This is a genomic window from Agromyces sp. CCNWLW213, assembly GCF_037199545.1.
Classification (GTDB): Bacteria; Actinomycetota; Actinomycetes; order Actinomycetales; family Microbacteriaceae; genus Agromyces.
Genome location: NZ_JBBBDX010000001.1, coordinates 1 through 225953, shown reverse-complemented (window position 1 = coordinate 225953; position 225953 = coordinate 1). Strand labels below are relative to the sequence as shown.

The 225953-nt window shown below is 72.2% G+C and carries 212 protein-coding genes, 4 tRNA genes, 1 rRNA gene, 1 other RNA gene and 1 pseudogene (1 of these 219 running past the window's edge); 73 read left to right on the top strand and 146 right to left on the bottom strand.

Annotation, left to right across the window (positions count from 1 at the left end; all coding sequences use genetic code 11):
• Together WBQ80_RS01090 and WBQ80_RS01085 are read left to right on the top strand one after the other, a co-directional pair.
• Positions 1-1379, top strand: the 3' portion of a protein-coding gene (locus WBQ80_RS01090; RefSeq protein ID WP_336570304.1) for a DNA gyrase/topoisomerase IV subunit A. 1090 nt of this gene lie to the left of the window's left edge; 1379 of the gene's 2469 nt are visible here — the last part of the coding sequence; its start codon lies beyond the left edge, outside the window; the stop codon is at positions 1377-1379.
• 130 nt (positions 1380-1509) lie between these two features.
• Complete coding sequence (locus WBQ80_RS01085) at positions 1510-2844, top strand: FAD-binding oxidoreductase (protein WP_336570305.1); 1335 nt, start codon at positions 1510-1512, stop codon at positions 2842-2844.
• A 46-nt stretch (positions 2845-2890) separates the two neighbouring features.
• Here the strand turns inward: WBQ80_RS01085 and WBQ80_RS01080 are convergent, their stop codons facing one another.
• The gene (locus tag WBQ80_RS01080) at positions 2891-4969 is read right to left on the bottom strand and encodes a DNA gyrase/topoisomerase IV subunit B (protein ID WP_336570306.1); all 2079 of its coding nucleotides are present in this window, start codon (positions 4967-4969) and stop codon (positions 2891-2893) included.
• 147 nt (positions 4970-5116) lie between these two features.
• On the opposite strand from WBQ80_RS01080, the gene WBQ80_RS01075 reads away from it, so the two are divergent.
• Positions 5117-5353: a DUF7455 domain-containing protein gene (locus WBQ80_RS01075; protein ID WP_336570376.1), complete on the top strand. Its 237-nt coding sequence runs from the start codon at positions 5117-5119 to the stop codon at positions 5351-5353.
• A 118-nt stretch (positions 5354-5471) separates the two neighbouring features.
• Here the strand turns inward: WBQ80_RS01075 and WBQ80_RS01070 are convergent, their stop codons facing one another.
• The 4 genes from WBQ80_RS01070 to WBQ80_RS01055 all read right to left on the bottom strand — a co-directional run bounded on the left by WBQ80_RS01070 (position 5472) and on the right by WBQ80_RS01055 (position 10099).
• Positions 5472-6203, bottom strand: coding sequence for a type 1 glutamine amidotransferase (locus tag WBQ80_RS01070; protein ID WP_336570307.1), 732 nt, complete (start codon positions 6201-6203; stop codon positions 5472-5474).
• Complete coding sequence (locus WBQ80_RS01065) at positions 6200-7456, bottom strand: MurT ligase domain-containing protein (RefSeq protein ID WP_336570308.1); 1257 nt, start codon at positions 7454-7456, stop codon at positions 6200-6202. Before WBQ80_RS01065 ends, WBQ80_RS01070 begins: the two co-directional genes overlap by 4 nt.
• Positions 7457-7463: 7 nt before the next feature.
• Positions 7464-8930 (bottom strand): RNA polymerase sigma factor, encoded by a 1467-nt coding sequence (locus tag WBQ80_RS01060; RefSeq protein ID WP_336570377.1) that lies wholly within the window; start codon positions 8928-8930, stop codon positions 7464-7466.
• Between the two features lie 251 nt (positions 8931-9181).
• Complete coding sequence (locus tag WBQ80_RS01055; protein ID WP_336570309.1) at positions 9182-10099, bottom strand: proteasome assembly chaperone family protein; 918 nt, start codon at positions 10097-10099, stop codon at positions 9182-9184.
• Positions 10100-10187: 88 nt separating this feature from the next.
• Here WBQ80_RS01055 and WBQ80_RS01050 point away from each other — a divergent pair, with 88 nt between their 5' ends.
• From WBQ80_RS01050 to sucB, 3 genes are all read left to right on the top strand, one after another.
• Complete coding sequence (locus WBQ80_RS01050) at positions 10188-11663, top strand: leucyl aminopeptidase (protein ID WP_337282441.1); 1476 nt, start codon at positions 10188-10190, stop codon at positions 11661-11663.
• A 95-nt stretch (positions 11664-11758) separates the two neighbouring features.
• Positions 11759-13132, top strand: coding sequence for a dihydrolipoyl dehydrogenase (lpdA, locus tag WBQ80_RS01045; RefSeq protein ID WP_336570311.1), 1374 nt, complete (start codon positions 11759-11761; stop codon positions 13130-13132).
• Positions 13133-13199: 67 nt separating this feature from the next.
• A complete protein-coding gene (gene sucB / locus WBQ80_RS01040; RefSeq protein ID WP_336570313.1) occupies positions 13200-14855 on the top strand; it encodes a 2-oxoglutarate dehydrogenase, E2 component, dihydrolipoamide succinyltransferase in 1656 nt (551 codons plus the stop codon).
• On the opposite strand, the gene WBQ80_RS01035 is transcribed toward sucB, so the two are convergent.
• The gene (locus WBQ80_RS01035; RefSeq protein ID WP_336570314.1) at positions 14852-16468 is read right to left on the bottom strand and encodes a hypothetical protein; all 1617 of its coding nucleotides are present in this window, start codon (positions 16466-16468) and stop codon (positions 14852-14854) included. The genes sucB and WBQ80_RS01035 overlap by 4 nt on opposite strands.
• Positions 16469-16581: 113 nt before the next feature.
• On the opposite strand from WBQ80_RS01035, the gene lipB reads away from it, so the two are divergent.
• The 3 genes from lipB (at position 16582) to WBQ80_RS01020 (ending at position 18999) form a co-directional block, all read left to right on the top strand.
• Positions 16582-17229 carry a lipoyl(octanoyl) transferase LipB gene (gene lipB / locus WBQ80_RS01030; RefSeq protein ID WP_336570315.1) on the top strand — a complete coding sequence of 216 codons (648 nt, stop codon included), beginning with the start codon at positions 16582-16584 and terminating at the stop codon, positions 17227-17229.
• A complete protein-coding gene (gene lipA / locus WBQ80_RS01025) occupies positions 17226-18215 on the top strand; it encodes a lipoyl synthase (protein WP_336570316.1) in 990 nt (329 codons plus the stop codon). The genes lipB and lipA overlap by 4 nt, the downstream gene beginning before the upstream one ends.
• 61 nt (positions 18216-18276) lie before the next feature.
• Complete coding sequence (locus WBQ80_RS01020; RefSeq protein WP_336570317.1) at positions 18277-18999, top strand: DUF4191 domain-containing protein; 723 nt, start codon at positions 18277-18279, stop codon at positions 18997-18999.
• Positions 19000-19051: 52 nt separating this feature from the next.
• On the opposite strand, the gene WBQ80_RS01015 is transcribed toward WBQ80_RS01020, so the two are convergent.
• A complete protein-coding gene (locus tag WBQ80_RS01015; RefSeq protein WP_337282440.1) occupies positions 19052-19486 on the bottom strand; it encodes an RDD family protein in 435 nt (144 codons plus the stop codon).
• A 137-nt stretch (positions 19487-19623) separates the two neighbouring features.
• On the opposite strand from WBQ80_RS01015, the gene glnA reads away from it, so the two are divergent.
• Positions 19624-21048 carry a type I glutamate--ammonia ligase gene (glnA, locus tag WBQ80_RS01010; protein ID WP_336570321.1) on the top strand — a complete coding sequence of 475 codons (1425 nt, stop codon included), beginning with the start codon at positions 19624-19626 and terminating at the stop codon, positions 21046-21048.
• A gap of 111 nt (positions 21049-21159) precedes the next feature.
• On the opposite strand, the gene WBQ80_RS01005 is transcribed toward glnA, so the two are convergent.
• Both WBQ80_RS01005 and WBQ80_RS01000 read right to left on the bottom strand, forming a co-directional pair.
• Entirely contained in the window at positions 21160-24174 is a 3015-nt protein-coding gene (locus WBQ80_RS01005; RefSeq protein ID WP_337282439.1) for a bifunctional [glutamine synthetase] adenylyltransferase/[glutamine synthetase]-adenylyl-L-tyrosine phosphorylase, read from the bottom strand.
• 13 nt (positions 24175-24187) lie between these two features.
• Positions 24188-25525, bottom strand: a complete 1338-nt coding sequence (locus WBQ80_RS01000) for a glutamine synthetase family protein (RefSeq protein WP_336570323.1) — start codon at positions 25523-25525, stop codon at positions 24188-24190.
• 85 nt (positions 25526-25610) lie between these two features.
• Between WBQ80_RS01000 and panB the strand changes: the two genes are divergently transcribed.
• Positions 25611-26498: a 3-methyl-2-oxobutanoate hydroxymethyltransferase gene (gene panB, locus WBQ80_RS00995; protein ID WP_336570324.1), complete on the top strand. Its 888-nt coding sequence runs from the start codon at positions 25611-25613 to the stop codon at positions 26496-26498.
• A gap of 34 nt (positions 26499-26532) precedes the next feature.
• Here panB and WBQ80_RS00990 read toward each other — a convergent pair whose 3' ends face one another.
• The gene (locus WBQ80_RS00990) at positions 26533-26718 is read right to left on the bottom strand and encodes an SPOR domain-containing protein (protein ID WP_336570325.1); all 186 of its coding nucleotides are present in this window, start codon (positions 26716-26718) and stop codon (positions 26533-26535) included.
• A gap of 11 nt (positions 26719-26729) precedes the next feature.
• Here WBQ80_RS00990 and map point away from each other — a divergent pair, with 11 nt between their 5' ends.
• Positions 26730-27593, top strand: coding sequence for a type I methionyl aminopeptidase (gene map / locus WBQ80_RS00985; protein ID WP_336570326.1), 864 nt, complete (start codon positions 26730-26732; stop codon positions 27591-27593).
• A gap of 34 nt (positions 27594-27627) precedes the next feature.
• Positions 27628-28383 (top strand): polyphosphate--glucose phosphotransferase, encoded by a 756-nt coding sequence (gene ppgK, locus WBQ80_RS00980; protein ID WP_336570327.1) that lies wholly within the window; start codon positions 27628-27630, stop codon positions 28381-28383.
• 29 nt (positions 28384-28412) lie between these two features.
• Here the strand turns inward: ppgK and rnpB are convergent.
• The 5 genes from rnpB to WBQ80_RS00955 form a co-directional block, all read right to left on the bottom strand.
• Positions 28413-28790: RNase P RNA component class A (gene rnpB / locus WBQ80_RS00975), an RNA gene on the bottom strand.
• A 50-nt stretch (positions 28791-28840) separates the two neighbouring features.
• A complete protein-coding gene (locus WBQ80_RS00970; protein ID WP_336570328.1) occupies positions 28841-29578 on the bottom strand; it encodes a zinc ribbon domain-containing protein in 738 nt (245 codons plus the stop codon).
• A gap of 34 nt (positions 29579-29612) precedes the next feature.
• Positions 29613-30434 (bottom strand): Nif3-like dinuclear metal center hexameric protein, encoded by an 822-nt coding sequence (locus WBQ80_RS00965; RefSeq protein ID WP_336570329.1) that lies wholly within the window; start codon positions 30432-30434, stop codon positions 29613-29615.
• 88 nt (positions 30435-30522) lie between these two features.
• Positions 30523-30595 (bottom strand) — tRNA-Val (locus WBQ80_RS00960).
• A 49-nt stretch (positions 30596-30644) separates the two neighbouring features.
• Positions 30645-31109: a peroxiredoxin gene (locus tag WBQ80_RS00955; RefSeq protein WP_336570378.1), complete on the bottom strand. Its 465-nt coding sequence runs from the start codon at positions 31107-31109 to the stop codon at positions 30645-30647.
• A 160-nt stretch (positions 31110-31269) separates the two neighbouring features.
• Between WBQ80_RS00955 and aceE the strand changes: the two genes are divergently transcribed.
• The 6 genes from aceE to WBQ80_RS00925 all read left to right on the top strand — a co-directional run bounded on the left by aceE (position 31270) and on the right by WBQ80_RS00925 (position 38873).
• Complete coding sequence (gene aceE, locus WBQ80_RS00950; RefSeq protein ID WP_336570330.1) at positions 31270-33996, top strand: pyruvate dehydrogenase (acetyl-transferring), homodimeric type; 2727 nt, start codon at positions 31270-31272, stop codon at positions 33994-33996.
• A gap of 13 nt (positions 33997-34009) precedes the next feature.
• Positions 34010-35224 (top strand): PucR family transcriptional regulator, encoded by a 1215-nt coding sequence (locus WBQ80_RS00945; protein WP_336570331.1) that lies wholly within the window; start codon positions 34010-34012, stop codon positions 35222-35224.
• Between the two features lie 91 nt (positions 35225-35315).
• Positions 35316-36236 carry an ACP S-malonyltransferase gene (locus WBQ80_RS00940; RefSeq protein ID WP_336570332.1) on the top strand — a complete coding sequence of 307 codons (921 nt, stop codon included), beginning with the start codon at positions 35316-35318 and terminating at the stop codon, positions 36234-36236.
• A 25-nt stretch (positions 36237-36261) separates the two neighbouring features.
• The gene (locus WBQ80_RS00935; protein WP_336570333.1) at positions 36262-37266 is read left to right on the top strand and encodes a beta-ketoacyl-ACP synthase III; all 1005 of its coding nucleotides are present in this window, start codon (positions 36262-36264) and stop codon (positions 37264-37266) included.
• Positions 37267-37330: 64 nt separating this feature from the next.
• Entirely contained in the window at positions 37331-37579 is a 249-nt protein-coding gene (locus WBQ80_RS00930; RefSeq protein ID WP_067950223.1) for an acyl carrier protein, read from the top strand.
• 58 nt (positions 37580-37637) lie between these two features.
• The gene (locus WBQ80_RS00925; protein WP_336570335.1) at positions 37638-38873 is read left to right on the top strand and encodes a beta-ketoacyl-[acyl-carrier-protein] synthase family protein; all 1236 of its coding nucleotides are present in this window, start codon (positions 37638-37640) and stop codon (positions 38871-38873) included.
• A gap of 153 nt (positions 38874-39026) precedes the next feature.
• Here the strand turns inward: WBQ80_RS00925 and WBQ80_RS00920 are convergent, their stop codons facing one another.
• The gene (locus WBQ80_RS00920) at positions 39027-39548 is read right to left on the bottom strand and encodes a DUF3145 domain-containing protein (protein WP_336570337.1); all 522 of its coding nucleotides are present in this window, start codon (positions 39546-39548) and stop codon (positions 39027-39029) included.
• 191 nt (positions 39549-39739) lie between these two features.
• Here WBQ80_RS00920 and WBQ80_RS00915 point away from each other — a divergent pair, with 191 nt between their 5' ends.
• On the top strand, positions 39740-40369 hold the full coding sequence (locus WBQ80_RS00915) for a PadR family transcriptional regulator (RefSeq protein ID WP_336570338.1): 630 nt from the start codon (positions 39740-39742) through the stop codon (positions 40367-40369).
• Here WBQ80_RS00915 and WBQ80_RS00910 read toward each other — a convergent pair.
• Positions 40351-42099, bottom strand: coding sequence for a bifunctional 3'-5' exonuclease/DNA polymerase (locus WBQ80_RS00910; RefSeq protein WP_442892655.1), 1749 nt, complete (start codon positions 42097-42099; stop codon positions 40351-40353). The genes WBQ80_RS00915 and WBQ80_RS00910 overlap by 19 nt on opposite strands.
• Before the next feature lie 95 nt (positions 42100-42194).
• On the opposite strand from WBQ80_RS00910, the gene WBQ80_RS00905 reads away from it, so the two are divergent.
• From WBQ80_RS00905 to WBQ80_RS00895, 3 genes are all read left to right on the top strand, one after another.
• Positions 42195-42956, top strand: coding sequence for a hypothetical protein (locus tag WBQ80_RS00905; protein WP_336570339.1), 762 nt, complete (start codon positions 42195-42197; stop codon positions 42954-42956).
• 136 nt (positions 42957-43092) lie between these two features.
• Positions 43093-43569, top strand: coding sequence for an NfeD family protein (locus tag WBQ80_RS00900; protein WP_336570340.1), 477 nt, complete (start codon positions 43093-43095; stop codon positions 43567-43569).
• A gap of 122 nt (positions 43570-43691) precedes the next feature.
• The gene (locus WBQ80_RS00895; protein WP_442892656.1) at positions 43692-45161 is read left to right on the top strand and encodes a flotillin family protein; all 1470 of its coding nucleotides are present in this window, start codon (positions 43692-43694) and stop codon (positions 45159-45161) included.
• 63 nt (positions 45162-45224) lie between these two features.
• Here WBQ80_RS00895 and WBQ80_RS00890 read toward each other — a convergent pair whose 3' ends face one another.
• The 4 genes from WBQ80_RS00890 to WBQ80_RS00875 all read right to left on the bottom strand — a co-directional run bounded on the left by WBQ80_RS00890 (position 45225) and on the right by WBQ80_RS00875 (position 50667).
• Positions 45225-46199, bottom strand: a complete 975-nt coding sequence (locus WBQ80_RS00890) for an NAD-dependent epimerase/dehydratase family protein (protein WP_336570341.1) — start codon at positions 46197-46199, stop codon at positions 45225-45227.
• Positions 46196-48823, bottom strand: a complete 2628-nt coding sequence (locus WBQ80_RS00885; RefSeq protein WP_336570342.1) for an alpha/beta fold hydrolase — start codon at positions 48821-48823, stop codon at positions 46196-46198. Before WBQ80_RS00885 ends, WBQ80_RS00890 begins: the two co-directional genes overlap by 4 nt.
• 3 nt (positions 48824-48826) lie before the next feature.
• Positions 48827-49861, bottom strand: coding sequence for a 3-oxoacyl-ACP synthase III (locus WBQ80_RS00880; RefSeq protein WP_336570343.1), 1035 nt, complete (start codon positions 49859-49861; stop codon positions 48827-48829).
• A 134-nt stretch (positions 49862-49995) separates the two neighbouring features.
• A complete protein-coding gene (locus WBQ80_RS00875; protein WP_336570344.1) occupies positions 49996-50667 on the bottom strand; it encodes a VOC family protein in 672 nt (223 codons plus the stop codon).
• A gap of 174 nt (positions 50668-50841) precedes the next feature.
• On the opposite strand from WBQ80_RS00875, the gene WBQ80_RS00870 reads away from it, so the two are divergent.
• The 5 genes from WBQ80_RS00870 to WBQ80_RS00850 all read left to right on the top strand — a co-directional run bounded on the left by WBQ80_RS00870 (position 50842) and on the right by WBQ80_RS00850 (position 56269).
• A complete protein-coding gene (locus tag WBQ80_RS00870; RefSeq protein WP_336570345.1) occupies positions 50842-51423 on the top strand; it encodes a dihydrofolate reductase family protein in 582 nt (193 codons plus the stop codon).
• Between the two features lie 17 nt (positions 51424-51440).
• Positions 51441-52490: a glycosyltransferase family 4 protein gene (locus WBQ80_RS00865; protein WP_336570346.1), complete on the top strand. Its 1050-nt coding sequence runs from the start codon at positions 51441-51443 to the stop codon at positions 52488-52490.
• 151 nt (positions 52491-52641) lie between these two features.
• A complete protein-coding gene (locus tag WBQ80_RS00860; RefSeq protein WP_336570347.1) occupies positions 52642-53778 on the top strand; it encodes a glycosyltransferase in 1137 nt (378 codons plus the stop codon).
• Positions 53775-54806, top strand: a complete 1032-nt coding sequence (locus WBQ80_RS00855) for a glycosyltransferase (protein ID WP_336570348.1) — start codon at positions 53775-53777, stop codon at positions 54804-54806. Before WBQ80_RS00860 ends, WBQ80_RS00855 begins: the two co-directional genes overlap by 4 nt.
• Positions 54803-56269, top strand: coding sequence for a glycosylase (locus WBQ80_RS00850; RefSeq protein WP_336570349.1), 1467 nt, complete (start codon positions 54803-54805; stop codon positions 56267-56269). Before WBQ80_RS00855 ends, WBQ80_RS00850 begins: the two co-directional genes overlap by 4 nt.
• Before the next feature lie 51 nt (positions 56270-56320).
• Here WBQ80_RS00850 and WBQ80_RS00845 read toward each other — a convergent pair whose 3' ends face one another.
• Together WBQ80_RS00845 and WBQ80_RS00840 are read right to left on the bottom strand one after the other, a co-directional pair.
• Positions 56321-57319: a glutathione synthase gene (locus tag WBQ80_RS00845; RefSeq protein WP_336570350.1), complete on the bottom strand. Its 999-nt coding sequence runs from the start codon at positions 57317-57319 to the stop codon at positions 56321-56323.
• Entirely contained in the window at positions 57316-58497 is a 1182-nt protein-coding gene (locus tag WBQ80_RS00840) for a flavohemoglobin expression-modulating QEGLA motif protein (RefSeq protein WP_336570351.1), read from the bottom strand. The genes WBQ80_RS00845 and WBQ80_RS00840 overlap by 4 nt, the downstream gene beginning before the upstream one ends.
• A gap of 389 nt (positions 58498-58886) precedes the next feature.
• On the opposite strand from WBQ80_RS00840, the gene WBQ80_RS00835 reads away from it, so the two are divergent.
• On the top strand, positions 58887-61679 hold the full coding sequence (locus WBQ80_RS00835; protein ID WP_336570352.1) for an AAA family ATPase: 2793 nt from the start codon (positions 58887-58889) through the stop codon (positions 61677-61679).
• A gap of 5 nt (positions 61680-61684) precedes the next feature.
• On the opposite strand, the gene WBQ80_RS00830 is transcribed toward WBQ80_RS00835, so the two are convergent.
• Together WBQ80_RS00830 and WBQ80_RS00825 are read right to left on the bottom strand one after the other, a co-directional pair.
• A complete protein-coding gene (locus WBQ80_RS00830) occupies positions 61685-62638 on the bottom strand; it encodes an NADP-dependent oxidoreductase (RefSeq protein WP_336570353.1) in 954 nt (317 codons plus the stop codon).
• Positions 62635-63174 carry a VOC family protein gene (locus WBQ80_RS00825; RefSeq protein WP_337282470.1) on the bottom strand — a complete coding sequence of 180 codons (540 nt, stop codon included), beginning with the start codon at positions 63172-63174 and terminating at the stop codon, positions 62635-62637. Before WBQ80_RS00825 ends, WBQ80_RS00830 begins: the two co-directional genes overlap by 4 nt.
• 184 nt (positions 63175-63358) lie before the next feature.
• On the opposite strand from WBQ80_RS00825, the gene WBQ80_RS00820 reads away from it, so the two are divergent.
• The 7 genes from WBQ80_RS00820 to WBQ80_RS00790 all read left to right on the top strand — a co-directional run bounded on the left by WBQ80_RS00820 (position 63359) and on the right by WBQ80_RS00790 (position 69638).
• Positions 63359-64591: an epoxide hydrolase family protein gene (locus WBQ80_RS00820; RefSeq protein ID WP_336570355.1), complete on the top strand. Its 1233-nt coding sequence runs from the start codon at positions 63359-63361 to the stop codon at positions 64589-64591.
• A 51-nt stretch (positions 64592-64642) separates the two neighbouring features.
• Entirely contained in the window at positions 64643-65476 is an 834-nt protein-coding gene (locus tag WBQ80_RS00815; RefSeq protein ID WP_336570356.1) for an alpha/beta fold hydrolase, read from the top strand.
• 28 nt (positions 65477-65504) lie between these two features.
• Positions 65505-66716, top strand: coding sequence for an epoxide hydrolase family protein (locus WBQ80_RS00810; RefSeq protein WP_336570357.1), 1212 nt, complete (start codon positions 65505-65507; stop codon positions 66714-66716).
• Positions 66717-66740: 24 nt separating this feature from the next.
• Positions 66741-67343: an NADPH-dependent FMN reductase gene (locus WBQ80_RS00805; RefSeq protein ID WP_336570358.1), complete on the top strand. Its 603-nt coding sequence runs from the start codon at positions 66741-66743 to the stop codon at positions 67341-67343.
• A 13-nt stretch (positions 67344-67356) separates the two neighbouring features.
• On the top strand, positions 67357-67899 hold the full coding sequence (locus WBQ80_RS00800) for a carboxymuconolactone decarboxylase family protein (protein WP_336570359.1): 543 nt from the start codon (positions 67357-67359) through the stop codon (positions 67897-67899).
• 142 nt (positions 67900-68041) lie between these two features.
• Positions 68042-69013, top strand: a complete 972-nt coding sequence (locus WBQ80_RS00795; protein ID WP_336570360.1) for a redoxin domain-containing protein — start codon at positions 68042-68044, stop codon at positions 69011-69013.
• Between the two features lie 121 nt (positions 69014-69134).
• Positions 69135-69638 (top strand): hypothetical protein, encoded by a 504-nt coding sequence (locus WBQ80_RS00790; RefSeq protein WP_336570361.1) that lies wholly within the window; start codon positions 69135-69137, stop codon positions 69636-69638.
• A gap of 348 nt (positions 69639-69986) precedes the next feature.
• Here WBQ80_RS00790 and WBQ80_RS00785 read toward each other — a convergent pair.
• The 3 genes from WBQ80_RS00785 to WBQ80_RS00775 all read right to left on the bottom strand — a co-directional run bounded on the left by WBQ80_RS00785 (position 69987) and on the right by WBQ80_RS00775 (position 72388).
• Positions 69987-70060: transfer RNA gene (locus WBQ80_RS00785), tRNA-Ile, on the bottom strand.
• Between the two features lie 10 nt (positions 70061-70070).
• Positions 70071-71312, bottom strand: a complete 1242-nt coding sequence (locus WBQ80_RS00780) for a glycosyltransferase (protein WP_336570362.1) — start codon at positions 71310-71312, stop codon at positions 70071-70073.
• A 158-nt stretch (positions 71313-71470) separates the two neighbouring features.
• A complete protein-coding gene (locus WBQ80_RS00775; RefSeq protein WP_336570363.1) occupies positions 71471-72388 on the bottom strand; it encodes a DMT family transporter in 918 nt (305 codons plus the stop codon).
• A gap of 40 nt (positions 72389-72428) precedes the next feature.
• Here WBQ80_RS00775 and def (WBQ80_RS00770) point away from each other — a divergent pair, with 40 nt between their 5' ends.
• A complete protein-coding gene (gene def / locus WBQ80_RS00770; RefSeq protein WP_336570364.1) occupies positions 72429-72995 on the top strand; it encodes a peptide deformylase in 567 nt (188 codons plus the stop codon).
• A gap of 43 nt (positions 72996-73038) precedes the next feature.
• On the opposite strand, the gene WBQ80_RS00765 is transcribed toward def (WBQ80_RS00770), so the two are convergent.
• The 12 genes from WBQ80_RS00765 to dusB all read right to left on the bottom strand — a co-directional run bounded on the left by WBQ80_RS00765 (position 73039) and on the right by dusB (position 86339).
• A complete protein-coding gene (locus WBQ80_RS00765; RefSeq protein ID WP_336570365.1) occupies positions 73039-73344 on the bottom strand; it encodes an AzlD domain-containing protein in 306 nt (101 codons plus the stop codon).
• Positions 73341-74072 carry an AzlC family ABC transporter permease gene (locus WBQ80_RS00760; RefSeq protein WP_442892657.1) on the bottom strand — a complete coding sequence of 244 codons (732 nt, stop codon included), beginning with the start codon at positions 74070-74072 and terminating at the stop codon, positions 73341-73343. The genes WBQ80_RS00765 and WBQ80_RS00760 overlap by 4 nt, the downstream gene beginning before the upstream one ends.
• Positions 74073-74127: 55 nt before the next feature.
• Positions 74128-74200 (bottom strand) — tRNA-Asn (locus tag WBQ80_RS00755).
• 71 nt (positions 74201-74271) lie between these two features.
• The gene (locus WBQ80_RS00750) at positions 74272-75213 is read right to left on the bottom strand and encodes an NAD(P)-dependent oxidoreductase (protein WP_336570366.1); all 942 of its coding nucleotides are present in this window, start codon (positions 75211-75213) and stop codon (positions 74272-74274) included.
• Complete coding sequence (locus WBQ80_RS00745) at positions 75210-76076, bottom strand: ABC transporter ATP-binding protein (protein WP_336570367.1); 867 nt, start codon at positions 76074-76076, stop codon at positions 75210-75212. Before WBQ80_RS00745 ends, WBQ80_RS00750 begins: the two co-directional genes overlap by 4 nt.
• Positions 76073-77764, bottom strand: coding sequence for an ABC transporter ATP-binding protein (locus tag WBQ80_RS00740; RefSeq protein WP_336570368.1), 1692 nt, complete (start codon positions 77762-77764; stop codon positions 76073-76075). Before WBQ80_RS00740 ends, WBQ80_RS00745 begins: the two co-directional genes overlap by 4 nt.
• On the bottom strand, positions 77761-78843 hold the full coding sequence (locus WBQ80_RS00735; RefSeq protein ID WP_337282438.1) for an ABC transporter permease: 1083 nt from the start codon (positions 78841-78843) through the stop codon (positions 77761-77763). The genes WBQ80_RS00740 and WBQ80_RS00735 overlap by 4 nt, the downstream gene beginning before the upstream one ends.
• A 1-nt stretch (position 78844) precedes the next feature.
• On the bottom strand, positions 78845-79942 hold the full coding sequence (locus tag WBQ80_RS00730) for an ABC transporter permease (protein WP_336573062.1): 1098 nt from the start codon (positions 79940-79942) through the stop codon (positions 78845-78847).
• Positions 79943-80028: 86 nt separating this feature from the next.
• Entirely contained in the window at positions 80029-81666 is a 1638-nt protein-coding gene (locus WBQ80_RS00725; protein WP_336573063.1) for an ABC transporter substrate-binding protein, read from the bottom strand.
• Positions 81667-81895: 229 nt separating this feature from the next.
• Positions 81896-83872: a DNA primase gene (gene dnaG / locus WBQ80_RS00720; RefSeq protein WP_336573064.1), complete on the bottom strand. Its 1977-nt coding sequence runs from the start codon at positions 83870-83872 to the stop codon at positions 81896-81898.
• Between the two features lie 48 nt (positions 83873-83920).
• Positions 83921-85180, bottom strand: a complete 1260-nt coding sequence (locus WBQ80_RS00715; RefSeq protein WP_336573065.1) for a deoxyguanosinetriphosphate triphosphohydrolase — start codon at positions 85178-85180, stop codon at positions 83921-83923.
• 4 nt (positions 85181-85184) lie between these two features.
• Positions 85185-86339: a tRNA dihydrouridine synthase DusB gene (gene dusB / locus WBQ80_RS00710; protein WP_336573066.1), complete on the bottom strand. Its 1155-nt coding sequence runs from the start codon at positions 86337-86339 to the stop codon at positions 85185-85187.
• Between the two features lie 93 nt (positions 86340-86432).
• Between dusB and WBQ80_RS00705 the strand changes: the two genes are divergently transcribed.
• On the top strand, positions 86433-86918 hold the full coding sequence (locus tag WBQ80_RS00705) for an aminoacyl-tRNA deacylase (protein ID WP_336573067.1): 486 nt from the start codon (positions 86433-86435) through the stop codon (positions 86916-86918).
• Between the two features lie 161 nt (positions 86919-87079).
• Here WBQ80_RS00705 and WBQ80_RS00700 read toward each other — a convergent pair whose 3' ends face one another.
• The 3 genes from WBQ80_RS00700 to recO form a co-directional block, all read right to left on the bottom strand.
• The gene (locus tag WBQ80_RS00700; RefSeq protein WP_336573068.1) at positions 87080-87745 is read right to left on the bottom strand and encodes a DsbA family oxidoreductase; all 666 of its coding nucleotides are present in this window, start codon (positions 87743-87745) and stop codon (positions 87080-87082) included.
• 88 nt (positions 87746-87833) lie between these two features.
• Complete coding sequence (locus WBQ80_RS00695; protein ID WP_336573069.1) at positions 87834-88649, bottom strand: isoprenyl transferase; 816 nt, start codon at positions 88647-88649, stop codon at positions 87834-87836.
• A complete protein-coding gene (gene recO, locus WBQ80_RS00690) occupies positions 88646-89383 on the bottom strand; it encodes a DNA repair protein RecO (protein WP_336573070.1) in 738 nt (245 codons plus the stop codon). Before recO ends, WBQ80_RS00695 begins: the two co-directional genes overlap by 4 nt.
• A 93-nt stretch (positions 89384-89476) precedes the next feature.
• Between recO and WBQ80_RS00685 the strand changes: the two genes are divergently transcribed.
• Entirely contained in the window at positions 89477-90265 is a 789-nt protein-coding gene (locus WBQ80_RS00685; RefSeq protein WP_336573071.1) for an SDR family oxidoreductase, read from the top strand.
• A complete protein-coding gene (locus tag WBQ80_RS00680; protein ID WP_336573072.1) occupies positions 90262-90921 on the top strand; it encodes a trimeric intracellular cation channel family protein in 660 nt (219 codons plus the stop codon). The genes WBQ80_RS00685 and WBQ80_RS00680 overlap by 4 nt, the downstream gene beginning before the upstream one ends.
• 59 nt (positions 90922-90980) lie before the next feature.
• Here the strand turns inward: WBQ80_RS00680 and leuA are convergent, their stop codons facing one another.
• From leuA to WBQ80_RS00655, 5 genes are all read right to left on the bottom strand, one after another.
• Positions 90981-92756, bottom strand: a complete 1776-nt coding sequence (leuA, locus tag WBQ80_RS00675) for a 2-isopropylmalate synthase (protein ID WP_336573073.1) — start codon at positions 92754-92756, stop codon at positions 90981-90983.
• Positions 92757-92984: 228 nt separating this feature from the next.
• Positions 92985-94385, bottom strand: a complete 1401-nt coding sequence (locus tag WBQ80_RS00670; RefSeq protein WP_336573074.1) for an ABC transporter permease — start codon at positions 94383-94385, stop codon at positions 92985-92987.
• Positions 94382-95143: an ABC transporter ATP-binding protein gene (locus WBQ80_RS00665; RefSeq protein ID WP_336573075.1), complete on the bottom strand. Its 762-nt coding sequence runs from the start codon at positions 95141-95143 to the stop codon at positions 94382-94384. Before WBQ80_RS00665 ends, WBQ80_RS00670 begins: the two co-directional genes overlap by 4 nt.
• A 91-nt stretch (positions 95144-95234) precedes the next feature.
• Positions 95235-95903, bottom strand: a complete 669-nt coding sequence (locus WBQ80_RS00660) for a response regulator transcription factor (protein WP_336573076.1) — start codon at positions 95901-95903, stop codon at positions 95235-95237.
• Positions 95900-97096 (bottom strand): sensor histidine kinase, encoded by a 1197-nt coding sequence (locus WBQ80_RS00655; protein WP_336573077.1) that lies wholly within the window; start codon positions 97094-97096, stop codon positions 95900-95902. Before WBQ80_RS00655 ends, WBQ80_RS00660 begins: the two co-directional genes overlap by 4 nt.
• A 124-nt stretch (positions 97097-97220) precedes the next feature.
• Here WBQ80_RS00655 and WBQ80_RS00650 point away from each other — a divergent pair, with 124 nt between their 5' ends.
• Positions 97221-97838 (top strand): hypothetical protein, encoded by a 618-nt coding sequence (locus WBQ80_RS00650; RefSeq protein WP_336573078.1) that lies wholly within the window; start codon positions 97221-97223, stop codon positions 97836-97838.
• Positions 97839-97911: 73 nt separating this feature from the next.
• Here WBQ80_RS00650 and era read toward each other — a convergent pair whose 3' ends face one another.
• Genes era through hrcA form a run of 8 tightly spaced genes read right to left on the bottom strand, consistent with a single transcriptional unit; the run spans position 97912 to position 105005 of the window.
• Positions 97912-98805 (bottom strand): GTPase Era, encoded by an 894-nt coding sequence (gene era, locus WBQ80_RS00645; RefSeq protein ID WP_336573079.1) that lies wholly within the window; start codon positions 98803-98805, stop codon positions 97912-97914.
• A complete protein-coding gene (locus WBQ80_RS00640) occupies positions 98802-100115 on the bottom strand; it encodes a hemolysin family protein (RefSeq protein ID WP_337282469.1) in 1314 nt (437 codons plus the stop codon). The genes era and WBQ80_RS00640 overlap by 4 nt, the downstream gene beginning before the upstream one ends.
• Before the next feature lie 5 nt (positions 100116-100120).
• Complete coding sequence (gene ybeY, locus WBQ80_RS00635; RefSeq protein ID WP_336573081.1) at positions 100121-100582, bottom strand: rRNA maturation RNase YbeY; 462 nt, start codon at positions 100580-100582, stop codon at positions 100121-100123.
• On the bottom strand, positions 100579-101700 hold the full coding sequence (locus tag WBQ80_RS00630; protein ID WP_442892724.1) for a PhoH family protein: 1122 nt from the start codon (positions 101698-101700) through the stop codon (positions 100579-100581). The genes ybeY and WBQ80_RS00630 overlap by 4 nt, the downstream gene beginning before the upstream one ends.
• Positions 101687-102046: an HIT domain-containing protein gene (locus tag WBQ80_RS00625; protein ID WP_336573082.1), complete on the bottom strand. Its 360-nt coding sequence runs from the start codon at positions 102044-102046 to the stop codon at positions 101687-101689. The genes WBQ80_RS00630 and WBQ80_RS00625 overlap by 14 nt, the downstream gene beginning before the upstream one ends.
• Before the next feature lie 24 nt (positions 102047-102070).
• Positions 102071-102805 carry a 16S rRNA (uracil(1498)-N(3))-methyltransferase gene (locus WBQ80_RS00620; RefSeq protein WP_336573083.1) on the bottom strand — a complete coding sequence of 245 codons (735 nt, stop codon included), beginning with the start codon at positions 102803-102805 and terminating at the stop codon, positions 102071-102073.
• A 19-nt stretch (positions 102806-102824) separates the two neighbouring features.
• Positions 102825-103925 carry a molecular chaperone DnaJ gene (dnaJ, locus tag WBQ80_RS00615; protein WP_336573084.1) on the bottom strand — a complete coding sequence of 367 codons (1101 nt, stop codon included), beginning with the start codon at positions 103923-103925 and terminating at the stop codon, positions 102825-102827.
• Between the two features lie 60 nt (positions 103926-103985).
• Positions 103986-105005 carry a heat-inducible transcriptional repressor HrcA gene (gene hrcA, locus WBQ80_RS00610; RefSeq protein WP_336573085.1) on the bottom strand — a complete coding sequence of 340 codons (1020 nt, stop codon included), beginning with the start codon at positions 105003-105005 and terminating at the stop codon, positions 103986-103988.
• Positions 105006-105206: 201 nt separating this feature from the next.
• On the opposite strand from hrcA, the gene WBQ80_RS00605 reads away from it, so the two are divergent.
• Positions 105207-105620 (top strand): DUF4870 domain-containing protein, encoded by a 414-nt coding sequence (locus WBQ80_RS00605; protein WP_336573086.1) that lies wholly within the window; start codon positions 105207-105209, stop codon positions 105618-105620.
• A 118-nt stretch (positions 105621-105738) separates the two neighbouring features.
• Positions 105739-106233: a DUF4870 domain-containing protein gene (locus WBQ80_RS00600; protein ID WP_336573087.1), complete on the top strand. Its 495-nt coding sequence runs from the start codon at positions 105739-105741 to the stop codon at positions 106231-106233.
• Here WBQ80_RS00600 and hemW read toward each other — a convergent pair.
• The 3 genes from hemW to lepA are packed head-to-tail and all read right to left on the bottom strand — an operon-like array spanning position 106230 to position 110025.
• On the bottom strand, positions 106230-107489 hold the full coding sequence (gene hemW / locus WBQ80_RS00595; protein WP_336573088.1) for a radical SAM family heme chaperone HemW: 1260 nt from the start codon (positions 107487-107489) through the stop codon (positions 106230-106232). The two genes, WBQ80_RS00600 and hemW, sit on opposite strands and share 4 nt — an antisense overlap.
• 1 nt (position 107490) lies before the next feature.
• Positions 107491-108138, bottom strand: a complete 648-nt coding sequence (locus WBQ80_RS00590; protein ID WP_336573089.1) for a DUF1990 family protein — start codon at positions 108136-108138, stop codon at positions 107491-107493.
• Between the two features lie 30 nt (positions 108139-108168).
• On the bottom strand, positions 108169-110025 hold the full coding sequence (gene lepA / locus WBQ80_RS00585; protein WP_336573090.1) for a translation elongation factor 4: 1857 nt from the start codon (positions 110023-110025) through the stop codon (positions 108169-108171).
• A 79-nt stretch (positions 110026-110104) separates the two neighbouring features.
• Between lepA and WBQ80_RS00580 the strand changes: the two genes are divergently transcribed.
• The 4 genes from WBQ80_RS00580 to rpsT all read left to right on the top strand — a co-directional run bounded on the left by WBQ80_RS00580 (position 110105) and on the right by rpsT (position 113120).
• A complete protein-coding gene (locus WBQ80_RS00580; RefSeq protein ID WP_336573091.1) occupies positions 110105-111331 on the top strand; it encodes a sensor histidine kinase in 1227 nt (408 codons plus the stop codon).
• Positions 111328-111954 carry a response regulator transcription factor gene (locus tag WBQ80_RS00575; RefSeq protein WP_336573092.1) on the top strand — a complete coding sequence of 209 codons (627 nt, stop codon included), beginning with the start codon at positions 111328-111330 and terminating at the stop codon, positions 111952-111954. The genes WBQ80_RS00580 and WBQ80_RS00575 overlap by 4 nt, the downstream gene beginning before the upstream one ends.
• Positions 111955-111957: 3 nt before the next feature.
• Positions 111958-112710: an alpha/beta fold hydrolase gene (locus tag WBQ80_RS00570; RefSeq protein ID WP_337282437.1), complete on the top strand. Its 753-nt coding sequence runs from the start codon at positions 111958-111960 to the stop codon at positions 112708-112710.
• Positions 112711-112859: 149 nt separating this feature from the next.
• Positions 112860-113120, top strand: coding sequence for a 30S ribosomal protein S20 (gene rpsT / locus WBQ80_RS00565; protein WP_067945396.1), 261 nt, complete (start codon positions 112860-112862; stop codon positions 113118-113120).
• Between the two features lie 93 nt (positions 113121-113213).
• On the opposite strand, the gene holA is transcribed toward rpsT, so the two are convergent.
• The 10 genes from holA to WBQ80_RS00515 form a co-directional block, all read right to left on the bottom strand.
• Positions 113214-114230, bottom strand: a complete 1017-nt coding sequence (gene holA, locus WBQ80_RS00560) for a DNA polymerase III subunit delta (protein WP_336573280.1) — start codon at positions 114228-114230, stop codon at positions 113214-113216.
• 29 nt (positions 114231-114259) lie between these two features.
• The gene (locus WBQ80_RS00555) at positions 114260-116617 is read right to left on the bottom strand and encodes a ComEC/Rec2 family competence protein (protein WP_336573281.1); all 2358 of its coding nucleotides are present in this window, start codon (positions 116615-116617) and stop codon (positions 114260-114262) included.
• The gene (locus tag WBQ80_RS00550; protein ID WP_336573282.1) at positions 116618-117337 is read right to left on the bottom strand and encodes a ComEA family DNA-binding protein; all 720 of its coding nucleotides are present in this window, start codon (positions 117335-117337) and stop codon (positions 116618-116620) included. It lies immediately after the preceding gene.
• A gap of 98 nt (positions 117338-117435) precedes the next feature.
• Positions 117436-120012, bottom strand: coding sequence for a leucine--tRNA ligase (gene leuS, locus WBQ80_RS00545; RefSeq protein ID WP_336573283.1), 2577 nt, complete (start codon positions 120010-120012; stop codon positions 117436-117438).
• 87 nt (positions 120013-120099) lie between these two features.
• On the bottom strand, positions 120100-120918 hold the full coding sequence (locus WBQ80_RS00540) for an anthranilate synthase component I family protein (protein ID WP_336573284.1): 819 nt from the start codon (positions 120916-120918) through the stop codon (positions 120100-120102).
• Between the two features lie 675 nt (positions 120919-121593).
• A complete protein-coding gene (locus WBQ80_RS00535) occupies positions 121594-123132 on the bottom strand; it encodes a M20/M25/M40 family metallo-hydrolase (protein ID WP_336573285.1) in 1539 nt (512 codons plus the stop codon).
• A gap of 157 nt (positions 123133-123289) precedes the next feature.
• On the bottom strand, positions 123290-125041 hold the full coding sequence (gene cydC / locus WBQ80_RS00530; RefSeq protein ID WP_336573286.1) for a thiol reductant ABC exporter subunit CydC: 1752 nt from the start codon (positions 125039-125041) through the stop codon (positions 123290-123292).
• The gene (gene cydD / locus WBQ80_RS00525; protein ID WP_336573287.1) at positions 125034-126668 is read right to left on the bottom strand and encodes a thiol reductant ABC exporter subunit CydD; all 1635 of its coding nucleotides are present in this window, start codon (positions 126666-126668) and stop codon (positions 125034-125036) included. The genes cydC and cydD overlap by 8 nt, the downstream gene beginning before the upstream one ends.
• 1 nt (position 126669) lies before the next feature.
• Positions 126670-127674, bottom strand: coding sequence for a cytochrome d ubiquinol oxidase subunit II (gene cydB, locus WBQ80_RS00520; protein WP_336573288.1), 1005 nt, complete (start codon positions 127672-127674; stop codon positions 126670-126672).
• Positions 127675-127686: 12 nt separating this feature from the next.
• Positions 127687-129099 (bottom strand): cytochrome ubiquinol oxidase subunit I, encoded by a 1413-nt coding sequence (locus WBQ80_RS00515; RefSeq protein WP_336573289.1) that lies wholly within the window; start codon positions 129097-129099, stop codon positions 127687-127689.
• Positions 129100-129209: 110 nt separating this feature from the next.
• Between WBQ80_RS00515 and WBQ80_RS00510 the strand changes: the two genes are divergently transcribed.
• The 3 genes and pseudogenes from WBQ80_RS00510 to WBQ80_RS00500 form a co-directional block, all read left to right on the top strand.
• Positions 129210-129581 (top strand): BlaI/MecI/CopY family transcriptional regulator, encoded by a 372-nt coding sequence (locus tag WBQ80_RS00510; RefSeq protein ID WP_336573290.1) that lies wholly within the window; start codon positions 129210-129212, stop codon positions 129579-129581.
• A 1-nt stretch (position 129582) separates the two neighbouring features.
• Complete coding sequence (locus WBQ80_RS00505; protein ID WP_336573291.1) at positions 129583-130509, top strand: M56 family metallopeptidase; 927 nt, start codon at positions 129583-129585, stop codon at positions 130507-130509.
• Positions 130510-130553: 44 nt separating this feature from the next.
• Positions 130554-131192, top strand: a pseudogene (locus tag WBQ80_RS00500) (DedA family protein); the annotation flags it as partial.
• A 149-nt stretch (positions 131193-131341) separates the two neighbouring features.
• Here WBQ80_RS00500 and WBQ80_RS00495 read toward each other — a convergent pair.
• From WBQ80_RS00495 to WBQ80_RS00475, 5 genes are all read right to left on the bottom strand, one after another.
• Complete coding sequence (locus tag WBQ80_RS00495; RefSeq protein WP_336573293.1) at positions 131342-132274, bottom strand: ABC transporter substrate-binding protein; 933 nt, start codon at positions 132272-132274, stop codon at positions 131342-131344.
• Entirely contained in the window at positions 132271-133077 is an 807-nt protein-coding gene (locus WBQ80_RS00490; RefSeq protein WP_336573294.1) for an ABC transporter permease, read from the bottom strand. Before WBQ80_RS00490 ends, WBQ80_RS00495 begins: the two co-directional genes overlap by 4 nt.
• The gene (locus WBQ80_RS00485; protein ID WP_336573295.1) at positions 133011-133694 is read right to left on the bottom strand and encodes an ABC transporter permease; all 684 of its coding nucleotides are present in this window, start codon (positions 133692-133694) and stop codon (positions 133011-133013) included. Before WBQ80_RS00485 ends, WBQ80_RS00490 begins: the two co-directional genes overlap by 67 nt.
• The gene (locus WBQ80_RS00480; protein WP_336573296.1) at positions 133691-134503 is read right to left on the bottom strand and encodes an ABC transporter ATP-binding protein; all 813 of its coding nucleotides are present in this window, start codon (positions 134501-134503) and stop codon (positions 133691-133693) included. Before WBQ80_RS00480 ends, WBQ80_RS00485 begins: the two co-directional genes overlap by 4 nt.
• A 110-nt stretch (positions 134504-134613) precedes the next feature.
• On the bottom strand, positions 134614-135273 hold the full coding sequence (locus tag WBQ80_RS00475) for a TetR/AcrR family transcriptional regulator (protein WP_336573297.1): 660 nt from the start codon (positions 135271-135273) through the stop codon (positions 134614-134616).
• A gap of 111 nt (positions 135274-135384) precedes the next feature.
• On the opposite strand from WBQ80_RS00475, the gene WBQ80_RS00470 reads away from it, so the two are divergent.
• Positions 135385-136443, top strand: a complete 1059-nt coding sequence (locus WBQ80_RS00470; RefSeq protein ID WP_442893181.1) for an App1 family protein — start codon at positions 135385-135387, stop codon at positions 136441-136443.
• A gap of 50 nt (positions 136444-136493) precedes the next feature.
• Here WBQ80_RS00470 and WBQ80_RS00465 read toward each other — a convergent pair whose 3' ends face one another.
• The 24 genes from WBQ80_RS00465 to WBQ80_RS00350 form a co-directional block, all read right to left on the bottom strand.
• The gene (locus WBQ80_RS00465) at positions 136494-137549 is read right to left on the bottom strand and encodes a quinone-dependent dihydroorotate dehydrogenase (protein ID WP_336573536.1); all 1056 of its coding nucleotides are present in this window, start codon (positions 137547-137549) and stop codon (positions 136494-136496) included.
• A gap of 13 nt (positions 137550-137562) precedes the next feature.
• A complete protein-coding gene (gene nrdR / locus WBQ80_RS00460) occupies positions 137563-138036 on the bottom strand; it encodes a transcriptional regulator NrdR (RefSeq protein ID WP_310521727.1) in 474 nt (157 codons plus the stop codon).
• 24 nt (positions 138037-138060) lie between these two features.
• On the bottom strand, positions 138061-139374 hold the full coding sequence (hisD, locus tag WBQ80_RS00455) for a histidinol dehydrogenase (protein ID WP_336573537.1): 1314 nt from the start codon (positions 139372-139374) through the stop codon (positions 138061-138063).
• Between the two features lie 47 nt (positions 139375-139421).
• On the bottom strand, positions 139422-142952 hold the full coding sequence (gene dnaE, locus WBQ80_RS00450; RefSeq protein WP_442892734.1) for a DNA polymerase III subunit alpha: 3531 nt from the start codon (positions 142950-142952) through the stop codon (positions 139422-139424).
• A gap of 75 nt (positions 142953-143027) precedes the next feature.
• The gene (locus tag WBQ80_RS00445; protein WP_336573539.1) at positions 143028-143948 is read right to left on the bottom strand and encodes an RluA family pseudouridine synthase; all 921 of its coding nucleotides are present in this window, start codon (positions 143946-143948) and stop codon (positions 143028-143030) included.
• A gap of 1 nt (position 143949) precedes the next feature.
• A complete protein-coding gene (lspA, locus tag WBQ80_RS00440) occupies positions 143950-144564 on the bottom strand; it encodes a signal peptidase II (RefSeq protein ID WP_336573540.1) in 615 nt (204 codons plus the stop codon).
• Complete coding sequence (locus WBQ80_RS00435) at positions 144554-145246, bottom strand: DivIVA domain-containing protein (RefSeq protein WP_337282435.1); 693 nt, start codon at positions 145244-145246, stop codon at positions 144554-144556. The genes lspA and WBQ80_RS00435 overlap by 11 nt, the downstream gene beginning before the upstream one ends.
• 114 nt (positions 145247-145360) lie before the next feature.
• A complete protein-coding gene (locus tag WBQ80_RS00430; RefSeq protein ID WP_336572780.1) occupies positions 145361-145666 on the bottom strand; it encodes a YggT family protein in 306 nt (101 codons plus the stop codon).
• Positions 145667-145675: 9 nt separating this feature from the next.
• On the bottom strand, positions 145676-146149 hold the full coding sequence (locus WBQ80_RS00425) for a cell division protein SepF (protein ID WP_336572779.1): 474 nt from the start codon (positions 146147-146149) through the stop codon (positions 145676-145678).
• 33 nt (positions 146150-146182) lie between these two features.
• Positions 146183-146854 (bottom strand): YggS family pyridoxal phosphate-dependent enzyme, encoded by a 672-nt coding sequence (locus tag WBQ80_RS00420; RefSeq protein WP_336572778.1) that lies wholly within the window; start codon positions 146852-146854, stop codon positions 146183-146185.
• Positions 146855-146894: 40 nt separating this feature from the next.
• The gene (gene ftsZ / locus WBQ80_RS00415) at positions 146895-148097 is read right to left on the bottom strand and encodes a cell division protein FtsZ (RefSeq protein WP_336572777.1); all 1203 of its coding nucleotides are present in this window, start codon (positions 148095-148097) and stop codon (positions 146895-146897) included.
• A gap of 163 nt (positions 148098-148260) precedes the next feature.
• On the bottom strand, positions 148261-149301 hold the full coding sequence (locus tag WBQ80_RS00410; protein WP_336572776.1) for an FtsQ-type POTRA domain-containing protein: 1041 nt from the start codon (positions 149299-149301) through the stop codon (positions 148261-148263).
• 9 nt (positions 149302-149310) lie between these two features.
• On the bottom strand, positions 149311-150717 hold the full coding sequence (gene murC / locus WBQ80_RS00405; RefSeq protein ID WP_336572775.1) for a UDP-N-acetylmuramate--L-alanine ligase: 1407 nt from the start codon (positions 150715-150717) through the stop codon (positions 149311-149313).
• Between the two features lie 46 nt (positions 150718-150763).
• On the bottom strand, positions 150764-151864 hold the full coding sequence (locus WBQ80_RS00400) for a UDP-N-acetylglucosamine--N-acetylmuramyl-(pentapeptide) pyrophosphoryl-undecaprenol N-acetylglucosamine transferase (RefSeq protein WP_336572774.1): 1101 nt from the start codon (positions 151862-151864) through the stop codon (positions 150764-150766).
• Positions 151861-153117, bottom strand: coding sequence for a putative lipid II flippase FtsW (ftsW, locus tag WBQ80_RS00395; protein ID WP_336572773.1), 1257 nt, complete (start codon positions 153115-153117; stop codon positions 151861-151863). The genes WBQ80_RS00400 and ftsW overlap by 4 nt, the downstream gene beginning before the upstream one ends.
• Positions 153074-154627 (bottom strand): UDP-N-acetylmuramoyl-L-alanine--D-glutamate ligase, encoded by a 1554-nt coding sequence (murD, locus tag WBQ80_RS00390; RefSeq protein WP_337282434.1) that lies wholly within the window; start codon positions 154625-154627, stop codon positions 153074-153076. Before murD ends, ftsW begins: the two co-directional genes overlap by 44 nt.
• Positions 154612-155706 (bottom strand): phospho-N-acetylmuramoyl-pentapeptide-transferase, encoded by a 1095-nt coding sequence (gene mraY, locus WBQ80_RS00385; RefSeq protein ID WP_336572771.1) that lies wholly within the window; start codon positions 155704-155706, stop codon positions 154612-154614. Before mraY ends, murD begins: the two co-directional genes overlap by 16 nt.
• Entirely contained in the window at positions 155703-157115 is a 1413-nt protein-coding gene (locus WBQ80_RS00380; RefSeq protein ID WP_336572785.1) for a UDP-N-acetylmuramoyl-tripeptide--D-alanyl-D-alanine ligase, read from the bottom strand. Before WBQ80_RS00380 ends, mraY begins: the two co-directional genes overlap by 4 nt.
• Positions 157112-158656 carry a Mur ligase family protein gene (locus tag WBQ80_RS00375; RefSeq protein WP_336572770.1) on the bottom strand — a complete coding sequence of 515 codons (1545 nt, stop codon included), beginning with the start codon at positions 158654-158656 and terminating at the stop codon, positions 157112-157114. Before WBQ80_RS00375 ends, WBQ80_RS00380 begins: the two co-directional genes overlap by 4 nt.
• Before the next feature lie 13 nt (positions 158657-158669).
• Complete coding sequence (locus WBQ80_RS00370; protein ID WP_336572769.1) at positions 158670-160466, bottom strand: peptidoglycan D,D-transpeptidase FtsI family protein; 1797 nt, start codon at positions 160464-160466, stop codon at positions 158670-158672.
• Between the two features lie 64 nt (positions 160467-160530).
• Entirely contained in the window at positions 160531-161112 is a 582-nt protein-coding gene (locus WBQ80_RS00365) for a hypothetical protein (RefSeq protein ID WP_337282433.1), read from the bottom strand.
• Positions 161109-162062: a 16S rRNA (cytosine(1402)-N(4))-methyltransferase RsmH gene (rsmH, locus tag WBQ80_RS00360; protein WP_336572767.1), complete on the bottom strand. Its 954-nt coding sequence runs from the start codon at positions 162060-162062 to the stop codon at positions 161109-161111. Before rsmH ends, WBQ80_RS00365 begins: the two co-directional genes overlap by 4 nt.
• A 104-nt stretch (positions 162063-162166) precedes the next feature.
• Positions 162167-162598 (bottom strand): division/cell wall cluster transcriptional repressor MraZ, encoded by a 432-nt coding sequence (gene mraZ, locus WBQ80_RS00355; protein ID WP_336572766.1) that lies wholly within the window; start codon positions 162596-162598, stop codon positions 162167-162169.
• Between the two features lie 245 nt (positions 162599-162843).
• The gene (locus tag WBQ80_RS00350) at positions 162844-163236 is read right to left on the bottom strand and encodes a DUF3040 domain-containing protein (protein WP_336572765.1); all 393 of its coding nucleotides are present in this window, start codon (positions 163234-163236) and stop codon (positions 162844-162846) included.
• A 76-nt stretch (positions 163237-163312) separates the two neighbouring features.
• On the opposite strand from WBQ80_RS00350, the gene WBQ80_RS00345 reads away from it, so the two are divergent.
• Positions 163313-164425: a polyprenyl synthetase family protein gene (locus tag WBQ80_RS00345; RefSeq protein ID WP_336572764.1), complete on the top strand. Its 1113-nt coding sequence runs from the start codon at positions 163313-163315 to the stop codon at positions 164423-164425.
• 19 nt (positions 164426-164444) lie between these two features.
• On the opposite strand, the gene WBQ80_RS00340 is transcribed toward WBQ80_RS00345, so the two are convergent.
• A complete protein-coding gene (locus WBQ80_RS00340) occupies positions 164445-164783 on the bottom strand; it encodes an Rv2175c family DNA-binding protein (protein ID WP_336572763.1) in 339 nt (112 codons plus the stop codon).
• Between the two features lie 132 nt (positions 164784-164915).
• Between WBQ80_RS00340 and WBQ80_RS00335 the strand changes: the two genes are divergently transcribed.
• Both WBQ80_RS00335 and pknB read left to right on the top strand, forming a co-directional pair.
• A complete protein-coding gene (locus tag WBQ80_RS00335) occupies positions 164916-166115 on the top strand; it encodes a lytic transglycosylase (RefSeq protein WP_336572762.1) in 1200 nt (399 codons plus the stop codon).
• Between the two features lie 121 nt (positions 166116-166236).
• The gene (gene pknB, locus WBQ80_RS00330; RefSeq protein WP_336572784.1) at positions 166237-168120 is read left to right on the top strand and encodes a Stk1 family PASTA domain-containing Ser/Thr kinase; all 1884 of its coding nucleotides are present in this window, start codon (positions 166237-166239) and stop codon (positions 168118-168120) included.
• Positions 168121-168271: 151 nt separating this feature from the next.
• Here the strand turns inward: pknB and WBQ80_RS00325 are convergent, their stop codons facing one another.
• The 3 genes from WBQ80_RS00325 to WBQ80_RS00315 all read right to left on the bottom strand — a co-directional run bounded on the left by WBQ80_RS00325 (position 168272) and on the right by WBQ80_RS00315 (position 171410).
• Positions 168272-169600, bottom strand: coding sequence for a class II 3-deoxy-7-phosphoheptulonate synthase (locus WBQ80_RS00325; RefSeq protein WP_336572783.1), 1329 nt, complete (start codon positions 169598-169600; stop codon positions 168272-168274).
• 123 nt (positions 169601-169723) lie between these two features.
• Complete coding sequence (locus tag WBQ80_RS00320; RefSeq protein ID WP_336572761.1) at positions 169724-170413, bottom strand: lysophospholipid acyltransferase family protein; 690 nt, start codon at positions 170411-170413, stop codon at positions 169724-169726.
• Positions 170414-170447: 34 nt separating this feature from the next.
• Complete coding sequence (locus tag WBQ80_RS00315) at positions 170448-171410, bottom strand: ROK family glucokinase (RefSeq protein WP_336572760.1); 963 nt, start codon at positions 171408-171410, stop codon at positions 170448-170450.
• A 144-nt stretch (positions 171411-171554) separates the two neighbouring features.
• On the opposite strand from WBQ80_RS00315, the gene WBQ80_RS00310 reads away from it, so the two are divergent.
• The gene (locus WBQ80_RS00310; protein WP_336572759.1) at positions 171555-173390 is read left to right on the top strand and encodes an AMP-dependent synthetase/ligase; all 1836 of its coding nucleotides are present in this window, start codon (positions 171555-171557) and stop codon (positions 173388-173390) included.
• 100 nt (positions 173391-173490) lie between these two features.
• On the opposite strand, the gene def (WBQ80_RS00305) is transcribed toward WBQ80_RS00310, so the two are convergent.
• The 3 genes from def (WBQ80_RS00305) to WBQ80_RS00295 all read right to left on the bottom strand — a co-directional run bounded on the left by def (WBQ80_RS00305) (position 173491) and on the right by WBQ80_RS00295 (position 178785).
• Complete coding sequence (def, locus tag WBQ80_RS00305; protein WP_336572758.1) at positions 173491-173982, bottom strand: peptide deformylase; 492 nt, start codon at positions 173980-173982, stop codon at positions 173491-173493.
• A gap of 13 nt (positions 173983-173995) precedes the next feature.
• Positions 173996-175198 (bottom strand): MinD/ParA family ATP-binding protein, encoded by a 1203-nt coding sequence (locus tag WBQ80_RS00300; RefSeq protein WP_337282432.1) that lies wholly within the window; start codon positions 175196-175198, stop codon positions 173996-173998.
• A 182-nt stretch (positions 175199-175380) separates the two neighbouring features.
• The gene (locus tag WBQ80_RS00295; RefSeq protein ID WP_336572756.1) at positions 175381-178785 is read right to left on the bottom strand and encodes a pyruvate carboxylase; all 3405 of its coding nucleotides are present in this window, start codon (positions 178783-178785) and stop codon (positions 175381-175383) included.
• Positions 178786-178864: 79 nt separating this feature from the next.
• On the opposite strand from WBQ80_RS00295, the gene WBQ80_RS00290 reads away from it, so the two are divergent.
• Positions 178865-179704 (top strand): ParA family protein, encoded by an 840-nt coding sequence (locus WBQ80_RS00290; protein WP_336572755.1) that lies wholly within the window; start codon positions 178865-178867, stop codon positions 179702-179704.
• Positions 179705-179812: 108 nt separating this feature from the next.
• On the opposite strand, the gene WBQ80_RS00285 is transcribed toward WBQ80_RS00290, so the two are convergent.
• The 5 genes from WBQ80_RS00285 to WBQ80_RS00265 all read right to left on the bottom strand — a co-directional run bounded on the left by WBQ80_RS00285 (position 179813) and on the right by WBQ80_RS00265 (position 182773).
• Positions 179813-180367 (bottom strand): MerR family transcriptional regulator, encoded by a 555-nt coding sequence (locus tag WBQ80_RS00285; protein ID WP_336572754.1) that lies wholly within the window; start codon positions 180365-180367, stop codon positions 179813-179815.
• A gap of 107 nt (positions 180368-180474) precedes the next feature.
• Complete coding sequence (gene ftsR, locus WBQ80_RS00280) at positions 180475-181167, bottom strand: transcriptional regulator FtsR (protein ID WP_336572753.1); 693 nt, start codon at positions 181165-181167, stop codon at positions 180475-180477.
• Positions 181164-181664 (bottom strand): FHA domain-containing protein, encoded by a 501-nt coding sequence (locus WBQ80_RS00275; RefSeq protein ID WP_442892720.1) that lies wholly within the window; start codon positions 181662-181664, stop codon positions 181164-181166. Before WBQ80_RS00275 ends, ftsR begins: the two co-directional genes overlap by 4 nt.
• Positions 181665-181681: 17 nt before the next feature.
• On the bottom strand, positions 181682-182296 hold the full coding sequence (locus WBQ80_RS00270; RefSeq protein WP_336572752.1) for a CDP-alcohol phosphatidyltransferase family protein: 615 nt from the start codon (positions 182294-182296) through the stop codon (positions 181682-181684).
• 9 nt (positions 182297-182305) lie between these two features.
• Positions 182306-182773: an NUDIX hydrolase gene (locus WBQ80_RS00265; RefSeq protein ID WP_336572751.1), complete on the bottom strand. Its 468-nt coding sequence runs from the start codon at positions 182771-182773 to the stop codon at positions 182306-182308.
• A 142-nt stretch (positions 182774-182915) separates the two neighbouring features.
• Between WBQ80_RS00265 and idi the strand changes: the two genes are divergently transcribed.
• From idi to WBQ80_RS00220, 9 genes are read left to right on the top strand one after another with little or no spacing between them, the layout of a single operon-like run.
• Complete coding sequence (gene idi / locus WBQ80_RS00260; protein WP_336572750.1) at positions 182916-183458, top strand: isopentenyl-diphosphate Delta-isomerase; 543 nt, start codon at positions 182916-182918, stop codon at positions 183456-183458.
• Positions 183451-184497: a polyprenyl synthetase family protein gene (locus tag WBQ80_RS00255; protein WP_336572749.1), complete on the top strand. Its 1047-nt coding sequence runs from the start codon at positions 183451-183453 to the stop codon at positions 184495-184497. Before idi ends, WBQ80_RS00255 begins: the two co-directional genes overlap by 8 nt.
• Positions 184494-185381 carry a phytoene/squalene synthase family protein gene (locus WBQ80_RS00250; protein ID WP_336572748.1) on the top strand — a complete coding sequence of 296 codons (888 nt, stop codon included), beginning with the start codon at positions 184494-184496 and terminating at the stop codon, positions 185379-185381. The genes WBQ80_RS00255 and WBQ80_RS00250 overlap by 4 nt, the downstream gene beginning before the upstream one ends.
• Positions 185378-186991: a phytoene desaturase family protein gene (gene crtI, locus WBQ80_RS00245; protein WP_337282431.1), complete on the top strand. Its 1614-nt coding sequence runs from the start codon at positions 185378-185380 to the stop codon at positions 186989-186991. The genes WBQ80_RS00250 and crtI overlap by 4 nt, the downstream gene beginning before the upstream one ends.
• Positions 186988-187362 carry a lycopene cyclase domain-containing protein gene (locus WBQ80_RS00240; protein ID WP_336572745.1) on the top strand — a complete coding sequence of 125 codons (375 nt, stop codon included), beginning with the start codon at positions 186988-186990 and terminating at the stop codon, positions 187360-187362. The genes crtI and WBQ80_RS00240 overlap by 4 nt, the downstream gene beginning before the upstream one ends.
• On the top strand, positions 187359-187724 hold the full coding sequence (locus WBQ80_RS00235; protein WP_336572744.1) for a lycopene cyclase domain-containing protein: 366 nt from the start codon (positions 187359-187361) through the stop codon (positions 187722-187724). The genes WBQ80_RS00240 and WBQ80_RS00235 overlap by 4 nt, the downstream gene beginning before the upstream one ends.
• A 5-nt stretch (positions 187725-187729) precedes the next feature.
• Positions 187730-188632: a prenyltransferase gene (locus tag WBQ80_RS00230; RefSeq protein ID WP_337282430.1), complete on the top strand. Its 903-nt coding sequence runs from the start codon at positions 187730-187732 to the stop codon at positions 188630-188632.
• Positions 188633-188653: 21 nt separating this feature from the next.
• Entirely contained in the window at positions 188654-189025 is a 372-nt protein-coding gene (locus WBQ80_RS00225; protein ID WP_336573456.1) for an RNA-binding S4 domain-containing protein, read from the top strand.
• A gap of 31 nt (positions 189026-189056) precedes the next feature.
• A complete protein-coding gene (locus WBQ80_RS00220) occupies positions 189057-189350 on the top strand; it encodes a GNAT family N-acetyltransferase (RefSeq protein ID WP_336573457.1) in 294 nt (97 codons plus the stop codon).
• A 57-nt stretch (positions 189351-189407) separates the two neighbouring features.
• On the opposite strand, the gene WBQ80_RS00215 is transcribed toward WBQ80_RS00220, so the two are convergent.
• Positions 189408-190250: a hypothetical protein gene (locus WBQ80_RS00215; protein ID WP_336573458.1), complete on the bottom strand. Its 843-nt coding sequence runs from the start codon at positions 190248-190250 to the stop codon at positions 189408-189410.
• Between the two features lie 196 nt (positions 190251-190446).
• On the opposite strand from WBQ80_RS00215, the gene WBQ80_RS00210 reads away from it, so the two are divergent.
• Together WBQ80_RS00210 and WBQ80_RS00205 are read left to right on the top strand one after the other, a co-directional pair.
• The gene (locus WBQ80_RS00210) at positions 190447-190854 is read left to right on the top strand and encodes a YchJ family protein (RefSeq protein ID WP_336573459.1); all 408 of its coding nucleotides are present in this window, start codon (positions 190447-190449) and stop codon (positions 190852-190854) included.
• A 111-nt stretch (positions 190855-190965) separates the two neighbouring features.
• On the top strand, positions 190966-191664 hold the full coding sequence (locus WBQ80_RS00205; RefSeq protein WP_442892732.1) for a GTP pyrophosphokinase: 699 nt from the start codon (positions 190966-190968) through the stop codon (positions 191662-191664).
• 55 nt (positions 191665-191719) lie between these two features.
• Here WBQ80_RS00205 and ligD read toward each other — a convergent pair whose 3' ends face one another.
• On the bottom strand, positions 191720-192754 hold the full coding sequence (ligD, locus tag WBQ80_RS00200; RefSeq protein ID WP_336573460.1) for a non-homologous end-joining DNA ligase: 1035 nt from the start codon (positions 192752-192754) through the stop codon (positions 191720-191722).
• Positions 192755-192790: 36 nt separating this feature from the next.
• The gene (locus WBQ80_RS00195) at positions 192791-193069 is read right to left on the bottom strand and encodes a DUF2277 domain-containing protein (RefSeq protein ID WP_336573461.1); all 279 of its coding nucleotides are present in this window, start codon (positions 193067-193069) and stop codon (positions 192791-192793) included.
• Positions 193070-193306: 237 nt separating this feature from the next.
• Here WBQ80_RS00195 and WBQ80_RS00190 point away from each other — a divergent pair, with 237 nt between their 5' ends.
• Complete coding sequence (locus WBQ80_RS00190) at positions 193307-193531, top strand: hypothetical protein (RefSeq protein WP_336573462.1); 225 nt, start codon at positions 193307-193309, stop codon at positions 193529-193531.
• Positions 193532-193541: 10 nt separating this feature from the next.
• Here WBQ80_RS00190 and WBQ80_RS00185 read toward each other — a convergent pair whose 3' ends face one another.
• The 3 genes from WBQ80_RS00185 to WBQ80_RS00175 all read right to left on the bottom strand — a co-directional run bounded on the left by WBQ80_RS00185 (position 193542) and on the right by WBQ80_RS00175 (position 196959).
• On the bottom strand, positions 193542-194612 hold the full coding sequence (locus tag WBQ80_RS00185) for a YihY/virulence factor BrkB family protein (protein ID WP_337282429.1): 1071 nt from the start codon (positions 194610-194612) through the stop codon (positions 193542-193544).
• Between the two features lie 88 nt (positions 194613-194700).
• A complete protein-coding gene (locus WBQ80_RS00180) occupies positions 194701-195903 on the bottom strand; it encodes an AI-2E family transporter (protein WP_336573465.1) in 1203 nt (400 codons plus the stop codon).
• Positions 195904-196011: 108 nt separating this feature from the next.
• Complete coding sequence (locus WBQ80_RS00175; RefSeq protein WP_336573466.1) at positions 196012-196959, bottom strand: DMT family transporter; 948 nt, start codon at positions 196957-196959, stop codon at positions 196012-196014.
• A gap of 39 nt (positions 196960-196998) precedes the next feature.
• Between WBQ80_RS00175 and WBQ80_RS00170 the strand changes: the two genes are divergently transcribed.
• Positions 196999-197523 (top strand): MarR family winged helix-turn-helix transcriptional regulator, encoded by a 525-nt coding sequence (locus WBQ80_RS00170; protein ID WP_336573467.1) that lies wholly within the window; start codon positions 196999-197001, stop codon positions 197521-197523.
• 9 nt (positions 197524-197532) lie between these two features.
• Here the strand turns inward: WBQ80_RS00170 and WBQ80_RS00165 are convergent, their stop codons facing one another.
• From WBQ80_RS00165 to lepB, 8 genes are all read right to left on the bottom strand, one after another.
• Positions 197533-198450, bottom strand: a complete 918-nt coding sequence (locus WBQ80_RS00165; protein WP_336573468.1) for a hypothetical protein — start codon at positions 198448-198450, stop codon at positions 197533-197535.
• A gap of 186 nt (positions 198451-198636) precedes the next feature.
• Positions 198637-198813: a hypothetical protein gene (locus tag WBQ80_RS00160; RefSeq protein ID WP_336573469.1), complete on the bottom strand. Its 177-nt coding sequence runs from the start codon at positions 198811-198813 to the stop codon at positions 198637-198639.
• Positions 198814-198967: 154 nt separating this feature from the next.
• Entirely contained in the window at positions 198968-199741 is a 774-nt protein-coding gene (locus tag WBQ80_RS00155; RefSeq protein ID WP_336573470.1) for a glycosyltransferase family A protein, read from the bottom strand.
• 66 nt (positions 199742-199807) lie between these two features.
• A complete protein-coding gene (locus tag WBQ80_RS00150) occupies positions 199808-201472 on the bottom strand; it encodes a SulP family inorganic anion transporter (RefSeq protein ID WP_442892731.1) in 1665 nt (554 codons plus the stop codon).
• Positions 201469-201909 carry an ArsR/SmtB family transcription factor gene (locus tag WBQ80_RS00145; protein ID WP_336573471.1) on the bottom strand — a complete coding sequence of 147 codons (441 nt, stop codon included), beginning with the start codon at positions 201907-201909 and terminating at the stop codon, positions 201469-201471. Before WBQ80_RS00145 ends, WBQ80_RS00150 begins: the two co-directional genes overlap by 4 nt.
• A complete protein-coding gene (locus tag WBQ80_RS00140) occupies positions 201909-202475 on the bottom strand; it encodes a mismatch-specific DNA-glycosylase (RefSeq protein WP_336573472.1) in 567 nt (188 codons plus the stop codon). The genes WBQ80_RS00145 and WBQ80_RS00140 overlap by 1 nt, the downstream gene beginning before the upstream one ends.
• 11 nt (positions 202476-202486) lie before the next feature.
• Positions 202487-203323, bottom strand: coding sequence for an NUDIX domain-containing protein (locus WBQ80_RS00135; RefSeq protein ID WP_336573473.1), 837 nt, complete (start codon positions 203321-203323; stop codon positions 202487-202489).
• A gap of 31 nt (positions 203324-203354) precedes the next feature.
• Positions 203355-203867 carry a signal peptidase I gene (gene lepB, locus WBQ80_RS00130; RefSeq protein WP_337282428.1) on the bottom strand — a complete coding sequence of 171 codons (513 nt, stop codon included), beginning with the start codon at positions 203865-203867 and terminating at the stop codon, positions 203355-203357.
• Between the two features lie 525 nt (positions 203868-204392).
• Between lepB and WBQ80_RS00125 the strand changes: the two genes are divergently transcribed.
• On the top strand, positions 204393-204647 hold the full coding sequence (locus tag WBQ80_RS00125; protein WP_336573319.1) for a hypothetical protein: 255 nt from the start codon (positions 204393-204395) through the stop codon (positions 204645-204647).
• Here WBQ80_RS00125 and WBQ80_RS00120 read toward each other — a convergent pair.
• From WBQ80_RS00120 to WBQ80_RS00110, 3 genes are all read right to left on the bottom strand, one after another.
• Positions 204629-204702 (bottom strand) — tRNA-Pro (locus WBQ80_RS00120). The two genes, WBQ80_RS00125 and WBQ80_RS00120, sit on opposite strands and share 19 nt — an antisense overlap.
• Before the next feature lie 97 nt (positions 204703-204799).
• Positions 204800-205456 (bottom strand): hypothetical protein, encoded by a 657-nt coding sequence (locus WBQ80_RS00115; RefSeq protein WP_336573320.1) that lies wholly within the window; start codon positions 205454-205456, stop codon positions 204800-204802.
• Positions 205453-205932 (bottom strand): MarR family winged helix-turn-helix transcriptional regulator, encoded by a 480-nt coding sequence (locus WBQ80_RS00110; RefSeq protein ID WP_336573321.1) that lies wholly within the window; start codon positions 205930-205932, stop codon positions 205453-205455. The genes WBQ80_RS00115 and WBQ80_RS00110 overlap by 4 nt, the downstream gene beginning before the upstream one ends.
• A gap of 70 nt (positions 205933-206002) precedes the next feature.
• Between WBQ80_RS00110 and WBQ80_RS00105 the strand changes: the two genes are divergently transcribed.
• Positions 206003-206497, top strand: a complete 495-nt coding sequence (locus WBQ80_RS00105; RefSeq protein ID WP_336573322.1) for a nitroreductase family deazaflavin-dependent oxidoreductase — start codon at positions 206003-206005, stop codon at positions 206495-206497.
• A gap of 9 nt (positions 206498-206506) precedes the next feature.
• Positions 206507-207127 carry a GNAT family N-acetyltransferase gene (locus WBQ80_RS00100; RefSeq protein ID WP_336573323.1) on the top strand — a complete coding sequence of 207 codons (621 nt, stop codon included), beginning with the start codon at positions 206507-206509 and terminating at the stop codon, positions 207125-207127.
• Positions 207128-207136: 9 nt separating this feature from the next.
• Here the strand turns inward: WBQ80_RS00100 and WBQ80_RS00095 are convergent, their stop codons facing one another.
• Positions 207137-208060, bottom strand: coding sequence for a CHAD domain-containing protein (locus tag WBQ80_RS00095; protein WP_336573324.1), 924 nt, complete (start codon positions 208058-208060; stop codon positions 207137-207139).
• 32 nt (positions 208061-208092) lie between these two features.
• Positions 208093-208566 (bottom strand): nitroreductase/quinone reductase family protein, encoded by a 474-nt coding sequence (locus WBQ80_RS00090; protein WP_336573325.1) that lies wholly within the window; start codon positions 208564-208566, stop codon positions 208093-208095.
• Between the two features lie 61 nt (positions 208567-208627).
• Between WBQ80_RS00090 and WBQ80_RS00085 the strand changes: the two genes are divergently transcribed.
• Positions 208628-209425 (top strand): YqjF family protein, encoded by a 798-nt coding sequence (locus tag WBQ80_RS00085; protein ID WP_336573326.1) that lies wholly within the window; start codon positions 208628-208630, stop codon positions 209423-209425.
• A gap of 26 nt (positions 209426-209451) precedes the next feature.
• Here WBQ80_RS00085 and der read toward each other — a convergent pair whose 3' ends face one another.
• The 17 genes from der to rrf form a co-directional block, all read right to left on the bottom strand.
• Positions 209452-210960 (bottom strand): ribosome biogenesis GTPase Der, encoded by a 1509-nt coding sequence (gene der / locus WBQ80_RS00080; RefSeq protein WP_336573327.1) that lies wholly within the window; start codon positions 210958-210960, stop codon positions 209452-209454.
• Between the two features lie 53 nt (positions 210961-211013).
• Positions 211014-211703, bottom strand: a complete 690-nt coding sequence (cmk, locus tag WBQ80_RS00075; RefSeq protein WP_336573328.1) for a (d)CMP kinase — start codon at positions 211701-211703, stop codon at positions 211014-211016.
• 3 nt (positions 211704-211706) lie between these two features.
• Complete coding sequence (locus WBQ80_RS00070) at positions 211707-212789, bottom strand: prephenate dehydrogenase (RefSeq protein WP_336573329.1); 1083 nt, start codon at positions 212787-212789, stop codon at positions 211707-211709.
• A 1-nt stretch (position 212790) separates the two neighbouring features.
• Positions 212791-213600 (bottom strand): pseudouridine synthase, encoded by an 810-nt coding sequence (locus tag WBQ80_RS00065; RefSeq protein ID WP_442892727.1) that lies wholly within the window; start codon positions 213598-213600, stop codon positions 212791-212793.
• Positions 213587-214324 (bottom strand): SMC-Scp complex subunit ScpB, encoded by a 738-nt coding sequence (gene scpB, locus WBQ80_RS00060; RefSeq protein ID WP_336573330.1) that lies wholly within the window; start codon positions 214322-214324, stop codon positions 213587-213589. The genes WBQ80_RS00065 and scpB overlap by 14 nt, the downstream gene beginning before the upstream one ends.
• Positions 214314-215153 (bottom strand): segregation and condensation protein A, encoded by an 840-nt coding sequence (locus WBQ80_RS00055; RefSeq protein ID WP_336573341.1) that lies wholly within the window; start codon positions 215151-215153, stop codon positions 214314-214316. The genes scpB and WBQ80_RS00055 overlap by 11 nt, the downstream gene beginning before the upstream one ends.
• Positions 215154-215196: 43 nt before the next feature.
• Entirely contained in the window at positions 215197-216084 is an 888-nt protein-coding gene (locus tag WBQ80_RS00050; RefSeq protein WP_336573331.1) for a ParA family protein, read from the bottom strand.
• Between the two features lie 45 nt (positions 216085-216129).
• Complete coding sequence (xerD, locus tag WBQ80_RS00045) at positions 216130-217035, bottom strand: site-specific tyrosine recombinase XerD (RefSeq protein ID WP_336573332.1); 906 nt, start codon at positions 217033-217035, stop codon at positions 216130-216132.
• The gene (locus WBQ80_RS00040) at positions 217035-217673 is read right to left on the bottom strand and encodes an NUDIX hydrolase (protein WP_336573333.1); all 639 of its coding nucleotides are present in this window, start codon (positions 217671-217673) and stop codon (positions 217035-217037) included. Before WBQ80_RS00040 ends, xerD begins: the two co-directional genes overlap by 1 nt.
• A complete protein-coding gene (locus tag WBQ80_RS00035; RefSeq protein WP_336573334.1) occupies positions 217666-219360 on the bottom strand; it encodes a CTP synthase in 1695 nt (564 codons plus the stop codon). The genes WBQ80_RS00040 and WBQ80_RS00035 overlap by 8 nt, the downstream gene beginning before the upstream one ends.
• Before the next feature lie 138 nt (positions 219361-219498).
• Complete coding sequence (recN, locus tag WBQ80_RS00030; protein ID WP_336573335.1) at positions 219499-221202, bottom strand: DNA repair protein RecN; 1704 nt, start codon at positions 221200-221202, stop codon at positions 219499-219501.
• Entirely contained in the window at positions 221195-222109 is a 915-nt protein-coding gene (locus WBQ80_RS00025; RefSeq protein WP_336573336.1) for an NAD kinase, read from the bottom strand. Before WBQ80_RS00025 ends, recN begins: the two co-directional genes overlap by 8 nt.
• Positions 222106-222921 (bottom strand): TlyA family RNA methyltransferase, encoded by an 816-nt coding sequence (locus tag WBQ80_RS00020; RefSeq protein ID WP_336573337.1) that lies wholly within the window; start codon positions 222919-222921, stop codon positions 222106-222108. Before WBQ80_RS00020 ends, WBQ80_RS00025 begins: the two co-directional genes overlap by 4 nt.
• Positions 222918-223106, bottom strand: a complete 189-nt coding sequence (locus WBQ80_RS00015; protein ID WP_336573338.1) for a hypothetical protein — start codon at positions 223104-223106, stop codon at positions 222918-222920. Before WBQ80_RS00015 ends, WBQ80_RS00020 begins: the two co-directional genes overlap by 4 nt.
• A 79-nt stretch (positions 223107-223185) precedes the next feature.
• Positions 223186-224217, bottom strand: a complete 1032-nt coding sequence (locus WBQ80_RS00010; RefSeq protein WP_336573339.1) for an HAD-IIA family hydrolase — start codon at positions 224215-224217, stop codon at positions 223186-223188.
• Positions 224214-225086: a hypothetical protein gene (locus WBQ80_RS00005; RefSeq protein ID WP_337282427.1), complete on the bottom strand. Its 873-nt coding sequence runs from the start codon at positions 225084-225086 to the stop codon at positions 224214-224216. The genes WBQ80_RS00010 and WBQ80_RS00005 overlap by 4 nt, the downstream gene beginning before the upstream one ends.
• Before the next feature lie 794 nt (positions 225087-225880).
• Positions 225881-225953 (bottom strand): 5S ribosomal RNA (rrf, locus tag WBQ80_RS17000); the annotation flags it as partial.

Below are 225953 nucleotides of genomic sequence, written 5' to 3'. Positions count from 1 at the left end.
CCCACCGCATCCGGGTCGTCACGCGGCGCTCCGAGTTCCGCCTCGCACGGCGCCGCGAGCGCCTGCACCTCGTCGAGGGCCTGCTCATCGCGATCCTCGACATCGACGAGGTCATCCAGGTGATCCGAACGAGCGACGACGCGGATGCCGCGCGCTCGCGCCTCATCGACGTCTTCGACCTCAGTCGCCTCCAGGCCGAGTACATCCTCGAGCTGCGCCTCCGCCGGCTGACGAGGTTCTCGCGCATCGAGCTCGAAGCCGAGCGCGACCAGCTCCTCGCCGAGATCGCCGACCTCGAGGAGCTGCTCGGCAGCGACGCCCGGATCCGCGCGCAGGTCGGCGACGAGCTGACCCGGGCCGCCGAGCTGTACGGCACGCCCCGCCGGACGATGCTCACCGAGGCGAGGGTGCAGCCGAAGACCCGGAAGGCGGTCGACCCGGCCGACCTGCAGCACGCCGACGTGCCGTGCCGCGTGATCCTGAGCGCGACCGGCCGCATCGCGCGCGTCGACGCGGCCGAGGGCGCCGCCGCGGTCCAGGTGACACCCCCGGCCCGGCGTGCGAAGCACGACGCCGTCCGCTCGGAGCTCGACACGACGAGCCGGAGCGAGATCGGCGCGGTCACCTCGAAGGGCCGCCTGATCCGGTTCTCACCGCTCGAACTCCCCGTGCTGCCCGCGAACTCGGTCCACCTCGCGGCCGGCGTCAAGGCGACCGAGTACCTCGCGCTCACCGACCGCGACGAGCGCGTGCTCGCGGTCGTCTCGCTCGAGTCGGCGAAGCCGATCGTGCTCGGCACCGAGCAGGGCGTCGTGAAGCGCGTCGCTCCGGGGGGCCACCCCGCCCGCCCCGACTTCGAGGTGATCGCGCTGAAGCCCGGCGATCAGGTGGTCGGTGCGGCTCAAGGCGGCGACGACGACGAACTGGTCTTCGTCACGAGCGACGCCCAGCTGCTCCACTTCCCCGCCTCGGCCGTGCGACCCCAGGGGTGTCCGGCGGGCGGCATGGCGGGCATCAAGCTCGCCCCGGGCGCACGCGCGATCGACTTCGAGGCGCTGCCGCGGCCCGACGTCGAGGGCGCGGTCGTCGTGACGGTCGCGGCGGCGAGCGACACCCTGCTGGGCGCCGACCCCGGCGCGGCGAAGGTCTCCGACTTCGCCGAGTACCCCGGCAAGGGACGGGCCACCGGCGGGGTGCGCGCGCATCGCTTCCTCAAGGGGCAGGATGCGCTCGCCGTCGCCTGGGTCGGTCCGGGTCCCGCCCACGCGCTCGCGACGGACGGCGCGGTCCGCCCGCTGCCGGAGGGCGGCGCGAAGCGGGACGGATCGGGTCAGCCGCTCGAGGCGGTCGTGCAGGTCGTGGGCCGCGCCATCCGCTGAGCGCGGCGGGCGGGGGCGACGCCCGCGCCTTGACGGACCCGTCGCGGCATGGCAGGTTCACCGTTGACCGAGCGGCGCGAACCGGGATGCACCCCGGGCGCGGTCGCGCCCGGCCTGCGAGGGGTGCTCGATGACCGCACGAGAGCTGCGCACCGCCGTCGAGGGCACCGTGCTCGAACCCGGCGACGCCGGCTACGACGACGCCAGGGCGGTGTGGAACGCCATGGTCGACCGCCGACCCCGGTTCATCGTGGCCTGCGCGAACCCGGACGACGTGGCCGCGGCGGTGCGGTTCGCCGCCGAGCACGCGCTGGAGGTCGGCGTCCGGTGCGGCGGCCATGCGATCACCGGGCACGCGGTCCCGGATCACGGGCTCATGATCGACCTCCGGCCGATGGGCGCCATCGTCGTCGACCGGCACGCCCGGCGGGCCCGCGTGCAGGGTGGAGCGCTGCTCGGCGCACTCGATCGCGCCTCGCAGCAGCACGGCCTCGCCACGACGGCCGGCAACGTGTCGCACACCGGCGTCGGCGGCCTCACGCTCGGCGGGGGCATGGGCTGGCTCGCGCGGCAACACGGCCTGGCGTGCGACAACGTCGTGTCGTTCCAGCTCGTGACCGCCCGAGGAGAGATCCTGCGCGTGGACGCCGAGACCCATCCCGAGCTGTTCTGGGGCCTGCGGGGCGGCGGCGGGAACTTCGGCATCGTCACGGAGTTCGGGTTCGCACTGCATCCCGAGCCCGGCGAAGCGCTCTCGGTCGCGTTCCTGCTGCCCGTCGAACGCGCCGCCGGGGCGATGCGAGCCTGGCGCGACCTCGGCCAGGGGGTCGATCGCCGCGCGACCTGGAACGCCACGATCGACGCGGACACCGTGTCGCTCGGGTTCGTCTGGGTGGGGGCGCGCACCGAGGGTGCGGCGCTCGCCGACCGGCTGGGCGCCGCGCTCGGGTCGGCGGGTCCGCAACCGAGGCGGGTCGTCGAGCCGCTGACCTACCTGCAGCTCCAGACCCGCGAGGACGACGTCGAGGGCCACGCGTGGCGCCGCTACTGGAAGGGACACTACTTCACGGCGCTCGGCGACGAGGTCATCGACGCCATCCTCGCGAGGAAGGGGGCGGACCTTCCCGCCGTGAGCCTGCAGGCCTACGGCGGCGCCATCGCGGACGTGCCCGCGGATGCGACGGCGTTCGCGCGCCGTGCCACGGCGTTCGAGTTCGTGGCCGCCTCCCGGTGGAGCGATCCCGCGGAGGACGAACGGCGGATGGCGGCCGCACGGCGGTACGCCGGTGCGCTCGAGCCGTATGCGGACGGCGCCTACGTGAACGCGCTCGGCGACGACGGTGCGGCGGGCGTCCGACGCGCGTATCCCGAGGCGCACCTGGCTCGGCTGCGCGCGCTGAAGGACGAGTACGATCCCGGCAACGTGTTCCACCTGAACCACAACATCGCCCCGAGCCGCGCCTGAGCCCGCTCCGCGCGACCCGCGCTCGCGATCATCGGGCGCGCGGTCGCTAGGCGTCGATGCGGTCCCGCGTCAGCGCCGCCGCGCTGTCGACGATGAACTCCTTGCGCGGCGCGACCTCGTTGCCCATGAGCAGCTCGAACACCCGTCCGGCGTTCTCGGCGTCGGCGACCCCGACCCGGCGCAACGTGCGGTGCTGCCGATCCATGGTGGTGGTCGCGAGCTGGTCGGCGTCCATCTCGCCGAGGCCCTTGTACCGCTGGATCGGGTCCTGGTACTTCTTGCCCTGCTTGCGCAGCGTGGCGAGGACGCCCGTGAGCTCCGCCTCGGAGTAGGTGTAGATGACGTCGTTGGGCTTCGAGCCGGGGTTCATCACCACGACGCGATGCAGGGGCGGCACGGCGGCGAACACGCGGCCGTCCTCGATCATGGGACGCATGTAGCGGAAGAAGAGGGTCAGCAGGAGGGTGCGGATGTGGGCGCCGTCGACATCCGCGTCGCTCATGATGATCACGTTGCCGTAGCGCGCCGCCGACAGGTCGAACGTGCGCCCCGAGCCCGCGCCGATCACCTGGATGATCGACGCGCACTCGGCGTTGCCCAGCATGTCGGCGATGCTCGCCTTCTGCACGTTCAGGATCTTCCCGCGGATCGGCAGCAGCGCCTGGTGCTCGCTGTCGCGCGCGAGCTTCGCCGTGCCGAGCGCCGAGTCGCCCTCGACGATGAACAGCTCGCTCTGGGCGACATCGGAGGACCGGCAGTCCACGAGCTTGGCCGGCAGCGAGGAGGTCTCGAGCGCGTTCTTGCGCCTCTGGGTCTCCTTGTGGGTCCGCGCCGAGATACGCGCCTTCATCTCGGAGACGATCTTCTCGAGGACGAGCGACGTCTGGGCCTTGTCGTCGCGCTTGGTGGAGGCGAAGCGCTCCCCCAGCGCCTTCTGCACGACCGAGGCGACGATCGAGCGCACGGCGGGGGTGCCGAGCACCTCCTTCGTCTGCCCCTCGAACTGCGGCTCGGGCAGGCGCACCGTGAGCACCATGGTGAGGCCCGCGAGCACGTCGTCCTTCTCGATCTTGTCGTTGCCGACCTTCAGGCGGCGGGCGTTCTGCTCAACCTGCTGCCTGAGGAACTTCAGCAGTCCCTGCTCGAATCCCGCCTGGTGGGTTCCGCCCTTCGGCGTGGCGATGATGTTCACGAAGCTGCGCGCGACGGTGTCGTACCCGGTGCCCCAGCGCAGCGCGATGTCGACGTGGCAGTGCCGCTCGACATCCGTCGGGATCATGGCGCCGTGGTCGTTCAGCACGGGGACGGTCTCGGTGAATCGCCCGTCGCCCGTGAGGCGCCACACGTCGGTCACCGGGCCGTCGACGGCGAGGTGCTCGACGAACTCGGAGATGCCCCCCTCGAAGCGGAACCGATGCGTCTCCGGTTCGGCGCCGCGCTGGTCGATCACCGAGATCCCGAGGCCGGGGACGAGGAACGCGGTCTGCCGGGCCCGGTTCAGCAGGTCGTCGAGCTGGAAGGTTGCGCCCTTGGTGAAGATCTGCGGATCGGCCCAGTAGCGCACCCGCGTGCCCGTGACGCCCTTCGCGACCCGGCCGACCTTGCGCAGCTCGCTGGACTGCTCGAACGGTGTGAACGGCGACTGCGGCGACGGGGCGCCGCGGTCGGCGAAGACGCCGGGCTCACCGCGATGGAACGACATGGCCCACGTGGCGCCGCCCCGGTCGACCTCGACGTCGAGGCGCTCCGACAGCGCGTTGACGACCGACGCGCCGACGCCGTGCAGGCCACCGGACGCGGCGTAGGAGCCCGAACCGAACTTGCCCCCCGCGTGCAGCTTCGTGAAGACGACCTCGACGCCGGAGAGCCCCGTCTTGGGCTCGGCGTCGACCGGGATGCCGCGCGCGCGGTCGCGGACCTCGACGCTGCCGTCGGCGTGCAGCACCACGTCGATCTCGCTGCCGTGACCGCCGAGCGCCTCGTCCACGGAGTTGTCGATGATCTCCCACAGGCAGTGCATGAGGCCGCGCGAGTCGGTCGAGCCGATGTACATGCCCGGTCGCTTGCGGACGGCCTCGAGGCCCTCGAGCACGGAGAGATGTCGGGCGGAATAGTCGGAGCTCACGTCGGACAAGCCTACTGAGGGCGACCCCCGATGCCGGCCAGGCGCTTCGCGCTGAGCGAAATGCGGGCCCGCACGGAAGGTTCGCAGGCCTGCGCGTGTTTTGATTGAGGAACGAAGGAACGGATCGTGAGCTACGGAGGAGGCGCCATGAACCAGTACACCGACACCGCCGGTGCGGTCGACGAACTCGACACCCCCCACGAGCTCACGGCCCTCGACCGCTGCGATGCGTGCGGCGCGCAAGCCTACATCCGCGTGGTCGTCGCGAGCGGCGAACTCCTGTTCTGCGCCCACCACGGCCGCAAGCACGAGGAGAAGCTCTCGCAGATCGCCCACAGCTGGCACGACGAGTCGAGCCGGCTCCTCACCGACACGCGCGACTGAGCGCGTCCCAGGCAACGCGAACGCCCCGGAGCCATCCGGGGCGTTCCGCCGTTCGGTGGGCCCTCGTGGTTCGGTGGGCCCGCACCGTGCCGGGCCGCAGGAGTGGATGCCGCGAGACCTAGCCGGCGCCGACCCCGGTGGCCCGCAGCTGCGCCTGGCGCGCAGCCTCCGCGTACGCGTCGACCACGGCCGTCCGCTCGCCGGGCACGTACGCGAGGCCGGCCCGTTCGCACATCCGCTCCAGGATCGCGTCGGCCAGGGCCGGGTTCTTGGCGAGGACCGGTCCGTGCAGGTGGGTGCCGATGACGTCGCCCATCCGCACGCCCTCCTGGCCGGAACCCCGCCCGTTCCCGGTGCCGGCCCGAACGCGGCCGAGCGGGGACGCCTCGGCGCCCACGTAGTCGCGTGCGTGGTTCTCGAATCCGACGAGGAGGCCGATGCGCGGCACCTGCACGACGAGGTCGCCGGTGATGCGGGTCGGGCGCGGCACGCCGCGGCCCGCGACGATGCCGAGTCCCTCGACGCTCGATCCGTCGGCGCGCTCGATGCCCCAGCTCAGCAGCTCCCAGCCCGTGCCGACCGCCAGGATCGGCACGCCCTCGGTGCCCCAGCGCCGGAGCTCGTCGATGAGCCCCAGCAGGCGCTCGCGGCCGATCTCGAGCGACGCGTCGCTGCCCGACCCGAGCACGACGGCGTCGGCGCCCGCGGGCAGGTCGGCCGCCGACTCCACCGCGACCACGCGGGCCTCGAGTCCGGCCCAGGCCGCACGCTGCGCGAGCACGGCCGCGTTCTCGGCGTCGCCGTTGGTGTTCTGCAGCGACGGCAGCAGGGAGACGATGGTGAGGGTCATTCCGCTCCGGTGAGTCCGAGGTGGGCGCGCGTGCGGCGCATGGCGTCGGCCGAGAAGACGATGGTCTTGATCCCGGATGCCGGCGCCGGGGCGGCGAGGAAGTCGTCGAGGGCCCGGGACAGGTCCGGTTCGACGCGCTCGATCTCGACGCCGTCGTACGCCAGCATGAGGGCCGCCTCGGCGGACTTCGACCCGCTCACGATCGCGACACGGCGGAGGGACGAGGCGTCCACGGGCCAGAAGTACGAGGGGTCGCGGACGTCCGACCCGATCGCGAACAGGATCTGCTCGGTGCCAGGCGCGATGCTGTCGACGTTGAGCTGGTAGCTCGCCGGGTTCTGGACGAGCACGAAGTCGACCTCCTGGCCGCGCACCGTCACGCGCTCGCCGCGACCGAACACCGCGGGGATGGCGCTCAACGCCGCGACGGCGGTCTCCGCGGAGAACCGCTCACCCAGCACCTGCTTCGCGGTGGCGTACGCCGCGGCGGCATCGACGGCGTAGTGCGTGCCGCGGGCGGGAAGCCGCACGGCGACGGTCCTCTCGCCGTCGGCCAGCACGGTCGACGCCCCGTCGACGGAGGCCACGACCACGCCGTCGCCGGGATCGAGCCGCTCGCGGCTCGTCTCGGTGTGCCCGAGCCCGCGCGGCGCCGCCGCGAGGACCGTGTCGGACACTCCGAAGCGCCGGACCTCGACGCCCGGCCGCATCGCCGCGGCGAGGCGCTCCAGGTAGGCGTCGTCGGCGTTCACCACGACGGCCTCGTGCGCGCGGTCGGCGATGCGCGCGAGCATGCCCGCGACCATCTCGGAGTCGTGGAAGCGGTCGATCTGGTCGACCATCACGTTGGTCAGCGCGACGACGCGCGCGTCGACGCCCTGCATGACGAGCGCGCCGTGCCCCTCGTCCATCTCGAGCACCGCGACGTCGCCCGGGACGCGACCGCGCCAATCGGCCTGCTCGAGGAGGGCCGACGTGAGGCCCTGGCTGATGTTCGCCGTGGAGGGGTTCGTGAACACGCGCTCGCCGTGCGCACGCAGGATCGCGACGAGCATCTTGGTGGTCGTGGACTTGCCGCTGGACCCCGAGACCACCACGAGGCCCTCGGGGAAACCGGAGAGCGTCGTCTTCAGGTAGCCGGGCGCGATGCGGTTGACGACCAGGCCCGGCACCGCGGAGCCGCCGCCCGGCTTGCGCAACCGGGCGGCGAACCTGACGAGCCGGCCGACGAGGATCGCCGGCGCGTACCTCACCGCGGGCCTACTCGAGGTAGTCGCGCAGCGACTGGGAACGCGACGGGTGGCGCAGCTTCGCCATCGTCTTCGACTCGATCTGGCGGATGCGCTCGCGCGTGACGCCGAACGTGTCGCCGATCTGGTCGAGCGTCTTCGGCATGCCGTCGCCGAGCCCGAACCTCATGCGGATGACCCCGGCCTCGCGCTCGCTCAGCGAGTCGAGCAGCGACTCGAGCTGCTTCTGCAGCATCGTGAACCCCACGGCGTCGGCCGGGACGACCGCCTCGGTGTCCTCGATGAGGTCGCCGAACTCGCTGTCGCCGTCCTCACCGAGCGGGGTGTGCAGCGAGATGGGCTCGCGGCCGTACTTCTGGACCTCGATGACCTTCTCGGGGGTCATGTCGAGTTCCTTCGACAGCTCCTCCGGCGTGGGCTCGCGGCCCAGGTCCTGCAGCATCTGCCGCTGCACGCGGGCGAGCTTGTTGATGACCTCGACCATGTGCACCGGGATGCGGATGGTGCGGGCCTGGTCGGCCATCGCGCGCGTGATCGCCTGGCGGATCCACCACGTGGCGTACGTGGAGAACTTGAAGCCCTTGGTGTAGTCGAACTTCTCGACCGCGCGGATGAGACCCAGGTTGCCCTCCTGGATGAGGTCGAGGAACTGCATGCCGCGACCCGTGTAGCGCTTGGCGAGCGACACCACGAGACGCAGGTTCGCGCCGAGCAGGTGGCTCTTGGCTCGCTGGCCGTCGCGCGCGACCCACTGCAGCTCGCGGCCGAGCTGGGACTTCTTCTCGGCGTCCGACATGTGCGAGAGTTTCTCCTCGGCGAAGAGGCCCGCCTCGATGCGCATCGCGAGCTCGACCTCTTCGGCCGCGTTGAGCAGCGCGACCTTTCCGATCTGCTTGAGGTAGTCCTTCACCGGGTCGGCGGTGGCACCGGTGATCGTCGTCGAGTAGACCGGGATCTCGTCCTCGTCGTCGGACGCACGGAGCACGAGGGCGCCGGTGGGGTGCGGCTCGGCCGGGATGGGCTTGGCCTCCTCCTCGTCCTCGACGGGCACGGCGACCTCGTCGGCGGGAGCCTCGTCGGTCACGTCGGCGACCTCGGTCGCGTCGACCTCGGTCGCGTCGACCTCGGTCGCGTCGACCTCGGCGTCGTCGAGCTCCTCGGGCTCGACCTCCGCCTCGTCGACGGCGTCGCCCCCGGCGGCCTTCGCGGACTTCGCCGTCGCGGCCTTCGCCGTCGCGGTCCGCGGGGTCTTCGAGGCGGTGGCGGCGCGCTTGCCCTTCGCCGGCGTCGACTGGGCAGCGGCATCCGTCGCCTCGGCCGACTTCGTCGAGGCGGACTTCGGCGCGGCCTTGGCCGCGGTGGTCTTCTTCGTCGCGCTGGTGCGCTTCGACGTCGAGCCGGCGGCGGTCGTCGCCTCGGCCTCGTCGGTCGCCGCCGTGGTGGCCTTGGTTGCCATGCGTTTGAACCTCTTCCTCACCGTCGCGCGCGGTGCCCGAAGCTCGGACACGCGGAGAACGTCGCGATCCGGCGATTTCGGACACGATGAGGACCCATGTCAAGTCCGCGTCGGATGCAGCGCGAGCCGCACAGCGGACCAGAACGGGTCCTTCCCCCTATTATACAGGGCCCGCACGCGTCTGCCGTCCCGCGACACCGCCGGAATCGGGCGCGTCGTGCCCATCGCCGTGTACAACGTCCGGGCTCCGTCCCGCATTCCCCTCGGGGGCCTCACTCGCGTTCGTCGTCGCGGTTGCGCCGGAAGGCGAGGAACTTCTCGAGTTCCGCCGCGATCTCGTCCGCCGAGGGGGGCTCGCCGTCCTCGGCGGTGAGCGGCGATCGGAGCGTCGTGCCCTCCATGTACGCGTCGTGCCGCTCCTCGAGCGCATGCACCAGCTTGGCGAGCTCACCGTTCTCGGCGACCTGCTCGTCGATGCGCGCGATGAAGTCGCGGCCCTGCTCGCGCAGCGCGTCGGTCGGGAAGATGCGGCCCGTCGAGGCGGTGACGGCCTCGAGCGCCGCGACCGCCGCCGTCGGGTACTCCGTGTCGGAGAGGTAGTGCGGCACGAGCAGCACGAACCCGGTCGTCGGATGACCGCGCTCCTGCAGGCGGAACTCGACGAGGTGCAGCGCGTTCGCCGGCACCTGGGTCGTGGGACGCCACACCGACATCGCCTCGACGAGCTCGGACCGGTTGCCGCTCACGGTCACGCCGATCGGCCGCGTGTGCGGCACGGGCATGGGGATCGCGTTGATCCAGGTGGTCGAGCCGACCTGGAAGCGGTCGATGAGCTCGAGCACCGCGGCGCCGAAGCGCTCCCACTGGAAGTCGGGCTCGAAGCCGGTGAGCAGCAGGAAGGGCTGGCCGAGCTCGTCGCGGGCCAGGTCGAGCGAGAGCCGCGGCGGTCGGTAGTCGGTGAGGTGGTCCTCCTGGAAGAGGATGATCGGCCGACGCGCACGGTAGTCGAGCAGCTCGTCGGCGTCGAACGCGGCGACGACGGTGGTCTCGAGCGTGGAGCGCAGGTACTCGGTCGTCTGCGCGACCGCCCCGCCGGCGTCGGCGAAGCCGGTGAGCCCGGCGACGAGCGGGAGGCCGGAGGGCACCTCGACCGCGTCGTCGATCTCGTAGAGGGAGCGGGGATCGCGCATGCCTCAAGGCTACTGACGACGCGGGCGCCTCCGGCCGGATGCAGGACGACGGACGTGGTGCCCACAGCGAACACCTACGATCGGATCCATGCCCGTTCCCAGCCTCGAACTCAGCACCGCACCCCCTTCCGACTCCGAGGCCGATGCGGTCCTCGTCTTCGCGCGCCGCACGGCCGAAGGCGCCGAGTCGCTCGCGCCGGCCGGATTCGAGTGGGTCGCGGGCGCGCTGTCGACGCTCGGGGCCAAGGGCGGCACCGACGAGGCCGTGCGACTCGTCTCCCCCGGCGACTCCGCGCGCCTCGTCGTGGCCTGCGGCCTGGGCGAGACGACGGATGCCGCGGCGTTCCGCCTCGCCGCGGGCGCCGGATCCCGCGCCGTCGCGACGGCGACCGCGATCGCCGTCGCGGTCCCCGCGGACGCACCCGCGGATGCGGCGGAGGCCGCGCTCGAGGGCGCCGGTCTCGGTGCCTACGCCTTCACGCGCTACCGCGACGCCCCCGACGGCCCGGAGCGCGTCGTCCTCCACGCCGAGCACGACGCGAAGGCCGTGCGGCTGGAGCGCGTGCGAGCGACCGTGGCTGCCGTCGCGCGCACCAAGGACCTCGTGAACGCCGCGCCGAACGACCTGTCGCCGTCCGTGCTCGCCGAGCTCGCCGCGGACGCGGCGTCCGCCGTCGGCATCGGCGTGCGGGTCCTCGACGAGGCGGCCCTCGCGGCGGAGGGCTTCGCGGGGATCGCGGCCGTGGGCAGCGGCTCCGCACGCCCGCCGCGTCTCGTGCGCCTCGAGTACGCCCCGGCCGCGGCATCCGTGCACCTCGCCCTGGTCGGCAAGGGCATCACCTTCGACTCGGGCGGCCTCTCGCTGAAGCCCGGAGCGTCGATGGTCGGCATGAAGTCCGACATGGCGGGCGCCGCCGCCGTGCTCTCGGCGATGGTGGCCCTCGCCGAGCTCGAGGTCCCCGTGCGCGTCACCGGCTGGCTGTGCCTCGCCGAGAACATGCCGTCGGGTCACGCGACCCGGCCCAACGACGTGATCCGCATGAAGGGCGGCACCACCGTCGAGGTGCTCAACACCGATGCCGAGGGCCGCCTCGTCATGGCCGACGCGCTCGCCGCGGCGAGCGAGGAGCAGCCCGACGCGATCGTCGACGTCGCCACGCTCACGGGTGCGCAGGTCGTGGCGCTGGGCAACCGCATCTGCGGGCTCATGGGCGACGACGATCTCGTCGCCGAGGTGCGACGGGCCGCGGATGCCGCGGGCGAGGCCGTGTGGCCGATGCCCCTCCCGTCCGACCTCACGTCGCTGCTCAAGTCCGACGTGGCCGACCTGGCGAACACGAAGCTCGGCACCGTGGTGCCGGGGATGCTGCTCGCCGGCGTGTTCCTCCAGGAGTTCGTGGGCCGTCGGGATGGCGACGACGCGCCCCGCATCCCGTGGGCGCACCTGGACATCGCAGGCCCGTCGTTCAACACCGGATCCCCCTGGGGCCACACCGGTCCGGGCGCGACCGGGGCGGCCGTCCGCACCCTCGTCGCGCTGGGCGAGCAGCTCTCGGCCAGGTAGTAAGGTCATAGGGGCGATCACCGCCCGTGCAGCCTGCCCGGCCACCAGCCGGGGCAGTTCTCGCCGCAGATCCGACGCGCAAGGGAGATTCCGGTTTGTCCGAGCAGAACTTTGACCTCGTCATCCTCGGAGGCGGCAGCGGGGGCTATGCGGCCGCGCTGCGTGCCGTGCAGCTGGGCCTCAGCGTGGCCCTCGTCGAGAAGGACAAGCTCGGCGGCACGTGCCTCCACCGCGGGTGCATCCCGACGAAGGCGCTGCTCCACGCGGCCGAGGTCGCGGACAACTCGCGCGAGTCGGCGAAGTTCGGCGTGCGCTCGACCTTCGAGGGCATCGACGTGCCGGCGGTCACCAAGTACCGCGAGAGCATCGTGGCGAGCAAGTACAAGGGCTTGCAGGGCCTCGTGAAGGCCCGCGGCATCACCGTCGTCGAAGGCGAGGGCCGCCTCGTCGCCGCCAACGCGGTCCAGGTCGGCGACCAGCGCCTCGTGGGCAAGAGCGTCGTCTTGGCGACCGGTTCGTACTCCCGGTCGCTCCCCGGCCTCGAGATCGGCGGCCGGGTCATCACGAGCGAGCAGGCGCTCGAACTCGACTTCGTGCCGAAGAAGGTCGCCGTCCTCGGCGGCGGCGTGATCGGCGTCGAGTTCGCGAGCGTGTGGAAGTCCTTCGGCGCCGACGTGACGATCATCGAGGCGCTCCCCCACCTCGTGCCGAACGAGGAGGAGTCGATCTCCAAGCAGCTCGAGCGCGCCTTCCGCAAGCGCGGCATCGACTACAAGCTCGGCGTGCGCTTCCAGGGCGTGAGCCAGCACGAGGACGGCGTCGTCGTCACCCTCGAGAACGGCGACACGGTCGAGGCCGAGCTGCTGCTCGTGGCCGTCGGCCGCGGCCCGGTCACGGCGAACCTCGGATACGAGGAGGCCGGCGTCACGATCGACCGCGGCTTCGTCATCACCGACGAGCGCCTCCGCACGAGCGTCCCGGGCGTCTACGCCGTCGGCGACATCGTCCCGGGCCTCCAGCTCGCGCACCGCGGCTTCCAGCAGGGCATCTTCGTCGCCGAGGAGATCGCGGGACTCAACCCGATCGTGGTGGAGGACGTGAACATCCCCAAGGTCACGTACTGCGAGCCCGAGGTCGCCTCCATCGGCTACACCGAGGCGAAGGCCGCCGAGAAGTTCGGTGCCGACCAGGTGTCGTCGTACGAGTACAACCTCGCCGGCAACGGCAAGAGCCACATCCTCGAGACGAGCGGGTCGATCAAGGTCGTCCGCGTGAACGACGGTCCCGTCGTCGGCGTCCACATGATCGGCGCCCGGGTCGGCGAGCTCATCGGCGAGGCCCAGCTCGCGGTGAACTGGGAGGCGTACCCCGAGGACATCGCGCCGCTCCTGCACGCGCACCCGACTCAGAACGAGGCGCTCGGCGAGGCCTTCCTGAAGCTCGCCGGCAAGCCGCTCCACGCGCTCTGACCCCCGGCTGCCGAAACACGACTGCAATAAGCTAGAACGCGTCACACGCTGTGAAGGAGACAAGCGCATGAGCGAATCCGTCAGCCTGCCGGCACTCGGTGAGAGTGTCACGGAAGGCACGGTCACCCGCTGGCTGAAGAACGTGGGCGACCGTGTCGAGGTCGACGAGCCGCTGCTCGAGGTCTCGACCGACAAGGTCGACACCGAGATCCCGTCGCCCGTGGCGGGCGTCATCGAGGCGATCCTCGTCCAGGAGGACGAGACCGTCGAGGTGGGCACCGCGCTGGTCACCATCGGTGACGGCTCCGGAGCCGGGGCCGCGCCCGCCGAGGCGCAGCCCGCCGCCGAGGCGCAGCCCGCCGCCGAGGCGCAGCCCGCCGCCGAGGCGCAGCCCGCGGCTCAGGCGCAGCCGGCCGAGGCCCCGACCGCCTCGCCGGTCGAGCAGCCGTCCGCTCCTGCGACCCCGCCCGCCGACCAGGCTCCCGCGGCTCCCCCGGCGGCTCCGGCCACCGCCCCGCAGCCGTCCGCGGCCCCGGCCGAGCTCGGCGGCTACGAGTCGCCGTCCCCCGCCGCCGAGAGCGCTGCCCCTGCCGAGCCGGCTCCGGCGCAGCAGGCTCCTGCCCAGCCCGCTTCCGCACCGCAGGCCCAGCCCGCACCGCAGGCCCAGCCGGCAGCTGAGGCGCAGCCGGCTCCGCAGGCCGCGCCCACCCCGGCGCAGCCCGAGGCGGCGCCTGCGGCACCGGCCCCGGCGCCCCAGGCACCGGCCCAGCAGGCCCCCGCCGAGCAGCCCGCTGCGGCGCCGTCGGGTGGCGCACACGCCGGCCCGTCGGGCTACGTCACGCCGATCGTCCGCAAGCTCGCGAACGAGCAGGGCGTCGACCTCGCGTCGGTGCAGGGCACCGGAGTGGGAGGTCGGATCCGCAAGCAGGACGTGCTCTCGGCCGGCTCGGCCCCCGCGGCGACCGCCGCCGAGGCGGCCCCCGCGCGCCAGCCCCTGGAGACGTCGCCGCTGCGCGGCACCACCCAGCCGATGACCCGCCTGCGCAAGGTCGTCGCCGAGCGTGCCGTCGTCTCGATGCAGTCGACCGCGCAGCTCACCTCGGTGGTCGAGGTCGACGTCACGCGGGTCGCACGTCTCCGCGACCGCGTGAAGGGCGAGTTCCTCGAGAAGACCGGGACGAAGCTCTCGTTCCTCCCCTTCTTCGCCCTCGCCGCCGTCGAGGCGCTCCGCGCGTACCCGATCATCAACTCGACCGTCGACGGCGAGTCGATCGTCTACCCCGAGCGCGAGAACCTCAGCATCGCGGTCGATACCGAGCGCGGCCTGCTCACGCCGGTCGTGCGCGACGCGGGTGAACTCGACCTCGCCGGTCTCTCGAAGCAGATCGCCGATCTCGCCGAGCGCACGCGGAACAACCAGCTCAAGCCCGACGAGCTGGCCGGCGGCACGTTCACGCTCACCAACACCGGGTCGCGCGGCGCGCTGTTCGACACGCCCGTCGTCTTCCTGCCGCAGACCGCGATCCTCGGCACCGGCATCGTGGTGAAGCGACCCGTCGTGATCTCGGAGGACGGCTCGGACGCGATCGCGATCCGTTCGATGGTGTACCTCGCTCTGTCGTACGACCACCGGATCATCGACGGCGCCGACGCGGCGCGGTTCCTCACGGCCGTCAAGGCCCGACTCGAGGAGGGCGACTTCGAGGGCGACCTCGGCATCTAGTCGAACCATTCCCGTAGACGCCAACCGGCCTCGCTCCGCATCATCAGGAGCGAGGCCGGTTCGCGTCCCGCCTCCGCCCACGGCACGGTCAGCACCACCGCATCGCCCAGGTCGGCCGCGACGGTGATCGCCGCGAGGTCCGCCTCGCCGGGAGTCGGCTCCTCACCCGCCTGGATCGTCGCGCCGTCCCGCGCGGCGATCGGCGAGCCGGGCTGAGCGACGGCCAGGACGCACTCCGCGTCGCGGGACGCCAGGCAGGTCTGCCGGATCTCGAGCAGGGCGGCCGCCGCCGCGACCGGGTCGTCCGGCAGTGCTCCGAGGTCGGGGACCCGCTCCGGAGCTCGGGCATCGTCCGACCGGGGCGTCGAGTCGGCTGCGCTCCCCGGTCCGCCGGCCTCCTCGACCGACGATCGGGTCACCGAATCCGCCGCCGTCGCGTCCTCGGCCGAGGAGGGCGGGACCGCCGAGAGCAGCGCGACCAGCGCCGCAGCCCCGACCAGTCCCCCCGTGAGGAGTGCCGGCCGGCGTCGGGCCGCCCAGGCCGCCAGCCGGCGCATGACGCGCACGCGCGGATCCGTGTCGAGTGCGGTGGCCAGCTCGTCGATCGCGGCCGTCGGCAGTTGCGCCAGGGCGCCCCACCGTCCGAGCCGCGCGTCGCGCATCGTGTCGGCCTCGGGTTCGACGCACTGCGCATCGAGGCCGTGGGGCTCGGCGCCGATCCGGTCCACGGACATGCGGATCGGGGTCGCCGACGCGCGCACGTGATCGGCCGGCATCACGATGGGAAGGGCCGGCGCCACCGCGAACAGCGCGCGCTCGATGTCGGCTTCCGCGCGTCGGAACGGTCGCGCCCCGACGGCGGCGCGCACGATCCGGAGCAGGCCGTCGAAGGCGGCCCGATCGGTGCATGCCGCGACCACGTCCTCGGTGAGCCGCAGCATCGCCGCGTGGCCCTCGCGGGTCGCGGCGACCCGGTCTCGTGCCGTGGCCATCGCATCGAGGCGGCACAGGGCACCCAGGCCCAGCAGGCGAGGCCGGCCCGAGTCCTCGATGCGGATGTCCGACGCGGCGAGGCGGCGGTGCACGAACCCGCGGTCCCCGAGTCCCTGCACGGCGACGACGATGGGCGCGAGGGCGGTGACGACCTGGCCCGGGACGAGGCCGCCGGCAGCGAGGATCTCGGACAGCGGCCTGCCCGTCACGCGCTCGACCACGAGGCATGCCCGGCCGTCGCCGACGTTCGCGACGTCGAGCAGTTCCGGCAGGGTCCCCGTGACATCCGCCTCCATCGCCTCGATCTCGGTCGTGATGGCGTCGTCGTCGGCCTCGGGACCGTAGACGCGCATGACGACGAGCGGTGACGCCGGTGCGACCTCCTCGCCCTCGGCCATCGGACGCCGGGCGCCGTCCACGACGGCGAGGTACACGTCGGCACGCTCACCCGCGGAGAGGCGCCGCACGAGCCGATAGCCGGCGATCGCGCCCTCACCCGGACCCCGCTCCGCCGAGTCCGCGGTCGCGGTGACCTCGCGGGAGCTCCGGCGGCCTCGAGGGTCGCGCGCGGCGACCGCAGGCGCGGTGCGATCCGGGTGTCGTCGCGGGAAGACGGGCATGCGACCGATCCTGCGCGACTCGGCCCGCGACGGGACCCCGAACCTCCTCGGGACTGACGGGAGGGGCGAGCACCGTGCTGGGGAGGACCGGTCGCCCGCCTAGACTTGGCGGCATGCTCGACTACGTCGTCACGGGGCTAAGCGCCAACTCCGTGCCGTACAGCGAGGGCCTCTCCCTCCAGCGCGCCGTCCATCAGGCGGTGGTCTCCGGTGATCGACCGGACACCGTCATCCTCCTCGAACACGAGCCGGTGTACACCGCCGGCAAGCGGACCGCTCCCGACGAACGTCCGACCGACGGCACCCCCGTCGTCGACGTCGATCGGGGCGGCAAGATCACCTGGCACGGGCCGGGGCAGCTCGTCGGCTACCCGATCCTGCGCCTGGCGGAACCCATCGACGTGGTCGGCTACGTCCGACGGCTCGAAGCCGTCCTCATCGACGTCCTCGCGGGGTTCGGCATCGAGGGCCGCCGCATCGAGGGCCGCTCGGGTGTCTGGATCATCCGCGGCGGCCTCGAGGAGAAGATCGCCGCGATCGGCATCCGCGTCGCCGACGGCGTCACGATGCACGGCTTCGCGCTGAACTGCTCGAACTCGCTCGAGCCCTACGGCCGGATCGTCGCCTGCGGCATCCGCGACGCGGGCGTCACGACCATGTCGCAGGTGCTCGGTCGCACCGTGTCCCCGGCCGACGTCGTCGAGGCCGTGCGGTCGCGCCTGGACGCGGAGTTCGCGCCGGCCGAAGGAGTCGCGGCATGAGCGCCGATCCCGCGGGGCGGCGGATGCTGCGCCTCGAGGTCCGCAATGCGCAGACGCCGATCGAACGCAAGCCCGAGTGGATCAAGACGCGGGCGAAGATGGGCCCCGAGTACCGGCAGCTCCAGCAGCTGGTCAAGGGCGAGGATCTGCACACGGTCTGCCAGGAGGCCGGATGCCCCAACATCTACGAGTGCTGGGAGGACCGCGAGGCGACCTTCCTGATCGGCGGCTCGCAGTGCACGCGGCGCTGCGACTTCTGCCAGATCGACACCGGCAAGCCGGCCGACTACGACGTCGACGAGCCGCGGCGGGTCGCCGAGTCGGTGGTGCGGATGCAGCTGCGCTACTCGACCGTGACCGGCGTCGCTCGCGACGACCTGCCCGACGAGGGAGCATGGCTCTACGCCGAGACCATCCGGCAGATCCACGCCCAGTCGCCGGGCACCGGGGTCGAGATCCTCGTGCCCGACTTCTCGGGCCGGCCGGAACTGCTGGGCGAGGTCTTCTCGGCGCGTCCCGAGGTGTTCGCGCACAACGTCGAGACGGTCCCGCGCATCTTCAAGCGCATCCGCCCGGCGTTCCGCTACGAGCGCTCGCTCGACGTCGTCACGCAGGGTCGTGACGCGGGGCTCATCACCAAGTCGAACCTCATCCTCGGGATGGGCGAGGAGCGGGCCGAGGTCTCGCAGGCGCTCCGCGACCTGCACGACGCCGGTACCGACATCATCACGGTCACCCAGTACCTCCGTCCGAGCCCGCGTCACCTCCCGGTCGCCCGCTGGGTCCGGCCGGAGGAGTTCGTCGAACTCAAGGCCGAGGCCGAGGAGATCGGGTTCCTCGGCGTCCTCGCCGGTCCGCTCGTCCGCTCGTCGTACCGGGCGGGACGCCTGTGGGCGCAGTCGATGCGCGCCAAGGGCCGCGCGCTGCCGCCCGAGCTGTCGCACCTGGCCGACGAGTCGCTCGGGTTCGCGCAGGCGGTCGGCTGAGCCGGTCGGGCGGGCCGCCACGCGGTCGGAACGGCCCGCCCGCCGCCGGTATCCTTGACGCATGGCACGCACCAAGGACGCCGGGTCCGCCCCCAAGCCCCGCAAGGAGCCCGGCCGCATGAAGCAGATGTGGCAGGTCTTCCAGATGACCCGCCGCTACGACTCGAGCGCCCAGTGGCTCATGCTCCTCGGCTTCCTGCTGCCGATCCTCGTGACCCTCGGCCTGGCGCTGTGGCTGTCCGAGGGCAACGGATTCACGATCGCCCTCTGGATCGTGTCGGGCGTGCTCGCGGGCCTGCTGATCGCCCTCGTCATCCTCGGTCGGCGCGCCGAGCGCGCCGCGTACTCGCAGATCGAGGGGCAGCCGGGCGCGGTCGGCGCGGTCCTCCGCAGCGGCCTGCGCGGCGGATGGGTCGGCAACGAGATGCCCGTCGCGGTGAACGGCAAGACGCAGGATGCGGTCTACCGGGCCGTCGGGCGGGGCGGCGTCGTCCTCATCAGCGAGGGCCCCCGCTCCCGCACGACTCGCATGCTCGACGACGAGAAGCGCAAGATCTCGCGTGTCCTGCCGAACGTGCCCGTCTCGCTGCTCTCCGTGGGGCACGAGGAGGGCTCGGTCGAGCTGCACCGGCTCCCCGGCACTCTGCGCAAGATGAAGCGGACGCTGACGAAGCCCGAGGTGCTCGCGGTGACGAACCGCCTGAACTCGCTGCAGGCCTCGCTGCCCATCCCGAAGGGCATCGACCCGATGAAGGTCCGGCCCCAGCGCGGCAAGATGCGCTGACCCGGCGACCTGCCTGCGGCATCCGTTCACCCGAACGGATGCCGCCGTCGTCTCAGCCGCGGATGAGCACCGTTCCCGCGGCCCGGTCGTGCAGCCCCCGCTGGTCGGAGTCCCAGATGACCGCGGGGATCACGACGACGAGGAGCAGGGTGCGCACGACGGGTCGCCACGCGCCCACCCAGCCGCCGCCGAGCGGCACGACCCGGAGCCCCAGCGCCCGGTGGCCGATGCTTCCCCCGATGGTCGGGATGAAGAGCACCTGCATGAGCGCGAACAGGCCGAGCGTCGCCCAGGACTGCTCGTTCGACGCGTACGGGCCGGCGAGCAGCGCGATGACGTTCGCGATCGCCCAGTCGACGAGGAGTGCCGTGAACCGGCGGCCGAAGCGGGCCACCGAACCGGCCCCCTCCTCGGGGAGTCCGAGCCGCTCCCCCGGGTACCGGCTCGGCTCGAGGTCTCCGGACGGGTCGGCGGGGGGCTGGCTCACCGGACGATTCTACCGAGGCGCGGCGGCGTAACACGGCGGAAACATCCGCGTCACGGTCGGGAAACGGCGTCCGGCTACCGTCGTGAGCGGTCGAACGACTGCGTCTCGCCCCCCAACCCGCCTTGGAGCATCGTCACATGTTCAGTGATTCTTCCGAAGTCCTCAAGTTCATCAAGGAGACGGACGTCAAGTTCCTCGACATCCGTTTCACCGACCTCCCGGGTGTGCAGCAGCACTTCAACATCCCGGCCGCCACCGTCGACGAGGACTTCTTCACCGTCGGCCAGCTGTTCGACGGCTCCTCGATCCGCGGGTTCGCGTCGATCCACGAGTCCGACATGCAGCTCATCCCGGACGTCTCGACGGCGTACGTCGACCCGTTCCGCGCGGAGCGCACGCTGGTCATGGTGTTCGACATCTACAACCCCCGCAACGGAGAGATCTACGCGAAGGACCCGCGCCAGGTCGCCAAGAAGGCCGAGAAGTACCTCGCCTCGACCGGCATCGCCGACACCGCGTTCTTCGCGCCCGAGGCGGAGTTCTACATCTTCGACGATGTGCGCTACGAGGTGAACCAGCACTCGAGCTCCTACTTCGTCGACTCGAGCGAGGGCGCCTGGAACTCGGGCCGCGTCGAAGAGGGCGGCAACCTCGCCAACAAGACCCCGTACAAGGGCGGGTACTTCCCCGTCTCGCCCGTCGACCAGCATGCCGACCTCCGCGACGACATCGTGCTGAAGCTCATCGAGGTGGGCCTCGAGGTCGAGCGGTCGCACCACGAGGTGGGCACCGCCGGTCAGGGCGAGATCAACTACAAGTTCGACACGATGGTCCACGCCGCCGACGACATCCTCAAGTTCAAGTACATCGTCAAGAACACCGCGAACGAGTGGGGCAAGACTGCGACGTTCATGCCGAAGCCGCTCTTCGGCGACAACGGCTCGGGCATGCACACCCACCAGTCGCTGTGGAACGACGGCACGCCGCTGTTCTACGACGAGGCCGGCTACGGCGGCCTGTCCGACATCGCGCGCTGGTACATCGGCGGCATCCTGAAGCACGCCCCGGCCGTGCTCGCGTTCACCAACCCGACGGTGAACTCGTACCACCGCCTGGTGCCCGGCTTCGAAGCGCCCGTCAACCTGGTCTACTCGGCCGGTAACCGCTCGGCCTCGATCCGCATCCCGATCACCGGGACGAACCCGAAGGCCAAGCGCATCGAGTTCCGTGCTCCGGATGCCTCGGGCAACCCGTACCTCGCGTTCGCCGCCCAGCTCATGGCGGGCCTCGACGGCATCAAGAACCGCATCGAGCCGCACGAGCCGGTCGACAAGGACCTCTACGAGCTTCCCCCGGAGGAGGCCAAGTCGATCCCGCAGGTGCCGGCGTCGCTCGGCGAGGCCCTCGACGCGCTCGAGGCCGACCACGACTTCCTCCTCGAGGGCGGCGTGTTCACCAAGGAGCTCATCGAGACGTGGATCGACTACAAGCGCGAGAAGGAGCTCAAGCCGCTCGCGCAGCGTCCGCACCCGTTCGAGTTCGAGCTGTACTACGGCGTCTAGTCCCTCTCCCACCCCCCAGGAGAGGCGAGGGCCCGTGTCGCGATGCGGCACGGGCCCTCGTGACGTCCGGCCGGGTGCCGCGGTGCGGGACGCGGCGGCCTGTCGGGCGACTCAGCCGCGCGTCGGTTCGCGCTTCGGTTCGACGCCGTAGAAGCCCCGTTCGAACACCGCTCGCGCGCGCCGCGTGACCTGCAGGTAGTCGTCCTCGAGCTCGGCGCCGGAACCGGGCGGGTACCCCATGATGCGCGCGACGCCCTCGAGCTGCGTGCGCTCGACGGGCAGCACGTCGGTCGTCCTGTCGAGCCACAGCGTGAGCGCCGAGCGCGCGCGGGACGCGAAGATCCACGCCGCCCGGAGGGTCTCGGCGTCGGCGCGTTCGACGAGTCCGGCCTCGACCGCCGCGCCGAGCGCCTCCAGCGTCGACGTCGTCCGGAGCGACGGCACGCGCGCGGCATGCTCGAGCTGGACGAGCTGGACGTACCATTCCACGTCGCTCAGCGACCCGCGGCCCAGTTTCAGGTGACGCGTCGGATCGGCGCCCTGGGGCAGCCGCTCGCTCTCGACGCGCGCCTTGATGCGCTTGACCTCGCGCACCTCCCGCTCGGCGATCCGCTCGGGGTACCGGACGGTGTCGGCGAGGGCGGTGAAGTCGTCGATGAGCGCTGGGTCCCCCGCGACGCCGCGGGCGCGGAGCAGCGCCTGGGCCTCCCAGGTCAGGGACCAGCGCGCGTAGTACGCGCGGTACGCGTCGAGCGAGCGGGCGACGACGCCGTTGCGGCCCTCCGGGCGGAGGTTCGCGTCGAGCTCGAACGGCAGCCGTGCGTCCTCGCTCACGCGCACGAGCTCCGAGACCACCTTCAGCGCACGGGTGTGCGCGGCATCCGGCTCGGCACCGGCGGCCCGGTAGACGTAGAGGATGTCGGCATCGGAGCCGATGCCGAGCTCCCGGCCGCCGAACCGGCCCATGCCGATCACCGCGAACTCGATGCCGTCGTCGCCGCGGCGGATGGCGCGGACGAGCCCGTCGATGTGCGCCTCGACGACGTCGCTCAGGCCGTGGCCGAGCTCCTCGACCGTGCACGCGTCGAGCATGCCGGCGAGCGCGAGCCGGAGCACCTCGCGGCGGCGCATCGCGCGCAGCACCTTCGCGGCCGGCTCGAGGTCGGCGTGGCGCGCGAGGACGGCGCCCACCTCGTCGCGCAGTGCCGCGAGCGGACGTGGCCGGAGCTCGGCGACGTCCTCGAGCCAGGCCACGGCTTCGGGGATGCGCTCCAGGAGCTCGCCCGCGAACCTCGAGCCGGCCAGGACGCGCGTGAGGCGCAGCGCCGCGTCCGAGGAGTCCCGGAGCAGGCGGAGGTACCAGTGGGTCGTGCCGAGCGTGTCGCTGATGCGCCGGAAGGCGAGCAGGCCGTAGTCGGGGTCGGTGCCCTCGGCGAACCAGGAGATGAGCACGGGCATGAGGTGGCGCTGGATGGTGGCCCGGCGGGAGACGCCGGCCGTCAGCGCGCCGATGTGCGCGAGGGCGCCCTTCGGGTCGCGGAAGCCGATCGCGGCGAGGCGCGCCGCGGCCTGGTCGCTCGTGAGACCGAGCCCGTCCGCGGGCAGCGCCGCGACTGCCGACAGCAGCGGGCGGTAGAACAACCGCTCGTGGAGGCCGCGCACGCGGCGCCGGGTGGACTGCCAGAGCGTGGTGAGCTCCTCGGCGGTCCGCCCGAGTCCGGACGCCCTGGCGAGGGTGCGGGTGTCGGCGGGATCCGTCGGCATCAGGTGCGTGCGCCGCAGTCGCGCCAGCTGGAGGCGATGCTCGAGCACCCGGAGGATCCGGTAGTCGCGCGAGAACTCCGCCGCCTCCTCGCGCCCGACGTAGCCGTGCTCGGCGAGGGCGGCCAGCGCGGGGATGGTGCCGGGCTGGCGGACGGCGTCGTCCGTCGCGCCGTGCACGAGCTGGAGCAGTTGGACCGTGAACTCGATGTCGCGCAGGCCGCCGGGCCCGAGCTTCAGCTGGACGTCGACCTCGTCGGCGGGGATGTGCTCCGTCACGCGCTCGCGCATGCGCTGCACGGACTCGACGAAGCCCTCGCGCGAGGAGCTCGACCAGACCTTCGGGGCGACCCCCGCGGCGTACCGTGCCCCGAGCTCCGCGTCGCCGGCGAGCGGACGCGCCTTCAGGAGCGCCTGGAACTCCCAGCTCTTCGCCCACCGGTCGTAGTACTGCAGGTGCGAGTCGAGCGTGCGCACGAGGGCGCCGTCCTTGCCCTCCGGGCGGAGGTCGGGGTCGACCTCCCACAGCGGCGGCTCGATGCCCGGCTCCCCGATGACCCGCATGACGAGCATCGCGAGCCGCGTCGCGATGTCGAGGGCGCGCGGGGTCGGGGCCGCGTCCTCGTCGGCGGACTCGGCGACGAAGATCACGTCGACGTCGCTCACGTAGTTCAGCTCGCGCGCACCCGACTTGCCCATGCCGATGACGGCGAGCCGCGTGGCCGAGACCTCGGATACCGGGTACCGTCCGGGCGCGGCGGGCTCACCGGGTTCGCGCGCCACGACGCGCCGCGCGAGGAGCAGCGCCGCCTCGAGCGCGGCGCCGGCGAGGTCGGCGAGTCCGGCGGCGACGGTGTCGACCGCGTCCACCGCGTCGGGCTGCGTCAGGTCCCACAGTGCGACCTGGGCGAGCAGCCGTCGGTACCGCACCCGCAGCACGCGCGCGCCGGCGTCGATCAGGTCGGCGCCGCGCGCCTCGACGGATGCCACGGCGTCGACGAGCTCGGCCGCGGCAGCCTCGGCTCCGGGCGGCGTCGGGGCCGGCGTGCGGAGCACCGCGAGCTGGTCGGGGTTGCGGAGCAGGTAGTCGGCGAATCCCCGGGACGCACCGAGCAGTCGCGCCGCGCGGTCGCGCGACCCGTCGTCGGCCAGCAGGGCCGTGACCTCGTCCGGCGCGCGTTCCATGAGGCGGCGCAGTTCCGCGAGCGCCTGGTCGGGGTCCGCCGCGCCCGCGAACGCCTCGATGAGGCCGTCCAGCGGGACGCCGGCGCCATCGGAGAGCGCGGTCGACTCGCGAGCCGCGCGGTCGAGGTCGGCGAACCCGGCACGCGCGAGCGCACCGAGCATCGGGGCCTGACGCGTCATCCGTCGCCGTTCGTCAGAGGATCTCGAGGTTGCGCTGGAGCTCGAAGGGGGTGACCTGCGAACGATAGTCGCGCCATTCGGCGCGCTTGTTCGCGAGCACGTAGTTGTAGACGTGCTCGCCGAGGGTGTCGGCGACGAGCTCGGACTCCTCCATGTACTCGATGGCGTGATCGAGGCTCGCCGGGAGGGGCCGGTAGCCGAGCGCCCGCCGCTCGCTGTCGGTGAGGGCCCACACGTCGTCCTCCGCCTCGGCGGGCAGGTCGTAGCCCTCCTCGATGCCCTTCATGCCCGCGGCGAGCAGGAGCGAGAACGCCAGGTAGGGGTTCGCGGCCGAATCGATCGCGCGGTACTCGACGCGCGCGCTCTGGCCCTTGCCGGGCTTGTACAGCGGCACCCGAACGAGCGCGGAACGGTTGTTGTGGCCCCAGCACACGAAGCTCGGCGCCTCGTCGCCGCCCCAGAGCCGCTTGTACGAGTTGACGAACTGGTTCGTGACGGCTGTGATCTCGTTGGCGTGCACGAGGAGGCCGGCGATGAACTGGCGGCCGATCTTCGAGAGCTGGTACTGCGACCCGGCCTCGTAGAACGCGTTCGCGTCGCCCTCGAAGAGCGAGAGGTGCGTGTGCATGCCCGAGCCGGGCTTGTCGGAGAACGGCTTCGGCATGAACGTCGCGTACACGCCCTGCTCGATCGCCACCTCCTTGACGACCGTGCGGAAGGTCATGATGTTGTCGGCCGTCGTGAGGGCGTCGGCGTAGCGCAGGTCGATCTCGTTCTGGCCGGGGCCCGCCTCATGGTGGCTGAACTCCACCGAGATGCCCAGGTCTTCGAGCATGCGGACCGATCGGCGCCGGAAGTCGTGCGCGGTGCCGCCCGGGACGTTGTCGAAGTAGCCCGCGGAGTCGACCGGCTGCGGTCCCTCGGGGCCGTACTTGCTCGACTTGAGCAGGTAGAACTCGATCTCGGGGTGCGTGTAGAAGGTGAAGCCGCGGTCGGCGGCGCGCGCGAGCGTGCGCTTCAGGACGTTGCGCGGGTCGGCCATCGCCGGCTCGCCGTCGGGCGTCGTGATGTCGCAGAACATGCGCGCGGTCGGATCGATGTCGCCGCGCCACGGCAGGGTCTGGAACGTCGTCGGATCCGGGAAGGCGAGCAGGTCGGACTCGAACGTGCGGCTCAGCCCCTCGATCGCCGAGCCGTCGAATCCGATGCCCTCGGTGAAGGCGCCCTCGACCTCGGCCGGTGCGATGGCGACCGACTTGAGCGTGCCCACGACGTCGGTGAACCACAGCCTGACGAACTTGACCCCGCGTTCTTCGATGGTCCGGAGAACGAAGTCGCGCTGCTTGTCCATGCACACCCTTCCTCGATGCTCTCAGCGTACTGGGTCGCACCGGCCCGCCAGATCGAGGGGATGTCACGTGTGCCAGACTTGCGACATGTCCGAGCACGCATCGAACGAGGCCGCATCCGACAGCGCGAGCGAGCCCGCCGAGAACCCCTACGGCGGGGCCGCGAAGTCCGCGCCGGGGCCGAAGCGGGTCCGCACGAGGCACTTCCAGAACGCCAAGCGCGAGGGCATCAAGATCACGGGCCTCACGAGCTACGACGCGCTCACCGCGCGGATCTTCGACGAGGCGGGGATCGACTTCCTGCTGGTCGGCGACTCGGCGGCGAACAACGTCCTCGGCTACGAGACGACCCTCCCCGTCACGCTCGACGAGCTCGTCCCGCTGACCCGCGCGGTGGCCGGCGCGGTGCAGCGCGCGTTCGTGGTCGCCGACATGCCCTTCGGGTCGTACGAGAATGGTCCCGACGAGGCGCTGCGGACCGCCATCCGGTTCATGAAGGAGACGGGCGCCCACGCGGTCAAGCTCGAGGGCGGCGAACGCAGCCACAAGCAGATCCGCCGCGTCGTCGGCGCCGGCATCCCGGTCATGGCGCACATCGGCTACACGCCGCAGAGCGAGCACGGCCTGGGCGGCCACATCATCCAGGGCCGCGGCGATGGGATCAAGCAGCTGCTCGCCGACGCCGAGGCGGTGCAGGAGGCGGGTGCCTTCGCGGTCGTGCTCGAGATGGTGCCGGCCGACGCGGCACGCCAGGTCACCGAGATGCTCGACATCCCGACGATCTCGGTCGGCGGCGGCCCGCACTGCGACGGCCAGCTGCTCGTGTGGACCGACTGGGCGGGGCTCACCACGGGCCGCATCCCGAAGTTCGTCAAGCAGTACGCGAACCTCGCGGGCGTCCTCAGCGAGGCGGCGACGGCGTGGCGGGCGGATGTCGCGTCGGGGGCGTACCCGACCGAGGAGCACTCCTACTGAACCGGGCCGGCTCAGCCGGCGCGGCGCGGTGCGCTCACTCCTCGGCGGCCTCCTCCTCGGCCCACTTGGCGCTGTTCGCGCGGAGGATCTCGAGCGCGTGCTCGGCCTCGGCACGCGTCTCGAAGGGACCCACGCGCTCGACGGCCGGGGAGACCATGCCCTCCTCGACCTCGCCGGACGTGAGGTTGTACCAGAACTGATGCTCGGTGTCTCGCGACATAGGCTGATCCTATGCCCAAGGACCCCGCCGGCCTTCTGATCCCCGGCCGCCTGTCGCCCGCGCGCGCGGTGCCGGCGTCCATCCCGCGGCCCGAGTACGTCGGGCGTGCAGCGCCCTCGCCGAACACCGGCGGCGACCGCTACTCGCCCGACGAGGTGGAGCTGATCCGCGCGGCAGGACGCGTCGCGGCCGGAGCGATCGGGGCCGCGGCCGCCGCCATCCGCCCCGGCGCGACGACCGACGAGCTCGACCGGATCGCGCACGAGTACGTGGTCGACCACGGTGCCTACCCGTCGACGCTCGGCTACCGCGGCTACCCGAAGTCGTCGTGCACCTCGGTCAACGAGGTGATCTGCCACGGCATCCCCGACGACACGGTGCTCGAGGAGGGCGACCTCGTCAACATCGACGTGACCGCCTACCTCGACGGGTACCACGGCGACCTCAACCACACGTTCGTCGTCGGCGAGGCCGACGAGGAGAGGACGCTGCTCGTGGAGCGCACGCGGGAGGCACTGGCCCGCGGCATCCGCGCTGTCGCCCCCGGGCGCCGTGTGAACGTGATCGGCCGGGCGATCGAGTCGTATGCGAAGCGCTTCGGCTACGGCGTCGTGCGCGACTACACGGGCCACGGCGTCGGTCGCGCCTTCCACACCGGGCTCGTGATCCCCCACTTCGACGACCCGGCCGCGACGACGGTGCTCGAGCCCGGCATGGTGTTCACGATCGAGCCCATGCTCACGCTCGGCACGACCGAGTGGGACCTCTGGAGCGACGACTGGACGGTGGTGACCCGCGACCGCTCGCTCACCGCGCAGTTCGAGCACACGCTCGTCGTGACCGATCGCGGGGCGGAGATCCTGACCCTGCCCTGAACGTCGGCCGTACGCCCCGCGATAGGGTGACGCCATGGCGACTGAGCGGGCGATCGGCATCGACATCGGCGGCACGGGCATCAAGGGCGCGGTCGTCGACCTCGGCACGGGCGAGCTCGTCACCGAGCGCGTGAAGGTCAAGACGCCGAAGGGCGGGCGGCCGGCCGACATCCTCGAGGCCACCGCACAACTGCTCGCGACCATCGCCGAGCAGGGCCACACGTCGCTTCCGCTGGGCGTCTGCTTCCCCGCGATCGTGAAGCACGGCCGCACGCTCTCCGCGGCGAACATCTCCGAGGAGTGGATCGGCCTCGAGGCCGAGCGGCTCTTCGAGCACGAGCTCGGCACCGAGATCCACTTCATCAACGACGCGGATGCCGCCGGCTACGCCGAGTCCCGGTTCGGCGCGGCGAGGGGCGAGCAGGGCCTCGTCATCCTGACGACCCTCGGCACGGGCATCGGGTCGGCCTTCGTGTACGACGGCGTCCTGGTGCCCAACACCGAGCTCGGCCACCTCGAGCTCGACGGTCACGATGCCGAGGACCGGGCGGCGTACTCGGCCATGGAGCGCGAGGACCTGTCCTGGACCGAGTGGGCCGAGCGGCTGCAGCGGTACTACTCGCACGTCGAGTTCCTCTTCAGCCCCGACCTGTTCGTGGTGGGCGGCGGGGTGTCGAAGCACCACCGGGAGTTCCTGCCGCTGCTGTCGCTGACGACGCCGATCGTCCCGGCCGCGTTCCGCAACAACGCCGGGCTCCTGGGCGCGGCCGCGCTCGCCGCGCGCTTCTGAGGCGGCGCGGGCGCGGTGGCGGCCGGGTGCGAGCGGGCCGGCTGATACGCCGGGTTCTGTTCACCGGGCGCTTGCGCGACACCGGCTGGACGGCCATCTCTCTCGGAGCTGCGTCACCGCAGCCCTCCAGCGGCCTACCCGGGGACGGGACGGGCCGCCCCATGGTCCCCTGTCTGGCCTTGCTCCGGACGAGGTTTACCGAGCCGACCGCGTCACCGCGGTCGCTGGTGGGCTCTTACCCCACCGTTTCACCCTTACCGCGGGCCGAAGCCCGAGGCGGTCTGCTTTCTGTGGCACTGTCTCGCGGGTCACCCCGGGTGGGCGTTACCCACCGTCCTGCCCTGCGGAGCCCGGACGTTCCTCGGCATCCGATTCGCACCGGACGACGCGGCCGTCTTGCCGACCCGCTCGCGCTTCAAGGGTAGCCGACGCGCCGCCGGCCCCGGTGACCCGAGCGTCAGAGGCCCGACTCGTCCGTTCGGACCAGGATCCGGTCGCATTCGGGGCACTGCACGACCTCGTCCGGAGCCGCGCGGCGCACCGCCTCGAGGTCGGAGCCCGTGAGGGTGATCGTGCAGCCCCCGCACGTGCGCTGCCGGAGCAGGGCCGCTCCGACCCCGCCGCCCCTCGTCCGGCGCTGCTCGTAGAAGCCGAGCAGCTCTTCGGGGATCGTCGCGGCGATCGTGGTGCGGTCGCGCTCGGCGCCGTCGCGTTCGGTGCCGAGGCCGCCGGCGGCCTCGTCGCGCTCGGCCTCGAGGCGCGCGACGTCGGCGCTGATCGCGGCGCGCTCCTCGTCGATCGCGGCCACCCGCGACTCCGCGTCCTCCACCTTCTGCATCACGACGAGCTCGAGGTCCTCGAGGTCGGCGAGGCGCTTGCGGAGCGAGACGAGCTCGGACTCGAGCGCGGCGACGTCCTTCATCGAGGACGTGTGGGTGAGCCGTTCCCCGTCGCGCGCGATCCGCTTCTCGACGACCTCCACGTCGGACTCGATCCGGCCGAGCTCGGTCCTCGCGTCCTCGAGCGCGCCGACGGCCTCGGCCCGACGGCCGCGGACGCCCGAGTCGCGCTCGGCGAGGGCCTGCAGGTCGGCGGTCTGCGGCAGCGACCGGAGCCGGTGGGCCAGCTGCTGCAGGCGCGTGTCGATCGACTGGAGACGCAGCAGCTGCTGCTGGTCGGCGGGGCTGGCCTTCACGTGGTGCTCCTCGGAGGGGTGGGGGCGGGAGTGGTCACTGGACGACCACGAAGTCCCAGGGGTCGGTGTTGAGGTCGCTCACGACGACCTCGAGCTCGGGGTGCGCCGCGCGCAGCTCGGCGGCCGCGGACTCGAGCCACAGCCACTCGCTCGCCCAGTGCGACACGTCGACGAGCGCGGGACCGCCGCCGACGAGCGCCTGCTCGCGGGACTCGGACGCCGGATGGTGTCGCAGGTCGGCCGTGACGTAGGCGTCGGCGGCGCGCACGGCCGGGTCGGCGAGCAGCGAGTCGCCGGCACCGCCGCAGACGGCCACGGTCTCGACGCAGGACTCGTACTCTCCCGCCACGCGCACGCCGCCGGCGGTCACGGGGAGCGCGTCGGCGAGCTGCCGGGCGAGCCGGCCGAGCGTCGTCGGCTCGGCCAGGCGGCCGACCCGGCCGAGCCCGCGCGCGGCATCCGTCGCACCCGGCACGATGGGCCGCGCGTCGAGCAGGCCGAGGCGCTCGGCGAGCACCGCCGACGTGCCCGACTCCACGACGTCGGCGTTCGTGTGGGCGGCGACGAGGGCGCAGTCCGCTCGGATGAGGCGCGCGAGGAGGGCGCCCTTGTAACGGTCCTCCGCGACGGAGGTGACGCCGCGCAGCAGCAGCGGGTGATGGGCGATCACGACGTCGGCACGGGCGGCGATCGCCTCGTCGACCGTCGCCGACACCGCGTCGACGACGAGTCGCACCCGTCCGACCTCGCGCGAGGGATCACCGGTCACGAGTCCGGGTGCGTCCCAGGGCTCGGCGCCCGCGAGGGGCCACAGGCGCTCGACGGTCGCGAGGAGGTCGGCGAGGAGGACTGGCACGCGCCCCAGCCTAGCGGCGCACGCACCGTCCGCCGCCGGGGACGCCCGCGTACGGGCACCGACGGGCCCCGTCCCGACGACCCGGTCGTGGGCCCTGCCGGGCTCGAACCGACGACATCCACGGTGTAAGCGTGGCGCTCTACCAACTGAGCTAAAGGCCCCCGCGCCTGCGGCGCTCCCCCATCGTACGCCGCGGGCCCGCGGCATCCGTCACCCGCGGGCGAGCGCGTCGAGCGCCTCGCGGTACGCCGAGAGCGGCCGTGCCTCGCCGGGGCCGGCGGCGAACGACGAGCGGATGACGCCGTCGGCGCCGATCGCGAACGTGGCCCTCCGCGCGAACCCCGCCGACTCGTCGAAGGCCCCGTAGGTCGCGGCCGCGCCGCCGTGCGGCCAGAAGTCGGAGAGGAGGGTGAGCCCGACCCCCTCGGCCTCGGCCCACGCGCGCAGGGCGTACTTGGCGTCGACGGAGGCCACGAGCACCTCGGCGCCGACCTCGTCGAACAGCGCGGCGTTCGCGTCGAGCTCGCGCAGCTCGCCCGTGCAGGTGCGCGAGAACGCGAACGGCACGAACACGAGCACCACCGGACGCACGCCCCGGCGGTCGGCGAGCCGCTGCGGGGCGCCGTACTGGTCGGACAGGACGAACTCGGGCGCGATCGCGCCGACGTCGAGCATCACGGCGCCTCCCTGATGGCCGGTCGGACGCGCGCCAGCCTAGCTGCCGAAACGCGGGCATAGAATCACTAGGATGGCGTGGTGCCCCCGACCGTGACCCGGTCTTCGTCGTGCGCACGCACGAATCAGAGGCACGATCTGCTGAAGAGAGAGGTCGAGTGTGACTGTCAACGACCAGGACCCGTACTCGGTCGAGGCGATGGACTCCGATCCGGAGGAGACCAGCGAGTGGAGCGAATCCCTCGACGCCCTCGTCGCCGAGAAGGGCCACCAGCGCGGGCGTGAGATCATGCTCAGCCTGCTCAAGCGCTCCAAGGAGCTGCACCTGGGCGTGCCGATGGTGCCCACCACCGACTACCTGAACACCATCGCCCCGGAGAACGAGCCCGAGTTCCCCGGCGACGAGGAGATCGAGCGCCGCTACCGCGCGTGGATCCGCTGGAACGCGGCGATGCTCGTGCACCGCTCGCAGCGGCCCGGCATCGCCGTGGGCGGCCACATCTCGACCTACGCGTCGTCCGCCGCCCTCTACGAGGTCGGATTCAACCACTTCTTCCGCGGCCAGGACCACCCGGGCGGCGGCGACCAGATCTTCATCCAGGGCCACGCCTCCCCCGGCACGTACGCGCGCGCCTACCTCGAGGGCCGGCTCTCCGCCGACCAGCTCGACGGCTTCCGCCAGGAGAAGTCGCACGCGCCGAACGGCCTCTCGTCGTACCCCCACCCGCGCCTGATGCCCGCGTTCTGGCAGTTCCCGACCGTCTCGATGGGCCTCGGCCCGATCAACGCGATCTACCAGGCGCAGGCCAACAAGTACCTCACCAACCGCGGCATCAAGGACGCGTCCGACCAGCACGTCTGGGCCTTCCTCGGCGACGGCGAGATGGACGAGGTCGAGAGCCGCGGCCAGCTCCAGGTCGCCGCGAACGAGGGGCTCGACAACCTCACGTTCGTCATCAACTGCAACCTGCAGCGCCTCGACGGCCCGGTCCGCGGCAACGGCAAGATCATCCAGGAGCTCGAGAGCTTCTTCCGGGGCGCCGGATGGAACGTCATCAAGGTCGTCTGGGGCCGCGAGTGGGACGACCTCCTCGCGCGCGACCACGACGGCGCGCTCCGCAACCTCATGAACGTCACGCCCGACGGCGACTACCAGACCTACAAGGCCGAGTCCGGGGCGTACGTGCGCGAGAACTTCTTCGGACGCGACCCGCGGGCCCTCGAGCTCGTGAAGGACCTCACCGACGAGCAGGTCTGGGGACTCAAGCGCGGCGGCCACGACTACCGCAAGGTGTACGCCGCGTTCAAGGCGGCCACCGAGCACACGGGCCAGCCCACCGTCATCCTCGCGAAGACCATCAAGGGCTACGGCCTCGGCCCGTCGTTCGAGGGCCGCAACGCGACCCACCAGATGAAGAAGATGACGCTCGACAACCTGAAGACCTTCAGGGACACGATGCGCATCCCCATCTCGGACGCGCAGCTCGAGGAGAACCCGTATCTCCCGCCGTACTACCACCCCGGAAACGACGACGAGGCCATCCAGTACCTGCACGAGCGTCGCCGCGAGCTCGGCGGCTACCTGCCCGAGCGCCGCACCGCGCACACCGCGATCTCGCTCCCCGACGACTCGGCGTACGCGATCGCGAAGAAGGGCTCGGGGACGCAGGAGGTCGCCACCACGATGGCGTTCGTCCGCCTCCTCAAGGACCTGATGCGTTCGAAGGACTTCGGCAACCGCATCGTGCCGATCATCCCCGACGAGGCGCGCACGTTCGGCATGGACGCCTTCTTCCCGAACGCGAAGATCTACAACCCGATGGGTCAGCACTACACGTCCGTCGACCGCGAGCTGCTCCTGGCCTACAAGGAGAGCCCGCAGGGCCAGATCATCCACGTCGGCATCAACGAGGCGGGCGCGCTCGCCGCGTTCACCGCGGTCGGCACGTCGTACTCGACGCAGGGCGAGCCGCTCATCCCGATCTACGTCTTCTACTCGATGTTCGGGTTCCAGCGCACGGGAGACGCGATCTGGGCGGCCGGCGACCAGATGACCCGCGGCTTCATGATCGGCGCGACCGCGGGCCGGACCACGCTCACGGGCGAGGGCCTGCAGCACGCCGACGGCCACTCCCCGCTGCTCGCCGCGACGAACCCCGCGGTCGTCTCGTACGACCCGGCGTACGGCTACGAGATCGGGCACATCATGCGCTCGGGCCTCGAGCGCATGTACGGCGGCAACCACCCCGACCCGAACGTCATGTACTACCTCACGGTGTACAACGAGCCGCTCGTGCAGCCGGCCGAACCCGAGGGCGTCGACGTCGACGGCATCGTCCGCGGCATCCACCGGGTGTCGGAGGGCTGGGGCGACGGCCCCCGCGCCCAGCTGCTCGCGTCGGGCGTCGCGGTGCCGTGGATCATCGAGGCGCAGCACCTGCTGGGCCAGGACTGGGGCGTCGCCGCCGACGTGTGGTCGGTCACGAGCTGGTCCGAGCTGAACCGCGACGGCCTCGCGGTCGACGAGCACAACTTCCTCAACCCGGATGCCGAGCGCCGCGTGCCGTACGTCACGCAGAAGCTCGCCGGGGCACGCGGTCCGTTCGTGGCGGTGTCCGACTTCATGCGGGCCGTGCAGGAGCAGATCCGGCCGTACGTGCCGGGGCAGTACGCCACCCTGGGCGCCGACGGCTTCGGCTTCTCGGACACCCGCCCGGCGGCGCGCCGCCACTTCAAGATCGACGGACCGTCGGTGGTCGTCCGGACGCTGCAGCTCCTCGCGGATCGCGGCGAGGTGGACCGCTCCCTCCCGGGCAAGGCGATCGAGAAGTACCGCCTGCACGACGTGAACGCGGGCACGACCGGCACCGCCGGCGGCGAGAGCTAGCAGGCCCCCGGCAGTGGCGACGAAGCCCAGGACCAAGGCGGAGACGCTCGCGTGGTTGCGGACCATCGCGGGCGAGCTGTCGACGCAGACGCTGAAGCGCCTGGAGGACACGCTGCCCTGGTACGGGGACATGCCGCCGAGCCGCCGCTCGGCGGTCGGACTCGTCGCCCAGGCCGGGATCTCGTCCTTCATCGCGTGGTTCGACGACCCGAAGTCGACGCCGTGGATCGCGGCCGACGTCTTCGGCGCGGCCCCGCGTGAACTGCTGCGCTCGGTGAGCCTGCAGCAGACGCTGCAGCTCATCCGGGTCACGGTCGAGGTCGTCGAGGAGCGCGTCAAGGACGGCGGCGAGCCCCTCCGCGAGGCGATCCTGCTCTACTCGCGCGAGATCGCCTTCGCCGCCGCCGACGTGTACGCGCGTGCCGCCGAGGCCCGCGGACTGTGGGACGCGCGCCTGGAGGCGCTCGTGGTCGACTCGATCCTCTCCGGCGAGTACGACGACGAGCTCCCGAGCCGCATCGCCGCACTCGGCTGGCACGGGCACGGCGAGGTCGCGGTGCTCGTCGGCACGGCGCCCAAGCTGTTCGACGTCGACCAGGTCCGGCGCGCGGCGCGCCACATGCAGGCGGACGTGCTCGTCGGCGTGCAGGGCAACCGGCTCGTGGTCGTCATCGGCCGCGCCGAGCCGCGCGGAACCGAGCCCGACGAGCCCGTCGGCACCGCACCGGCCCTCACGTTCCTCGAGATCGCGACCCAGCTCGAACCGCACTTCGGAGCGGGGCACCTCGTGCTCGGCCACGAGGTGCCGAACCTCGTCGACGCCGGCAAGAGCGCGAAGGCGGCGCTCGCCGGCTTCGCGGTGGCTCGGTCCTGGCGGCACGCGCCGCGGCCCGTGCACGCCGACGACCTGCTTCCCGAGCGCGCGCTCGCCGGCGATCCGCTCGCGCGTGCGACGCTCGTCCACCGCATCTACCGGCCCCTTCAGGCGCATTCCACCGAGCTGCTGACCACGCTCTGGAGCTACCTCGACAACGGCCGCTCCCTCGAGGCGACGGCCCGCGAGCTCTTCGTCCACCCCAACACGGTGCGCTACCGGCTGAAGCGCGTCTCCGACGTCATCGGGTGGGATGCCACGGGCGCCCGCGAGGCGCTCATCCTCCAGTCCGCGCTCATCATCGGCTCGATGAGCGATCACGAGGCGGTTCCGCGTCGCAGATCCGCGGGCTGACGCCGACTATGTGCGGCCGTCACAACGTCTCGCCCGATACCTTGTCGCGAGTGCACACTCATCGCGCTGGGGCGATTGGCAGACTGAGACGGTGATCGTCGTCGTCTGCCCTGGTCAGGGCTCCCAGACCCCCGGTTTCCTCGCACCCTGGCTCGCCGAGCCGTCGTTCGCCGAGCGCCTGTCCGCGCTCTCCGAGGCCGCCGGCGTCGACCTGACCCTCCACGGCACCCGGAGCGACGCCGACACCATCCGCGACACCGCGATCGCACAGCCCCTCATCGTCGCCGCCGGCATCCTCGCGTTCGATGCGCTCGCGGCCGACGGCCGCGGTGCACGCATCGGCGGCGTGGCCGGCCACTCGGTCGGCGAGATCACCGCGGCGGCGGCCACCGGCGTGCTCGACGCGGCCGACGCGATGCGCTTCGTCGCCGAGCGGGGTCGGGCGATGGCGGATGCCGCCGCACTCGAGCCCACGGGAATGAGCGCGGTGATCGGCGCCGACGAGACCGAGCTGCTGGCCCGCCTCGACGGGCTCGGGCTCGAGCCGGCCAACTTCAACGGCGGCGGGCAGATCGTGGTCGCGGGGAGGATCGACGCGCTCGACCAGCTGAAGGCCGAGCCGCCGTCCGGCGCACGGGTCATCCCCCTGCAGGTCGCGGGCGCCTTCCACACCCGGTACATGCGGCCCGCCCGCGAGCGCCTCGCCGAGGTGGCCCTCTCGCTCTCCGCCTCCGACCCGGGCGTCACGCTCTGGACCAACCGCGACGGCTCCCCCGTGGCATCCGGTGCCGCGTTCGTCGAGCTGCTCGTCGGCCAGGTCGCCTCGCCGGTCCGCTGGGACCGCTGCATGGAGGCGTTCGCCGGGGCGGGCGTCACGGGCCTCATCGAGCTCGCGCCGGCCGGTGCGCTCGTCGGCCTCGCCAAGCGCGCGCTCAAGGGCGTGCCGACGGTCGCCGTCAAGACGCCCGACGACCTGCCCGCGGCGATCGAGCTGCTCCAGCAGGCCGCGTAGCCCCCACCGAACACGAGAGAACCGCATGACGCATCCCACGCTCACCCAGTCGCACGGTCCCGCGCACACGCGCCTCTACTCGGTCGGCGCCGCGCGCGGCGAGAACGCCGTGCCCAACGACGACCTGGTCGGGCCCATCGACTCGTCCGACGAGTGGATCCGCCAGCGCACGGGCATCGTCACGCGCGTCCGGGCGGGCGCCGACGTGCTCGCCGTCGACCTCGCGACGGATGCCGCGCGCGAGGCGATCGAGCGATCCGGCGTCCCCGCCGACCGCATCGACCTCGTGATCGTCGCGACGATCTCGAACGTGCAGCAGACCCCGTCCATCGCCGCGGTCGTCGCCGATCGCGTCGGGGCGAACCCCGCTGCGGCGTACGACATGAACGCCGCGTGCGCGGGCTACGCGTACGCGGTCGCGCAGGCGGACGCCCTGATCCGCACCGGGGCGGCCGAGTACGCCCTCGTCATCGGCGCCGAGAAGCTCTCCGACGTCGTCGACCCCGCCGACCGCACGATCTCCTTCCTGCTCGGCGACGGCGCCGGCGCGGTCGTGGTCGGACCGAGCGAGACCCCGGGCATCGGCTCGACGGTGTGGGGGTCGGACGGTTCGAAGGCCGGCGCGGTCGGCATGAACCACACGCTCCTCGACTTCCGAGAGGGCCGGTCGGAGTGGCCGACGCTTCGCCAGGAGGGGCAGACCGTCTTCCGCTGGGCCGTCTGGGACATGGCGAAGGTCGCCAAGCAGGCCCTCGACGCCGCCGGGGTCACCGCCGACGACCTCGCCGCCTTCATCCCCCACCAGGCGAACATGCGCATCATCGACGAGTTCGCCAAGCAGCTGAAGCTGCCCGAGTCCGTCGCGATCGGCCGTGACATCGCCACCACGGGCAACACGTCGGCCGCCTCCATCCCGCTGGCGATGCACCGCCTGCTCGAGGAACGTCCCGAGCTCTCCGGCGGACTCGCGCTCCAGATCGGCTTCGGCGCCGGCCTCGTGTTCGGCGCCCAAGTGGTGGTTCTCCCCTGAGCCGCCGTCCCCCGTCCATCTAGACTGTGTCTCGGTCAACGAGACACCCCTGAGGAGAAGAACCATGGCATTGTCCAACGAAGAAGTGCTTGCCGGCCTGGCCGAGCTCATCAACGACGAGACCGGCATCGCGACCGACACGGTTGAGCTGGACAAGTCGTTCACCGATGACCTCGACATCGACTCCATCTCGATGATGACGATCGTCGTCAACGCCGAGGAGAAGTTCGACGTGAAGATCCCCGACGAGGAGGTCAAGAACCTCAAGACCGTCGGCGACGCCGTCGACTTCATCGTCAAGGCCCAGGCCTAGTGCACGGGCGGGCCGGTCCACCCGGCCCGCCCGTCCCTTCCCCACGGAGTTCTCTCGTATGACCAAGAAGATCGTGATCACGGGTATCGGTGCGACCTCGCCGATCGGCGGCACCGCCCGTGACAGCTGGAACGCCCTGCTCGCCGGTGAATCCGGTGCGCGCACGCTCGAGGCCGAGTGGGTGGAGAAGTACGACCTGCCCGTCACCTTCGCCGCGACGGCCAAGGTGCCCGCGGCCGAGTCGCTCGAACGCCACGAGCTGAAGCGGCTCGACCCGTCGAGCCAGTTCGCGCTCATCGCCGGCCGCGAGGCGTGGGCCGACGCGGGCTCGCCCGAGGTCGAGCCCGAGCGGCTCGCCGTGGCCTGGGCGACGGGCATCGGCGGGGTCTGGACCCTGCTGGACGCATGGGACACCCTGCGCGAGCGCGGCACGCGGCGCGTGCTGCCGATGACCGTCCCGATGCTCATGCCGAACGGCCCGGGCGCCGCGGTGGGCATGGACCTCCACGCTCGCGCGGGCATCCGCACCGTCGTCTCGGCGTGCGCATCCAGCACCGAATCGCTCGTGAACGCCTGGGAGCAGCTCCAGGACGGCATCGCCGACGTCGTGATCGCGGGCGGCTCCGAGTCCGCGATCCACCCCATCACGATCGCGTCCTTCAACTCGATGCAGGCGCTGTCGCGCCGCAACGACGACCCCGCGGTCGCGTCGCGTCCGTACGACGTGGGCCGCGACGGGTTCGTCATGGGCGAAGGCGGCGCCGCGCTCGTGCTCGAGACCGAGGAGCACGCGAAGGCCCGCGGCGCGCGCATCTACGCCGAGCTGCTCGGCGGCGCCATCACGAGCGACGCCTACCACATCACCGCACCCGACCCCGAGGGCTCCGCCGCCGCGCGGGCCATGAAGTCGGCGATCCAGGGTGCGGGCGCGTCCATGGCCGACGTGCGTCACGTGAACGCGCACGCCACGAGCACGCCCGTCGGCGACATCGCCGAGTACAACGCCCTGCGGCGCGTGTTCGGCGACGGCCTCGACTCGATCGCGGTGACCGCGACCAAGGCGTCCACGGGACACCTGCTGGGCGGGGCCGGTGCGATCGAGGCGATCTTCACGGTCCTCGCGCTCCACGAGCGCACGGCGCCGCCGACCATCAACCTCGACGAGCAGGACCCGGAGATCCCGCTCGACGTGGTCACCGCTCCGCGCCCCCTCGGCGACGGCGAGGTCATCGCGATCAGCAACTCGTTCGGGTTCGGCGGGCACAACGCCGTCGCCGCATTCCGGAGCGCCTGACCGCCGGCTTCGGGCGGCGCCATCCGTCACGTGCGAAGGCCCCGGCACCTCACGGTGCCGGGGCCTGCTGCGTCGCCGCCGCGCGGTTTCGGTCGTGCGCTGCCGGGACCAGGTCGACCGGCGGGCGCGTCGCGCCACCTGCGGCGGCGTGCGTCACCCCACGCGGTGCAGCCAGACCACGGGGGCGAAGTCGCTGGCGTGGCGGAACGGCTCGAGCTCGTCGTCCCACGCCTGGCCGAGCGCGAGGCGGAGCTCGCGGTGCAGTTCCGCGGCGTCGAAGGCGGCGATCTCCATCGCGTATCGGATGCGATCCTCGGGGATGACGACGTTCCCGGCCGAATCGGTCTGCGCGAAGAAGACGCCCAGCTCCGGGGTGTGCATCCAGCGCGAGCCGTCGTTGCCCGGCGCCGGGTCCTCGCTCACCTCGAAGCGGAGCTGTTCCCAGCCGCGGAGCGCCGAGGCGATGCGGGCGCCGGCTCCCGGCTCGCCGGTCCACGAGTACTCGGTGCGCATCGCTCCGGGCATCACGGGCTGGTCGGCCCAGTCGAAGTTGACGGGCGTGCCCAGCGCACGGCCCACCGCCCACTCGACATGGGGGCTCAGCGCCCGCGGCGACGAGTGCACGAACAGCATGCCTCGCGCGGCGCGCGCGGCCCGCGTGAACTGCTCCGCCATCTCCTGCTCCGTTTCTCGTGAGGTGCGTCTTCCCCTACGACCTCGGAAACGAGCGGCTCGGCGTGAGCGACGTGTTCGGTTATGGCGATGCGACTCGCCAGTTCGAGTATGACGCGGGATGGGCGCCGTGACAAGTCTCTGCCCTAAACTGCATACCGGGTGAGTCGATCATCCCGGGCGAAGGAGACCACGTGGCCGTACGCGATGCGCTGCTCGTCCTGCTGCTCAACGGTCCGGCATACGGCTTCCAGCTCCACGGCGGGCTCGCCGAACGCACCGGCGGTCGCCGCCAGGTCAACGTCGGGCAGATCTACTCGACGCTCGACCGGTTGAGCGGCCGGGGCCTCGTGGAATCCGCCGGCGAGACCGACGACGGGCTCCCGCTGTACCGGATCACCGCCGCCGGGCGCGCGGCCGCGGCGACCTGGCTCGCGGGCGAGGACGCGACGGGCGCGGACCCCTGGCACGAGACCGTCGACCGGGTCCTCATCGCCCTGTCGATGCCGTCGGTCGAGGGCGCCCGGGTGGTCGAGGCCGAGCGGTCGCGATGGACCGGGCGTCGCGAAGCGGCCGCCGCCGCCCTCGGCTCGGCCTCCGGAGCCGGCATCCCCGCTGCCGGCCGCCGCCTCGCCGGGCTCTCCGCCGCCGCCGACCTCGGGCTCGCCGAGTCCGCCCTGCACTGGCTCGACGAGGTGGCGCGAACGGATGCCGCAGGTCTCGCCTTCGCGCCGAGCGCCGAGCGCCCCCGCCGCGGACGACGGCCCGCGCACGCGGACGAGGGGACCGCCGTGGTGTCGGCCGGTCACGCCACCGACGCGTAGGAGCGCACCACGGCGAGGTCGAGCGGGAACTCGACCGGTGCGTCGCCGAAGAGCAGCCGGCCCGCCTCGGCCGCGGAATCGCGCACCGCCCCGGCGACGGCATCGGCCAGCGCATCGGGCGCGTGCACGATCAGCTCGTCATGGAGGAAGTACACGAGGTGCGGCATCCGCTCGAATGCCGGTCCCGAGGCCGCTGCCGTGGCCGCGCCGGGCGGCAGCCGCATGGCGGCGAGCCGGGTGCGGAGGCCGGCCATCCAGCAGAGCGCCCACTCCGCCGCGGTGCCCTGCACCACGAAGTTCCGCGTGAAGCGCCCCCAGTCACGCGCCGACGAGCGCGCGCGACGTTCGTCGGCGGGCGTCGCCTCGACGCCGTTCGCCCGCGCCTGGGTCTCGTGCCAGCTCGCGGGAGGCAGCGGCGACGAGCGGCCCAGCAGGGTCGTGACCCGTCGGCCGGCCTCGCCGGCCCGGGCCGCGTCGTCGACGAGGCCCATCGCCCGCGGGTAGGCCCGAGCGAGGCGGGGCACGAGGCGACCACTGTCGCCCGTGGTCGCGCCGTACATGGCCCCGAGCAGCGCGACCTTGGCCTCGTCGCGCGTCTCGACCACGCCCGCGTCGACGATGGCGCGGTACAGGTCGCGGCCCCGGCCCGCGGCCGCCATGGCGGGGTCGCGGGCGAGTGCGGCGAGCACGCGGGGCTCGAGCTGGGAGGCGTCGGCGACCACGAGGGACCAGCCCTCGTCGGCGGTCACGGCACCGCGCACGACCTTCGGCAGCTGCAGCGCTCCCCCGCCCGCGGTGGCCCAGCGACCGGTCGCGGTGCCGCCCGCGACGTACTCCGCGCGGAGCCGACCGTCGACGATCCACTCGTCGAGCCACGCCCACCCGTTGGCCGACCAGAGCCGCGCGAGGCGCTTGTAGGCCAGCAGCGGCTCGATCGCCGGATGGTCGTGCTCGCGCAGTTCCCATCGCGCCGTCGAGTCGACGCCGATCCCCGCCGCCCGCAACGCGCGGAGGAGGTCGGGGTGCGAGTCGATGTTGAGGCGCGGCGCCTCGAGCGCATCGCGGACCCGGGCCGCGAGCTCCTCCATCCGGTCGGGCTTCCGGCCCGGGGCGGGCCGCCGCCCGAGCGCCTCCTCGAGCACGCGTTCGTGCTCGGCGCGATCCCAGGGCAGGCCGGCCGCGCGCAGCTCGGCCGCGACGAGGGCCCCGGCCGACTCGGCCGCGAGCAGCAGTCGCACGGCACTCGGGGACGCCGCAGCGTCCGCGAGCCCCGCCTGGCGATCATGCTCGACGGCGAGTTCGTCGATCGACGGATGGCGCGCCCGTTCGCCCGCCGCAGCAGCCGCGGTGTCGAGCTCGAAGAGCGCGGCATGGGCGGCAATGGATGTCGCGGGCGCGGCGGGCACATCGACCGCGCCCTCCGCGGGGCCCGGCGCCAGCCACGGCGGGCGCTGCGACGCCGCCTCCCCGGCCGCGGCCACCGCGGTCGATCCGGCGAGGACGGCCCCGCAGAGGCGCAGGTCGTGGCACCGCGCGACCCGGACGCCGGAGGCGAGCAACGGGCCCGCCCACTCGCGCGTGTCGTGCCAGATCCATCGCGGGGCGTGCTCGGCCTCGACCCGGGCGACGAGCCCGGGCAGCTCGGACCGGTCGACCTCGTGACGCTCGCCGCCGTCGGGGTCGCCGATCGCCACGCGCCCAGCGCCCGTCGCCGTGATCGCGATCCGCACACGACGATTCTCCCGGCACCCGGGGACACCCGGCGCCGTCGACCGGATGTCGGCGGCATCCGCCACGATGTCGGCATGTCGAACGGGAGTGACTCGTGGTCGCCGTGAGCTTCGGATGCGGCCATGGCGCCGAGGCGGGAGCGCCCGGCACCGTCGCGCTGCGCCGCAACTGCCCGCTCTGCATGCTCCTGCACGAGACGCAGCGGTCGCGCGGCGAGCTGCTCGGGCGGGTCGCTCCGCCCCAGCGCCGGGCGCTCGCCGCCGAGACGCGCATCGGCGCCGAGTTCGACTGGCGGTGCCGGCGCGGCCACGACCGCTTCCGCGCCAGCGTGGTCGACGTGCTGACGGGACCGGGGTGCCCGAAGTGCGGTGCCAACGCCGCCTCCCCGGGGGCCGCGCGCGAGGCCGGGATGCCGTTCATGAAGCCCGGACTCCGCGTCGGCACCTCCATGACCGAGCAGCGGCTGCGCGTGCTCCTCGGCGAACGCCTGCGGCTGCACCACCGCGCCAACGCCGTCCGGACCGCCCGGATGTTCTACGGCCGGCAGGAGGTGTGGCCCGACATCCTCGTCGCCGAGCTGCGGATCGCGATCGAGTACGACGACCCGGGTCGTTCGGGCCGGGCGCATCGCGGGCTCAAGCAGGGCTCCGACCATGAGAAGGACGCCGCGCTGCGCGAGGTCGGGTGGGAGGTCATCCGCATCCGCGGAGGCGGGCTCCCGCCGCTCGGACCGTACAGCGTCTCCTGTCGCTCGGTCACCGCCGAGGTGGCCGACGAGGTCGTGCGGCTCATGCGAGCCATCCGGGGCGATGCGGCCGTCGATGCCATCGCCGTCCCGGTCGAGGCGGCCGGCTGACCGCCCCGGGTCCGCCTCTGGTGTCGAGCACCGACGCGCCGCTAAGGTGATCCCGACCCGCCACACCACCCCCGCCCCGCCTGCCCTGCGGCCGTCGCGCCCGCGTCGGCTCGGGGTGCCGCCAGAGAGGCCGCCCGTGCTCCTTCCGTTCCTCATCGTGGGAGGCATCGGCCTCATCCTGCTCGTCGTCTCGCTCGTGCTCGGCGACGTGCTCGACCACTTCGAGCTCGGCGACGGGATGATCTCGGGCACGGCGATCGCGGTGGCGCTCACCGTCTTCGGCGCCGCCGGCGCGATCACGGCGAGCAGCGGGCTCGACCTCGTGTGGGCGTACATCCTCGCCGCCGCCCTCGCCGTCGGCGCCTACGTCGCGGCGGCGCTCGCCGTGCGGTCGCTCGCGAGGAGCTCGGACGGGGCCCCCGCCTCGGCGATCGGGCTCGCGGGCACCGCGACCGCGGCGATCAGCGAGTCCGGCGGCGAGGTCAGCCTCGAGGGGCCCGGCGAGCTCGAGCGCCGCCTCGCGTTCGCCGACCACCCGATCCCAGCGGGCGCGAGGGTCCGCGTCGTCGCCCACGCCGGGAGCCGCGTCAAGGTCGTCGTCGACCACGCCTGACGCCCCACCGCCCGGCGCGGGCGCCTCGAACGCCACCGGCCCGGGATCCACCGGCGCCGCTCGCGTCGACCCCGATCGCCCGCAGACCACCGCACCACCCCGCCCGACCCGGAAGGACCCCCGTGATCCCCCTCTCCCCCGAACTCGTGCAAGTCGGCGCGATCATCGCGATCGTCGTCGCCGTCGCCGGACTGCTGACGTTCATCGCCCGGCGCATCCGCCGCGTGCCGCCGAACGAGGCACTCATCATCGTCGGCCGTGGCGCCGGCCGCGCCGCCGACAGCGGCTCGGGGCAGCGCGTGGTCATCGGCGGACGCACCTTCGTCTGGCCCATCCTCCAGCAGGGCTTCGCGATCTCCCTCGAGCAGCGCCAGATCGGGATCACCGTCGAGGGCGTCGACAAGCACCGCATCAAGATCGCCATCAAGGCCTCGATCAACTTCAAGGTCAGCGGCACCGAGGACGGCGTGCGCCGCGCGGCCCAGCGCTTCCTCTCGCAGCAGGACCTCCTCACCGAGATCATCAAGGAGTCGCTCGAGGGATCGCTGCGCTCCATCGTCGGCGACATGACCATCGAGCAGATCATCTCCGACCGCAAGTCGCTCTCCGATCGGGTGGTGGCCGAGACCAAGACCGACCTCGCCGAACAGGGGCTCCAGGTCGACCTGCTGAACATCAGCGACATCTCGACGCCGGGCAGCGACTACCTCGCCAACCTCGGCCGCGCCGAGGCGGCGCGTGCCCGCCAGGTCGCCGAGGTCAGCGAGGCCGAGGCGGCGCGCGTCAGCGAGTTCGCGCGCATCGAGGCGGCCGAGCAGGTCGCCGAGCGGCAGAAGGCGCTCAGCCTCAAGCAGGCGTCCATCAAGGCCGAGACCGACCGCGCGAACGCCGAGGCCGAGGCATCCGGACTGCTGGCGCGCGCCGAGCAGGACAAGCTGGTCGCCGTGCAGGAGCGCGACGCGCTGTCCGAGCAGGCGCTCGTGACCCAGGAGCGCCTCGACATCGAGGTCCGCAAGCCCGCCGAGGCCGAGGCGTACGCCGAGGTGCAGCGCGCGAACGCGCAGCGCGACGCGGCGAACGCCGCCACCGAGGCCGACGCGTACAAGCGCACGAAGATCGCCGAGGCGAACAAGGTCGCCGCGGTCCAGGACGCCGAGGCGGCTGCGACCAGCGTGCGGTTCGCGGGCGAGGCCGAGCGCGATCGCAAGGTCGCGCTCGCCGCCGGTGTCCGCGCGGAGGGCGAGGCGCGCGCGGCGGCCATCCAGGCGGAGGGCGTCGCGGAGGCTGCGGCGACCGACGCGAAGGCGGAGGCGCTGAAGAAGTACGGCGAGGCCGCGCTCGCGCAGGAGATCATCTCGCGCCTGCCGGAGATCGTCCGCGCTGCCGCCGAGCCGATCTCGAACATCGACACGCTCACCGTGGTCTCCACCGACGGAGCGAGCGCGGTGACGAAGACCGTCGGCCAGGTGCTCGGCGAGGGCACCGAGGTGGTCAAGTCGCTGACGGGACTCGACGTCGGCGCGATCCTCGCGGGGCTCGCAGGCGGCACCATCGCCAACGGGGCCGGTGCGGTCGCCGCGAAGCGCGACTGATCCGAGACCGATGCCGGGGCGCCGCATCGCGGCGTCCCGGCGGCGGGTTCCGGCGACCCGCGTTCAGCCCGTCTCGGCGGTCCGGGCGGCCAGCCGGGCGAGTCCCTCGTCGATGGTGACCGTCGGCGACCACCGGAGGTCCTCGCGCACCCGACGTTGGTCGAACCAGTGCGCGGTCGAGAGCTGCTCTGCCAGGAACCGCGTCATCGGCGGCTCATCGCGGCCGGGTCGGATCCGCCACAGCGCCTCGACGAGGCCGCCTGCACCGCGCGCCACCGCAGCCGGCACCCGCCAGGACGGTGCGGGGGCGCCGGAGGCGAGGCAGATGCCCGCCAGGAGCTCCGCGACGGCGCGCGGCTCGCCGTTCGTCACGACGTACGCGCGGCCGTGCACGGCCTCGGCACGATCGAGGGCGGCGACGATCGCCGAGACCGCGTTGTCGATGTAGGTGGAGTCGATCAGGGCGGCACCGCTGCCGATCACCGGCAGGCGGCCCTGCCGCGCGCGCTCGACGATGCGGCCGACGAGCTGGGGGTCGCCCGGACCCCACACGAGGTGCGGGCGCACGGCGACGACCGCGAAGCCCCGGGCATCGGCCGCGAGCGCGAGCCGCTCCCCCTCCGCCTTCGTCCGCGCGTAGTCGCCTCGCGCACGATCGGGATCGGCCGGGTCGGTGCCGTCGCCGACGAGCGACGATCCGGCGTGCGCGACCGACGGCGATGAGACGTGGACGACGCGTCGGGCTCCCGCCCGGCGCGCCTCGGCGAGGAGGGTGCGGGTGCCCTCCACGTTGACGGCGTCGAACTCGGCGGGTGAGCCGGCCAACGACACCTTCGCGGCGAGGTGCACGACCGCCTCGACGCCGTCGAGTGCGGATCGCACGCGAGCGGCATCCGTCACGTCGCCCAGCACGTCCTCCGCGCCCTCGACGCGCGATGGACGCCGCTGCAGCGTCCGCACGGCGTGGCCACGCCGGACCAGATCCCGTGCGACCTCGCCGCCGAGGTAGCCGCTCGCTCCGGTGACGAGGAGCCTCACGGTCGCCCGGCCCGTTCCCCGCGCAGGACGGCGTCGGCCCACGTCGCGAGCGCGGTGCGGTCGATCTTGGAGTTGTGGCGGATGTCGGTCGGCAGTCGGCTCGCCGTGAGCACGGCCGCGAGCGGCCGGTCCGCCGCGGCACGGGCCGCGGCGGCGAGCGGCGCATCGGCGAGTCCCCACCTCCGCCCGCCCTCGACCACCGCGACCAGCGCCTGCGTGCCCCGCGGACCGACGCCGACGAGCGCGACCCGGCGCCCGCCGGTGACCGCCTCGATGCGCTGCTCGATACCGACCGGGGTGACCACGCCGTCGGCCGTCACCACGACGTGCGGCAGGCGGCCCTCGACCCAGAGGCGGCCCTCGGCGTCGAGATGGCCGACGTCGCCGGTGCTGTGCCGACGCGCCTCCGGCGTGCTGTGCGCCTTCGCGACGCGGTCGACCGCCCACAGCCGGTCGTAGCCGTCGCGGAGGTGGCGTGCCGACACGACGATCTCGCCGGAGACCCCGGGAGCGGTGGTGAGCGCTCCGGTCGGGCGTCCCTCGCCGTCGAGCGGGCTGATGCGCACCTCGACGCCCTCGACCGGGTGACCGACGCAGACCCCGCCGCTGCTGCCGTCGCCTCCCGCCGCACGGATGCCCTCGAGTGTGACGTCGGTCATGAGCAGTCCCTCGGTCATCCCGTAGGGGGTGTGCATCGTGGCGTTCGGCATGAGCGCCCCGACGCGTTCGAGCAGGTGCACCGGCACGGGGGCGCCCGCCGACAGCACCGTGCGGATCCGGGCGAGCGCGTCGTGCTGGGCGGGCGTGAGCCCGGGCGCCGTCGCGACGACGTTCGCGAGCGCGGCCGGCGAGAGGAACAGCACCGTGGCGGCGGCGGCGCGCGCCGCGTCGGCGACCGCAGCCGCCGTCAGCGTGCGCGGGGCGGTGACGTCGCCGACGGGGATCACCGAGCGGGCGCCGAGCGCCGGCCCGAGCAGGGCGAACGGGGCGAATCCGGCGACGATGCCCGTGCCCTCCCCGAGCTCGTAGTGGCGTGCGAGTGCATCGCGCAGGGCGCCGAGCTGCGCGTGGGTGTATCGCACGCCCTTCGCCGGCCCGGTCGAGCCCGAGGTGAAAAGCACGGCAGCGGCATCCGTCGGCGCGGGTGCGGGCAGCGTCGCATCGGTTGCGCCGGCCGAGGCCGCCCGGCCGAGGCGGCGCAGGTCGCCGAGCGAGTGCTCGACCGCGAGCGCGCGGGCGAGCGCGGGCGAGAGGGTCGCGACCGAGATCCGCCGACCCGGCCAGCCCAGCGCGCGCGCGGCGAGGAGGCCGGGGAGCGCCCCGACGAGCACGTCGGGGTGCGCACCCCGGATGGCGCGGCCGAGGCCTCGAACGCCGAGCCCGGCATCGGCGACCACGACGACGGCGCCGACGCGCACCGCGGCGTACAGCACCGCAGTGAGATCGGCGGACGGCGGGACGAGGAGGCTGACCCGGTCCCCCGGGCGGACGCCCGCGGCGATGAACCCGCGCGCGAGCTCGTCGACGCGCTGCGCGAGCATCGACCACGGGATGCTGCGCGGTGCGCCGGCGTCACCGGCGCCCATGTCGATCAGCGCCGGCGCGTCGCTCCGGGCGTTCCGGGCCATCGCCGCCCAGATCGGCTCGCTCGGTGCGTCGGCCGGGGACTGCGAGGCGGGCGCGGGCCGTGCGGCCTCCTCGGCGAGCCAGTCGAGCACGATGGGCGCGTAGTCGAGCTCCTCGGCGATGAGATGGCCGGCCCCTTCGGCGCGGTGCACATCGGCACGCGGCATCCGCTCGAGGAGATCGCGCAGGTGGGCTTCGCCGAACACCGGGTCGCGTGGTCCCCAGAGCACGAGCGCCGGCACGTCGAGCCGGGCGACGCCGGCCGCGATGCGTTCCAGCTCGGCCGAGCTCGGGTGCGTCGTGTCCGCCGGGATGTCGGCGACGAAGTCGCGGATGCCGCGGCGACGCTCGGGCGACGCGTAGGGAGCCCGGAACGCCTCGCGGACGGCCGGTGCGAGGGCGGGCCGGGCGAGCGACAGCGTCGTCTCGACGAAGGAGGGCGTGCCGCGGGTCGCCAGCTCGTGGACGCCCGGCGCGAGCGCCGCCCGCAGCGGCGCCGGGATCGGCCGACCGTCGGGTTGATGCACGGCGGTGTTGAGGAGCACGACCCCGGCGAGGAGGTCGGGGTGGTCGACGGCCCAGCCGAGGCTCACCGGCCCTCCCCAGTCGTGCCCGACCGTGACGACCGGTCCGCCGAGCCCGAGCTCGTCGGTCAGGGCGCCGAGGTCGGCGACGCGGTCGGCGAGCCGGCGGAGCCGCCCGGTGCGCTCGGAGTACCCCATCTCGAGCTGGTCGACGGCGATGACGCGCCAGGCGGGGCGCGCGGCATCCGACACCGCGGCATCCGTCGCGTGCGCGACCAGCCGCCGCCAGAGGTACGACCAGGTCGGGTTGCCGTGGACGCAGAGCAGCGTGCCGAACGGCGCCACGCCGGCCGCATCGAGTGCGGCGGCGTTGTCGAGCAGGTGCCAGTCGGCCCCTGCCGCCCGCACGATGCGGGAGTGGCCGTCGGCGAGGCCGGGGAGGCCGGGCGGCGGCGCGGATGCGGCGACCTGCATGCGCTACCAGGCCATCTCGAGCATCGACGTGTTGAGTCCCGAGCCCACCCCCATGAGCAGCACCCGGTCGCCGCGCCGGAGCGAGGGGGCCTCGTGTGCGAGCGTGATCGGGATGGACGCAGGTCCGATGTTGCCGAGCGTCGGGTAGGTGAGCGGGATCCGCGACCGGTCGAGCTTCGCCGCCTTCACGATCGCGTCCGTGTGCACGTCGGAGACCTGGTGCATGATGTAGCGGTCCATCTGGGCCCAGTTCCAGTGCTTGCGGGCCTCACGCCAGGCGGCGGTGACGAGTTCCATGCCGCCCTTGAGCAGCGCGCGCGCGTCGGTGAACATGCCGTCGACGCTCCCGACGCAGAGCGCGTTGAACTGCGTCGCGGCGCGCGTGATGCCGCCCAGGATGCGGTGGCCCTCCGGATGCCGGTCGGTCCGGCCGATGACGGCGGCGGCCGCCCCGGACCCGAGCGTGAGGCTCGCGAACTCGCTCATGAACTGGGCTCGCCCGATGCCGTCGCGCTGCAGGCGCTCGATCGTGTTGCGCTGCACCTGGTCGGCATCCTCGCCGTCGACGACCATCGCGTAGTCGATCTGGCCGGAGTCGATCATGCCGGCGGCCAGGCTCATGCCGTTCACGAATCCGAGGCAGGCGTTCGTCACGTCGAAGTTGATCGCCGACGACGGCAGACCCAGGCCGTGGTGGATCCGGACCGCCACCGAGGGTTCGAGGTGCGGCCTCGTGATCGACGTGTTGATGAGCAGGCCCACCTGGTCGGGCCGCACGCCCGCGCTGGCGAGCGCCCGTCGCCCCGCATCGATCGCCGCGGAGTCGAAGGTCATGCCGTCCTCCCAGTTGCGCCGCTCGCGCACCCCGGCGACCCGCTCGAGCAGCCCGCTCGGCAGCGCCAGCCGCTCGAGCACCGGCCCCAGGCGCCGCTCGATCTCGTCGGAGGTCGTGATGCGCTTGGCGATGGTGGTCGCGACGGAGAGCATCGAGACGTTGCGGTGCCGGGTGGTCGCGTTCCCGGGAACGTGGGCGGCCATCCTCAAACAGTAGTTGTCGCACCGCCTCGGCGCGCGGTCATTGCCCTGAAGCGCATTCCGATGTAGGGCGGTCGCACCCGAGCGGCACCGGAGCCGGCGTGACGTGGGAGCGTCCCGGGCGGGAACGTGCCCGCTCAGCCGTCGACGTCGGTCCAGGACGCGATGTCCACGCCGTGGTTGTCGGGCGACGCGAGCGACCACCAGTCGGGTGCGTGGGAGTCGTCGGCGAGTCGGCCTCCGGCGGCGAGGGCGGCGTCGACCCTGGCCCGCGCCTGGTCGGCCGGCACGAAGACGTCGAAGTGCGTCCGGCCTCGGGCCGGGGTGTCGCCGCTGATCGGGTTGAACGCGAGCTGCGGCCCGCAGCGCAGCGGATCGACGGCATCCGTGTCGCCGAAGGCCTCGTACCCCAGCGCGGCTTCGAAGAACGGTCGCACGTCGGCCTCGGAGTGCTGCGCCACGTAGATGCCGATCGACTGCGCGCGCGACGGGTCGGGCGCCAGTCGCAGCCCGGCGGCGGCCCGGGACACCTCGGCGGCGAACTCGGCGGCGGCGGCGGGGATGCCCTCCGGATCGCGGTGCGGGATGCGCACGATCACGCCCTCCGGGCGCACGTCGACGTCGGGCAGGACGCCGGACCGCTCGGCGGCGTCGACGACCGGGGCGACGAGGTCCGCCGCGTGCGAGATGGAGTTCGCGAGGAAGACGGCCTGCGGACCGGTGCCGGTCACGCGCCAGTCCCCGACGCCCGGGGCTCGGTGGAACTCGGCCGGGGAGATCCATCGCGGTGCACTGGTCGACTCGCCCATGGGAGCTCCTTCGTCGGCGGTCGGAGTCCGGGAGCGGTGACGAGCGGGGACCCCGCGAGGAGTCCACCATACTCGGGGCGCCGCGCCCGGGTGGCGTGGGGCGGCGACTCCCTGCTGGAGCGACGGCGCACGACGCGCTAGCTTGGGGGCACCTCAACCCGGAGGAGGCGCGTCATGGGCGAGGTCGTCATGTACGGCTCGGTGTCGGTGGACGGCTTCATCGCGGACGAGGACGACCAGCCGGGAGCGCTGTTCGACTGGTTGACCGGCGGCGACGTGCCGCTGGACGAGAGCGGCGTCCTGAACGTGTCGCAGGCGTCCCACGACTACGTCCGGGCGTACTGGGACCGCATCGGGGTGACGATCACCGGCCGTCACGTGTTCGACCTCGCGGACGGCTGGGACGGGACGCCCCCGAGCGGGATCGACCACGTGGTCGTCGTGACGCACCGGCCGGCGCCCGAGCATTGGGACCCCGCGGCGCCGTTCCATTTCGTCGACGGCGTCGAGGCGGCCGTGGCCAGGGCCCGGGAGCTCGCGGGCGACCGTCTGGTCGAGGTGGCCGCCGGCGACGTCGGCGGCCAGGTGCTCGCCGCGGGCCTCGTCGACGAGGTGCGCATGGACGTCGTCCCCGTGGTGTTCGGGTCCGGCAGGCGCTTCTTCGGATCGGTCCGTGCGCAGCACCTGCTGGAGGATCCCGACGTGGTGATCCAGGGCGACCGGGTGCTCCACCTTCGCTACCGGGTGCGCCGTTGACCCGCACCGGGCGTGCGATGCGCACGCCGGCGGTCAAGGTGGCCATGCTCGGCCCGATCGCCTGGCGCACGCCGCCGCGACACTACGGTCCGTGGGAACGCGTGACGAGCCTGCTCACCGAGGGGCTGGTGCGCCGGGGCGTCGACGTCACCCTCTTCGCGACGGGCGACTCGGTGACGTCGGCGATGCTCGAGTCGGTCGCACCGCACGGGTACGCCGAGGACGCCGACATGGACGGCCGGGTGTGGGAGGCGCTCCACATCGCCCACGCGATGGAGCTCTCGTCCGGCTTCGACCTCGTGCACAACCAGCTCGACTGGCTCCCGCTCGCGTTCGACGCGCAGTGGGGTGCACCGATGGTGACGACCATCCACGGCTTCTCGGGTGCCGCCATCCTGCCGGCCTACGAGCGGGCGCGTTCGACCTTCGTGTCGATCTCGGACGCCGACCGCTCGCCGGCGCTCACGTACGCGGCGACGGTGCACCACGGCATCGACATGACCGAGTTCGACGTCCCGGAGGACGAGGCGGGACCGACGGCGCGCGACGACCTCGTCGTCTTCGGCCGCATCCACCCCGACAAGGGCATCGCCGATGCGATCGAGATCGCCGCCCGAGCTGGGCGGCGGCTCGTCATCTGCGGGATCGTGCAGGACGCCGCCTACCACGCGGAGCAGATCGAACCGCGCATCGACGGCGACCGGGTCGTCTATCGCGGATCGGTGGGTCCGGCGGAGCGGACCGCGGTACTGGCGTCGGCGGCCGTGCTGCTCCATCCGATCCACTTCGACGAGCCGTTCGGCCTCTCGGTCGTCGAGGCCATGGCATGCGGGACGCCGGTCGTCGCCTACCGCCGCGGCTCGATGCCCGAGTTGGTCGAGGACGGCCTGACCGGCTTCGTCGTCGACGGCCCAGCCGACGCCGTCGCCGCGATCCCCCGCGCCGCGGCCCTCGATCGCGCCGCGGTGCGGCGGCGCGCACGTGAACGCTTCGACGTGGAGCGCATGGTCGACGGCTACCTCGAGGTCTACGACGCCGTGCTCGGGCGTCCCGAGGGGCTCGCATAGCCGTGGTGTATGGTGCGGAGCACAGCGCGCCCGGCTCGGACGCGTGAACCGGACCGCGGCAGCGCAGGCGTAGTTCCACGAGGGTGGCCGTTCTGGCAGACGTCTCGAAGGCACCGGCATCCTCGGATGGCGGTCGGAAGAGAAGATCGCCATGGCCCGATACGGATACCTGTCCACCTACCCGCCCACACGCTGCGGGCTCGCCACGTTCACCGAGGCCCTCGCGGGCGCCATGGCCGGCGGCGGAACCGGCGAGCCCACGATCGTCCGGGTGCTCGATTCGCCCGGCGGCCGAACGGATCCGACCGTCGTGGGCCGGATCCGCCCCTCGCGGGAGCTCGTCACGGGCGATCCGGCGAGTCTCGTCGCCTCGGTGCGCGCGCTCGAGGGGTGCGATGTCGCGATCGTGCAGCACGAGTACGGCATCTACGGCGGACGGGACGGCGCCGACGTCGTCACGCTGCTCCGGATGCTCCGAACCCCGACGATCGTCGTCCTGCACACCGTGCTCGCCGCCCCGTCGCCGCATCAGCGCGAGGTCCTCGAGTCGGTCTGCGAATCGGCCGCGGCCGTCGTGGTGATGACGCGGAACGCCCAGGACATCCTGATGCGGACCTATCGCGTCACGCCGACGAAGGTCCGCGTCATCCCCCACGGGGTCCCCGTGCGCCACGCGGGGTCCGCGCCGAGGCGAACCTCGACGAAGCGCGTGCTGACGTGGGGTCTGATCTCTCCCGGCAAGGGCCTCGAATGGGGCATCCGCGCGATCTCGGAGCTCACCGGGCTCGCGTCCCCCGTCGAGTACGTCATCGCGGGGCAGACGCACCCCAAGGTGCTCGCGCGCGAGGGCGAACGGTACCGCGAGGAACTCCAGCGCCTCATCGTCGACCTGGGACTCGGCGGAATGGTCACGATGGACGACCGCTACCTCGACCCCGCGCAGCTCGCCGACCTCGTGACCACGGCGGACGTCGTGCTGCTGCCCTACGACTCTCGCGACCAGGCCACCTCGGGTGTGCTCGTCGAGGCGATCGCGGCCGGCGTGCCCGTGGTCTCGACCGGGTTCCCCCACGCCGTCGAGCTGCTCGGCGGCGGGGCCGGGCTGATCGCCCGGCACGGCGATCCGGGATCGATGGCCGCGGCGATCCGCACCATCATCGAGACCGAGGAGACGGCGCGGCGGATGCACGAGGCCGCGCTCCGGGATGCGCACGATTCGACCTGGCCGGTCGTCGCCGAGCGCTACCGCGAGCTCGCGGACCGGATCGCGGCGGCGCGCGCCGCATGACCATGTCCGGCCGCTCTCCGTCCTACTCGCACCTCGTCGCGCTCATGGACGAGCACGGGATCTTCGAGCATGCGCGGTTCGACGACCCGCGCCGCGGCGACGGCTACTGCGTCGACGACGTCGCCCGCGCCCTCATCGTGCTCGTGCGCGAACCGGACCCGACGCCCCGGCTCGCGACCCTCGCGGAGACCTGCCTCGCGTTCCTCGAGGATGCGGTCGACGCCGACGGCCGGGTGCACAACCGGATGGCCGCCGGCGGCGGCTGGACCGACCTGCCCGCGCTCGGCGACTGGTGGGGCCGCGCGATCTGGGCGCTCGGCGTCACGGCCGCCCGCGCGCCGAACGAGGCCGCGCGATCGCGCGCACTCCGGACCTTCCACCGAGCGGCATCCGCGAGGTCGTCGCATGGTCGGGCACTGGCCTTCGCGACGCTCGGGGCCGCCGACGTGCTGACCGCGTACCCGGACGACCTCGCGGCGCACGCCCTGCTGATCGACGGAGCGCTGACGATCGCCATTCCGACCGATGACGCGTGGGCCTGGCCGGAACCCCGCCTCCGCTACGCCAACGCGGTGCTCCCCGAGGCCCTGCTGGCGGCCGGGATGGCGATCGACAGCCCTCGTCTCGTGGGCCGGGGGCTCGGGATGCTGCGATTCCTCGTCGGCGTCGAGACGGCCGGCGGACACCTGTCCGTCACCGGGACCCGCGGTCGCGGTCCCGCTCAGCGGGCTGCCCAGTTCGACCAGCAGCCGATCGAGGTGGCCGCGATCGCGGACGCCTGCGCGCGCGCGTTCGACCTCACGGGCGAACCGTCGTGGCGGGACGCGGTCGCCATGGGCTGGGCGTGGTTCATGGGTGAGAACGATTCCTCGACCCCGATGTTCGATCCGGAGTCCGGCGCCGGATTCGACGGGCTCGAGGCGGATGGGCGCAACGAGAACCGCGGAGCCGAGTCGACGCTGGCGGCGCTGAGCACGTATCAGCAGGCCCGGCGCCTCGGGGTCCTCGCCATGGTGCCCTCGCGATGATCCGCGCGCACCGGGCAGCCCTCGAGCACGATCCCTCTCGCGTGGTCGCGAGGCTGTTCCTCCCCGGCGACGGGCTCCCTTCATCGCACTCGCGCGTCACGCAGATCGTCGATCGGGTGCTCGAGAGCCCCCCGCGCCTCACCCAGGAGACCGCCGATCGCGTCGTCGCCGCGCTCGCGGAGCGACACCCGGACGCCGTCGAGGTGATCCTCGCCAACGCGAGGGCGGTGGGCAGTCGCGTCCGGGAATCCGCGGCGCTGACGGAGTCCCAGGCCGTGGTGCTCGGTGCGGCGTTCACGGCGGAGTACGCCGTCGAGGGCGCCGCGCTCTGCAACCCGAGCGCGGTCGTGCATCCGTCGCAGGACGGCCTCGCACGCGACGAGCTCAGGGTGGCGATCTCGCTCCGCTGCATCGGCGAGGGACACGTCTCGTCCATCGGCTTCGCCGAGGCCGTGATCGGGGCCGACGACAGCTGGACGTTCCTGCCGAGGGCGGCACCGATCACGACTCCCGCGATCTCCGGCGGAGACTGGTTCCGGCACCACTTCAGTCGCGCGCTGGAGGACGAGGGCCACCTCAGCGATCTCGCGAACGCCGTCGTGGGCGACCTGCCCGAACGGTTCACCGGCGTCGAACTCGAGCTGGCACTGCTCACGCTGCCGGACCAGCTCTCCACGCGTCCGGACAGCCGCGAGCCGACGCAGGCGCTGCGCGACATGGCGGCATCCGCCTACCGCGCCGAGTTCCCCCCGGCCGCACCGCTGAGCGCACGCGTGCTGCTCCCCGTCGCCGCCGAGGAGGACCACGGCGTGGAGGATGCCCGCTTCGTGCGCTTCACCGACGCCGACGGCACCGTCGGGTACCGCGCGACGTACACGGCCTACGACGGCCGGAACGTCGCACCCCGGCTCATCACCTCGCCCGACCTGAGCTCGTTCGCCTTCCATCGCCTGGCCGGCAGCGGCGCCCACGACAAGGGCATGGCCCTGTTCCCCCGGCGCGTCGGAGGCGACCACCTGGCGCTCACGCGCACGGACGGTGAGAACATCCTGCTCGCACGCTCAGCGGACGGCGTGATCTGGGACGACGTCGGCATCGTGCATCGCCCCGCGGAACCGTGGGAGCTCGTGCAGCTCGGCAACTGCGGCTCCCCGATCGAGACCGAGGCGGGTTGGGTCGTGCTCACGCACGGGGTGGGTCCCCTGCGCACGTACTCGCTCGGCGCGCTCCTCCTCGACCTCGACGACCCGTCCCGGGTGATCGCGCGGTCCACCGCCCCGCTCCTGCAACCCACCGGCCCCTTGCTCGACGGCTACGTTCCGCGGGTCGTGTACTCATGCGGTGCACTCGTCCACCGCGGCACCATGTGGATCCCCGTCGGAGTCGGGGACGCACGCATCCGGGTCTACTCCGTTCCGATCGACGAACTCATCGCGTCGATGACCCGCCTGCCGGCGACCTGACCGGTGCTCCCGTGACACGCGCCCCGGTCGCCGGACGACCGGCGCCGCTGCTCAGGACCCGGGGCCCGCGCGGCGCTCCAGGGCGTCGATGACCGTCTCGGCGATGTCGATGTCGTAGAGCCGCTCGACGCTCTGGAACCCGCCGGGACTCTCCGCGTTGATCTCCACCACCTTGCTGCCGATGACGTCGATGCCCACGAGGAACATGCCATCGGCGACGAGCTTGTCGCCCATCGCCTCGACGATGCCGAGCTCGGCCGCACCGACCTCGAGGGGAACCGACCGACCGCCGGTGCTGATGTTGGCGCGCGGGTCGTTGCCGGTGGGCACGCGTCGGAACGCGGCCGGCCTGCCGTCGCGCTCGAGGATGCGGCCCTCCAGCAGGAAGATCCGGGCATCGCCGTCCCTGGCTCCGTCGATGAACTCCTGGATGATGGCGTAGCCGTCCTGCAGGACCGCCTCGGTCATCTGCGCGAGGTTGGTCTCCCCCGGGCCCTCGATCATGAAGACGTTGCGACCCTTGGCCCCGTAGAGCGGTTTGACGACGCAATGGCCGACTTCCTCGACGAACCGCTCGATCGCCTCCGGATCTCGTGTCACGAGCGACCGTGGCCGTACCTCCTCGGGGAACTCCTCCAGGTAGAGCTTGCTGGTCGCTCGATGAAGGGCATTCGGGTCGTTCACCACCGTCACGCCTCGGTCCGCGAGCATCCGCCCGAAGATCACGCCCATCGGGCTGGCCCAGGGGCGCTCCTGCATGTCGTCGATCGACTCGTTGCGCAGGAACAGCGCATCCAGGTCCTCCATGACGATCCGCTCGGCGTCGCGCGCCTTGATCCCCTCCATGAAGCTCTCGAGGGTGTCGCCGCTCTTCCACCTCGCGGCACGAGCCCTGGCCGCGAACCGCCCGTCGCTGCTGCCGAGTTCGAGGTCCCCGACGCCGACGTACCAGGTCTCGTGCCCGCCCCTGGCTGCGGCCCTGGCGAGTCGGGTGGTCGCGTACTCGTCCACCTCGGTGTCGACGTCGTTGACGAGGAATGCGAGCCTCATGCGGCCACGTCTCCTTCATACAGGTCGGTGACCGTCGCGCCCGCGCGCAGCCGTTCCAGACGCTCTCGTGCGCCGGGCACGTCGAGCCACCGTGGCCGGACCCAGGGCGCGTGGAGCACCTCGCGGTCGAGCAGGTCCTGCACCAGCGGGATGTGGTCCAGCGCGAGCTTGCCGACGAGCAGGACGTCGAGGCGGCTGCCCTCCGCGAGGGCGTCGAGGATGCGCGTGATTCCGCGCAGGTAGATCGCGTCCATCACCGAGCCGCCCCCGACGACGGCCCGAATGGCGATCGACCACGCGGTCCGTGCCGGCATGCGGTGGTCGGCCCGCAGCGACTCGAAGATGTCCAGGAAGCCCGCGCCGTCGAGCATCTTGCCGACCGCGACCACTCGCCCGGCGAGCACGCGAAGCCGCCGCGGGTCCAGCCCGCCGGTCAGGTACTCGGCGAGCACGGCGAGGCCCTCCTGGGTCTCGTCGTAGCCGGGCAGGCCGATGGTCAGCAGCGTCAGCGGCTGCCGGGCGCCGTTCTGGTAGGTGACCACGTGGGTGCCGATCTCGTGGTGCAGCAGCGGCTCGACCCGGTCGGCCCGGAAGGCGGCGGACTCCGGGATGAGCAGGCGCCCGAACGACACCATCAGCTCGGAGATGTCGTCCCGCACCTCGACGCTCACGGGGAAGTCCGGATACACGGCGCGGTAGCGCTCGAACTCCGCACGGGCCGCGTCGGCGAACGCGCCGGCCGTGACGGTCTGGGTGCTGGGCGCCTGCGGGGGGATGGTCTCGAGGAGTGCCTCCGCCGCAGCCGCCAGCGGAGGGGCGACCGTTCCGTAGAGCTGGAGCGACCCGTAGAGGAACCGTGACGTGTCGCGGTCCTCCAACGCGGTGATCTGCCGGGCGATCTCGTCCCGCTTCGCACGGAAGAGCGTGTGCAGCGCCGGGTCGTCGACATTCTCGACCTCGAGGTCGTACAGGTCGCGCCGCGCCAGGTCCGGGTCGAAGTCCAACGGGCGCAGCCGCAGCGTGGGGGCCGCGCCGAAGTCACTTCGCTCGAAGTCCGCCCACGCCTCCGCCGCGTTGAGTGGCGTGACGTTCACGAGCAGGTTCACGCGGCGCTCGATCTCGGTGAGCCGGGCGTCGATGTCGAGTGCGGGCGCCAGCTCCTCGATCGGTGACGACATCTCATGAGCATACCCACGCGTCGTCCGCCCGACCCCTCGCATGGTCCGGGCCTCTCGATCCGAGCGTGCCGGGGGTCGCCTTCGCCATGGATTCCGAGGTAGGGCGGACGGGACTTGAACCCGTGACCGATGGACCTACTCCGTCCGAACCCGTCCTCTCGGTTCAAGGCCGGATGGTTCGCGTGATCTCGCCGTTATCAGGAGTTTCTTGCCGCGATCGTCGCCGTCGACTTCCGATGCTACCCGCTGATCTCGATCGTACTCGATACGTCTCGAGTCAAAAGTGCTGGATAAAAGTGCGTCGAGGACGATCGGTCCGCGCTTGAGGGTCGGCGATCGGGGACTCGGTACGGTGCGGGAGGGGACGGTTGGCAGTCCACTCTCACCTCATGGTCGAGCGAGAAGGGTGCATCGCTGTGAGAGCGAAGAGCGAGGCGCACATGCGCCTGACGGACAGGCACCGCGAGCGCGCGCAGCTCGATCGCTTGGTGACCGCAGCGCGAAGCGGCACCAGTGGAGCGCTCGTGGTGAAGGGTACGGCGGGAATCGGGAAGACGGCGCTCCTCGACTACCTGATCGGGCATTCCGCGGGCTGCCGCATCGTGCGGGCAGGATCATCCGAATCGGAGATGGAGCTCGCTTACAGCGGATTGCATCAGCTGTGCGCTCCGCTCCTCGATCACTTGGACCGACTCCCAGCGCCCCAGCGTCACGCGATGGCGACGGCGTTCGGGCTAGTCGCGGGCACGCCGCCCAACAAGTTTCTGGTTGGACTCGCTGTGCTGAGCTTGATGTCAGATGTCGCGGCGTCGCAACCGCTCGTGTGCCTCATCGATGATGCGCAGTGGCTCGACCGCGTTTCGGCTCAGGTGCTCGGCTTCGTCGCGCGCCGTCTGGGGGCCGAGTCCGTTGTCTTGGTATTCGCCGCGCGCGACGCGGAAGATCTCCCAGAACTGGCGGGTCTCCCGGTACTCCTCGTCACGCCGCTCGCAGACCATGACGCGCGAGCACTCGTCGAGTCGGCAATCCATGGCCGACTCGACAGATCGGTGACGGACAGGATCGTCGCAGAGGCGCGCGGCAACCCCTTGGCCCTGCTCGAGCTGCCGAAGTCCTCGTCGATGGCCTCCATCGCGGGCGGCTACGGTCTCCCCGACACCGTTCCGGTGCCGGCGAAGGTTGAGGAGAGCTTCCGGCGACGGTTCGCGGACCTCCCCAGGCCGAGCAGGCTCTTGCTGCTCGTTGCAGCCGCCGAGCCCGTCGGCGATCCCGCACTGGTTCGATCGGCGGCCCACCGTCTCGGTATCGCCTCGGATGCCGCGGCGCCGGCAGTTGCCGCGGGCCTGTTCGATAGCCGGACTGAACTCGGATTCCGCCATCCGCTGGTTCGCTCGGTGGTCTACCGAGCCGCCGCCCTTGACGACCGCCGGCGCGTGCATGCCGTGCTCGCGGAGGCGACAGACCCCGAAACCGATCAGGATCGACGGGCCTGGCACCTCGCGGCAGCGAGCACCGGCCCCGACAACGAGGTCGCTGATGCCCTCGTCCATTCGGCAAGTCGAGCGCAGGCTCGTGGAGGAATCGCGGCGGCCGCAGCCTTCCTGAAGCGGGCCGCCGCGTTGACGCCGGATCCTGGGCAGCGCACGGAGCGCACCCTGGCTGCGGTGCAGGCGAGCTTTCAGGGCGGCGCGTTCGATGATGCACTGGACCTCCTCGACACCGTGGAGCACAGGGAGGTGCACGCCCGAGAACGGGCTACAACCGATCTCCTCCGCGCTCGCATCGCCTTCGCGACGGGCTTCGGCCGCGATGCTCCGCCGAGGCTGGCCGAGGCGGCCAGCCAGATGGAGGCGTTCGACGCGGACGAGGCACGACAGACGTACCTCATCGCCTGGGTCGCGATGGTATTCGCCGGGAAGCACGGCGGGCGGGGGGATCTCGAGCGGATCAGCCGTACGATCCTGGCGCTCCCCCCTCGCTCGGGCAGTCCAGCTGCATTGGACCTTCTCCTTCAGGGGCTCGCGGAGTTGATAATCGACGGGCACGCGACCGCCGCTCCCACCTTGCAGCGCGCGGCGAAGGCCCTCACTGGACTCGCCGTGAACGACGTCATTCGCTGGGGGTGGGCGGCGACCGCAGCGACGAACTCCACCTGGGATCCTGAGGGCACGTGGGCGATCGCCCAGTCCCAGAGTGCGATCTTCCGGAAGGTGGGAGCGCTCGGGCAGCTGCCGCTCTCGCTCGCCGCGCTCGGAACCGCCGCGGTCTGGGCGGGCGACTTCAGCGGGGCGGCCTCGATCCAGGCGGAGGCGACCAGTGTCGCCAATGCCACAGGCACCCACTTCCCGCCCACCATCGCGCTCCGGCTCGTCGCCGCTAAGGGCGACGAGCGAGCGGCCACGGCGCTGATCGCAGAGGCGCATGCCGCCGCCTCACGAGACGGGCAGGGTCTGGCTGCGGCCAACGCCGACTGGGCTGCGGCTGTGCTCTACAACGGCCTCGGGCGGTATGGCGACGCCGTGACTGCCGCCTCGCGCGCGACATCCGCCACCTTTGAGCCGTTCGTGTCCATGTGGGCGCTGCCGGAGCTGATCGAAGGGGCGGTGCGCGCCGGACACGCGGAGCAGGCGCGGGAGGCGCTGGACCGGCTTGCCAGTACGACGCGGCCATGCGCAACGCACTCCGCGCTCGGCATCGAAGCGCGCAGCCGGGCGCTCCTGAACTCCGGCGACGACGCCGATGAGCTCTACCAGAACTCGATCAGTCACCTCCGTCGCACGCCTCTCCGGCCCGAGCTCGCCCGCACGCGACTTCTTTACGGCGAATGGCTCCGTCGGGAAGGTCGCCGAGTGGACGCGCGAGATCAGCTACGAGACGCCTTCGAGCAGTTCTCAGCCATCGGGATGGCAGCGTTCGCGGACCGTGCCCGGCGTGAGCTCCTCACCACCGGTGAGCGCCTGCGCAGACGTGAAAGCGGCGATCAGGTCCCGTTGACGCCGCAGGAGGAGCAGATCGCCCGCCTCGCCAGTGCCGGCCACTCGAACCAGGACATCGCCGCACACCTGTTCCTCAGTCCGCGGACCGTCGAGTGGCACCTGCACAAGGTGTTCGCCAAGCTGGGAATCGCGTCCCGGCGGGAGCTGCGCCGCGCCCTGGCGCCGGGGGCGGCGGAGCCGAGCTAGCACCGCTATTCGCCGTCGATCACCAGCACGACCTTCCCTGCCCCACCGCGGCGACGTCCGTGTCCGTACGCTTCGCCGCCTCTGGCAAGCGGCACCGTGTCGGAGACGAGCGGTCGAACATGGCCGGCATCGATCAGCTCGCCGATCTCGGTGAGCTGTCCGGTGTCCGATCGGACGACGAACCAAATCGCCTGCCGGCCATCGATGGGTTCCCGATCCGGCGGACGAGGAACGGCGATCGATACGACTCGGCCGCCGGGCCGGACGGTGCCGAAGGACCGCTCCCAGGTTTCGCCCCCGACCGTGTCGACGACGAGATCCACGGCCCCCTCCCCCACGGAGTCCTCGAAGGGTGTCTCCTGATAGTCGATCACGTCGTCGGCTCCGAGATTCCTCACCTGATCGGCGTCGCGCGAGGAACTGGTCGCTGTGGTGCGAGCCCCGCGCCAGCGGGCGAACTGGACGGCGAAGCTGCCTACGCCGCCCGCACCGCCATGGATGAGCACCCGCTGGCCCCGCTCGAGATCTCCATGCTCGAAGAGCGCCTGCCATGCAGTGAGTGCAGAGAGTGGGACGGTTGACGCCTCGGCTGCGGTCAGACTCACCGGCTTCGGAACAAGCTCGTCGGCACGCACCGCCACGAACTCCGCGTCGGCTCCGTCGCGATGGACGTCGATGAAGCCGAAGACCTCTTGGCCGACGGTGATGCCCTCCACGTCCGACCCGACGATCTCCACCGTGCCGGCAAGCTCGTGGCCCGGCACGATCGGCGGCACTCTGGGCGCGCCGTCGCGATCGAGCCACGCCCCCGGCCAATCGAGCTCGCCGGGGCTGACCCCACTGGCCTGCACACGGACGAGGACATCCCCCGGGCCGAGGGCGGGTACGGGCGCTTCCTCGAAAACCAGCCGTGAGGCGTCCCGCTTGGCATACGCGTGCAGTACCTGCATCGTGCTCATCTCCTTCGGTTCCTTCGGTGATCGGTCTGGACCCAGCCTTGTCGCTCCTCCGCCAGCTCGCGCCCGCGACAGCACCCGGTCGGCCCACCGGATTCCCCGGGCCCTTCCTCGCGGATGACCCAGCCGTTGCCGTCGGGATCCGAGAACCGAGCAAACGAAGCCCGATCACGTCGGTCGGGGTCGGGGCCCACTTCTAGGTGCGCAGGCGCGAGGTGATAGAAGACACCCCCCGAGTCGTGGAACACCTCGCTGACGGCCACCCCATCAGCGAGCAGATCCTCGCGAGCCGCTTGGAGATCGGGTACGCCGAGCACCAACCCCTGCACTGAACCTGGGCGAGCGGAGGTGATCCCCTCACCGAACACAATCGATGCCGTGGAGCCGGGAGGTGTGAACTGCACAATCCGGAATGCAGCCCCGCAGCTGTAGTCCATGTCCTCGCAGAACCCCGCCGAACGATAGAACGCCTTCGCCCGTTCCACGTCGTTCACGGGGAGGACCACAACCGCCAGCTGCAATGTCCTCACCGCCCTCATCGCGCCCGCGACACCCACACGAACGCCTGCGACACAGGATGCGTCGCCACGTCCTCCGTTCGCGCCCGTGGCGACCACTGGTTCGGAATCAGCGGCACCGGTCCGACGAGGACCAGTGGTTTCCACAGGCGCGAGCTCGCCGGATGTCCACTGAAACTGCCCGATGACGGACAGGAGAACACCCATGGCGATCGAGACATCCCCTCAGCCCCCGATAGAGCGCGATGCCGCCGTCCGACCATTCACGATCACGACCGACCAGGCGGAGATCGATGAGCTGCAACGCCGGATCCGAGCGACACGTTGGCCCGAGCGGGAGACGGTACCGGATCCGTCGCAGGGAGTGCAGCTGGCGACGATCCGGGAACTCGCCGGCTACTGGGCCACCGAGTACGACTTCCGCAGGTTCGAGACCAGATTGAACGCGGTACCGCAGTACGTGACGGAGATCGACGGCCTCGACATCCATTTCATCCACGTCAGGTCACCGCACGAGAACGCTCTCCCGGTGATCATCACCCACGGGTGGCCCGGCTCGATCATCGAGATGCTGAACGTACTCGACCCTCTCGCTGATCCCACCGGGCACGGCGGCGATGCGGCGGACGCCTTCGACGTGATCGTCCCGTCGATGCCCGGATACGGCTACTCGGAGAAGCCGGCCGAACCCGGCTGGGGGCCGGTGCGAATCGCGGACGCCTGGATCCTCCTGATGCGACGGCTCGGCTACGAACGGTTCGTCGCGCAGGGTGGCGATTGGGGCGCCCAAATTACGGACGTCATGGGCGCGAAGGCCCCGCCTGAGCTGCTGGGGATCCACTCCAACATGCCCGGCACGGTTCCGCCTGCCATCTCGAAGGCGCTCACCTCGAACGTGTTCGGTACCGGCGACCCCGCACCATCCGGACTCTCGCCAGCGGAGCAGCGCGCGTACGATCGGCTCGCCTTCCTCTTCACGAAGGGCATCGGCTACGCCTTGGAGATGGGTCTGCGCCCCCAGACGCTCTACGGGCTCGCCGACTCGCCGGTCGCCCTCGCCGCGTGGATGATCGACCACGACGCCCTGAGCCTCGAAGACATCACCTCTGCCGTGGAAGGCGAGCCGGTGGGGGCGCTCACACGTGACGAAGTGCTGGACAACGTCACCATGACCTGGCTGACCAACACCGGCGTCTCCTCCGGTCGCCTCTACTGGGAGAACACGCTCGGCTTCTTCGACGTGAAGGGCGTGACCGTTCCGGCAGCCGTCTCAGTCTTCCCGCGCGAGCTCTACCAAGCGCCCAAGTCGTGGACGGAGCAGGCCTATCCGAACCTCATCTACTTCAACGAGGTCGACGAGGGCAATCACTTCGCGGCCTGGCAGCAGCCCGAGCTCTTCAGTTCCGAGCTCCGAGCCGCCTTCCGAACCCTGCGCTGATCTACGCGCGACTCGACCGCGGCACGGCCGCGAGAAGGAGAGAGATTCATCATGAACACGAGATATGGCGCCAGCCGACGGCACGCACTCCGAGTTAGCGCCGTCGCCGCCGCCGCGGCCGCCACGATCGCGGTGACGGTCGGCGTACCGGCCGCCGCCCAAGCGGAGCGCGGCTCCGGCACCTCACTGCCGACCGTGGTGCTCGTCCATGGCGCGTTCGCGGACTCCTCCGGATGGGCCGACGTGACGACGAAGCTGCAGAGGAAGGGCTACACCGTACTCGCCGCGTCAAGTCCGCTCCGTGGACTGCAGTCCGACGCCGACTACCTCAAGGCCGTCCTGTCCACCATCGAAGGACCGCTCGTCCTCGTCGGCCACTCCTATGGCGGCGCCGTGATCACGAACGCCGCCACCGGAAACCCGAACGTCAAGTCGCTCGTCTACATCGCCGGCTACGCCCTCGACGAGGGCGAGAGCGCCATCGCAGCCAACGAACTCGGCGGCGGCCACTCCGAGATCGGCGAGCATCTGTTCCTCCGCCCGTACCCGGGCGCTCCCGAGGGCGACGCGGACGCGTACATCGACCCGGCCCACTTCGGCGAGCTGTTCGCAGCAGACCTCCCGGCAAAGCAGACGGCCGTACTCGCGACGGCACAGCGCCCCGTCGCGGCCTCGGCACTGTTCACCCCCTCCGGCGAGCCCGCATGGAAGACGATCCCGAGCTGGTACCTCGTCGCGGCGCACGACCGTGTCATTCCCCCGGAGGCGGAACTCGCCATGGCCGAGCGGGCCGGATCCACGACCGTCGAGGTCGACAGCTCGCACGCCGCCATGATCAGTCAGCCCAGCGCCGTGGTCGACCTCATCCTCGACGCGGCGAAATAGATCGACGACGATTTCGAGGAGGATCACCATGACCACCACCGTTCAGACCGCAACCGAGATCCGCCCCTTCCGCATCGACATCCCGGACGCTGCTTTGGAAGCCCTGCGTGAGCGCATCGCGGCGACCCAGTGGCCGGAGAAGGAGACGGTGTCGGATGAGTCGCAGGGTGTGCCGCTGGCGGCGATGCAGGAACTCGCCCGGTATTGGGAATCGGCGTATGACTGGCGCGCGATCGAGAGGCGGTTGAATGCGCTACCGCAGTTCACGACTGAGATCGATGGGCTGGATATTCATTTCCTGCACGTCCGTTCGCAGCACGAGGGTGCCCTGCCGCTGGTCATCAACCACGGATGGCCCGGATCGATCATCGAGCAGCTGAAGCTCGTCCACCGGCTCACTGACCCGACCGCGCACGGCGGCAGCCACGACGACGCGTTCCACGTGGTCATTCCCTCGATGCCCGGCTACGGGTTCTCGGAGAAACCAACCGACACCGGATGGGGCCCGGAACGCATGGCTCGCGCGTGGGCGGAACTGATGGGACGCCTCGGCTACGACCGCTACGTCGCCCAGGGCGGCGACTGGGGGGCGTTCGTCGTCGACCAGATGGGCCTCCAGGCACCGTCGGGACTGCTCGCGATACACACGAACATGCCCGCCACGGTTCCCGCCGATGTGAATCTGGCGGCCTTGGCCGGCGAACCAGCACCGGACGGTCTTTCGGCCGAGGAACGACGAGCGTACGAGCAACTGGTCCGCACCTTCGGTCAAGTGCAGTACGCCGTCTACATGGCCGCCCGGCCGCAGACGCTCTACGGCATCGCCGATTCGCCCGTCGGGCTCGCCGCCTGGCTCCTCGATCACAACGATGCAGACGGCCAGCCGGCCGCGGCGGTCACCGCTGCTCTGACCCGGACTTCGAGCGACTCCGGCGAGCTCACCCGGGACGAGATCCTCGACAACATCACTCTCTACTGGCTGACCAACACGGGAGTATCCGCCTCTCGCTTGTACTGGGAGTACAAGGGTGGATTCTTCGACGCCAAAGGCGTCACCATCCCCGTCGCCGTGACCGTCTTCCCCGGCGAGCAGTACCAAGCTCCTCGGAGCTGGGCAGAGAAGGCCTACGCCAACCTCATCTACTACAACGTCGCAGACAAGGGCGGCCACTTCGCCGCCTGGGAACAGCCGCAACTGTTCGCAGAAGAGCTCCGCGCCGCCTTCCGACCGATCCGCTGACGACGCCCAACCGAAGGACAGGCCATGCACACGCACAAGATCGGCTACTTCGTCGGCAGCCTATCGAGCACATCCATCAACCGCACGCTCTCGAAGGCGCTCATCAAGCTGGCACCGGATGATCTGGAGTTCACCGAGATCGCGATCCGCGACCTTCCGCTGTACAGCCAGGACTTCGACGCGGACTTCCCGCCGCCGGCCCGAGCACTCAAGCAGGCGATCGAGGCATCCGATGGCATCCTCTTCATCTCGCCGGAGTACAACCGCTCGATCCCCGGGGCGCTGAAGAATGCCATCGACTGGGGTTCGCGCCCGTGGGGCTCCAACTCATTCGCGATGAAGCCGACGGGCATCATCGGCGCCTCGCCCGGCGGAATCGGAACGGCGGTCATGCAGTCGTCAATGCGGAGCGTGCTGAGCTTCCTGGATGCCCCCCAGCTGAACGCGCCCGAGGCCTACATCACGTTCAGCGCCGACGTGTTCAGCGACGACGGCGAGGTCACCGACAAGCGCACTGCCGACTTCCTGCGTCACTTCATGGAGGAGTACAACGCCTTCGTGCAACGCGTGCTGGCTGTCACGGCCCCCGGGCACATCGGCGATATGCTCCCCGAGATCCGGCGTTGACGGTCCGAAGCTCATGACCACGACGTCGGCCCCAGCCTCGGCGGCTCAACCGAATCGAGATCCCCGCTCCGATGTTCGGTTCGAAAACACTCGATTCGATCCCGACCTCACGCCATTCCACGACCTCGCAAAGCAGATGGCAGCGCGGTTCGGGTACACGGCCGAGCTGTCGCTGGACCCGCGTCTTGCCGAACTGCTACGTCTTCGCGTGGCCCAGCTCAACCCCTGCTCGTACTGTCTCATCTTGCACAGCCGGGCGGCGGATGGATTGGGGATCCTCGCGGAGATGGTCGCCCATCTGGCCGGGTGGCGCGAGAGTGCCATGTTCTCGCCCGCCGAGAAGGTCGCGCTCGCCTACTGCGAGGGCCTCACACTGTACGACATCGCCCGGTTCGCCGAATTGCACGATGCGCTTCGCGTCCACTTTAACGAGAAGGAGGTCGCCGAGATCGCCGCGGTGATCATCAACATGAACGTCTGGACTCGGCTCAAGCTCGCTCAGGGCGCCACACCCACCGCAGACGAGGCGTTGCGCCCTGCGAGCCCGTCCGTTTGACCGAGCAACTCTCTCTTGGAGGTGTCCCATGCACGATGAGCAGAATCCGAGAAACGACGCGGGTGCCACGACGAAGCCGGAAGGGCGAGCCCGAATCGGGATCATCCGTTCCATCGCGCACTGGTTGGCGGAAGACGACGGCATGCTCCCAGTCGAAGGGCGCCTCGCACCGTTCGACGGGGCGACCGCGTGGCTCAACTCCGAGCCGCTGACCCTCGAGGCCCTCCGCGGCCGGGTCGTCCTCGTCGACTTCTGGACCTACACCTGCGTCAACTGGCTTCGAACGCTCCCGTACATCCGGGCATGGGCTTCCAAATACGAGGAGGCGGGCCTGACCGTCGTGGGCGTGCACACGCCCGAGTTCGGCTTCGAGAGCGACCTCGACAACGTGGTCGCGCAGACCCGCAACCTGGGCGTCGAGTATCCCGTCGCGGTCGACAGCGGCTACCGGGTGTGGGGCGCCTTCGAGAACCGGTTCTGGCCAGCGGTCTACATCGCCGACGCGGGTGGGCGCGTCCGGCACCATCACTTCGGCGAGGGCGAGTACGCGCAGACCGAGATGGTGATCCAGCGCCTCCTGCTCGACGCCGGGGCACAGGCTCTCGACCGGGACCTGGTGTCGGTCGAGCCTCGCGGACTCGAGGTCGCAGCTGACTGGCAGGCGCTGCGGTCACCAGAGACGTACCTCGGGTACATCCAGAGCAGTGGCTTCGCGTCGGAGGGATCAGCGCCACTGGACCTGCCGTACGAGTTCACGGCGGCTCCCTTGCTGCCGCTCAACTCGTGGGACCTCTCGGGGAACTGGACCGTCGCCCGGCACGCCGCGGGCTCGAACGCGCCCCGCGCACGGATCCGGTTCCAGTTCAGCGCCCGCGACCTCAACCTCGTCATGGGCCCCCGGGCCAAGGGCGCTGCGATTCCGTTCCGCGTGACCCTCGACGGCCGGGCCGTGGCCGACGCCAACGGTACCGACGTGGACGCCGCCGGCCGCGGGATCGTCCGCGATCAGAACACGTACCAGCTCATCCGCCAGCCCGGTCCGATCACGGACCGCAGGTTCGAGATCGAATTCCTCGAAACCGGTGCGGAGGTCTACTGCTTCACATTCGGCTGATCACGGCCGGGCGCAGGAGCCCGTGACCGGGCACCACGAGAAGAACGAAATCCCACGATCGTCCACACGAATCTCGTCAGCCAGTCGCACGGACCGTGCGAGAACGAGATAGGAGCACCTGATGGGTCTACTCGAACGCATCTTCGGTCGGAAGGTCGAACTCGAACCCGAGCCCGCACCGGCCGGCGTCCCGCGCAGAGACGCCGCAGCCGTCGAACGATACGAGCAACTGCTGCGGACTGCGCCACACGACGTCCTCGAGCAGGCGCATGTCGAAGCATTCGAACAGCTCACCCCCGCGCAGCTCGACCTGCTCTACGAACGGCTCACCGCGACCGCGACCACCGACGACGAGCGACCAGCCGACGCTCGCCCCGAGAGCCTCGCCCACTCGGCCGCCAGAGCAGAACGCCGCCGACCCGGCACCATCGCACAGACGCTCGACGAGACGGAGGCGCGAGCAGAGACGAACGCGGTGGTTGGTTACTCCATCCTCGACGCCGTCATCTGGTACTCGCTCGCCTCGGTCGCATGGAACACCTGGAGCCTTCCTCCTGATGACACCACCGACGCGCCCCCGCCCGACGAGTTCGACGCCGGAGGCAGCTTCGACCTCGGCCTCTGATCACATAACCATCCCGCCGCAGGGGCTGCCACGGGATCACGGCCGCGCACGGTTCCCACGTGCCCGAGGGGTGACCACCCTCAACGTCCCGAGAATCCGCAAATAGGTGCTGAATATCGTGCGCGGCGTGCGCTCCCCGCGAGCCCGAGTCCAATGAAACTCGAAATCAAGGGAGATTTCCGCACGGGACGAGGGGACCTGAACCCGTATCCAAGCGTAGGTATGTCACAGGTTCGAATCTAAAATCCCAGATCAAGCACGCTTTCGCGGCAGTACCACGCCACGGCCCCAGCTTCAGAACGAAAGCCCCGCCTGAGAGGAATCGCTGATCAAAGGCACATTCCGAGGTAGGGCGGACGGGACTTGAACCCGTGACCGATGGATTATGAGTCCACTGCTCTGACCGGCTGAGCTACCGCCCCGCGCGCCCGCTCACTCGGAGAGTGCCGCCGGCGCGGTGTCGGTGACCCGATCGGTCACCGGCTTCCCACGATACAGATTCTCGAAGGTCGTGATGGTGCGCTGGATGTCGTGCGCGCCGATGAGGCGCAGCGACTCCTCCTGCATCCGGCGGTACTCTTCGGGCGGCGCCTCGAGGACGAGGCGCAGCTTGGCGGCCAGGTCCTCGGCGCTGCCGGGGGCGAAGAGGTAGCCGTTCTCGCCGTCGTGCACGAGGTGCGGCAGCGCCATGGCGTTCGCGGCGACGACCGGCAGCGCCGACGCCATCGCCTCCATCGTCACGATGCTCTGCAGCTCGGCGATGGAGGGCATCGCGAGCACCGACGCGCGGTGGTAGGCCTCGCGGAGCTCCTCGTCGGTGACGTAGCCGGTGAAGGTCACGCGATCGGTGATCCCGAGTTCGCCCGCCAGGTTCTCGAGGTTGCGCTTCTGGTCGCCCCCTCCCACGATCTCGACCTTCACGTCGAGCTCGGCCGGCAGGAGCGTGACCGCGTGGAGCAGCACGTCGATGTGCTTCTCGTGCGTGACGCGGCCGACGAAGATGATGCGGTTCTCGGTGCGCGGCTCCCAGTTCGGCACGTACTTGTGCGCGTCGATGCCGCACGAGATCGCGTGGACGCCGCGCAGCCCGGTGGCGCGCTCGAGGAAGTCGGCGGCGCGCCGCGTGGGGGTGGTGACGGCCTCGGCTCGGCCGAAGCTGCGCCGCGCGGCCTTCCAGGCGAGGCCGACGGCCCATTCCTGCCAGGCCTTCGGGATGAGCGAGAACTCGAGCATGTTCTCGGGCATCATGTGGTTGGTTCCGATGATGCGGATGCCGCGCTTCTGCGCCTCGACCGAGAGCCCGCGACCGACGATGATGTGGGACTGGAAGTGCACGACGTCGGGCTGCACGCGGTCGAGGATCCGGGCGCTGTTCTGCTTGATCCGCCACGGCAGCGCGAAGCGCAGCCAGTCGTGCGGGTACCACCGCCAGCTGTGCAGCCGGTGCGCGGTCATCTCCTGACCCTCGTGCACCTCCTTCCAGGTGCCGTGCTTCCGGCTGGCGGCGGGCGCCATGACGTGCACCTCGTGGCCTCGTTCGACGAGGCCCGCGGCGAGCCGTTCGGCGAACCGGGCGGCGCCGTTGACGTCGGGCGCGAAGGTGTCGGCGCCGATCAGGATGCGGAGGGGGCGCTCCGCGTCGGTATCGGCGGACGTGCTCGGAGTGTCGGACACGTGGTGCTGTACCTCGCAGTTCATGGGCGGTGGAGTGGCCCGGCGGGACGGATCGGGTGGCGATCGCCGGGGCCGTGCCGGCTCGATGGCCGGAGGCTTCATCCGAAGATAGTCTACGAGACCTGCCCGCCGGGGGCCGGGATGGCGCGCACCGGGCGTCAGAGCCGGGTCTGCGGGTGGTTCTTCGCGAGCCGGAAGACGCCCCAGATCGCGACGGCGCCGGTCACGATGAAGACCCCGATCGCCCACGGCGGCGCCTGCGACGCCTCGCCGAGCACGATGACGCCGATGAGGACGGCCACCATCGGGTCGACGACGGTGAGGCCCGCGATGACGAGGTCGGGCGGGCCGCTGGCGTAGGCGTTCTGCACGAAGTAGGCGCCGAGCGCCGTGCCCGCCAGGAGCGCGAGCACGCACAGCACCGTGAGCCATTCGAACTCGCCCTGCTGCAGGCGGTTGAGGACGACCTTCGCGAGCGTGGCCACGAAGCCGTAGATGACGCCCGCCATGATCACGTAGAAGAGCGCCCGGATCCGCCGGCGCCAGAGGGCGAAGGTCACCGCCGCCGCCGTGACGACGACGGCGAGGACGATCAGGATGGTGACGATCTGCCGGTCGGTGACCGGCTTGCTGACCGCGGTGAAGGCCGCGACGCCGACGAAGACGAAGACGCCGCCCACGCACATGACGATCGCGACGATCGACTTGTGGTTCAGCTTCACGTGGTTGAGCCGCGAGTTCAGGATGGACGTGATCACGAGCGCGAGTGCGCCGAGCGGCTGCACGACGATGAGCGGGGCGAAGTAGAGGCTCGAGAGCTGGAAGACGATCGCGAGCCCGAGCATGAGCGTGCCGAGGACCCACGAGGGGCGCGCGAGCAGCAGGGCGAGTTGCCGCCCGTTGAGCCCCTTGCCGAGCGTGTCGGCGGTGAGCGCCTCGACCTTCACCACGCCGCGGTGCTGGAACTGGGCCCCCATCGAGAGGAAGACCGCACCGATGAGTGCGAGGGGGATGCCGATGAACTGCCGCGGATCGAGCGGGATGAGCTCGGTCAATTCGCTGAGGTCGGGATCCACGCAACGACCCTACCCGCTCCCCCGCGGATATCCTTGCCGAATGGCCGTGCTCCCCATCCGAATCACGGGCGACCCCGTGCTCCACGCGCCGGCGGCGCCCGTCGGTCGGATCGACGACGGGATCCGCACCCTGGTGCGCGACATGTTCGAGACGATGGATGCCGCCCCGGGCGTCGGCCTCGCTGCACCGCAGGTCGGCGTGCCGCTCCGCCTGTTCACCTACGGGTGGACGGACGAGGAGGGCAGGTCGTGGCGCGGCGTCGCGGTCGATCCCGAGCTCTGGATCTCCCCGCTCGTGCCCGGGATGCCCGACGAGGACGACGAGTCCGAGGGGTGCCTGTCGTTCCCCGGCGAGCGCTTCGCGCTGCGGCGGGCGGACCGGGCGATCCTCCGCGCCACCGACCTCGAGGGCGAGCCGTTCGAGATCGTGGCCGACGGATGGCTCGCGCGGATCTTCCAGCACGAGTACGACCACCTCGACGGCGTCCTCTACCTGGACCGCCTCGACGATCACGACCAGCGGATCGTGCAGAAGGTCACCCGCAAGCGGGGCTGGGGGCGGCCCGGGGGCAGCTGGATGCCCGGCGTCGACGACCTCGAGGGCTGACCGGTCGCGGGCGCGCCCGCTGCGGCATCCGACGACCGCCGGGTCAGGCGACCAGCCGGATTCCGGCCGCGACGGCGGCCGCGACGGCGACCACGACGATGAAGGGCGTGCGCACCGCGTAGAGCGCGGCGGCGACGATGACCGCAGGAACGCGCGCGTCGACCGTGAGCGCCTGGCCCGAACCGAGCGTCTGCACCGCGATGAGCGCTGCCAGCAGGGCGACGGTGAGCAGGTCGGCGATGCGGGCGGGGCGTTCGCGTTCGAGGAAGCCCGCCGGCACGAGGTGACCGGCGAGCTTGAGTGCGAGCGTCGCGGCCGTGGCGACGAGGATGACGTGCCAGACGGTCATGCGCGCCGCCTCCGGCCGAGCAGGTCGAACCAGCCGATGACCACGGCGACCGCGGCCGCGACGAGCACGGGGAGCCCGGGGGTGAGCACGGGGGTGGCGATGGTCGCCACGACGGCGGCGACGACGGCCGTGGCGCCGGCCTGGAGCCGCTTCAATCTCGGCCACAGCAGGCCGAGGAACGCGGCCGCCGCGGCGGCGTCGAGCCCGTAGGCCCGGGTGTCGCCGAGCGCGTCGCCGATGAGGGCGCCCGCGAGCGTGGTCAGGTTCCAGCCGACGAAGATCGCGACGCCCGTCACCCAGAATCCGACCCGCGCGGCGCGATCGTTCGCCTGCGCGAGGGCGACCGCGGTCGACTCGTCGATCGTGATCCACGCCGCCGCGACCCGGTGGAGGAGGCTGCGGCTGCCGACGACGGGTCGCATGCGCATGCCGTAGACCACGTTGCGCACCCCGAGCAGGGCGGCGGCGGCGATCGCGGATCCGCCGGCCGCCGCTCCGCCGGATGCCACGACGCCGACGAGCGCGAACTGCGAGCCGCCGGTGAACATCACGAGGCTGAGGAAGCAGGCCTGCCACACGTCGAGCCCGGACGCGACGGCGAGGGCGCCGAACGAGATCCCGTACGCCGCCGTCGCCAGGCCCACGGCGAGGCCGTCGCGACGCGCACGTCGGACGGACAGGGCCTCGTCGGTCGTGGCGCCGGCGGTCGCCGCCGAATCGTCGGACACCAGTCGACCTCCCGGATGGCGAAAGGCCGCCCGGGAACCGGACGGCCTTCGAAAGCTCCCCCACTTGGACTCGAACCAAGAACCTATCGGTTAACAGCCGATTGCTCTGCCAATTGAGCTATGGAGGATCGCGTGATGCGCAGGGATCACTTTAGCAAAACGACGGCCGGACTCCCAATCCGAGCCGGGCTCACGTCCGTCAGTACCCGGCCTCGAGGTCGATCACGCCCACGAAGGCGCTCCGGCCGAGCAGGGCGCGCGTGTTCGCCGCGATCCGCTCGGCGAAGAGGGGCACCGTCATGGCCTCGGTGTCCGCGACGTGCGGCGTGACGATGCAGTTCGGGGCGGTCCACAACGCGTGCCCGGCGGGCAGCGGTTCGGGCTCCGTGACGTCGAGCCCGGCGCCGCCGAGTCGCCCTGTCTCGAGTGCCGCGACGAGCTCGTCGGTGTCGACGATCGCGCCGCGCGCCACGTTCACGAGGACGGCGCCCTGCGCCATCGCAGCGAACGCGTCCCGTCCGACCAGGCCGCGCGTCGCATCCGTCAGCGCAGCCGTGACGAAGACCACCTGCGCGTCGCCGAGGGCCTCGAGGAGGTGGTCGGACGTCAGGGTCCGCGCCGCGCCCGGCACCGCGGCATCCGTTCGCCGGACCACCGTGGCGCGAACGCCGAAGGGCTCGAGCAGGCGCAGCAGCTCGACCGTGATGCCGCCGCCGCCCACGATCGCGACCGTCGCGCCGTGCAGGCTCCGGCCCAGCTCGTCGTGCGACCACTCCTCCGCGCGCACGCGCCGCGGGAGCTCGCGGAGGGCCGCGAGCGCGAGCGTGAGCGCATGCTCGGCCACCGGGCGCGCGTACGAGCCCTTCGCGCTCGTCCAGGTCCGACCGTCGCCGACGTGCCGGCGCAGGAGGCCCGAGAACGCGTCGACGCCCGCCCACGGCAGCTGCACCCACGAGATCTCCGGATGCCGCGCGAGCAGCTGCTCGAGGTCGCGCTCCCCCGTCGCGCTCGTCCAGACCAGGCCGCGCGTCGCCGCGGACGGTGCTGCGACGACTCCGCCCGCCGCCGCGACCGCGGCGGCGAACTCCGGCTCGGCCGTCGGAACGATCGCGACCGGGGCGGCGTGCGGACTCCGGGTCACGCGGGCAGCTCGGGGCGGAGGTCGTCGGTCACGGCGTGACCACCGTCGAGCGCCGCGCCGAGCGCCTGCACGTACGGGTGCTCGGGATCGCGGAACACCTCGTCCATCGGACCGACCGCGACCAGCCGGCCGCGGTCGAGCACCGCCAGGCGGTCGGCCACGCGCCGCAGCACCGGGAGGTCGTGCGTGATGATGATCGCCGAGAACGTGTGGCCGTCGCGCAGCTCGCCGATCAGCTCGGCGACCGCGTCGCGCACGGTGAGGTCGATGCCGGCGGTGGGCTGATCCGCCACGAGCAGCGAGGGCCCGAGGACGAGCGCGCGGGCGAGCGCGACGCGCTGCCGCTGCCCGCCGCTCAGCTCGTACGGATAGCGGTCGAGCATGCCGAGCGGCAGCCGGACCGCGTCGACCATGGTGGCCACCCGCGTGGCGAGTGCCTTCCGCGAATACCGGTGGTCGCGCTCGAGGATCGGCTCGCCGATGATCTCGGTGACCGTGCGATCCGACGGCAGGTGCTCGGCGGCATCCTGCGCGAGGTAGCCCACGCGGAAGCGCAGCTCGGGTACCTTGCGGCGCGGGATGCCGCGCAGGGGCGTGCCGAGCACGATCGCCTCGCCGCCCGTGATCACCGGGCGCACCTCGCCGCCGGCGCCGGCCGGCTCGAAGGCCGCCCCCGACAGGATCCGCGCGAGCGTCGACTTGCCGCTCCCGGCCGACCCGAGGAGCCCGAGGACCTCGCCCGGCGCGAGCCGCAGGTCGACGCCTCGCAGCGCGACGTGCGCGGCGCTCGCGCCGTGCGCCGGGTACTCGACCGAGAGGTCGCTGACGACGACCGGATAGCCGTGGGTGACGGCGCGGCTCATCGAGCCGCCTCGTCGAGGCTCCGCAGCCGTTCCCGACGCTCGGCCTGGGCGACCGGGTCGGGGACCGGCAGCGACGCGAGGAGCCGCTGCGTGTACGGGTCCTGCGGCGCCCCGAGCACCTCGGCGCCGGTGCCCTCCTCGACGAGGCGACCGCGGTAGAGCACCGCGATCCGGTCGGCGAGCAGGTCGACCACGGCGAGGTCGTGGCTGATGAACAGGGAGGCGAACCCGAACTCGCGCTGCAGCTCGGCGAACAGCTCGAGCACGCGCGCCTGCACGGACACGTCGAGCGCCGAGGTCGGCTCGTCCGCGATGAGCAGTTCGGGCTCGAGCGCGATCGCGCGCGCGAGGCTCGCACGCTGCCGCTGCCCGCCCGAGAGCTCGTGCGGATACCGGTCGCCGTACGAGGCGGGCAGCTGCACGGCTTCGAGCAGCTCGTTCACCCGCGGCCGTGCATCGCGCGCGTCGACCGCGCGCTCGTGGATCACGAGCGGCTCGGCGACGCACTCGGCGATCGTCAGCAGCGGGTTGAAGCTCGACGCCGGGTCCTGGAACACGAAGCCGATCCGGCTTCGGGACGGCCGGAACTGCCGCTCGCGGATGCCGTTCATCTCGTGTCCGAGCACCGTGAGCGACCCGCCGGTGACCTTGGTGAGCCCCGCGATCGCCCGGCCGATGGTCGTCTTCCCCGAGCCGCTCTCGCCGACGAGGCCCAGGACCTCGCCCGGCCGGATCGAGAGGTCCACGCCGTCGACCGCGCGGAACCCGGCACGTCCGAGGCGGCCGGGGTACTCGATCTCGAGCCCGCGCGCTTCGACGACCGGCGTGCCCGACGCCCAGCCCTCGGGACGCGCCGCAGCGCGTTCGGCGGCCTTGGCCACGCCGTGGCCGACGTACGGCACGGCCGCGAGGAGGCGCTTGGTGTAGTCGTCCTGCGGGTCCGCGAACAGCTGCGTCGCCGACGCCTCCTCGACCACCCGGCCCTGGTACATCACCACGACCCGGTCGGCGAGGTCGGCGACGACGCCCATGTTGTGGGTGATGAGCACGATCGCCGTGCCGAACTCGTCACGCACCCGCCGCAGCAGGTCGAGGATCTCGGCCTGGACGGTGACGTCGAGCGCGGTCGTCGGCTCGTCGGCCACGATGAGCCCGGGCTCGAGCACGAGCGCCATGGCGATGACGATGCGCTGCTTCTGCCCGCCCGAGAACTGGTGCGGGAAGTGGTCGACCCGCTCCCCGGGGTCGGGGATGCCGACCTTGCCGAGGATCTCGATCGCCTTGGCGCGCGCCTCGGACTTCGAGACCTTGCCATGTGCGCGCAGGCCCTCCATGATCTGCCAGCCCACCGTGTACACGGGGTTCAGCGCGGTCGACGGCTCCTGGAACACCATGGCGACGTCCGTGCCGCGGATGGCACGCAGCTGCGGCCCGCTCAGCGCGGCGACGTCGTGCTCGGCCGTCCCCGCCCGATTGGACAGCACCACCGCGCCGTTCGTCGTCGCGGTCTCGGGCAGCAGTCCGAGGATCGTCTTCGCCGTCACCGTCTTCCCGCTGCCGGACTCCCCGACGATCGCGACGACCTCGCCGCGCTCGACCGACAGGCTGACGTCGTCGACCGCCTTGACCGCGCCGGCATCCGTCGAGAACGAGACGCCCAGGTTCCGGATGTCGACCACCGTGCTCATCGCTTGACCTCGATCCCGTGCTCGTCGAACGTCTCCCCGTCTTCGAGGCCGCCGAGTCCGCCCGGGCCCGCCGTGAGGGTGCCGCCGGGGACGACGGACGTCTCCGCCACCTGGCCGGCGGCCTGCGCGACGCGGCGGCGCCCGCGGAGGCGCGGGTCGGCGAGGTCGTTCAGGCTCTCGCCGACCAGGGTGATGCCGAGGACCGTGAACACGATCGCGAGGCCCGGGAACAGTGCCGTCCACCAGATGCCGCTCGTGACATCCGACTGCGCCTTGAAGAGGTCGTAGCCCCACTCGGCGGCCGCCGTCGGCTCGATGCCGAACCCGAGGAAGCCGAGCGCGGCGAGCGTGAGGATCGCCTCGGAGGAGTTCAGCGTGATGATGAGCGGCAGCGTGCGCGTGGCGTTGCGGAGCACGTGCTTGAACACGATCCGGGCGTTCGACGCGCCCAGGACCTTGGCCGACTCGACGTAGGCCTCGGACTTGATGCGCACCGTCTCGGCGCGGATCACGCGGAAGTACTGCGGGATGAACACGACCATGATCGAGATCGCCGCGGCGAGGACGCCGCCGAGGAGGCTCGACTGCCCGCCCGAGATCACGATCGACATGACGATCGCGAGCAGCAGCGACGGGAAGGCGTAGATCGCGTCGGCGACGACGACGAGCACGCGATCGAGCCAGCCGCCGAAGTATCCCGCGTAGAGACCCAGCGCGACGCCGATGAAGATCGACAGCAGCACGGCGAGCACGATCACGAGGACCGCGGTCTGGGTGCCCCAGATCACCCGGGAGAGCACGTCGTAGCCGCCGACGGTCGTGCCGAGCAGGTGCTCGGGCGAGGGCGGCTGCTGGGTGCCGAACGAACCGTCGTCGTCGCGCCGTTGCGCGAAGCCGTACGGCGCGAGCAGCGGCGCGAGCGCGGCCGTGACGAGGAACACGCCGACCATGACGAGGCCCGCGACGAGCATGCCGCGCTGCAGGCCGACGCTCTGGCGCACCTGGCGGACCACCGGGAGGCGGTCGGCGAGGCGCCGGCGGGGCGCGGGCGGGGCGGCGGTGACGGATGTCGCCGTCATGTCAGTACCTCACCCTCGGGTCGATGAACGCCGCGATGATGTCGACGACGAAGTTGGTCAGGGCGACGATCACGGCGAGCAGCGCGACGATGCCCTGCACGGCGACGAAGTCGCGGGACTCGAGGAACTCGGCGAGGATGAAGCCGAGCCCCTTCCATTCGAAGGTGGTCTCGGTGAGCACCGCACCGGCGAGCAGGAGCGCGATCTGCATCCCGATCACCGTGATGATCGGGATGAGCGCCGGACGGTACGCGTGCCGCTTCAGCAGGCGCCGTTCGCTCACGCCGCGCGAGCGCGCCGCGTCGACGTAGTCCGTGGCGAGCGTGCCGATCACGTTGGTGCGGACGAGGCGCAGGAAGATGCCCGCGGTGAGCAGCCCGAGCGCGATCGCCGGCAGGACCGCGTGCGCGAGCACGTCGGCGAGCACCTCGGGGTCGCCCGTCAGGATGGCGTCGATGGTGTACAGGCCCGTCCGGGTGTCGAGCAGCTGCATCTGGATCTCGGAGCTCACGGTGGCGCGCCCCGCGACGGGCAACCACTTCAGCCAGACGGCGAAGACGAGCTTGAGGAGCAGTCCCGCGAAGAAGATGGGGATCGCGTACCAGAGGATCGCGAGCACCCGGTAGACCGCGTCCTGCGGCTTGTCGCGGTGGTACGCGGCCCGGAGCCCCAACGGGATGCCGACTGCGAACGCGACGATCAGCGAGTAGAACACGAGCTCGAGCGTGGCGGGACCGTAGGTCAGCAGCACCTCGATGACCGGGCGGTTCGTCGTGATGGTCTCGCCGAAGTTGCCGGTGAAGATCTGCCCGAGGTACTCGACGTACTGCACCAGGATCGGCCGGTCGTATCCGGCCTCGGCCCGCAGCGCTGCGAGCTGGTCGGCGCTCAGTCGACCGCCCTGGGCCGCGGTGATCGGGTCGCCGGTCGTGCGCATCAGGAAGAAGACGACGGTGACGAGGATGAAGATCGTGGGGAAGATCAGGAGGAAGCGGATCAGCAGGTACCGGGCGAAGCCGCCGCCCTGCGCCTTCGCCTTCGGCCGATCCGGTTGGGGTATGCCCTCGGACGGGGAGACGGTGTCAACAGTGGTGCTCATGGATTCCTCAGGGGTACAGGGGAACGGGGGCGACCCGCGGTAGCAGATCGCCCCCGTCGTCGAGCTTCAACGACTCTAGCCCGTGACTAGCCCTTCGAGAGCGCCGCGTAGCGGAACTTGAACGACGCGTCCAGGGTGTCTTCGGCACCCTCGACGTCGGCGCCCACGACCGCGATCTGCGCACCCTGCATGTACGGGATCGTGGACAGGTCGGCGGCGACCTTGTCCTGGATCTCGCCGATGAGCGCCTCGCGCTCGGCGGGGTCGGCCGTGACGGCCTGCTGCAGGATGAGGTCGTTCACCTCGGGGTTGTCGTAGTGGTTCGACAGGAAGTTCTCCGTGAGGAAGAACGGCGTGAGGTAGTTGTCGGCGTCCGAGTAGTCCGGGAACCAGCCGAGCTGGTACGCGGGGTACAGGTCGGCGACCCGGTCGTCGGAGTACTGGACCCACTCCGTGGACTGGAGGTTCACGGTGAAGTGACCCTCGGCCTCGAGGCTGTCCTTGATGACGGCGTACTCGTCGGCCGACGAGGGGCCGTAGCGCTCCGCGACGTACTGGATGCTGATGTCCAGCGGCGTCTCGATGCCGGCGGCCTCGAGCACCTCGGTGGCCTTGGCCGCGTCGGGCGCGCCGTTGCCGTCGCCGTAGAGCCCCTTGAGCGACTCGGTCGCACCGGTCAGGCCCTCGGGCACGTACGAGTACAGCGGCGTGAAGGTGCCCTTGTAGACGTCCTCGGAGATCGCGTCGCGGTCGATGAGGTGCGCGATCGCCTGGCGCACGGCGAGCGCCTTGGCCGGGTCGGCCTCGGGCGTCTCGGCACCGAACGGCATCGTGTTGAAGTTGAAGACCAGGTAGCGGATCTCGCCGCCGGGGCCGTCGACGACCTTCACGTTGTCGTTGCCGCGGAGGTCCTCGATGTCGGTCGCGCTGAGCGTGCGGTGCGCGACGTCGATGTTGCCCTCCTGCACGTCGAGCTTCAGGTTCGACGCGTCGGTGTAGTAGCGGACGTTGACCGTCTCGGTCTTGGCCTCGCCGAGGATGCCCTGGTAGTCGGGGTTCGCCTGGTACGACACGAGCTCGTTGAAGTTGTAGCTCGTGATCGTGTACTGGCCGGCGAACGCCTCGCCCTCGACGATCTCGTCGTCGGAGGTGAGCGCGTCGGGCGAGAAGACGTCCTCGTCGACGATCGGACCGACCGGGCTCGACAGGATCTGCGGGAAGATCTGGTCGTTCGGCGACTTCAGCTTGAACACGACGGTCAGGTCGTCCGGGGTCTCGACGCTGTCGAGGTTGTACAGCAGCGAGGACGGGCCGTTCGGATCGGCGATCGCGAGCTGGCGGTCGAACGTGAACTTCACGTCGGACGAGGTGAGCTCGTTGCCGTTGGCGAAGGTGAGGCCCTCCTTCAGGGTGACCGTGTACTCGCTCTCCGAGGTGAACTCGGCCGACTCGGCGATGTCGGGCTCGACATCCGGGCTGCCGTACGGGGTGTTCAGGAGGAACGGGTACACCTGGTTCATGACGGCGAAAGAGCCGTTGTCGTAGGAGCCCGCCGGGTCGAGCGCGGTGATCTGCTCGGTGGTGCCGATGGTGAGCGTGCCGGCGGCGTCGCCGCCCTCGTCATCGCTGCCGCCGGCCGTGCAGCCGGTGAGCGCGAGGGCCGCGGCGGAGAACCCCGCGGCGAACGCGAGCGCGCGCCGGCGGTTCGTGGATGCGGATGCCATATCCGTCTACCTCTTCCTGTCGGGTGATCGCGCGCGGGGTCGCCGCGTCGCGATCTGGTATCTCTCAGGCCTAGCACACGCCCCGCGCCGCGCTCCGGCCGGTGTCCCCCACCGCTGCCGAATGTGACCGTTCTGCAACCTTGCGCTCATCTGCGCAGGTCGCCCCTGAGTGCCCCTCAGTTCGACGCGCTCCGAGACGGATGCGCTCGAGGCGACGGGTGCGCCGCCGTCAGTCGTCGCGCAGCTGCCGGCGCTCGTTCTCGAGGTCGACGAGCGCCCTCTGGATGACGGCGAACGTCGCCGTGTCGGCGCGGTCGGTCCGCTGGAGCCGCCCGAGCAGTTCCTGCTTCTGGCGCAGCAGCTCCCGGTCGACGAGCGCGGCGACCACGCCCCGCACGTACGCGGTGAGCTCGACGGCGTTGCGCTGCGGCACCGGCAGCACGGCGAGCTGCTGAACGATCGAGGCGAACGGCGCGGGCACCTCGGCGACCACGCGCTCCACCGTGACGGTCGCGGTCGCGGTCGCGCCGATTCCCGCCGGCCCGGCCGACACGCCCGCGAGGGCCGACGCGATGCCGTCGCGCACGACCGCGAGCGTCGCGTTGCCGAACCGGCAGTCGACGCCCCGGCGGAGCAGGTCGATCCCGAGCCGGTCCGGGTACTGCAGCATCGCCTGGAGCGCATCCCGCTCGAGACGCGTGGCCGGGTCGTTCGGCAGGTGACGGATCGAGTAGGCGCGCTCCGCCGCCCCGTCCGCCGCCGCTGCGTCGGAGGCCGGCGGGGCGCCCGTTCCGCGCCGGTCCTCGCCGGGACGACCTGCGTGGGGTGGGCGGTCGCGACGATCCCCCCCGGGCTCGGCATGCGCCCCGCGACCCGCGGCGCCGCGGTCGCGGCTCTCCGCTGCGCGCACGGCACGGCCGACCTCGCCGAGCTCGACGCCCAGCATGCGGGCGAGCTCGCGCGTGTACCCCGGCCGCAGCGCCGGGTCGCGGATGTCGGCGACGATGGGCGCCGCCGCCCGCAGCGCGTTCACGCGCCCCTCGACCGTCTCGAGGTCGAATCGCGAGAGCGTGTGCCGGATCACGAACTCGAACATCGGCGTCTTCGCCTCGACGAGTGCGCGCACCGCGCCGTCGCCGCGCGCGAGGCGCAGGTCGCACGGGTCGAGGCCGTCGGGTGCGACCGCGACGAAGGTCTGGGCGGCGAACCGCCGCTCTTCGCCGAACGCGCGCATCGCGGCCTTCTGCCCGGCCTCGTCGCCGTCGAACGTGAACACCACCTCGCCCACTCCGGAGTCGTCGCCGAGCACCCTCCGCAGCACCTTGATGTGGTCGACGCCGAACGAGGTGCCGCAGGTCGCGATGGCGGTGGTGACTCCCGCAAGGTGGCAGGCCATGACATCCGTGTACCCCTCGACGACCACGACGCGGTGCGTCTTCGCGATGTCGCGCTTGGCGAGGTCGAGCCCGTAGAGCACCTGGGCCTTGTGGTAGATCGCGGTCTCCGGGGTGTTCAGGTACTTGGGGCCGTTGTCGTCCTCGAGCAGGCGCCGGGCGCCGAATCCGACGGTCTGGCCGGTCACGTCGCGGATGGGCCACACGAGCCGGCCCCGGAAGCGGTCGTAGACCCCGCGGTCGCCCTGCGAGACGAGACCGGATGCCGCGAGCTCCTCGGTCGTGAAGCCCCGGCCGCGCAGGTAATTCGTGAGCGCGTCCCAGCTCTTCGGCGCGAAGCCGACGCCGAACCGGCGGGCCGCCTCGGCGTCGAAGCCGCGCTCGCCGAGGAAGCGCCGGCCGACCTCGGCCTCGGGCGCGCCGAGGCGCTCGACGAAGAACTCGGCCGCGGCCTGGTTCGCCGCGAGCAGGCGGGCGCGGTTGCCGTGCTCGGCCGCGGGGCCGCCGTCCTCGTAGTGCAGCTCGAACCCGATCCTGCCGGCGAGGCGTTCGACCGCCTCGGAGAACGAGACGTGGTCCATGCGCTGCAGGAACGTGTAGACGTCGCCCGACTCGCCGCATCCGAAGCAGTGGTAGAAGCCGCGCTGCGGCGTGACGTGGAAGCTGGGGCTCCGCTCGTCGTGGAAGGGGCAGAGGCCCTTGAGCGATCCGACGCCGGCGGACTTCAACGACACGTGCTCGCCGATGATGTCGGCGATGTTCGTGCGGGCCTTCACCTCGTCGACGTCGCTCTGTCGAATCCGGCCCGCCATGGTGTTCATCCTATTCGGCGGATGGCGCGCGGCGGCCGGTGGAGCCGCTCATCGCTGCACGAGGCGCTCGTACCAGGCGAGCGCGGACTGGTCGGTGAGGCTCGCGACCTGGTCGACCACGACCCGCTTGCGGGCCGAGTCGTCGGCGGCCCGGCGCCAGTCCTCGGCGAAGCCCGCGTCGAGGTTCGCATCGCCCGTCTCCCACAGCACGTCGGCGAGGGCCGTGAGCACCTGGCGCTGCTGGGAGTAGATCGGCTGCCGGGTGTTCCGCGACATGACGAATGCGGCGACGATGCCCTTCAGCACGGCGATCTCGGCCTGGATCTGACGCGGCACCACCACGTCGGCATCGAAGCGGATGAGGCTCGCGACCGGGTGCTGGGCGCGGGTCGCCTCGGTCGCGGCGTGCGCGAACCGCCCGATGAGCTGGCTCGTGAGGTTCTTCAGGGCCGCCTGGTCGCGTCGGCTGCCGTCCCACGACGAGATCCACGCGTCGAGCGAGTCGAGCCGGTCGAACGCCGCGATGAGCTCGTCGTGCCCGATGGCGCCGCCGATCCAGTCGTGCATCGAGGAGACGAGCTCGTCGTGGTCGACCCGCCGGCCGAGCGCGGCGACGTCGATGTAGCCGCCCACGATCGCGTCCTCGAGGTCGTGGACCGAGTAGGCGATGTCGTCCGAGAGGTCCATGACCTGCGCCTCGACGCAGAGCCGTCGCTCGGGGGCACCGCGTCGCATCCACTCGAAGACGTCGACGTCGTCGGCGTAGAACCCGAACTTGTTGCGCCCGCTCGGGTCGCCGACGCCCGCGACCTCGGGCCACGGGTACTTGCAGCTCGCGTCGAGGCTCGCGCGCGTGAGGTTGAGGCCGAGCGGGCGTCCGTCGGGCGAGGACACCTTCGGCTCGAGTCTCGTGAGGATGCGCAGCGTCTGCGCGTTGCCCTCGAAGCCGCCGATGTCGGCCGCCCAGGAGTTGAGCGCCTTCTCGCCGTTGTGGCCGAACGGCGGGTGCCCGAGGTCGTGGGCGAGGCACGCGGTGTCGACCACGTCGGGGTCGAGTCCGAGGCTTCCGGCGAGCTCACGACCCACCTGGGCGACCTCGAGCGAGTGCGTGAGCCGGTTGCGGGCGAAGTCGAGACCGGAGGTCGGGCTCAGCACCTGCGTCTTCGCCGCGAGCCGGCGGAGGGCGCTCGAGTGGAGCAGCCGCGCCCGGTCGCGGGCGAAGTCGCTGCGCCGGCGGTTCTCGTGCTGCTCGGGCAGGAAGCGTTCGGCGTCGGCCTCGTGGTAGCCGCCGAAGAGTCGGTCGCGCACGCGCTCAGCCGCCCGACGTGTCGAGCTCGGCGTCGACGAGCGTCGTGCGGTCGTGGCCGACGAGGTCGCGCGACTCGAGCCAGCGATCGGGCAGCGCGGGGTTCTTCGGTGTGCCGGCGCGCCCCCGCGGCCCTTCGGCGCCCTCGCCGGGGTACGGCGTCGACCAGTCGAGCGTGCCGAGCAGGTCGTCGAGCTCGGCGAGCGACTCGACGGTCGCGAGCCTCGCCCGCAGGTCGCCGCCCACCGGGTACCCCTTGAAGTACCAGGCGACGTGCTTGCGGATGTCGCGGCACCCGCGCTCCTCGCTGTCGAAGAACTCGGTGAGCAGCTCGGCGTGGCGGCGGAACGTGCGGGCCACGTCGCCCAGCGTGGGCTCGGCCTTGACGCGCTCGCCGCGGAACGCCGCCGCGAGATCGCCGAAGAGCCACGGCCGGCCGAGGCATCCGCGGCCCACGACCACGCCGTCGCACCCCGTCTCGTCGACCATGCGGAGCGCGTCGTCGGCCGACCAGATGTCGCCGTTGCCGAGCACCGGCACGCTCGTGACGGTCTGCTTGAGCTCCGCGATCGCCGACCAGTCCGCGTGGCCGGAGTAGAACTCCGCCGCGGTGCGGGCGTGCAGCGCGATGGAGGCGACGCCCGCGCCCTCGGCGATGCGCCCCGCCTCGAGGTAGGTGAGGTGGTCGGCGTCGATGCCCTTGCGCATCTTGATCGTGAGCGGCACGTCGCCCGCCGCCGTCACCGCGCCCTCGACGATGTCGCGGAACAGGCCCGACTTCCACGGCAGCGCCGCTCCCCCGCCCTTGCGGGTGACCTTGGGCACGGGGCAGCCGAAGTTGAGGTCGATGTGGTCGGCCCGGTCTTCGGCGACGAGCATCGTGACCGCCTCGGACACCGTCTTCGGGTCGACGCCGTAGAGCTGGATGGACCGGGGCGTCTCGGACTCGTGGTGCGTGATGAGGCGCATCGACTCGGGCGTGCGCTCGACGAGCGCGCGGCTCGTGATCATCTCGCTGACGTAGAGGCCGGCGCCGAACTCGCGGCACAGCCGCCGGAACGCGGTATTGGTGATGCCCGCCATGGGGGCGAGGACGACCGGCACCTCGAGGTCGAGGCCGCCGATCGTGAGCGGGCGGGCGGGTTCGGTGGTCGTAGGCATCACCGTCGATTCTCCCAGACGACCGGGCCCTCCCGCCCGGCGCGGCCGCGGGTCGGCCTAGGATGCCGACATGGCCGCACTGTGGAGGATGGCATGACCGCGTTCGAGGGGCTCGCCGGCGTCGAGCGCGTGCAGGCGGATGCCGCGGCGCGGGGCCTCGACATCCAGGTGATCGAGCGGCCCGCCGCCCGCAGTCTCGACGAGGCGGCGCAGCTGCTCGGCATCACCCCGGCCGACATCGTGAAGTCGCTCGTGGTGAAGAAGAGCGACGACACGTACGTGTTCGCGCTCGTCCCCGGCGGCCGCAAGATCAGCTGGCCGAAGCTGCGCGCCCTCCTGTCGGTCAACAAGCTGCAGCTGCCCGACGCGTCGCTCGCCCTCGCTGCGACGGGCTACGAGCGCGGCACGATCACGCCGCTCGGATCCACGCACGACTGGCCGGTCGTCGTCGACGCGACGATCGCCGGCCGGCGCGTCTCGATGGGCGCGGGCGAGCACGGCCGCAGCCTGTTCGTCGACGCCGATGCGCTCATCGGCGCGTTCGACGCGACGGTGGCCGACATCAGCGACCCGGAGTAGCACCGCCCGTACGCGGCGCGCGCCCGTGGAGCCGCGCGGGGACGGGAGTCGAACCTACTCGGCCGCCGCCGCCGGCACGATGCACACGTCGCCCTCGCAGACGACGCCCGCACCGCCGAGCATCGTGAACGGCGCCGGCGCGGCATCCGTCTCGCGGCCGGTCATGCGGCGGCGCCGTCGCGCTCACGAGCGACCTGCGTCAGGACCTGCGAGAACACCTCGGCCGGCTGCGCCCCGGAGACGCCGTACCTGCCGTCGAACACGAAGAACGGCACGCCCTGGATGCCGTACGCGCCGGCCTGCGCGATGTCGGCCTGCACGGCCGACCCGTACCGTCCGGATTCGAGCGCCTCGCGCGCGGCGTCCGCGTCGAGCCCGACCTCGGCCGCGAGCGCGACGAGCTCGTCGACGCGGCCCACGTGACGACCCTCGGTGAAGTAGGCGCGGAACAGGCGCTCGGACAGCTGCAGCTGCAGGCCGTGCTCCTTCGCGAAGTGCAGCAGTTCGTGCGCCTTCAGCGTCTTGGTGTGCACGACCGTGTCGAAGTCGTACGAGAGACCCGCCTTCGCGGCGATGCCCGTGACGCGCTCGAGCATCTGCTCGACCTGTGCGACCGGGAGCCCCTTGCGGTGGGCGAGGAAGTCGACCGTCGAACCCGCGTAGTCGACCGGCGTGTCGGGCGAGAGCTCGTACGAGTGGTACTCGATCTCCACGGCGGGTGCGGCGTCGCCGAGCGCCTCGATGCCGCTCTCGAGGTGCCGTTTGCCGATGTAGCACCAGGGGCACGCGATGTCGGACCAGATGTCGATCTTGATGGGGGATGTCACGCTGAGGGCAACGGACGCCGCACCGGGCGTATTCCCGCAGCCGCACGCGCCACGGCGGGAACGGCGCGATCGGGCGGCGACGAGGTGCTCACGCGCCCGCATCCTCCGCGGGCCGGTCGACGGCGCCGCCGAAGCGCCGGTTGCGCGACGCGTACAGTTCGATCGCCTGCCAGAGGTCGGTGCGCGAGAAGTCGGGCCAGAGCGTGTCGAGGAACACCATCTCGGCGTACGCCGACTGCCACAGCAGGAAGTTGGAGGTGCGCTGCTCCCCCGAACTGCGCACGAACAGGTCGACGTCGGGCAGGTCGGGCACGTAGAGCCGCTTCTGGATGAGCTTCTCGGTCACGGCAGAGGGACGGAGGCGACCGGATGCCACGTCGTCGGCGATCGAGCGGACCGCGTCGACGAGCTCGTTCCGCCCGCCGTAGTTGACGCACATCGTGAGCGTCATGGTGTCGTTGCCGGCGGTGAGCCGCTCGGCGTACTGCAGCTCGTCGATGACCGAGCGCCACAGGCGGGGCCGGCGTCCGGCCCAGCGGATGCGCACCCCCCACTCGTTGAGCTGATCGCGCCGGCGGTGCAGCACGTCGCGGTTGTAGCCCATGAGGAAGCGCACCTCGTCGGGCGAGCGCTTCCAGTTCTCGGTCGAGAACGCGTAGACCGAGAGGTGCTTCACGCCCGCCTGGATGGCACCCGCGACGACGTCGAGCAACGCGGCCTCGCCGGCCTTGTGACCCTCGATCCGCGTGAGGCCCTGTCGGTTCGCCCACCGGCCGTTGCCGTCCATCACGATCGAGACGTGCTCCGGCACCGAGCCCTTCGTGAACGCGGGCGGGTGCACGCCGGTCCAGTCGAGCGGGCGGTACGGCACCGCGTCCTTGTGGGTGTAGGGCTTGGGGGTCACTGGGGCGATGCTCCTCGGGAGACATGGGAGAGCGAGCGCAGTCCGCGCTCGAGGTGCCATTGGGTGTAGGCCGCGACGATGCCACTGGCCTGGGCGCGATCGCGATCGGATGCGGCCTCCGCCATCGCCCAGTCGCCCGCGAGCAGCGCGCCGAGCAGGTCGACCGTGGCCGGCGCGATGCGGGGCGCGCCGGGCGGCGCGCACTCGTCGCACACCACGCCGCCGAGCTGCACGACGACCGACGTGTGCGGGCCGGGCCGGCCGCAGCGTGCGCAGTCGACGAAGCTCGGCGCCCAGCCCGCGATCGCGAGCGCGCGCAGCAGGTACGAGTCGAGCGTGAGCGCGGATCCGTGCTCGCGTCGCGAGAGCGAGCGCAGCGCGCCGACGAGCAGCAGGTACTGCTGCGTCGAACCCTCCGCCTCGGTGACGCGGTCGGCGGTCTCGACCATCGCGTTCGCGGCGGTGTACGCCTCGTAGTCGTCGACGATGTCGGCCCCGTACGAGCCGATGGTCTCGGCCTGCGTGATCACGTCGAGCGTGCGGCCCTCGTAGAGCTGGAGGTCGGCGACCATGAACGGCTCGAGCCGCGAGCCGAACTTCGACGCGGTGCGCCGCACGCCGCGCGCGACCGCCCGGACCTTGCCGTGCCGCCGTGTGAGCAGCGTGACGATGCGGTCGGCCTCGCCCAGCTTGTGGGTGCGCAGCACGACGGCGTCATCTCGGTACACGGGCACTCGTCGATTCTCCCACCGACCACCGAGGTCGGCGGCGCGACGGGCGCACCGACCCGTACGCGTCACGGCCGGCGTGACGGCAGAATGGGTCGGGTGACCTCGACGTCCGCTCCCATCCTCGTCACCGGCGGGACCGGCACGCTCGGGCGCGCCGTCGTCCCGCGCCTGGCCGCGCACGGATACGACGTGCGGGTGCTGAGCCGGAGCGGCGCCCCGGGCAGCGTTCGCGGCGACCTCGAGACCGGCGAAGGCCTCGAGTCGGCGCTCGACGGCGTCGGAGCGGTGCTGCACCTCGCCACGAACCTCCGCGACGACACCGAGCTCACGCGCAACCTCGTGCGCCTCGCCGAGCGCTCCGGTCGGCCGCGGATGATCTACCAGTCGATCGTCGGGATCGACCGCATCCCGCTCGGCTACTACGGCGGCAAGCGCGCCTCGGAGCGCATCGTCGCCGAGTCGCGCCTGCGGTGGACCGTGGTCCGGGCGACGCAGTTCCACGATCTCGTCGCCTCGCTGTTCGCGGTGCAGCGCTTCTCGCCCGTCGTCTTCGCACCGGCGTTCTCGTTCCAGTCGATCGACGTGCGCGACGTGGCTCGGCGGCTGGTCGACGTGCTCGAGGCGGATGCCGCGGGGATCGTGCCCGACATCGGAGGTCCCGCCACGCGAACCGCCCGAGACCTCGCTCGCGCCTACCTCGCGGCCCGCGGCTCCCGGCGCCCGACCGTGCCGTTCCGCCTGCCCGGGACGCGGTTCGCGGCCTTCGCGTCGGGCGCGAACCTGGTGCCGGGCGAACCGTACGGGCGGATCAACTTCGAGGAGTACCTCCGAGCTCCGACCGGCGAACCGGGTCCGCCCGGCGGACCCGAGGACATCGCGCGATGACCGTCGCCCCGTTCGAGATCCCGCTCTGGACGGACCTCGCGGCGGTCGGCATCGGCGCCCTGCAGGGCGCCATGTTCTCGGGCCGGCTGAAGGACCGGCGCCTCGACCTGCTCGGCGTGGCGCTCATCGGCATCCTCGTCGGGCTCGGCGGCGGCCTCCTCCGCGACATCCTGCTGAACCAGCTGCCCGCCGCGATGCAGAGCAACTGGTACCTCGTCGTGGCGACGCTCGCGGCACTGCTCGGGATGGCGCTGCTGCGCCTGTTCACGCGCCTGAACCCGCTCATCATCGCGCTCGACGCCGTGACGATCGGCCTCTTCGCGGCGATCGGCACGACGAAGGCGCTCGCCTACGGCGTGCCGGAGGTTCCGGCGGTGTTCGTCGGCGTCGTCTCCGCGGTCGGCGGCTCGATCCTGCGCGACGTCTCGCTGAACCTGCCCATCGCGCTCATGCACGTCGGGTCGCTGTACGCGGTCGCGGCGGCGGCCGGCACGGTGCTCATCGTCGTCCTGGTCGGCCTCGGCGCGAACATCACGGTCGCCGCGATCACGTGCGTCGTGGTCACGACGCTCATCCGGCTCGGATCGGTGCGCTTCGGCTGGAGCCTGCCCGAGCAGCGCGCGATCGCGAGCTGGCGGGTCTGGCGGCGCCGCTGACCGACGCCCACCCGGGTGCGGGCGGAGGCGACGGTTGCCGCTCCCGCCCGCCCACGACGTCAGGCGAGCGCCGGCGCCTCCGCGTCCTCGCGCACGCGCGCGGCGCGGAGCGCACGGTTCACCGCGGAGACGACGGCCTTGAGCGACGCCGTCGAGATGTCGGCGTCGATCCCCACGCCCCACAGGGTGCGCCCCGCGACCTGGCACTCGACGTAGGCCGCCGCGATGGCGTCGCCGCCGGAGGACATGGCGTGCTCGTTGTAGTCGAGCACGCGCACGTCGACGCCCTCGGCGGCGAGCACCGAGAGGAACGCGGCGACCGGACCGTTGCCGGCGCCGTCGGCGTCGACGCGCTCGTCGCCGTCGCGGAGGCCGACGCGGACGCGCACGTCGCCCGTGAGGTCGCTCTCGGTGCGGAGCGACAGCAGCTCGAACCGGCCCCACTTGTCGTCCGGTCGATCCTGCGGCGCCGGCAGGTACTCGTCGTTGAAGATGCGCCAGATCTCGTCGCTCGTGACCTCGCCGCCCTCGGCATCCGTCTTGGCCTGCACGACGCCCGAGAACTCGATCTGGAGGCGCCGCGGCAGGTCGAGCGCGTGGTCGCTCTTCAGGAGGTAGGCCACGCCGCCCTTGCCGGACTGCGAGTTCACGCGGATCACGGCCTCGTAGTTGCGGCCGATGTCCTTCGGGTCGACCGGCAGGTACGGCACCGCCCAGACGAGGTCGTCGACCGTGCCGCCGCGCTCCGCGGCGCGCGCCTCCATCGCCTCGAAGCCCTTCTTGATGGCGTCCTGGTGTGACCCCGAGAACGCCGTGTAGACGAGGTCGCCGGCCCACGGGCTGCGCTCGTGCACGCGCAGCTGGTTGCAGTACTCGGCGGTGCGCTTGATCTCGTCCATGTCCGAGAAGTCGACCTGCGGGTCGATGCCCTGCGTGAACAGGTTCATGCCCAGCGCGACGAGGTCGACGTTGCCCGTGCGCTCGCCGTTGCCGAACAGGCACCCCTCGATCCGGTCGGCGCCGGCCATGTAGCCGAGCTCGGCCGCCGCGATCGCGGTGCCGCGGTCGTTGTGCGGGTGCAGCGAGAGGATCACGTTCTCGCGGTGCGCGAGGTGCCGCGACATCCACTCGATGGAGTCGGCGTAGACGTTGGGCGTGGCCATCTCGACGGTCGCCGGGAGGTTGATGATGACGTTCCGCTCGGGCGTCGGCTCGAGCACCTCGAGCACGGCGTTGCAGACCTCGACGGCGAACTCGAGCTCGGTGCCCGTGTAGCTCTCGGGCGAGTACTCGTAGTACACGGTCGTTCCCGGAACGGTCGACTCCATCTCGCGGCACTTGCGCGCGCCGTGGAGGGCGATGTCGATGATGCCCTGCGTGTCGGTGCGGAACACGACCTCGCGCTGCAGCACGCTCGTCGAGTTGTAGAGGTGCACGATCGCCTGCTTGGCGCCGCGGATCGACTCGTACGTGCGCTCGATCAGGTGGTCTCGCGCCTGCGTCAGCACCTGGATCGTGACGTCGTCGGGGATCGCGCCCTCGTCGATGAGGCTGCGCACGAAATCGAAGTCGGTCTGGCTCGCCGACGGGAAGCCGACCTCGATCTCCTTGTAGCCCATGCGCACGAGCAGGTCGAACATGATGCGCTTGCGCTCGGGGCTCATCGGGTCGATGAGCGCCTGGTTGCCGTCGCGCAGGTCGACCGCGCACCAGCGCGGCGCCTTCTCGATGCGCTGGGACGGCCACGTGCGATCGGGCAGGTCGACACGGATCTGCTCGTGGTACGGGCGGTAGCGATGCACCGGCATCGCGGAGGGCTGCTGGGTGTTCTTCATGAGGTGCTCTTCTCGCTCTTCGGGGGTTTCAGCCGACGACGGACTCCGCAGCGAGGGAGGCCTGTGAACTAGGACTCGCTGCGGCAGCTAAGGAGAAGCAGGCCGTGAAGCACGCGACAAGGCTAACATCCGTGCACCCGCGGACGCAGCCCCGTGACGGACCGCCCCCGCGGGCGCGCGGACCGGGTCGGATGCCGCCCCCCGAGCTCCGGCATCCGACCCCCTCGCTCACCCGACCGCGAGCGCCTCGACGGGCGAGACGCGGGCGGCGCGCCGGGCCGGGGCGAGCGAGGCGACGATCGTGAGCACGATCGCGGCCACGACGACGAGGCCGAGCACCGGCCACGGCATGACCGGGGCGATGAGCAGCGCCTCGCCCGTGGCACCGCCGAGCAGCGACTGGGCCCCCGCCCAGCCGTAGGCGACGCCGAGCCCGACGCCGACGACGGTCGCGGCCGCCGTGAGGGCCGCCGCCTCGGCGACGACCATCCCGCGCAGCTGCCGCCGTTCGAAGCCGAGCGCGCGCAGCAGGCCGAGCTCGCGCGTGCGCTGCAGCACGCTGAGCGACAGCGTGTTCACGAGGCCGATGGCCGCGATGAGGGCGCTGAACCCGATGAGCACGCTGAAGACCGCGACCGTGGCGTCCACCATCGCCTGGATGCCCGCGACCAGCTCGGGACGGTCGGCGACCGACTCGAGCATCAGCACCCGGTACGACTCCATGGCGACCGCGAACATCGTCACGAGCGTCACGCCGATCACGAGGCCGATGGTCATGCGCGAGCTGCGCTCGGGGTTCCGGACGGCGTTCTCGGCGGCGAGGCGCGCGGAGGGGGATCGCCCGAGCACGCGGCCCACCGCACGCAGCACCGGCGGCATGACGACGTGGGCGCCGAGCACGATCCCGGTGAACGAGAGGATCCCGCCGATGAGCCCCACGAAGACGCCCAGCGGGGTGACCAGCCCGGCGACCACGCCGAGCGCGAGCAGGACGACGCCGAGGACGGTGAGCGTGAGCGCGGTGGCGTTGCGGCCGCGCCGCGCCCGGAGCTCCTCGTGCGAGGACTCGTTCGCGCCGCCGAGCGCCTCGGCGGGTCGTACGGCCAGCACGCGACGCGACCCCACCCAGGCCGCGAGCCACGTCGTGATCGCGACGACCGCGGCCGGCGGCACGACCCAGAGGTTCGCCCAGTCGTACGGCGCGTCGGGGATGACGTCGGCGAGGACGGCCCACCGGCCGAGGCCCCACGCCGCGAGCGATCCGAGGAGCACCCCCGCCAGCGCACCCGCCGTGCCGACGACGAGCCCCTCCTTCGCGATCGCCGCGCGTTGCGACCGCGCGCTCGCCCCGACGAGGCGCAGGAGCGCGATGGTCCGGGTGCGCCCCGCGACGACCGTCGCCACGGTGTTGGAGGTCACGATCGCGCCGACGTAGACCGCGATGACGATGAAGACCCACGCCGTGATCGCGAGCATGAGCATGGCGGTGCCGGATGCTGCGGCGGCGTCGTCCTCGCGGATGGCGGCGCCGAGCAGTCCCGTGACGTGGAGCAGCATCGCGCCGAACGCGGAGGCCAGCGTCGCGACGGTGAATGTCGGCCATTGATCGGCGAGGCTCAGGCGACTCATGCCGCGGTCTCCATCGCGAGCATGTACGTCGCGATCTCCTCGGGCGTCGACCGGGTCGCGTCGCGCACGATGCGCCCGTCGGCGAGGTAGAGGATGCGGTCGGCGTGGCTCGCGGCGACCGGGTCGTGCGTGACCATCGCGATCGACTGGCCCGACTCGCGGCTCGCCTCGGCGAGGATCGCGAGGACCTCCCGACCGGTGCGCGAGTCGAGGTTGCCGGTCGGCTCGTCGGCGAAGACGAGGTCGGGGCGCGTGGCGAGGGCGCGCGCGATCGCGACGCGCTGCTGCTGCCCGCCGGAGAGCTCGTGCGGACGGTGACGAAGTCGCGGAGTGAGCCCGAGCCGGTCGAGCAGGCCGTCGATGACGACGCGCTCCTCGCGCGACGGCGCGCGTCCGTCGAGCTCGAAGGGCAGCAGCACGTTGCCCTCGACGTCGAGCGTGGGCACGAGGTTGAACGACTGGAACACGAACCCGACGCGGCGACGGCGGAGCACCGTCAGCGCGGCATCCGGCAACTCCGTGATGTCGGTGTCGCCGAGCCAGGCGCGACCCGACGTGGGCGAGTCGAGCCCGGCCATGATGTGCATGAGCGTCGACTTGCCCGAGCCCGACGGGCCCATGACGGCGGTGAACTCGCCGCGACGGAGGCCGAGCGAGACGTCGTCGAGGGCGGTGACGGCGCCGGCGCCCGCGCCGTAGCGCTTGCCGAGCCCGGCGACGCGGGCGACGAGTCCGAGGTCTGAGGGTTGGATCTGCATGCCTTCGACGCTATGGACGCGGCGCGGTGCGGCGCGTCCGCCGATCGGCTCGCGCACGTCATCCGGTCGGCGGACCCCGACCGTCGCGACGTCAGTCGATCGGCAGGTCGTGCTCGTACGCGAAGACGACGAGCTGCACGCGGTCCCGCAGGCCGAGCTTGGCGAGCACGCGGCTCAGGTGCGTCTTCACCGTGGCCTCGCCGAGGTACTCGGATGCCGCGATCTCGGCGTTCGAGAGGCCCTTCGCGGCGAGGCGGAAGATGTCGCGTTCGCGTGCCGTGAGATCGGCCCACGCCGCCGGCGCGACACGGCGGCCGCTCCCCCTCGTCGTGCTCGCGATGAGCTCGCGGGTGGCGTTCGCGGCGATCACCGCGTTGCCGCGGTGCACCGTGCGGATCGACGCGAGCAGGAACTCCGGTTCGGCGTCCTTCAGCAGGAAGCCGCTCGCGCCGGCCCGGATCGCGCGCGCGGCGTTCTCGTCGAGGTCGAAGGTCGTGAGCACGAGGATGCGCGGAGGCTGCCGGCCGTCGCGCTCGGCGTCGGCCAGGATGCGCTCGGTCGCCGCGATCCCGTCGAGCTGGGGCATCCGCACGTCCATGAGCATGATGTCGGGACGGCTGCGCTCCGCGAGCGCGATCGCCGCGCGGCCGTCGGCGGCGTCGCCCGCGAACACGAGGTCGGGCTGCGACTCGATGAGCATCCGGATGCCGGCCCGGAACAGCGCCTGGTCGTCGACGAGGGCGACGCGGATGCCGCTCACGAGGCGACCTGCGCGGGGATGCGGGCGGTGATGCGGAAGCGTCCGTCGTCGAGGGAGTCGGCGGCGAACGTGCCGCCCGCGAGCTCGGCCCGCTCGCGCATGCCGGGGATGCCGTGGCGGGGACCGGGCGCCACGTCGTGGGTCGGTTCGCCGTTCGCGGCATCCGCCACCGCGTTCTCGACCTGCACGGCGACACCGCCCGGGCTCCAGTCGAGCGTGAGGTGGACCGGGGACGCCGTGTCGCCGTGCCGGAGCGCGTTCGTGAGGCCCTCCTGAACGATGCGGTACACCGCGATCTGGTGGCCCGCGCCCAGCGGCACGCGCTCGCCGCGCTCGGTCCGGCGCACGTCGAGCCCGGCACCGCGCACCTGCTCGAGGAGGTCGTCGAGATCGTCGAGCGCCGGCTGCGGCGCCTCGCCCTCGCGGTGCCGGAGCTCGCCGAGGAGGAGCCGCACGTCGCCGAGCGCGCCGCGCGCGACACCCGAGATGGTCTCGAGCGCGTCGACGGCCGCCTCGGGCCGGGTGCGCGCGGCGAAGCGCGCCCCGTCGGCCTGTGCGATGACGACGGCGAGCGAGTGCGCGACGACGTCGTGCATGTCGCGCGCGATCCGCGAACGCTCCTGCTCGACCACGTAGCGGTACTCCGCGTGCTCGCGTTCCCGTCGGTCGAGCTCGGCGCGCCGCCGCTGCTCGCGCGAGTCGCGCGCCGTGCGGACGAGCAGCCCGACCGTCCACGCCAGCACGAGTCCCGCGAGTGCGGCACCGAAGAGCAGCGCGGCCCACATCAGGCGTCCGAGCGTGTCGGTCGTCACGGAGCCCGAGCCGTTGATGATCGGCATCACCACCGAGAGGTACGTGGAGGCGAGCACCGCCCCCGCACCGGCCGAGCCGAGTCCCCACCATCGGACGGCCTTCGAGCCGTGCGCCGAGGTCGAGTAGACGACGACGAACACCGCGGCATCCGCCGGCTGCAGCTCGCGCAGCATGAGCATCTGCGCGCACGCCGCGACCCACGCCACCACCAGCGCCGCACCGGGCGCCACGCGGCGCAGCACGAGCGCCGCAGAGAACAGCACGACGACCACGAGGTCGGGCCAGCCGCCGACGAACGCGTAGAGCACGCACACTGCGAAGAACAGGGCGGCGAGGATGCCGTCGACGATGAGCGTGGCGCGGTGCGTGGAGATGCTCACCGATCCACGGTACGCCCCGCCCGCACGCTTCCAGGCGGGTGGGCGCGGGAATCATCCCCGAGGCGGACCCGGACGCCACAATGGAGACGGAGGCACGATGCAGGCGCGAAGGACCAGGGCCGGGATGGTCGCGGTATCCGCGCTGCTCGTCGCGCTCACCGGCTGCGCCGCGGACCGCGGCGGCGCGGCCCCGGCCGGCGGCCACGACCCTGCGCTGCCGACCACGCTCCCCGTGATGGTCACCGAGGTGCACGCGGTCGGGACGGTGCTCCAGCTCGACGAGGACGCGCCGCAGCTGTGCCTCGGTGCGATCGCCGAGTCGTACCCGCCGCAGTGCGGCGGACCCGAGATCGCCGGGTGGGACTGGGACGGCGTCGAGGGCGAGGAGTCCGCGTCCGGGGTGACCTGGGGCGCCTACGCCGTGTGGGGCGACTGGGACGGCGAGACGGTCACGGTGACCCGCGAGCCGATCCTCGCGGCGCTGTACGATCCCATGGTCGAGCCGAACGCGCCGGACCCGTGGGATCCCGCCCTCCCGGAGGGCCCGCTCAGGGAGGACGAGGCGAGCGCGCTGCAGTCCCGGCTCGAGGGCGTGGTGCCCGGTCTGCTCTCGTCGGCTCCGGTCAACGGACGCCTCGTGGTCGAGGTGCGGTTCGACGATGGCACCCTGCAGCGCGCGTTCGACGAACGCTACGGCGAGGACGCCGTCGTGGTCATCGCGCAGCTCCGTCCGGCCGACTGACCACGAGGAGGTGGAGGTCGCCGGCCGCTTCGAGCAGGCGAACGCTGCGTCCCGCGATCTCCCGACGACTCGCTCAGAACCCGAGCCGGCCCAGCTGCTTCGGGTCGCGCTGCCAGTCCTTGGCCACCTTCACGTGCAGCGCCAGGTACACCTTGCGGCCGAGCAGGCCCTCGATCTGGGCGCGAGCGCGCTCGCCCACCTCGCGGAGGCGCGCTCCGCCCTTGCCGATGATGATGCCCTTCTGGCTGTCGCGCTCGACGTACAGGTTCGCGTAGATCTCGAGCAGGTCCTTGTCGTCGCGCTCGATCATGTCGTCGACCGTCACGGCGATCGAGTGCGGCAGTTCGTCGGACACACCCTCGAGGGCGGCCTCGCGCACGAACTCGGCGATGCGCTCCGCCGTGTCCTCGTCGGTCACGGCCTCGGCCGGGTAGAGCGGATGCTCCGACTGGGGCATGAGCTGGAGCAGCTCGTCGACCAGCACGTCGAGCTGCTCCCCCTTCGGCGCCGAGACCGGGATGATCGCGTCCCACTCGCGCAGCTGCGACACGGCGAGCAGCTGCTCGGCGATTCTGGCCTTGTGCGCGGCATCCGTCTTCGTCACGATGGCGACCTTCTTCGCGCGCGGGTACTGCTCGAGCTGCTCGTTGATGTACCGGTCGCCGGGGCCGATCGCCTCGTTCGCGGGCACGCAGAAGCCGATCACGTCGACATCGCCCAGCGTCGTCTGGACGAGCGAGTTCAGGCGCTCGCCGAGGAGGGTGCGCGGGCGGTGCAGGCCCGGCGTGTCGACGACGATGAGCTGGCCGTGGTCGCGGTGCACGATGCCGCGGATGGCGCGACGCGTCGTCTGCGGCTTGGAGCTCGTGATCGCGACCTTCTCGCCGACGAGCGCGTTGGTCAGCGTCGACTTGCCGACGTTCGGGCGGCCCACGAACGAGACGAATCCGGCGCGGTACTCGGTCATGGGCGGTCTCCCTCGTTCGGTGCGTCGTCGGCGAACGCGGCGCGTACGTCGATGAGCGCCTGGTCGGCCTCGACCAGGATCGTGGCGATGCGATTGCGGCGCCCCTCGGTGCGCTCGGCCTCGAGCGTGAGGCCGCTCACCGACGCGCGGTCGCCGGGCTGGGGCAACCGCCCGAGCTCCTTCGCGAGCAGGCCTCCCGCGGAGTCGACGTCCTCGTCCTCGAGGTCGAGTCCGAACAGCTCGCCCAGCTCGTCGACGGGCAGTCGCGCGTTGATGCGGAACCGGCCCTCGCCGAGCTGCTGCACCTGCGCGGCCTCGCGGTCGTACTCGTCGGAGATGTCGCCGACGAGCTCCTCGATGAGGTCCTCCATGGTCACGAGCCCGGCGATGCCGCCGTACTCGTCGACGACCATCGCGAGGTGGTTCGACTCGAGCTGCATCTGCCGGAGCAGCGCGTCGGCCTTCATCGACTCGGGAACGAACGCCGCGGGCCGGGCCAGGTCGCCGACGGTGAGCGACTCGGCGTCGAGGGGGCGTTCGAACCCGAGCTTGGCGAGGTCGCGGAGGTAGAGGACCCCGGCGATGTCGTCCGCCTCGCGCTCGACGACGGGGATGCGCGAGTAGCCGGCCTTCAGGAACAGCGCCATGGCCTGCGGCAGCTGGGCGGACTGGTCGATGGTGACCATGTCGGTTCGCGGCACCATGACCGCGCGGACGAGCGTGTCGCTGAACTCGAAGATCGAGTGGATGAGCTCGCGATCGCCCTGGTCGAGCACCTCGAGCTCGGTGGCCTCGTCGACCATGCTGAGCAGCTGCTCCTCGCTTGCGACGCCCGCGAAGCGCACCCGGCCCGGCGTGACCCGGTTGCCGAGCGCGACGAGCGCATCGGCGAGCGGACCGAGCAGCAGTCGCACGAACCGGATGATCGGCGCAGAGAGCCGCAGCACCGTGGCCGCGTGGGCGCGCCCCACGCTGCGGGGACTCGCGCCGACGAGCACGAACGACACCGCGGTCATGATGAGCGCCGACACGAGGAGCACCAGCCACACGTCGTCGAGCAGCGACGTGAAGGCGAGGGTGACGAGCACGGCGGCCGTGGTCTCGGCGAGGATGCGCATGAAGTTGACGGCGTTGACGTGCGCGCCGGCGTCGTCGGCGATGGCGCGCAGCGAGCGCTCGGCCCGGGCGCCGACCGACATCTCGATGAGGTCGGCCCGCGAGCTCACGCCGATCGCCGAGTCGACCGCGGCCATGAGGCCGCCGAAGGCGACGAGGACGAGCGCCGCGGCGAGGAGGAGCCAGGGCAGCATCATGGTCAGCGGCGGCGCTCCTGCATGTTGAAGCCGACGAGCAGGTCGCGCTGCAGTCCGAACATCTCGCGCTCCTCCTCGGGCTCGGCGTGGTCGAAGCCGAGGAGGTGGAGGATGCCGTGGGCGGTCAGCAGCTGCAGCTCGTCGAGGAGGGAGTGGCCCGCGGCTTTCGCCTGGGTCTCGGCGACCTGCGGGCAGAGCACCACGTCGCCGAGCAGGCCCGGCGGCGTGGGCTGGTCCTCGGTTCCGGGTCGCAGCTCGTCCATCGGGAAGCTCAGGACGTCGGTCGGGCCGGGCTCGTCCATCCACTGCACGTGCAGCTGCTCCATCGCGCCCTCGTCGACCAGGACGATGGCGAGCTCGGCGTCGGGGTGGACGTGCAGGGCGTCGAGGGCGTACACCGCCAGGCGCTGGAGCGCCGCCTCGTCGACCTCGACGGCCGACTCGTTGTTGACCTCGATGCTCACGTGCTCCTCTTCCTCGGCAGGTGGTCGCGCGGCCCCGCCGCTCGCCGATCGGCGCCGCGGCGCTCCGCGCGGTTCGCGAACTCGCGCGCCTGCTCGCGCTCGAACCGCTGGGCCTGGGCACGCTGGTCGAATTCGGTGTAGGCGTCGATGATGCGCCCGACGAGGGTGTGGCGCACGACGTCGTCGCTCGTGAGGCGGGCGAAGTGGATGTCGTCGACGCCGTCGAGGATGCGGGTCACGAGCCGGAGCCCGGACGAGCCGCCCGGCAGGTCGACCTGCGTGATGTCGCCGGTCACGACCATGCGCGAGCCGAACCCGAGACGGGTGAGGAACATCTTCATCTGCTCGGGCGTCGTGTTCTGCGCCTCGTCGAGGACGACGAACGAGTCGTTCAGCGTGCGGCCGCGCATGTAGGCCAGCGGCGCCACCTCGACGGTGCCGGAGGCGAGCAGCTTCGGCACCATCTCCGGGTCCATCATCTCGTTGAGCGCGTCGTAGAGCGGCCGCAGGTACGGGTCGATCTTGTCGGTGAGCGTGCCGGGCAGGAAGCCCAGCCGCTCCCCCGCCTCGACGGCGGGGCGCGTCAGGATGATGCGGTTCACCTCCTTGCGCTGGAGGGCCTGCACCGCCTTCGCCATCGCGAGGTAGGTCTTGCCGGTGCCGGCGGGACCGATGCCGAACACGATCGTGTTCTCGTCGATCGCATCGACGTACGCGCGCTGCCCCTCGGTCTTCGGCCGGATCGAGCGGCCGCGGGCCGACACGATCACCTGGCCCAGGGCTTCGGACGGCCGGGAGTTCGGGTCGGCGTCGAGCATACGGGCGGAGCTCCTCACTTCGATGGGCGTCGGGTCCTCGCCGCCGCGGACGAGTTCGAGCAGTTCCTCGATGAGCCGGCGCACGCGACGCCGCTGCTCCTCGTCGCCGCGGATGGCGATCTCGTTGCCGCGCACGTGGACGTCGACGCCGGGGTACTCCCGCTCGATGCTCGTGAGCAGGCGGTCCTGGGGTCCGAGGAGGCGCACCATCGCGATGCCGTCGATGTGGATGCGGTCCTCGTCGGTCGGTGCCGCCGCGGCGGAGGGCCGGACCTCGCCCGGGTCGTCAGCGCCCGCCAAGCGATCCCTCCTCGAGCCCGCCGCCGAGCACGTGGGCGTGGACGTGGAACACCGTCTGCCCCGCGGCGGGGCCGGTGTTGAAGATCAGCCGGAACTCGCCGCCGGCCAGGTCGTCGGCGACGCCTCGCGCGACCGAGACGAGCTCGGACAGCAGCTCGGGGTCGGCCGCCGCGAGCTCGACGACGTCGCGGTACTCGCCCCTGCGGGGCGTCACGATGACGTGCACGGGGGCCTGCGGCGCGATGTCGTGGAAGGCGATCACGCGATCGGTCTCGGCGACCATGCGCGCCGGGATCTCGCCGGCGGCGATGCGCTCGAAGATCGTGGGCTCACGCGTTGCGCTCATGTCCCCATCGTAGCGACGGATGCCTCACCACCGCCCGAGCGCGACCGACAGCACGGCGATGGCCGCCGGACCCGCCGTCGAGGTCCGGAGGACCGAGTCGCCGAGCCGCACGGGCTCCGCGCCGGACTCCACGAGCCGGGCGATCTCGGCGGGGTCCATGCCGCCCTCCGGGCCGACGACGAGCGCGACGTCGCGACCGTCGTCACGGATGTCGGAGAGCGGCGTCTCGGCGCCCGGAACGAGCAGCAGCATCCGCTCGCCCGCCAGCCTCGCCGCGAGCTCGCGCGTCGCGGCGACCGGCTCGACCTCGGGGATCCGCGAGCGGATCGACTGCTTCACGGCCTCGCGGACGATGGAGGCCCACCGCGCGCGGCCCTTCTCGGCCCTGGGCCCCTCCCAGCGCGAGACCGACCTGGTCGCCGCCCACGGCACGACGCGATCCACCCCGAGCTCGGTCGCGGCCTGCACCGCGAGCTCGTCGCGGTCGCCCTTCGCGAGGGCCTGGACGAGCGTCAGGCGCGGGGACGGCGCCGGCTCGTCGCGCACCTCGTCGACGACGAGCTCGAGTCGTCGCGCCTCGGTGGCGGTGACCTCGCCTCGGACGATCCTGCCGCGGCCGTCGCCGAGCGCGATGCGCTCGCCCACGCGCACTCGTGCGACGGCGACGGCGTGCCGCGCCTCGTCGCCGTCGAGCGCGACCGACGCGCCCGCGGCGACGCCGGCCAGGTCGAGCGACTCGTCGAGGTAGAGGCTGCTCACTGCGCCATCCGAATCGCCGTCAGCCGAGGAACCGGTCGCGCAGGCGCGCGAACAGCCCCTGCTGGAAGTGCCCGAGCTGCGGCGCCTGCGCCTTGCGGAGCTTGGCCAGCTGCTGCACGAGCTCGCGCTCCTTGTGGCTGAGCTTGGTCGGCGTCACGACGTGGACCGCGACCTTGAGGTCGCCGCGGCCGCCGCCGCGCAGGTGCGTGATGCCGCGGTCGCGGACCGTGAGGATCTCGCCGGACTGCACGCCGGGCTTCAGCTCGAGGTCGACGTCGCCGTCGAGGGCCTCGACCTTCGCGGCGGTGCCGAGGATCGCGTCGGTCATCTGCACCTCGAGCGTGCACAGGAGGTCGTCGCCGTTGCGGCTGAACACCTCGTGGTTGCGGACCTTGATCTCGAGGTAGAGGTCGCCGTTCGGTCCGCCGGCGGGCCCCGCCTCGCCGGAGCCCGGCATCTGCAGGCGGACACCCGTGTCGACGCCCGCGGGGACGTCGACGGGAACGGTGCGGCGGGCGCGGACGCGACCCTGGCCCTGGCAGGTGGCGCACGGCGTGGCGATGATCGTGCCGTAGCCGCGGCACGAACCGCACGGGCTCGAGGTCATGACGTTGCCGAGCAGCGAGCGGACCGCGCGCTGGATGTGGCCGCTGCCGCCGCAGATGTCGCAGGTGACCGGCGCGGTGCCCGGCTGGCAGCACGAACCGTGGCAGGTCTCGCAGGTGACGGCGGTGTCGACGTCGATGTCGCGGTGGGTGCCGAAGATGACGTCCTCGAGTCCGACTTCGAGGCGGATCAGGGCGTCCTGGCCGCGTTCGCGGCGGGATCGGGGACCGCGTGTGGACTGTCCCGCGCCGAAGAAGGTCTCGAAGATGTCGCCGAACCCGCCGAAGCCGGCGCCGTTGAACCCGCCCTGGCCCCCGCCGAGGTCGTACTGCTGGCGTTGCCTGGGGTCGGAGAGCACGTCGTACGCGTGGGTGACCTGCTTGAAGCGCTCGGATGCCTCGGTGCCGGGGTTGACGTCGGGGTGCAGCTCGCGGGCGAGCCGGCGGTAGGCCTTCTTGATCTCGTCGGGGGTGGCGTCGCGCGAGACGCCGAGGACCTCGTAATGGTCGGCCACGGAGGGCGTGTCCTTTCGGTTGCCGGTGACGGATGCCGCGCGGAGGCGGTCCGAACTGGATCAGCTCTCGCCGAGGGTCCGGGAGAGGTAGCGGGCGACGGCGCGCACGGCGGCCATGCTCTGGGAGTAGTCCATGCGAGTGGGACCGACCACGCCGAGTCGCGACACGTCGCGGCCGGGCACGGCGAACGAGCTCGAGACGACCGAGGTCTCGCCGAGCCCGTAGGGGGCGTTCTCGCGCCCGATGCGGACGGCGATCCCCTCGTCGGAGTGCATCTCGCCGAACAGGCGCAGGATCACGACCTGTTCCTCGATCGCCTCGATGACGCCGAGGATGTTGCCCGCGAAGTCCTGCTCGGTGCGGACGAGGTTCGCCGCGCCGGCCACGACCAGCCGGTCGCTCCGCGTGACCTTCGCCTGGTCGGCGAGCGTCGCGGCGAGCGTGCGGAGCACCTCGGCGTGGGCGCGGTCGGCCTGCGCGGTCTCCGCCGAGAGCGCGTCCGCGGCCTCCGCCATCGTGAGCCCCGCGGCCACCTCGTTGAGGCGGTCGCGCAGGCGGTGCAGGGTCTCCTCGTCGACCGGGTGATCGAGCTCCGCGAGTCGCTGCTCGACCTGGCCGGAGTCGGAGATGAGGATGCACAGCACCCGGGTCGGCGCGATCGAGACGAGCTCGACGTGGCGGACGCGGGCGCGGGCGAAGCTCGGGTACTGCACCACCGCGAGCTGCCGGGTGAGCTGGGCGACGAGGCGCACCGTGCGCGAGAGCAGCTCGTCGAGGTCGTTCGACTCGCCGAGGAACGTCTCGATCGCCTGCCGCTGCGCGGTCGTGAGCGGGCGGATGTCGGCGAGCTGGTCGACGAACACCCGATAGCCCTTGTCGGTGGGGATGCGGCCCGACGAGGTGTGCGGGGCCGCGATGAGCTCCTCTTCTTCGAGCAGGGCCATGTCATTGCGGATGGTGGCCGCCGAGACGCCGAAGTGGTGCCGGTCCACGATGGTCTTGGAACCGACCGGCTCGCGTGAGGCGACGTAGTCCTGCACGATCGCGCGGAGCACGGCGAGACTGCGCTCGGAGACCATGATCCTCGCTTCCCTCGACCGGCCGGAGACACCGCGCGCCTTAGCACTCGGTTCGGATGACTGCTAATCATATCGCGAGATCCGGGGATGGCACCGTTGCCGGGCCGGTCGCTCCGCAGTAGCGTGTGCATCGCCGTGAGCGTCGCGGACTCTCGCACGCGCCGCCGCCGCACACCCCCGTCAACCCGAAAGGCACCCCGCATGACCGACCCCAACACGCCCCCGCACGAGTCCTACCCCGCCCCGCAGCCGGCACCCGCCGCGCCGCTCTCGCACGAGCAGGACGTCCAGTGGGGCTCGTTCGCCCACCTCGGCGGAATCCTGGGCATCCTGCCCTCGCTGATCATCTGGCTCGTCTTCAAGGACCGGGGCTCGTTCACGAACACCGAGGGCAAGGAGGCGCTGAACTTCCAGATCACCCTCACGCTCGCCACGGTCGCGCTGTGGATCGTCGTCTCGGTGCTCACGGTCGTGACCTTCGGCCTGGGCGCGGTGCTGGGCTTCCTCTTCTACGTGCCGTGGATCCTCGGCGTGGTCTTCTCCATCCTCGCGTTCCTCCAGGCCAAGGAGGGTCGCCACTACCGCTACCCCTTCGCCCTGCGGCTCATCAAGTAGGCCCGCGCCCCACTTCGCGACGCGCCGGTCCGAGACCTCTCGACCGGCGCGTCGCCGTGTGCCAGCATGAAGAAACGCCTCGCGACACGGGCGTGCGACCGACCAAGGAGCCAGCATCATGTCCGACGCACCACCTCCCACTCCGCCCAACCCGCCGAGCACGCCGCCCCCCGGCGGCACGACGCCGCCGCCCCCGCCCAACCCGCCGAGCACGCCGCCCCCCGGCGGCACGACGCCGCCGCCCGCGGGCGGTGCCTCCTACGGCGCCGCATACGGGGCCGCGCAGGAGATGAGCCCGCCCGACCAGCGCCTCTGGGCGACGCTGATCCACATCGGCGGCATCCTGTTCGGATTCCTCGCCCCGCTCATCGGCTACCTGGTGCTCAAGGACCGCGGCGCGTTCGTCCGCGCGCACTCGGCCACCGCGCTGAACTTCCAGATCACGCTGCTCATCGCCTACGTCGTCGGATGGATCCTCGCGTTCGTCCTGATCGGCTTCCTGATCCTGTTCGCCGCCTGGGTCGCCGCGATCGTCTTCGGGATCATCGCCGCGCTCAAGGCGAACCAGGGGCAGCCGTACGTCTACCCCGTCGCCATCAAGTTCGTGAGCTAGGTCGCGAGGAGCGGCTCGCGCTCCTCGACCACCGTGTACAGCAGGCGTCGCACCACGGCGTCGGCCAGCAGACGCCCTCGCCGGGTGAGCGTGAGCCGCCCGGCGAGGGCGTTCTTCGCGTCCACGAGGCCGTCGGCGATGAGGCCGGCGACCTCGCTGCGCCCGGCCGTGCCGAGCGAGCCGATCTCGAGTCCGTCGCGGATGCGGGTTCCGAGCAGCACCCGCTCCGTCTCGCGCGCCGCTGCGTCGAGCGTCTCGCGCCCGACCGCGGGCGACACGCCCGCCGCGAGCCGTTCCGCGTACGCCGCCGGGTGCTTGGCGTTCCACCAGCGCACCCCGCCGACGTGGCTGTGCGCTCCCGGGCCGACGCCCCACCAGTCCTCGCCTCGCCAGTACCCGAGGTTGTGCCGGGATCGGTGCGCGGCATCCGTCGCCCAGTTCGACACCTCGTACCACTCGTACCCCGCCGCGGCGAACCGCTCGTCGGCGAGCTCGTACATGTCGGCCGTGAGGTCGTCATCGATCGCGGGCAGCTCGCCGCGGCGGAGCTGCCGGGCCAGCTTCGTGCCCTCCTCGACGATGAGCGCATAGGCGCTCACGTGGTCGGGTGCCTCCGCGAGCACCGCGTCGACGCTGGCGCGCCAGTCGTCGAGCGACTCCCCCGGCGTGCCGTAGATGAGGTCGAGGCTGACGTCGAGCCCGGCGTCGCGGGCCCACCGGACCACGTGCGGCACCCGACTCGGGTCGTGCGTGCGGTCGAGCGCCGCGAGCACGTGCGGGACGGCCGACTGCATGCCGAACGACACTCGCGTGAACCCGCCGGCGGCGAGGCGCTCGAGGTCGTCGGGACCCACCGAGTCGGGATTGGCCTCGGTGGTGACCTCGGCTCCGTCGGCGATGCCGAACTCGTCGCGGACCCCGGCGAGCATGCGCACGAGGTCGTCCGAGGGGAGCATCGTCGGCGTGCCCCCGCCGAAGAACACGGTCCGCGCCGGCCGGTCCGGGGCGCCGGATGCCGCGAGCGTGCGCGCGGCGAAGCGGAGCTCGTCGACGGCCTGGTCGGCGTACTGCGCCTGCGTCACGCCGCGAAGCTCGCCCGCGGTGTACGTGTTGAAGTCGCAGTAGCCGCACCGCACCCGGCAGAACGGCACGTGGACGTAGACGCCGAACGCCCGCGTCGCGGCATCCGTCAGCGCGTTCGCGGGAACCAGGCCGTCGGCGGGCGCCCGGTCGGCGAGGGGAAGCGGTCCGGCCACGTCAGGTGTACGCCGGGTGCAGTGCGCGCAGCTCGGCGCGCGTCAGCTCGCGCCGGCGTCGACGCACGAAGGGCGCGAGCAGGCGCTGGATGCCGCCCCTGGGCTCGAGCGCCGAGCGGATGGTGAGCCACACGCTGTCGTCGTCGCGGAGCTCGAGCACGAACGACTCCTCGCCGTGCTCGGGCGCGTCGCCGGTCGTGCCGTAGGCGAACCCGATGCGGCCCGGCTCGTCGACCACGTAGACGACGAGCATGGGGATCGTGCGCGTGCGGAGGCGTCCGCGCCGCTTGAGCGTGGCGGTCATGCCGGCGGAGACGAACGGCGTGCCGTCGGCGGCGAAGCGCTGCTCGGCGCGGGTGCCCGGCTGCTCGGCGAGCGGCGAGCCGTCGGTGTCGTAGGCGATCCCCGTGTACTGCGCGCCCGTGCCCGGCGCGACCTCGGTCACCTCGAACCCCGCACCCTTCTGGATGCCCCAGGTCATGAGCTCCTCGGCCGCACGGTCGAACCGCTCACGACCCGAGCCGAGCTTGACCGAGTCCTCGGCCGGGCGGAACCCGGCGGGCGGGTACCGCAGCAGGTCGGGATCGAGCGTGGCGCCGATCGCGCCGTAGGTCACCGACTGGTCGGTGAACGTGCTGCGTCGAGTCATCCGTCGATTCTACGAAACCGCGCCTGAGCGCTACTTCTTCGCGTCCTTCTTCTCGGTCTCGCCCGAGAGCGCGGCGATGAACGCCTCTTGAGGGACCTCGACGCGGCCGACCATCTTCATGCGCTTCTTGCCCTCCTTCTGCTTCTCGAGGAGCTTGCGCTTGCGGGTGATGTCACCGCCGTAGCACTTGGCGAGGACGTCCTTGCGGATGGCGCGGATCGACTCGCGCGCGATGATGCGCGCGCCGATCGCCGCCTGGATCGGCACCTCGAACTGCTGCCGCGGGATGAGCTCGCGGAGGCGCCCGGTCATGAGCACCCCGTACGCGTACGCCTTGTCGCGGTGGACGATCGCGCTGAACGCGTCGACCTGCTCGCCCTGCAGGAGGATGTCGACCTTCACGAGGTCGGCGGCCTGGTCGCCCGCGGGCTCGTAGTCGAGCGACGCGTAGCCTGCGGTCTTCGACTTGAGGTTGTCGAAGAAGTCGAACACGATCTCGCCGAGCGGCATGTTGTACCGGATCTCGACGCGGTCCTCGCCGAGGTACTCCATGCCGAGCAGCGTGCCGCGGCGGGACTGGCAGAGCTCCATGATGGTGCCCACGTAGTCCTTCGGCGCGAGGATCGCGGCCTTCACGATGGGCTCGCGCACCTCGGCGATCTTGCCGCCGGTCGGGAACTCGCTCGGGTTGGTCACCGTGACGGTCTTCCTGTCTTCGGTCGTGACCTCGTAGACCACGGATGGCGCGGTCGCGATGATGTCGAGGTCGAACTCCCGGCGCAGCCGCTCGGTCACGATCTCGAGGTGCAGCAGGCCGAGGAACCCGCAGCGGAAGCCGAAGCCGAGCGCGACCGACGTCTCGGGCTCGTAGACGAGCGCGGCATCCGACAGCTTGAGCTTGTCGAGCGCCTCGCGCAGCTCGGGATAGTCGCTGCCGTCGATCGGGTACAGGCCCGAGAACACCATGGGCAGTGGCTCCGTGTAGCCGGCGAGCGCCTCGGCGGCCGGCTTCGAGGCGGTCGTCACGGTGTCGCCCACCTTCGACTGGCGCACGTCCTTCACGCCCGTGATGAGGTAGCCGACCTCGCCGACGCCGAGGCCCTTCGTGGGCGTGGGCTCGGGCGCGCTCACGCCGATCTCGAGGATCTCGTGCGTGGCCTTGGTCGACATCATCTGGATGCGCTCGCGCGGGTTCAGCTTGCCGTCGACCATGCGGACGTAGGTCACGACGCCGCGGTAGCTGTCGTACACGGAATCGAAGATCATCGCGCGCGCCGGGGCATCCGCGTCGCCCACCGGGGCGGGGATGCGCTCGACGACCCGGTCGAGCAGGTCCTCCACGCCCATGCCGGTCTTGCCCGAGACCCGGAGCACGTCGTCGGGCGATCCGCCGATGAGGTCGGCGAGCTCGCGCGCGTACTTCTCGGGCTCGGCGGCCGGCAGGTCGATCTTGTTCAGCACCGGGATGATCTCGAGGTCGTTCTCGAGCGCCAGGTAGAGGTTCGCGAGCGTCTGCGCCTCGATGCCCTGCGCGGCGTCGACCAGCAGGATCGCGCCCTCGCACGCGGCGAGCGACCGCGACACCTCGTAGCTGAAGTCGACGTGCCCTGGGGTGTCGATCATGTTGAGCGCGTAGGACGTGCCGCCCACCTGCCAGGGCATGCGCACGGCCTGGCTCTTGATCGTGATGCCGCGCTCGCGCTCGATGTCCATGCGGTCGAGGTACTGCGCGCGCATGTCGCGGTCGGCGACGACGCCCGTGATGCCGAGCATTCGGTCGGCGAGCGTCGACTTGCCGTGGTCGATGTGCGCGATGATGCAGAAGTTGCGGATCAGCGCGGGATCGGTGGCGGCGGGCACCGGGGGGTCAGCGGCTCTCGGAGACATCCCGACGATTCTCCCATGCGGGCGATCCCACTTTCGACGGATGCCGGTGCGGGGGCCGCGGACTACGCTGAATCGCACCATGACCGTGCTCGATGCCCCACTCGTCGGACGGGTGCAGCCGTCGGCGCTCCGTCCCGTCTTCACGTCGCTCCGCGTCGGCCTGCACGTGCTCGTCGTGGGCCTCACCCTCTTCGTCGTCGCCCGCGCGGTGATCACCGGTGGCGAGCAGCGGGTGTCGATCACCATCCTCTCGATCGCCTTCATCGGCACCTACGCGGTCGGCGTCGTCACCGCCCGCCAGGTGATCACGCCGTGGATGCGCGCGGGGTGGCTCGTGATGCTGCTCGGCCTCTGGCTCGGGCTCGCGGCCCTCACTGCGGATGCCGCGTTCCTGGCGTTCCCGCTGTTCTTCCTCGAGCTCCACGTCCTGCCGGCGCGGTACGCGGTGCCGCTCGTCGCAGTGACGTTCCTGCTGAGCGTCTGGAGCACGACGTCCCACCTCGGATTCGAGGTGGGCAGCATCCTCGGGCCCTTCATCTCCGCGGGCGTCGCGGTGATCATCGGCCTCGGGTACCGGGCCATGGCCGTCGAGTCGCGCGAGCGCCAGTCGCTGATCCTGGACCTGCTCGCCACACGCGAGGAGCTGGCGGCCGCGAGCCGCGAAGCCGGCACGCTCGCCGAGCGCGAGCGCATCGCGCGCGAGATCCACGACACCGTCGCGCAGGGGCTCTCCTCGATCCAGATGCTCCTGCACGCCGCCGAGCGCGACATCCCCGACGAGGCCGTGCGCGACAAGCTGCGGCTCGCCCGCGAGACCGCGGCCGACAACCTGCACGAGACACGCCGCTTCATCCGCGAGCTCACCCCGCCCGCCCTCGACGAGCGGACGCTGCCCGCGGCGCTGCGGCGGCTCGCGGAGGCGACCAACGAGCAGGCCGCCCAGTCCGGGTCGCGGACCCGGATCTCGTTCTCGCTGAGTGGGGACCCGGTCCCCCTGCCCATGTCGATCGAGGCCACCCTGCTGCGGATCGCGCAGGGCTCGCTGTCGAATGTCGTCAAGCACTCGGATGCCGCGCGCGCCGAGCTCACGCTGAGCTACCTCGGCGACGAGGTCGCGATCGACGTCGTCGACAACGGCGTCGGATTCGACCCGGCCGTGCTCGAGTCCGAAGCCGACGCGGGCGTGTCGTTCGGGCTGCGGGCCATCCGCCAGCGTGCCGAGGCGCTCGGCGGAACGGCCGACGTCGAGTCGACCCCGGGCGGCGGCACGGCCCTCTCGGTGCGCATCCCGGCGGTGGCCGCATGATCCGGCTCGTGCTGAGCGACGACCATCCCGTCGTGCGCGCGGGCATGCGCGCGCTGCTCGAGGCCGAACCCGACCTCGCGGTGGTCGGCGAGGCGTCGACCGCCGAGGAGGCCGTGTCGCTCGCGACCACCCCCGGCGTCGACCTCGTGCTCATGGACCTGCAGTTCCCGGGTCGACTCCAGGGCGTCGATGCGACCCGGCGGATCCGATCGACCCCCGGGACGCCGCGCGTGCTGGTGCTCACCAACTACGACACCGACGCCGACATCCTGGGCGCGATCGAGGCGGGGGCGAGCGGCTACCTGCTGAAGGACGCACCGCCCGGCGAGCTCGTCGCCGCCATCCGTGCCGCCGCCGCCGGCGAGTCGGCGCTCGCGCCCGCGGTCGCGTCCCGTCTGGACGCGTCGCAGCGCAGCGCCGACCAACGGCTCACCGTCCGCGAGGCCGAAGTGCTCGCGCTCGTCGCGGCGGGCAGCACCAATCGCGAGATCGGCCAGTCGCTCTTCCTCAGCGAGGCGACCGTGAAGTCGCACCTCGTGCACATCTTCACCAAGCTCGGCGTCGGATCGCGCACCGCCGCCGTCGCGAAGGCGCGCGAACTCGGCGCGATCCGGGCGGGCTGACGGATGCCGCGCGCTCGCGTCGTCCTCGTCCACGGCATCCGCACGTCGGCGACGATGTGGCGCGGGCAGGTCGCGCGCCTCACGCGCCACGACATCGAGGTCGTGCCCGTCGACCTGCCCGGGCACGGTGCCCGCCTCGGCGAGGCCTTCACGCTCGACGATGCGATGCGGGCCATCGACGAGGCGCTCGCCGACGCCGACCCGCGCGTGCCGCGCCTGCTCGTGGGGCTGAGCCTCGGCGGGTACCTGGCGATCGAGTACGCGGCGCGGCATCCGCACCGCATCGACGGACTCGTCGCGGCGTCGTGCGGCACACGCCCGCGCGGGGCCGGCCTCCGGGGATACCTGGCGCTCGCCGCGGCGATCGGGCGGCTCCCCGACCGGGGCCGCTGGCTGAACGACGCGACGGCCAGGCTCTTCCTCCCGTCGGCCGCGGTGGAGGACGTCGTCGCCGGCGGCGTCGCGCTCGACGTCATGCGGCCGGCCATCGGCGCGGTCGCCGAACTCGACCTCGAGGCGTCGATCGCCGCGGTGGAGGCGCCCATCTGGTTCGTCAACGGGAAGTACGACCACTTCCGCTTCGAGGAGCGCCGGCTGCTGCGCGCGGCCCGCGACGGACACCTCGTGCACGTCGAGGGCGCCACGCACCTCGTGAGCCTCGTGCGGCCGGCGGAGTTCAGCGCCGTCGTGCTCGGCGTGGTCGCCGAGCTCGAGCTGCGGGCGGCCCGCAGGGAGGCCGAGCGCGCGACGCGCTGAGGCACGCGCGCTTTGGCGTGGTGACGGGCGAACTGGTATCGTTGCCTGTTGGCTTGCGTGTGGGTCCCACCCCGCACGATGCGCCGCGACGGCCCCTCTACCGATTGCGGCAACTCCGGTACCCGCAGAACACACGAAAGACGAACCACGTGGCAAACATCAAGTCGCAGATCAAGCGCATCCGCACCAACCTGAAGGCGCAGGAGCGCAACAAGGCCGTGAAGAGCGAGCTCAAGACCGTCATCACCGCGACCCGCAAGGCCATCGCCGAGGGTGACAAGGAGAAGGCCACCGCGGCCCTCCGCGTCGCGACCCGCAAGCTCGACAAGGCCGTGAGCAAGGGCGTCATCCACAAGAACCAGGCCGCGAACCGCAAGTCGGCCATCGCGAAGCAGGTCGCCGCGCTCTGAGCGACCGCAGTCCTCGACTGAAGGGCCCCCACCGGAGACGGTGCGGGGCCCTTCGGCGTTGCGGGCCCTGGGCGGCTCCGGCGACGGGAGCGGTCAGGCTGCCGCGCGGCCGCGTGCGCTGATCACGCCGACGAGCCGCTCGAGCGCGAACACGGGGTCGCGCTCGGCGCCCTTGACGGCCGCGTCGGCCGCGGCGAGGGCCTCGACGGCCCGGCCGAGGCCCTCGTCGTCCCATCCCTGAAGGTCGCGGCGCGCACGATCGACCTGCCACGGCGCGAGGCCGAGCGACGACGCCGCAGCGCCGCGGGCGCCCGCGACCTTCGCCATCGTGCGGATCTTCATGGCGAACGCCGCGACGATCGGCACGGGATCGGCGCCCGAGTCGAGCGCATGGCGGAGTGCGATGAGCGCGTCGCCGTGTCGCCCGGCGATCGCCGAGTCGGCCACCGTGAAGGCGGTGGTCTCGACGCGGCCGCCGTAGTACTTGGCGACGGTCGCCTCGTCGACGTCGCCCTGGACGTCGGCGATGAGCTGGCGGCATGCCGCGGCGAGCTCGCCGAGGTCGTCGCTGAACGCGGCGACCAGGGCTCGGAGCGCGGCGGGGGCGATGCGCCGGCCTGCGAGCCGGAACTCGGCCGCGGCGAAGTCCTGCTTGTCGGAGTCGCGCTTGAGCTCGGCGCACACGACCTCGATGCCGGACCCGGTGCCGGCCCGGATCGCATCGAGCAGCTTCTTGCCTCGCGTGCCGCTGCGATGACGGAGCACGAGGACGGTGCCCTCGGCGGGCGCCTCGAGGTACTCGAGCGCGTCGACCAGGAAGTCGTCGGTCGAGCGTTCGACGCCCGCGACGCGGATGAGTCGCGGTTCGCCGAACAGCGACGGGCTGGCGAGCGTCACGAGCTCGCCGCGGCGGTAGCCGTCGGCCTCGAGGTCGCTCACCTCGAGCGCCGGATCCTCGTCGCGCAGCGTATCGCGCAGCATCGTGATGGCGCGCTCGGCGAGCACGTCCTCACCGCCCGTCACGAGCACCACCGGCGCCGATCGGACGGCGGTCCACGCCAGTTGCGGGATCGTCGTCTTCGACCGGACCGTGCCTCCGCGTGCCGCCACGTGCGCTCCCTCCGATGTGCCGCACCAGTCTACGGACCGCCGCCGACGTCGGCCGAACGCTCGGTCCAGAGTCGGAACCCGCCCTCGACCGCCACGAGTGCCGCGGTCCCGGACCGGTCGCTGCGGACCACGGTCGTCCCGGTGTCGGCGAGCAGGTCGAGCAGCGACTCCGTGGGATGGCCGTAGCCGTTCTCCGCGCCGACGCCGATGAGTCCGACGGGTGCGCCGAGTTCCCGGTACAGGTCGTCGCTCTGGTCGGCGCTGCCGTGGTGCGCGACCTTCACGAGGTCGGCGCGACCGATCGCGGCATCGCGCCGCAGTCGTTCCTGCGCCTCCTCGCCGAGGTCGCCGAGGAAGACCGCGCGATAGCCCTCGGTCCGCAGGTCGATGACGACGCTCGCGTCGTTGCCCGGCTCGGTCCGCGGCGGCGGCCAGAGCACGCGCCACTCGGACCGGCCGAGCGTGCCCGACGCGCCGACTCCGACCTCGACGAGTTCGGCGCCGCCGCGAACGAGCGGATCGAGTGCCCGCGCGGACCGCGCCCCGTCGAGGGGCCCGTGCAGCACGAGGTCGACCCGTCCGGCGAGCGCCGCCACCCCGCCGGAGTGGTCGGCATCCCAGTGGGTGATCACCGCCATGTCGACGTGCTCGACCCCGACGAGGTCGAGGCAGCGCGCGAGCGGCTCGGGCTCGACGCCCGTGTCGATGAGCATCGTGGCGCCGTCGTCGCGGACGAGCACGGCATCGCCCTGGCCGACATCGCACTGCACGACCTCCCAGTCCGCCGGCAGCGCTGCCCGCGCGACCATCGGACGACCGGCGGCGGCTCCGAGCGGCAGTGCGAGCGACACCAGCAGGACCGCGGCGGCGGCCGCGCGCGCCCGCCCGCCGATACCGCGACGCGCCAGCACGATGCCGGCCGACACGGCCGATGCGCACCACAGTGCGCCGGGCCCGTCGGGCAGCCAAGGGAGGGATCGGAGGGGAAGCGCACTCACCCCGTGCGCGAGCATCGCGATCCACGAGGCGGGAAGCCAGGCGACCTGCAGCGCGGCGAATCCCACCGACGGCAGCAGGGGCAGGAGGAGGCACCCGACGAGCCCGGCGACCGTCGCGAGCGGGGCGGCGGGCGCCGCGAGCAGGTTCGCCGGCACGCCGTAGACCGGGAGCGCCGGCTCGAGCAGGATCAGCACCGGCTGGCAGGCCAGCTGCGCGGCGAGCGGGATCGCGACGACCGTCGCGACCGGGCGCGGCATCCAGCGCGAGAGCTGCGCACCGAGCGGTCCGGAGAGCAGGATGAGACCACCGGTGGCGCAGATCGACAGCGCGAAGCCGTAGTCCCGCGAGAACCACGGGTCCGCTGCGAGCAGCACCACCGCCGCGACCGCGAGGGCCGGGGCGCCGCCGCCCGCGCGGCCCACGCCCAGCGCGACGAGCACGACGACGGCCATGACGGCGGCCCTGACGACGCTCGACTCGGGCGTGACGAGGAACACGAACCCCGCGAGTGCCGTGAGCGCGACCGCGATCCTCGCCGCGCGAGGGGCGCCCGCCCGTCCTGCCGCCCAGAACGTGGCGGCGGTCACGATGGCGCAGTTCGCCCCGGACACCGCGGTGAGGTGGGTCAGCGAGGCCGCCGTCATCGCCGCCGCCAGCTCGTCGCCCACCGCCGAGGTGTCGCCGATCGCGAGTCCCGGGACGAGCGCGCCGCCGTCGCCGCCGAGGCGGCCGGCGGCATCGGCGAGTCCCTCCCGGAGCGGATGCGTCCAGCCGACGAGGGCCGGCGCCGGCCCCGTGCGGGTCAGCTCGCCCCGCAGCCGGAACGCCTCGCGGTCCGAGGCCGGCAGTGCCGACACGCGCGCCCGCACCACGTGGATCGTGCCGAAGCCGGGCTTCGACGGAGAACCCGAGACCACCGCCTCGACGCGGACCGGATGATGCGGACCTCCGTCCACCGCGATCACCGTCGCGGGCGCGCGCCATCCGGTCGAGCCCGCCTCCCACGCCGCCGGGACGGTCGGGCGCGCCGCGGCCGCGAGGCGGATCTCGACCTCGACCCACGAGCGCGCCTCCGCCGCCGTCCGGAGGCCGCCGGCGTCGCGTGCGGCGAGTCCTGCCGCCGCCGTCGCGGCAGCGAGACCTGCGCACGCCGCCGCGAGGGCGACCGCGGCAGGCCATCCGCGCAGCGCGCGCCGTGAGCGCGACCCGCCGGACGGCAACCGCCCCGCCGTCGCGACGGCGGCCGCCAGCGCTGCGCCCGCGAGCAGCCAGCACGCGGCCGGGACGCACCACGCCGGCACGCCAGCGTCGGGAGCGCCGGTGGCGAGCCACGCCGCGGCCCACGCGGCGATCGCCGCGGGCAGCAGGCGGAGGTCGTGGCGGCGCACTCAGAGGGTCACGAGGTCGACGACGCCCGAGTACACCGCATCGCCGATCCCGGCGACGTCGAGCAGCTGCGCGACGTCCGTGAAGGGACCGTTCGCCTCGCGCCAGTCGACGATGCGCTGCGCGAGCGCGGGGCCGATGCGCGGCAGCGTGTCGAGCTCGGCGACGTCGGCCCGGTTGAGGCTCACGCGCCCGTCGCCGCCGACGCCTCCGCCGGTCGGCGGGACGCCCTCCGCCGCGCCGGCCGGCGTCGCTCCCACGACCGGGACCACGAGCTGCTCGCCGTCGACCAGCGCCCTGGCGAGGTTCACTCCCCCGGCGTCCGCCTCGGCGGTGAGCCCGCCCGCTGCGCCCACGGCGTCGACGACGCGCGCGCCGGGAGCGAGCTCGACGATGCCGGGCCGGGCGACCGCGCCCAGGACGTGGACGAGCAGGGTCGCGCTCGGCGCCGCGCCGCTCGGGCCGCCGTCCGCCGCGGCATCCGTCGACCCGACGCCTTCGACCTGCACACCGGGTGCGACGACCTCGCCCTGCGGGCCGCCCCCGCCCGAGGCGAACGCCGCGACCGCCGAGGTGGCGACCGCCGCGACGAACACCACGACCGCGGCGCCGACCGCGATTCGGCGGCGGGGACCGACGCGAGCACCGTCGAGCGCCGCCAGCGGGTCGGCGGGCGCGGATCGTTCGGTCGACGTGGATTCGCTGGGCTCACGCACGGGCATGCCGGGACGTTACCCGCGCGGTCCCCGCATTCCGCTCGCCGCCGCCCGCCCGCCCACGACCGGCGGCCCGACCTCGCATGTGGAGGACGGGTCGGCCGTCAGCGGCGCGTGGCGATGTTGACGAGCTTCGGCGCGCGCACGATCACGTTCGCGATCTCGCGCCCCGCGACCGAGCGGGTCACCGCGTCGGACGCGCGCGCGAGCGACTCGAGCTCGTCGGCGCCGATCTTCGGCGAGACCTCGATGCGGTCGCGCACCTTGCCGTCGACCTGCACGATGGCGGTCACCGACTCCTCGACGAGGAGCGCCGGGTCGGCCTTGCGCCACACGACGTTCGCCACGGTCGGCTCGTAGCCCAGGCGCTGCCACATGTCCTCGGCGGTGTACGGGGCGAACAGGTCGAGGATCATCGCCGTGACCTCGGCGGCCTCGCGCACCGCGGCATCCGCGGGGCCGGCACCCGAGTCGATCGCCTTGCGCGTCGCATTCACGAGCTCCATGAGCCGTGCGACGATGACGTTGAACTTGAACGACTCGGCCAGGCCCGGAGCGTCGGCGAGCAGGCGGTGCGTGATGCGGCGCAGCGCCGGGTCGCCCGTCTTCCACTCCACGTCGGGGCTCGAGGCGACCTCGCCCGAGATGCGCCACGCGCGTGCGAGGAACTTCGCGGCGCCGACCGGCGACACGTCGGCCCAGTCGATGTCGTCCTCGGGCGGGCCCGCGAACGCCATGGTCACGCGAAGCGCGTCGGCACCGTGTGCCGACAGCTCGGATGCGAACTCGACGAGGTTGCCCTTCGACTTCGACATCTTGTGGCCGTCCATGATCACCATGCCCTGATTGAGCAGCGAGGTGAACGGCTCGGTGAAGCCGAGGTGGCCGAGGTCGAACAGCACCTTGGTGAAGAACCGCGCGTAGAGCAGGTGCAGGATCGCGTGCTCGACGCCGCCGACGTACTGGTCGACCGGCATCCACTTCTCGGCCTCGGCCGGGTCGAACGCGCGCTCGTCGTCGTCCGGGTTCAGGTAGCGGAGGAAGTACCACGAGCTGTCGACGAAGGTGTCCATCGTGTCGGAGTCGCGCCGGGCGTCGCCCCCGCAGTTCGGGCACGAGACGCTCGCCCACTCCTCGGCCGCGCCGAGCGGGCTCGAGCCCTTCGGCCGCAGGTCCAGGCCCGCGGCATCCGGAAGACGCACCGGCAGCTCGGACTCGGGCACCGGCACCTCGCCGCACTGCTCGCAGTGGATGATGGGGATCGGCGTGCCCCAGTACCGCTGCCGGGAGATCAGCCAGTCGCGCAGGCGGTAGTTCTTCGCGGCGCGCCCGAGGCCGCGCTCCTCCAGGATCTCGATGGCGCGCCGGATCGCGTTGGACTTGCTCAGCCCGTTCAGGGGCCCCGAGTTCATGAGGCGCCCCTCGCCGGTCAGCGCGACGCCCGTCGCGGCCGGGTCGAGCTCGGGCAGGTCCTCCAGCGGCAGCGGCACGCCCTGGTCGTCGACCGGGATGATGGGGATGACACCGGTCACCGGCGCATTGGTGTCGACGACCACGCGCACCGGCAGCTCGAAGGCACGCGCGAAGTCGAGGTCGCGCTGGTCGTGCGCGGGAACGGCCATGATGGCGCCGTGGCCGTAGTCGGCGAGCACGTAGTCGGCGGCCCAGATGGGCAGCCGCTCGCCCGTGAGCGGGTTGGTCGCGTAGCGGTCGAGGAAGACGCCCGTCTTCTGCCGGTCGGTGGCCAGCCGCTCGATGTCGCTCTCGGCGCGGACCGACTCGAGGTACTGGTCGAAGCGTGCACGCACGTCGTCGGAGGCCCCGGCGACGAGTTCGGCGGCGAGCGCGGAGTCGGGGGCGACCACCATGAACGTCGCGCCGTAGAGCGTGTCGGGTCGCGTCGTGAAGACCGTGACGGGCTCGTCGCGGCCCTCGATGACGAAGTCGACGTCGGCGCCCGAGGATCGGCCGATCCAGTTGCGCTGCATCGTGATGACCTTGGCGGGCCACTTGCCCTCGAGCTGGTTCAGGTCGTCGAGCAGGCGGTCGGCGTAGTCGGTGACGCGGAAGTACCACTGCGTCAGCGCCTTCTTCGTGACGACGCTGCCGCATCGCTCGCAGTGCCCGTCGACGACCTGCTCGTTGGCGAGCACGGTCTGGTCGTTCGGGCACCAGTTGACCTGGCCGGCCTTGCGGTAGGCGATGCCCTTCTCGTACAGCTTGAGGAACAGCCACTGGTTCCACTTGTAGTACTCGGGATCGCTCGTGTGCAGCTCGCGCGACCAGTCGAACGAGGGCGCGTACTGCTTGAACGAGCGCTTCTGCTGCTCGATGTTCGCGTAGGTCCACGCCTTCGGGTCGGCGCCGCGCTTGATCGCGGCGTTCTCGGCGGGCAGGCCGAACGAGTCCCACCCGATGGGGTGGAGCACGTCGAAGCCCTGGTGGCGCCAGTAGCGGGCTGCGGCGTCGCCGAAGCCGAACGCCTCGGCGTGGCCCATGTGCAGGTCCCCCGACGGGTACGGGAACATGTCGAGGATGTACTTGCGCGGGCGGGAGTCGCCCGGCTGCGCGGCGCGGAACGGCTGGAGCTCCTCCCACACCGGGCTCCACTTCGCCTGGATCGCGGCGAAGTCGTAGGTGCCGGCGTCGGCGGTCTCGGGGGTGTCCTGCTCGTGTGCCACGTGACTCTCAATCGTGCTGCGCGGGGAGGGTGCGGGCGCTCGGCCCGCGGCGGGCGCGCGAGCGCGGCGCCCGAGGGACAAGCCTACTCAATGGGCGGGCGACGACGCCTGCGAGCCTGCGGGCGCCTCACCGCCCAGCACGGCGATGAGGGCGCGCGCCTTGACGCGCGTCTCCTCGACCTCCTCCTCGGCGTCCGAGAGCGCGGTGATGCCCCCGCCGGTGCCGATCGAGGCCCCTCGCGGGGTGAGCACGATCGAGCGGATGACCATGGCCAGGTCGGCCGTCCCGTCGACCCCGAGGCATCCGAACGCCCCCGAGTAGACGCCCCGCGGGCCGGCTTCGAGCCCGTGCAGGATCCGCATGGCGCTCTCCTTGGGCGCGCCGGTCATCGATCCGGCGGGGAACGCCGAGCGGACCGCGTCGAGCGCGGTGAGCGGATGCCGCAGCCGTGCCGTCACGGTCGAGACGAGCTGGTGCACGTGCGGGTACTCCTCGACCTCGAGCAGGCTCGGGACGGCCACCGTGCCGAGCTCGGCGATGCGGCCGAGGTCGTTGCGCATGAGGTCGACGATCATCAGGTTCTCGGCGCGCTCCTTCTCGCTGGCGCCGAGCTCGGCGCGGAGCGCGCGATCCGTCGCCGGGTCGGCCGACCGCGGCCGCGTGCCCTTCATCGGCCTGGTCGCGACCGTGCCGTCCCGCTCGACGAGGAGGAACTGCTCGGGCGAGGCGCTGAGCAGCGCGACGTCGCCGAACCGCAGGAAGCCGCCGTGGTGGCTGGGGCTCCCCCGACGCAGACGCAGGTAGGTCTCGACGGGATCGGGCCGGACGTCGAGGTCGACGCGATTGGTGAGGCAGAGCTGGTAGGCGTCGCCGCGCACGATCGCCGCGCGGCACTCCTCGATCATGCGGCGGTACGCGGCGGCGTCGTGCCGCCAGCTGGTTGGAAACGGACGCCGGCGTCGGGACGGTGCCGGGGAGCCGGCGCCCCGGCGCGAGTCCCGCGAGCGTCGCTCGTGTCGCGTCGACCCAACGGCGCGCGGATGCCGCGTCGTCACCCTCGATCCACTCGAGCCGCACGCGCCGGTCGGCATGCTCGAACACGACCACCCGATCGGCGAGGAAGAACGCCGCGGCCGGCACGTCCGTCGGCGCGGCGGGCAGGCCGAGCGTGCGCGCCCCGAACTCGTAGGCGAACCAGCCGTGCCATCCCACCGCCGCGCGGCCCGAGGCGTCCGCGTCGGCGCCCGGCTCGACGTCGCCGATCCCGGCCGCGAGCGCCGCGTACACGTCATCGGGCCGGTCGGCGCCGCCGGCGAGCACGACGGGCGCCCCCGCGGCGGCGACGGCGATCACGCTGCGGCCGTCGCGGGCGTCGTCGCCCCCGTCCAGCCAGGCCGCCCGCTCGGCGTCGGCGGCCAGCGCGAGGAAGGCGGCTTCGGGGTCGCACCATTCGGGCAGCGTGAGGCTCCGGATGCGTCGTGGCACCCTCCGAGCGTACTGCCGGACGTTCGCGTCATCCGCCGGCCGCCGCACGCGCCGATGGGCGGGTGCTCGCGCACCCGCCCACCGTCGTCGGAGCCTCAGCGCAGTGCGCGGTTGCCCTGGTACTCCCAGTCGACCTGGCCGACGGCCTTGCCCTTGCCCGTGCCGTTCACTGCGGAGGTGGTCTCGGCGAAGGTGAGCGTGGAGTGCGCCACGGCGTCCGACATGAGCCCGAGCGTGTCGAGGTCCAGGTTCGCGATGGTGTCGCACGCGGCGTGGTAGCAGGGGTCGTACGCGATCCCGGCCGTGCCGCCGAACCGCGCGGCCTGCTCGGCCGTCTTGATGCCCTCGGCCCCGGTGAAGAGGCCGCCCGCGGGGATGCCCGCCTCGATGAACCCGAAGTAGTCGCTGCGTCCGTCGAAGTCCGTGGGCTCCGTGGGCTCGCCCTCCGCCTCGAAGAAGTCGAGGAAGACGTCCTCGATCACTCCGGACCCGTTCGGTCCGGAGAGCCCCAGCGCGTCGCCGTCGCCGTCGTAGACGAAGTTCACCGGGTTGGGCGAACCGATCATGTCGAAGTTGAGGTTCAGCGCGTGTCCCTTGATCTCACGCGGAGTCAGCTGCGACACGTAGTAGCTCGACCCGATCAGGCCGTCCTCCTCACCGCTCCAGAATGCGAAGCGCACGCGGTTCTCGGGCTCGATGTCGAGTTCCTGCATCTGGATGGCGGTCTCGAGGATCGCCGCGATGCCCGAGCCGTTGTCGTTGATGCCGGGGCCCTCCGCGACGGAGTCGAGGTGACCGCCCACGACGACCGTCCGATCCGTGCGCCCCTCGGCGGTGTCGGCGAGGAGGTTCTCGGTCGCCACCTCCTCGACGGTGATCTGCACGTTGAGGCTGATCACGAGCCCGGGCGTGTTCACCCACTGCTCCCCCAGCGCGAACGGGGCGCTGACGACGGGCAGCTCTTCGCTGATGATCGAACCGAGCGTGCCGCCGAAGAGCCCGAGGCGGTCGTCGCCCGGGACGACGTTGCCCTGGTTGAAGATGATGACCGCCGAGGCCTGGGCCGCGAGGGCGTTGGCGGCCTTGACCGCGAAGTCGCACGAACCGCGCTGGATCAGGGCGATGTTCCCTGCGGGGAACCCGGTGAAGTCGCTCGACTCGCAGCCGCTCGTCGAGGCCCGGTCGCCGGCCAGGTTGACGTCGACCGCGGTCACGGGCGCCGTCACGCTGCCGCCGCCCGAGTAGTCCATCGGGAAGTAGTCGACGCCGAGCACGTAGGCGGCGGGGTTCGGGGCCGTCTGCGACATCGAGGTTCCGGTGAAGTCGGTGCGCTCGTAGGTGAACGGCTGCCGCCACGTCTCGTAGCCGGCCGCCTGCAACTGCTCCTCGACGTACTCGAGCGACTCGACGTGGCCGGAGGTGCCGGCGGCGCGGTTGCCGCCGTTCGCATCGGCGATCGCCTGGAACTGCTGCATGTGGCCGTACACGCCGTCGGTGGTGACGGCGTCGCGGAGCGCGGAGGTGTCGGTGACGACCGCTGCCTGGGCGCTCCCCGCGATGGCGAGCGATGCCGCCACCGCCGCCGTCGCGGCGACCGCGCCGACCCTGATTCCGGTCCTGGTTCGATGGTTCACAGATGCTCCTTCGTGGAGATGGTGTGATCACGCGGGCGGGCGGGACGCGGGCCGCGTTGGGCGAGACGCTAGCGAACCGACGCGCGAAGCGGAAGATCCCCTTCGCTCAGACGCAACGAGCGTGCGTCCGGCGACGGAAATCTGCGTGGAGGCGGTTTCAACCGGCCGCGATCGGCGCGCGCGGAGCCGGACGTCCGAGCCGGACGCCGCGATCGACGAGGTCCGCGGGCGCGCCCGTGTGGGAGATGAGGATCACGGTGCGGTCGCTCCCGGCGGCACCCAGCAGGTCGCGCAGGAGCGCGTCCGCGCGATCGGGATCGACGCTCGCGGTGGGCTCGTCGAGCACGAGGACCGGGAAGTCCGCGAGCATGGCGCGAGCCAACGCGATCCGCTGCGCCTCCCCGCCCGAGACCAGTGCGCCCCGCTCGCCGACGCGGGCATCGAGCCCGCCCCGCCGGGCCGCCCAGCGGCCTAGTCCGACGCGGTCGAGCACGTCGAGGAGTTCCGCATCGCTCGCCGTGTCTCGGGCGAAGAGCAGGTTCTGCCGCAGGTCCTCGTCGAACAGCCAGGGGCGCTGCTCGACCAGGCCGACCGTCCGCCGGACCCGCCGCGGGTCGAGCTCGCGCGCTTCGACGCCGTCCAGCCGGTAGGAGCCGTCGTACTCGAGGAAGCGGACCAGCACGTGCGCCAGCGTGGTCTTGCCCGCGCCGGACGGCCCCTCCACGAGCACGCGTTCGCCGGGGGCGACGTCGAGGTCGAAGCTCGCGAGGTCGTGCCCGTCGTGGGAGCGCGTGCGCGGGGCGTCCGTCGCGTTCGGGTCGTCGGATGCCGCGCCGCGCCGCGGCCAGCTCGCCCGCACGCCGCGAAGCCGGATCGACGGCGCGCCGCCGGACGCGGATGGCACGGCCTCCGTGGACTCGTACCCCGACGAGGGGGCAGGCAGCTCGGGCGGCACCTCGTCGGGCACCGCCTCGGCCACTCGCGAGGCGCTCACGCGCACGGTCCGGAGGCCCCCGATCGCGACGGGGACGGCCGTGGCGACCTCGGCGATCGCGAGCGGCACCAGGCAGAGCACCGCGAAGGTCGGTGCGTCGATGCGGCCGCCCGCGAGCAGCGGCGCCCCCGCCGCCAGGCTCGCGGCCGCCGCGATCCCGCCCACCGCGCTCATCGCCGCGGCGGCGAAGCCCTGCGCGGCCGCGCGCGCCCGCGTCGCGCGCTCCAGCCCCGCGCCGATTCGTCGGATGCGCGCGCGCCCCGATTCGGCGGCGTCGAACGCGATGAGCACGTCGAGCGCCTGCACGTGCTCGACGACGGCGGCCTGGAGGCGCCCGCGCAGCGGGGCCAGGCGCGCGTCGGCCCGCGAGGCGAGCACGTGCTGCGCCACGACCGCGACCGCGATGCCGATCGCCAGGCACCCCGCGACGGCGACCGCCGACCCGGGCGCGAGCCAGGCGAGCCCCGCCACGGCCGCGGCGAGCACGATCGCGGCGCTGACGAGCGGCTGCACGATCCGGAGCGAGACGTTCTGGAGCTCGTCGACGTCCCCGACGAAGCGCGCGAGCAGGTCGCCGCGCCGGCTGGCGGCGATCCCGTCCGGCGCGACCGGCAGCATCCGCTCGAACACGTCCGCGCGGATCTCGGCGAGCTGCCGGAACGCTGCATCGTGGCCCGCCAGCCGTTCGAGGTAGCGGAACACGGCCCGCCCGAGCGCGAAGGCCCGGACGCCGACGACGCCGAGCGAGAGGTAGAGCACCGGCGGCTGCTCGGCCGCGCGAGCGATCAGCCAGGCGCTCGCGGCGAGGAGCGCAACGCTCGACAGGCCCGCGAGCACCCCGAGGAGGATCGCCGGCAGCAGCCGTCGCACGGGCGGCACGGCCCGCCGGAGCACGGCCCGGGTCCCGTCACGCATGGGCGGCCTCCCGTACGGCCACGACCCGGTCGGCGTGCGCGGCGAGCGCCTCGCGGTGGGTCACGACGAGCACGATCCGGCCCTCGGCGGCGAGTTCCCGGAGGCCGGCCGCGAGTTCGGCCTCGCGGTCGAGGTCGAGGGACGACGACGGCTCGTCGAGCACGAGGAGCGGCGCATCGATCGCCAGCAGTCGGTGGATGGCGCGAGCCGCCGCGACGCGCTGCGCCTCGCCGCCCGACAGCCCGGCGCCGCCCGGTCCCAGCATCGTCTCCGGCGGGGTCGCCACGGCCGCGAGGGCCAGGGCGCGCCCCGCCAGCTCGTCGGGCGCATCGGAGGCGCCGAGCCGCACGTTCTCGGCCACGGTGCCCTCGAGGAGCTGGGCCGTCTGCCCCGCCCACGCGACCCGGGCCCGCGTGCCGGTGCCGACGGGGTCGCCGTCGAGGGTCGCGGTGCCCTCGTGGGCGGCGAAGCCGAGGATCGCCGCGACGAGCGAGGACTTGCCCGATCCGCTCGCCCCGGTCACGACGACGAACTCGCCGCGCGCGGCATCCACGTCGAGCCCGTCGAGCACGACCCGTCCGCCGCGGATCACCCGGAGGTCGCGGATCTGCAGGCCCGCGGCATCCGTCGCCGGGGTGTCGCCCGCGTCGATCGCGCCCGCGCGCGGCGCACCGCCCTGCTCTGCCTCGAGGACGTCGAGGGCCTCGCGGGACGCCTCGAGCCCCGCCGTCGACGCGTGGAATGCGGCGCCGACGTTGCGGATGGGCAGGAACACCTCGGGCGCCAGGATCAGCACGAACAACCCTGGCGCGAACGACATGTCGCCCGCGACGAGGCGGAGGCCGATCGACACGGCGACCAGGGCGACCGAGAGGCTCGCTGCGAGTTCGAGCGTGAAGCCCGAGAGGAAGGTCACGCGCAGCACCTTCATGGTGCTCGATCGGTAGTCGTCCGTGACGGAGCGGATGCGACCGACCTGGCGTTCGGCGCGGCCGAACACCATGAGCGTGGAGAGCCCGCCCACCACCTCGAGGAACCCGCGCGAGAGCGAGCGCAGCCGCTCCCACTGTCGTCGCTGCACGACCTCGGTGGCCATGCCGATGAGCGCCATGAAGACGGGGATGAGCGGCAGCACGATCACGAGGATGAGCCCCGAGACCCAGTCGGCAGCCCAGGCCGCGGCGACGAGCAGCGGCGTGGACACCGCGGTGAGCACGAGCTGCGGCAGGTACCGGCCGAAGTACTCGTCGAGCGCGTCGAGCCCCGGTCCGAGCAGCGTGGCCGCGTCGGCGGTGGCCGTGCCGCGGGCGTCGCCGGGCCGGGCTTCGAGCGACGCGAGCAGGTCGTCGCGCAGTTCCGACTTCACGCGCATGGCGCCGGCCGAGCCCAGCCATTCCCACAGCCATCCGGCCAGCCCTCGAACGGATGCCGCGAGCACGAGCACGGCGAGGACCGGCTCGACGCCCCACGGCACCGCGCCCTCGATGAGCCCGACGACGAGCGACGCGAGCGCCCACGCGAACGCGATCGTGGAACCGGCCTGCAGCAGCGCCAGCGCGGCGCCGCCCGCGAGGAAGCCGCGCGCCGCACGTGAGCGGCGGACGAGGCGGGGGTCGAGCGGGCGCACGTCAGTGGGCCGCGGCGTCGATCGCCTGCCGGGTCACGCGCTTCCGGAACACCCAGTAGGTCCAGCCCTGGTACGCGAGGATCAGCGGCAGGAAGACCAGCGCGGTCCAGCTCATGACCGTGAGCGTGTACGGCGTGCTCGACGCGTTCGCGATCGTGAGGCTGTTGGCCGGGTCGTTCGAGGCGGGCATGACGTCCGGGAAGAGCGCGGCGAACAGGCCGAACACCGCGGCGCCGATGGTGACGGCCATGAGCGCGAACGCCGTGCGCTCGGCGCCGCGTCCGTTGGCCAGCCAGCTGCCGATGAGGGCCAGTGCGGCGATGGCGGCCAGCGCCCAGAACCATGCGGTGCCGTGGGCGAGCCCCGTCCACACCAGGAAGCCCGCCGCGACCGCGATGGTGACGGCGCCCGAGCGGCCGGCCAGGCGGCGGGCCCGCTCCCGGATCTCGCCGTCGGTCTTCAGCGCGGCGAAGACGACGCCGTGGGTGAAGAACAGCAGGAGGGTCGTGAGTCCGCCGAGCAGCGCGTACGGATTCAGCAGGTCGAAGAGCGTGCCGGTGTAGTTGTGGTCGGCGTCGAGGGGCACGCCCTGCACGATGTTGGCGAACGCGACGCCCCAGAGGAGCGCGGGCACCGCCGAGCCGATGACGATCATCGTGTCGAAGCGGCGCTTCCACGCGAGCTCGGGCCGCTGGTGCCGGTACTCGAACGAGACGCCGCGCGCGATGAGCGCGAGCAGGATGAGCAGGAGCGCGAGGTAGAAGCCGGAGAACAGCGTGGCGTACCACTCGGGGAACGCCGCGAAGAGCGCGGCGCCCGCCACGATGACCCAGGTCTCGTTGAGGTCCCACACCGGGCCGATCGTGTTGATGAGCACGCGCCGGTCCGTGTCGTCCTTCGCGAGGAAGGGCAGCGACATGCCGACGCCGAAGTCGAAGCCGTCGAGCACGAAGTAGCCCACGAACAGGAAGGCGACGATCCAGAACCAGAGCACTGCGAGATCCATGTCCGTCTCCTCCTAGTAGACCGTTGCGACGTGCTCGACCTCGCCCGTCTCCGGGTCCGGCGCGGCGATCTCGGGCGGCCCCGTGCGGATCGCCTGCAGGATCAGCTTCACCTCGACGACCGCGAGCGCGCCGTAGATCAGGGTGAAGGCGACGAGCGAGATCAGCACCTCGAGGCCCGTGACGTTCGGCGACACCGCCGACTCGGTGGGCAGCAGGCTGAACACGATCCAGGGCTGGCGTCCCATCTCGGTGAACACCCAGCCGACGATCATCGCCATGAGCGAGAGCGGGAAGCTCCAGATCGCGACGGTCCACACCCAGCGCTGACGCGGCATCCGTCCCGTGCGGGTCAGCCAGAGGCCGACGACCGCGACGAGGATGTGCAGCATGCCGAGCCCGATCATCCAGCGGAACGACCAGTAGGTCACCCAGATGATCGGCGTGTAGTCGCCGGGCCCGTAGAGGTCGGTGTAGAGCGCCTGCAGGTCGTTGATGCCCTCGACGCACCCGTCGAGCGTGTGCGTCGACAGCAGCGCGAGCAGGTACGGCGCGCGGATGGAGAACAGCTCGGTGCTCCCGTCCGGCGTCCCGAGCGTGAAGAGCGAGAACGAGGCATCCGCCCCGCACACGGTGTCGTACGTCGCCTCGGCGGCCGCCATCTTCATCGGCTGGGTGGCGACCATCGCGAGGCTGAGCTGGTCGCCGAAGAGGACGGTGAGCGCACCGGCGCCGACCATCGTCCAGAGCCCGAACTTCAGCGCGGGCCGCATGGTGTCGAGGTGCTGGTTGCGGGCGAGGTGCCAGGCGGCCGCGCTGATGACGAGGCCGGCCGAGACCATGAAGGATGCCGCGATGGTGTGCGGGAACGCGGCGAGGGCCACGGGGTTGGTGAGCAGCGCCCAGATGTCGACGAGCTCGGCGCGCCCGCGCTCCTCGTTCATCTGGTAGCCGACGGGATTCTGCATGAACGCGTTCGCGGCGATGATGAAGTACGCCGAGAGGATCGTGCCGATCGCGACGACCCAGATGGTCGCCAGGTGCAGCTTCTGCGGCAGGCGGTTCCAGCCGAAGATCCAGAGCCCGATGAACGTCGCCTCCAGGAAGAACGCGAGCAGGCCCTCGAGTGCCAGGGGCGCGCCGAACACGTCGCCCACGAAGCGCGAGTACTCGGACCAGTTCATGCCGAACTGGAACTCCTGGACGATGCCCGTCACGACGCCCATGGCGAAGTTGATGAGGAAGATCGTGCCGAAGAACCGGGTGATGCGGAGGTACTCGAGCTTCCCGGTGCGCACCCATGCGGTCTGGAAGACGGCCGCGGTCGTCGCGAGGCCGATCGTCAGCGGGACGAAGAGGAAGTGGTAGACCGTCGTGAGGCCGAACTGCCACCTGGCGAGCAGGAGCGGGTCGAGGAGCTCGTTCACTGCGGGGGCCCCTTTCGTGGGAGTGACGGCGTCGCGATTCTTCTACACAGCGTAGAGCACTTTTCTACATCGTGTAGAACCAACGGGCCCGCGCGCGGTATCCTCGTCGTATGGCAGGACTCGGCGACCTCGAGCGCTCCGTGATGGAACAGCTCTGGACGAGCGACGGCGCCCTCACGGCGAATGAGGTGCGCGAGCACCTCGCCGACCCCGCCGACCCGTCGCGCACGCCCGCCACGACCACCGTGCTCACCGTGCTCTCGCGCCTGGAGCGCAAGGGTTTCGTCACGCGGGCCCGCGAGGCCCGCCCCCACCGCTACCGTGCGCTGCTCTCCCGCGCCGAGCACACCGCCGAGCTGATGCACGAGGTGCTCTCGTCGTCCTCCGACCGCGACGCCGCACTGGCACGCTTCGTCGGCACCGTCAGCGACGGCGAGGCCCGCACGCTGCATCGCCTCCTCGACGAGCTCGTGCGCCGCTGACGTGGTCGCCGCCGCCGTCCTGCTCGGCGTCGTCGCGCTCGCGCTCGCCTGGCCCATCCCCGTCGCGCTCGCGCGCGCGTCCTGGCCGGCGCGCTCGCCGGCCACCGCACTCGCCCTGTGGCAGGGCATCGCCCTCGGCGGCGCGCTCTCCATGATCGGATCGCTCCTCGTCTTCGGCGCCGCGCCGGGCGGATCGATCACCGGAGCCGCCGCCGACCTGCTGCCCGCGTTCGCGGCGGGCCCCGTCCCCGACGGCTACGGGGTCGTCCACCTCGCCGCACTGACCCTCGCGGTGGGGCTCGCCGTGCACCTCGCGCTGAACCTGCTCTCCACGGCCGTGCGCGCCGAGCGCGCCCGACGCCGGCAGCATCGCCTCGTCGACCTCCTCGCGCAGCCGACCGTCGACCCGGCCGGGCCCCGCGTCCTCTCGCACCCCGTGCCCGTCGCGTACTGCGTCCCCGGCATCCGGACCGCGACCGTCATCACCGAGGGCCTCGTCGAGCTGCTCGACGCCGAGGAGCTCGACGCCGTCGTCGCCCACGAGCGCGCCCACCTCGACCAGTTCCACCACCTGGTCCTGCTCGCGTTCCGCGCCTGGCACGGAGCACTCCCCTGGTTCCCCATCGCGAACCGCGCCGAGCGGGCGGTCGCTTTGCTCACCGAGCTCCTCGCCGACGACGCCGCGCGCCGCGCGACCGGCGCCGAGCCGCTCCGACGCGCGCTCGTCCTCGTCGGAAGCGCCGGCGAGCCCGGGGCGTACGCCGATGCCGGCGGCGTGAACCCCGACGCCGCCATGCTCGAACAGCGGCTCGAGCGGCTCGAGCCGGGGCGGCATCCGCTCTCGACCGGGGCGCGGACCGCGAGTTGGATCGCGACAGGCGTGATCGTGGCGACACCCGTCGTGGTCCTCGCCGCCATGGCCTTCTGACGGCTCACAGCCGCATCGGGGAGGCACGCCATAGGCTCGGAAGGGTGAACGAGCTGCTCGACGGCATCCTCGGCATCGTCGAAGGTGTCGACCCCGTGCTGCGCACGCTGCTCGCCGGCCTCGGCATCATGCTCGAGACCTCGGTGCTGGTGGGACTCGTCGTGCCGGGCGACAGCATCGTCATCGTCGCCTCGACGGCGGTCGACGGACCCGTCGAGTACCTCGCCCTCGCGCTCGCGGTGATCGTCGGCGCGCTCATCGGCGAGAGCATCGGCTTCGCGCTCGGTCGATGGTTCGGGCCCCGCATCGAGCGGTCGCGCCTGGGACGGCGGATCGGCGAGCACAACTGGCATCGCGCGCGTCGCTACCTCGCGCGCCGCGGCGGTCCTGCGGTGTTCATCTCGCGCTTCCTCCCGGTCCTGCACTCGCTGGTGCCGCTGACGGTCGGCATGAGCGACATGCCGTACCGGCGGTTCATGGCCTGGACGACCCCCGCGTGCGTCATCTGGTCGTTCGCCTACGTCAGCGTCGGGAGCGCCGCGGCGGGCGGGTACCGGAGCCTGAGCGACGACCTGCACTGGGCGGGCTACCTGTTCGTCGGCGTGATCGTGCTCTTCCTCGTCGGGGTCTGGGCGGCGAAGAAGGTCCTCATGCGACTCGAGGCGAGGCACATGGAGGATGACGCGGTGCACGACGCCGGCGCGGCGGTCGCCCCGCACGGCATCGCGCCGGAGCCGACCGAGCCCGTCGAGGGGCTCGAGGGGCCCCGACCGGCGCACGACGAGGGGCCGGCCGCCGAAGCGACCGACCCCTCGGATCGTCGTCGGGACCGCTAGAACAGCGCCTTCTCGGCGAGCCAGTCGCTCGCGATCTGGTCGGCCGACTGCTGCTCGTTGACGCTCAGCGCGTTGAGCGCGACGAGGTCCTCGGGGGTGAGGGCCGCGCTGACGGTGTCGATGACCTCGGCCATCTCGTCGGTGACCTTCTCGCTCACGACCGGGACGACGTTGGACGCGAGGAAGAGTCCCTCGGGGTCCTCGAGCGTGACGAGGTCGTTCGCCGCGATGTTGGGGTCGGCGCTGTAGATGTTGACCATCTGCACCTGGTCGTCGACGAGCGCCTTCAGGGTCAGCGGGCCGCCGCTGTCCTCGATGGGCGTGAAGGCGACCTCGACGCCGTACACCGACTGGAGCCCCTCGGGACCGTACGGGCGCGTCTCGAGCTCGGAGTTGCCGCCGAGCGTGATCGGGGTCGACACGTCCTTGAGGTCGGCGAGGCTCGTGACGCCGTTCTCCTCGGAGAACGTGCGCGTCACGTTGTACGAGTCCTGGTCGGTCGCGGGCGACTGCTCGAGCACCCGGAGCCCTTCGGGCAGTGCGCCCTCGAGCTCGGCGTAGACGTCGTCGGCCGTGGTGGCCGCGGTGTCGGGCACGTAGTACTGGAGGAGGTTGCCCGTGTACTCGGGGAAGACGTCGATCGCGCCGTCCTCGATCTCGGGGATGTACACCTCGCGCTGGCCGATCCGGAGCTGCCGATCGACCGTGAAGCCGTTCTCCTCGAGCGCCTGGGCGTACAGCTCGGCGATGATCTCGTTCGAGTAGTAGTCCTGCGAGCCGACGACGATCGTCTCCGAGCCGCCGGTGCCGCCCCCGTCGCCCGATCCGCTGTCGAGCGGATCACTCGAGGCGCACCCTGCCAGGGCCACTGTCGCCCCGACCGCGACCGCCGCCAGTGCGACGAGCCGGCCTTTTCCTGCTGTGGTCATTGCCTGTTCCCTTCGGTGATGGGTTGCCCCACGGCCGTCCGGGACCGGGCCGGTCCCGGACGGAGCTCTCTGGTGCGGGTGGCGCGCACGCCCGCGGGCACGACGAGCCGCTGCGCCGCCGCGAACAGCCCGTCGACGACGAGCGCGAGGAGGATCACGAGGATCGAGCCGCCGAGCATCTCGGCGTAGTCGCGGGTCTTGAGTCCGCTGAAGATGAACCGGCCGAGGCCCTCGTCGGCGATGTAGGCGGCGAGCGTCGCCGTCGCGATGATCTGGAGCGTCGCCGACCGGATGCCGCCGACGACGATCGGCAGGCCGAGCGGCAGCTCGACCTTGCCCACGACCTGGAGCTCGCGCATGCCCATCGCCCGGGCGGCGTCGATCGTCCGGCGATCGACGGACTCGAACCCGGCGTAGGCTCCGGCGAGCAGCGGCGGGATGGCGAGGATCACGAGGGCGATGATCGGCGCCCGGAGTCCGATGCCGAGCCAGGTGCCGAACAGCGTGAGCACCCCGAGGGTCGGGAGGGCCCGGAGGCCGCCGGACACCATGACCGCGAGCTCGCGACCGCGCCCCGTGTGCCCGACGTACGCGCCGACGGGCAGTGCGATGACGGCCGCGATGACGAGCACGACCGCGGAGATCCACAGGTGCTCGGCGATGCGCTGCGGGATGCTGCCCGCGCCGCTCCAGTTGGCGGGGTCGGCGAGCCAGGCGAACGCGTCGGCGAAGAGGTTCACGACCCGGCCCCCGCGGTCGCCTCGACCGACGGCGCGCGCCGCGTGCGCGACGGCCGGGTCCACGGCATGAGCATGCGCCCGAGGAGCACCGCGAGCCAGTCGAGCAGGAGGGCGAGGAGGATCGTCGCGACGATGCCCGTGATGATCTCGACCTGGATGCCGCGCTGGAAGCCGTCGGTGAAGAGGCTGCCGAGGCTCGGGACCCCGATCACCGCGCCCACCGTGGCGAGGCTCACGGTGCTCACGATGACGACCCGGAGGCCCGACAGCAGCACCGGCCCGGCCAGGGGCAGCTCGACCCCCCAGAACCGGCCGGCGCCGGAGTAGCCGACGGCCGTCGCGGACTGGCGGATGTCGCGCTCGACGGCGTCGAAGGCGTCGGTCGCGGTGCGCACGAGCACGGCGATGCCGTACAGCGTCAACGCGATCACGAGGTTGACGGGCGAGCGCAGGCTCAGCCCGGTGGCGGCGGGCAGCGCGATGAACAACGCGAGCGACGGGATCGCGTAGAGGAGCCCGACGAGCGACAGCAGGACGCCGCGCGACCACCGGTACCGGTGGGCGACCCAACCGAGCGGGACCGACAGCACGAAGCTCAGTATGATCGCGGGCACCGACAATGCGAGGTGGACCACGACGAGCTCGCCGACGCGGTCCAGGTTCGACCAGAGCCAGTTCACGACGTGAGGACCCCGGCCGGGCGGCCGTCGGCATCGACGACGATGCTGCGTCCGTCGACCTCCGTCACGTGCAGGGCGCGCTTGCCCCGTTCCGCGCCGACGAAGTCGGCGACGAACGCGTCGGCCGGATGCGCGAGGATCTCGGCCGGCGACGCCGCCTGCGAGATCCGCCCGCCCTGCTGCATGATCACGACCTGGTCGCCGAGCAGGAACGCCTCGTCGATGTCGTGGGTGACGAAGACCACCGTCTTGCCGAGCTCGCCCTGCAAGCGCAGGAGCTCCTGCTGCAGCTCGGCGCGGACGATCGGGTCGACCGCGCCGAACGGCTCGTCCATGAGCAGGATGTTCGGGTCGACGGCGAGGCCGCGCGCCACGCCCACGCGCTGCTGCTGGCCGCCCGAGAGCTGCGACGGGTACTTGTCGGCGAGCGACCGATCGAGCCCCACGGTGTCGAGGAGCTCGAGCGCGCGCGCATGGGCCGCGCGCTTCGACTCGCCGCGGAGCAGCGGCACGGTGGCGACGTTGTCGATCACGCGCCGGTGCGGCAGCAGTCCCGAGTTCTGCATGACGTAGCCGATTCCGCGGCGGAGCTTGACCGGATCGAGGGTCGCGACGTCCGTGCCGTCGATGAGCACCTGCCCGCCGGTGGGATCGACCATGCGGTTGATCATGCGCAGCAGGGTCGTCTTGCCCGAACCGGACGAGCCCACGAGCACCGTGGTCTCGTGCGGCGGGATGACGATGTCGACGTCGTGGACGGCCACCGTGCCGTCCGGGAACTCCTTGGTGACGCCACGGAACTCGATCATGCTGCCTCTCCCCCGTCGCGGGGCGCCGGTCGGCGCATCCTCAAGCCAAACACCTCACGGGCGCCGGTGGCAACGGGGGCGCCCGCGTTCGGAGCGCTCTCGGCAGGTTCTCAGGCGGCCGACGACGTGGCGACCCGGTCGGCCAGGTGCGCCTCGAGGTAGTCGCGGACCACGCGCCGCGCCTCGTCGAGGTAGCGCACGTCGCCGTCGGCGTCGCGTGCGAACGCCCGATGGATGAGCGCCTCGCCGAGTTCGACGGCGATGCCGATCCGGAACCGCGTCTCGCCGTCGTTGCGGATGCCGAAGTCGTGCTCGAGCAGGAGCGCGAGGCGGTGCGCGATCTCCGCCTCGCCGTCGCGCTCGGACAGCTCGCGCGGCGCGGCATGGACCACGGTGAAACCCGGCTCGTCGCGGTAGAGCTCGGCGCAGACGTCGAGGGCGGCGTCGATGACGTGCCACCACTCGTCGAGCTCGGCCTGCTCGAGCGCCTCGGCGAGCCGCTCGCGATAGCGACGGACGCTGCGCTCGCGCAGGGCGTGCAGCACCGCCACGCGGTCGGGGAAGTACCGGTAGACCGTGCCGATCGACGCGCCCGCGCGCTCGGCGACCATCTGAGTCGTCAGTCGCTCGAAGCCGAGCTCGTCGACGATCTCGGCAGCGGCGTCGAGCAGCGCGTCGAGCCGCTGGGTGCTGCGGCGCTGCGTCGGCTCGGTGCGGACCGAGCGCCTCCGGCCATGATCGGTCCCGAGGATCAGGTCGATGTTGGGCACGGGACCTCCTCACTTGCCGGACCACTCTACCTGCGACCCGCGCCGCCGCCGACCCGGCGGCCGGCCCTGCGGGTTTGACCCGTGCTCGGTGGCGCATGAAAGACTGAGGGGATGCCGGTGAGTTCCCCTGTCCCGGCCGGTTCCCGGCAGCGGCCGGCCCGGCACGGTGCCGCGCGCCTCGAAGACTGGATCCACGACGTCCGCGAGCGCTGGGCCCGGCGCCGGGGCCACGTCCCGACGGTCGTGCCGTACACGGGCTACGGCTCGACCGAGTGGGTGCGCGTCTTCTGCCGCGTCCTCCTGGCGAAGCCCGCGTCCGCGGAGACCACGTCCAAGCGCCGCCGGCGGCGCCGCGAGCAGGGCATCCGCGGGTGGCGCAGCTTCACGAGCGTCCCCGTCGGCGAGGTCCGGGTCTCGATCGAGGTGGGCGGCGAACGCATCGAGGTGCTCGCCGATCGCGGCGGCGTGGTCGACACGCGCGTCCCCGCCCGACTCGAGCCGGGATGGAATCGGGCGGTGCTCCAGGTCGAGGGCTCCGAGCCGGTCGAGGCCCCGATCTGGGTCGTGGCGCCCGACGTCCATTTCGGCATCGTGTCCGACATCGACGACACCGTGATGGTCACCGCGCTCCCCCGCCCGTTCGTCGCGTTCTGGAACACGTTCGTGCTCGACGAGCACGCCCGCAGCCCCACTCCCGGCATGGCGGTGCTGTACGAGCGGCTGGTCCGGCGTCATCCGGGTGCGCCCGTCGTGTACCTGTCGACCGGCGCGTGGAACGTGGCTCCCACGCTCACGCGCTTCCTCTCCCGCAATCTGTACCCCTCCGGGCCGATCCTGCTCACCGACTGGGGTCCCACGCACGACCGCTGGTTCCGCAGCGGCCGCGAGCACAAGTCCGACAACCTCCGGCGGCTCGCCGAGGAGTTCCCCGACGTCCGCTGGCTGCTCATCGGCGACGACGGCCAGCACGACGAGGAGCTCTACGCCGCGTTCGCGGCCGAGCATCCCGAGCGCGTCGCCGCCATCGCCATCCGGGAGCTCTCCGCCGGCGAGGCCGTGCTGGCGGGCGGGCGCACCAAGGCCGAGCAGCACGGGGCCGACGTGCCCTGGGTCTCGGCGAGCGACGGCGCCACGCTCGCCGACCGGCTCAACGACATCGGCATGCTCTGACGGGCGGTGCCGGCGGCAGGCGGCGCACGGCCGGCCGTTCCCGGCGACGGTCAGGCGACGGATGCCGCGACGCCGCGCTCCCGGCGGAGCCGCTCGAGGCCGCGGTTGACCTGCCGCGCCCAGAACGGTCCGCGGTAGATGAAGCCGGTGTAGCCCTGCACGAGCGTCGCACCGGCGTCCAGCCGCTCCTGCACGTCCTCTGCGGTCTCGACTCCGCCGACCGAGACCACGCACAGCGAGGCGGGCACGTGCTCGCGGATGAGCCGCAGCACCGCGAGCGAGCGCGTGGCGAGGGGCGCTCCGGAGAGGCCGCCCGCGCCGATCGCCTCGACGTCGGCAGCGGGGGTCACGAGGCCGGCCCGCGAGATCGTCGTGTTCGTCGCGATGATGCCGTCGAGCCCCAGGCGGACCGCCAGCTCGCAGATGCGCACGATCTCGGCGTCGTCGAGGTCCGGCGCGATCTTCACGAGCAGCGGCGTGCCGCCTGCCGCATCCCGGACGGCCTCGAGGAGGGGCGCCAGGGCGTCCAGCTCCTGCAGCCCGCGCAGGCCCGGGGTGTTCGGTGAGCTGACGTTCACGACGAGGTAGTCGGCGTACGGCGCGAGCACCTTCGTGCTCCGCACGTAGTCCTCGACCGCGCGCTCGACGGGCGTGACGCGGCTCTTGCCGATGTTGACGCCCAGGACCGGGCGGTGCGCGCGACGCGAGAGCCGCGAGATGCGGCCCGCTGCGGCATCCGCCCCGCCGTTGTTGAAGCCCATGCGGTTGACGAGCGCCCGGTCGGCGATCAGCCGGAACATGCGCGGCCGCTCGTTCCCCGGCTGCGCGAGCGCCGTGAGGGTCCCCACCTCGACATGGCCGAAGCCGAGGTTGCCGAGGCCCACGACCGCGAGCGCATCCTTGTCGAAGCCGGCGGCCACGCCGAACGGCGACGGGAACCGCAGCCCGAGCGCCTCGACGACGAGCTCGGGGTCGGGCGCCGTGAAGCGCTCGACGAGGCGGCCGATGCCGAGCGCCGGCAGGCGGCGGATGACGCCGAAGGCGAGGTGATGGGCCCGTTCCGGGTCCATGCGGGAGAGGACCTGGGAGAAGAGGAGTCGATACATGCCGTGGGACAGGCTACTCGACCGGACGCGCGGGAAGGCGCCCGTGCTCCTCGCGCAGCTGCCCGATGGCCGACTCGAAGTCCTCGAGCGACTCGAAGGCCTGGTAGACGCTCGCGAACCGCAGGTACGCGACCTCGTCGAGTTCGCGCAGCGGTGGGAGGATGGCGAGACCGATGTCGTTCGCCTCGATCTGCGATGCGCCCGTCGAGCGGATCGTCTCCTCGACCTTCTGCGCGAGGACGGCGAGGTCGGAGTCGGTCACCGGGCGGCCCTGGCACGCCTTCTTGACGCCGAGCACGACCTTCTCGCGGCTGAACGGCTCGATGACGCCCGAACGCTTGATCACGGCCAGGCTCGCCGTCTCGGTCGTCGAGAAGCGCCGCCCGCACTCGGGGCACTGACGGCGCCGACGGATCGAGAGTCCGTCATCGCTCGTGCGAGAGTCGATGACGCGCGAGTCCGGGTGGCGGCAGAACGGGCAGTGCATGGTGCTCCCAGCGTAGCGGCGCGGTCAGGGTCGGTCGCCGAACCGGGCGGTCACGGCCTCGCCGTGGGCCGGCAGGTCCTCCTCGGCCGACAGGGCGGCGATGACGGGGGCGACCTCGCGCAGCGCGGCCTCGTCGTACCGGACGACCTGCTGCGGGCGCAGGAACGTCGCCGCGGACAGGCCGGCCGCCGAGCGCGCCTGGCCGCCGGTCGGCAGCACGTGGTTGGATCCGGCGGCGTAGTCGCCGAGGCTCACGGGCGAGTACGGTCCGATGAAGATCGCGCCGGCGTTCTCGATGCGCGCGAGCACGGCGTCGGCGTCGCGCACCTGGATCTCGAGGTGCTCGGCGCCGAACGCGTTGGCGAAGTCGGCCGCCTGCTCGAGGTCGGCCACGAGCACGACCGCCGACTGCGGGCCCTCGAGCGCCGTGCGGATGCGCGCGGCGTGCCGGGTGGCCGCGACGCGCACCGCGAGGCGCTCGAGCACGCGGTCGGCGAACTCCGGCGCGTTGGTCACGAGCACCGCGGCGGCGAGCTCGTCGTGCTCGGCCTGGCTCACGAGGTCGGACGCCACGAGGTCGGCGTCGGCCGACTCGTCGGCGATCACGAGGATGTCGGTGGGACCCGCCTCGGAGTCGATGCCCGTGACGCCCTGCACGAGCCGCTTCGCGGCGGCCACGAAGACGTTGCCCGGCCCCGTCACCCGCTGGACGGGCTCGAGGCCGAGGTCGGGGACGCCGTGCGCGAAGGCGCCGATGGCCCCGGCGCCGCCCATCGCGTAGACCTCGTCGATGCCGAGGAGCGCCGCGACCCCCGCGATGGTCGGGTGGATGCGCCCGCCGTGCGCCGCCTGCGCGGGCGAGGCGAGGGCGATGGACCGCACGCCCGCGACCTGCGCCGGGACCACGTTCATGACGACGCTCGACGGGTACACGGCCTTGCCGCCGGGCACGTAGAGCCCGACGCGCGCGACGGGCTGCCACCGCTGCTCGACGATCGCGCCGGGTCCGAGCACCGTCGTGGCCGGTGCCGGCACCTGCGCGGCGCTCGCGGCGCGGACGCGCTCGATGGTGGACTCGACGGCGGCCCGCACCTCGCCGGTGAGCGCGTCGCGCGCGGCGGCGAGCTCGTCGGCGCTCACGCGCACGGCCGGGGGCCGGGCGCGGTCGAAGCGCTCGGCCTGGTCGAGCAGTGCCGCCTCGCCGCGTGCGCGGACGTCGTCGATGAGCTCGCGGGCGGGCTCGAGGGCCGCCGCGACGTCGGTCGCGGCGCGCGGGACGAGGGCGAGCAGTTCGCTGGCGGAGGGACGGGAGTCGCGGAGATCGATCGTGCGGAGCATGGCGCGCCCAGCCTATCGATCACGCCCGGACGCCCGCTGGGCGCACGTCACGTGAGGCAGTTCGGGCCGAGGAGGCTCTTGAGCTCACCGTAGAAGTCGGCGCTCACCGCGACGGGGTAGGGCAGCTCGAACACGCGTGCGGTGCGCCCCTTGGTGAGCTTGAGCCGCACCTCGGTGTCGCCGCGGTGCCGGATCAGCACATCGCCGAGCGCGGAGATCGTGTCGGTCGTGGCTCGCACGTCGGGCAGCGAGATCACGACCGGGCCGTTCTCGTCGCCCTGGCCGACCTCGGGCTCGAACACGCTGTAGGCGTGCAGGTTCATGCCGTCGTCGCGCAGGCTCACGCGGCCGCGCACGACGACGATGGAGTCGCCCCGCAGCGCGGGCGCGAACTCCTGGTACGCCTTGCCCATGAACATCACGGTGATCTCGCCCGAGAAGTCCTCGACCTGGATCATCCCGTACTGGTTGCCGCTCTGGCGGGCCACCCGATGCTGCACGCTCGTCACGAGGCCCGCGATCGTCGCGACGTCGCCGTCCTGCGTGGCATCCGAGCTCATGAGGTCGGTGATGGTGGTCGACGCGTGCTTCGCGAGCGTCGCCTCGAGTCCGGCCAGCGGATGGTCGGACACGTACAGGCCCAGCATCTCGCGCTCGAACGCGAGCTTGTCGCGCTTCGACCACTCGGGACGGTCGGGCACCGGCGAGGGCGCGGCCTCCTTCTCGTGGTCCTCGAAGAGGCTGTCGAAGTCGAATCCGACGTCGCCGTTCTCCTCTGCCCGCTTCTCTTTCACGGCCGCCTCGACGGCGCCCTCGTGGATCTCGACGAGGGCGCGGCGCGTGTGGCCGAGGGAGTCGAACGCACCCGCCTTGACGAGCGACTCGACCGTGCGCTTGTTGGCGACCTGCGTGGGCACCTTCTTCAGGAAGTCGTGGAACGACTCGAACCGGCCCTTCGCGTCGCGCGCGGCGCGGATCGCGTCGACGACGTTGAAGCCCACGTTGCGCACCGCGCCGAGGCCGAAGCGGATGTCGTCGCCGACGGCGGCGAAGAAGCCGATCGACTCGTTCACGTCGGGCGGCAGCACCTTGATGCCCATGCGGCGGCACTCGTTGAGGTAGAGGGCGAGCTTGTCGCGCGCGTCGCCCACGCTCGTGAGGAGCGCGGCCATGTACTCGGCCGGGTAGTGCGCCTTGAGGTACGCGGTCCAGTAGCTGAGCACGCCGTACGCGGCCGAGTGCGCTTTGTTGAACGCGTAGTCGGAGAAGGGCAGCAGGATGTCCCACAGCGTCTTGATCGCGGCATCCGAGTAGCCGTTCGCCTTCATGCCGCCCGAGAAGCCCTCGTACTGCTTGTCGAGCTCCGACTTCTTCTTCTTGCCCATGGCCCGGCGCAGGATGTCGGCCTGTCCGAGGCTGAACCCCGCGACCCTCTGCGCGATGGCCATGACCTGCTCCTGGTAGATGATCAGGCCGTAGCTCGTGTCGAGGATGTCCTTCAGCGGCTCTTCGAGCTCGGGATGGATCGGCGTGATCGGCTGCAGGCCGTTCTTGCGGAGCGCGTAGTTGATGTGCGAGTTCGCGCCCATCGGGCCCGGGCGGTACAGCGCGATGACGGCTGAGATGTCCTCGAAGTTGTCGGGCTTCATCTGGCGGAGGAGCGAGCGCATGGGCCCGCCGTCGAGCTGGAACACGCCGAGCGTGTCGCCCCGCGCGAGCAGTCGGTACGCCTCGGCGTCGTCGAGCGCGAGGTCTTCGAGCACAGGCCGGAATCCGCGGTTCGCCTCGATGTTGTCGAGCGCGTCGTCGATGATCGTGAGGTTCCGGAGGCCCAGGAAGTCCATCTTGATCAGGCCGAGCGCCTCGCACGCCGGGTAGTCGAACTGCGTGACGACCTGGCCGTCCTGCTCCCGCTTCATGATCGGGATGATGTCGATGAGCGGTTCGCTCGACATGATGACGCCCGCGGCGTGCACGCCCCACTGGCGCTTCAGGTTCTCGAGTCCGAGCGCCGTCTCGAAGACCGTCTTCGCCTCGGCGTCGGTCTCGATGAGGGCTCGGATGTCGCCGGCCTCCTTGTAGCGCGGGTGGTCCTTGTCGAGGATGCCGGAGAGCGGGATGTCCTTGCCCATGACGGCGGGAGGCATCGCCTTCGTGAGCTTCTCGCCCATGCCGAACGGGAACCCGAGCACGCGGCTCGAGTCCTTCAGCGCCTGCTTGGCCTTGATCGTGCCGTACGTCACGATCTGCGCCACGCGCTCGTCGCCGTACTTCTCGGTCACGTACTTGATGACCTCGCCGCGACGACGCTCGTCGAAGTCGACGTCGAAGTCGGGCATCGAGACGCGATCGGGGTTCAAGAAGCGCTCGAAGATCAGGCCGTGCTGGAGCGGGTCGAGGTCGGTGATGCGCATCGCGTACGCGGCCATCGAGCCGGCGCCGGATCCGCGTCCGGGGCCCACCCGGATGCCGTTGCGCTTGGACCAGTTGATGAAGTCCGCGACGACGAGGAAGTAGCCGGGGAAGCCCATCTGGTTGATGACCTCGACCTCGTACGCGGCCTGCGTGCGCACGTCGTCGGGGATGCCGCCGGGGTACCGGTCGTGGAGTCCCCGCTCGACCTCCTTCACGAACCAGCTCTGCTCGCTCTCGCCCTCGGGCACGGGGAAGCGGGGCATGTAGTTGGCGCTCGTGTTGAACTGCACGTCGCACCGCTCCGCGATGAGCAGCGTGTTGTCGCACGCCTCGGGGTGATCGCGGAACAGGTGTCGCATCTCGGCGGCCGTCTTGAGGTAGAACTCGTCGGCGTCGAACTTGAACCGGTTCGGGTCGTCGAGCGTCGAGCCCGACTGCACGCACAGCAGCGCCGCGTGGCTCTTGGCGTCGTGCGCGTGCGTGTAGTGCAGGTCGTTCGTCGCGACGAGCGGCAGGTCGAGCTGCTTCGCGAGGCGGAGCAGGTCGTCCATGATCCGCTTCTCGATGCCGAGGCCGTGGTCCATGATCTCGGCGAAGAAGTTGTCCTTGCCGAAGATGTCGCGGAACTCGGCGGCCGCTTGCACGGCCTCCTCGTACTGCCCGAGTCGCAGCCGCGTCTGCACCTCGCCCGACGGGCAGCCGGTCGTCGCGATGAGCCCGTTCGAGTACGTCTGCAGCAGGTCGCGGTCCATGCGCGGCTTGAAGTAGTAGCCCTCGATGGAGGCGAGGCTCGAGAGGCGGAAGAGGTTGTGCATGCCCTCGGTGGTCTCGGAGAGCAGCGTCATGTGCGTGTACGCGCCCGACCCCGACACGTCGTCGCCGCCGCCGTTGCCCCAGCGCACGCGGGTCTTGTCGCTGCGGTGCGTGCCCGGCGTCAGGTACGCCTCGGTGCCGATGATGGGCTTCACCCCGGCGTCCGTCGCCTGCTTCCAGAAGTCGTAGGCGCCGAACACGTTGCCGTGGTCGGTCATCGCCACGGCCGGCATGCCCTCGGCCGCCGCGGCCTTCATGAGCTCGCCGACCCGGGCCGCCCCGTCGAGCATCGAGTACTCGGAGTGCACGTGCAGGTGGACGAAGGAATCGGCGGCCACAGGGCTCCTCATCGGGTGGTGCTTCGGGGGTGCTCACAGTGTATTGCGGGCCGCCGACGTGCGAGCTCCAGACGCGGCATGCGTCGCTCAGTCGCCGCCGAGGACATCGAGGGCGTGCTGCAGGTCGGCGGGGTAGTCCGACTCGTAGGTCGTCCATTCGCCGGTTCCCGGGTGCACGAACGAGAGTTCCTTCGCGTGCAGCCACTGCCGCTCGAGCCCGAGGCGGGCGCTCAGCGTGGGATCGGCGCCGTACATCGCGTCGCCGGCGCACGGATGCCGCTGCGCCGCCATGTGCACGCGGATCTGGTGCGTGCGCCCGGTCTCGAGGTGCACCTCGAGGAGCGACGCGTACGGGAACGCCTCGAGCGTCGCGTAGTGCGTGACGGCGTGCTTGCCGTCCGCGGTCACGGCGAACTTCCATTCGGACCGCGGATGGCGGCCCACGGGCGCGTCGATGGTGCCCGCGAGCGGGTCGGGATGGCCCTGCACGATCGTGTGGTAGACCTTGTCGACCTCGCGGTCGTGGAACTGGCGCTTCAGGTCGCGGTAGGCCCGCTCCGACTTCGCCACCACCATGAGCCCGCTCGTGCCCTGGTCGAGACGGTGCACGACGCCCTGGCGCTCGGCCGCGCCCGACGTCGAGATGCGGTACCCCGCGGCCGCCAGTGCGCCGACCACCGTCGGACCCTCCCAGCCGAGCGACGGGTGCGCCGCGACGCCCGCGGGCTTGTCGACGACCACGAGGTCGTCGTCGTCGTGGACGATCCCGAGGTCGGGCACCGGGATGGCCTCGATCTCGAGTGCGCGCGGCGGAGCCCAGCTCACCTCGAGCCAGGACCCGGCACGCAGCCGATCGGACTTGTCGACCACGGCGCCGTCGAGGAGCACGCCGCCCGCCGACGCCACCTCGGCGGCCTGCGTGCGGGAGAACCCCAGGAGCTTCGCGAGGCCCGCATCGACGCGCGACCCGTCGAGCCCGTCGGGGACGGGCAGCGAACGGTGCTCCATCTCAGGACTCGCGCGCGAGCTCGACCCCGGGCCTGCCGCCGGGCGCCTCGCGCTCGGGCGGGTCCGTCGTGGCCGGATCGGCGGCGGGTCGCTGTTCGTCGCGGCTCGTTCGGCTGCCGTCGAGCCCGACACCCCGGATCGTCAGGATCATGAAGAGCACCATGCTCGACACGATCGCGATGTCGGCGACGTTGTAGATGGCCGGGATGAGCCACGGGGTCGAGATGAAGTCGATCACGTGGCCCACGCCGAAGCCCGGCTCCCGGACGAGCCGGTCGGTGAGGTTGCCGAGCACGCCGCCGAGCAGGAGCCCGAACACGAGGGCCCACGCGATCGAGCGGATGCGGCGGGCGAACCAGACGATGAACGTGATGACGCCGGCGGCGAGGATCGTGAAGATCCACGTCATGCCGCTGGCGATCGAGAACGCGGCGCCCGGGTTGCGGACGAACTGCCACTGCAGGACGTTCCCGAGCACCGGCACGACCTCGCCCTCGGCGAGGGTCGTGACCACGAACTGCTTGCTCACCTGGTCGACGCCGTAGACGGTGACGGCGACGCCGACCAGGATGAGCAGCGCGGTGATGCCGACCCTGGCCGGGCGCTCAGCCGGCAAAGCCCTGGAACGTCGGCGAGGGCTGCTCGTTGCTCATGCCCTGCGCGCCGACGGGCGCCGAGAACCCTGCGCCGCCCGAGACCTGCACGGGCTGCGCCGTGTCGAGCTCGCGGAGCTGGCCCTCGATGTAGCTCTTGAGCTTGGCGCGGTAGTCGCGCTCGAAGACGCGGAGCTCGTCGACGCGCTTCTCGAGCGCCATCCGCTCCTGGTCGAGGATGCCCATCTGCGCACGCTGCTTCGCCTCGGCCTCGGCGACGATGCGCGCCGCGGTCGCGTGGCCCTCGGCGATCAGCGCATCGCGCTTCTCGACGCCCTCGCGGACGTGCTCCTCGTGCAGGCGGCGCGCGAGCTGGAGCAGGTTGGTGGTGCTCGTCTGCTCGTCGAGCTCGGACTGCGGCGTCGCGGTGTGCGTGGGCACGGCGACCGTCGGCGGCGCGGCCGCGGGCTCGGCGTAGACCGGAGCGGGAGCCGCCGGCGCGGGTGCGGGTGCGGGTGCACCGTCGGACGAGCGGGCCTCGGCGGCGGCGAGGCGCTGACGCAGCTCCTCGTTCTCCTGGTTGAGCCGGCGCAGCTCGACGACCACCTCGTCGAGGAAGTCATCGACCTCGTCCTGGTCGTAGCCCTCCCGGAACTTCGTCGCCTGGAAGCGCTTGTTGACCACATCTTCCGGAGTTAGCGCCATGGCTTCCCATCCCTCGAATCTGTCGAACTGTCGGTCACGTGCAGCTAACGGTAGCAAAGAGACCCGAGCGGACGCAGTGCCGCGACACGCGGCGTGCCCGCTCCCCGCATCCGCTCAGGCAGCTGCGGCCAGGGAGGACACGACCGTCATCGCGATGATCACGACGAGCATCGCGACGCTCCAGCCCAGGTCGAGCGCGACCTGGCCGAGACGGATCGGCGGGATCAGGCGCCGGAAGAACTTCACGAGCGGGTCGGTCACGGTGTAGACGGCCTCGACGAGCACGAGCACGACGCCGCGGGGACGCCACGACCGGTTGAAGGTGCGCACGAGGTCGAGCACGAACCGCGCCCACATCGCGAAGAAGTAGATGAGGAGGAGGGTGTAGACCAGGTTCCAGACGACGGCGAGGGCGCTCACGTCGGGAGTCTACGCGTGCGCGAAGAAGGACGCGTCCACGTCGCCCTCCCCCTCGCCCGCCTCGCCCGACACCACCACGTGCGCCGGCGACAGCAGGAACACCTTGTTGGTGACCCGCTCGATCTTGCCGTACAGGCCCTGCGACAGCCCGCTGGCGAAGTCGATGAGGCGGCGTGCGTCGCCGTCGGACATCTGCGACAGGTTGATGATGACGGGCACGCCCTCGCGGAAGGACTCGGCGATCATCTGCGCGTCGCGGTACTGGCGCGGGTGCACCGTGAGGATCTCGTTCATCTCCGCCTGCGGGGGTGTGGGTTGGACGTGCGTCTTCCTGAGGGGCGTCACGGCGGCGCCGCCCTTCGGTGCGGCCGGCGCGGGGGCGGCGTGCACGACCGGCGCGGGCGCCGGCTGCGCGGTCTCGGCCTCGAGCTCCTCATCGGCGAGTCCGAGGTAGACCATGGTCTTCTTGAGCGGGTTCGACATCGCTGCCTCCGTCAGTGGTTCCGTGATTCGAGGCTATCCGCCGGTCGGCCGATCGCCCGTGATTGCCGTGCCGATGCGAAGGTGTGTCGCGCCCTCCGAGATCGCGTCGCGGTAGTCGTGCGACATCCCCATCGACAGCGACGTCGCCCCGGGGGCGCTCCGCCTCACGCGCTCGGACAGCTCCCGCACGCGTGCGAACGCGGGGCGAGCCGGTTCGCCGAGCGGAGCCACCGCCATGAGCCCGCGAAGTCCGAGCCCCGGCGTCGCCAGCACCTTCTCGACGAGCGCGTCGAGGCCGCCGGGGGCGACCCCTCCCCGTCCGGGATCGTCGGTGAGGTTCACCTGGACGAAGCAGTCGACGGACGACTCGTCCGAGCGGAGCGCGTCCACGAGCGACTCGCGGTCCACCGAATGGATCGCCGACGCGTAGGCCCGCACCTGGCGGGCCTTCTTGCTCTGCAGCTGGCCGACGAAGTGCCAGCGCAGGTCGAGGTCGCCGAGTTCGGCGACCTTCGCCTGCGCCTCCTGGTGCCGGTTCTCGCCGACGTCGCGGATCCCGTGCGCGGCGAGCTCCCGGATCAGCGAGACCGGCTGGAACTTGGTCACGACGATCGTGGTGATCTCGGATGGGTCGCGCCCGGCCGCGCGCGCGGCATCCACGATGCTCGCGCGCACCGCCGCGAGCCGCTCCTCGAGGCCGCTCACGACCGCTCCCCCGGCCGCGCTCGGGCGCTGAGGGCCTGCCTCACTTCAGGAAGTCGGGGATGTCGAGGTCGTCCGAGTCGTCGGCGAAGGCCGGGTCCGAGACGATCTGGTCGGCGGTCGTGCTCGTGGCCTCGCCCCAGTTCGCGGTCTCGACGAGCTCCTCGATGTCGATCTCGGCGAGGGGCTCCCCCGCCTCGGAGGAGGACAGCGCGCCGCCGGCCCCCGCCCCGACTCCGACCCCGACGGCGGCCGGCACCACGCTCGGCTTCTTGACCTCCACCGGCTTCGGCATCGGATCGCCGCCGTCGAACCCGGCGGCGATGACGGTCACGCGGACCTCGTCGCCGAGGGTGTCGTCGATGACGGCGCCGAAGATGATGTTGGCCTCGGGGTGCACGGCCTCCTGCACGAGTCGCGCGGCGTCGTTGATCTCGAAGATGCCGAGGTTGGAGCCGCCCTGGATGGACAGGAGCACGCCGTGGGCGCCGTCGATGGAGGCCTCGAGCAGCGGACTCGCGACCGCGAGCTCGGCCGCCTTGATCGCCCGGTCGGCTCCCCTCGAGGAACCGATGCCCATGAGCGCGGACCCGGCTCCCTGCATGACCGACTTCACGTCGGCGAAGTCGAGGTTGATCAGGCCCGGCGTGGTGATGAGGTCGGTGATGCCCTGCACACCCGCGAGGAGCACCTGGTCGGCGGTGGCGAACGCCTCGAGCATCGAGATGCCCCGGTCGCTGATCTCGAGCAGCCGGTCGTTCGGCACGACGATGAGGGTGTCGACCTCTTCCTTCAGTCGCGCCACGCCCTGCTCGGCCTGGGTCTGCCGCCGCTTGCCCTCGAAGCTGAACGGCTTGGTCACGACGCCGATCGTGAGGGCGCCGATCGACTTGGCGATGCGCGCCACCACGGGTGCGCCGCCGGTTCCGGTGCCGCCTCCTTCGCCCGCGGTGACGAAGACCATGTCGGCGCCCGCGAGGGCCTCCTCGATCTCCTCCGCGTGGTCCTCCGCCGCGCGGCGGCCGACCTCCGGGTCGGCACCCGCACCGAGTCCGCGGGTGAGGTCGCGGCCGACGTCGAGCTTGACGTCGGCGTCGCTCATGAGCAGTGCCTGGGCGTCGGTGTTGATCGCGATGAACTCGACTCCGCGGAGTCCGAGCTCGATCATGCGGTTGACGGCGTTGACGCCGCCACCGCCGATGCCGACGACCTTGATGACGGCGAGGTAGTTCTGGTTAGTCGACATGTCCGGCCCTCCGTGCGAACTCTGAACTCTCAACCTCCAGTCGAAGGTTAAAGTTTTGCCGAGTATGCAATTCCTGAACTCGACGGTAGCGGCGGCATCCCACCCGCCCGTCAGGCGGACCCCGCGTGTCGCGATCCGGGGGCGAGCCGGCGCCCCGTCGGCGTCAGTCGGTGACCGGGCTCAGGGGCGCGGAGACGTCGTATCGGTCGACCTCGTCGGGCGGCGACGCCGCCATGAGCCGCGCGAGCACCGTGGCCTTGAGCGACGACTCCTCCGCGCTGCCCCACACGACGACCGCGCCCTCCGCCAGCTCGAGGCGCACGTCGTCCGGGGTGTCGGCGGTCACGCGAGCGACGCCGGCACGGAGGTCGGCCGGGAGGCTGCGGAGGACCGCTCCGGCCGCACGGTACGCGTCGCCGTCGAGCCCGCCGTCGGCGACCACGAGCGGCAGCCCGTCGGGCGCCGCGTCGACGCGCTCGATGACGACGCCCGCGGCATCGACGGAGACGAGGCCCGTCGACGTCCCGACCACGCCGACGGGGGTGCGCTCGACGATCCGCACGACGAGGGTGCCGGGAGGCACGGTCTCGGTCGAGTACGTCTCGATCAGCGGGAACTCGGATAGCGCGCGTCGCACCTCCTCGGTCGCGATGAGGGGCAGCGGCGTCCCCATCCGATCGTCGAACGCGGCGCGGATGTCGGCGGCCGGCACCCGCGAGGCACCCTCGACCCGGATCTCCCGCAGGGCCATGAGCGGCGAGTAGGCCACCCCGGCGGCGAGGAGCGCGAGCACCACGACGGAGGCGAACCCGACGATCCACGTCATCCGGCGCAGGCGGCTGCGCTTCGTGAACCGTCGCACCTCCTGGCGCTCGTACCGTCGGCGCCGACGCTCCGCCGAGGCGAGTGCACGCCGCGCGGCGCGGACGTCCCCTGCCGCGCCTCCGCCGGACGGCGGGTCACCGCCGCCGGAGGGCGGCGTCGTCACGGCCGGGCGCGCGGACGCCGTGCCGTTCGTCGCCGACGCGGCGGGCGCGGCATCCGCCCGGACGACCGCGCGCTCGAGCCGGATCGGCTCGGTCAGCGCCTCGTCGCGAGGCAGATCCTCCGTCGCGGGCCGGGGCGTGCGTGCCGGCGCGACGCGCTCCGGCACGGGCCGGCGCGCAGGCGCCTCCGCCGGTCGGAATCCCTGCGGCCGCTTCACCCGCGCGTCCTAGGCGAGCCGCTCGCGCTCGAGGGAGCCGAGGATCTGCGGCACGATGCGGTAGACGTCGCCGCAGCCGAGGGTGATCACGAAGTCGCCGGGTCGCGCGATCCGCGCGGTGTGGTCGGCCGCCTCCTGCCAGTCCGCGATGAACGCGACGTGCTCGGGCTCCTCGAACCGCTCGCTCACGAGCGCGCCGGTCACGCCCGGCTCGGGGTCCTCGCGGGCACCGTACACGTCGAGCACGACGGTCTCGTCGGCGTAGCGCTCGAGCACCTCCGCGAACTCCTTCGCGAAGAGGCGCGTGCGGCTGTAGAGGTGGGGCTGGTGGACGGCGATGATGCGCCCGTCGCCGACGACGGTCCGTGCGGCCGACAGCGCCGCGGCGACCTCGGTCGGATGGTGCGCGTAGTCGTCGAAGACGCTCACGCCGTCGATGGTGCCGTGCAGCTCGAAACGGCGGCCGGTCCCCGCGAACCGCGCGATGCCCTCGAGCGACGCGGCGGGATCGAAGCCCAGGCCGACGAGCACGGCGAACGCGCCGGCGGCGTTGATCGCGTTGTGGCGACCGGGTACGCGCAGGCGCGCGCGATACTCGGCTCCCTCGTACGAGACGGCGAACGCCACGGGACCGTCGGTCTCGACGGAGTGCACGCGCACCGTGGCATCCGCCGACTCGCCGAAGGTGATCACGCGCTCGTGCGAGAGGCGATCGGTGACGCGCGTCGCGCCCGCATCGTCCGACGAGATCACCACGAGCTCGCGCGCCCGGTCGGCGAAGTCGACGAACGCCTGCTCGAACGCCTCGAGCGAGCCGTAGTGGTCGAGGTGGTCGGGGTCGACGTTGGTGATCAACGCCACGGAGGTGTCGTACAGCAGGAACGAGCCGTCCGACTCGTCGGCCTCGACGACGAACAGCTCGCCCGAACCGGACGCCGAGCTCACGCCGAGCTCCTCGATCACGCCGCCGTTGACGAAGCTGGGGTCCTCGCCCAGCGCGAGGAGTCCCGTGATGATCATGCCGGTCGACGTGGTCTTGCCGTGGGCGCCGGCGACGGACACGAGCCGCTGCCCCGCGATCACCGAGGCGAGCGCCTGCGAGCGGTGCAGCACGGGGATGCCGCGCTGGAGCGCGAGCCGGTACTCGGGGTTGTCCTGCCAGAGCGCGCCCGTGACGACGACGGTGTCGACGTCGTCGGGCAGGTTCTCGGCGGCATGCCCGATGGCGATCGTCGCCCCGAGGTCGCGCAGTGCCGCGATGTTGTCGGACTCGCGCACGTCGGATCCGGTCACCCGGTGCCCCGCGCCGAGCACGAGCCGCGCGATGCCGCTCATGCCCGAGCCGCCGATGCCGACGAAGTGGACGGCGCCGAGGTCGGCGGGGATGGGCGTGGAGAGGTCGGGCTTGATGGTCACGGTGTCGCGGTGCTTCCTCGGTGGTGTGCGGCGGTCGACGTCAACGTTACGCGCCTCGCGGCGGGGCGGCGCCCGCGCCGGCCAGCGAGCCGTCGACGAGCGCGACCGTCCGGTCGGTGCCGTCGAGCGCGCCGACGGATGCCGCGGCGCGGCCCATCGCCGCGAGGCGCTCGCGGTCGGCGAGCAGTGGCGCGAGCTCGCGCTCGACCCATTCCGGCACGAACGCCGCGTCGTCGACGAGGATGCCGCCGCCGGCGGCGACGACGTCGGCCGCGTTGAACCGCTGCTCGCCGTTGCCGACGGGATAGGGCACGTAGACGGCGGGGATCCCGAGGGCGGACAGCTCGCTGACGGTCGCGGCGCCCGCGCGCGACACCGCCGCATCGGCGATCGCCAGCGCGAGTTCCATGCGGTCCGCGTACTCGACCATGCGGTACCCGTCGATGCCCGGGTCGGCGACGTCCGAGGCGGCGCCCGTGACGTGCAGGACCTGCCATCCGGCGCCGAGGAGCGAGGCCGCACTGCCCACCATCGTGCGATTGATGCGACGGGCGCCCAGCGAGCCGCCGGTCGCGAGCAGCACCGGTCGGTCGGCGTCGAGGCCGTACAGCTCCGCCGCCTCGGCGCGTCGGCCGGCGCGGTCGAGCGACTCGATCTCGCGCCGCAGGGGCATGCCGACGAACTCGGCGTGCGGGAGCGGCGTGCCGCGGAAGGCGACGCCGACACGGGCGGCGAAGCGCGCGCCGAGCCGGTTCGCGAGACCCGGCTTCGCGTTGGCCTCGTGGATCACGACGGGCACGCGTGCTCGACGCGCGGCGAGGTAGGCGGGCGTCGCGACGTATCCGCCGAAGCCGACCACGACGTCGACGCGGCGGTCGGCGATGAGCGCGGCGACCGTCCGGATCGACCGGCGGAGACGCCCGGGGAATCGGAGGGCGGCGCCGTTCGGACGTCGCGGGAACGGGACCTTCTCGACCGTGAGCAGCTCGTAGCCGCGAGCCGGCACGAGGCGGGACTCGAGGCCCTCCGCGGTCCCGAGCACCAGCACCCGGGCCTGCGGGTCGCGCTCCCTCAGGCGATCGGCGACGGCGAGCAGGGGGTTCACGTGGCCGGCGGTGCCTCCGCCGGCGAGCAGGTAGGTGGTCATCGGGTGCGGGCCGCCTTCGTGACACCGGTCTCCCGACGTCGTCCGGCCGGCGCGGTCGCGCGGACCGGCACCTGGGGATCGCGTGCGACCGAGAGGACGATGCCGATCGCGAAGAGCGTGGTGAGCAGTGCCGTGCCGCCCGCCGAGACGAGGGGCAGCGGAACACCGAGGACGGGGAAGACGCCGAGCACGACACCGATATTGACACAGGCCTGGCCGATGACCCACACGAGGACGGCGGCGGAGACGGTCTTGCCGAACGGCGTCTGGGCGGCGCGAAGGACGCGCGCGAGGGCGAGCGCGAGCACCACGAAGAGGCCGAGCACGACGATCGCGCCGATGAGCCCGAGTTCCTCGCCGATGATCGCGAAGATGAAGTCGTTGTCGGCCGCCGGGAGCCAGGACCACTTCGCCGCCGAGTTGCCGAGCCCGACGCCGAAGATCCCGCCGTTGGCGAGCGCGAACGTGCCGTGCTGGATCTGCCAGCAGTCGGCGGTGTCGAACTGCGTGCAGTGCTCCTGCAGGAACGCCGTGATGCGCTTCATGCGGCTCTCGCTCGACAGCGCGACGAGCGCGAACGCGACGACGCCGAACAGCAGCGGCACGACGAGGAGCCGGATCCGCACGCCGATGAGGAACAGCGTGCCGAGCAGCATCCCGGCCATGACCATGACCGTGCCGAGGTCGCCGCCGAGCAGCACGAGGCCGATGGCCCCGCCGCCCACGAGCAGGATGGGCAGGATGCCGTGCGTGAAGTCGCCGAGCTGGTCCTTCTTCTTCGTGACGATCAGCCCGAGCCACATGACGAGGGCCACCTTGATGAGCTCGGACGGCTGGAACTGCACCGGGCCGATGCGCAGCCAGTTGGTGTTGCCACCCACCTCGACGCCGAGCGGGGTGGCGACGACCAGCAGCTGCAGCGCGCACGCGACGGCGAGCACGAACCAGGCGATCCGCATCCAGAACGCCTCCGGCATGCGTCCGGCGAGGAGCATGACGGGCACGCCGATGAGCGCGTACGTCGCCTGCTGCACCGCGCGCCAGGTGTAGTCGCCGTCGTTCTCGAGACCCGACTGGACGATCGACGACGAGAGCACCATGACGAGCCCGAGCACGACGAGGAAGAGCACCGTGCCGAGGAGCAGGAAGTAGTCCTTCGACTCGGCACGGAACGCGCCCAGCCGGATGCGGGCGGCCAGGCCCGACCCGTCAGCGCCCTTCTGCGGGCGGGTCGTCCGAGGCGGGCTCGTCATGCGCCGTTCCTCCCAACCGCTCGCGGACGGCGTCGTGGAAGCGCCGCCCGCGGTCGGCGTAGTCCGTGAACTGGTCCATGGATGCCGCGGCCGGGGCGAGGAGCACCGTGTCCCCCTCCTCCGCGACCGAGGCCGCCAGGGCGACGGCGTCGGGCATCACGCTCTCAGTGTCGGTCGTGGCCACCTCGAAGAGGGGCACGTCGGGCGCGTGTCGGCGGAACGCCTCGACGAGCGCGGCGCGATCGCGGCCGATCACGACCGCGGCGCGCAGCCTCGGCACGTGCCGCGCGACGAGCGCGTCGGCGTCGACGCCCTTGAGGAGGCCGCCGACGATCCACACGACGCGACCGAAGGCGCGAAGCGAGGCCTCGGCCGCGTGCGGGTTCGTCGCCTTCGAGTCGTCGATCCAGCGGATGCCTCCGGCGATCGCGACGGTCTCGATCCGGTGCGCGTCGAGCCGGAACGTGGCGAGCGCGTCGTGGATGACGCCGACGGGAACGCCGTGGGACCGCGCGAGCGCCGATGCGGCGAGGATGTTCGCCACGATGTGGGGGACGGCGAGACCGTTCGCCTCGAGCTCGTCGAGCGTCGTGATCTCGAGGGCCGCCGTCCGGCGCTCCTCGAGGAACGCCCGGTCGCACAGGATGCCGTCGACCACGCCGAAGTCGCTCGGACCCGGCGTGTCGAGCCCGAAGCCGATGGCGCGCGCGCCCTCCTCGACCTCGGCCTCCTCGACCATGCGCATGGTGGCCTCGTCGGCGCGGTTGTACACGCAGGCGACCTTGGCGTTCTGGTAGACCTTCGCCTTGGCGTCGCGGTAGGCCTCGGGCGAGCCGTGCCAGTCGAGGTGGTCGTCGGCGAGGTTCAGGCACACGCTCGAGTACGGATGCACCGCGCCGGGCCCGCTCGTCGGCATCGCGTGCAGCTGGAAGCTCGAGAGCTCGACGACGAGCACGTCGTATCCGAGCGGATCGCGCACCGCGTCGAGGACGGGCACGCCGATGTTGCCGCACGGAGCCACGCGCACCCCGTTCGCCGCGATCAGGGTCGCCGCGAGCTGCACGGTCGTCGTCTTGCCGTTGGTGCCCGTCACGAGCATCCACTCGGCGGCCCGGACCTTGTCGCGGACCCGCCACGCGAGCTCGATGTCGCCCCACACGGGCACGCCCGACTCCCCCGCCCACCGGAGCACCGGGTGGTCGGGGCGGAACCCGGGCGAGACGACGACGAGCTCCGGCGCCGCGTCGGCGAGGCCGCTCGGCACCTCGTCGAGCGGGTGCACCACGAGGCGCACGCCGATCACGTCGAGGATCCGCGCGCGGTCGTCGTCGCGGTCGCGCGCGTAGACGGTCACCTCGGCGCCGAGCTCCGCGAGCGTGTCGGCGACCGCGAAGCCCGTCACGCCGAGGCCGAGCACGGCGACGCGCAGCCCTCGCCAGTCGGCATGCCAGCTGGTCAGTCCGTCGAGGCGCGACGCCCCGGATGCGGCATCCGTCAACTCTGCAGCCATTCGAAGTAGAACGCGCCGACGCCCGCCGCCACGAAGAGGCCGCCGATGATCCAGAAGCGGACCACGATGGTCACCTCGGCCCAGCCCTTGAGCTCGAAGTGGTGGTGGATCGGGCTCATCAGGAAGATGCGCTTGCCGCCGGAGAGCTTGAAGTACCCGCGCTGCACGATCACCGACCCCGCCTCGATGACGAACAGGCCGCCGATCACGAGCAGGAGCAGCTCGGTCTGGCTCGTCACCGCGAGCGCCGCGAGGGCGCCGCCGAGCGCGAGCGAACCGGTGTCGCCCATGTAGATGTGCGCGGGGTTGGTGTTCCACCAGAGGAAGCCGACCACCGCGCCGACGATCGCCGTCGCGACGATCGCCAGGTCGAGCGGGTCGCGCACGTCGTAGCTGCGGTAGAGGTCGCTCGGATTGAGGTTCTCGCTGAAGCGCGACTGGTTGAACTGCCAGAAGCCGATGATGATGAACGACCCGATGGCGAGGATCGAGGCGCCCGAGGCGAGCCCGTCGAGGCCGTCGGTGACGTTCACGCCGTTCGACGCCGCCGCCGAGATGAGCACGATCCACAGGACGTACGCGACGATGCCGAACACCGTCCCGAACACCATGAAGTCGAGCGGCAGGTCGCGGATGAACGAGATCTTCGTCGTCGCCGGCGTCGCGCCCTCCTCGTTCGGGAACTGCAGGGCCAGCAGCGCGAAGACCGCCGACACCAGCGTCTGGCCGGCGATCTTGGCCCAGCCGCCCAGGCCCAGGCTCTGCTTCTTGCGGGTCTTCAGGAAGTCGTCGATGAAGCCGACGACGCCGAGTCCGACCATCATGAACAGGACGAGCAGGCCGGAGGCCGTCGGTCCGTCGCCGATGAGGAGCGTCGCGCTGAAGTAGCCGAACAACGTGCCGAGGATGAAGATGATGCCGCCCATGGTGGGCGTGCCGCGCTTGACGTGGTGGGTCTGGGGCCCGTCGTCGCGGATGAACTGCCCCCAGCCGAGCCTCGTGAACAGCCGGATGAACAACGGCGTCAGGAAGAGCGTGAAGGAGAGCGACAACGCTCCGGCGGTCAGAAGTGCTCTCACGCGAACCATTCTCCCAGTCGGTCGCCGAGGTGGCGGAGGCCCGCCGAGTTCGACGATTTCACCAGCACGGTGTCCCCCGGGCGCGCCATCGACGTGACGAGTCCGAACGCCTCGTCTGCGGTGTCGACGTACGCGGACTCGCCGTCCCACGAACCCTCGTTGACCGTGGTGATGTGCAGGCGTCGAGCGCCCTCGCCCACCACGACCAGCTGCGAGATGCCGAGCCGCACCGCGAGCAGGCCGATGCGGTCGTGCTCCTCGCCCGAGAATTCGCCGAGCTCGCTCATCTCGCCGAGCACGGCGATGGTGCGCGCACCCGGGCGCCTGACCTGGGCGAGCGTCTTGAGCGCGGCCGCCATCGAGTCGGGGCTCGCGTTGTACGCGTCGTTGATCACGGTGATGTCGTCGCGGCCGCCCATGACCTGCATGCGCCACTGCTCGGCCAGCGTCACCTTCTCGAGGCCCTCGACGATGCGAGCGAGCGGCACGCCGAGCTCGAGCGCGGCCGCGATCGCGGCGAGGGCGTTCATCACGTGGTGCTCGCCGAGGACCGAGAAGCGCACCCGCGCGGACCGGCCGCCGGGCACGGCGACCGTGAAGGCGGTGCCGCGCGCGTGCACCTCGACGTCGGTCGCCCGCACGTCGGCCTGCTCGGAGAGCCCGAACCAGACGACCCGGGCCGACGTGAGGCCGGCCATCCCGGCGACCCGGGGATCGTCGGCGTTCAGCACCGCGACGTCGGTGGGCAGCAGGTCGGTGACCATCTCGGACTTGGCCTGCACCGTCTTCTCGATCCCGCCGAACTCGCCGGCGTGCGCGAGGCCCACCTTGAGGACGATGCCGATGTCGGGACGTGCCATGCGCACGAGGCGCGCGATCTCGCCCACGCCCGAGGCGCCCATCTCGGCGACGAGGAACTCGGTCTCGTCGGTCAGCTCGAGCATGGTGGTCGGTGCGCCCACCTCGTTGTTGTAGCTCTTGCGCGCCGCGACGGTCGGTCCGACCTGCTCGAGCACGGTGCGGAGGAGGTTCTTCGTCGTCGTCTTGCCGTTCGAGCCGGTCACCCCGACGATCCGCAGCCGCCCGAGCGCGCGCACGCGCCGCACGACCTCGGTCGCGAGCGCGCCGAGCGCGTCGACGGAATCGGCGACGATCACCTGGGGAACGGGCAGGTCGAGCGGACGCTCGACGACGAGCAGGGCGGCGCCGCGGTCGACCGCGCCGGGCGCGAAGCGGTGTCCGTCGTCGGCCTCGCCGCGCTTGGCGACGAACACGCCGCCGGGCTCCACCTCCCGCGAGTCCGTCGTCACGGCGCCCGTGACGACGGTGTCGGGCCCGGCATCGGTCCCGCTCGCCTCGAACCGGCCGGCGGTCGCCTCGGCGATCTCGGCCATGGTCAGCGCGATCATTCGAGCCACCCCGCTTCCTGCAGTGCCAGCCGGGCGTCGTCCCGAGCCGAGTACGGATGCTTCACCCCGGCGACCTCGTGGTAGTCCTCGTGACCGGGCCCGGCGTACAGCACGGCATCGCCCTCGCCGACGAGCTCGAGCGCGCGCCGGAACGCGGCCCGCGGGTCGCCGACCTCGTGGATCTCGCGATCGGGCACCGCCGCCCGGGCGCCCGCGATCAGCGCCGCGCGGATCGCCGCCGGGTCCTCGGATCGCGGATGGAAGTCGGTGACCACCAGGGCGTCCGCGCCGCGCGCGGCGATCGCGCCCATGTCGGCGCGCTTGGTCGTGTCGCGGTCGCCGTCGGCGCCGAAGACCATGACGACGCGTCCGTCGGTCGTGCGGCGGATCGCCTCGAGCGCCTGCTCGAACGCGTCGGGCGTGTGCCCGTAGTCGATGTAGACGACCGGACCGCGCTCACCCGAGACCCGCTCGGCACGCCCGGGGATGTAGGCGTCGATGCCCGTCTCGCCGACCGCCCCGGCGATGAGGCCCAGGTCGTGTCCGGCCTCGACGAGCATCACGATCGCGAGCGCCGCGTTCGCGGCCATGAAATGGCCGATGAGCGGGACGCTCGTCCGGATCTCCCGGCCGTCGGGCGCCTCGAGGCGGAACGCGGTGTGCGTCGGCGCCTGCTCGAGGAGCGTCATCCGCCAGTCGGCGTCGATTCCGGCCTCGGTCGCGAGGGTCGTCACGGGGATGCGCGAGTCGGCGACCAGCCGGCGGCCCCATTCCGAGTCGACCGTCACGACGCCGCGACGGGCCCGCTCGGGCGTGAAGAGCTCGCGCTTGGCCTCGAAGTACTCGTCCATCGAGGCGTAGTCGTCGAGGTGGTCGTGGGACAGGTTGGTGAAGCCGGCGACGTCGAACACGAGCCCGTCGACCCGGTGGCGCGTCAGCGCCTGCGCCGACACCTCGATGCCCACCGCGCGCACGTCGACCTCGTGCATGCGCGCGAGCAGCGCGTGGAGCTCGCTCGCCTCGGGGGTCGTGAGCGAGCTGGTCACCGCCTCGTCGCCGATCCGGCGTTCGGCCGTCGAGGTGAGCCCGGCGGTGACGCCGAGCTGTCGCAGGATCGCGTAGAGGAGGTAGACGACGCTCGTCTTGCCGTTCGTGCCCGTGACCGCGAACAGCGTCGCCGGGTTCTCGTCGGTGCGGTGGATCCACGCGGCGACCTCGCCCAGCGCGGCCCGCGCGTCGGGGGTGACGAGGACCGGCAGGCCGGACCCTGCTGCGAGCTCGGCTCCGGCGGCATCCGTCAGCACCGCGACGGCCCCGTTGGCCGCCGCCTGGTCGGCGTACCGGGCGCCGTGCACGTTGCGGCCCGGGACCCCCACGTAGAGGTCGCCGCCCTGCACCGCGCCGGAGGCGATGGCCACGCCGGTCACGTCGAGGTCGTCGATCCCGCCGCGCACCTCGAATCCGAACGCCTCCGCGAGCCCGCGGAGCGATCGAGGATTCGGGTGCTGCGGCCGGAGTGCCGTGTGAGGCGTTCCGGTCACGAACCCAACTTTCTCACCAGTTTGCTGGCAGCTCAGGCGCCGGGGCGCCGGATGGAACCGTCCGATACTTCTTCAGCACCTGGCTCATCACCTGTTGGAAGACGGGAGCAGCTGCGGCGGACGAATTCATCTTAACCGGGTTCTTGATGCTCACCGAAACGACGAACTCGGGGTCGTCGGCCGGGGCGAAGCCCGCGGCGGAGACGAGGTAGCCGGACTGGTACCCGCCCTGGCCGTCGGACACCTGGGCGGTTCCGGTCTTCGCCGCGACGCGATACCCCGGGATCTCCCAGCGATCGGACACCCAGGCGTCCTCGTAGACGCGCTCGAGCATCGCGGAGGTCTGCGCAGCAGCCTGCTCCGAGATCACGCGCCGGCCGTCGGTGGAGGGGGCGCCCTCGATCGTGCCGTCGGGCAGGCGGCATCCGTCGACGAGCGTGACGGGCTTGCGAACGCCACCGTTCGCGATCGTCTGGTACACGCTCGCGATCTGCACGGCCGTCGTCGTGAGCCCCTGCCCGAACATGGTCGCGTAGCGCGTCTGCGAATCGGGCCAGCCGGCGTCGTAGTTGAGGTCGCCGGCCGCCTCGCTCGCGAATCCCACCTCGGTGGGCTCGCCGAGGCCGAAGGCCCGCATGTACTCGTACCGATCGGCGTCGCTCACGCGCTCGCCGAACATCGACATGCCCGTGTTCGACGAGACGACGAGCATGCCCGTCATGGTCCACCGCTCGGGGTCGTGCCCGAAGGAGTCGGTGATGTCGGCGCCGTCGGGCTCGTACCGGTACGGCGCCGTCACCCGGCTCGTGGGCGTCGCCTCGCCCGCATCGATGACGGAGGCGGAGGTCAGCGACTTGAACGTCGAGCCCGGCTCGAACGGCGCGGTGAAGGCCCGGGAGCCGCGGTGCTCCGAGTCCACCGAGGCGGGCGTGTTCGGGTCGACCGTGGGCACGTCGGCGACCGCCAGGAGCCGACCGGTCTTCGCCTCCATCACGGTCACGGTCGCCCAGTCGGCCTGTACCGCCGCGACCTGCTCGGCGGCCACGCGCTGCACGAAGTACTGCAGGTCGGCGTCGATCGTCAACTGCAGGTCGCCGCCGTCGCGCGCCTCGGTGATGACCTGCTCGGAGCCCGGGATCGTGACCCAGTCGGTCAGGCTCCGGAGGGAGCGCATGGTGCCGTTCTCGGCGGCCAGGCACTGGTCCTCCGAGAGTTCGAGGCCGGCGACGGGCTCGCCGTCGGCGTTGGTGAAGCCCAGGAGGTTGCCCGCGACGGCGCCGTTGGGATACCGGCGCCCGGGCTGGGTGTACGGCTCCACCCACGGGATGCCGAGGGCCTTGACGTGCTCGTACGTCGCCGTGTCGACGTGCCTGGCCGCGTACTCGAAGTCGTCGTCGGCATCGGCCGCGAGCGCCGTGTCGATCTGCGCGCGGAGCTCCTCGCCGCTGCGGCCGATGACCGCGCCCAGCTCGCCCAGCACCTGGTCGAGCGGGACCACGACCGTGCGCGTCTTCGACGGGTCGGCCGGGTCGGGCTCCTCACGCGTGACCCGGCCGAGCATCGCCTGCTTGGGCGAGAGGGCGATGTCGTACCGCATGACGCTCTCGGCGAGGACCGCCCCGTCGGCATCGAGGATCTCGCCGCGTTCGCCGAAGATCGTCTGCTCTCGCGACCGCACGTCCTGCGACGCCTCGTTGAGCTCAGCCGCCCGGACCACCTGGATGTCGACCAGTCGGAGCACGAACCAGCCGACGAGCAGGAGCAGGACGACGCCGGCGGCGAGGATCCGCCGCATGGGGTGCCGGCTCACTCGGTTCATCGTGGGGGTTCGCTCCTCGTCGGCTGCGGTGGCGGTGTCGCTCTCGGCTGGTGGGTCAGTGCGTGGCGGGAGTCGGCAGTCCCCCGGTCAGCGCCGGCGGCGCCGCCGGCGTTCCCTCGGCGGGGGCGTCGGGCTTCCCGCCCTCGCCCTTCGCAGTCTTCCCCTCAGCCTGCTCGGTCACGGGCGGCACGCCGTCGATGAGGACATTCGGGACGAGCGGCGTCGCCGACGCGGCGGCGCCGCCCGCGGGCGTCGGCTCGCCGAGCACCGCGCCGTCGGAGAGGCGGAGGTACACCGGTTCGGCGTTCGGGACCATGCCGAGCGCCTCGGCGTTCATCGCCAGGAACTGCGGCGAGCCCAGCCGGTCGAGGTCGTCCGACAGCTTGGCCTCCTCGCGGCGCAGCTCGGCCTGTCGCAGCAGCTGCTCGTCCATCTCGTAGGCGCCCTGCGTCATCGCGATCGAGAGCAGCAGCTGCGCGATGGCGATGGCGCCGATGGAGGCGAGTGCGACGACGGCGTACGCGAGCCGCGGTCGGCCCCGCGTGCCCGGAGCCGCTTGGGGCGCCGGGCGGAGCCGCGGCATCCGCTCGGTCGCCGGCCGTGCAGCGGGTCGTGTCTGGGCCGGCAGTGCGGTCACGACGGCCTCCTCACTCGTTCGGCGGCGCGGAGTCGCACCGGCTTCGCACGCGGGTTCTCCGCCTGCTCGGACTCGCTCGCGAGCTCGGCCCCCCGGACGAGGAGCTTGAACTGCGGTCGATGCTCGGGCAGTTCCATCGGCAGCCCGGCGGGCGCCGTGGAACTGGATGCCGCGGCGAGGGCCCGCTTGACGAGGCGGTCCTCGAGCGACTGGTACGACAGCACGACGATCCGGCCGCCGACGGCGACGAGGTCGAGCGCCGAGGGGATGGCCCGCTCGAGCGCGCCGAGCTCCTCGTTCACCTCGATGCGCAGCGCCTGGAACACGCGCTTCGCCGGGTGGCCGGCGCGCTGCACGGCGGCGGGAGTGGCGTCCGACAGGACCTCGACGAGCCGTCCCGATCGCGTGATCGGCTCGACCTCGCGGGCTCGCACGATCGCGCGGGCGTAACGGGCGGCCAGCTTCTCTTCGCCGTACTCGTGGAAGATGCGTCGCAGGTCGGCCTCGTCGTATTCGGCGATGACGTCGGCGGCGGTGCGGCCGCTCGTGGAGTCCATGCGCATGTCGAGCGGGGCGTCCTTGGCGTAGGCGAAGCCCCGCTCGGCGCGATCGAGCTGCATGGACGAGACGCCGAGGTCGAACAGGATGCCCTGGACCTCGTGGAATCCCTCGCCGCGCACCGCCTCGGCGATGCCGTCGTACACCGTGTGCACGAAGCGCATGCGGTCGCCGAACGGCGCGAGCCGCTCGCGGGCGATCGCGAGCGCCTCGGTGTCGCGGTCCAGCCCGATGACCGTCGCCCGCGGGAATCGCTCGAGCACGGCCCGGCTGTGCCCGCCCATGCCGAGCGTGGCATCGACGAACACGGGGCCCTCGACGTCGAGTCCGGGTGCCAGCAGCTCGAGCGTGCGGTCCAGCATGACCGGCGTGTGGATGCGGTCGATGTCCATGATGTCTCCCTCCTTCCGGTGCCCCGGATCCCGATCCCCATCCGTTCGTCCTGCTGCGGGGAAGTGCAGCAGGCTCGCACGGCTGGGAGTCGGGACCCGAGGACTCAGAAGAGTCCGGGAATCACCTCCTCCGCCGTCTCCGCGAAGGCCGCCTCCTGCTCGGCGAGGTACGTCTGCCACGCCGTCGCATCCCAGATCTCCACCCGGCTGCCCGCCCCGATGACCGTGAGGTCGCGGCCGAGGCCCGCGTACGCACGGAGCGTCGCGGGGATGGTGACCCGATGCTGCTTGTCGGGGGTCTCCGCGGACGCCCCCGAGAGGAAGACGCGCATGTAGTCGCGCGCCTGCTTGCTCGTCACCGGGGCCTGGCGGATCTTGTCGCTCATGCTCTCGAACTCCCGCGCGCTGAACACGTAGATGCAGCGCTCCTGACCGCGCGTGAGCACGAGGCCGTTCGACAGCTCCTCCCGGAACTTCGCCGGAAGAATGACGCGACCCTTCTCATCGAGCTTGGGCTCGTAGCTTCCGAGGAACATCGCGTCACCCCCACTCCTCCGGCCAGGAACCAGGTGTGGCCCCACTTTACTCCACTGTCCTCCACCACTCAATGACATTGCCGCGTTTCGGCGCGTCGGACCTCAGGGGAAGCCCGGATTCCCAGGGTTCTCAGAGGTGGAGGGAAGTGGATGGGATGGGGAGAGACGGAACGATTCCGGGCACGAAGAAACGGGCCGATCGATGATCGGCCCGTCAGGCGGAATGGTTCAGCGAGATCCGCGGATCAATCGCGGCCCTCCTGGCGCCGGTCCCAGCGCTCGTTGAGTCGGTCCATGAAGCCGCCACGGGCGGGGGTGCTCGGGCGGGCGCTGCCGGGGGTCGGAGCGGCGAACGGAGTCGAGGTCGTCGCGCCGCGCTTGGAGGGCGTGATCGCGACGAGGACGCCGACGAACATGAGCGCGAAGCCGAGGACGCCGACGATGAGCAGCTGCGAGGCCACCCCGCCGATGAGCGCGCCGGCGCCGGCGACGGCGAGCAGCACGCCGATGACGATCGCCCGGTAGTTGGGTCGGCCGCGGCCCGAACCTCCGACGGTCGCGACGAAGTCGGCGTCGTTCTTGTAGAGGTTCCGCTCCATCTCTTCGAGAAGGCGCTGCTCTTGCTCCGAAAGCGGCATCTCATTCCCCTCGTGTTCGGAACCGACGCTTCGTGACGTTCATTCTAGTCTCCCGCGTCGTCGCTAGGCTAGGACGATGGTCCCGGCTCCCCGACTCGTCGATCTCGTGAACGGACACCTCGAGGAGTTCCTCGCCGGTCGTGCCTCCATTCTCCGCTCCATCGCTGCGGACCTCGACCCGCTGTCCGCATTCTCGGAGCGCTTTCTCAGCGGCGGCAAGCGCTTCCGCGCCCGCTTCTGCCACCTCGGCTGGGAGGCGCTGCGCGACCGTCCCGCCGACGGTCCGGGGGCGGAGGACGCGGAGGGGCTCGGCGCCGTCCTGGCGGCGTCCGCGGCGCTCGAGGTGTTCCACGCCGCGGCCCTCGTGCACGACGACCTCATCGACCATTCCGACACGCGCCGCGGGTCGCCCTCGGCGCATCGCGTCTTCGAATCGCAGCACCGAGGGGCCGGCTGGTCGGGCGACCCGGCCGACTACGGCCGCGGGACGGCGATCCTGCTCGGCGACCTCCTCCTCGGATGGAGCGACGAGCTGCTCGACGAGGGGCTCGCCGGCCTCGGCGACCCGTCCTCGGCCCGCGCCGCCCGACTCGAGTTCAACCGCATGCGCACCGAGGTGACGGTCGGCCAATACCTCGACATCCTCGAGGAGCGCGCCTGGCGCACACGACCCGAGTCCGACCAGCGGGCCCGCGCCGAGCGCGTCGTCGTGTTCAAGTCGGCAAAGTACTCGATCGAGTCGCCCCTCGCGATCGGAGGCGCGATCGCCGGCGGCACGCCCGGCCGGCTCGACGCCCTCCGCGCATTCGGGCTCCCGCTCGGGGTGGCGTTCCAGTTGCGCGACGACCTGCTCGGCGTCTACGGCGATCCCGGCGTCACGGGCAAGCCCGCGGGCGACGACCTGCGCGAGGGCAAGCGGACGGTGCTCGTGGCCATCGCGCGGGAACGGATGCAGCCCCGCGAGCGTCGTCGGCTGGACGACCTCCTCGGCGACCCCTCGATGGACGACCACCAGGTCCGGGTGCTGCAGGAGACGATCCGCGCGTCCGGTGCGGTCCACGCGGTCGAGGACCTCATCGCGTCGAACACCGAGCAGGCGCGGTCGGCGTTGGCGGCGGCACCGATCGACGGCGCGGCCGCGGCCGCCCTCGCCGAACTCGCGGACGCGGTCACGCGACGCGTCAGCTGAAGCCGCCCCGCGTCCGGAGTCAGGCCAGGGCCTGCGCCACTCGCCGCACCTCGGACTTGCGCCCCGCGCGCAGCGCCGCGATGGGCGTGGTGCCCAGGCTGTCCTCCTCGCCGAGCAGCCACTCGAGCGCCTCGGCATCGCTGAAGCCGGCATCCGCCAGCACGATCGCGGTGCCGTGCAGTTCGGGAACCGGCCCTTCGTCCCGCAGGAACACGGCCGGGACCTTGAGCACTCCGTCGATCCTCGTCGCGAGCAGGTAGCGCTCGTCGATGAGGCGCCGGATGCGGCTCGGGGTCTGGCCGAGTCGCTCGACGAGTTCGGGAATGGTCAGCCAGTCGGTCTGGTCGGCGTCGGTCACCCCTCCAGATTGCCATGCGGACGGCCGCCGGGGGAACGCCCCGGCCGACCCGCACGACGCGCGCGGATGAGTTTGACTCGCCCTCGGGCGCGTGAGACGGTGACCGCATCCGCCATGGAGCGGAGGGGGAGCATGACGCAGCACCAGGGGGCCGCATCCGCGGGCGACGAGGCGCACGAGCCGCGGATCCGGCCACGCGCCATCCGTCGCCTGCTCACCGTGCCCCTCGCGCTCGCCGGCGCGATGGCCGTGACGCTCGGGATCGCCCAGCCCGCCGACGCTGCGCCCCAGACCGTCAAGCGCTCGTCCAAGGCGAAGGCGCTCCGGTCCTCCCCCGCCCCCGCGACGCAGGTGCGCTCGGCGTCCGACGTGCCCGCGGAGGTGACCGTCGGCGACGGCGACACGGTCAGCGGCATCGCCGCGCGCTTCGGGCTGTCGACCGCCGAGGTGCTCGCCGAGAACGGGCTGAGCTGGTCGAGCCTCATCTTCCCCGGCCAGCGGCTCGCGCTGCCGGGCGGGACGACGCAGCGCTCCGCCGAGCGGCCGAGCATCCCGCGGCACGTCGTCGCACCCGGTGACACCGTCGCGGGCATCGCGGCCGAGCACGGACTGTCGGTCGACGACGTGCTGCGCGCCAACGGCCTCGACCGCGCGAGCCTCATCTTCCCCGGCCAGTCGATCGTGCTGCCGGGCGCCGGGACTCCGCCCCCGGCCGCGGCAGCCGCCGCCCCGGCCGGGACCGCGACCCACGAGGTCGTCCCGGGCGACACCCCGATCGGGATCGCCGTCAGCCACGGCATCACGCTCACGCGCCTGCTCGAGCTCAACGACCTCGACCGCGAGGCCGTCATCCACCCCGGGCAGGTGCTGGTCGTGCGCCGACCCGAGCCCGTCGAGGCGACGGCCGCCGCGCCGCTCGACGTCGCGCTCGACGCGGACATGCGCGCCAATGCGCAGATCATCGTGGACGTCGGGCGCGGCCTCGGCGTTCCCGACCGCGGGATCGTCATCGCGCTCACCGCCGCCGCGCAGGAATCGGGCCTCAGGAACCTCCGGCACGGCGACCGCGACTCGCTCGGGCTGTTCCAGCAACGCGCGAGCCAGGGCTGGGGCACCGCCGAGCAGATCCTCGACCCCGTCCGCGCCGCGCGGGCGTTCTACGGCGGACCGGATTCCCCGACCGCGGGCACCGCGCCAGGCCTGCTCGACGTGCCGGGCTGGTCGTCGATGCCGGTGACGGATGCCGCGCAGGCCGTGCAGCACAGCGCCCATCCGCGGCACTACGCCAAGTGGGAGGCCGCCGCGCGCGACTGGCTCGCCGAGCTGGGGTGAGCGCGCCGCATCCGTCATCACGATGGCGTTGCGATCCTGTGCGTCCACGGCGTTTGTCCGGGTCGGGGCATACGGGAATTCGTACACTCGTACGGTGACCACCGCGCCGCCCGCCGACCCGATGATCGGCCGTCTCGTCGACGGCCGGTACCAGGTGCGCTCGCGGATCGCGCGCGGCGGCATGGCGACCGTCTACCTCGCGACCGACCTGCGACTCGAGCGGCGCGTCGCGATCAAGATCATGCACGGCCACCTCGCCGACGACAACACGTTCAAGACCCGGTTCGTGCAGGAGGCCCGTTCCGCCGCGCGACTCGCGCATCCGAACGTGGTGAACGTCTTCGACCAGGGGCAGGACGCCGACATGGCGTACCTCGTCATGGAGTACCTGCCGGGCATCACGCTGCGCGACCTCCTCAGGGACTACAAGCGGCTCACTCCCGAGCAGACGGTCGACATCCTCGACGCCGTGCTCTCGGGGCTCGCCGCCGCCCACAAGGCGGGCATCGTGCACCGCGACCTGAAGCCCGAGAACGTGCTGCTCGCCGACGACGGCCGGATCAAGCTCGGCGACTTCGGGCTGGCTCGCGCGGCCAGCGCCAACACCGCCACGGGCCAGGCGCTGCTCGGGACGATCGCGTACCTCTCCCCCGAGCTCGTCACCCGCGGCGTCGCCGACGCGCGCAGCGACATCTACGCGCTCGGCATCATGACCTACGAGATGCTCACGGGCGAGCAGCCGTACGTGGGCGAGGCGCCCATGCAGATCGCCTACCAGCACGCGAACGACTCGGTGCCGGCGCCGAGCACTCGCGCCCCGTCGGTCCCGCCGGAGCTCGACGAGCTCGTGCTCTGGGCGACGACCCGCGACCCCGACCAGCGACCCGCCGACGCGCGCGTCATGCTCGAGCGACTCCGCGAGATGGAGCCGCACCTCCGGCCCGCGCAGCCCATGGCGTCCGCGAGCGACACGATGGTGCTCGCGGCCGGCGACCGCCTCCCTACCGCCGAGACCCGGGTGCTCGGCGGTGGTGCGCTCGCCGTCGCCGCCCCGGACGCCGTCGAGCCCGACGACGACGCGGCGGCCCTCACGCGAACCGCCGACCGGCGCCGCCGCCGCGGCTACTGGCTGCTCGCCCTCGTGCTCGTGCTGGCGGGAGTCGCGGGGGGCACCGGCTGGTACTTCGGCGCGGGCCCGGGCTCGCTCGCGGTCGTGCCGGACACCGCGACCCTCATGCCCGACAGCGCGACGCAGGTGCTCGAGGAGGCCGGGTTCCGGGTCGAGCCGGCCGAGCGCCACGACCCGGTCGTGCCGCAGGGGCAGGTCTCCGGCACCGACCCCGAGGCCGGTGCGCAGGCTCGGCGCGGATCGACCGTCCAGCTCTTCGTCTCCCTGGGGCCGCAACTGCTCGACGTGCCCCAGGTGATCGGGCTGCCCGAAGCCGATGCGCGGGCCCAGCTCGGCGAGCTGTTCACGGTCGCCGACGAGTCGACGGCGCAGTTCTCCGCCGACGTCGAGGCCGGCCTCGTCATCGCGGTCCTCGACGCCGAGGGCGCCGCGATCCCCGCCACGTACCCCGAGCTCGGCGCGGTGTCCCTGGTCGTCTCCGCCGGCCCAGTGCCGCCGGTCGAGGGTCTCGCGGTCGGCGACGCGCAGTCCCGGCTCGAGGGCGCCGGGCTCGTGGTCGAGTTCGCGGATCCCGCGTTCGACGACGACGTGCCGGTCGACGTCGTCATCACCGCGGACTGGCTCGACGACCCGATGAACCCCGGCGACACCGTCCGCCTGACGGTCTCCAAGGGCCCGGACCTCGTCGAGGTGCCGAATGTCGTGACCGGCCAGACCGTCGCGCAGGCACGGACGCAGCTCGAGGAGCTCGGCTTCGCCGTCGCCTCGAACGTGCCGCAGTTCCTCGAGGGCGCCGTCGTCGCCTCGGTGCAGAGCCCGGCGGCGGGCGAGCGCGTGAAGCGCGGGACCGAGATCACCGTCAACTTCCAGCCGTAGCATCCGGGCCGGGTTCGCGGCGCGCGTGCGGCAGCGCGCCCGGACGCGCCGCACCTCACCACCATCGTCACACCGCGGTCCCGGATGGCGACGGGCGGCCGCGGCGTCCATCGGACACCGCGGCCGCCCGTCGGACGTGCCGGCTCGGCGCTCAGCGCACCGCGAGCTCCTCGGCCACGAGGAAGGCCAGCTCGAGGGACTGCATGTGGTTCAGGCGCGGGTCGCAGAGCGACTCGTAGCGCGTCTCGAGCGTCGCCTCGTCGATGTGCTCGGAGCCGCCGAGGCACTCGGTGACGTCGTCGCCGGTCAGTTCGACGTGGATGCCGCCGGGGTGGGTGCCCGCCGCGCGGTGCGCCTCGAAGAAGCCCTTCACCTCGTCGACGACGTCGTCGAAGCGCCGGGTCTTGTAGCCGGTCGGCGTCGTGATGCCGTTGCCGTGCATCGGGTCGGTGACCCACAGCGGGTTCGCGTCGCTCCGCTTGATCGCCTCGAGGAGCGGCGGGAGCGCGTCGCGGATCTTGCCGGCGCCCATGCGCGTGATGAAGGTCAGGCGGCCGGGCTCCCGATGCGGGTCGAGCTTCTCGACCAGCTCCATCATGACCTCGGGCGTCGTGGACGGCCCGAGCTTCACGCCGATCGGATTGCGCACGCGCGACAGGAAGTCGACGTGCGCGCCGTCGAGCTCACGGGTCCGCTCGCCGATCCAGATGAAGTGCGCGGACGTGTTGTACGGCGTGCCGGTCCGCGAGTCGATGCGCGTCATGGGCCGCTCGTAGTCCATGAGCAGGCCCTCGTGACCGGTGTAGAACTCGGTGCGCTTGAGCTCGTCGAAGTCGGCTCCGCACGCGTCCATGAACTTGACCGCGCGGTCGATCTCGCGCGCGAGCTTCTCGTAGCGGGCGTTGGCGGGGTTCGCGGCGAAGCCCTGGTTCCACGCGTGCACCTGGCGCAGGTCGGCGAAGCCGCCCTGCGTGAACGCGCGGATGAGGTTCAGGGTCGACGCGGCCATGTGGTAGCCCTGCAGCAGTCGCGACGGGTCGGCCGCCCGCGACTCCGGCGTGAAGTCGTAGCCGTTGACGATGTCGCCGCGGTACGCGGGCAGCGTCACGTCGCCGCGCGTCTCGGTGTCGCTCGATCGCGGCTTGGCGAACTGGCCGGCCATGCGACCCATCTTCACCACGGGCATCGACGCGCCGTACGTGAGCACCACGGCCATCTGGAGCACCGTCTTCACCCGGTTCCGGATCTGGTCGGCCGTCGCGCCGGCGAAGGTCTCGGCGCAGTCGCCGCCCTGCAGCAGGAACGCCTCGCCGCGGGACGCGGCCGCGAGCCGGTCGCGCAGCATGTCGACCTCGCCCGCGAAGACGAGGGGCGGCAGCGTCGCGAGCTCGGCGGATGCCGCGTGCGCCGCCTCGGGGTCGGGCCACGCCGGCTGCTGCTTGATCGGCAGCGTCCGCCAATAGTCGAGGCCCGCGATCACGGAGGGATCTGCGTTCACGACGGGCTCGACGAGCTGTACCACTTGGCTGTCCTGGAGGGTTCGGGCGCACGGGGCGCGGGGAGGAACGAGATCGGCGCCGCGTCGCGACGCCGTCTCGCCAGCCTACCGCGACTGCGCGGCGCGTTGCTCCCGCACGGAGCTGGCGTAGACGTCGACGTACTCCTGCGCGCTGAGCGCCCGCAGGTCGTAGACGAGCTCGTCCGTCACGGAGCGCAACACGAAGCGGTCGCCCTCCATGCCCTCGAACCGGCTGAAGTCGAGCGCCTCGCCGAACACGATCCCGACACGGCGCACCTTCGGCAGTCGCGTGCCGATCGGCATGACCTCGGCGGTGCCGATCATCGCGACCGGCACGACGGGCACCCCGGCCTCGAGCACCATCCGGGCCACGCCCGTGCGGCCGCGGTAGAGCCGGCCGTCGGGGCTGCGCGTGCCCTCCGGGTAGATGCCGAGGATGCTGCCCTCGCCCAGGACGCGGAGCCCGGTGTTGAGGGACGCCTCGGAGGCCTTGCCGCCGGAGCGATCGATCGGCAGCTGGTTCGCCGCCTGGAAGAACACCCGCGTCGCCCACCCCTTGAGCCCCTTGCCGGTGAAGTACTCGCTCTTGGCCAGGAACACGACCGGGCGGTCGACGACGAGCGGCAGGAAGATCGAGTCGATGAACGACAGGTGGTTGGAGGCGAGGATGACGGGTCCCTGCTTCGGGACGTGCTCGAGCCCCACGACCCACGGACGGAAGATCGCGAGGAGGATCGGGCCGATCACGATGTGCTTCATGATCCAGTAGAACACCGGCGTCCTCCGTCCCTTGCGCGCGCCTGCAAGCCTAACCCCGGGGTCGGGCGTGCTCCTCGACCCGGAGCCGCGCGAGGTCCGCGGCCCCGACGACGCCGGCGTCGTTGACCAGCTCGGCGATGACGAAGTCGGGCTCCGGGTGGTAGCCCCGAGCCGGGAGGTGCTCGAGGAACGCCTCGCGGACCGGGGCGAGGAGCAGTTCCCCGGCGACGGCGACCCCGCCGCCGAAGACGAACCGCTGCGGGTCGAGCACTGCCGACAGGCTCGCGGCCGCCTCGCCCAGCCATCGCCCGAGCTGCCGGAGCGCGGCCAGCGCGCCCGGGTCGTGCCCGGCGATGAGCCCGCCGACGACGGCGCCGTCGAGCGCACCGTGCTCGTCTCGGGCACGCGCGAGCGCCTGGCCGATGCCGCCGGCGTCGGCGATCTCGTTCGCCATGCGCAGGAGCGCCCGGCCCGAACCGTACTGCTCGAGGCATCCGTGCTGGCCGCAGCCGCACGCGATGCCGCCCGGGACCACGCGGAGGTGACCCAGCTCGGCGCCCGCACCGAACCCGCCTCGGAACAGGCGATCGCCGGCCACGATCGCGCCGCCGACGCCCGTGCCGATGGTGAGCATCACCATGTCGCTCACCAGCCGCCCGGCGCCGAACCGGAACTCCGCCCAGCCCGCCGCGTTCGCGTCGTTCTCGACGATGACGGTGGTGCCCACGCGCGCCTCGAGCTTCTCGCGGAACGGCTCGTTGCGCCAGTCGATGTTCGGGGCGTAGTACACCGTCGACTGCGCCGCATCGATGAAGCCCGCGGCGGCGACCCCGACCGCGGGGACGGGCGCACCCTCCGACAGGCTGCGGATCATCTCGACCACCGCGTCCTCGAGGGCGACCGAGTCGCCCGCCGGGGTCGGGACGCGCTCGCTGCGCACGATGGCGCCGAGCTCGTCGACGACTGCCCCGGCGATCTTCGTGCCGCCGATGTCGATCCCGATCGCGTGCACGTCGGACTGCCTTTCCGGAGGGGTCGGGGATGCGGAACCGCAGCGGACTCGCCGCGCAGCACCGACTAGAGTGTAGTCAACCCCAATGCCGAGGTTCGCGCGGCCCCGAAGCGTGTGCGACCTCCCGGTGCCGAAGGAGCTACCGTGACCGAATTCGCCACAGCGCCGCTGGTCCCAGCGGACCCGGATGCGAACACCACCGACCTGCTCGTCGAGCGCGCCAAGGCGACGCCCGACTCGGTGCTGTTCTCCCTGCCCACCGCCGACGGAGGGTGGAGCCCGGTCACGACGCGGGAGTTCCACGAGCAGGTCGTGCGACTGGCCAAGGGCCTCGTCGCGGCGGGCATCCAGCCCGGCGACAAGATCGGGCTGATGTGCAAGACCCGCTACGAGTGGACCCTCATCGACTTCGCCGTGTGGTTCGCCGGAGCGGTCCTCGTGCCGATCTACGAGACGAGCTCGCCGTCCCAGGTCAAGTGGAACCTCGGCGACTCGGGCTCGATCGCCGTCATCGTCGAGACCGCCGACCACTTCGCGCGCTTCGACGAGGTGCACCCCGACCTCCCCGCCATCCGCAACGTCTGGCAGATCGACCTGGGCGACCTCGACAAGCTCTCCGCCGCGGGCGGCGACGTCCCCGACGACGAGATCGAGCGCCGGCGCAACCTCGCCGTCGGCTCGGACATCGCCACCCTCATCTACACGTCCGGTTCGACCGGCAAGCCCAAGGGCTGCGTGCTCACCCACTCGAACTTCGTCGAGCTCTGCCGGAACTCCGCGGTTGCGCTCAAGGAGGTCGTGCTCGACCCCGACGGCGCCTCGACGCTCCTGTTCATCACCACGGCGCACATCTTCGCGCGCTTCATCTCCGTGCTCTCCGTCCACGCCGGCGTCCGCGTCGGCCACCAGCCCGACACCAAGCAGCTGCTCCCCTCGCTCGGCAGCTTCAAGCCGACCTTCCTCCTCGCGGTCCCCCGCGTGTTCGAGAAGGTCTACAACGTGTCCGAGCAGAAGGCCGAGGCCGGCGGCAAGGGCAAGATCTTCCACGCCGCGGCCGAGACGGCGGTCGCCTACTCGACGGCCCAGGAGGCCGGCGGCAAGATCCCGCTCGGGCTCAAGCTCAAGTTCCGGCTCTTCGACCGCCTCGTCTTCTCCAAGCTGCGGGCGGCGATGGGCGGCAACGTCAAGTACGCCGTCTCGGGCTCCGCCCCCCTCGGCCCCCGCCTCGGCCACTTCTACCACGCGCTCGGCATCACCATCCTCGAGGGCTACGGGCTCACCGAGACCACGGCGCCCGCCACCGTGAACCTGGTCACGAAGTCGAAGATCGGCACGGTCGGTCCGGCCCTCCCCGGGGTCTCGGTGCGCGTCGCCGCCGACGGCGAGATCGAGGTCAAGGGCATCAACGTCTTCAAGGAGTACTGGAAGAACCCGGAGGCGACCGCCGCGGTGTTCGACGGCGACTGGTTCAAGACCGGCGACATCGGCACGTTCGACTCCGACGGCTTCCTCACCATCACGGGCCGGAAGAAGGAGATCATCGTCACCGCCGGTGGCAAGAACGTCGCTCCCGCCGCGCTCGAGGACCCGATCCGCGCCAACCCGCTCGTCGGGCAGGTCGTCGTCGTCGGCGACCAGAAGCCCTTCATCTCGGCGCTCGTCACGCTCGACCCCGAGATGCTCCCGGTGTGGCTCAACACCCACGGCGAGGACGCGGGCATGAGCCTCGACGAGGCGAGGCGGCACCCCGCGGTGCACGCCGAGGTCCAGCGCGCCATCGACGCGGCGAACGAGCATGTCTCGCGCGCGGAGTCCATCCGGAAGTTCGTCATCCTCCCGATCGAGTTCACGGAGGCCAGCGGGCACCTGACGCCCAAGATGAGCATCAAGCGGAACGTCATCCTCGAGGACTTCGCCGCCGAGATCGAGGGCATGTACTCCGGGGCCCCGGCGACCGAGGGGCACTCGATCGTGCAGTGACCCGAGGCCGGCCCCGCACCGGCGCAGCGAAGGGCCCCGTGGCGATCCACGGGGCCCTTCGCCGTCGGCGGTCGGAACGATCCAGGGGCGTTCCGCCGGATCAGAACCAGTCGGACTCGCGCACTGCGCGCATCGCCGCCCGGCGCTCCTCCTTCTCGAGCCGATCGAGGTACAGCAGCCCGTCGAGATGATCGACCTCGTGCTGGAGCGCCTGCGCCATGAGGCCCGTCCCGGAGAGCTCGATCTCGTTGCCCTCGAGGTCGGTGCCGCGCACCCGGGCGAACGGATGCCGCGGCGTCTTGTGCCAGAGCCCGGGAACCGAGAGGCAGCCCTCGTCGAGTAGTTCCGGTTCACCCGACACCTCCACGACGTGCGGATTGATGATGTAGCCCACGTCTCCGTCGACGTTGTAGCTGAACACGCGCAGGTTCACGCCGATCTGCGGTGCGGCGACCCCGGCGCGCCCGGGCAGCCGGACGCTGTCGACGAGGTCGTCGACGAGTGCGCGCACCCGGTCGTCGATCTGCTCGACGGGTGCTGAGACGGTCTTCAGGACAGGGTCGCCGAACAGGCGAATAGGACGTTCCGGCAATGGTGCTCCGAGATCAGTGCCCGCGTTCGGCGGGCAGGCCTTCCACCACGAGGGCGGCGAGTTCGCGGGCGGCGTACTGGGTCACCGGGCGCAGGTCGCGCCAGTGCACCACCGAGCCCGCCGCGAGCTGCGGGTCGTACGGGATCCGCACGATCTCGCGCACGCGCGACTGGAAGTGGGCCTCGATCTCGTCGACCTTGACGAGATGGGTGCCCTGGGTCGCCAGGTTGATGGCGACCACCGCATTGGCGACGAGGTCGCCGTAGCCGTTCGCCTCGAGCCAGGTGAGCGTCTCGCTCGCGAGCCGGGCCTCGTCGACGCTGCCGCCCGAGACCACGACGATCGAGTCCGCGCGCTCGAGCGTCGCGCGCATCACCGAATGCACGATCCCCGTGCCGCAGTCGGTCAGCACGAGCGAGTAGTACCGTGCGGCGAGGTCGGCGACGACCTCGTAGTCGGCGGCGTCGAAGGCCTCGGCGAGGTGCGGATCGGTGTCGGACGCGAGGATGTCGAGCCGGGTCTCGTCGCGCGACACGAACTCGGAGAACTCGGTGTAGCCCGTGATCGAACGCGCCTTCGCCACGACGTCGCGCACGGTCTCGCGCGTCTGGCGGTCGATGCGCTCGGCGAGCGTGCCGCGGTCCGGGTTCGCGTCGATGGCGATGACCCGGTCGTCGCGCGCATCGGCCAGCGCCATCCCGAGCAGCGCGGTGACCGTGGTCTTGCCGACTCCGCCCTTGCGGGTGAGCACGGGCACGAAGCGCGCACCGCCCTCGAGCCGCCGCTGGATCCGCTCGCTCATCGCGCGATGCGCGCGCACGCGAGCGGAATCGCCGAGGTTCACGAGGTGGAACGTGGCGTCGTAGAGGAAGCGGTTCAGGCCGCCCTGGGGCGCCGGACGCGTCGTGCGGGTGACGTCGATCAGCCGGTCCGCGGTGAGCGAGTCTGGGGTCTCGGGCACGCCGACGGCGACATCGGCGCCCTCGTCGTCCACGATCGCGACGTGGGAGCCGGTGTCGGTCGTCACGCGCTCGCGCCGCAGCCGGGTCTCGTCTGCGGCGAGCAGGGCGCCGTACGGCGAGGCGCCGTGCCGCCGGCTGCCTCGCGACAGCGCGGGATCGCGCAGCTCGACCGAGGTGGTCGCCGCCGACACGGCCAGGTCGCCGGGATCGACCGCGATGTCGTCGATCGCCACGGCGACCTCGTCGTCGGGCATCTCGGGCGGTGGCGGAGGCGGCAGGTCGACCCGGACGACCGGATCTGCCGAGGGATCGGAGCCCGCTCCTCGACGGGTTGAACGTGATGCGCGACGCCTGGTGCTCTCCGAATCGTCGTGCTCAGCCACCGATTCCCCTCCTCGTCAGTGCGGAACGCCCACCAGTTCGGGATGGAGCCAGCCTACAGCGGCCGGACGACGACCAGCAGATCACCCGCCTCGACCTGCTGGGTCCTCGGGATCGCGACGCGTTCGACCACTCCCGCGATGGGCGAGGTGATCGCGGCCTCCATCTTCATGGCCTCGATGGATGCCACGGCCTGCCCGGCCGCGACCTCGGCGCCCGCCTCGACCTGCAGCGTCACCACGCCCGAGAAGGGGGCGGCGACGTGTCCGGGCTGGGACTGGTCGGCCTTCTCGGCCGCGCGGGCCTCGACGGTGATGCTGCGATCGCGCACGAACACCGGCCGCAACTGCCCGTTCAGGATGGTCATGACCGTGCGCATGCCCTTGTCGTCGGCCTCGCCGATGGCCTCGAGTCCCGCGTAGAGCCGGACGCCCTTGGCGATCTCGACGACGTGCTCGGCGCCGGGGCGCAGCCCGTACAGGTAGTCGGCCGTGTCGACGACGGAGAGGTCGCCGAACAGTTCGCGGATCTGCTCGAACTGGCGGGTCGGGGCGGGGAAGAGCAGGGAGTTCAGCAACTCCTGCCGATCCCGCCCCGGGGTCTCGAGACCCCGGCGCTGGGCATGCGTGAGCTCGGTGACGCCCACGCGCACGTCGCGGCCGGCCAGCACCTTGCTGCGGAAGGGCTCGGGCCAGCCGCCCGGCAGGTCGCCGAGCTCGCCGGCCATGAAGCCGATCACCGAGTCGGGGACGTCGTACTTCTCCGGGTTGGCCTCGAAGTCGGCGGGGTCCGCCTTCACCGCGGCGAGGTGCAGCGCGAGGTCGCCGACGACCTTCGAGGACGGCGTCACCTTGGGAACGCGGCCGAGGATCCGGTCCGCCGCCGCGTACATGTCCTCGATGAGCTCGAAGTCGTCGGCGAGGCCGAGCGCGATCGCCTGCTGCCGCAGGTTCGACAGCTGGCCGCCGGGGATCTCGTGGTGGTAGACGCGTCCCGTCGGTCCGGGGAGCCCCGACTCGAACGGGCGGTACAGGCGGCGCACCGCCTCCCAGTACGGCTCGAGGTCGGAGACGGCGTCGAGCGAGATCCCCGTGTCGCGCTCGGTGTGCGCGAGCGCGGCGATGAGCGACGACGCGGAAGGCTGGCTCGTCGTGCCCGCCATGGGGGCGCTCGCGACGTCCACGGCGTCGACGCCCGCGCGGCTCGCGGCCAGCAGGGTGGCCAGCTGCCCGCCCGCGGTGTCGTGCGTGTGCAGGTGCACGGGGAGGTCGAACCGCTCGCGCAGGGCGGCGACCAGCCGCTCGGCCGCGGTGGGCCGGAGCAGGCCGGCCATGTCCTTGATCGCGAGGATGTGCGCGCCGGCCGAGACGATGTCCTCGGCGAGGCGCAGGTAGTAGTCGAGCGTGTAGAGGTCCTCGGCCGGGTCGAGCAGGTCGCCGGTGTAGCAGACGGCGACCTCGGCGACCGCGCTGCCCGTGGCGAGCACGGCATCGATCGCGGGGCGCATCTGGGAGACGTCGTTCAGCGCGTCGAAGATCCGGAAGATGTCGACGCCCGTCGACGCCGCCTCCTGCACGAACGCGTCGGTGACCTCGGTGGGGTACGGCGTGTACCCGACGGTGTTGCGCCCGCGCAGGAGCATCTGGATGTTGAGGTTCGGCAGCGCCTCGCGAAGCGTGCCGAGGCGCTCCCAGGGATCCTCGCCGAGGAAGCGCAGCGCGACGTCGTACGTCGCGCCGCCCCACGCCTCGACGGAGAGCAGCTCGGGCGTCATCCGCGCGACGTACGGGGCGACCGCCGCGAGGTCGCGGGTGCGCACGCGCGTCGCGAGGAGCGACTGGTGGGCGTCGCGGAACGTGGTCTCGGTCACCGCGAGCGGCGTCTGCGCCCGGAGCGCCGCTGCGAAGCCGGCCGGACCGAGCTCCAGCAGCCGCTGGCGCGACCCGCTCGGGGCGGGCTGGGCGAGGTCGATCTCCGGCAGCTTGTCGACGGGCGCGACCGTCGTGGGCGCCGGCCCGTTGGGCTGGTTCACCGTGACATCCGCGAGCCAGTTGAGGATCTTGGTGCCGCGGTCCTTCGAGACGCGGCCGCGCATGAGCTGCGGACGCTCGTCGATGAAGGAGGTGCTGAGGTCGCCCGACGTGAACTGCGGGTCCTCGAGGACCGCCTGCAGGAAGGGGATGTTCGTCGAGACGCCGCGGATGCGGAACTCGGCGAGGGCGCGCTTCGTGCGGGTCACCGCCTGCTGGTAGTCGCGGCCGCGGCAGATGAGCTTGGCCAGCATCGAGTCGAAGTGCGGGCTGATCTGCGCTCCCGGGTTGACCGTGCCGCCGTCGAGGCGGATGCCGGCGCCGCCGGGCGACCGGTAGGTCGTGATCTTCCCGGTGTCGGGACGGAAGTTCGCCGTGGGGTCCTCGGTCGTGATGCGGCACTGGATCGCTGCGCCGCGCAGGTGGATCCGATCCTGCGTGAGGCCGAGGTCGTCGAGACGCTCGCCCGCCGCGATGCGCATCTGCGCGACGACGAGGTCGACGTCGGTGACCTCCTCGGTCACGGTGTGCTCGACCTGGATGCGCGGGTTCATCTCGATGAAGACGTGCTGGCCGGCGCGCTCGCCCGCCGTGTCGAGCAGGAACTCGACGGTGCCGGCGTTGACGTAGCCGATGGACTTCGCGAACGCCACGGCATCGCGGTAGAGCGACTGACGGGTCTCGTCGGCGAGGTTCGGCGCGGGCGCGATCTCGACGACCTTCTGGTGGCGGCGCTGGACCGAGCAGTCGCGTTCGAAGAGGTGCACGGTCTCGCCCGTGGCATCGGCCAGCACCTGGACCTCGATGTGGCGCGGACGCAGGACGGCCTGCTCGAGGAACATCGTCGGGTCGCCGAACGCGCTGTCGGCCTCGCGCATGGCCTCCTCGAGCGCTCCGCGGAGGTCCTCCGGCCGGTCGACGCGCCGCATGCCGCGGCCGCCGCCGCCCGCGACCGCCTTGGCGAAGATGGGGAACCCGATCTCGGCGGCCTGCGCGAGCAGGGCGTCGACGTCGCGCGACGGGTCGGTCGACTTCAGGACCGGCACGCCGGCCGCGATCGCCTGCTCCTTCGCGGTGACCTTGTTGCCCGCCATCTCGAGCACGCGCGTGGGCGGTCCGATGAAGGTGATCCCGGCGTCGGATGCGGCCTGGGCGAGCTCGGGGTTCTCGGAGAGGAACCCGTAGCCGGGATAGATGGCGTCGGCGCCGGACTCCTTGGCCACGCGGATGATCTCGGACACGTCGAGGTACGCCCGGACGGGGTGGCCCGGTTCGCCGATCTGGTACGCCTCGTCCGCCTTCAGGCGGTGGAGCGAGTTGCGGTCCTCGTAGGGGAAGACGGCGACGGTCTTCGCACCGAGTTCGACGGCGGCTCGGAACGCCCGGATGGCGATCTCACCGCGATTGGCGACCAGGATCTTCTCGAACATGCAGGCCTTTCCGGACGGGGGTTCTCCGCACAGCGAACATTTAGGTATCGCTCCGCGAGTAACGGTAACGTATTCGCTCGTGCACGTTCTCTCGGTCAGTTCCCTGAAGGGCGGCGTCGGAAAGACGACCGTCACGCTCGGGCTGGCGTCCGCGGCGTTCGCCCGCGGCGTGCGCACGCTGGTCGTCGACCTCGACCCGCAGTCCGACGTCTCGACCGGCATGGACATCCAGGTCGCCGGTCACCTGAACGTCGCCGACGTGCTCGCCTCGCCGAAGGAGAAGATCGTGCGCTCGGCGATCGCCCCCAGCGGCTGGGCGCGTTCGAACCCGCAGTCGACCATCGACGTCATGATCGGCAGCCCGTCGGCCATCAACTACGACGGCCCGCACCCGTCGATCCGAGACATCTGGAAGCTCGAGGAGGCGCTCGCCAACGTCGAGGCCGACTACGAGCTCGTGCTGATCGACTGCGCACCGTCGCTGAACGCGCTCACGCGCACGGCCTGGGCCGCGAGCGACCGCGTCGCGGTCGTCACCGAGCCGGGCCTCTTCTCGGTCGCCGCGGCCGACCGCGCCCTCCGGGCGATCGAGGAGATCCGCCGGGGGCTCTCCCCGCGCCTGCAACCGCTCGGCATCATCGTGAACCGCGCCCGCGTCCAGTCGCTCGAGCACCAGTTCCGCATCAAGGAGCTGCGCGACATGTTCGGCCCCCTCGTCCTGAGCCCGCAGCTGCCCGAGCGCACGTCGCTGCAGCAGGCGCAGGGCGCGGCGAAGCCGCTGCACATGTGGCCCGGCGAGAGCGCGGAAGAGATGTCGCACCACTTCGACCAGCTGCTCGAGCGCGTGCTCCGCACCGCGCGGATCGGCGAGTTCGGCGGCGCGCCGCAGCGCCTCGAGATCGACTCCCCCTCGCGCTGACGAACGGACGCCGCGGCCCTCGCGGCGCACTGCGCCGGACGAGCGCGGCCGCGGCCTTCCGACGGGTGCCCGCGCGGGCGCGGCATCCGGTCGGCGGATGACGCCGCGTTACGAGATCTTGCGCGCTGCTCGGCTGCGTCGCGCGGCCAGTTCGTCGACGTGTTCGGTCGCCTGGGTGTCGAGCTCGACGAGGGTCGACTCCACCTCTCGGAGGACCTTGCCCACGGCGATGCCGAACACGCCCTGGCCGCGGTTCACGAGGTCGATGACCTCGTCGTCGGAGGTGCAGAGGTAGACGCTCGCGCCGTCGCTCATGAGCGTGGTCTGGGCGAGGTCGTCGATGCCGGCCTCGCGGAGCTGCGTGACGGCGATGCGGATCTGCTGCAGCGAGATGCCGGTGTCGAGCAGCCGCTTCACGAGCTTCAGCACGAGGATGTCGCGGAATCCGTACAGCCGCTGGGATCCGGAACCGGCCGCACCGCGAACCGTCGGCTCGACCAGCTGCGTGCGAGCCCAGTAGTCGAGCTGGCGGTAGCTGATGCCGGCCGCGCGTGCGGCGACCGCCCCGCGATAGCCCGTGCCGTCGTCGTGCTCCGGCAGGCCGTCGGTGAAGAGCAGGCCGAGGTCGTAGCGTGCTCGTTCGCTCCGATCGAGCTCGGTCATCCCATCGCCCCTCACTGTCGTCGGCGCCGCGGCGGCGCGGATTCCACGCTACCCACGGCGGGCACCCGAGTCGAGGACATCGGGCCGAACGTCACGGCGTGTCGCCGTCAGTCGGACGAACGGCCGAGCGACTGCCGCAGGACGCTCGCGTGCACCGCCGCGAGGTGGCCGGCGAGCTCGCCCGCGCGTTCGTCGTTCCGGGCTCGCCCCGCCGCGTCGCGGCGGCGCTCGGGCGCGATCGCACGGTCGATGAGCGCGGCCTGGCGCTCCGCCGCACCCCGCAGCCCGCGGAGGTGTCGCGGCTCGATCCCGACGCCGCGGAGCGCGGCGAGCGCGCGGAGCAGTTCGAGCGAGTCGTCGCCGTACACCTCGGCCGGGCGGATGAGCGACGCGGCGATCGCGTCGTCGAGCAGCTTCGGCGTCGCGGCGGCCGCCCGCACGAGCTCGGCCCGCGTGTAGCGGTTGGCGGTGGCGCGGACGGTCGCGCCGCTCGCGGCACCGGGAAGGGCCGGGGTCTCACCGCGATCGACCGCCTCGAGGTGCGCGCGGATGACCTTGAGCGGAAGGTAGTGATCGCGCTGCATGGACAGCACGACGCCGAGTCGCTCGATGTCGGCGGGCGAGAACTTGCGGTAGCCCGCCGCGGTGCGCGAGGGCGTGACGAGGCCCTGCTCCTCGAGGAAGCGCAGCTTGGAGGGAGTCAGCTCCGGGAACTCCGGCTGGAGCTTCGCGAGGACCTGACCGATGCCGAACAGCGGCGGGGCGTGGACCTGACGCCGCGTCGCGGCGCCCTCGGTCACCCCGTGCCCGCCGGCGCGAGGTCGCGACGCGACGCGTAGAAGGTGAGCCGGTACTTGCCGATCTGGACCTCGGCGCCATCGCTCAGGAGCGCGGTCTCGATGCGCACGCCGTCGAAGTAGGTGCCGTTCAGGGAATTCAGGTCGCGCACCTCGAACGCGGTGCGGTGCCGGACGAACTCGGCGTGCTTGCGCGAGACGGTGACGTCGTCGAGGAAGATGTCGGCGTCGGGGTGCCGGCCCACGGTGGTGACGTCGGTGTCGAGCAGGAAGCGCGCGCCGGCGTTGGGCCCGCGACGCACGATCAGCAGCGCGGAGCCGGACGGCAGGGCGTTGATCGCCTCCTGCTCGGCCGCGCTGATGTCGGCGTCGAGTGCACTCAGCTGGGCTGCGGCCTCGCGGCTGAAGCCCATCGTCGTGTCGTTCGCACCGCCGAGCTCGTGCGCCGAGGTCGCGGTCGAGGGCTCCCGCTCCTCACCGTTCGCACCGGCCTGGGTCATGTCGGAATCCGCCACCGCTAACCTCCCTGCTCCAGCGTATCGGATGCGGCGGGCCCGGATGCACGCGGGATCCGCACCACCCGCACCGTCTCGATGGCGTAGATGACGCCCGCCCACCAGTAGAGGAACGCACCCCAGAGCGTCACCGCCCAGCCGAGCGGTTCGCTGACCGGCTGCGCGGCCGGGAACGCCAGCCCGAGCATGATCACGGGGACGCCGAAGAACAGCGCGAAGGTCGCCGCCTTGCCGAGCTGGTGCACGGGGAGCGGCCCGTAGCCGTGGTTCGCCAGCACGACGCCGAGCACGAGGAGCATGACGTCGCGGGCGACGATGACCACGACGATCCACCAGGGCACGAGGCCGTTCGCCGCGAGGCCGACGAGCGCGGCGAAGATGTAGAGGCGGTCGGCGGCGGGATCGAGGAGCTGCCCGAGGCGCGTGACCTGGTCGAACCGCCGCGCGAGGTAGCCGTCGAGCAGGTCGGAGAGGCTCGCGACGACCAGGACGACGAGCGCGGCCACGTAGGCGCCGCGGACGACGAGGACGAGGAACACGGGCACCAGGAGCAGCCGCAGCATCGAGAGGACGTTGGGTATCGTCCAGACCTGCGCCCCCACGCTCCGTCCCGCCACGTCTCGATCCTAGCGATCGCCACCCGGTCGCACGCGTGCCCGCAACGCCGGCCAGGCCTCGGCGAATCGCGGATGCAGCGGGAGGAGCTCGACGTCGTCGATGGGGGTCCACCTCAGGGCGATGCTCTCGGGGTCCGTCATCCGGGGCTCGAAGCGCTGCACCGCGTCGGCCACGACCGTCGTGTACGACCAGAAGCCGAGGTCGAGCACGCTCTCGAACCGGTGCACGACCAGGCCCGGGGGAAGACCCGTCTCCTCGGTCGCCTCGCGCACGGCCGCGTCGAAGGCCGACTCCCCCACGTGCCGAGCGCCCCCGGGGATGCCCCACGTTCCGCCGAAGTGGCTCCACGCGGCGCGGTGCTGGAGCAGGACGGCGCCCTCCGGGTCGACGAGCAGCAGCCCGGCGGCGCCGAACCGGCCCCAGTAGCGGGCGCCGTCGGGCCCGTGCACCCATCCGTCGCCGCTCTCGCCCGTCATTCCTCCAGCATGCCCGAACCGGGCGGGCCCGTCTCGGTTGGTCCAACTTTCGGTTGTTCCGGGAGGATCGGGCCACTGCTAGCTTCGATCCCACGATCCGCACGGGTCCGCGCACATCGCCCGCAGCGAGGAGGAGGCACGCATGCCGCAGACGACCGAGACCGTCGAAGACGAGGTGGTGCTCCTCGACGAGTCGGGCACGCCGATCGGCCGTGCGCCGAAGAGCGCCGTGCACGGGCCCGACACCGCACTCCACCTCGCGTTCTCCTGCCATGTGGTCAACCCGATCGGCGAGGTGCTCATCACGCGTCGCGCGATCGCCAAGCAGACCTGGCCGGGCGTGTGGACCAACTCCTTCTGCGGCCACCCCAAGCCGGCCGAGCCCCTCCTGCACGCGGTCCACCGGCGCGCGGACTTCGAGCTCGGGCTCGAGATCGACTCGGTCGACCTCGCGCTGCCCCTCTTCCGGTACCGGGCGACCGACGCCAGCGGCATCGTCGAGAACGAGGTGTGCCCGGTGTACGTCGCCACGACGAGCGGCGAACCCGACCCCAACCCCCGCGAGGTGGCGGAGTACCGCTGGGTCGACCCGCGCTCGCTCGCGACGGCCGTGGCCGCGGCGCCCTGGGCGTTCAGCCCCTGGCTCGTCCTCCAGGCCCGCGAACTGGAGCTCTTCCGTGCCTGAACTGCTCGACTCCGCCATCGACGACCAACTCCGCACGTTCTTCGCCGAGGCCCGCGACCGCGCGGGCGCCTACGGCGCGCACTACGCGGCGCTGTGGGAGTCCATCGAGCAGCAGAGCACGGGCGGCAAGCGCGTGCGCCCTCGACTGGTGTGGTCGGCGTACCGCGGGTTCGGCGGCGCGGACCGCGCGATCGCGACGCGGGTGGCGCTCGCCTTCGAACTGCTCCACACGGCGTTCCTCATCCACGACGACCTCATCGACCGAGACACCATCCGACGCGGCGCGCCGAACGTGGCCGGCCGGTTCCGGGCCCGCGCGCTCGAGCACGGCGCGGACGAGCACGCGAGCGGCGTCTGGGCCGAGACAGCGGCGGTGCTCGCCGGCGACCTCGCCCTGAGCCGGGCCCACCGCGAGATCGCGATGCTGCCGATCCCGTCCGACCGCCGGGAGTCGCTCCTCGACATCCTCGATCGCGCCGTGTTCATCTCGGCCGCGGGCGAGCTCGCCGACGTCACGGGCTCGCTGCGAGGCACGACTCCGGCCATCGAGGCCGTCCTCGCGACGCTCGAGCAGAAGACCGCGGTCTACTCCTTCGAGGCGCCCCTCGCCGCCGGTGCGGTGCTCGCGGGCGCCGGGCCCGACGTCGTGTCCGCCCTCTGCCGCTTCGGACGCCTCGTCGGCGTGGCCTTCCAGATCACCGACGACGTCCTCGGCGTGTTCGGCGACCCGTCCGTCACCGGCAAGTCGGCCTCGGCCGACCTGCGCGAGGGCAAGCGCACCGCGCTCATCGCGCACGCGGCCACCACCGCCGCCTGGCCGCGCATCGCCGAGCGGCTCGGCGACCCGACACTCGACGAGGCGGCCGCGGCGGAGCTCCGCGCCGCGCTGCTCGAATGCGGCGCCCGCGAGGCCGCGACCGCGCTCGCCGAGGAGCACGTCACCTTGGCGCGCTACGAGCTGGACACCGCCGACCTGCCGGTCGAGCTCCGCTCCGAGCTCGGCGACTTCGCGCAGCGCGCGATGGAGCGCGTGCGATGAGCCGGCGCTCCGACATGGGCCTGCTCGAGCGGTACACGGATGCCGCGGAGGCCGGTTCGGCGACCGTCATCGCCCGCTACTCGACCTCGTTCGGCGCGGCGGCCAGGCTGCTCGACGCCGACACGCGTCGCCGCATCCGCTCGGTGTACGCGCTCGTGCGCATCGCCGACGAGATCGTCGACGGCGCCGCGGCCGAGGCGGGCCTGACGCTCGAGGAGCTCCACGAGGTGCTCGACGGGCTGGAGGCCGACACCGAACGCGCGATGGACCGCGGCTACTCGGCGAACCTCGTCGTCCACGCCTTCGCGAAGGTGGCGCGCGAGACCGGCTTCGGCGTCGAGCTCACCCGGCCGTTCTTCGCCTCGATGCGGCGCGACCTCGATCCGGCGCAATTCGCGCCGGACGAGATCGCACCGTACATCCACGGCTCGGCCGAAGTCGTGGGGCTCATGTGCCTCGCCGCATTCCTCGTCGACGAACCGGTCGACGACGCGCGACGCGCACGACTCGAGCGCGGTGCCGTGCACCTCGGCGCGGCGTTCCAGAAGATCAACTTCCTCCGCGACCTGGCCGTGGACTGGCGCACGCTCGGACGGAACTACTTCCCGGGCGTCGACCCGGAGGCGTTCACCGAGGAGGACAAGACCGTCATCCTCGACGACATCGACCGCGACCTCGACATCGCGCGGAACGCGTTGCCGGAGCTGCCGCGACGCGCACGGTCCGCGGTCGCCGCCGCGCACGGGCTCTTCGCGAGCCTGACGGCACGCTGCCGGTCGACCCCGGCATCCGACATCATGGCGACGCGGATCCGCGTGCCCGACGGCGAGAAGCTCGCCATCGCGGTCCGGTCCGCACTGGGCACGGGAGGGAACAGGCGATGATCGGCGCATCCGAGCGCATCGTGGTGATCGGCGGAGGCATCGCCGGGCTGGCGACCTCCGCGCTGCTGGCACGTGACGGGCACCGCGTCACCCTCCTGGAGGCTCGCGACGAGCTGGGCGGGCGGGCCGGCCGGTGGGAACGGCACGGGTTCCGGTTCGACACGGGGCCGTCGTGGTACCTCATGCCCGAGGTGTTCGACCACTTCTTCCGCCTGTTCGGCACGAGCGCCGCAGAGGAGCTCGACCTCGTCCGCCTCGATCCGGGCTACCGCGTGTACGCCGAGGGGTTCGCCGACCCCGTCGACATCCGTCCCACCCGGGCCGAGAACGTCGCCCTGTTCGAGTCGATCGAGCCGGGCGCCGGGCGCGCGCTCGAGCACTACCTCGACTCGGCGGAATCGGCCTACGACATCGCGCGTCGCCGATTCCTCTACACCAACTTCGACGACCCGCGCGAACTGCTCACCGGCGAGGTGCTCCGGCAGTCGGGGCGGCTGGCCAAGCTGCTCATGACCCCGCTCGACCGCTTCGCCGGCCAGGCGGTGCGCGACCGCCGGCTGCGGCAGGTCCTCGGGTACCCCGCGGTGTTCCTCGGGTCGTCGCCGGATGCCACTCCGGCGATGTACCACCTGATGAGCCACATGGACCTCCAGCAGGGCGTGTTCTACCCGCAGGGCGGGTTCGCCGAGCTGATCGACCGGATCGCGGCGGTCGCCCGCGCTGCGGGAGTCGAGATCGTGACGGGCGCCCGGGTGGAGTCGATCGAGCTCTCCGGCGACGCGAAGCCCGCGGTCGCCGGCGCACGCTTCCGCGACGCATCGGGGCGCACCGTCGTCGCACCGGCCCATCGCGTCGTGTCGGCGGCCGACCTGCACCACACCGAGACCGAGCTGCTGCCCCGCCAGGCGCAGACCTATCCCGAGTCGTGGTGGCGGCGGCGCACGTCCGGGCCGGGGGCCGTGCTCGCGCTCCTCGGCGTCCGCGGCGAGGTGCCCGGCCTGACGCACCACACCCTGTTCTTCACCGAGGACTGGAAGCGCAACTTCGGGGCGATCTTCGGGTCGGACCCGCACGTGCCGGACCCGGCGTCGTTCTACGTGTGCAAGCCGAGCGCGACCGATCCGACCGTCGCACCCGAGGGCGACACCAACCTGTTCATCCTCATCCCCGTTCCCGCCGACGTCGCGATCGGAAGCGGCGGGCTCGACGGCGCGGGCGACCGCCTCGTCGAGGAGACGGCCGACCGGGCGATCGCCCGCATCGCCGAGGTCGCCGGGGTGCCCGACCTCGCCGAGCGCACCGTCGTGCGGCGCACCATCGGCCCGGCCGACTTCGCCGACGACCTCAACTCGTGGCAGGGCGGCGCGCTGGGACCGGCGCACACGCTCCGGCAGAGCGCGTTCCTCCGCGGCACGAACGCGTCGCGACGTGTCGAGGGCCTCTACTATGCGGGCGGGTCGTCGGTGCCGGGCATCGGCCTGCCGATGTGCCTCATCAGCGCCGAGAACGTACTGAAGCGGGTGCGCGGCGATCGTTCCGCGGGCCCGATCGCCGAGCCCGCGGCATCCGACGCCCTCGAGTCGGCCGGGCCGGGCGCGACGCTCGCATGACGGCATTCGCCTACCTGGCGGGACTGCTCGTCGTGATCGGCTGCATGGCCCTCATCGACGCGCGCTGGCGGCTGGTGTTCTGGCGGGCGCCGATCGCGGCGGCCGTGACGATCGGCGTCGGCCTCGCCTTCTTCCTGCTGTGGGATGCCGCCGGGATCGTGCTGGGCGTGTTCTTCCGCGGCGACTCGAGCATCGTGACGGGCATCGAGCTCGCGCCCGAGCTGCCGCTCGAGGAGCCCGTGTTCCTCTTCTTCCTCTGCTACCTGACCCTCGTGCTGGTCCTGGGGGTCGAGCGGATGCTGCAGGCGAGGGACGACCGCGCCGCGGCATCCGTCGCCGACGCGGGACCCCCGTCGGGAGCGGCGCGATGACGTACGCGCTGATGAGCCTGCCGTTCCTCCTCGTGGCGGTGCTCGCGGCCTGGGCGTGGCGCCCACGCGAGCTCCGCGCGGCCCGACGCCGCCGCATCGCGACCCTCGTGGCCGCCGCCGCGCTCGTCGTGCTCACGGCCGTGTTCGACTCCGTCATCATCGGCACCGGGATCGTCGCGTACGATGACGGACAACGCTCGGGCGTCACCATCGGGCTCGCGCCGATCGAGGACTTCCTCTATCCGATCGCGGGCGTGCTCCTGCTGCCGGCCGCGTGGCGGGTCGCGGTCCGCCGGTGGCCCGGGCGTTCCGCGCCGGCCGCGGCCGGCGACGGCATCGAGCACACGGAGGGACGAGGATGACCGGCATGGAGGCGACGCGCACCGCGCGCGGCACGCGCCACGCGATCGGCCAGGTCGTGCTCTCGTCGCGGCCCGTCAGCTGGATCAACACCGCGTTCCCCTTCGCCTCGGTTTACCTGCTCACGACCGGTGCGGTCGACGCGCTGCTCGTCGTCGGCACGCTCTTCTTCCTCGTGCCGTACAACCTGCTGATGTACGGCGTGAACGACGTGTTCGACTACGAGTCCGACCTGCGCAACCCGCGCAAGGGCGGTGCCGAGGGCGCGCTGCTCGACCCGGGGCTGCACCGGGCGGTGGTGTGGGCGGGCGTGATCACGGCGGCACCCCTGCTCGTCGCCATGCTGTGGCTCGCGGGCACGTCGCACCCATCGTCGTGGGCGGTGCTCGCGGTGAGCCTGTTCGCGGTCTTCGCCTACTCCGTGCCCGGCCTGCGGTTCAAGGAGCGGCCGTTCCTGGACTCGGTCACGTCGAGCACGCACTTCGTGAGCCCGGCCGTCTACGGGCTCGCGGTCGCCGGCGCCGAGTTCACGTGGCCGCTCGTCGCGCTCCTCGCGGCCTTCTTCCTCTGGGGCATCGCCAGCCATGCGTTCGGCGCCGTGCAGGACGTGGTCCCTGACCGCGAGGCGGGCATCGCGTCGATCGCGACCGCGTTCGGTGCCGCCGCGACGGTCCGGCTGGCGCTCGCCTTCTGGATGGCGGCCGGTCTCCTGATGCTCGCAACCGAATGGCCCGGGCCGCTGGCGGGGCTGCTCGTGCTGCCCTACCTCTGGGCGGCCTGGCCGTACCGTTCGGTGACGGATGCCGCGTCGGGCGATTCCAACCGCGGTTGGCGCCACTTCATCCTCATCAACTACGCGGTCGGCTTCGCCGTGACGCTCCTCATGATCTGGTGGGCGCTGGTCCGCTGACCTCGTGCGTAGGCTGGCATGATGGCGGACCTCGAGTCGGCGCGCGTGGACGCGTGGTTGTGGGCCGTGCGCGTGTGCAAGACGCGCTCGGCGGCGACGTCCGCCTGCCGGGCCGGACACGTCCGCGTGAACGGGGAACGGGCGAAGGCGGCCCTGCCCGTGCGGCCGGGCGACGAGGTGCGCGTGCGACTGCACGGCTTCGACCGCGTGCTCATCGTGCGCCGTCCTCTCGTGAAGCGCGTGTCCGCCGAGGTCGCCGCCACGGCCGCCGAGGACCGCACGCCGCCTCCTCCCCCGCGCGAGGCGGTTCCCGCCGTGCCGGTCCGCGATCGCGGCAGCGGCCGGCCGACGAAGCGGGAACGGCGCGACCTCGACCGCCTGCGGGGTCGGTGACGCCCACCCGCATCCGGCGTAACCTGAGACCGTGACGAAGGACTTCGCCCACGAACCGGACCTGCGACGCTACATCGTCCGCGTCGACGGCGTGATCGCGAGCGTGCTCGACTACCGCGAGCTCGGCGATGCCGTCGCGTTCGTGCGCACGTTCACCAATCCGCCCTATCGCGGCGCCGGACTCGCCGCCGAGCTCACGCAGTTCGCGGTCGACGACGTCGAGCGCCACAGCGGACGGCGGATCGTGCCCAGCTGCTGGTACGTCGAGCAGTGGTTCGACCGGCATCCGGAGCGCCGCAGCCTGCTCGACCCGCGCACGGCGTGAGACGGCCGCGCGGGATCGCTCCCGCGCGGCCGTGGCTGCCCGTCGGGCGTCCGGGTCTCAGTACCAGTTCATGGCCTGCGAGTGACCCCAGGCCGCGCAGGGCGAGCCGTAGCTCGCCGAGATGTACTGCAGGCCCCACTTGATCTGGGTCGCCGCGTTGGTGCGCCAGTCCGCGCCGGCGGTGGCGAGCTTGTCGGCCGGCCACGCCTGCACGATGCCGTAGGCGCCGCTCGACGGGTTCACGGCCTGGTAGTTCCATCCGGACTCCTTGGTCCAGAGCGAGTCGAGGCACTGGAACTGGTCGGCACCCCAGCCGTACTGCGACGCCATGATCTCGCGCGCGGACTGCTTCGCACCCTCGGGGGTGTTCGCACGCGCGGCCGCCGCGGCCGCCGCGGCGCGCTCGGCGGCCTCGCGGTCCTTGGCCTCCGCAGCCTTCATCGCCTCGGCGATGCGCGCCTCGGTCTCGGTGGTGAGCTCGCGCACCTCGTCGAGCGGGAGCGCCTCGTAGTCGCCGAGCGAGGCGACGGATGCCGCGAGCGGCTCCGCATCGACCTTGCCCTCGACCTCGGCGAGGGTGTCCTCCGCGAGCTCGAGCGTGTCCTCGGCCAGGGCGTGCGTCTTCGCCTCCGCGATGCCGGCGTACGCGCCGAGCTGGAGGGTGTCGCGCGCGGCCGCGTCGGTGATGGCGGCGGTGGCCTGCACGCGCTCCTGCTGGGCGAGCGCGGACTGCATGGTGAAGCCGGTGCCGGCGACGAGGCCGACGGCGAGCACGGCGCCACCGGCGACGAACCGGCGGCGGCCGATGCGGCGACGGCGGGCGGCACGGCGCGTGGCGGCGGGGGTGGCGAAGGGGGTCGGGGTCGTGCTGGTCTCGATCTGCTGGGTCTCGTTGCGCATAGGTGGGGGGCGCTCGGATCACAGAGGTCGGGGGCCCTCCGAGCAGGGGCATGGCATCGCCCGGGCCGTCACGGGCCCGGGCGCACAAGTCCCCCACCCTTCCGCATCAGACTGGACGAATCCTCGATTTCGGCTGGGCATCCCATGACCATCCGCGCGAGCGCGCCCATGCCCGCCCGTGCGGCACACTGGACGTGTGCCGGATCCGACCGTCCCCGCCCTCCCGGACGCCGCCGCGCCCTGTCCCTGCCGAAGCGGAGCGCCCTTCGGCGACTGCTGCCGGCCCTACCTCGCCGGCGAGTCCCTCGCGCCCACCGCGGTGCAGCTCATGCGCTCGCGCTACACGGCCTTCGCGGTGCGCGACGCGGCGTACCTCCTCGCCACGTGGCATCCGTCGACCCGGCCGCGCACCCTGGAGCCCGACCCGGCGATCAGGTGGCGTTCGCTCGAGATCGTGCGCACCGAGCGCGGCGGTCCACTCGACCGCGAGGGCGTCGTGGAGTTCGTCGCACGGTACGACGTCGACGGCGAGCGCGGCGCCCAGCGCGAGGTCAGCCGGTTCGTCCGCGACGACCGCTGGCGCTACGTCGATGCACTCGCCTGACCTCCGGGCGACCCGGACGCCGTTGAGAGGGAACCCGAAGCTCGGCACCGTAGCGTGGCATCCGTGACGCCGCTCGACGGAGACCCGACCACCCGCCGCCCCTCGACCCCCATGCTCACCGCACGGGCGCAGCGCTCGCTGGACGCCCTCGACGGCAGCACGCTCGAGGAGATGCGGGCGCTCCGCGACGAGACCGAGCGGTTCATGCAGCGGTACAAGTTCGGCATGGACGAGGTCATCACGAAGCTGTCGATCCTGCGCGAGGAGTTCAGCCAGGCGCACGCCTACAACCCCATCGAGCACATCTCGAGCCGCCTGAAGTCCATCGACGGCGTGGTGGACAAGATGCGGCGGAAGGGCGTCGAGCCGACGTTCGACGGGATCCGCGAGACGATCACCGACATCGCCGGGGTCCGCGTGACGTGCAGCTTCGTGTCGGACGCGTACCGGCTCGCGGAGCTGCTCACCGCGCAGGCCGACGTGCACGTCCTCGAGGTGAAGGACTACATCGCCCGGCCGAAGGAGAACGGGTACCAGAGCCTGCACCTCATCGTCGAGGTGCCGGTGTTCCTCTCGAGCGGCGAGCATCCGGTCGCCGTCGAGGTGCAGATCCGCACGATCGCGATGGACTTCTGGGCGAGCCTCGAGCACAAGATCTACTACAAGTACGACCGGCGCGTGCCGGGCGAGCTGGTCGAGCAGCTGACGGATGCCGCGCGGACGGCCGCCGAGCTGGACGCGCGCATGGAGCGCCTCCACCGGACGGTCCACGGCGTGCCGCACACGCGGACGACGCCCAGGCACGTCTGACCGGGGACGGACCGGGAGCGAGCGCCGCCGCTCCCGGGTCGCCGGTGCGAGGCGGTCAGTCGGAGTCGGCGTCGTCGCGCCGCGCACGGCTCGGCTGCACGCGCGTGGGCTCCCCCGGCATCTTCGGGAAGTCGGGAGGGAAGGGCAGCTCGGCGAGCCCGTCGTCGAGGTCGCGCTGCCACCACTCCAGCAGGACGTCGATCCGGCCGGGCGCGTCGTGCATGCCCGCCCACGGGTCGCCCCGCTCCGCGAGGCGGGCCGGGACGGTGCGGACGGTGTGCTCCGCGGGGTCGGTCGACTCGAGCTCGTCCCATTCGAGCGGGCAGGACACGGCCGCGTTCGCCAGCGGCCTCGGGCTGTAGGCGCCCGCCATCGTCCGGTCGCGGTTCGCCTGGTTGAAGTCGAGGAAGATGCGCTCGCCGCGCTCCTCCTTCCACCACGCCGTGGTGACGGCCTCGGGCATGCGTCGCTCGAGCTCGCGCGCGAGCGCGATGACGGCGTGCCGCACGTCGAGGAACTCGTGCTCGGCGACGATGGGCGCGAACACGTGGATGCCGCGATTGCCGGAGGTCTTCACGAACCCGGTGAGCCCGACCTCGGCGAGGAGGTCGCGCATCGCGAGCGCCGCGGGCACCGCCTCGGCGAACCCCGTTCCGGGCTGCGGGTCGAGGTCGACCCGGAGCTGGTCGGGCAGGTCGGTCGCGTCGGCGCGGGAGGCCCACGGGTGGAAGACGACGGTGTTCATCTGCGCGGCCCAGACGGCGCCGGCGGGCTCGTCGACGACGAGCTGCGGATGCCGTCGCCCGCTGGGGTAGGCGACCGTCACGTCGCGCATCCACTCGGGAACGCCGCGCGGCGGGTTCTTGGAGAAGAACCGCTCGCCCTCGATCCCCTCCGGGAACCGCTCGAGCGAGACCGGCCGGGCGCCGTTGGCCTCGACGAAGGCCGGCCCGACCGCGACGAGGTACTCGGCGAGCTCGAGCTTGGTGATGCCGGGACCGGGCCAGAGCACGCGCGCCGGACTCGAGATCCGGACGGCTCGCTCGCCGCCCGGTCCGGGGATGTGCAGGGTCACCGCGTCGCCGGCCATGGGCTCGACGCTACCCCTCGCCGCCGACGGTCGGGCTCAGGCGCTCGCCGTGGCGTAGCGCTTGGCGGCCCGTGCGCGGGCCTTCGCCGCCTCGATCTCGCGGTCCTTGGGCGGCGCCGAGGTCACGAGGTGGTCGAGCAGGTGCTGCGTGGCGTGCGCGACGGCCTCCACGGCCTCGTCGAACGCCGCCTGGTTGGCCCGCGACGGATGCGTCGAGCCGCTCACCTTGCGGACGTACTGCAGCGCGGCGGCCCGGACCTCGTCGCTCGTGGCGGCCGGTTCGAAGTTGTGGAGGGGATGGATGTTCCTGCACATGCGGGGAGCCTAACCCCGGGCACCGCCCGCGTCGAGGGGTCGCGGACCGCCGTCTCCCGGCCGTCGAGGCCGTCGAGGCCGTCGAGGCCGTCGAGGCCGTCGAGGCCGTCGGTCGCGGCTCTACTCGGGTCGCGCCCCAGCGTCAATCCGGTGGACGCGTCGGCGCCCGGTGCCTAGCGTGTGCCGTGACGGCCGCCGCGCCCCGCGGAGCAACGGTCGCGACGAAACGGAGTGAGCATGGCCGAGATCCGATCCGAGGAGCCGCTCGAGGGCGAGTACACCGACTCCGAGCTGCCCGCCGACGCGGTGCTCCCGAAGGACGACGCCGACGTGAACGACGGCGACTGGAGCGGCGACGAGGACGCCGTCATCGTCGAGCGGACCGACACCGTCATCGTCGAGGACGAGGGCGAGTACACCGACACCGACTTCGACGCCGACCGTCGTCGCGACGGGATCTGAGTCCCCGGCGTCAGGAGCTGCGCTGCCGGGCGTGCGCGCCGGGATCGTGCACGCCCGGCAGGGCGTCGCGGGCCGCCGCCACCTCGGCGGCTGCATCCGCGGCGCGTCGCTCGGCGCGCTTGAGCCGGCGCAATGCGGGCGACGCCGCCCCGTAGCGGGCCGCGACCCGGTCGGTCTCGTCATCGACCCCGGTGACGATGTACGCGCTCGCGAGCAGCACCACCTGGCTCGAGAGGTTGAGCCAGATCAGCAGCGCGATCAGCGAGCCGAACGAGGCCAGCAGCGGGTTGTTCGCGGCGCCGCCCACGAAGAGCCCGGAGAGCACCTGGAGCACGGTCAGGCCCGCGCCGCCGATGAGTGCGCCGACCCACAGGGTCCGGGCTCGAGGGCGGAGGCCGGACAGGATCCGGAACAGCCCGGCGATCACCACCGTGTCGATCACGAAGGTCACGAGGATCGTGAGCGTCCGCGAGCCGGTGTCGAGGAACGCGTCGCCGACCGGGAGGCCGAGCCAGGCGAGCGCGGTGCCGAGCGCGCCCGTGCCGACGACCGTGATCACCGCGGCCACCGCGAGGAGCAGGCCGAAGGCGATCGCGATCGCGAGGTTGCGCAGGAGCGTCCAGACGAAGAAGCGGCCGGGGTCGGGACGTCCGGTGAGCGCGCGCAGCGCCACGTCGAGCGACGAGATCGCGCCGATGGCCGCGCCGAGGACGGCGACGAGCGCGAAGGCCCCGGTGATGCTCAGGGTCAGCGGCTGCACGATGTCGTCGGGATCGATCACGGCGCCCTCGCCGACGAGGCCCGGGATGACGGTGCCCACTGTCGCGACGAGCGCGTCGATCGCGTCTCGGTTCCCGGCCAGCCAGATCCCGGCGATCGCGAAGCCGAGGTAGACGCCCGCGAACACCGAGAAGAGCGTGCGGTAGGTCACCGAGTCGGCCAGGGCAGGGCCGTGCTCCTCCTGGTAGCGGAGGAAGGCGCGGACGGGCTTCGTGCTCATCGCCCACTCCGTCAGGCGGGTGATCCCGGCCCGGATGCCGCCGGGGGCGGGCTCGACGGCCGGCTCGGTGCGCTCGCTCATCCCGTCAGGCTACCCACGCCGCCCGGCCCGGGATCGACACCGCGGCATCGCGTCGGCCGGCCTCGCGCGGGCGGCCGCCCGGCGCGCCTCACTTCGCGCGACGTCGTTCAGCGCGCGCGGCGCGTTTCGCGTGGTTCTGCGCGCGCGCCTCGGCGGTCATCGCCGTGGCGATCGCCTTGGTCTCCCGGACGTCGCCGGTCGCCGGTCGCCACCACCGCACCGAGGGATCGGCGTCGATGAGCACCGCGCGCGCGAGGAGCGTGAGCGGCACTGCGAGGATCGCGCCCACCGGTCCGAGCACGAGCGCCCAGAACAGCACCGAGACGAACGTGATGGTCTCGCTCAGCCGGACGGCGCCGCCGACGACCTTGGGCTGGATGATCGACTGGACCACGGCATTCACCACCGCGTACACCACGATGACGGCGACGACGGTCGGCCACCCGCCCGCGAGCAGGCCGAAGACGATCGGCGGGATGATCGCGATGAAGTAGCCGACGTTCGGGATGAAGCTGCAGATGAACGACAGCAGGCCCCAGAGCAGCGCGCCGGGAACCTGCAGGAGGAGCAGCGCGAGCCAGTTGATCACGCCCTGCGTGATGCCGAGGGCGGTCGTCATCACCATGTACCGCCGCACGTTGGCGGTGAATCCCGTGAGGGCGACGACGAGCGCCGGCCGCCTCGGTTCGAGCTGGCGCAGGATCGCCGGTCCGTAGGTCGCGTCCATGGCCATCAGGATGAGCAGCGTCAGGACGATGACCAGCGAGAACACGATGCCCGTGACACCGCCGAGGAAGCCGGTCGCGATCTCGATCGCGCGCGACGGCTCCAGTCCCCCCACGATCGTCTCCGCCTGCCTCGCGTCGAAGCCGATCGCCTCGAGGCCTGCGGAGAGGCGCTGCACCCCGGCCTCGATCTCGTCGGCGAACTGCGGCAGGAGCGCCGTGAACTGGGCGAGCGCGATGAACAGTGCCGCGAAGAAGCCGCTGAGCAGCGCGAAGACGGCGACGATGGCGCTTCCGGTCGCGAGACCGCGCGGGACGCCCCGGCGCTCGAGGCCCCGCCGGACGGGGTGCACGCAGATGGTGAGGACGAGCGCGAGCAGGACGGGCGCGACGACCCCGCGAGCCGCAGACAGTCCGAACACCACGACCGCCGCCGAGGCGAGGCCCAGCAGGATGACCGTCGCACGCGGCAGCGCGGACTGCGGGGCCGCGGCCCCGGCGGAGGGGTCGTCCTCGACCGGTCGCGAGGAGCCGCCTGCTCGCCGGTGCCACCAGTCGCGCAGCATGCATCCCCCGATCGTCGCGGTGCGCCGGAGCGTTCAGCGGCGCCGACCTCCCTGCGCCGGACGCTAGCACCGCAGGACGCGGTGCCGCGGGACTTCGGTCCCCGTCGTTCAGCGCGTCGCGATCGACGCGGTGGGGGTCCGGACGGCACCCGTCACGCCGGGGAGGGGCCGACCCGGTCGGTGCGGCTGCCGTGCGCGCGCGAGGATCCGCGCCGCGACCGGTTGGCCGAGGAGGACCCCGACGAGGACGAGGGCGAGTCCGACCGACTGCCAGGCGCCGAGCGCCTCGCCGGCGATGAGGACGCCGAGGAGCACGCCCGTGACGGGGTTGAGCAGGCCGATGAGGCCCACGGTGCCCGCCGGCAGGTGCGCGAGTCCGCCGAACCAGGCGACGAACGCGACCGCCGTGGCGATGACCCCGACGTAGGCGAACCCGGCCGCCTCGGCGGGTCCGAGTGCAGGGGGCGCGCCTTCGACGAGCAGGGCCCCGGGAACGAGCATGAGCCCGCCGGCGATGAGCTGCCATGACGTGACGGCGAGCACGTCCGTACCGTCGCGCCACCGCCTGGCGAGGACGTATCCGAACGACGACAGCAGCATGGCCGCGACGGATGCCGCCACGCCGAGCGGGTCCACCGGAGCGGCATCCGTCGCCAGGAGCAGCACGACCCCGACCAGGCCGAGTCCTGCGCCGACCAGCGGGACGGCGCGCAGGCGCTCCCCCGCGAGGATCCACGCCAGGAGCATCATGACCACGGGCGAGACGGCCATGACGGTCGACGCGAGGCTCGTCGGGAGCAGCTGCGCCACCAGGTAGATCAACGCGAAGAAGACGCCCACGTTGAGCGTGCCGAGCACGACGGATCGCCACCACCACGCCCCCCGAGGCATCCGGGGTCGAAGGGCCAGCAGGACGAGCCCGGCCGGCAGGGCCCGCAGGACGGCGCCCCAGAGCGGCACGTCGGCGGGCAGCAGCTCCCGGGTCACGAAGTAGGTGCTGCCCCAGGCCACGGGGGCGATCACGGTGAGGAGCGCCCGGCGCCAGATAACTTCCATGGAAGACAGTATAGCTTCCTTGGAAGATAAGATCGGACCATGACCTCACCGACGGGCGCCCCGGTCGACCACGTGGCCCGCATCATGTCCGAGTGGCGCCGCGAACGGCCCGACCTCGACGTCTCGCCGCAGGGCGTCATCGGCCGGTTGCACCGGCTCGGCAACGCCCTCACGGACGAGCTGGTGACGGTCTACACGCGCTTCGGCCTGGCCGAGGGCGAGTTCGACGTGCTCGCGACCCTGCGGCGCGTCGGCGCGCCCTACGAGCGCACGCCGGGCGACCTGGCCGCCTCGACGATGGTCACGAGCGGCGCGATGACCAAGCGCATCGACCGGCTCGAGCAGCGCGGCCTGGTGACGCGACGCGTGAGCGACACCGACGGGCGCGGCCGCGTCATCGCGCTGACCGCCGCCGGACGCGAGCTCATCGACGAGTGCATGACCGCGCACATGGCGAACGAGCACCGCCTGCTCGCCGCGATCGACGCGGACGAGCGGGCGGTGCTCGAGAAGGTGCTCATCCGGTGGCTGTCGGCGTTCGAGGGGCCGACCGCGACCGGATGAGCCGGGGGGTCAGTACCAGCCGACCGACACCGAGTGCGACCACGCGCCGCACGGGGTGCCGTAGCGACCGGAGATGTAGCCGAGGCCCCACTTGATCTGCGTGGCGGCGCTGGTCTGCCAGTCGGCGCCGGCGGTGCTCATCTTGCTGCCGGGAAGGGCCTGCGGGATGCCGTAGGCGCCGCTCGAGGGGTTGGTCGCGTAGACGTTCCAGCCCGACTCCTTGTTCCAGAGATCGACGAGGCAGCCGAACTGGTCGCCGCCCCAGCCGTACATCGACGACATCAGGTCGCGTGCGATCGCCTGCGCGCCGCTCGGGTTGGCGGGACCGGACGGGTACGAGGGCGTGGCCGACTCCGCCGATTCGGCGGCTTCGGCGGCGGCCTTCTCGGCAGCGGCCTTCTCGGCGGCGGCCTTCGCCGCGGCGGCCTTCTCGGCAGCGGCCTTGTCGAACGCCGCGATCTCGGCCTTGACCTCGTCGGCGTGCGCGGCGGCGACGTCGACGAGCTCGAACACGCGCTCGGGCGCGAGGTAGGTGTAGTCCTCGAGCGTCGCGACGGTCGAGGCGAGCTCGGCGGCATCCGCCTTGCCCTCGGCCGCGGCGAGCGTGTCGCCCGCGACCGTGAGCGTGTCCTCGGCGGACTTCACGGCCTGCGCCTCGAGGATGCCGCCGTGCGCGTCGAGTTGCTCGACGCCGCGGTTGTGCGCCTCGGCGAGCGCGGTCGTCTCGGCGATGCGGGCGTTCTCGTCGGCGACGGCCGTCTGGAGCGCGAAGCCCGATCCGACGAGGGCGCCCACGGCCACGACGGCGCCGGAGGCGAGGAGCGCCCGGCGGCTCCGCCGCACGCTCCGGACGCGCGAGCGCGTCGATTCGAGGTCCTCGGGGGTGGGGGTCTGGGGGGCGATGGGGGATGTGGTCTCGTTGCGCATAGATTTCACGTGTCGGCGCGCGTGCTGTGCCTCGCGCGTCGAGGTTCCTGTCGTCTCGGTGCAGTCAGATGGGGGGTCGCCGGGGCGAAGCGGCCAGTCTGCATGCACTTCCTCCACGGGTCGTGCCGGTTTCCTGTGAAAGTCGTCAAAGGTCTCGATATTTCCTCACGACTCGTGCAGCCCGGATCACCTCCCGGCGTGCGAGAAATCCGGGTAGCCCTGCCACTCCCCCGGCCCGTGCGAGCGGACGAAGGCGAGGTGCACGCGTTCGCACGCGCCGCGCAAGGTGGTCGCCCAGCCGAGCAGCCGGCCCTCGAACTCGGCGCGATATCGGACGTCGCCGTCGACGCGGACGATCGTCACGCGACCGTACTCGCGGCCCGTCGAATCGATCAGGCGCCACCGGCCCGGTTCGGGTTCGTCGGCGGCGAGGATCGGATGCCAGGTGGCCAGTGCTGCTCCCTCCAGAGCGCCCCGGCCGGCGTGACTCCCATGGTACGCCGCCGACCCGACGGACTCAGCGGCCGGCCCGGACGACCCCGCGCTCCGACCGCGGCCGCGATCGGACGGCCCGCCGGTACCACCGGTACCACGGGAACTCCGCAGGCCAGTGCGACACGATCGAGTGCATTCCGCGGCGCAGGCGCAGCATCCGGTCGCCCCGCAGCGCGCGGATCGACACGCCCATCGTCAGCGCCCGGTCGTAGCGGATGCGGCGGCGCGGGCCCAGGTGCACCGAGAGGTCCATGTCGTCGTGCATGAGCGGGTCGTGCCGGTGCACGCGGTCCCGCACCTCAAGCCAGTCGGAGCGCCGAGCGGCGAAGTTGGACCCGAAGAGCGGAACGTGCCCGAGCGCGGGCGTGACGGTGGCGAAGTAGCTGCCCAGGTAGGCGAACGCGAGCGGACGACGCCATCGCTCGGGACCGTCGATGAAGGTCGCCGGGCCCGTCACCGCGGCGAGCCCGGGGTCGGCGGCGAAGGTCGTCGCGATACGCGCGATCCAGTCGGGGGGCGGGACGGAGTCGGCGTCGAGTCGCGCGACGATCTCGCACCGCGCCTCGTCGAACCCGCGCGCCGAGGCGGCGGGGATGCCCGGCTCGGATTCGGACACGACGCGTGCGCCGGCCGCACGGGCGACCTCCGCCGACTCGTCCGTCGAGCCGTTGTCGACGACCACGATCTCGTCCGGGCGGACCTCCTGGGCGGCGAGCGCCGCGAGGCACCGTCGAAGCACGTCGGCGTCGTCCTTGACCGGGATCACGACCGACACGGTGGGAGCGGGTGCGGGCATGGCTCCATCGTGCCCCACGCGCGGATGCCGCCGGCAGGGGGTTGCACGCCGTCCCGTCCGAGGCGGTCAGCCCGGCGAGCCGGCGGCTCGCCGGGTGTGGCCGCGCGCATGCGCGACCGCCGCACCGAGGTCGTCGAAGAGGTGGTTCCGATGCCGGAGGGAGGCGATCACGCCCACCCGCGTCGCGAGCTCGAGGTGCCGACCCTGGATGCCCTTGACGAGCACCGTGACCCCGCGCCGCTCGAGCGCGTGGATGAGCTCGGTGATCACCTGCGCCCCCGTGGCGTCGAGCAACTGCAGCTGCGACATCCGGATGATGACGACGTCGACGTCGCGCAGCGCGCCGACCCGCTGGAGCATGCGCTCGGCGGCGCCGAAGAAGAGCGCGCCCTCGAGCCGGAACAGCGCGACGCGCTCGTCGCCCGGCCGGGCCGGGCCCGGCAGCTCCTCGCGGTGCACGCCGCTCGAGCGCGCGACCGCGCGCAGGGCCAGGAACGCGGCCACGGCGACGCCCACGAGGACCGCGGTGATGAGGTCGACGCTCACGGTCACCACGGCCGTGCCGAGGAACACCGCGGCGTCGGCCCGGCTCGCGCCCACGACGGTGCGTACGGTCGTGAGCGAGATCATGCGCGTGGCCGTCACCATGAGCACGCCCGCGAGGGTGGCGAGCGGGATGGCGCCGACGGCCGCCGCACCCGCGGCCACGACGCCCGCGAGGAGCACGGCGTGCACGATCGCCGCGAGTCGCGTCCGGCCGCCGGAGCGAACGTTCACCGCGGTCCGGGCGATCGCGCCCGTCGCGGGCATCCCGCCGAAGAACGCGGAGGCGAGGGACGCGAGGCCCTGGCCGACGAGCTCCCGGTCGGCGTCGTACGGTCCCGTGTCGGCGAGGGTCGCCGCGACCCGCGCGGACAGCAGCGACTCGATCGCGGCGAGCGCCGCGACCGTCGCCGCGGGCAGCACGAGTGCGCCGAGCGTTCCGAGGTCGATCGCGGGGAGCACCGGCGCGGGCAGCCCCGAGGGCAGCGCGCCGATGGTCGGGACCGGCGCTCGGGCGAGCGCGGTGACCGTCGTGACGGCGAGGATCGCGAGGATCGATCCGGGCACGAGCGGGTGCAGATGGGGGGCCAGGAGCATGATCGCCGCGACGACGAGCACGACCGCGAGTGCCCACGCGGCGTCCGGCCAGGACGCCCGTGCCACCGCGTCGAGGGCGCCCACGACGGCGTTCGCCCCTTCGGTCGCGGACACGCCGAGCGCCGAGGGCACCTGCTGCAGGAAGATGATGACGGCGATCCCGAGGGTGAAGCCCTCGATGACGGGCCAGGGGATGAAGGTCACGGCGCGACCGAGCCGGAGGACGCCCGCGGCGAGCACCATCGCGCCCGCGAGCACGCCGACGATCGCCAGGGCGCCGGTGCCGTGGGCCGCGATGATGGGGGCGAGCACGACCACCATCGCCCCGGTGGGGCCCGAGACCTGGACGTTCGATCCGCCGAACACGGCCGCGACGAGGCCCGCGACGATCGCGGTCACGAGTCCGCTCGCCGCGCCGGCGCCCGAGCTCACCCCGAAGGCGAGGGCCAGCGGCAGCGCGACGATCCCGACGGTGAGGCCCGCGACGAGGTCGCCCCGCCAGGTGCGCCGGAGGTCGCGGTAGTCGGCGGCGGCCGGCAGCAGCGTGCGGATGGCGCGGCCCATGCGCCGCACGCGCGCGGCGCGGCTCATGCGCGGGCCGGGTCGGTCGCGGCATCCGTCGTCGCGGTGGTCGCCGCCGTGGGCAGGTCGGGCAGCCCGGACTGCTCGACGAGCTGCCGTTCGGTGGTGGCGAGGATCTCGGCGAGGAGGCCGCGGGCCACGCGCAGCAGGTCGGCGACCTGCGGGTACGCCAGGCGGTAGAGCACCTGGTTGCCGCGCCGCTCGGCGGTCACGAGCCGGTAGTTGCGGAGCACCGCGAGGTGCTGCGAGAGGTGCGACGCCTCGAGCCCGGTCGCCTCGAGGAGTGCGGACACCGGCGTGTCGTCGTCGGGCGCGGCGGCGAGCACCTCGAGGACCCGCACGCGCAGCGGGTGGGCGAGGCCCTTGAAGAGGTTCGCCTTGACTTCGTAGAGCGGACGGCTGGCGTCGGTGAACACGCGGACTCCCCGATGGATTGACGGATCCATCAATCCATTATGCCCGCCGCACGCGCCGGCTCGGCATACGCACGCGCGAGGTCGTCGACCGTCGCGTGCGCGTTGAGCCCGCTCGGGTTCGGCACCACCCACAGCTCCGCGCCGCCCAGCCGTTCGTCCTGCCGTCCGGCCCGCGCCGTGGGCCGGTCGAAGCCCTGCCGGTAGGCGGTGAGCCCCACGACCGCGACGACGAGCGGATGCCACCGCGCGACGTCCGCCTCGAGCCTCGCCGCGCCCTCGCGCAGCTCCCGCCGGTCCAGCTCGTCCGCCCGGGCCGTCGCCCGGTGCACCAGGTTCGAGATCCCGATGCCGGCGTCGAGGAACATGCGCCGGTCCTCGTCCGTGAACCCCTCGGCGAAGCGCGGCATCCGCGGGATGATGCCCGCCGCGACCAGGGCGGGATGGAACCGGTTGCCGGGATGGGCGAAATGGGTGCCGGTGGCGGCGGTCCACAGTCCCGGGTTGATGCCGACGAACACGAGCTTCGGGTGTTCGGGCATCAGGTCGTCGACGCTCCGCCCCCGGAACGACTCGAGCTCGGCGCGCGTGAATCCCATGACCCCGATCCTCACCGACGAGCGGACCGCGCGGCCGCGGCGGCGCGCGCGACGCGCGCGAGCACCCGTCGCGTCGCGAGCGCGTGCAGCGGCGTGCGCAGGAGCATCATGCGGTACGCCGCTCCCAGCGGGCCGGGGAAGTCGGCCCTGGTCTCGGCCCGGAGGCGCGTGCCGCCGGGCACGGCGTCGAGCCGGAAGACGAGCTCGTAGTCCGCATACCGGTGCCGGCCGGCGAGCGCCAGCCGCTCGGGCCGCTCGACGGAGACGACATGGAAGCCCGGCACGCTCGACCACGCCTCGAGCGGACGCGGACCGGACGCCGTGGTGTCCTCGCAACCGAGCGCCGACGCGAGCCGGCGTCCGCCGATGCCCTCGACGACCCGCTCGAGCGCGGACCAGGCCAGGTCGGGCTCGATCGGCACTTCGATCGCGTGCTCGTCGATGCGCTCCAGCGGCGGGACGATCCCGCCACGGCGGAGGTGATCGAGCAGGTGGATGGTGAGCGGCAGCCGGCGGAGCTCGCGGAGGTCGACCCATCGCACGTCGTCGGCGTCGTCGCCGGCCCGGAGGCTGCCGCCGACGGGCGCGGCGGCGAAGCCGTGGATCTCGAACACCCGGCCGTCCCCCGTCGCAAGGTGCACGGTCCAGAGCTCCGGACCCACGGCGACGTCGAGGCCGGTCTCCTCCAGCGCCTCCCGGGCGGCCGCGGCGTCGAGCGGCTCATCCGGCTCGACGCGCCCGCCGGGCACGGACCACCGTCCGCGCTGGGGCTCGCGTCCGCGACGGACGAGCAGCACCCGACCGGCGCGGTCGGTGATCGCCGCTCCGGCGGCGAGCACGACGTCCATGCGTTCACCGTACGGCCGATCGGTCCGGGCGTCACCGCGCGAGCACGCCCGTGGGAGCGATCGGCCACGGCAGCAGGCGCACCCGCGCGACGCCGACCACGTCGGCCAGCGGCACGAACGAGCCCTGCCAGCTGCGCGCGTCGTGCGCGCCGGCGCGCTGGTCGCTCAGGACGAAGCACCGGTCCCCCGGCACGGTGAAGGCGCCGCGGAAGCCGCCGGTCCGTCGCGCGTAGGGCTCGAAGAGCGGGTCGCCGTCGACGGTCACCGCGCCGTCGTCGCCGATCTCCACGTGGTCGCCCGGAAGCGCGATCAGGCGTCGGATGCGCCGGTCGCCCGCATCGGCATCGCGGTAGACGAGGATCTCGCCGCGGCGCAGCCTGGTGCGGCGGCGCGCGCGGCCCGCGAGGATCACGTCTCCGGGTTGCAGCGACGGTCGCATGGATTCGGACTGCACGACGACGGCGAATGCGACGAACCGATGCACGATCGCGGCGGCCACGACCACCGCCAGGACCCATGCCGACGCGGCGGCGATCTCGGGCAACGCTGCTCCCTCCCGCGCCGCGACGTCGGCGGCGCACCTGCGACAGGGTAGGGCGACGGCCGAAGGAGGTGCGGCGGCTGTCCACAGGGCGTCGACGGCCGACCCGCAGGATCTTGGCCCCCAACCTCCGCGGGTGGCGCGGGCGGTCGGCGGGATCGCCGCGATCGTCCGCCTCGATCCTCCGTCACCGGGGCCGGGCCGGCGGCCGGGCACACGAGGCCCCGGTCCGGGCTGCGAGGACCGAGAACGGCTTCGTGATCGGCGTCGTGTACGGCACGCGAACGGAGTGGCTGCGGAACCTCCGCGCGGGCGAGCCCGCCTCGTCGGTCCACCGCGGCCGCGCCTACGCGGTCGGCGGGGCGGAGCCCGGCCGCCCGCCGTCCGCCTTGCGCAGCGACTCGTCGGCGTCGATCACCACGTCAGGGGTGCGCGCACTCGAGGCGCGCACCGAACTGGAGGAGGGGGGCCATGGACCGCACCGGAGGCATCGGATGCGTCGGACGAGCGGCCGACGAACATCGATACGTGCACGCCCTGTGGAGCGGCAGGCGGCACCTCGTGCTGTTCGACGACGGACGCACGCGCACCCGCGACATCCTGGACCCCACCGTCAGCATCGACCACGACATGGTGGACGCCGCGCCCGCCGCACGCTTCACCACGCACCTCAGGCCGCTCATCGATGCGGGCTACGGGCTGCCGACGAACGGCGAGGCCGTCCCCGACACCGCGGAAACGGCCTCCGGCCGAGTTGCTCCCGGTCGGGCTGACAGGATTTGAACCTGCGACCCCTTGACCCCCAGTCAAGTGCGCTACCAAGCTGCGCCACAGCCCGATGCCTCTGCGGTTCCCGCGAAGACAACTTGACCATCATAGCGGTATCGAAAGGGGTGCTCGTGCACCCCGGCGAGCACGCCGGCGTCGACCGGAGGTCAGATGTGCTGGCGGACGGCGCCCATGAATCCGGCCGGGTCGTCCGCCCAGATCCGCACGGCCTCCACGGACTGCCGCCCGCCCCTGGGAGGCGACCCCGGCAGTCGCACTTCGGTCGGCCGCTCGAGCTCGATGAGGATGACGGTCTCGTCCTGCATCCGCAGCGACAGCGTGCGAGTGCCGCCGGACTCGGTGACCCGCGGCGTCTTGGGCTCGTCGACGCGACGCTCGCGCGCGACCGACGCGATGTCGTCCCACGTGAGCAGGAGGTCGATCTCGAGCCCCTCGCGCACCCGGATGCCCTCGGGTCCGACCGCGTGCGGCCGCATGAGGTATGCCGCGAGCAGGCCGATCATCCAGGTGAGGCCCCAGATCCCCAGGATCAGGAAGGAGATGCGCACGGCGGGCCACGGGTGCACGATCAGGTCGATGATCGGGATCTCGACGGCCGAGAGCACGATGAAGACCATCAGGATCGTGAACACGGGCTTGTGGTAGCCGAAGCCGGCCTCGTCGCGGCCGAGGGCACGTCGCCCGGTCACGAGGCGCCCGATGCTCGCGTAGATGCGCAGCTCGACCTTCAGGGCGCGGAGCGCGAACGCGCCGAGCCGGTGTGCGACGGATGGCCGGGCCGCCCGCTGGAGGTCGGTGCTCACGAGCGGGGCTCCGCGGCGTGCGCGACCGCGCGCGCGGCGTCCGACGCCTCGACGAGCTCATGGAGCCGCGCGGCGATGGCGTCGACCCCTCGCAGGAGGGCCGCTCGGTCGTCGGGCGCGACCGCCGCGAGGAGCGTCGACGACAGCTCCTCGTGGTCGCGCTGCATCTCGCGCATGAGCTCGTCCGCCGACGGCGTGAGCGTGACCAGGGTCGCCCGGCGGTCGGTCGGGTGCCGTGCGCGGCGCACGTATCCCGCCTCCTCGAGGGCGTCGACGAGACCGGTGACGTTGCGGGCGCTCACCTCGAGCCGGTTGGCGAGCGCCCGCTGGGTCGAGGGCCCGGCATGCGCGAGGTCCCACAGCACCCGGGTGCGCGCGGTGGTCAGCGACGTGCCGGCGAACTCTCGGGCGAGATCGCGCTGGAAGAGCTCGCTGATCTCGAGGAGGCGGTCGAGCACCGTCGTCGGGGGAATCATATGCTGATGATACTTCACGATGTCGTATGTTCACCAGTCCGATGACGGCGCCCGGACCTAGGATGGCGCCGTGGTCACTCGGAAGCCGCCCCGGATCGTGATATGGCTGAACCGGGCGCCCGTCGCCCTGTACCGGGCGCGTCTGGGCGGTCTCCTCGGCGGCCGGTTCCTCATGCTCACCGCGATCGGGCGGACGTCGGGCCTGGCCCGGCGCACCGTCCTCGAGGTCGTGCAGCGCGGCGAGGGATCGCCGCCGACGCTCTGGGTCCTCGCGGCCCGCGGTCGGCGGACCGACTGGTACCGGAACGCCTTGGCGAATCCGCACGTCGACGTCCATTGGCGCTCACGGCGGTTCTCGGCGACCGCGCATCCGCTCGACGAGCCCGAGCGCACGCGACGGCTCGCGGAGTACCGGCGACGCCACCCGCGCACCGCGCGGCTGCTCGGCTCCACCGCGGTCGGCGTGCCGTTCACGGGCCAGGACGACGTGCTGCAGAAGCTGGCGCACGAGTTGCGCATGCTCCGGCTCGAGCCCGACTCCCCCGATGTCGCCGCCCCGCGGTAGCCTCCCGCCATGTCCCGCGCAGGCCAGTCGCCGACCCCCGCATCGCCCCTCCGCATCGTCCCCGCGTCCGAGGCGCCGTTCGCCGACGTCGAGAGCGTGTTCGGCACGCGGGGCGACCCCGCGTCGTGCTGGTGCCAGTGGTACAAGCTCCGCGGCGCGGAGTGGCGCACCGCGACGCCGGCCGAGCTCCGCGACCGCCTCGCGGAGCAGCTCGCCGGGCCCGAGCCGGGTCCCGGGCTCCTCGCATACGACGGCGAGACGCCCGTCGGATGGTGCGCGGTCGAGCCCCGGCCGGCACTCGTCCGCCTCCGGTACAGCCCGGTCGGCGCGGCGACGCCCGACCCGGATTTCGACGACTCGGAGGTCTGGTCCGTGTCGTGCTTCGTCATCCCCCGCCGGTTCCGCCGGCGGGGCGTCGCGACCGCCCTGGCCGCGGCCGCCGCCGCTGCCGCCCGCGACCACGGAGCTCGCATCCTCGAGGCCTACGCGGTCGATCCGGCGGAGCGCACGACGCCGCCGGCGGCCGAGCTGTTCCCCGGCACCGTGTCGATGTTCGAGTCGGCCGGCTTCGTCGAGGTGGCGCGCCCGAAGCCGCACCGCGCCGTGATGCAGTTGCGCCTCGCCGAGTGATCCGGCCGGTCACCCGACCTCGGCGTGCCATTTCGCCGCCGTGTCCAGCAGGTCGTCCACGGCGTCGGGCAGCCCGCCCAGGTGCGTCGCCGCCCGCTCGTCCGCGTCCTCGGCGAGCCGGCGGAGCACCTCGGCGGGCCGACCCGCGTGCGCCTCGTGCGCCGCGGAGCGCCGCAGGTGCTCGGCGAACAGCAGTTCGTCGCGGTGGTCGCCGAGCACGTCGTGGATCGCGTCCCCGGCCTCCGCGAGCGCGGCCGCGGCGTCGCCCAGCAGCTCCACGGGCGGCTGCGTGACCGCCTCGGCGGCGTACCGCAGGCGACGTGCGGCCTTGCGGAGCTCGTGCAGGTCCTCCAGCGCGGGATCCCGGCTCAGACGTCGCGCCCGACCCGCGGCCCGACGCGCCTCCCGGTCCAGCAGCCGCGCGAGCTCGCGGGCGGCGGGGCGGCGGGCGCGCTCGGTCAGGGGCGGCTCGGCGAGCACGCGGTCGAGCTCGGCCAGCCGGGCGGAGGCCCGTGGCATCCGCTGGCGCTCCGCGAACCGCGCGTGCGCCCGATCGTGCGCGACCGTCTCGTCGTCGACCAGGATGCCGCGCACGCGGACGCGATCCTCCACCGTGGCGAAACGGCCGGCCTCATCGGCCCGGGCGAGCGCGTCCTCCGCGACCTGCACGCGCACCTCGAGGTCTCGCACGGTGCCGAGCTCCCGTCCGAGCTCCCGGAGCCGACGCCGCAGCTCGGTCGCGACCGCCCCGTCGAGCAGCGGCCCGTAGGCGGCGAGGATGCTGCGGAGCCGGCGCACGTTGGTGCGCATCTGGTGCAGCGCGTCGGGTTCGTCCACGAGCGCGAGCGGGCGGTACTCCTCGAGCCGGTCGCGCACCGCTCGGAGGGCGACGACCACCAGCGTCCCCGCATCGTCCTCGTCGCCGTGTCCCATCCGAACCATGCTCGGCTTCCGCCGACTCGCCGTCAACCTCGCGCCGGCGTCGGGCCGGTCGGCTCGCGCAGCTCGCAGACGACCACCGGGATCTCGCGACGGGTCCGCTGCTGGTAGCGCCCGTATCCCGCGTACGCCGCGGTGATGCGCGGCCACAGCTCGGCCTTCTCCGCGGGTGTGGCCGTCCTGGCGCGCATCCGCCGGCGGCCCTCCCGGAGGTCGACGACGACATCGGGATGGGCGACGAGGTTGAGGTACCAGGCCGGATGGCGGTCTGCGCCGCCCTTCGACGCCACGAGCACGATGCGGTCCGGCTCCACGATCGGCGCCGAGAGGACGGCCGTGCGGGGCCGTCCGGTCCGGCGGCCGACCGTGTGGAGCTCCACGGTGGCGAGGCGTCCGATGCGCCATCCGAGCCGGCCCCGGGTGGCCCGGATCAGCAGGTGATGGAAACCGGAGAGCGCCGCGAGCATCCGGTCGCCCAGGACGCCGCCGGTGGATCCCATGCCACGAGCCTACCGAGCGGCACGCTCGCGCCGGGCGCTCCGGTCGCGGCAGGATGGAGGCGTGGACGGACTGCCCCGCATCGCGCCCCCGCTGCCGGGACGAGTGGTCGTCGAGCAGCACTGGCGCGACCTCGTCTTCCTGCACTGGCGCGTCGACCCGGCGCGGGCCGAGCCGTTCCTGCCGCGCGGCACCCGGCCGGACGTGATCGACGGGTCGACGTGGGTGGGCCTCATCCCGTTCGTGCTCGCCGACACGCGCTTCCCGCCGCTGCCGCCGCTCCACCGCCTCGGCACCTTCGTCGAGGTGAACGTGCGGCTCTACGCGCGCGACGCGACGGGGCGCCGCGGGGTCGTGTTCCGCACGCTCGAGGCCGGGCGGCTGCTGCCGGTCGTCGCTGCGCGCGTGGGGTTCGGGCTCCCCTACCACTGGGCGCGCGCGAGCGTCAGCCGGCGAGCGGATGCCGCGGGGTTCGAGCTCGACTTCCGGAGCCGTCGGCACGGCGTCCGCGGTCCCGCCACCCGCATCCGCGCCCGCCTCGGCGCGCCCATCGCCGAGGACGAGCCCGACGCCGCCCTCGCGCACTTCCTCACCGACCGCTGGGGCTACCACGAACGGCATCTCGGGCGCACGATGTGGGCGCGGAACTCGCACGCGCCGTGGCCGCTGCACCGCGCCGAACTGCTCGAGCTCGACGACGACCTGCTCGCCGCGAGCGGGTTCCCGGACCTGGCCGCGCGCGTCCCCGACTCGGTGCTCGCGTCGACGGGCGTCCGCACGGCGTTCAGTCGTCCGCGCGCGATCGCGACGCAGACGTGGCGGCTGCCCGCGATCAGGGCCGGCCGACCCGCACCCGCGTGACGTGGGGCGGCGCCGTGCGCGGCCCGCTACCGCTGGCGCTTCTCGCGGACGCGCATGTTCGTCACGATGGGCGTGCCGACGAAGCCGTAGATCTCGCGCAGGCGTCGCTGGATGAACCGGCGGTAGCCGGGGTCGAGGAAGCCCGTCGTGAACAGCACGAAGGTCGGCGGACGCGTGGACGCCTGCGTGCCGAACAGGATGCGGGGCTGCTTGCCGCCGCGCACCGGGTGGGGATGCTCCTGCGTGAGCTCGGTGAGGAACGCGTTGAACTTGCCCGTCGGGATGCGCGTGTCCCACGACTCGAGCGCGGTCTCGAGCGCGGGGACGAGCTTCTCGAGGTGGCGGCCGGTCTTCGCGGAGATGTTCACGCGCGGCGCCCAGGCCACGTGGTGGAGGTCCTGCTCGATCTCGCGCTCGAGGTAGCGGCGGCGATCGTCGTCGAGGAGGTCCCACTTGTTGTACGCGAGCACGAGCGCGCGGCCCGACTCGAGCACGAGGTCGATGATGCGCACGTCCTGCTCGGAGATCGGCTGCGAGACGTCGAGCAGCACGACCGCGACCTCGGCCTTCTCGAGGGCCGCCTGCGTGCGCAGCGACGCGTAGAAGTCGGCGCCCTGCTGCAGGTGCACGCGACGACGGATGCCGGCGGTGTCCACGAATCGCCAGATCTTCCCGCCGAGCTCGATCTGCTCGTCGACCGGGTCGCGCGTGGTGCCGGCGAGCTCGTTGACGACGACGCGCTCCTCGCGCGCGGCCTTGTTCAGCAGGCTGGACTTGCCCACGTTGGGGCGGCCGAGGATCGCGACGCGGCGCGGCCCGCCGAACTCGTCCTTCGCCACTGCGGAGACCTGCGGAAGGACCGTGAAGACCTCCTCGAGCAGGTCGGCCACGCCGCGGCCGTGCAGCGCCGAGACCGGGTACGGCTCGCCGAGGCCGAGGTTCCACAGTGCGGCGGCCTCGGGCTCCTGGCGGGCGTCGTCGACCTTGTTCGCGACGAGGAAGACGGGCTTCTTCGTCTTGCGCAGCAGGCGGACGACGTGCTCGTCGGTCGCGGTCGCCCCGACCGTGGCATCCACCACGAAGAGCACCACGTCGCACAGCTCGATCGCGACCTCGGCCTGCGCGGCCACGGACGCGTCGATGCCCTTCGCGTCGGGCTCCCACCCGCCGGTGTCGACGAGCGTGAACCGGCGGTCGAGCCACTCGCCCTTGTACGACACGCGGTCGCGCGTGACGCCGGGCGTGTCCTCGACGACGGCCTCGCGGCGGCCGAGGATGCGGTTCACGAGCGCGGACTTGCCCACGTTGGGCCGACCGACGATCGCGATGACCGGCAGCGCCGGCAGGTACCGGATGCCCTCCTCGCCCTCCTCCGAGAGCTCGAGCAGGTCGAGGTCCTCCTCGTCGAGGTCGTACTCCTCGAGGCCCGAGCGGAGCGCGGCCGCGCGCTGCTCGGCGAGCTCCTCGTCGACGCCGGCGAGGCGCTCGGCGAGGTCGTCGTCGGGGGCGTCGAACTCGTCGTCGCGATCGGTCATGGCAGCTCCTGGAAGGTATCGGGGTCGCACGCGCGAGCGCACAACCGCTCTATTCAAGCAGGAGTTGCCTGAGCGTCTCGGATGACGCCGATCACCGCCTCGACGGTGGCGTCGAAGTCGAGGTCGGTGGAGTCGACCGTCGTGACCCCCTCGGCGGCGTTCATGAAGTCGACCACCTTCGAGTCCGCGGCGTCGCGGGCCCGCAGCTGCGCACCCGTCGCAGCGGCGGAGTGTCCGACGAGCTCGGCGGACCGGCGCGCCATGCGCACCTCCTCCGAGGCGGTGAGGAGGATGCGGACGGGCGCATCCGGCGCGACGACCGTCGTGATGTCCCGACCCTCGACGACGATGCCGGGACGCTCCTCGGCCGCCATGATCGCGCGGAACACCTCGATGAGGTGGGTGCGGACGTCGGGTACGCGGGCGACGGCGCTCACGATGCCGGTGATGCCCGGCTCCCGGATGGCCTCGGTGACGTCGATGCCGCCGACGTGCACGGCGTAGCCGTGCGGGTCGGTGCCGATGCGGTAGTCGAACGAGTCGAGGCACGCGACGACGGATGCCGCGTCGTCGGTGTCGACGCCCGACGCGCTCGCATGCCAGGCGAGCGCCCGGTACGCCGCGCCGGTGTCGAGGAAGCCCCAGCCGAGCCGGCGCGCCACCTCCTTCGACACGCTGGACTTGCCGCTGCCGGCGGGGCCGTCGATCGCGACGACGACGGGGTACTCGAGTTCGTGGGTCACGTTCTATCCTGCGATCCGCCAGCCGCGTTCGGCCAGCTCGGTGGTGAGTCGGTCGGCCGCCTCGGGGAGCACGGCGATCTCCGCGAGCCCGACCTGACGGCCCGGCGAGTGCTCGAGCCGGAGGTCTTCGAGGTTCACGCCGATCTCGCCGACCTCGGCGAGCAGCTTGGCGAGCTGGCCCGGTCGGTCGTCGACCATGACGACGACCGTCGTGAAGCGCTTGTCGGTGCCGTGCTTGCCGGGGAGGCGCTCGACGCCCGTGTTGCCGCCCGTGAGCTCCTCGGCGACGCGGCGCCGCGCGCCCGGGGCGACGGGGTCGGCGAGCGCCTCGATGAACCGGTCGAGGTCGTCGCGGTAGTCGAGCAGGATGTCGCGCACGGGGGCGGCATTGGCACCGAGGATCTGCACCCACAGGTCGGGGTCGCTCGCCGCGATGCGCGTGACGTCGCGCACGCCCTGCCCCGCGAGCCCCAGCGCGGCGTTGGGCGCCTCGATGAAGCGCCGGGCCATGATCGTGGCGATCACCTGCGGGACGTGCGAGATGAGCGCGACCCCGCGGTCGTGCTCCTCGGGCGTCATCTCGACGAGCGTGGCGCCCAGGTCGAGGATGAGGTCGTCGATGGCGCTCGCGCGCCGGTAGCTGATCTCGTCGTGCGCCGCGACGACCCAGGGTCGGCCGGCGAACAGGTCGGCGCGCGCCGCCAGCGGCCCGCCGCGCTCGCGCCCGGCGAGCGGGTGCGAGCCGATGTATCGGGAGACGTCGGCGTCGGCGGCCTCGAGCTCCGCGAGGATGCCCGCCTTGACGCTCGCGACGTCGGTCACGATCGCGTCGGGGAAGGCGGCGAGCTCCGCCGCGACCACCGCGGCGGTGACATCCGGGGGCACGGCCACCACGATGAGCTGGGGCGCGTCGCCCGGCCGGGCCTCGCGGCCGGCGCCGAGGTCTGCGGCGATCGCGACGTGCGTCGGCGACGCGTCGGCGAGGATCACGTCGATGCCGCGGGCCCGGAGCCCCAGCGCGACGCTCGTGCCGAGCAGGCCGGCGCCGACGACGCGGACCGGCCCGACCAGTCGTGACTCGACCACCTCAGCCGTTCCCCTTCCGCTGCTCGTCCGCGGCCCGCGCGATGGTGAGCAGCTGGCCGAGTTCGACTCTAGTCAACTCGCGCACGGTGCCCGAGCGGAGGGTGCCGAGGTGCAGGGGCCCGAACTGGCGGCGTACGAGTTCGACCACGGGATGCCCCACCGCGTCGAGCATGCGACGCACGATGCGGTTGCGCCCGGAATGCAGCGCGACCTCGACCATGGTGTGCCCCGCGCCCGCCTGGGTCTGCAGGATCTTCGCCTTGTCGGCTCGGATGGGGCCGTCCTCGAGGTCGATGCCGCGCTTCAGCCGCTGCAGCGTCTGGGGCGTCATCCGCCCCTTCACCTTGGCGATGTAGGTCTTCTCGACGCCGAACGACGGATGGGCGAGGACGTGCGCGAGCTCGCCGTCGTTCGTGAGCAGCAGCAGACCGCTCGTGTCGCCGTCGAGCCGCCCGACGTTGAACACCCGCACGTCGAGTGCGTCGGTGAACTGCCGCAGGTCGGGCCGCCCCTGCTCGTCGCGCATCGACGACACGACCCCGCGCGGCTTGTTCAGCATGTAGTAGCGCTTCTCCTGGTCGAGCTGCACGGCGGTGCCGTCGACCGCGACCTTGTCGGCGACCGGGTCGATGCGCGTGCCGAGCTCGGTCACGATGCGACCGTTGACCGCGACGCGACCCTCGACGATGAGCTGCTCGGCGACGCGCCGGCTCGCGACGCCCGCCGCGGCGAGCGCCTTCTGCAGGCGCTCTCCCGAACTCGAACGGGGCACGCCGCCGGGCGCGTCGGCGGCGGGATCAGAGGTGGTCACGTTCGAATCCCTCCTGGCCGCCGTCGAGCAGCGGCGAGATCGGCGGCAGCTCGTCGATCGACGAGACGCCGAGGTTCGTCAGCAGCACGTCGGTCGTGCCGTACAGGATGGCGCCCGTCTCCTCGTCCGTGTCGACCTCGGTGATGAGGCCGCGGCCGAGGAGCGTGCGCACGACCGAGTCGACGTTGACGGCGCGGATGGAGGCGATCGACGACCGCGAGATGGGCTGCTTGTACGCGATCACCGCGAGCGTCTCGAGGGCGGCCTGCGACAGCCGCGTCGAGGTCTGCGCGGCGACGACGTCGGTGATGAGCCGGTCGTACTCGGCGCGCGCGTAGAACCGCCACCCTCCGCCGACCTCCCGCAACTCGAAGGCGCGACGGACGGCGCCGCCGGCCGCCGACTCCCCCGCGTCGGTGCGCGGCTCGCCCGAGGGGCCCTCGCCGTCGTAGTCGGCACGCAGTCGGGCGATCGCCGCCCGGACCTCGGCGAGCGGGCGCTGCACCGCGGCCGCGAGGTGCACGAGCGACTGCGGCTCGTCGGCGATGAAGAGGATCGCCTCGAGCGCACGATCGAGGTCGAGCCGGGGCTGCCCCGGCACGTCGAGCGGTGTCGCGACCGACACCTCGTGTGCGGCTCCCGGCGTCGGCTCCGCCGCCTGCGCGTGTCGAGGAGCCGGCTCCGCCGGCGTCTCGAGACCCATGGCATCCGCGTCAGTCGTCATAGTCGGCTCCCAGGCTCTCGAGTCGGTCGTCGGACCATCCGTCGCCGGCGGCCCATCGCAGCGTCAGCTCGCCGAGCGGCTCGAGCTGCTCGAACCCGATCGCGGCGTTGCGGTACAGCTCGAGCACCGCGAGGAACCGGGCCACGACCACGCCGGGGCGGTCGACGCCGGCGATCAGCTGGCGGAAGGTCACCGGATCGCCCCGCCGCAGCACCGCGACGACGTGCGCCGCCTGCTCGCGGATCGACACGAGCGGCGCATGCAGGTGGTCGAGCCCGACGACGGGGATCTCGCGCGGGGTGAGGGCGAGCACGGCGAGGGCGGCGAAGTCGTCGGGGCCGAGCGTCCACCGCAGCTCCGGCTCGCGCAGGCGGAACCGCTCCTCGAGCCGCACCGTCCGGGCGTGGCGGAGCGACTCCGCCTCGATCCGCCCGCCGAACCACCGCGCCGCCTCCTTGAACGCGCGGTACTGCAGCAGTCGGGCGAACAGCAGGTCGCGCGCCTCGAGCAGGGCCACGTCCTCGGCGTCGACGAGCTCGCCCTGCGGGAGCAGCCCCGCGACCTTCAGGTCGAGCAGCGTCGCCGCGACCACGAGGAACTCACTGGCTCGGTCGAGGTCCTCGTTGGTCTCGATGCCGCGCAGGTACGCGATGAACTCGTCGGTGACCGCCGAGAGCGAGACCTCGGTGATGTCGAGCTCGTGCTTGGCGATGAGCGAGAGGAGCAGGTCGAACGGACCCTCGAAGTTGGACAGGGCGACGCGGAACCCGGCATCGGGCGCGGCGTCCGCACCGGCGTCGGAGCCGGCCGGCACCGCGGCATCCGTCATCGCGGCGCCCGCCGCGCCGCCGTTCGCCGCCGCCGACCTCGGCTCAGGCGACCGCGCCACGGTCGACCAGCTCCCGGGCGAGCTGACGGTACGCGCGCGACGCCGGGTGCTCGGGCGCGAACTCGGTGATCGGCGTGGCCGCGACGGTGGCGTCGGGGAACTTCACGGTGCGCGTGATCACGGTCTCGAGGACCTGGTCGCCGAACGCCTCGACCACGCGCTCGAGCACCTCGCGCGAGTGGAGCGTCCGCGCGTCGTACATCGTGGCGAGGATGCCGTCGAGCGTGATGGCCGGGTTGAGCCGATCGCGCACCTTGTCGATCGTCTCGATCAGCAGCGCCACGCCGCGCAGCGCGAAGAACTCGCACTCGAGCGGGATGACCACGCCGTGGGCCGCGGTCAGCGCGTTGACCGTGAGCAGGCCGAGCGACGGCTGGCAGTCGATCAGGATCACGTCGTAGTCGGCCGACACCTTGCGCAGCACGCTCGCGAGGATCTGCTCGCGGGCCACCTCGGTGACGAGGTGGACCTCGGCGGCGGAGAGGTCGATGTTCGCCGGGATCACGTCGAGTCCCTCGACCCCGGTGGACTGGATCGCGTCGCGCGGCTCGACGTTGCGCGACAGCAGCAGGTCGTAGATCGTGGGCGCGTCGTGCGTCTGGACGCCGAGCCCGGCCGAGAGCGCGCCCTGCGGGTCGAAGTCGACCGCGAGCACGCGACGCCCGTAGTCGGCGAGCGCGGCGCCGAGGTTGATCGTCGTCGTGGTCTTGCCGACGCCGCCCTTCTGATTGCAGAGCGCGATGATCCGGGCGGGGCCGTGGGACGCGAGTCGCGGCGGCTCGGCGAACTCGCGGAGGGGCCGACCGGTGGGACCGAGATCCGACTCCAGCGTGGCGGTGCCGTCCGCCGGGTCGTAGGTCTCGTGGGTCACGGTGCGGTTCTCTCTCCCGTTGTCGGCTGCGATGCTGGGTCGATTCTAACGAGCCCGGGGGTGCGCGGCCGTGTACATCTCCCGGAGTGTATCGGCCGTGACAAGCGTGTAGATCTGCGTGGTGGCCACCGAGGCGTGTCCGAGCAGCTCCTGCACCACGCGCACGTCGGCTCCTCCGGCGAGCAGGTGGGTCGCGAACGAGTGCCGCAGGGTGTGCGGCGAGACGGATGCCGCGACGCCCGCGCGCTCCGCGGCATCCTGCAGCACCTGCCACACCGCCTGCCGCGACATGCGTCGCCCGCGCACGCCGAGGAAGAGCGCCGGGGTCGCCGTGCCGCGCGCCGAGAGCACGGGCCTGGAGCGCACGAGGTAGGCGTCGATCGCCCGCCGCGCGTAGCTGCCGACGGGCACGATGCGCTGCGTGCCGCCCTTGCCGAGCAATCGGACGACCTCGTCGTCGACGAGGTCGTCGACGTTGAGGGCCGTCGCCTCGGACACGCGCGCACCGGTGGCGTAGAGCAGTTCGAGCAGTGCGACGTCGCGGAGTGCGATCACGTCGTCGCCGACGCCCGCGGCCTCGATGATCGCGGCGACCTGCTCGACGGGGATCGCCTTGGGCAGTCTCGTGGGCAGCTTGGGCGGCCGGAGGTCGCGTGCCGGGTCGGTCGGGGTGCGGCCCTCCTCGGCGAGGAACCGGTGCAGGCCGCGCACCGCGGAGAGCACCCGGGCGATCGACGAGACCGCGAGGCGCGGTTCGCGCTCGGCGCCGAGGTGCCGGAGGAACGCGCTGAGGTCGGCCTCCGTCGCCTGCTCGGGTCGCGCGATGCCGGCGGCGTCGAGCCAGGACGCGTAGATCGCGAGGTCGCGCCGGTACGAGGTGAGCGTGTTGCGAGCGACGCCGCGTTCCACGGTGAGGTGCCGCAGGTAGTCGTCGACCGCACGCGACTCCACTACGCCTCCGGGCGGTTCGCCGGGTGCGCCGGCCAGGGGGCGTCGGCCGGCGACAGGGTCCGCCAGTCGCGGGCGCGCGAGGCCGCCGCGGCGAGCACGCCGATCGCGAGCGAGGGGTTGCCGAGGCGACGGGTGAGCACGGCCTCGACGCAGTCGTCGAGCGGCACCCATCGCAGCTCCATGTCGGCCTCCTCGTGCTCCCGATCGAACGGCGCGCCGGTCGCGCTGACGCCGCGCGCGAGGAAGATGCGGATCGCCTCGCTGCTGCCGCCCGGGGTGGTGAAGTAGTCGGCGAGCACCGCCCAGTCGGATGCCGCGAGGTCGGCCTCCTCGGCCAGCTCGCGCTGCGCGGCCGCGAGCGCGGGCTCGTGCTGCACGTCGAGCAGGCCGGCCGGGATCTCCCAGTCGCGCGTGCGCACGGGATGCCGGTACTGCTTGATGAGCAGCACGCGGTCGTCGTCGAGCACGAGGACGGCGACCGCTCCGGGGTGGTCGACGTACTCGCGCTCGATGCGCGCGGCAGCCTCGCCGTAGGCGAAGGCGTCGCGGCGCACGTCCCAGATCCGCCCGTCGAACACGGTCTCGCGGTCGAGCAGCGGGAGGTCGACGAACTCGTCGGCCGGGAGCGGCTCAGGCATTCTCGACGTCGAAGAGGAGGCTGGCCTGCTGGCGCTCGAGCGCGGCGGCCACGAGCCCCCGGAAGAGCGGGTGGGCGTCGTTCGGGCGGCTGCGCAGCTCGGGGTGGGCCTGCGTCGCCACGTAGAACGGGTGCGCCTCGCGCGGAAGCTCCACGAACTCGACGAGGTGGCGGTCGGGCGACATGCCCGAGAAGACCAGGCCCGCCTCGGCGATGCGGTCGCGATACGCGTTGTTCACCTCGTACCGGTGGCGGTGCCGCTCGGAGACGTCGGTCGAGCCGTAGAGTCCGGCGACGATCGAGCCCTCCTCGAGCCGCGCCGGGTAGAGGCCGAGCCGCATGGTGCCGCCGAGGTCGCCGCCCGCGATGATCTCGACCTGCTCCTCCATCGTCGCGATGACCGGGAACTCGGTGTCGGGGTCGAACTCGCTCGAGGAGGCGCCGGGGAGGCCGGCGACGTTGCGGGAGTACTCGATCACCATGCACTGCAGGCCGAGGCAGAGCCCGAGGGTGGGGATGCCGTTCTCACGCGCGAAGCGCAGCGCGCCGAGCTTGCCCTCGATGCCGCGCACTCCGAACCCGCCGGGCACGAGGATGCCGTCGAGGTGCGCGAGCCGTTCCTTCGCGCCCTCGGGCGTGCGGCACTCGTCGGACGGGATCCACTCGATCCGGACCTTGGTCTCGTTCGCGAAGCCGCCGGCGCGCAGCGCCTCGGTCACCGAGAGGTAGGCGTCGGGCAGGTCGATGTACTTGCCGACCAGGCCGATCGTGACCTCGTGCTTGGGGTCGTGCACGACCTCGAGCAGGTCGCGCCATCCCGACCAGTCGACGTCGCCGGCCTTGTCGCCGAGGCCGAGCGCATCGATGAGGTACGCATCGAGGCCCTGGTCGTGGAGCATCGTCGGGATGTCGTAGATGCTCGGCACGTCGACCGCGTTCACGACGGCGGCCTCATCGACGTCGCACATGAGGGCGATCTTGCGCTTGTTCGCGTCGGTCACCGGACGGTCGCTGCGCAGGACGAGCGCGTCGGGCTGGATGCCGATCGAGCGCAGCGCCGCGACGGAGTGCTGCGTCGGCTTCGTCTTCTGCTCGCCGGAGGCGCCCATGAACGGCACGAGCGAGACGTGCACGAAGAACACGTTCTTGCGGCCGAGCTCGTGGCGCACCTGCCGGGCCGACTCGATGAACGGCTGGGACTCGATGTCGCCCACGGTGCCGCCGATCTCGGTGATGATCACGTCGGGCTTGGGGGTCTCGGTCGCCTGGAGGCGCATGCGGCGCTTGATCTCGTCGGTGATGTGCGGGATGACCTGCACGGTGTCGCCGAGGTACTCGCCGCGCCGCTCCTTGGCGATGACGGTGGAGTAGATCTGGCCGGTCGTGACGTTGGCGGCCTGGGAGAGGTCGATGTCGAGGAAGCGCTCGTAGTGCCCGATGTCGAGGTCGGTCTCGGCGCCGTCGTCGGTGACGAAGACCTCGCCGTGCTGGAACGGGTTCATGGTGCCCGGATCGACGTTGAGGTAGGGGTCGAGCTTCTGCATCACCACCCGCAGGCCCCGGGCCGTGAGCAGGTTGCCCAGGCTGGCCGCCGTGAGTCCCTTGCCCAACGAGGAAACGACACCACCGGTCACGAAGATGTGCTTGGTCGTGTCGTTCGAAATGTCTGCGCCGCGATCTTCCACCACGGGCTTGCAGTCTATCCGACTCCCGGCTGGGAATGCCCCGACATGCGGGTCGCATGTCGGCCGGTCCCGATGGCCCGGGCGTGTCGTCCGGCCGTCACGGCGACGACGGATGCCGCGGCACCCCCGCCGCGACGACGTTCACGCGGCCGCGGCGTCGGCGATCTCGAGCAGCTCGCGCGCGTGTGCGAGCCCGCTCTCGGAGTCGGCGAGACCCGAGAGCAGGCGCGCCATCTCCGCTTCGCGGTCGGCGCCCCGGAGCTGCCGCACGCTCGATGCGGTGACGCGACCGTCGGTGCCCTTGACGACGCTGAGGTGGTTGGTGGCGAATGCCGCGACCTGGGCGAGGTGGGTGACCACGATCACCTGGGCGCGCTCGGAGAGGCGCGCGAGCCGTCTCCCGATCTCGATGGCCGCCGCGCCGCCCACGCCCGCGTCGACCTCGTCGAACACGAACGTCGGGACCGGATCGGCGCCCGCGATCACGACCTCGATCGCGAGCATCACGCGCGACAGCTCGCCGCCCGAAGCGCCCTTGGAGACGGGACGCGGTTCGGCGCCGGGGTGCGGACGCAGCAGGATCGCGACCTGGTCCTGCCCGTTCGGCCCCGGCTCGGCCGCGCGCTCGACCGTCACCGTGAGCTCGGCGTCGGGCATCGCGAGCGCCGCCAGCTCGGCGGTCACGGCGCCCGCGAGGCGTCCGGCCGCGGCGTCGCGCAGCCCGCTCACGCGTTCGGCGAGCTCGGCGACCTCCGCGGCCCGGCGCTCCACGGTCTGCTCGAGCTCGGCGATGCGGTCGTCGTCGCCGTCGAGCTCGACGAGCCGGAGCCCGCCGTCGTGCCGGAACGCGAGCACCTCGTCGAGGGACCCGTGACGGCGGGTGAGGCTCGCGAGGACGGCCCGGCGTTCCTGCACGGTCTCGAGCTCGACCGCGCCGTCGGCGTCGAGGCCGGCCAGGTAGCCGGACAGCTCGGCGGCCGCGTCGGCGAGCGCGAACCCGGCGCCCGCGACCGCCTCGGCGATCGGGGCGAGGGCGGGGTCGTGGGCGACCACCCGGTCGACGTGGCGCCGTGCCGCCTCGACGAGGGTGACCGCGTCGGGGGTGTCGTCGGCGGGCGCCTCGGCCGAGATCAGCTCGTGCGCCTGCGCGGCGGCGATCCTCAGGTCTTCCAGGTTGGTGAGACGGTCGGCACGTTCGGCGAGCGCGGCGTCCTCGCCGGGCTGGGGATCGGCCGCCTCGATCTCCTCGAGCGCGGCTCGCAGCTCCTCCGCCTCGCGGGCACGGGAGTCGTGCTCCTGGCGGAGCCGGGCCAGTTCGTCGGCCTCGGTGCGCCAGGCCCGGAAGGCGGTGCGGTACTCGTCGAGAGCACCGGCGAGTGCGGCACCGGCGAACCGGTCCAGCGCCTCGCGCTGCGCGGTCGTCGAGCGGAGGCGCTGCTGGTCGGCCTGGCCGTGGACGACCACGAGGTGGTCGGCGAGCTCGGCGAGCACGCCGACGGGCGCGCTCCGCCCGCCCACGATGGCGCGGCTGCGACCCTCGGCGGAGACCGAGCGTCCGAGGAGCAGCTCTCCTCCGTCGAGCTCGCCGCCCGCATCGGCCACGCGCTCGGCGACGGCGTCGGCGTCGCGCTCGCCCAGCAGCCAACGCCCCTCGACCCACGCCTGCTTCGCGCCCGCTCGCACCGTCGCGGCATCGGCTCGAGCGCCGAGGAGCAGGCCGAGCGCGGTCACGACCATGGTCTTCCCTGCGCCGGTCTCACCCGTGACGGCCGTGAAGCCCGGCCCGAGCGGCAGCGTCGCCTCGGCGATCACGCCGAGGTCGCGGATCCCGAGTTCTTCAATCACCGGCGGCGGGCCCCCTCCACCCCGTCACGGGGAGCTGGAACTTGTTGACGAGCCGGTCGGTGAACGGTGCCTGGTGCAGGCGGGCGAGTCGCACGGGGACCGACGAACGGCGCACGATCACGCGCGCGCCGGGCGGCAGCTCGAACATGCGTCGGCCGTCGCACCAGATCACGGCGGTCGCCTCGGTGCGCTCGAGCACCTCGACCGCGAGCGACGACTCGGGACCGACCACGAGGGGTCGGGCGAAGAGCGCGTGCGCGCTGAGCGGGACGAGCAGCAGCGCCTCGACGGCCGGCCACACCACGGGCCCGCCCGCGGAGAACGAGTACGCGGTCGAGCCAGTGGGGGTCGACATGACCACGCCGTCGCATCCGAACGAGGACAGCGGACGCCGGTCGACCTCGATGACGACCTCGAGCATGCGCTCGCGCTCGGCCTTCTCGACCGTCGCCTCGTTCAGCGCCCAGCTCTCGTACACCACCTCATCGCCGACCTTGGCGCGGACGGACAGCGTCATGCGCTCCTCGACGGTGTAGTCGCGGGCCAGCGCCCGGCCGACGGTGTAGCCCAGGTCGTCGCGCTCGCTCTCGGCGAGGAAGCCGACGTGGCCGAGGTTCACGCCCAGGAGCGGCACCGGGTGCTCGCGGGTGAGCTCGGCCGCTCGCAGGATGGTGCCGTCGCCGCCGAGGACGATGACGAGCTCGAGGTGCTTCGGCGAGACCTCTTCGAGGCGCCGGACGACGCCCTCGAGATCGGGAAGCTGGCGGAGCACGTCGTGCCACTGCTCGGCGGCGATGACCGGGACCGCGCCGGCGGCGACCAGCTGGCCGCACACGTCGGCGGTCGCCTCGAGGGCGGCCTGCCGGCCCGTGTGCGACACCACGAGGAAATATCGTGCATCGCTCACGCCGTGACGCCTCCCGTCGCTTCTCTGACCCGACCCGACCATTCTGACGGATCGGCGCCGCGCGACGGGCTGAGCAGCACGAGCACCTCGCGATTGCCGTGCGTCCCGGCGATTGGGGAGGAGAGCACGCCCGCGGTGCGCAGGCCCAGGTCGTGGGCCGACCAGAGCACGTTCATGACCGCGTCGCCACGTGCGGCGGGGTCGCGCACCACCCCCTCGCGCGTGTTGCTCCGACCCACCTCGAACTGGGGCTTCACGAGCAGCACGAACTCGGCGGACGGGTCGGCGGTCTCGCGGAGCGCCGGGAGGACGGTCGTGAGCGAGATGAACGACAGGTCGGCGACGACGAGCGCGGGCCGCCGGTCGACGCCCGTGAGCCGGGCGAGCGCCGCGGCGTCGAGGTGCCGCACGTTGCACCCCTCGACGAGCACGAGTCCGGCCGCGCCGGCCAGCTGCGGGGCGAGCTGGCCGTGGCCGACGTCGACGGCGAGCACCGTCGCCGCACCCCGTTCGAGCAGGACCTGGCTGAACCCGCCGGTCGAAGCGCCCGCATCGAGCACGACCCGTCCCGCGGGATCGACGGCGAACGCGTCGAGCGCGGCGATCAGCTTGTGCGCCGCCCTGCTGACGTAGTGATCGGATTCCACGACCTCGAGCACGGCGTCGCCGCCGACCCGGTGCGCGGCCTTGGTGACGGGTCGCCCGTCGACGGTCACGAGTCCGTCGGCGATGAGCGCGGCCGCGTGCGTGCGGGAGCGCGCGAGGCCGCGCGCCGCCAACGCGGCGTCGAGCCGCTCGGCGCTCGCCGTCATCCCGACACGCGAGCCGGATCGGACCGCTCGAGCTCGGCGCGCAGGCGCTCGGCGAGCGCGTCGTAGCCGGTCGCACGCTCGTCGAGCGGCGCCGCCTCGATGTGGACGAGGGCGTCGGCCGCGGACTCGGCCGACCCCGCGCCGGGCGCGTCGATCTCGTCGGGGTCCCGATCTGCAGTGCTCACGACTCCACGGTACCCGTCCTCGCCGACACGCAGCCGGCCGACACGGGCCGGACTCCGGCTCGGCCGCACCGCGGCCGCCTCAGCGATACAGCTGCTCCGGCACGTGCAGCGCGTGGATCGCCGTGCCGCACTCCCAGATCGCGAGGCAGGCGGCTCGCAGGAGGTCGAGCGGATCGTCGCCGTCGCGTTCGATCTCGACGGTGCGGCCCTGCACGCGCACCGAGGCGCGGCCGACCCGGACGGAACCCCTCCGCCGCTCGATCTCGGGGTAGGGCTCGTGCAGCTCGCGCAGGTCGCCGAGGATGAAGTCCGGCCGGCTCGCGGCATCCGCGGCGAGCACCTGCTTGGCCCGGTCGATGCCCGTGAGCACGACGGCCGAGGCGATGCCCGCGCGATTGGCCCCGCGGATGTCGGTGTCGAGCCGGTCGCCGATCATCAACGGGTTCGTCGCGCCGAATCGGTCGCGCGCGACGTCGAAGATGGGCGTCTCGGGCTTGCCCGCCACCTCGGGGAACCGGCCCGCGGCCGTGTGCACCGCCGAGACGAGCGTGCCGTTCCCCGGTGCGACGCCCCGCTCGACGGGTATCGTCCAGTCCATGTTCGTCGCGATCCAGGGGATGCCGCCCGGCTCGCCCGGTCCTCCGTGCGCGTTGAGCGCGAAGGTCGCCTCGGCGAGCTGGCGCCATCCGACGTCGGGGTGGAATCCCTGCATGACCGCGTCGGGCCCGTCGTCGGCGGACCGCGTCACGCGGTACCCGCCGCGTTCGAGCTCGGCGACGATGCCGTCGCCGCCCACGACCAGCACGAGCGAACCGGGGGGCACGGATGATGCCAGCAGGCGCATCGCGGCCTGCGGCGAAGTGACCACGGCATCCGCAGTGGCGCGCAGGCCGAGCGACGCCAGGTGCGTCGCGACCTGCACGTCGGTGCGGGACGCGTTGTTCGTGATGTAGCCGACCGGGAGCGACTCCGCCACCCGATTCAGGCTCTCGACCGCGTACGGGATCGCGTGCGGCCCGGCGTAGACGACGCCGTCGAGGTCCGCGAACACCGCGTCGACGCCGTCGAGCGGAGCGGCGGCCTCGCGTCTCCGCCCGAAGACCGGGCTCATGCGCGCTCGGACTCCGCGTCGTCGTCCTCGGGACCGTTCGGTGCCTGGTCCGCGGTCTCGGCGAGGATCGCCGCGACGTCCGGCTCGATCGCATCCGCGGGGTCCGCCAGCTGGGCAGGCTCCTCGCGGGTCTCGTCCGCGGGCGCGTCGACCGCGGGGACGGTCACCGAGGGCTCGCCGGACTCCTCGCCCTCGAGGTCGAACACCTCGACCAGGTCGAGCCCCTCGCCTGCCAGCGCAGCCTCGGCCCGTCGCGCCCGATCCCGCCATGCCGCCGACTCGTCGGAACGACCGAGCTCCTCGAGCACCTCGGCGTACGCCGAGAAGAGCGCCGGGCTGTACGAGAACGCGCGGTCCTTGTCGAGCTGCGGGATCTCGAGCTCGGCCAATGCGAGCTCGGGTTGCCCGAGATCGAGCCGGGCTCCCGACATCGCGATCGCAAGGGCGACCTGCACGGATGCCGGCAGCGTCGAGCGGTCCACGGACCGACCGAGCTCCAGGGCGCGGTCCGGGCGGCCGACGCCGCGCTCGCTGTCCACCATGAGCGGCAGCTGCTCGTCGCTTCCGGAGATGCGGCGGTAGGTGCGGAACTCTCGCAGCGCGAGAGCGAAGTCCCCCGTCGCGTACGCCGTGATCGCGAGCGTCTCGCGAACGATCCCGATCCGGCCGGCCCGGCGGGATGCGGAGAGCGCGTGCCGGTGCGCGAGCGCCGGATCGTCCTCGAGCGCCTCGGCCGCCGCGACGAGGTGGCGGGCCACCCAGTCGGCGTTCTCCTTGGTCAGGGTCTTGAGCTCGGCGCGAGCACCCCGGTCGAGATCCTTCGCCTGGATCCGGTCGGGCACCTCGGGGTCGTCGTGCCTCGGACGCACCTGCAGCTCGGCGGCGCCGAAGCGGCCGGGCCGCTCGCCCGAGTCCTCGCGCGGGCGTCGCTCGCCCGGGCGGCCGGACGTGCGGCGGGCGTCGTCGCGCTCGGGGCGGCCGTAGGGCCTCCGGTCACCGTCCCGTGCGGGACGCGAGCCATACGGCTTCCGCTCACCATCACGGGCAGGACGCGAGCCATACGGCTTCCGCTCACCATCACGGGCAGGACCTGACCCGTACGGCTTCCGGTCACCCTCACGCTCAGGACGCGAGCCATACGGCTTCCGGTCACCGTCCCGTGCGGGACGCGAGCCATACGGCTTCCGCTCACCATCACGGGCAGGACCTGACCCGTACGGCTTCCGGTCACCGTCCCGTGCGGGACGCGCACCGTACGGCTTCCGCTCACCATCACGCTCAGGACGCGCACCGTACGGCTTCCGCTCACCATCACGCTCAGGACGCGCACCGTACGGCTTCCGGTCACCGTCCCGTGCGGGGCGCGAGCCATACGGCTTCCGCTCCCCGCCACGCGATTGGTCGCGACGCGGGCGGCCGGCATCGCCGCCGCGCTCGTCCTCGCGTCCGGATCCACGATCGGTTCCGCGTGGTCGTCTCTCCTGGCCGGGTCGTTCCTCACCCGGGCCGTGCTGCGTCGAATCGCTCACGAGTCTTCCTGTCGTGTCGGGAGCCGTCGTGGACTCAACCGTACTGCCGAGCCCGCGCTCGGCGCCTTAAACGAAGAACGGCCACCCGCCAGCGCTCGCAATTGAACGCTGGGGGTGGCCGCTCCTCAATGAATGTCCGGCGGTGTCCTACTCTCCCACAGGGTCGCCCCTGCAGTACCATCGGCGCTGCGAGTCTTAGCTTCCGGG

What these genes read in the sequence shown, in the direction of transcription:
- WBQ80_RS00265 (WP_336572751.1), bottom strand. Translation starts at nt 182,773, where the DNA reads ATGACGGGCGAGAGCGGCGACGGATGGGTGCACGGGCCCGACGGCGCC.
- WBQ80_RS00135 (WP_336573473.1), bottom strand. Translation starts at nt 203,323, where the DNA reads ATGGACGTCGTGCTCGCCGCCGGAGCGGCGATCACCGACCGCGCCGGT.
- WBQ80_RS00020 (WP_336573337.1), bottom strand. Translation starts at nt 222,921, where the DNA reads ATGACGGCGAGCGCCGAGCGGCTCGACGCCGCGTTGGCGGCGCGCGGC.
- hrcA (WP_336573085.1), bottom strand. Translation starts at nt 105,005, where the DNA reads ATGGTCTCCGAGCGCAGTCTCGCCGTGCTCCGCGCGATCGTGCAGGAC.
- WBQ80_RS00795 (WP_336570360.1), top strand. Translation starts at nt 68,042, where the DNA reads ATGCTCCCAGTCGAAGGGCGCCTCGCACCGTTCGACGGGGCGACCGCG.
- WBQ80_RS00925 (WP_336570335.1), top strand. Translation starts at nt 37,638, where the DNA reads ATGACCAAGAAGATCGTGATCACGGGTATCGGTGCGACCTCGCCGATC.
- WBQ80_RS00090 (WP_336573325.1), bottom strand. Translation starts at nt 208,566, where the DNA reads ATGGGATCCACCGGCGGCGTCCTGGGCGACCGGATGCTCGCGGCGCTC.
- WBQ80_RS00935 (WP_336570333.1), top strand. Translation starts at nt 36,262, where the DNA reads ATGACGCATCCCACGCTCACCCAGTCGCACGGTCCCGCGCACACGCGC.
- WBQ80_RS01000 (WP_336570323.1), bottom strand. Translation starts at nt 25,525, where the DNA reads ATGGACAAGCAGCGCGACTTCGTTCTCCGGACCATCGAAGAACGCGGG.
- WBQ80_RS00640 (WP_337282469.1), bottom strand. Translation starts at nt 100,115, where the DNA reads ATGCTGCCCTGGCTCCTCCTCGCCGCGGCGCTCGTCCTCGTCGCCTTC.
- WBQ80_RS00480 (WP_336573296.1), bottom strand. Translation starts at nt 134,503, where the DNA reads ATGATCGAGTTCCGTGGCGTCACCAAGGAGTTCCCGGACGGCACGGTG.
- WBQ80_RS00600 (WP_336573087.1), top strand. Translation starts at nt 105,739, where the DNA reads ATGTCCGACGCACCACCTCCCACTCCGCCCAACCCGCCGAGCACGCCG.
- def (WP_336570364.1), top strand. Translation starts at nt 72,429, where the DNA reads ATGGCCGTGCTCCCCATCCGAATCACGGGCGACCCCGTGCTCCACGCG.
- WBQ80_RS00855 (WP_336570348.1), top strand. Translation starts at nt 53,775, where the DNA reads ATGACCATGTCCGGCCGCTCTCCGTCCTACTCGCACCTCGTCGCGCTC.
- map (WP_336570326.1), top strand. Translation starts at nt 26,730, where the DNA reads ATGCCCAAGGACCCCGCCGGCCTTCTGATCCCCGGCCGCCTGTCGCCC.
- ftsZ (WP_336572777.1), bottom strand. Translation starts at nt 148,097, where the DNA reads ATGTCGACTAACCAGAACTACCTCGCCGTCATCAAGGTCGTCGGCATC.
- lipA (WP_336570316.1), top strand. Translation starts at nt 17,226, where the DNA reads ATGAGCGCCGATCCCGCGGGGCGGCGGATGCTGCGCCTCGAGGTCCGC.
- WBQ80_RS01055 (WP_336570309.1), bottom strand. Translation starts at nt 10,099, where the DNA reads ATGCGCGATCCCCGCTCCCTCTACGAGATCGACGACGCGGTCGAGGTG.
- WBQ80_RS00605 (WP_336573086.1), top strand. Translation starts at nt 105,207, where the DNA reads ATGACCGACCCCAACACGCCCCCGCACGAGTCCTACCCCGCCCCGCAG.
- WBQ80_RS00110 (WP_336573321.1), bottom strand. Translation starts at nt 205,932, where the DNA reads ATGATTCCCCCGACGACGGTGCTCGACCGCCTCCTCGAGATCAGCGAG.
- ppgK (WP_336570327.1), top strand. Translation starts at nt 27,628, where the DNA reads ATGGCGACTGAGCGGGCGATCGGCATCGACATCGGCGGCACGGGCATC.
- WBQ80_RS00275 (WP_442892720.1), bottom strand. Translation starts at nt 181,664, where the DNA reads ATGACCCAGGCCGGTGCGAACGGTGAGGAGCGGGAGCCCTCGACCGCG.
- ligD (WP_336573460.1), bottom strand. Translation starts at nt 192,754, where the DNA reads ATGGCCGGCGACGCGGTGACCCTGCACATCCCCGGACCGGGCGGCGAG.
- WBQ80_RS00180 (WP_336573465.1), bottom strand. Translation starts at nt 195,903, where the DNA reads ATGCTGCGCGACTGGTGGCACCGGCGAGCAGGCGGCTCCTCGCGACCG.
- WBQ80_RS01020 (WP_336570317.1), top strand. Translation starts at nt 18,277, where the DNA reads ATGGCACGCACCAAGGACGCCGGGTCCGCCCCCAAGCCCCGCAAGGAG.
- WBQ80_RS00805 (WP_336570358.1), top strand. Translation starts at nt 66,741, where the DNA reads ATGCACACGCACAAGATCGGCTACTTCGTCGGCAGCCTATCGAGCACA.
- panB (WP_336570324.1), top strand. Translation starts at nt 25,611, where the DNA reads ATGTCCGAGCACGCATCGAACGAGGCCGCATCCGACAGCGCGAGCGAG.
- WBQ80_RS00040 (WP_336573333.1), bottom strand. Translation starts at nt 217,673, where the DNA reads ATGCCTGAGCCGCTCCCGGCCGACGAGTTCGTCGACCTCCCGCTGCTC.
- WBQ80_RS00350 (WP_336572765.1), bottom strand. Translation starts at nt 163,236, where the DNA reads ATGCCGCTTTCGGAGCAAGAGCAGCGCCTTCTCGAAGAGATGGAGCGG.
- WBQ80_RS00345 (WP_336572764.1), top strand. Translation starts at nt 163,313, where the DNA reads ATGGTCCCGGCTCCCCGACTCGTCGATCTCGTGAACGGACACCTCGAG.
- WBQ80_RS00190 (WP_336573462.1), top strand. Translation starts at nt 193,307, where the DNA reads ATGGCCGAGATCCGATCCGAGGAGCCGCTCGAGGGCGAGTACACCGAC.
- WBQ80_RS00540 (WP_336573284.1), bottom strand. Translation starts at nt 120,918, where the DNA reads ATGATCGAGGAGTGCCGCGCGGCGATCGTGCGCGGCGACGCCTACCAG.
- WBQ80_RS00740 (WP_336570368.1), bottom strand. Translation starts at nt 77,764, where the DNA reads ATGAGCACGGTGGTCGACATCCGGAACCTGGGCGTCTCGTTCTCGACG.
- WBQ80_RS00495 (WP_336573293.1), bottom strand. Translation starts at nt 132,274, where the DNA reads ATGACCACAGCAGGAAAAGGCCGGCTCGTCGCACTGGCGGCGGTCGCG.
- WBQ80_RS00880 (WP_336570343.1), bottom strand. Translation starts at nt 49,861, where the DNA reads ATGGCCGCCCACGTTCCCGGGAACGCGACCACCCGGCACCGCAACGTC.
- WBQ80_RS00705 (WP_336573067.1), top strand. Translation starts at nt 86,433, where the DNA reads ATGACCGCGTTCGAGGGGCTCGCCGGCGTCGAGCGCGTGCAGGCGGAT.
- WBQ80_RS00990 (WP_336570325.1), bottom strand. Translation starts at nt 26,718, where the DNA reads ATGTCGCGAGACACCGAGCATCAGTTCTGGTACAACCTCACGTCCGGC.
- WBQ80_RS00570 (WP_337282437.1), top strand. Translation starts at nt 111,958, where the DNA reads ATGCCGCGCGCTCGCGTCGTCCTCGTCCACGGCATCCGCACGTCGGCG.
- WBQ80_RS00055 (WP_336573341.1), bottom strand. Translation starts at nt 215,153, where the DNA reads ATGACGGATGCCGCGGTGCCGGCCGGCTCCGACGCCGGTGCGGACGCC.
- WBQ80_RS01070 (WP_336570307.1), bottom strand. Translation starts at nt 6,203, where the DNA reads ATGACCCTCACCATCGTCTCCCTGCTGCCGTCGCTGCAGAACACCAAC.
- pknB (WP_336572784.1), top strand. Translation starts at nt 166,237, where the DNA reads ATGATCGGCCGTCTCGTCGACGGCCGGTACCAGGTGCGCTCGCGGATC.
- WBQ80_RS00435 (WP_337282435.1), bottom strand. Translation starts at nt 145,246, where the DNA reads ATGGCGCTAACTCCGGAAGATGTGGTCAACAAGCGCTTCCAGGCGACG.
- WBQ80_RS00865 (WP_336570346.1), top strand. Translation starts at nt 51,441, where the DNA reads ATGCGCACGCCGGCGGTCAAGGTGGCCATGCTCGGCCCGATCGCCTGG.
- era (WP_336573079.1), bottom strand. Translation starts at nt 98,805, where the DNA reads ATGACCGAGTACCGCGCCGGATTCGTCTCGTTCGTGGGCCGCCCGAAC.
- WBQ80_RS00095 (WP_336573324.1), bottom strand. Translation starts at nt 208,060, where the DNA reads ATGGGACACGGCGACGAGGACGATGCGGGGACGCTGGTGGTCGTCGCC.
- WBQ80_RS01075 (WP_336570376.1), top strand. Translation starts at nt 5,117, where the DNA reads ATGAACCAGTACACCGACACCGCCGGTGCGGTCGACGAACTCGACACC.
- glnA (WP_336570321.1), top strand. Translation starts at nt 19,624, where the DNA reads ATGTTCAGTGATTCTTCCGAAGTCCTCAAGTTCATCAAGGAGACGGAC.
- WBQ80_RS00835 (WP_336570352.1), top strand. Translation starts at nt 58,887, where the DNA reads ATGGTCGAGCGAGAAGGGTGCATCGCTGTGAGAGCGAAGAGCGAGGCG.
- WBQ80_RS00885 (WP_336570342.1), bottom strand. Translation starts at nt 48,823, where the DNA reads ATGCAGGTCGCCGCATCCGCGCCGCCGCCCGGCCTCCCCGGCCTCGCC.
- WBQ80_RS00680 (WP_336573072.1), top strand. Translation starts at nt 90,262, where the DNA reads ATGACCGTCGCCCCGTTCGAGATCCCGCTCTGGACGGACCTCGCGGCG.
- WBQ80_RS00400 (WP_336572774.1), bottom strand. Translation starts at nt 151,864, where the DNA reads ATGACCACCTACCTGCTCGCCGGCGGAGGCACCGCCGGCCACGTGAAC.
- WBQ80_RS00845 (WP_336570350.1), bottom strand. Translation starts at nt 57,319, where the DNA reads ATGAGGCTCGCATTCCTCGTCAACGACGTCGACACCGAGGTGGACGAG.
- lepA (WP_336573090.1), bottom strand. Translation starts at nt 110,025, where the DNA reads ATGTCTCCGAGAGCCGCTGACCCCCCGGTGCCCGCCGCCACCGATCCC.
- WBQ80_RS00170 (WP_336573467.1), top strand. Translation starts at nt 196,999, where the DNA reads ATGACCTCACCGACGGGCGCCCCGGTCGACCACGTGGCCCGCATCATG.
- scpB (WP_336573330.1), bottom strand. Translation starts at nt 214,324, where the DNA reads ATGACGACTGACGCGGATGCCATGGGTCTCGAGACGCCGGCGGAGCCG.
- WBQ80_RS00140 (WP_336573472.1), bottom strand. Translation starts at nt 202,475, where the DNA reads ATGGGATTCACGCGCGCCGAGCTCGAGTCGTTCCGGGGGCGGAGCGTC.
- WBQ80_RS00800 (WP_336570359.1), top strand. Translation starts at nt 67,357, where the DNA reads ATGACCACGACGTCGGCCCCAGCCTCGGCGGCTCAACCGAATCGAGAT.
- WBQ80_RS00920 (WP_336570337.1), bottom strand. Translation starts at nt 39,548, where the DNA reads ATGGCGGAGCAGTTCACGCGGGCCGCGCGCGCCGCGCGAGGCATGCTG.
- WBQ80_RS00465 (WP_336573536.1), bottom strand. Translation starts at nt 137,549, where the DNA reads ATGTATCGACTCCTCTTCTCCCAGGTCCTCTCCCGCATGGACCCGGAA.
- WBQ80_RS00930 (WP_067950223.1), top strand. Translation starts at nt 37,331, where the DNA reads ATGGCATTGTCCAACGAAGAAGTGCTTGCCGGCCTGGCCGAGCTCATC.
- mraZ (WP_336572766.1), bottom strand. Translation starts at nt 162,598, where the DNA reads ATGTTCCTCGGAAGCTACGAGCCCAAGCTCGATGAGAAGGGTCGCGTC.
- WBQ80_RS00850 (WP_336570349.1), top strand. Translation starts at nt 54,803, where the DNA reads ATGATCCGCGCGCACCGGGCAGCCCTCGAGCACGATCCCTCTCGCGTG.
- WBQ80_RS00425 (WP_336572779.1), bottom strand. Translation starts at nt 146,149, where the DNA reads ATGTCGAACCCGCTCAAGAAGACCATGGTCTACCTCGGACTCGCCGAT.
- WBQ80_RS00285 (WP_336572754.1), bottom strand. Translation starts at nt 180,367, where the DNA reads ATGACCGAGCTCGATCGGAGCGAACGAGCACGCTACGACCTCGGCCTG.
- WBQ80_RS00875 (WP_336570344.1), bottom strand. Translation starts at nt 50,667, where the DNA reads ATGGGCGAGTCGACCAGTGCACCGCGATGGATCTCCCCGGCCGAGTTC.
- WBQ80_RS00195 (WP_336573461.1), bottom strand. Translation starts at nt 193,069, where the DNA reads ATGTGCAGGAACATCCATCCCCTCCACAACTTCGAACCGGCCGCCACG.
- WBQ80_RS00175 (WP_336573466.1), bottom strand. Translation starts at nt 196,959, where the DNA reads ATGGAAGTTATCTGGCGCCGGGCGCTCCTCACCGTGATCGCCCCCGTG.
- cydB (WP_336573288.1), bottom strand. Translation starts at nt 127,674, where the DNA reads ATGGATCTCGCAGTGCTCTGGTTCTGGATCGTCGCCTTCCTGTTCGTG.
- WBQ80_RS00730 (WP_336573062.1), bottom strand. Translation starts at nt 79,942, where the DNA reads ATGAGCACCACTGTTGACACCGTCTCCCCGTCCGAGGGCATACCCCAA.
- dnaG (WP_336573064.1), bottom strand. Translation starts at nt 83,872, where the DNA reads ATGGCGGGCCGGATTCGACAGAGCGACGTCGACGAGGTGAAGGCCCGC.
- WBQ80_RS00830 (WP_336570353.1), bottom strand. Translation starts at nt 62,638, where the DNA reads ATGAGCACGATGCAGGTACTGCACGCGTATGCCAAGCGGGACGCCTCA.
- WBQ80_RS00810 (WP_336570357.1), top strand. Translation starts at nt 65,505, where the DNA reads ATGACCACCACCGTTCAGACCGCAACCGAGATCCGCCCCTTCCGCATC.
- WBQ80_RS00155 (WP_336573470.1), bottom strand. Translation starts at nt 199,741, where the DNA reads ATGCCCGCACCCGCTCCCACCGTGTCGGTCGTGATCCCGGTCAAGGAC.
- crtI (WP_337282431.1), top strand. Translation starts at nt 185,378, where the DNA reads ATGATCGGCGCATCCGAGCGCATCGTGGTGATCGGCGGAGGCATCGCC.
- leuA (WP_336573073.1), bottom strand. Translation starts at nt 92,756, where the DNA reads ATGAAGAACACCCAGCAGCCCTCCGCGATGCCGGTGCATCGCTACCGC.
- WBQ80_RS00825 (WP_337282470.1), bottom strand. Translation starts at nt 63,174, where the DNA reads ATGAGGGCGGTGAGGACATTGCAGCTGGCGGTTGTGGTCCTCCCCGTG.
- WBQ80_RS00205 (WP_442892732.1), top strand. Translation starts at nt 190,966, where the DNA reads ATGCTCACCGCACGGGCGCAGCGCTCGCTGGACGCCCTCGACGGCAGC.
- WBQ80_RS00150 (WP_442892731.1), bottom strand. Translation starts at nt 201,472, where the DNA reads ATGAGCCGCGCCGCGCGCGTGCGGCGCATGGGCCGCGCCATCCGCACG.
- WBQ80_RS00230 (WP_337282430.1), top strand. Translation starts at nt 187,730, where the DNA reads ATGGAGGCGACGCGCACCGCGCGCGGCACGCGCCACGCGATCGGCCAG.
- WBQ80_RS00870 (WP_336570345.1), top strand. Translation starts at nt 50,842, where the DNA reads ATGGGCGAGGTCGTCATGTACGGCTCGGTGTCGGTGGACGGCTTCATC.
- WBQ80_RS00790 (WP_336570361.1), top strand. Translation starts at nt 69,135, where the DNA reads ATGGGTCTACTCGAACGCATCTTCGGTCGGAAGGTCGAACTCGAACCC.
- WBQ80_RS00295 (WP_336572756.1), bottom strand. Translation starts at nt 178,785, where the DNA reads ATGTTCGAGAAGATCCTGGTCGCCAATCGCGGTGAGATCGCCATCCGG.
- WBQ80_RS00470 (WP_442893181.1), top strand. Translation starts at nt 135,385, where the DNA reads ATGCCGGTGAGTTCCCCTGTCCCGGCCGGTTCCCGGCAGCGGCCGGCC.
- lipB (WP_336570315.1), top strand. Translation starts at nt 16,582, where the DNA reads ATGCTCGACTACGTCGTCACGGGGCTAAGCGCCAACTCCGTGCCGTAC.
- WBQ80_RS00240 (WP_336572745.1), top strand. Translation starts at nt 186,988, where the DNA reads ATGACGGCATTCGCCTACCTGGCGGGACTGCTCGTCGTGATCGGCTGC.
- murD (WP_337282434.1), bottom strand. Translation starts at nt 154,627, where the DNA reads ATGGCTGCAGAGTTGACGGATGCCGCATCCGGGGCGTCGCGCCTCGAC.
- WBQ80_RS00550 (WP_336573282.1), bottom strand. Translation starts at nt 117,337, where the DNA reads ATGCCCGTGCGTGAGCCCAGCGAATCCACGTCGACCGAACGATCCGCG.
- hisD (WP_336573537.1), bottom strand. Translation starts at nt 139,374, where the DNA reads ATGCTCCGCACGATCGATCTCCGCGACTCCCGTCCCTCCGCCAGCGAA.
- WBQ80_RS00590 (WP_336573089.1), bottom strand. Translation starts at nt 108,138, where the DNA reads ATGACTCGACGCAGCACGTTCACCGACCAGTCGGTGACCTACGGCGCG.
- WBQ80_RS00670 (WP_336573074.1), bottom strand. Translation starts at nt 94,385, where the DNA reads ATGAGTCGCCTGAGCCTCGCCGATCAATGGCCGACATTCACCGTCGCG.
- WBQ80_RS00580 (WP_336573091.1), top strand. Translation starts at nt 110,105, where the DNA reads ATGACCGTGCTCGATGCCCCACTCGTCGGACGGGTGCAGCCGTCGGCG.
- WBQ80_RS00665 (WP_336573075.1), bottom strand. Translation starts at nt 95,143, where the DNA reads ATGCAGATCCAACCCTCAGACCTCGGACTCGTCGCCCGCGTCGCCGGG.
- WBQ80_RS00745 (WP_336570367.1), bottom strand. Translation starts at nt 76,076, where the DNA reads ATGAGCCGCGCCGTCACCCACGGCTATCCGGTCGTCGTCAGCGACCTC.
- WBQ80_RS00335 (WP_336572762.1), top strand. Translation starts at nt 164,916, where the DNA reads ATGACGCAGCACCAGGGGGCCGCATCCGCGGGCGACGAGGCGCACGAG.
- idi (WP_336572750.1), top strand. Translation starts at nt 182,916, where the DNA reads ATGCCGCAGACGACCGAGACCGTCGAAGACGAGGTGGTGCTCCTCGAC.
- ftsW (WP_336572773.1), bottom strand. Translation starts at nt 153,117, where the DNA reads ATGACGAGCCCGCCTCGGACGACCCGCCCGCAGAAGGGCGCTGACGGG.
- WBQ80_RS00250 (WP_336572748.1), top strand. Translation starts at nt 184,494, where the DNA reads ATGAGCCGGCGCTCCGACATGGGCCTGCTCGAGCGGTACACGGATGCC.
- WBQ80_RS00735 (WP_337282438.1), bottom strand. Translation starts at nt 78,843, where the DNA reads ATGACGGCGACATCCGTCACCGCCGCCCCGCCCGCGCCCCGCCGGCGC.
- WBQ80_RS00840 (WP_336570351.1), bottom strand. Translation starts at nt 58,497, where the DNA reads ATGTCGTCACCGATCGAGGAGCTGGCGCCCGCACTCGACATCGACGCC.
- WBQ80_RS00510 (WP_336573290.1), top strand. Translation starts at nt 129,210, where the DNA reads ATGGCAGGACTCGGCGACCTCGAGCGCTCCGTGATGGAACAGCTCTGG.
- der (WP_336573327.1), bottom strand. Translation starts at nt 210,960, where the DNA reads ATGACCGATCGCGACGACGAGTTCGACGCCCCCGACGACGACCTCGCC.
- WBQ80_RS01035 (WP_336570314.1), bottom strand. Translation starts at nt 16,468, where the DNA reads ATGCCCGTCTTCCCGCGACGACACCCGGATCGCACCGCGCCTGCGGTC.
- sucB (WP_336570313.1), top strand. Translation starts at nt 13,200, where the DNA reads ATGAGCGAATCCGTCAGCCTGCCGGCACTCGGTGAGAGTGTCACGGAA.
- WBQ80_RS00010 (WP_336573339.1), bottom strand. Translation starts at nt 224,217, where the DNA reads ATGAGCCCGGTCTTCGGGCGGAGACGCGAGGCCGCCGCTCCGCTCGAC.
- WBQ80_RS00725 (WP_336573063.1), bottom strand. Translation starts at nt 81,666, where the DNA reads ATGGCATCCGCATCCACGAACCGCCGGCGCGCGCTCGCGTTCGCCGCG.
- WBQ80_RS00185 (WP_337282429.1), bottom strand. Translation starts at nt 194,612, where the DNA reads ATGAGCGAGCGCACCGAGCCGGCCGTCGAGCCCGCCCCCGGCGGCATC.
- WBQ80_RS00650 (WP_336573078.1), top strand. Translation starts at nt 97,221, where the DNA reads ATGGTCGCGGTATCCGCGCTGCTCGTCGCGCTCACCGGCTGCGCCGCG.
- WBQ80_RS00445 (WP_336573539.1), bottom strand. Translation starts at nt 143,948, where the DNA reads ATGGAGCACCGTTCGCTGCCCGTCCCCGACGGGCTCGACGGGTCGCGC.
- WBQ80_RS00225 (WP_336573456.1), top strand. Translation starts at nt 188,654, where the DNA reads ATGGCGGACCTCGAGTCGGCGCGCGTGGACGCGTGGTTGTGGGCCGTG.
- WBQ80_RS00625 (WP_336573082.1), bottom strand. Translation starts at nt 102,046, where the DNA reads ATGAGCGCAACGCGTGAGCCCACGATCTTCGAGCGCATCGCCGCCGGC.
- nrdR (WP_310521727.1), bottom strand. Translation starts at nt 138,036, where the DNA reads ATGCACTGCCCGTTCTGCCGCCACCCGGACTCGCGCGTCATCGACTCT.
- WBQ80_RS00100 (WP_336573323.1), top strand. Translation starts at nt 206,507, where the DNA reads ATGTCCCGCGCAGGCCAGTCGCCGACCCCCGCATCGCCCCTCCGCATC.
- WBQ80_RS01005 (WP_337282439.1), bottom strand. Translation starts at nt 24,174, where the DNA reads ATGACGCGTCAGGCCCCGATGCTCGGTGCGCTCGCGCGTGCCGGGTTC.
- WBQ80_RS00165 (WP_336573468.1), bottom strand. Translation starts at nt 198,450, where the DNA reads ATGCGCAACGAGACCACATCCCCCATCGCCCCCCAGACCCCCACCCCC.
- WBQ80_RS00380 (WP_336572785.1), bottom strand. Translation starts at nt 157,115, where the DNA reads ATGATCGCGCTGACCATGGCCGAGATCGCCGAGGCGACCGCCGGCCGG.
- WBQ80_RS00815 (WP_336570356.1), top strand. Translation starts at nt 64,643, where the DNA reads ATGAACACGAGATATGGCGCCAGCCGACGGCACGCACTCCGAGTTAGC.
- dusB (WP_336573066.1), bottom strand. Translation starts at nt 86,339, where the DNA reads ATGCCTACGACCACCGAACCCGCCCGCCCGCTCACGATCGGCGGCCTC.
- cydC (WP_336573286.1), bottom strand. Translation starts at nt 125,041, where the DNA reads ATGCGTGACGGGACCCGGGCCGTGCTCCGGCGGGCCGTGCCGCCCGTG.
- WBQ80_RS01085 (WP_336570305.1), top strand. Translation starts at nt 1,510, where the DNA reads ATGACCGCACGAGAGCTGCGCACCGCCGTCGAGGGCACCGTGCTCGAA.
- WBQ80_RS00955 (WP_336570378.1), bottom strand. Translation starts at nt 31,109, where the DNA reads ATGCTCGACGTCGGCGCGATCGCGCCCGAGTTCGTCCTGTCCGACCAG.
- rsmH (WP_336572767.1), bottom strand. Translation starts at nt 162,062, where the DNA reads ATGGACATCGACCGCATCCACACGCCGGTCATGCTGGACCGCACGCTC.
- WBQ80_RS00145 (WP_336573471.1), bottom strand. Translation starts at nt 201,909, where the DNA reads ATGGATCCGTCAATCCATCGGGGAGTCCGCGTGTTCACCGACGCCAGC.
- WBQ80_RS00235 (WP_336572744.1), top strand. Translation starts at nt 187,359, where the DNA reads ATGACGTACGCGCTGATGAGCCTGCCGTTCCTCCTCGTGGCGGTGCTC.
- WBQ80_RS00765 (WP_336570365.1), bottom strand. Translation starts at nt 73,344, where the DNA reads ATGACCGTCTGGCACGTCATCCTCGTCGCCACGGCCGCGACGCTCGCA.
- dnaE (WP_442892734.1), bottom strand. Translation starts at nt 142,952, where the DNA reads ATGAGGAGCCCTGTGGCCGCCGATTCCTTCGTCCACCTGCACGTGCAC.
- WBQ80_RS00860 (WP_336570347.1), top strand. Translation starts at nt 52,642, where the DNA reads ATGGCCCGATACGGATACCTGTCCACCTACCCGCCCACACGCTGCGGG.
- WBQ80_RS00575 (WP_336573092.1), top strand. Translation starts at nt 111,328, where the DNA reads ATGATCCGGCTCGTGCTGAGCGACGACCATCCCGTCGTGCGCGCGGGC.
- WBQ80_RS00215 (WP_336573458.1), bottom strand. Translation starts at nt 190,250, where the DNA reads ATGCGCAACGAGACCCAGCAGATCGAGACCAGCACGACCCCGACCCCC.
- WBQ80_RS00820 (WP_336570355.1), top strand. Translation starts at nt 63,359, where the DNA reads ATGGCGATCGAGACATCCCCTCAGCCCCCGATAGAGCGCGATGCCGCC.
- WBQ80_RS01050 (WP_337282441.1), top strand. Translation starts at nt 10,188, where the DNA reads ATGCCCGTTCCCAGCCTCGAACTCAGCACCGCACCCCCTTCCGACTCC.
- WBQ80_RS00300 (WP_337282432.1), bottom strand. Translation starts at nt 175,198, where the DNA reads ATGCCCGACGACGAGGTCGCCGTGGCGATCGACGACATCGCGGTCGAT.